Origin of the sequence: Pseudomonas brassicacearum (assembly GCF_003732225.1) — a bacterium.
GTDB lineage: Bacteria > Pseudomonadota > Gammaproteobacteria > Pseudomonadales > Pseudomonadaceae > Aquipseudomonas > Aquipseudomonas brassicacearum_E.
The window spans coordinates 119,167-349,852 of sequence record NZ_MOBJ01000003.1; the positions used below are offsets into that span (position 1 = coordinate 119,167).

Genomic DNA, 230,686 nt, shown 5'->3' on the forward strand with positions numbered 1-230,686 from the left:
TTGCTCGCGATAGCGGTCTCACAGACACAGCGTCTCTCAAGGCAACCTCTCTGCTACCATGTCGCGCAAACACTCCTGCCGTGACGACGCCAGCCAATGCCCGATGCTCCCCGCTCCGCCTCCCAGCCTGAATTGACCGCTCTGTTCGCCACTGTGCAGCAGCATTTCCAGGACGTGATCGTGCCGCTCTGGCAAGGGCCCGGCTGGAACGCGGACATGGCGCTGCCGTATGAAGCGCTGGACGCCGAGCATCGGCCACTGCCGCCACAACGCTACCGGGCCATGGCTTGCGCACGACAGCTGTACCTGTTCGCCAGCCTGATCGGTGAAGTGCCGGCCGCCGAAGAGCGCGCCGCTGCGCTGTTCCGCTCTTTGCAACGGTATTTCCACGATGCCGAGCACGGCGGCTGGTTCTACAGCATCGATGCCCACGGCGCGCCGCTGGATCAGCGTAAAGACCTCTACACCCACGCCTTCATTCTGTTTGCCTGCGCCCATTACTGGGCCAAGGTTCGTGAGCCGTTGGTGGAATCGGTGCTCAATGCAGCGCTGGAAGTGGTCGCTCAGCGTTTCGCCACAGGCGACGGTCTGTACGAAGCCAGCCTCGACCGCGACTGGTCGTCGCTCAACACCGGACCATTGCAGAACCCGCTGATGCATCTGGCCGAAGCGTTCCTCGCCACGCTGTCGGTACGCGATGATGGCCCGGCCCAGGTCGCGCTCAATGCACTCTGCGAGGCCATGCAAAAGCGCTTCATCGACCCGCAGCACGGGGTGATGATGGAAAAACCGCTGGGGGCTGTGAATAACTGGTTTGAACCGGGGCATCAGTTCGAATGGTTCTTTCTGCTGGCATCATCGGCGGCGCTGCGCGGATCAAAACTGCACGCCTCGCTGACCCGCGCATTCGCGTTCACCGAGCAATTGGGCGTCAATCAGCAGACGGGGGCGGTGCGAGCGATGCTCGACCTTGAGCTGGACGGCAGGCCTCGCGATGAAACCCAACGCATCTGGGCCCAGGCGGAATACCTGCGCGCCCTGACCTTGCGTCCGGGCAGCGAAGCCTTGCTCGAGCGTCAATTGAAAGCCTTGCAGCAGCGCTTCCTGCATGCTGGTGGCTGGTACGAATGCCTGGACAGGGATGGCGCGGTCAGCCGCCAGGACATGCCGTCGACCACGCCTTACCATTTGGCGACCTGCTATCGCGGCCTCGCCGAGTATTTCGGTTGACAGAAAGACCGCCATCGCGAGCAAGCTCGCTCCCACAGGTTCAACGGTGTCCTTGTGGGAGCGAGCTTGCTCGCGATGGCAGCGACACGGTCTTCAGCCAGCAATCCACTTGCGATCACCGGTAAAACTGATGGTCAGCCAACGCGCCGCGTCAGGCTTGCCAAGTTTCGCCGAAATCTGATCGCGCAGTTCATCCAGCGTGGCCACGCCATCAAGCCGGTAATCCGCCGGTAACACCACGTGAATCTCGATGAACCGCGCACGCCCGTGCTTCTGCACATACGAGACGTAGTCGGCAAAACCATGCTCGGCCCTGGCCTCATCCATCACCTGGCGAACCTTGTCATCCAGCTGATCCGGGACAATTCCCAGCACATCGCGTAACGCCGGCCTGAGGATTTTGAACGCCGGCGCGAGCATGCTCAGGGCCAGCAGGATCAGGATCAACGGGTCGACGTAAGCGGCCCATTGGCCATAGCCCTGCGTCTTGAGCAGCAGCGCGGTGAGGAAGCTCACCAGCAAGCCGATCGAGAGCATTGCATCCACCAGCCAACTGATGTTGTCGAACTGGATCAGCGAGGATTTCAACGTGCGATTGCGATAACGGACGTAGAAGAAATAGCCGAAACAGACGACGCTAAGCACCGCCGCAAAAGGAATCACCAGGCCCAGTTCGATCTCGCGGCCACCGTTGATGATGCCGAACATACCGCTGAGAAAGGCGTAGATCGCAATCAGCAACAGGAAGCTGCCTTCGATCAGCAGCACCATCGGTTCGAGATGCCAGAAGCCAAACTGAAAGCGCTGGTTACTTTCCTTGGCGATCAGCTTGGCGGTGATCAGCATCAGGACCTTGATGAAGGTCGCGATCAGCGAAAAAAACCCATCGAACAAAATCGATTGGGAGCCAGAAAAAAAACCCGTGACGATCGCGGCGATCGCCACGGCGAACATCAGGATGGTCGATTGTTTGAGCAGTACCTGCTCACCTCGGTTACTCACATTTGCTCCTTTAAAAACCTTGAAACCGCAGCGTGCGGTGGGGGTTTAAGGAAAGGAGTCTACCTTACGGGCACTTTCGCCTGGCTGAACGCAATCGTCGGAACGCCGCCCGGAGCAAGCTCGCTCCCACATTTGATCTCTGGTGTTAGCAGATCCCCTGTGGGAGCGAGCTTGCTCGCGATGAAGATGACTCGGTTTTAAGCCTTGCCACCGCTGCGGTCGATCGCAAACCCACCCCAGGTCTGACTCACCGGCATCAATTCCAGACGGTTGATGTTGATGTGCGCCGGGGCGTTGAGGACCCAGAAGATCGTCTCGGCGATGTCCTGCGGCTGGATCGGCTCGGCGCCCGCGTAGGTGGCGTCGTAGCGCGCCTGGTCACCGGCAAAACGCACCAGCGAGAACTCGCTTTCACACAGACCCGGCTCGATGTTGCTCACGCGCACACCGGTGCCTTGCAGGTCGCAACGCAGGTTCAGCGAGAACTGTTTGACGAAGGCCTTGGTCGCGCCATACACGTGGCTGCCTGGGTACGGGTAGTTGCCGGCGATGGAACCGAGGTTGATGATCCCGGCGCCGCGACCGTGGGCAATCAGGCGTGGCAGCAGCAGGCGAGTGCTGTACATCAGGCCTTTGATGTTGGTGTCGACCATGGTGTCCCAGTCGTCCAGATCGCACTTGGGCGCCGGGTCTACGCCCAGGGCCAGGCCTGCATTGTTGATCAGTCCGCGCAGCGTGGCAAACGACGGCGGCAGGTTGGCAATCGCCGTCTCCATGGCCTTGCGGTCACGCACGTCGAGCACCAGGCCATGGACCTCGGTCTGCTTCGACAATTCGGCGCACAGGGCATTCAGACGCTCTTCACGACGGCCTGTCAGTACCAGTTTCCAGCCGGCCTCGGCAAAACGACGGGCACAGGCTTCACCAAAACCGGACGTCGCGCCGGTAATAAACAGGGTGTTGGACATCGTGTTCTCCTGGTTTGGGCTGAAACGCAGCCAATGGAATAGAAAATCAACTGGCAGCATGCCCGGCGCGGAGCGCAGCGGCAACCGGGTCAGCAACCCTCACGTCACAGGCTGCGCGCACACTGGATCTGCGAGAAGCTGCCGCCATTGAGGGTGACGACCGTGGGGCTGGTTTTTTCGACCTCGCTGGGGGGCGTCAGGTGCAGCTCCTTGAGGGCGTTTTGCGGGTTCTGCCAGAGGATTTTCTTGTACCTCACGTAACCCGTGGCTTCACCGCCGCCCGTGACGATCCGGATCGTGCTGCCGCCGGGTCGATAGTAAAGGGTGGTGCTGGCACCGGTGCAGACATACACATAATCCTTTTGCGGCGCAGGCAGCAAACCGCCCGATAAACCGCCCACCAGGCTATACAACACAGCACTGATCGCGAAAATACCGACAAGCCCCGCCACCACCGTCACCCAGCCACTGTAGTCGCCGAACAGTCGAGCCAGGCGACGAGGCGGCTCATCGGCAATCGCCTCAATCGCAGGCGCGGGCTGAGCAGTCAGTACGACCTCAGGCTTCACTATCGGTAACGCAACCTTGGTGCCAGGCGGCGCCTGAACCGCGACAGCCGGCGCAACCCGCTGCCTGACGGCCGGTTTCGGCAACCGCGCACGCTGCCGAAGAATGATCCGCGCCTGAAGCACCACATACACCGCACACAACAGCGGCAGCACCTGATTGAGCGCCGGCGACTGGCTGTTGACCCAGCCCGCCACCACCGGATCAGACACTGCAATGTCCCCGGCGACATAGCCCAGCAGTGCCGCACCGATCGACACCAGCAACGGCTGACGCTGCAACAACCGGGTGATCTGCAGGCTGCCAAACATCAGCAGCGGCACGCTCAACAGCAACCCCAGTACCAGATAAAAGACACTGCCCTGAGCCACCGCCGCCAACCCGACCACGTTGTCCATGCTCATGATCAGATCGGCGGTCAGCACCGTGACCACCGCACCACCCAAGGTCTGTGGCGAACTGTCTGACGAGTTGCGCTCTTCGTCGGCCTCTTCCTCAGTCAGCAGTCGTACTGCAATCACCAGCAACAGCACGGCGCCGATCAACTTGAGCCACGGCACCAGCAGCAACCAACCGGCCAGCGTGGTCAGCAATGCCCGCAGGGCGATAGCGCCACTGGTGCCGATCAACACGGCTCGCCGCAGCTGCTCGGGTGGCAACCCGCGGCAGGCCATGGCGATCACCAACGCGTTATCGCCGGACAGGATCAGGTCGAGCAGGAATACCTGAAAGACCATACTCAGCGCGTGCAGCGCACCGTCAAATAACATCGAGCGTTTTCCCGGCAAGAGACTGCGTCATCGAAACATTATCCCAGCGCGTCGCTCAACCCGCTGGTCTGCAGGGAGGTCGCTCATGGTGATCCCTATCGGCCGATGGTTGTAGCCGGCCCGCTCCGAAACTGCTTGAGGAACTCCGCATCAGGCGTCAACACCAGCATCGGCTGGCTCTCCGACAGCGCCTGGCGGTAGGTCTGCAACGAGCGGTACAACTTGTAGAATTGCGGGTCTTTGCTGAACGCCGCCGAGAGAATCTGGTTGGCCGCCGCATCCGCTTCACCATGGGTGATTGCCGCCTGGCGCTGGACCTCGGACAGCAACACCGTGCGGTCACGGTCGGCCTTGGCCTGGATTTGCTGAGCCCATTCAAACCCCTGCGCACGCAGCTCCTTGGCTTCGCGTTGACGCTCGGATTTCATCCGGTCGTAAATCGCCTGGCTGGCCTCCAGCGGCAGATCGGCGCGGTGCAGGCGCACCTCGGTCACGTCGATGCCGAGTGCTCGGGCCTTGTCCGCCACGTCTTTCTCGATGATCGCGACTTCCTGCTGACGATCCGTGGACAACAACGAACGCAGCGATATCTCGCCCAGCTTTCGGCGCAACGAAGAGCTGACCATCTGCGTCAGTTGCGCATTGGCCTGGTCCAGCGTTCCGACCGTTTGATAGAAACGCAGCGGGTCGTTGATCCGAAAACGCGTATAGGTCTCGACCTCAATACGCTTCTGATCGCCAAGAATCACTTGCTCGGCCGGTGAGGCCAGGGTTTGCAGACGGCTGTCGTAGAACACGATGGAATCACTGAACGGCACCTTGAACTTGAGCCCCGGCTCGCCGGCCACGCCCATCGGTGCGCCAAAGCGGATGATCAGTGCCTGTTGCGACTCATCGACGACATAGGCCGATGCGGCCAACGCCCAAAGCGCAATCACGACGATGGCTGCGGCCAGCCATTTGAAGGTGCGGTTCATGGTCGGGCGTCCTTCTGCTGCGGTTTGCCAGGCTCGCTCAGCGGCATGTAAGGCACCACCCCGGACATGCCTTTGCCGGAAGAGTCGATGATGACTTTGGAGGCCTTTTTCAGGACTTCATCCATGCTCTCCATGTACAGGCGCCACGCGGTGACGTCTTTGGATTGCACGTAGCTGTTGTAGACCGAAAGAAACCGCTTGGCCTCGCCCTCGGCCAGGTTGCCGACTTGTGCCTGGTAAGCTTCGGCTTCCTGGGTGATACGCGCCGCGTCGCCGCGAGCGCGGGGAATCACGTCATTGGCATAGGCTTCGGCTTCGTTGCGGGCGCGCTCCTGGTCGGCGCGGGCTCGCTGCACATCGTTGAACGCATCGATCACCTGCGGCGGCGGATCGACCCGTTGCAGTTGCACCTGAGTGATGAGAATCCCGGCCTGTTCGCGGTCCAGCAGTTGCTGCAGCAAGTCCCGGGTTTCATCGGCGATCTGCGCACGCTTGTCGGACATCACCGATTGAATCGGCGTACGCCCAATCACCTCGCGCAGCGCGCTTTCGGCCGCGAGTTTCACCGAGCGCTCCGGGTCGCTGATTTTGAACAGGTAGAGTCGCGCGTCCTTGATCCGCCAGAACACCGTGCAATCGGCTTCGACGATGTTTTCATCTCCGGTGAGCATCTGCTTGTCGCGCGCGCCATTGCTCGCCGCGCTCTGCACACTGCTACTGGTGCCCAGTTGCAGCTGATTGACCTGAGTGATCCTGGGTAACAGGACGGTTTCGACAGGATAGGGCAAGTGATAGTGCAGCCCGGATTCAGCGGTCTGTTGCCAACGCCCGAAGCGCAGCACGATGCCCTGTTCATCCGGCTGAACCTTGTAGATACCGGAGCTGATCCAGGCCAGGAATATCAGCCCGCCGATCAATACCAGGCCCCGTCCACCGAGATCCATCACCGCCAGGTGGTAGCCGATTCGTTGACGCAACCGGCGCGTCGGGCTGACGGGTTCGGCAGGAGCAAAGGCGTTGCTATCGGTCATGCAATGGCTCCATGTCGTCAAATGACGAGCGCCCATTCGGGGGCGCCAAGGCGCGCAGAGTACCTGAACCCAAAACCGCGAAAATGAAAATCCTGTCATGTTCGCTGTACAGAAAACGCTCAACTGCTGCCAGGCCTTGGCCGCTCTGGCTCGTAGCCAACTGCACGCACCTTATCCACAGCCCCGTCCACAGTCTTTGGGGGCAAGTGCAAACCTTGAGACGCGCTATCTACAAGGCTTTGCGGGCAGATTTGAAAGTTTTTTGCTTGACCTGGGCACTGACAAGTGTAGCCAGCATCGGTCGGTGCGACCGACCAGTCACCGAGGCGATGGCTCCACGCCAGTAATTACGGCCCTTTGCCGAGTCTTTCCAGAGTTTAACCACAGACTTATCCACAGGCCGAGCAACGACTTTTCAGCCGGTGGGCGTCGGCAATAAAAAGGTTGACAAGGCTCACTCAAGGCCGCGTAAAAACGCCTGATCAAAAAACAACCACAACCCTGCAAGCCACGCCGTTAAAGGCCTTCAGACAGTTGCTACCATGTTACCCACAGCCAGCTCCACAGCAAACGGGGACAAGTCAAAACTGTGGAAAAACAGCTATTTGCAGCGGCTTTATGTCGCGCTTTAGCAGGTTGAAAATATTGTTTTCCACAATTTCCAGAAAGGGCACCACCGTCCCCTGTGGGAGCGAGCTTGCTCGCGATGACGGCGGCACAGTCAGCATCGAGGTGACTGATCTACCGCTATCGCGAGCAAGCTCGCGCCCACAAGGGTTGATGTGTTTTGGAGATATAAAAAAGCCCCGGCGATTGCTCGTCGGGGCTGGAGACTTCAGCAGATAACTAGTGACCGCCGAGATACGCGTTACGCACCTCTTCGTTCACCAACAGCTCCTTGCCGGTACCGCTCAGGCGGATCTGGCCGTTGACCATCACATAGGCCCGGTCGGACAGCTTGAGCGCGTGGTTGGCGTTCTGCTCGACCAGGAAGATGGTCATGCCGGTGCCCGCCAGTTCGCGCAGGGTGGCGAAGATCTGTTTCACCACGATCGGCGCCAACCCCAGGCTCGGTTCGTCGAGTAACAGCAGCTTGGGCCGACTCATCAACGCCCGGGCGATCGCGAGCATTTGTTGCTCGCCACCGGACATGGTCATCGCCCGCTGATTACGCCGCTCCTTGAGCCGCGGAAACAGCTCGAACATGCGCTGCATGTCCTCTGCAGCGTACTGGTCGCCAATCGGGATCGTGCCCATCAGCAGGTTTTCCTCGACGGTCATGTCAGGGAATACCCGCCGCCCTTCCGGCGATTGTGCAATGCCGTTGGAGGCGATGTAGTGGGACGACTTGTGAGTGATGTCCACGCCGCGGTAGACGATCTGCCCGTCGGCGGCCCGTGGCTGGCCGAAGATCGACATCAGCAGGGTGGATTTACCGGCACCGTTGGAGCCGATCAGGCTGACGGTTTCTCCTTCGTTGATGTGCAGCGAGACTTTCTTCAGGGCCTGGATCGGCCCATAGAACACGTCGATCTCTTTCAGTTCGAGGATCGGTTGAGTCATACCAGCTCCTCTTCATCAGCACCCAGGTAGGCGGCAATCACTTTCGGATCGTTGCGGATCGCTTGAGGGTCACCCTCGGCGATCACGTTGCCGTGGTCCAGCACCACGATGTGGTCGGAAATGCTCATTACCATGCCCATGTCGTGTTCAATCAGCACCACGGTAATGTCGTGGTCGTCGCGCAGATGTCGAATCATCGCGCTGAGCGCCTCGGTTTCCTGCGGGTTGAGGCCCGCCGCCGGTTCGTCCAGACAAATGATCTTGGGCCGGGTGCACATGGCCCGGGCGATTTCCAGGCGGCGTTGCTGGCCGTAGGAAAGCTCACCGGCCAGGCGGTTGGCGCAGTCCACCAGATCGACCACTTCCAGCCAGTAGAAGGCGTGGTCCAGGGCATCGCTTTCAGCCTTGCGGTAGCCTTTGGTGTTGAGAATGCCGGACACCAGGTTGCGGTTGACCCACATGTGCTGGGCTACCAGCAGGTTCTCGATCACCGACATTTCCCTGAACAGGCGAATGTTCTGGAAGGTCCGCGCCAAGCCGGCGCGGTTGATCAGGTGCGTGCCACCGAACATCTTGTAGCGGAGTCGGTTGACGAAGCTTTTCGGCGAAACGAAATCGGTCGCCTTGAACGGTTCCCCGAGCATTTTGATGACGTTGGTTTTCACCCCGCGGGTGTTGAGCTCGATACGCCCGCCAGAGGCTTTGTAGAATCCGGTCAGGCAGTTGAACACCGTGGTCTTGCCCGCACCGTTGGGGCCGATCAACGCGAAGATCGAGTTGCGTTTGACCTTCAGGCTGACGTCGCTCAGGGCTTTGATGCCGCCGAAGTGCATCATCAGGTTCTCTACCGAGAGAATGATTTCATCGCTCATGACGCGCTCCTCTCAGTCAAGGCACCTTTACGCGGGATCACACCAGTACGGCTGATCCGAATCAGGCCACGCGGTTTCCAGATCATCATCAGCACCATGAGGACGCCGAACAGCAACACGCGGTATTCGGCGAAGCCGCGCAGCAGTTCCGGCGCGACCGTCAGCACGAATGCGGCGATCACCACGCCGACGGTCGACCCCATACCGCCGAGCACGACGATGGCGAGGATCAAGGCCGACTCGAAGAACGAGAACGAGGTCGGGTTGACGAAACCTTGATAGCTGGCGAAAAACACACCGGCCAGACCGGCTGTGGAAGCCCCCAGGGTAAAGGCCGAGAGCTTGACCAGTACGTGGTTGAGACCCATTGCGCGGCAAGCGATTTCATCTTCGCGCAAAGCCTCCCAGGCGCGCCCGACCGGCATGCGGGTCAGGCGATGCTTGATGTACAGCACCAGCATCACGACGAGAAACAACACGGCATAGATGAACATGAACTTTATGTTCGGGTTGTATTCGGTCCCGAAGAATTCATGGAAGGGTATCCCGCCATCCTTCGCCACACGCGTGAACTCGATACCGAGAAACGACGGTGATGGCACCGGCATACCGTTGGGCCCTCCCGTGAAGGACAGCCAGTTGGTCAGTATCAGGCGAATGATTTCACCGAAGCCCAGGGTCACGATGGCCAGGTAGTCACCGTGCATGCGTAACACCGGAAAGCCGAGTATGCAGCCGGCCATTGCCGCCATGAGTGCCGACAACGGCAACACGGTCCAGAAGCCCAGGCCAAGGTAGTGATAACCCAGTGCCAGGCCATAGGCGCCGATGGCATAGAACGCCACATAACCCAAGTCGAGCAGACCTGCCAGTCCGACCACGATGTTCAGACCAAGGCCCAGCAACACGTAGATCAATCCCAGGATCACCACCGTCAGCAGGTACTTGTCGGCGAAGATCGGAAACACGATAGCGATCACGATCAAACCCGGGATGATGAAGCGCAGCCGCGACTTGAAATCAGGCGGCAACACATGCACGCCGGAGCCGACGACTTCGAAGCTTTGCTGAACCTTCACACCCTTGGCGGTCTGCAAGAACAGGCTCAAGGCAAAACGCCCGATCATCACCGCCCCGACCATCCAGGCGACACGCGTCGGCTGCAGGTTGTAGCTATAACCTTCAAGTACTACGCCCACGATCGGGCCGAAGACAATCAGGGCAATCAACCCGGCCAGAACAGTGTCGATCAGGCTTTTTTTGACATCGATAGTTTTGTTATTAGCGTCGGACATACTTACACCTTCGCCACAAGTGGGCGACCCAACAGGCCTTGAGGACGGAAAATCAGGATCAGTACCAGCAGCGAGAAGCTGAAGACGTCCTTGTAGTCAGAGTTGATCACCCCGGAAAACAGCGACTCGGAAACGCCGAGAATGATCCCGCCGAGCATGGCGCCAGGCAGCGAACCAATGCCGCCGAGCACCGCAGCGGTGAAGGCCTTTATGCCGATCACGAAGCCTGCGTAGAAATCGAAGGTGCCGTAGTTCACCGTGATCAGGACACCGGCCAGCGCAGCCATGGCAGCACCGATAATGAACACGTAGGAGATCACCCGGTCGGTGTTGATCCCGAGGATCGAGGCCATCTTGCGGTCTTGTTGGGTCGCACGACACATGCGCCCCAACTTGGTGTATTTGATGATGTAGGTCAGCAGGGCCATCCCGACAAACGCGGCGACCAGAATGAAGATCTTGGTGTAGGTGATCTGCACGAAACCGGTACCGATATCGAATCTCAGCCCACCGCTCAGCAGCGTAGGAATACCCTGTTGCCGTGAGCCCTGAGCGATCTGTGCGTAGTTCTGCAGGATCAGGGAAACGCCGATAGCACTGATCAGCGGTGCCAGTCGGGTGGAGTTGCGTAGCGGTTTGTAAGCGATGCGCTCGATGACCCAGCCATACACACCCGTCACGAAGACAGTGAACAGCAGGGTGCCCAGGATCAATAACGGAAAGGATTCGACACCGAAGTAAGACAGCAGAGCCAGGCTGATCGCCGCGAGGTACGCGGAAATCATATAAACCTCGCCGTGGGCGAAGTTGATCATGCCGATGATGCCGTAGACCATTGTGTAGCCGATGGCGATCAGGCCGTAGACCGAACCGAGAGTCAAACCGTTGATAACTTGTTGCAGGAAAATACCGTCCATCATGCACTCTCACTAACTTGAGAGGCCACCGCGAACCCGGTGTCGATGAGCCCTTGTGAGGCGCACCTGGCCAGGTTCATGTGGCTCAGAAGAAAAATACCGGGTCGGCATGATTGCAGAACCCATGACCAAAGCCGGACCTGCGCCCCACGACGGATATCGAGAGACCCAGGCCTGGCGATGCGCTTATCTCACTTCTGTTTTTCCAGCTGGTGGTATTTGCCCGCAGCATCCCACTGGTAAACCACGTAGTCGGAGATTTTCAGGTCGCCCTTGGTATCCCATTCCTTCTTGCCCATCACGGTCTCCACCGGATGCGCTTTCAGCCATTTAGCAGCGTCTTCGCCTTTGTTTGTCTTGGCACCGTTGAAGCCGGCAGCCAGGGCCTGTACCGAAGCGTAGGCGTACAGGGTGTAGCCTTCAGGCTCGTAACCGGATTTGCGGAAGGTTTCCACGACAGCCTTGCTGTCTGGAATCAGACGCGGGTCAGCGCCAAAGGTCATGTACACGCCGTCGACGTAAGGAGCACCACCGGCAGTCGTGACCATTTCGTCAGTCACGATGCCGTCATCGGACATGAACTTGACGTCTTTCAGACCTTGCTCGCGCAGTTGGTGGACCAGTGGACCGGCTTCCGGGTGCAGGCCGCCGAAGTAAAGGACGTCAGCCCCTACCGAACGGACCTTGGTGATCAGGGCGCTGAAATCTTTCTCGCCACGGGTCAGACCTTCTTCAAGAACCGGTTTCACGCCACGCGCGGTCAACTGCTTGGCAGTCGCGTCCGCCAGGCCTTTACCGTAGGTGTCCTTGTCGTTGATGACGGCAACTTTCTTGCCTTTCAGGACGTCGACGATGTAGTTACCCGCGACGATACCTTGCTGGTCATCGCGCCCGCACATACGCATCATGGCAGGCAGGCCGCGCTCGGTGACCGCCGGGTTGGTAGAGCCCGGAGTGATTGCGATGACGCCGGCGTCGGAGTAGACCTCGGAAGCAGGGATGGTCGACGACGAGCAGAAGTGCCCGACAACGCCGATAACCTTGTCCTGGACCATTTTGTTCGCAACAGCCACAGCCTGTTTCGGTTCGCAGGCGTCATCGCCCTGGACCAGAACAATTTTTTCGCCGTTGATGCCGCCCTTGGCGTTGATTGCATCCGCCGCAGCTTGCGCACCTTTCATATATTGCAAGCCGAAGGAAGCGCTAGGACCGGTCATCGGACCTGCCACACCAATTTTGACATCAGCCTGAACAAACGAAGAAACACCCAATGCAGTAGCGACTGCGAGTGCCAGAAAACCTTTCCTGTAAAACGTCTGCGACATGTGATGGTGCTCCTGAGGTTTTTTAGTTAGCACAGCAACTTCAGCGGAAGCTTTGATTCAGCTACAAAGCGCAGAGCAAGTGGCGTGCCATCAGTTTTTTATTCTTCAAAAAGTCGCTGCTTTATTGTTATTACGACTGTTTCGGGCCCTTTTTCATTGGGCGTGCAACCGTCTAAACCGCGGAAGGTGAAACCATTTCATTTTTTAGGCGCAACCCGAGCGCGCCATCATTGCAACCGCGGTGCCAAACGACGTGCAACCAGCCTGTAACAGCGTGCGTCACCGAACTGCACACTGCCGGTGCGCAACTGCTACAACACGCACCATTACAGGCTAGCCGCTACGCCGAAAAGCGCCGCTTCCCGCAACATATTTCCTCGATCAGATGACAATCCGCAGGCACTGGCCCGCGTGATAGAGCGAAAACCCGGCCTCGTACAGACAACTGCGCAGGCCCACCCCGGCCAATGGCTGCATGGGGGCGAAGGGAATCGGTAGCGCCTGAGGATTTCCGTTACACAAATAATCGGCAAAGGCTTTACCGACCACCGTGCCAGTGGTCACGCCACGGCCGTTGTAACCGGTGACTGCCACTAAACCGGGCGCCGGCTCGAACAACCGCATCAAGTGATCGGGGGTAAAAGCGATGCAACCGGTCCAGATACATTCCCAATCCACTGGCTTGAGATAGGGGAAATAATGCTGCTGTACCCGGTCGGCCCAGGCTTTGAGGAACCACGTGGGTTTCTGATTGCCATTACCGAGGCTACCGAGCAACAACCGACCGTCTTTGTCGCGACGAATACTGCTGAGCACCTGACGGGTGTCCCACGAACCCTGGCCACCGGGCAAGATTAGCTGCGCGGCCTCTTCGGTCAGCGGCTTTGATGCCACCTGATAGTAATAACCGGGGAAGAAATTGCGCCGCAACTCAGTCCAATCGCCCTCGGTGTAGGCGTTGGAGGCGATCACCACCTGCTCGGCCATGACCGAACCCTCGGCGGTTTGCACCGACCAGCGTTGGCCCTGACGTTCGAGCCGGGTGACCGCTGAATGGTCGAACAGCTGACCACCCAGGTCCGCGGCAGCCTTGGCCAGACCGCTGGTGTAGGCCATTGGATTGAGCGTACCGGCGCGGCGGTCGAGCAACGCGGCGGCAATTTGTTTGGTCCCGGTTGCTTGTTCACAAGCAGCACCGGTCAACAGTTCCACGGGCGCGCCGCGGCGTTTCCATTGTTCTTCACGACTGCGCAGATCGGCCTCGCCACGGGCGTTGTGGGCCATGTGCAGCGTGCCTTCGCGACGCAACTGGCAATCGATGTTGTATTTGTCGATCAGACTGAACACCAAGGCAGGTGCCGCCCCGAGCATGCGATTGAGCTGACTGCCGATCGCTTCGCCGAACCCGGCTTCGATCTCGTCCGGGGGAATCCACATCCCGGCGTTCACCAACCCGACGTTACGCCCCGAACCGCCCTGCCCGCAGCGCTTGGCCTCGAGCACGCAGACGCTTTTACCCTGCTCCAGCAAATGCACCGCCGCTGACAACCCGGTAAAGCCGGCGCCGATCACACAAACGTCCGCCGTGACCTCACCCTTGAGCGCCGCACGGTCAGGCCGTTGCGGCGTCAGTTTTTCCCATAAGCATTCGTCCGATAACGGCATTGCCAGACTCCAAAAATGAAACCTAACCACCACACAATTCAGTGTGGGAGCGAGCTTGCTCGCGATAGCAGTTTTCCAGTCACCTCCATGTCGGATGTGCTGCCGTCATCGCGAGCAAGCTCGCTCCCACAGGGGATCCTTGTTTGACTCAAGCCTCAGTCGAAGGTAATCCCCTGGGCCAACGGCAACTCCAGCGAATAGTTGACGGTGTTGGTCTGGCGACGCATGTAACCGCGCCATGCATCGGAACCGGACTCGCGACCGCCGCCGGTTTCTTTCTCGCCACCAAAAGCGCCACCGATTTCCGCACCGCTCGGGCCGATGTTGACGTTGGCGATGCCGCAGTCGCTGCCCACCGCCGACATGAACTGCTCGGCTTCACGCACGTCGGTGGTAAAGATGCACGACGACAGGCCTTGCGGCACCGCGTTGTTCAGGCGCAGCGCTTCGGCGAAGTCTTTGTAGCCAACCACGTACAGAATCGGGGCGAAGGTTTCGCTGCGCACCACATCGCTTTGCTCTGGCATTTCGACGATGGCCGGCGAAACGTAGTAGGCGTTCGGGAACTTGTCTTCGAGCTGCCGCTTGCCGCCAAACACCCGGCCGCCTTCGCTCAAGGCTTGTTCCAGCGCGTCCTGCATGTTTTCAAAACTGTGCTTGTCGATCAACGGACCCACCAGGTTGCCTTCCAGCGGATGACCGATGCGCACTTTGGAATACGCGGCCTTGAGGCGGGTGACGATCTCTTCCTTGACCGACTCGTGGGCGATCAGGCGACGCAGGGTGGTGCAACGCTGACCGGCGGTGCCGACCGCACTGAACAGAATCGCCCGCACGGCCATGTCAAGGTCGGCGCTTGGGCCAAGGATCATGGCGTTGTTGCCGCCCAGTTCCAGAATGCTGCGAGCAAAACGCGCGGCGATTTTCGGTGCCACTTCGCGCCCCATGCGGGTGCTGCCGGTGGCGCTGATCAAGGCCACACGCGGGTCGTCCACCAGCGCTTCACCGGCATCGCGGCCACCGATGATCACTTGGCTGAGGTATTGCGGCGCATCGCTGAAATTCTTCAAGACGCGCTCGAACAGCGCCTGGCAGGCCAGTGCGGTCAGCGGGGTTTTCTCCGACGGTTTCCAGATCACCGAGTTGCCGCAGACCAGCGCCAGCGTGGTGTTCCAGGCCCAGACCGCAACCGGGAAGTTGAACGCGCTGATCACCCCGACCACGCCCAGCGGATGCCAGGACTCACGCATGTGGTGGCCCGGACGTTCGGAGGCGATGGTCAAACCGTACAGTTGACGGGACAGGCCGACGGCAAAATCGCAGATGTCGATCATTTCCTGAACTTCACCCAGACCTTCCTGAGTGATCTTGCCGGCTTCCCAGGAAACCAGTTCACCGAGATCGGCCTTGTATTCACGCAAAATGTCGCCCAGTTGGCGCACCAGTTCACCACGACGTGGGGCCGGGACCTTGCGCCACAGGTCGAACGCATGCTCTGCGCGACTGACCTGCTGCTCGACTTCAGCGGCGCCTTCCCAGTTCACCGAGGCAATCTGGCTGCCGTCGATCGGTGAATGCACGGGCTGTTTGCCGTTCTGGTACAGGGCCGGGTTCACCCCCAAACGATCAAGCAATGCGGCAACCATGGGTCACTCCTTCAACGTGAAAAGCAGAAAATTCACAGCCCGCTGACAAGGGGCTTCAGGCCTTTAGTTGTAGCCGGCCTGAGACTTGCCAACAAACGACCTTTAGGCGAGATATCATTCCGTTTATTCATGCAAAGCGTTGCAACAAGAACAAGGGACCACCCATGCTGAATAAACGCCACTTGCCATCGATCACCGCGTTGCAGTGTTTCGAGGCGGTCACCCGTCACCTGAGCTTCACCCGCGCCGCCGAAGAGTTGAACCTGACCCAAAGCGCCGTCAGCAAACAGGTCGCGCAACTCGAAGAGCTATTGCAGCATCTGCTGTTTCGCCGGGTACGTCGACGCCTGCAAATGACTCCGGCCGGGGATTTGTACCTGGTTGAAGTGCGAAAGATCCTCACACAAGTCGAGATGTCGACCCACTATCTGCGCTCCTACGGCGGCGAGACAGAAGTATTGCGCGTGTCTACGCCTTCAACCTTCGGCGCTCGTTGGCTGGTACCACGCCTTAAAGGCTGGCGTCTGCGGCATCCGCATATTCATCTGGACTTGTGTAACGAGCAGGAAGCCGACGACCTGCTGCAAGGGCGCAGCGACCTGGCGTTCTATTTCGGTCAGGGTTCGCGACCGGGCACCGAATGCCTGAAGCTGTTCGGCGAAGAGCTAGTGCCGGTTTGTGCACCGGGTAGCCTGCCGGAGCAGCCATTTACTGACCCGACGCAACTCAGCGATCTGGTATTGCTGCAAAATGCCTCGCGGCCGCAGGCCTGGCACGATTGGTTCGACAGTCAGGGATTCCAGACCGAGCACAGCTATCACGGCCCGCGTTTCGAAACCTTTTATATGTGCATCCGCGCAGCGCAAGTCGGCTGTGGCGTCGCCCTGTTGCCACGGTTTCTGGTGGAAGAAGAATTGGCCGACGGCAAACTGGTCATTCCCTGGCAACACGCGATGCCGAGCAGTGATGCCTATTACCTGGCGTATCCCGAACATTCGGCGGAAGTGCCCAAGGTCCGCGATTTTGTGACGTGGATGCTGGAGCAGATAGATAGTCCAAACACCTCCCCACCGTAGGCGGGGTATAAATGCAAAAAACGCTGGCAATGCAGCCCACCGATATGCGCCACTAGCCCCATTCATTGAAACAGCTGAAACGTCGCTGCCATCAGCGGCGGCCAGCATGGAGATTCCCGTTATGAGCGAGAGTGTGTTTGCCGATCGCATCGTGCAGAACTTGCTCGACACCGACTTCTACAAACTGACCATGATGCAGGCGGTGCTGCACAACTACCCCAACGTTGAAGTCGAATGGGAGTTCCGCTGCCGTAACAGTGAGGATCTGCGCCCCTACCTGGCGGAGATTCGTTTTCAGATCGAGCGTCTTGCTGAACTGAGTCTAAGCGCCGATCAGTTGAGCTTTCTGGAACGTATCAGCTTCCTGAAGCCGGATTTCCTGCGCTTTCTCGGATTGTTCCGCTTCAACCTGCGTTATATCCACACCGGCATCGAGAACGGCGAGCTGTTCATCCGCCTGCGCGGGCCGTGGTTGCATGTGATTCTGTTCGAAGTGCCGCTGCTGGCGGTGGTCAGCGAAGTGCGCAACCGTTATCGCTACCGTGAAGTCGTCATGGAACAGGCCCGCGAGCAGCTCTATCGCAAGTTCGACTGGTTGAGCGCCAATGCCAGCGCCGAAGAACTCTCGCACCTGCAGGTGGCGGATTTCGGCACCCGTCGGCGCTTCTCCTACCGCGTGCAGGAAGAAGTGGTGAACGTGCTCAAGCATGACTTCCCCGGACGTTTCGTCGGCACCAGCAACGTGCACCTGTCCCGCGAACTGGACATGAAGCCGCTCGGCACCATGGCTCACGAATGGATCATGGCCCACCAGCAACTCGGTCCGCGACTGATCGACAGCCAAAGCGCCGCCCTCGATTGCTGGGTTCGCGAATACCGCGGCCTGCTGGGGATTGCCCTGACCGATTGCATCACCACCGATGCTTTTCTCAACGACTTCGACCTGTATTTCGCCAAGCTCTTCGACGGTTTGCGCCATGACTCCGGGGACCCGATTGCCTGGGCCGAAAAAGCCATCGCCCACTACCATAAGCTCGGTATCGAGCCGATGAGCAAGACGCTGGTGTTCTCCGACAGCCTGACGCTGCCCAAATCGCTGGAGATATTCCGGGCGTTGCGCGGTCGGATCAATGTCAGCTTCGGTATTGGCACCAACCTGACCTGCGATATTCCGGGTGTCGAACCGATGAGCATCGTGCTTAAAATGGCGGCATGCAATGGTCAACCCGTCGCCAAGATTTCCGATGAAGCAGGCAAGACACACTGCAAAGACCCGAATTTTGTCGCCTATTTGCGACATGTGTTTCAAGTACCTGCCGCCCTCTCTGGCACATCAAGCAAGGAGTGAATTCATGCAAGCCGTACAGCGTGAGATTGCTGAACAGCTCAAGGTCCAACCGCCTTTCGCCGACGTGGCAGCCCTGGAGGCTGAAGTCACACGGCGGATTACCTTTATCCAGGATTGCCTGGTCGACTCCGGGCTCAAGACACTGGTGCTGGGCATCAGCGGTGGCGTCGACTCGTTGACCGCCGGCCTGCTGGCCCAGCGCGCCCTGCGCGAATTGCGCGAGCGCACCGGTGACGCGAGCTACAAGTTCATCGCCGTACGTTTGCCGTATGAGACCCAGTTCGACGAACACGATGCGCAAGCCTCGGTGGATTTCATCGCCCCGGATGAGCGCCACACCGTGAACATCGGCCCGGCGGTCAAGTCGCTGGCCAATGAAGTCGCCGCATTCGAAGGCAAGCACGCAGTCTCGGTGGATTTCGTCCTGGGCAACACCAAGGCGCGGATGCGCATGGTCGCGCAATACACCATCGCCGGCGCCGCCCACGGCCTGGTGATCGGCACCGACCACGCAGCAGAGGCGGTGATGGGCTTCTTCACCAAGTTCGGTGACGGCGCCTGCGACCTCGCCCCGCTGAGCGGCCTGGTGAAAAACCAGGTCCGCGCGATTGCCCGCAGCTTCGGCGCACCGGAGTCGCTGGTGGAAAAAATCCCGACCGCCGACCTTGAAGACCTGTCCCCCGGCAAACCGGACGAAGCGTCCCACGGCGTGACCTACGCCGAGATTGATGCTTTCCTGCACGGTGAGCCGGTGCGTGAAGAGGCGTTCAGGATCATCTGCGATACGTATCGCAAGACCCATCACAAACGAGTGATGCCGTTCGCGCCGTAAGTGGTGGTTGGAACGTAAACAAAAAACCCACTGGGGGAGTGATCCACAGTGGGTTTTTCATTGATAGCATTGAGATCGTCCACGATAGCGACGCTAATATACGAGCTATGTTCAGATAACCCTAAAGTGATAGCTATGTGGCACTAACCCTCCGCTGTAGGAACCCAACGCTCTGAAATCATGAATATCACTCGTCAACCCATTCACCGGGAACTCCCACCTTCCGTCAGGCTTGACTCCGGGATTGCCCAGCACGGCATTCCTGTTGCGAATCTCTATTGCCTCACCCGCCGCTCCGGTACCGGCCAGGACTACCGAACGATCACGGGTAGTGCCATTCCACGGGATAAAGTTGCCCGATGAGTCTCTCGCCACGGTGATGATCGTGACCCGCGGATCGACCACAATAAACCTGCGATCGTGTGTATTGTTGGAACCAGCCACCTTGATGATGTAAAGCCTTTCTTTCAGCCCTGTCAGTTGCTTTTTCCACACGCCCTTATCGTCAGCGGTGGCTGTATCCTCAAAGCCATAATTATCAGAAATGCTGACTTCCTGATGGGGTGACGCCTCTCCACTTACCTCAACCGTAGTCGAAGCTGTGTAGCTGGCATATCGAACGTCATTGCCATCAACGTCTGTGGCACTGCGTATCCATGGCTGCCCCGCTACTGCCTTCACCGTCACGGTCCAGGTATTGGAGTCCTCTCCGCTGGCGATAGCCTTGATCACGTGCGTGTCCGGGTTCAATCCAGTCAACTCGTACGTCCACGCCCCGTCTACAGCCGTGACCGTGTCCTTCAAATCGTCGCCAACAAAAATCTCCACCGTAACACCCACGCCCGCCGTGCCCTCCAGCTTCAGCGTGGTGTCGGTGGTTTCGCCATTGTCGACAACAGGGTTGTCGTTGGAGTCCGTCACCTTGGTGATGACCGGCTTTACTACCTCGACATTTTTAACGGTATAAACCCGCTCCTCGAAATCAAACGCCTGAGTCTCATCGTCTTCCTGGTTCAGTGCGACCTTGACGATGACCTTCAGCGGGGAGCCATTGAGTAACGCCCTGAAGTAGTCGTAAGGCACCTTCACCTCGCGATAACCGCGAGTGATCCAGGCCCCATCCACTGGCTCCGATTGCAGCACGGTGAGCGGGTGATCGACATCACCGACTTTCTTGCCATCCAGGGATATCCAGCACAGTTGTTTCTCGGCAATCAGCGGCCAGTTTTCCAAGCGCAGCGTGCGGTCACTATTGCTGTTGGTAAGGTCCAACTCATCACCCTCACCGTTGTTCTGCGCCTCGAGAATTCGGGCTGCTTTCAACTCGCTCTGCGGCAGGGGAAGCACGTTGAGAACCAGTGGCGGCTCAGAGGTTTTATCGTCCTCACCGTCCCGTATGATGGTGTACGTCACCGTCATTTTTTTGCCCAGCAGGAACGCAACGACCTTCTTCTCCAAATTCAGCGACCTGGGGTTTGTCGGCCCCAGAGGCAACGTGACGCTCTTGGACTTTCCACCTTCCGGGGTACCGGGCTCACCCGCGATCTCGACATAGAACTTGTCATCTGGCAGCAGTTTCATCGTCGGTATCAGCGCCTTGAACTTCTCGATGGTGCCAAACGAGTCCAGATCATGGTCACCGGCCATCGGCTCGAGCTTCAACTGGTCGAGATCCGGGATTGGGGCGCGTGTTTGGGGAGCGGTAACTTGAGCAGTCATGAGCAATCTCCTTCTCGCAAGAGTCGCCGCAACGTGAGCGGCAGGGCTGACGCTCATCTAGCACCCGATTCCGCCATGCTGCCTACTGTCAGAAATAACAGGTAGATGCCGATTTCAGACAAGCGGTAGCAGGTGGGTGATGCCGTTCGCGCCGTAGCAGGTGGCGGGCACAATGAAGCCCACTCGAAGAGTGAAAGTTTTACCGGACACGACTGATCAACGTCATCGGACGTCTGTCACCGCAGTGGGGATGGATTCCGGACTGGACGAGTAACTAAGATGCATGAAAGGTGACATTGCTCCGGCCCCATAAAGCGCTTGAACCTTGATCCGAGGAGTGCCACCAGGTGTGAGGGCCAATGCGTAGTTCCACACTCCGTCAGCATCAGCTCTGAAGCGGTCACGGGGGGTACCCCCTCTAAAGATTTCGAGTTCCCCATAGTCTCTGGCTGTCCCGGCTAACTTGACCGTCTGGTCATAAGTCGAGCCATAAAAGGGAATAGCGCGATCGAAGGAGTCAGTGACTGATGTAATGACAGGGGTTCCAGCCTCCACAGCATTTAGATGCCAGGCATACGATTCCAAATCATGGCCATAAAGTGCCTTGACGAAAACGATGTAGAGTTGTTTTTTCAACCCGGTCAAGGTGCAATGCCATACCCCGTCAGAGCCCACACTGGCTTTCTCCTTGAGACCTCCCGTGGCCCATACCTCGACCTCTTCATCAGGGACGGCTGTCCCCATCAACGTCACGGTAGTCTCAAGCGTCGCCCCGTATTCCGGGATATCCTCGCCTCCGGAGTCCGTGACCTGGGTGATAACGGGAACGCCTTCTCTCCAAAACCAAACCAGCCACATCGCTGAGTACGCACCATCAGACGCGATGGCGCCGAATCTCCCCAACTGTCTTGTCTTTCTGAACTCGTACTCCCACATACCGTCACTATCAGCAATGACGGGGTCCATAGAGTCATCGTGAAAAACCCTGACCTCCTGACCGGCAGCAGCGGTACCCTTAAGTTTCACGCCGTTCGTGGTTGTGTGCCCTCCATTACGGATCTCCACGCCGTTGAGGTCTGTCATGGAGATGATCTCGGGCCTCACTACCAAGGCGCTTTTAACGGTATAGCTTCGCACCATTGAACCGTGCGCCGCCGGCTCGTCATCAACCTGATCAAACGCAACCTTGTACTCGAGCGTCAGGTCCGATCCATTGGTCAGTCCCTTCAGCTCACTGTAAGGAACTGGCCTCTCGATGTAGCCCAGGGTGATCCAGTTCTGATCGACTTGCCCCTTGAACAGCGTTTTATCGTAGCTGTCGCCATTCGCCTTCTCGCCCTTCAGCACGACCCAGCACCATTGGCCTATGGCAATCAGCGGCCAGTTCTCAATGTGCAACGTCCGGTCTTCGGTGTTGGTGGTCAGATCCAGTTCGGGACCGCTACCGTCGTCATCCTTCCCGAAAATCCAGCCCGTCTTCAGATCCTCAGGCTGAAGGTCGAGTATGTTCAATTCGAGCGTCTCGGACGTTACCGACGTTTCGCCGCTACGATTGACCGTATATTCCACCTCCATCTTTTGACCCAGATTAAACGCGACGACCGATAGTTCCAGATTCAAGGTCCTGAGATTCGGCGGGCCGAACTGCAACGTAGGGCTGGTGTACGAACCCCGCGGTTCGGCGCTGTTCCAGCCCCTGAGTTCGACGAAGAACTCGTCGGTCTCCAACAATCCCTGCGACAACCGTTTTATTTCTGCGGTCAATCGGCCGGTTTTGTGGACCTCCATAGGATCCAGGTTGATGCCATCCGATTGCCTGATGCCCGGTGTATCAAGAGTATCCGGGATGGCAGCGCGTGTTTTGGGAGCGATAACTTGAACGGTCATGGGCAAGTTCCTTCTCGAAAGGGTCGCCGCGACGTGAGCGGCAGGGCTGACGCTCATCTGACACCCGATTCCGATGGGCTGACCACTGTCAGAAATAACAGGTAGACAGTGGTTTCCGACCAGCGGTAGGGATGATCTCGCCAGGACACTCAGCGAATTTTGCTCGCGCACAAGCAAAAAAAACGCCCCTGAGGGGCGTTTTTCATTTCAGCCAGGGCTGCCTGATTACTTCAGGACAACAGCGCCTTTCATCATCGAGTTGTGGCCCGGGAACGAGCAGAAGAACTGATAGCTTTCGCCAGCGGTCAGCTTCGACACGTCGAAGGTCACCGAGTCTTTCTCGCCGGCACCGATGATTTTGGTGTGGGCGATAATGCGCGTGTCGCCTTCTTTCAGGTAGTTCTTGTCGATGCCGGCGGCCATGCCGTCGCCAGCAATGCCAGCCATGTCTGCGGTTTTGCTCAGCACCCAGTTATGGCCCATGACGTTCTTCGGCAAGCTGCCGGAGTGGGTCAGGTTGACGGTGAAGGTTTTGCAGCTCTTGTCGATGGTGATCTCCTTCGTGGTGAAGGACATCTGATCGGTGGAGTCGACATCGACCTTGCACTCCGCAGCCATCAATTGGCTGCTGGCCAGTGTCAGCAGGGATACCGCAACGAGTTTGGCAAACATGGTGAATCTCCAAGGCAGGGTTAACAAAATCCGTATCGCGTAAAGACTGCCTGAAATTTTCGGAAGTTCCTATGACTTGCATCAAGAATTGTATACAACTTTCAGGCTATGACATTGATCGAAACAATTAACCGGCCAGACGTCTGGTGCGCACCTATGATCGGTTTGTCATCCCACTCTGGAGCGCCCGTCATGTCCTTCAATAGCCTGTTGTGCAGTTTGCTCGCCGCCTACGCCTGTGGCGCCAGCGGCACCTATGAAGCCCACCGCTACGAGGATTAACCCTTGGAACGCCCAAGGTCAGCCATTATTCTGAAGTCATCACTGACCATGGAGTAAGGCATGTCTTTAGCGTCTGTTTGTGTATTTTGCGGCGCCAGCACCGGCACTAACCCGGCGTATCGGGAAGCCGCGATCGCCCTCGGCCAGGCGCTGGCCCGGCGCAAGTTGACGCTGGTGTACGGCGGTGGCGCCGTCGGCTTGATGGGCATCGTTGCCGATGCCGCGCTGGCAGCGGGTGGCGAAGTGATCGGGATCATTCCCGAAAGCCTGAAGAACAAGGAAATCGGCCACATCGGTCTGACACGCCTGGAAGTGGTCGACGGCATGCACGCACGCAAGGCGCGTATGGCAGAACTGAGCGACGCGTTCATCGCTCTACCGGGCGGTCTCGGCACGTTTGAAGAGTTGTTCGAAGTCTGGACCTGGGGCCAGCTCGGTTACCACGGCAAACCGCTGGGATTGCTGGAAGTGAACGGTTTCTACAGCAAACTCACTGCATTTCTTGATCATGTCGTCGGCGAAGGCTTCGTTCGCGAGCATCACCGTGACATGCTGCAAATGAGCGAATCGCCGCAAGATCTGCTGGATGCACTCGATGCCTGGAAACCCGTGGTGCAGCCAAAATGGGCCGGGCAAAAACCCAGCTAACCCTTGCCCCCGGTTTAAAGGCAGAATACGCGCCGCTCAACCTCACCTTCGACCCCAGAGGATCGCCCATGGCTAAACCTAATTACTCCTTCGCCAAACGTCAAAGAGACTTGGCCAAAGAGCAGAAGAAAGAGGAAAAGTTGCAACGCAAGAAAGCTGCCGCCGATGAAGAAGCCGGCGCACTGAACCCGGATGCAGAAGGTGAAGTGGTTGCTGATGACGCTGTTGAAGCACCGAAAGATCAGGCGCCCGACGCCTGAGACCCACAGGGTTTGATGTTCTGATCAAACCCACCGGATCTGTGTCCAGGGTCGGCAGTCATGCTGCCGACCCTCACAGGCCAGCCTGAAGTACCCCACAATCCTTGTGGGAGCGAGCTTGCTCGCGATAGCGATTTCCCAGTCGCTTCGGTGCTGAATGTGCCTCCGTCATCGCGAGCAAGCTCGCTCCCACAGTAGATCTCCATTACTCCCGTGGCATCACGGTCACCCGCACTTCCGGGTCATGGTTGCCGCCGCCCAGAATCACCCCACGCAACGGCGACACATCAGAAAAGTCCCGGCCCCAGGCCAGGGTAATGTGCTCCAGCGCCGGCTGAATGTTGTTGGTCGGGTCAAAGTCGACCCAGCCCAGCACCGGACAGAACACCGAAACCCAAGCGTGGGACGCATCGGCGCCGATCAACAGTGGCTGCCCCGGTGGTGGCTGGGTCAGCAGGTAACCGCTGACATAACGCGCCGCCAATCCCCGGGAGCGCACGCAAGCAAGCATCAGGTGCGCAAAGTCCTGACAGACTCCACGTCGACGCTCCAGCACTTCCACCAGCGGCGTCGCGACCTGAGTCGCCTCGGCATCGAAAGTGAACTCGCTGAAGATCTTCTCCATCAACGCCTGAACGCCCAGCATCAATGGGCGGCCCAGCGGAAAACAGCTTTCGGAGAACTCGACGAAGCTGCTCTTCAAATGCACATAGGGTGACTCAAACCGATAACGACACGCCTCCAGCAGTTGCGGGGAAATCGGCTGGCTGCTGTAGGTCAATGCGCTGCGGGTCATGTCCCAGGCCGGCGATAGATTGAAATCACGCAGTGGCCGGGCCAGCACTTCGACCGTCAGCCGGGCATTGACCAGCAATTCATCGTGAGGTCTTTCGAAGGCCAGCCGGGTCAGCGGATTGCCGAATACGTCCAGCTCATCGCGGCGCGAGGTCGGATCCGGGCTGATCTGCAATTGCTGCTCGGTGCAGCGCTGCCACGCGCAGGGCCGTGGCCACAAATGGGCGAGCTGCTGGGCCAGGGACACCGGGCTGTCGTAGTGATAATGGGTGTCGTGGAGAATCTGGTAATGGGCACTCATCAGACGGACACCGTGCGCTGGCTGACATCATCGACATGGGCGAAATGCCGCAACGCGAGACGATCAGACACCTGATTACTGACATCGGCGATTTCTTGCAGCAGATCCGCCAGACCATCGAGAGCGGCGCGGACACTGCTTTCACCGAACAAAGCGTTCTCCAGACAACCGAGATCGAATCGCGCCAGACGCTCTACCAACGAAGGCAACGCCAAATCGCGCGGCACACCAAAGTCGTCGTTCAAGCGCTTGAGGGTACGGGTCACCAGTTTCAGCTGGAACAGCACCGCGTGGGGGTTCTGTTCATCGAGCAACAACAAATCGAGCACCGGGATCAACTGCGCCACCGCCAGGTAACGGGAACGGTAGGTGATGCTGCTATTGCCCAGTTCCAGCAACCATTCCAGGCCCGCTTGATCAAACGCCCCGGCACCGCGCAGGAACGCCGCCAGACTGCTGCTCAAGAATTGCAAGCGCTCGATCCGCCGACCGATCATCAAGAAGCGCCAGCCTTCGTCGCGGGTCATGTCGTCCAGTGCAAAACCCGACAGCGCCGCAAGTGACATCACCAAGCGGTTGAGGAAATCCAGCAGCTCGCCAAAATCCGGCGCTTCGGTTTCCAGCTCTGCGGCTTCGCGTTGCAACTCGACCAGCGCCTGCCAGTTCTCCCGTGAGAGCTTGCCGCGCACCTGGGACGCCGCCCACTGCAAGCGTTGCAGGTTGGCGCGCAGGCTGAACGGCCAGTCATCGCCAAGCAATGCCGCCAGCAAACGTTCGGGCAATTCGCCTTCGTCGGGCAGCAGCATCAGGCTTTCGCCGAGATCGACCGCAGCCTGCAAGGCTTGCGGATCGTCGCCATCGACATAGCGCGTGAGCATGATCCGCAGCAACCGCGCGCTGTCGTCGCAGCGCTCGCAATAACGACCAAACCAGAACAGGTTTTCGACCACCCGCGACGGCAGGTACGGATCGCGCCGCACCAGATCGTGCACGCCGATGGTCCGCTGGGTTTTCCATTGCTCGCCAATCGGTGCTCGTTCGCCCAACACCCAGGTGTCCTTGCTCGCGCCGCCGCGCTGCATCGACACTACTTCGGCATCGGCATCGGCCGCCACCCGGGTCAAGCCGCCGGGCAGCACCCGATAGCCGTCGTTACTGGCCACCGCGTAAACACGCATGCCGATGGCCCGGGGCTGCAACTGGCCGTCTTCGGCTTGCCAGATCGGTGCCTGCGACAGCTGCGCCAGTTCTTGCGCCACATAGGCATACGGCCGTGCCTGCATGCGCTCGGCGAGGATTTGACGCTGCTTTTCACTCAAGTCACGCCCGAACACCGGGGCAAAACTTTGCGACGGAAACGCCGGTTTGATCAGCAGCTCAGGCAGTTTTTCCAGAGCCTGCGCCAGCACTGGAGGTTCGCCGCACCACCAGGTGGCAATGGACGGCAGGATCAGTTCTTCGCCGAACAGGAATTGATTGATCTTCGGCAGAAAGCCCAACAGGCCCGGCGACTCCAGCACACCGCTGCCCAAGGCATTGGCCACCAGCACCCGCCCCTGTCGCACCGCTTCAAGCAGGCCCGGTACGCCGAGCGCCGAGTCGGTGCGCAACTCCAGCGGATCGCAGAAATCATCGTCGAGCCGCCGCATGATCGCGTGGACCCGACGCAAACCGCTGAGGGTTTTCAGGTATACCGTGGCATCGCGTACCGTCAGATCGCCGCCCTCAACCAGCGGATAACCCAGTTGGCGGGCCAGATACAGGTGCTCGAAATAACTCTCGTTGAACCGCCCCGGCGTCAGCAACACCACCAGCGGCACTTCATCGGCACTTGGCGCCTGACGCGCGAGGGTTTCCTGCAAGGTGCGAAAGAACCCGGCCAGGTGCTGCACCTGCAAATCGCGGTACAGCTCCGGAAAGGCCCGCGACACGATGGTGCGGTTTTCCAGCGCATAACCGGCACCGGACGGCGCCTGAGTCCGATCCGCCGTCACCCACCAACGCCCATCGGGGGTGCGCGCCAGATCCACCGCATACAGATGCAGGAACGCCCCGTCCGGCGGTTGAATGCCCTGACAGGGCCAGAGGAAATTGTTGTGACCAAATACCAGTTCTGCCGGCAACAGGCCTTCGGCAATCAGCCGCTGCGGGCCATACAGATCCGCCAGTACCGCATTGAGCAAACGCGCGCGCTGAGCGATCCCGGCCGACAACTGCTGCCACTCATCGGCCGCGATCACATGGGGTAACAGGTCCAGTTCCCACGGACGATCAGCGCCTTTTGGGTCGGCGTAGACATTGTAGGTGACGCCGTTTTCCTGAATCTGCCGTGCCAGCAAGGCTTGTCGCTGCACCAGTTGCGCCGGGGTGCTGCGTTGCAACTGATCGAACAGCCGTCGCCAATGCGGGCGCACAGCGCCGCTGTCGTCGAGCAGTTCGTGATAGGTGCCCGTTGTGCGCGGGTAACGGTCAAGCAGGTCAGGCATGGAAAGCTCGGCAAGGGCAAGGGAAGTCAGATTAACGCACAGACGCTACAAATCCAGTGGGCACGGGCCCCAAAGCGAACAACCGTGGAGATCCCTGTGGGAGCGAGCTTGCTCCGGGCGGCGTTCCGACGATGACGGCAGCACATTCAACATCATCGTTGACTGACCCACCGCTATCGCGAGCAAGCTCGCTCCCACAGGGAGGTAATCGATGCTGCAAGTACCGCGTTCACTCATTTTTTTTCGCAAACCCGCGCAAATCCAAGGTCATCGGCAGTTCGTCGTTGATGATCAGCGTCGGCACCGGCAAGGTTCCCGGGCTGTGACCGTGACGGAAGAACCGCGCCATCCGCCGGCTCTCCGCCTCGTTGGCGTTCACCGGCAGGCTGTCGTAGTTGCGCCCGCCCGGATGGGCGACGTGGTACTGACAACCGCCCAGCGAGCGTTGCATCCAGGTATCGAGCAAGTCGAATACCAGCGGCGCGTGCACCGGGATGGTCGGTTGCAGGCAGTTCGCCGGTTGCCAGGCGCGAAAACGTACGCCGGCGACAAATTCACCGACCCGCCCGGTCGGTTGCAGCGGCACCGGGATGCCGTTGCAGGTCAGCACATAACGTTGCGGCGCCAAACCTGTGAGCTTGACCTGCAAACGCTCCAGCGACGAGTCGACATAACGCACCGTGCCGCCGGCCGAACCTTCCTCTCCCAGCACATGCCAGGGCTCCAACGCTTGGCGCAGCTCCAGTTCGATGCCACTGACCGCGTAATCGCCGACCTTGGGAAAACGGAACTCCAGATGCGCCGCAAACCACTCGGCACGCAGCGCATAGCCGGCGGCGTTGAGATCAACAATCACGTCGGCGAAGTCCTGCTCGATAAAGTGCGGCAACAGGAAACGGTCATGTAACTCGGTGCCCCAACGGGCCAGCTTGGCCGGCGCATAAGGCTCGCGCCAGAACCGCGCCACCAGTGCCCGCAGCAACAATTGCTGGGCCAGGCTCATGCGCGCATGGGGCGGCATTTCAAAGGCACGCAGCTCCAGCAGACCCAGGCGACCGGTGGCGCCGTCCGGAGAATAGAGCTTGTCGATGCAGAACTCGGCGCGGTGGGTGTTGCCCGTGACATCGATCAGCAAGTTACGCAGCAAGCGATCCACCAACCACGGCGCGCACTCTTCACCCGGTTCGGGCATCTGCGCAAAGGCGATTTCCAGCTCGTACAACGCATCGTTGCGCGCTTCGTCCACGCGCGGCGCCTGGGAAGTCGGGCCGATGAACAGACCGGAAAACAGGTAAGACAGCGATGGATGGTTATGCCAGTAGCTGATCAGACTGCGCAGCAGATCTGGCCGACGCAGAAACGGTGAGTCAGCCGGAGTCGCGCCACCAAGGACGAAATGGTTACCGCCACCAGTGCCGGTGTGCCGACCATCGATCATGAACTTCTCGGTGGTCAGCCGGGTTTGCCGCGCCTCTTCGTAGAGGAATTCGGTGCGTTCGACCAACTCGTCCCAACTGGCGGACGGCTGCACGTTGACCTCGATCACGCCGGGGTCGGGAGTAATGCGGAAGTTACTCAGGCGCGGGTCGCTCGGTGGCTCGTAACCTTCCAGCAATACCGGGCAATGCAGTTCCTCGGCGGTGGCTTCGATGGCGCTGACCAGTTCGAGGTAATCCTCGACGCGTTCCAGCGGCGGCATGAACAGGTACAACCGCCCTTCCCGAGCCTCGGCGCAGAGCGCGGTGCGTGTCAGCCAGTCGGCGGATTGGTCGATTTTCGGTGCGCGCTCATCGGCGGTGGCCGGCTCGCCATGCACCCGCAACCTCGCGGCGTCGGGCAGCTCCGGTAAATCCTGGTTCGGATCGACCGGGTGCACGAACGGGTACTCCGCCGCCGTCACCCACGGTTGCGAAGCCAACGGCAAGCGATAACCCAGCGGTGAATCTCCTGGCACCAACCGGCAATGGCTGTCACGCAGATACCAGCGGCCGCTCTGCCATTGATCGCCCTTGGCGGTGCGCGCCAGCGGCAACACCTGACCGATCACTTTATCGAGCCCCTGGCTGAAGACCTTATGCAGACGGGCGCGCTCAAGTTCATCGCTCAGTCGTGAGTCTTCGGCACTGACGTTGACCGGCAATGCACCTTCGCGCCAGAGGTAGTAAAGGTTGTCTTCGTAGGCTGGAAATACAAAGCGAGCAGGCAGTTTCAAACGCTCGGCGACACTCGCCAGAAAACGCCCGGCCAACGCGCCATCGGCGCCGTAGTCTTGCTGTTCATCGGCAATCAGCGCGCTGTTGTGCCAGATCGGCACGCCATCTCGACGCCAGTAGCAGTTCAGCGACCAGCGCGGCAGTTGCTCGCCGGGATACCACTTGCCCTGGCCAAAATGCACCAGGCCCTTGGGTGCGTAATGTTTGCGCATGCGCTGGAACAGCTCGGCGGACAGCCGCCGCTTGTCCGGCCCGAGTGCTGCTGTGTTCCATTCGGCAGCGTCCGGGTCGTCGATGGAGACGAAAGTCGGCTCACCGCCCATGGTCAGCCGCACATCGCCAGCTTGCAGGTCGGCATCGATCTGCCGGCCCAATGCCTGGATCGCCAGCCACTGGTCTTCGGTGTAGGGCTTGGTGACCCGTGGGGCCTCCCAAATCCGCTCCACCGACATTTCGTGGCTGAATTCGCACTCGCACGGTTCAACCAGCCCGCTGATCGGCGCCGCAGAGGACGGATCGGGGCTACAGGCCAATGGAATATGCCCTTCGCCAGCAAACAGCCCAGAAGTAGCGTCCAGGCCGATCCAGCCGGCGCCGGGCAGGTAAACCTCGCACCAGGCATGCAGGTCGGTGAAGTCCACTTCTGTGCCGGAAGGGCCGTCGAGGCTTTTGACGTCAGCGGTGAGCTGAATCAGGTAACCGGAAACAAATCGCGCCGCCAGCCCGAGGTTGCGCAGCAGTTGCACCAGCAACCAGGCCGAATCGCGGCAAGAACCCGATGCGTGTTCCAGGGTGTATTCCGGGGTTTGAACGCCCGGTTCCATGCGGATCAGGTAGCCGATGTCTTCGCTCAGGCGCTGGTTGAGGGCCACCAGAAAATCCACGGCGGGCAGCGGGGTGCGGTCGATGCCGTCAAGGTAGGCCTTGAACGTCGGCGTCAGCGGCAGGGTTTCCAGGTACGGCGCCAGCTCACGCTGTTCATCGGCGGCATAGGCGAAGGGGATTTTTTCCGCGTAGGGCTCAAGGAAGAAATCGAACGGGTTGAACACCGCCATCTCGGCCAGCAGATCGACTTCGATCCGCAGCTCCGGGGTTTTCTCCGGGAACACCAACCGCGCCAGATAATTGCCCTGGGGGTCTTGTTGCCAGTTGATGAAGTGCTGATCAGGCGAGACTTTCAACGCATAGGAAAGAATCCGCGTGCGACTGTGGGCGGCCGGACGCAGGCGTACGATCTGCGGACCGAGCTCGACAGCGCGGTCGTAGCGGTAATGCGTAACGTGGTGCAACGCGACATGAATCGACACGGCGGCCTCCTGCAAGCCAGGGCATGGAAACAAAGCGCGCAAGACTTATGCCAGAGCGGCGATCATTGCGCTTTATCTTAAGACCCGGTGCAGTACAGCACCAAAACGGCGCCAAGGTGGGTGCCGTGGTGCGAGGGTTGCACATATTTGTGGCGAGTGTGTGAGGGTGGGTCGTGAATCTATCCAGTCAACGGGCTTTGCGCTTGGCAATCAAAGCTTCGCGCAGATGGCGCACTTCGAGCAGCGTCTGGCGCATTTCGCGGTGGCGTTTGCTGTTGAGCAGCAGTAGCGCCAGCAGCGGAAACAGTAAAGTCACGGCATAAATCAGAGGGTGCGGCCCATATGCGATGGCGGGCAATACTCCGAGAAAACAAATGGCCAATAGCGCCACCAGCGGCCTGACCCAATTCGGACGCCCCCGCGCGATCATGAAATTACAGTGCACGATGACCAGGGTGAGCGCGATGCCACCCAGGAAGGAGTACTTGGCACTGTCGGCCATGGAAAGGTTCTGAAAATAGCTTTCGAAAAACAACGGGACCGCAAAGACCAGGGTGAAGACGGAGGCAAATATCGCTCCCATGAAGACCGGGAAGTAGCGGGCGAGATAGCGCGTCAATGGAGGAAAATCGTTCATTTCATTTTCCGGGGCTTGCGGTCGGCAAGGGCAGCTTGGCGCTTTTTGCGAATCATTACGAGTTGACGGCGCATTTCGCGATGGCGCTGACTATTCAGCAACAACATCCCGAGCAAGGGAAACAGCAGGCCAGTTACATAAGCCGCCATATGCGGCCGGTAGCCGTAGGTAGGCAGGACTGTCAGAAAGCACACAGCGTAGAAAGCGACAATGGCCCAACTTCCCCAAGTGCGCCCTCTGATCATGACGAAATGGCTGAACGCCAAGAGCAGCCCCAGCCCAACCGCCGCCAGAAAAGAATAACGCGCACGCTCTGGATCACCGCGAAAATAGGTACTCGAGGCCAATGAGATGGCCGCGGAAAGGGAAAAGCAGGCGAGAAAGAATGCACAGATGAACGTAGGGAAATACTGAGCCAAAAAAGCGCTCAACGAACCTTGGCGCTCCATCATTCAAGCTCCTCATACAAACCTACCGCGATGGTACGAATGTTCCCCGACAAAGCGCTCCCGAAAATACCAATGGCCGCACCGAGAGAATCCCGGATTTGTGTCACAGTGGCGTGGTTGATTTCAGTCGCCGAGTAGCGCTTGACCAGTTCGCCGGAACGCTGGCGCAACTTCAAGAGCTTATTGCTCAAACCAGGATCTTTCAGACTCAACAGTTCCTTGGTGAGCGTTTTTCGTTGCTGGCGGGTCAACCCTTTGGATAGCTCGTACCAGCTTCTACCGGTGGTGGCCTTTCGGGCCTGCAACAATCGCAGCGTGGTCAGGGTAGACGCTCCGGCCCCCAGCAGCGAGGCCGTATCCAGTACTGGCATCGCGTAGCGATACCAGTCTTCGCCGTCCATGTCGTCGTTTGCTGTCGGATCGCTGAGTTCGTTGTAAGTTCTCATACCCCCAACCACACACTGCACCGTACTGGCCGATGCTGCTGTCGCACCGAGCCCAGTCACGACCAAGCTCGCGCCGGCGGTGAAAGGCACGGCGACTGTGCCGCTGAATACTACGATCCAACCCAAAATCGCCCCCGCACAAGACAAGGTGGTATTGACAGCCTCACCCACCAATCGGGACTCTCGCGGGTTGTTGGTCACTTGATCGGCGAACTGCGCAGGCGCAATGTACTTCTGTGCCTCCCGCAAGATGATGCGCTTGGGCTTGATGCTGCAGAGGGGTTTGAATTCGCGCAGGGTGACCACGTTGAAGTCGGCATCGATATACACGACACCCGCGCCGACAATGCCGGGGTCGGCATCGATGGCCGCGAATAGGCGCGGCAGGTTGATTTCACTTTCGATGCGCTGGCGCGCCATGAACTGGGAGCGGTTGGAGTCCATGCCGATGCCGAGCAGGGGGGTGCTCATGGGTGTTCTTCCTTGAAGTGGAGAGTGGCCATGCCGGCCTCATCGCGGGCAAGCCCGGCTCCCACATCTGGAATGCATTCCCCTGTGGGAGCTGGCTTGCCTGCGATGGCAATTAATGGGCGCCACCTTAACAAACAAGTTCTCCACCACCTACAAAGCAAAACGCCAGCACGAGGCTGGCGTTTTGCTTTCTAGGCTGCGATCAACGCGGCACTACCGGCTTACGCCCAGGCTTGGGCCCTTTGCCTTTGGCAGCGTCCTTGCGCTCCTTGGCGGCTTGTTGGTTGCGGGCGAACGCCGCAGCCTTGGCCTGTTCACGCTTGTCCCAAGGGTTACCGCCATCGCTGGCACGCGGCGGCAAGCCGGTGTGTTGCGTAAGGATTTTGGTGGTCTTTTCCCCGGCCACTTTATGGCTACCGGCTGGCGTCGAGTTCTTGCGACGGGCGCTCTGGTAGCTGTCGGTGGCCGGCTGGTGCAGCGGGATCAGCTGGTTCTTGCCCGGCCCGATCAGGTCGGCGCGGCCCATGCGGGTCAGCGCTTCACGCAGCATCGGCCAGCCTTTAGGGTCGTGGTAACGCAAGAACGCCTTGTGCAGACGACGCTGCTCTTCGCTCTTGACGATGGTCACGGCGTCGCTCTTGTAAGTGACCTTGCGCAGCGGGTTCTTGCCCGAGTGGTACATCGCGGTGGCGGTGGCCATCGGCGACGGGTAGAACGCCTGCACCTGGTCCGCACGGAAACCGTTGCCCTTGAGCCACAGCGCCAGGTTCATCATGTCTTCGTCGGTAGTGCCCGGGTGGGCGGCGATGAAGTACGGAATCAGGTACTGCTCTTTCCCGGCTTCCTTGGAGTACTTCTCGAACATCCGCTTGAACTTGTCATAGCTGCCGATGCCCGGCTTCATCATCTGATTGAGCGGACCTTCCTCGGTGTGTTCCGGGGCGATCTTCAGGTAACCGCCGACGTGGTGGGTCACCAGCTCTTTGACGTATTCCGGCGACTCGACCGCGAGGTCGTAACGCAGGCCGGAAGCGATCAGGATCTTCTTCACACCCGGCAAGGCACGGGCGCTGCGATACAACTGGATCAGCGACGAGTGGTCGGTGTTGAGGTTCGGGCAAATGCCCGGGAACACGCACGACGGCTTGCGGCACGCGGATTCGATTTCCGGGGTCTTGCAGGCGATGCGGTACATGTTCGCGGTCGGGCCGCCGAGGTCGGAAATGACGCCGGTAAAGCCTGGGACCTTGTCGCGGATCTCTTCGATTTCGCGAATGATCGACTCTTCGGAGCGGTTCTGGATGATCCGGCCTTCGTGCTCGGTGATCGAGCAGAAGGTACAGCCGCCGAAGCAGCCGCGCATGATGTTCACCGAGAAACGGATCATGTCGTAGGCCGGGATCTTCTCCTTGCCGTACGCCGGGTGCGGAACACGGGCGTAAGGCATGCCAAACACGTAGTCCATCTCCTCGGTGGTCATCGGAATCGGCGGCGGATTGAACCAGACGTCGACTTCGCCGTGCTTCTGGACCAGTGCACGGGCGTTGCCCGGGTTGGTTTCCAGGTGCAGCACGCGGTTGGCGTGGGCGTACAGAACGGCATCGCCACGGACCTTTTCTACCGATGGCAGACGGATCACGGTCTTGTCGCGGGTCATCCGAGGGCTCGCCAGGATCTGCACGACCTTGGCTTCTTCCGGATCGTCAACCGGCCCCTTCTCCTGCTCGATGGCGCAGGCCTGGGTGTCTTGCGTGTTGACGTACGGGTTGATGATCTTGTCGATCTTGCCCGGACGGTCGATGCGCGTGGAGTCGACTTCGTACCAGCCTTGCGGCGTATCACGACGAATGAACGCGGTGCCGCGCACGTCGGTGATGTCTTCGATCTTGTGACCGTAGGACAGACGCTGGGCGACTTCGACGATCGCTCGCTCGGCGTTGCCGTACAGCAGAATGTCGGCGCAGGCGTCGATCAGGATCGAGTTGCGCACCCGGTCCTGCCAGTAATCGTAGTGCGCGATGCGGCGCAGGGAAGCTTCGATGCCGCCGAGAACAATCGGCACGTTCTTGTAGGCTTCCTTGCAGCGCTGGCTGTAAACCAGGCTCGCGCGATCCGGACGTTTGCCAGCCATGCCACCAGGGGTGTAGGCGTCATCGGAACGGATTTTTTTGTCGGCGGTGTAGCGGTTGATCATCGAGTCCATGTTGCCGGCCGCGACACCGAAGAACAGGTTCGGCTCGCCGAGCTTCATGAAGTCGTCTTTGGACTGCCAGTTTGGCTGGGCAATGATCCCGACGCGAAAGCCCTGGGACTCCAGCAGCCGGCCGATGATTGCCATGCCAAACGACGGGTGGTCGACGTAGGCATCACCGGTGACGATGATGATGTCGCAGGAATCCCAGCCGAGCTGATCCATCTCCTCCCTGCTCATTGGCAGGAATGGCGCGGGACCGAAACATTCGGCCCAGTACTTGGGATAGTCAAATAACGGCTTGGCTGCTTGCATGTCGATAACCGGTGTTGGCTTTCATTGAATTTCGCGGGCGCGGAATATAGCACAAATTTTGACCAATTCCGACGGCTATGGTCGGAAATTGGTGTCGCCCCTATCGCGAGCAAGCTCGCTCCCACAGGGATAGCGTCGCTCTTGTGGGAGCGAGCTTGCTCGCGATGAGGCCATATCAGACGCCGAATAGCTTACTCGTCGTCGAAGTTATAGCTGCCCGGCGCGAGGTTTTCGAAGCGGGTGTACTTGCCGATGAACGCCAGGCGTGACGTACCGATCGGCCCGTTCCGCTGCTTGCCGATAATAATCTCGGCGATGCCCTTGTGCTCGGTTTCCGGGTGATACACCTCGTCCCGGTACACGAACATGATGACGTCGGCATCCTGCTCGATCGCTCCGGATTCCCGCAAGTCGGAGTTGATCGGGCGCTTGTTGGGACGTTGTTCCAGAGAACGGTTGAGCTGTGACAGCGCCACCACCGGGCAGTTGAATTCCTTGGCCAGGGCTTTCAACGAGCGGGAGATTTCGGAGATCTCGTTGGTCCGGTTATCGCCACCCGAGCCCGGGATCTGCATGAGTTGCAGGTAGTCGATCATGATCAGGGCCACTTCGCCGTGCTCACGCACCAGACGACGAGTCCGCGCGCGCATTTCCGACGGGCTGATGCCTGCGGTATCGTCGATGAACAGCTTGCGATCGTTGAGCAGGTTGACCGCCGAGGTCAGGCGAGGCCAATCGTCATCGTCCAGGCGACCGGCCCGGACCTTGGTCTGATCGATCCGGCCCAGCGACGACAACATACGCATGATCAGCGATTCGCCTGGCATCTCCAGCGAGTAGACCAGTACGCACTTGTCACTGCGCAGCACGGCGTTTTCCACCAGGTTCATCGCAAAGGTGGTTTTACCCATCGATGGACGACCAGCAACGATGATCAAGTCAGACGGTTGCAGGCCGCTGGTTTTCTCGTCGAGGTCGGTGTAGCCGGTCGACAGGCCGGTGATGGCGTTGTCGGTGTTGAACAAGGTGTCGATGCGGTCGATAGCCTTGGTCAACAGGTCATTAACGCTGACCGGGCCGCCGGTTTTCGGCCGTGCTTCGGCGATCTGGAAGATCTGCCGTTCGGCTTCATCGAGAATTTCGGCGGCGGTGCGACCTTCCGGGTTGAAGGCGCTGTCGGCGATTTCGGTGCTGATGCCGATCAACTGGCGCAGGGTCGCTCGCTCACGAACGATCTGGGCATAGGCCTTGATGTTGGCGACCGACGGCGTATTTTTCGCCAGTTCACCAAGGTATCCGAGACCACCGACTTGCGAGGTCTGACCTTCCTTGTCCAATTGCTCGGCCAGGGTCACGACGTCGATCGGCGAGTTCTGATCGGCCAGCTTGGCGATCGCACGGAAGATCAGGCGGTGGTCATGTCGATAGAAATCACCGTCCGAGACCTGATCGAGCACGCGCTCCCAGGCATTGTTGTCCAGCATCAGACCACCGAGTACAGCCTGTTCGGCCTCGATGGAATGCGGCGGCACCTTCAGCGCGGCGGTTTGCAGATCGTATTGCTCAGGAGCGGAGATATCGTTCATGGCCACTTGGTTTTTTTAGGAAAAGCTGGGGTTGTAGAAAATCAGGAACCACAGAAAGACAAAGGGCACGACCTGTAAACAGGATCGTGCCCGATGTTACCGGCAAGCACCCGAGGGTGCCAGCCGACAAGTGCTGCTTAAGCTGCTACCACGACAACGCGTACGGTGGCTTCAACTTCAGCGTGCAGGTGCACGGCTACGTCGAATTCACCTACGTTGCGGATGGTGCCGTTCGGCAGACGAACTTCGCTTTTTGCAACTTCAACGCCAGAGGCGGTCAGTGCATCAGCGATGTCGTGGGTGCCGATCGAACCGAACAGCTTGCCTTCGTCACCGGCGGTGGCAGTGATAGTCACTTCCAGCTCAGCCAGTTGGGCAGCGCGGCTTTCAGCCGAAGTTTTACGGTCTGCTGCGGCTTTTTCCAGCTCAGCGCGACGCTCTTCGAACGCAGCCAGGTTGGCAGCGGTCGCAGCGGTAGCTTTGCCGTAAGGCAGCAGGTAGTTACGACCGTAACCAGCCTTAACGTTCACTTTGTCACCCAGGTTGCCCAGGTTGGTGACTTTTTCCAGAAGGATCAGTTGCATGTGAAAATCCTCTTAACTTTTAACCTTCACCGTTCGCGCTATCGACGTCTTTCGGCGTCAAACGACCGCGAAAATCAATCAGGCTGTCGACAATGGCCAGGACCACCAGCAACGGATAGATCAGCTGCATAAACAGCAACAGCGTTACGTACAACCCCACCAGCCAAAATTTGGCCAGTCGCTTTTCAGCCACCAGCCCATGAATCAGGGCCAGCCCGGCGAACACCAGCGGTACGCTGCACAACGGCGTCAACATGGCCAGCTGGGAACCGAAATTCGGCCCCAGAAGCATGCACGCCAGCAGCAACATCGCCGGCCCCAGCGGGATTCGGATGGCGCGAAACTCGCGACCAAAACCACCGGGGTTGTACAACAACGCCTGCCAGTAGCGCCCGACAATCAGGCTCAGCACACTGACGATTTGCAACAAGGCCGCAATCAGGCCGGTCAGGACCGGGGCAATCAGGGCGGCGAGACGCGCTCGCTCCTCTACCGACAATTGTTGGTAGAGGTCACCGAGGGCCAGCGGCAGGATCTTTACCAGTTCCTGCGCCAGCATCTCGATCTGAGGGCGGTAAGCCGCACCCAGCACCACTGAAAACACCAATCCCATCGCTATGCTGACCAGCAGCACGCGGTTCCAGGACTCACTTGCGCGCAAAACCAACGCAAGGCCCGAAGACCCCAGCAACACCATGAGTGCGCGTGGATCATCGGAATACAGCCACCAGATCAATGCCGGCAGTATTCCCAGAGCAAGAACGCCAAGGGCGTCCTTCAATCCGCGCCGCAGCAGCACAAGGCTCCCGGCGGCAGCACCCAACCAGTACAACAACGGCAATGCCGCGCATCCAGCCACTACGAGAGTGGCCTGCATACGACCGCGCATGATGAACTCAGCTATGGCGCGCATGCATTCAATCCTTTGCTACGTGTCGACTGCCCGGTCTCAGCGGCCGTGGCTGTCGGTGTAGGCCAGCAGGGCCAGGAAGCGGGCGCGCTTGATAGCGGTGGCCAGCTGACGCTGATAACGAGCTTTGGTACCGGTGATGCGGCTTGGAACGATTTTGCCGGTCTCGGATACGTAAGCTTTCAGAGTGTTGAGATCTTTGTAATCGATCTCTTTCACGTCTTCAGCGGTGAAGCGGCAGAATTTACGACGACGGAAGAAACGTGCCATGTAATAGGCTCCTCAAAAGGTCCGTGGATTACTCGTCAGCGTTATCGCTGTTGTCGCTGTCATCACTGTCAACGCCTTCAGCGTCGGAGTGCTCAGGACGGTCGCGACGCTCACGGCGCTCACTGCGGTTTTCTTCAGCCTTGAGCATCTCGGATTGGCCGGTAACGGCTTCTTCGCGACGGATGACCAGGTTACGGATCACTGCATCGTTGTAGCGGAAGTTGTCTTCCAGCTCGGCCAGGGCCTTGCCAGTGCACTCAACGTTCAGCATCACGTAGTGAGCCTTGTGAACATTGTTGATTGCGTAGGCCAGTTGACGACGGCCCCAATCTTCCAGACGGTGGATTTTGCCGCCGTCTTCTTCGATCAGCTTGGTGTAACGCTCAACCATGCCGCCGACTTGCTCGCTTTGATCCGGGTGGACCAAAAAGATGATTTCGTAATGACGCATGAATGCTCCTTACGGGTTGTAGCCTGCCGCTCAAAAGCGGTCAGACAAGGAGTGAATGACACTTATGGACTTGCCGGCGATAGACACATGCGTGCCTGCCGTCACAGCAAGGGGCGCAATTGTAGAGAAGGGACAGAAGAGGTGCAAGGCAATTGGTGATTATTTGAACAGTTCGTTCACACCACCATTTTTTGCTTATCCACAAACCACTGTGGGAGCGAGCTTGCTCGCGATGAGGGCGTAACATTCAATATTTATGCTGAATGTTACACCGCTATCGCGAGCAAGCTCGCTCCCACAGGGGATTTGCAGCAGATCAGGGCTTTTTGGCGGCGGCTTTGACGCCGCGCTGGCGCAAGGCCTCGAACAGGCACACTCCAGTCGCCACGGAAACGTTGAGACTGCTGACGCTACCGGCCATCGGCAAACGCACCAGGTAGTCGCAAAGATCGCGAGTCAGGCGGCGCATCCCGCTACCCTCCGCACCCATGATCAGGATGGTCGGGCCAGTCAGGTCCTGCTGATACAGATCCTGCTCAGCCTCGCCCGCCGTACCGACAACCCACAAGCCGCGCTGCTTGAGTTTTTCCAGGGTGCGCGCCAAGTTGGTTACGGCCACCAACGGAATCACTTCAGCGGCACCACAGGCGACTTTTCGTACAGTCGGAGTCAGGGTGGCTGACTTGTCCTTCGGAACGATCACCGCCAATGCACCGGCCGCATCGGCGGAACGCAGGCAAGCACCGAGATTGTGCGGATCGGTCACGCCGTCGAGCACCAGCAGCAGCGGCGCGCCTTCGGTACGGTCAAGCAGCTCGTCGAGCATTGCCTCGCCCCAAACCTGGCTAGGACTGACGTCCGCCACCACGCCCTGGTGCACGCCTTCAACCCAGGCATCCAGCTCACGGCGCTCGGCCTGGCCGACCGCAACGCGGTTTTCGCTGGCCAGTTCGATCAGCGTCTGAACGCGCGGATCACTGCGGCCTTCGGCCAGCCAGATCTGCTTGACGCGTTTCGGGTGGTGTCGCAGCAACGCTTCTACGGCATGCACGCCGTAGATTTTTTCCAACTGACTCATGACTTGGCCTTAGGTTTACGCGCCCCGCCGCTTTTGGCTGGAGCCGAGCCCGCTTTTGGCGGGCCTTTACGGTGTTTACTCGGTTTGGCTGGCTTGCCGCCGGAGGCCTTTTCAGGCGCCGACCGTCCGGCCTTTCCCCCAGACGCCGCTTTACCGCCGCTCTTCGCTTCGGCCAGCAACGCCTGCTTCATTTCACGACTTTTGCGTACTTCGGCGTTTTTCGCCGCGGCATCGCTCGGGCGATAGGCTTCGACCGCTTTTTCCTTCGCCGGACCACGACGACCGCTTTTCGCCGGCGCCGGTTCAGCAGCAGTCTTGGCGGCAGGAGCCGAGGTTTCTGCACCACGCTTCTTGCGGCCAATCGGCGCGCTGATGGTTTTTTCAGCCATCTCGAAGTCGATCTTGCGCTCGTCCAGATCAACCCGCATCACGCGCACTTCGACGGTATCGCCGAGGCGGAAGCTGCGACCGGTACGCTCACCGGCCAGGCGGTGATGCACAGGGTCGAAGTGGTAGTAGTCGCCCGGCAAAGCGGTCACGTGGACCAGACCTTCGACGTAGATGTCGGTCAGCTCGACGAACAGACCAAAACCGGTTACCGCAGTGATCACACCCGGGAACGACTCGCCCACACGGTCTTTCATGAACTCGCACTTGAGCCAGTTCACCACGTCGCGGGTCGCTTCGTCGGCACGGCGCTCGCTCATCGAGCACTGCTCGCCGAGTTGCTCCAGCGCCGCTTCGTCGTACGGATAGATGCGCGCTTTCGGAATGGTCATCGCCCCGGCACGACGCACGTGTGGCGTGTCTTGCCTGGAGTGGATGACGCTGCGAATCGCCCGGTGCGTGAGCAAGTCCGGGTAACGGCGAATCGGCGAGGTGAAGTGGGTATAGGCTTCGTAATTCAGGCCGAAGTGGCCCTGGTTATCAGCGCTGTACACCGCTTGGCTCAACGAACGCAGCATGACGGTCTGGATCAGATGGAAATCCGGACGATCCTTGATCCCGGCCAGCAGCGCCTGATAGTCCTTCGGCGACGGACCGTCCTTGCCTTTGTGCAGGGACAGGCCGAGCTCGCCGAGGAAGGCGCGGAGTTTTTCCAGGCGCTCCGGTGGCGGACCGTCGTGAACCCGGTACAGCGCAGGAATTTCATGCTTCTTCAGGAACTCGGCGGTGGCCACGTTGGCCGCCAGCATGCATTCCTCGATCAGTTTGTGCGCGTCGTTGCGCACGGTCGGACGGATTTCGGCAATCTTGCGCTCGGAGCCGAAGATGATTCGGGTTTCCTGCGTTTCGAAATCGATCGCGCCACGGACGTGACGGGCCGCCAGCAGCACCTTGTACAGCGAGTAGAGCTGCTTGAGGTGCGGCACGACGTCAGTGTACTCACCGCGCAACTGACGGGCTTCGGTGGTTTTCGGCTGCTCCAGCATCGCGCTGACCTTGTTGTAGGTCAGGCGGGCGTGGGAGTGAATCACCGCTTCGTAGAAGCAGTAATCGGTCATCTCACCGGATTTGGAGATGGTCATCTCGCAAACCATGGCCAGGCGATCGACATGCGGGTTCAGCGAGCACAGGCCATTGGACAACTGCTCAGGCAGCATCGGCACCACGCGCTCGGGGAAGTACACCGAGTTGCCGCGAACCTGGGATTCGTTGTCCAGCGCCGAACCGATCTTCACGTAGCTGGAAACATCGGCAATGGCCACGTATAACTTCCAGCCACCGGAGAACAGCCGCAGCTTGCCCGGTTTCGCTTCGCAGTAGACCGCGTCATCAAAGTCGCGGGCATCTTCGCCGTCGATGGTGACGAACGGCAGATGACGCAGGTCGATGCGCTTCTCTTTGTCTTTCTCTTCGACTTCCGGCTTGAGCTTGGCAGCTTCCTTGAGCACCGCTTCAGGCCAGACGTGAGGAATGTCGTAGGTCCGCAGGGCAATATCGATCTCCATGCCCGGCGCCATGTAGTTACCGACCACTTCCACCACATCGCCTTGCGGCTGGAAGCGTGGGGTCGGCCAGTGCGTGATCTTCACTTCAACGAATTGGCCGATATTGGCGTTGGCGTTACGACCCGGAGTCACCAGCACTTCTTGCTGGATCTTCGGGTTGTCGGCCACCACAAAGCCGATGCCGCCTTCTTCGAAGTAACGACCGACGATGCTCTCGTGAGCACGGGTCACCACTTCGACGATCACGCCTTCGCGGCGACCGCGACGGTCCAGACCGGAAACCCGTGCCAGCGCACGGTCACCGTCGAACACCAGACGCATTTGCGCCGGGCTCATGAACAGGTCGTCGCTGCCGTCATCCGGGATCAGGAAGCCGAAGCCGTCACGGTGACCGCTGATGCGGCCCAGGATCAGGTCGAGCTTGTCTACCGGCGCGTAAGTGCCGCGACGGGTATAGATCAGTTGAGCGTCGCGCTCCATGGCGCGCAGGCGGCGGCGCAGGGCTTCGATCTGGTCTTCTGTGGTCAGACCAAACTCTTCGACCAACTGCTCGCGGTTAGCAGGCGAACCCCGATCAGCAAGGTGCTGAAGGATCAGTTCGCGGCTAGGAATAGGGTTTTCATATTTTTCCGCTTCACGAGCGGCCTCGGGATCGAGGGACTGCCAATCGGCCATTAGAGAGTTTTCACCTTGTCTATATGCGGGTTAGTTTGGCATAGGCGTAATGAAACGGGAAATTTCAGGCTCTTGGAGGCTCTAAAAAGCCCCTTCCTCCGCCTGGAAAGACAGCATTGAGCACCGCTCGTAAAATTTTCCAGGTTTTTTTGATATCAGGGGTTTACAGTTAAAAAGACGCTCCGTATAGTGCGCGCCATCGACGACGGAGACGTTGCCGATACTGCCCAGATGGTGAAATTGGTAGACACGCCAGCTTCAGGTGCTGGTGACCGCAAGGTCGTGGAAGTTCGAGTCTTCTTCTGGGCACCAATTTCGAGCTTGAGATTAGAACAATTTCAAGACTCACACAAAAACCCGCGAAAGCGGGTTTTTGCATTCTAAGCATTTGATTTATTAAAACCAATTCAGGGGTTTACAGATCAAAACGCTCTCCGTATAGTGCGCCACATCAACAGCGGCAACGCTGAAGATATTGCCCAGATGGTGAAATTGGTAGACACGCCAGCTTCAGGTGCTGGTGACCGCAAGGTCGTGGAAGTTCGAGTCTTCTTCTGGGCACCAATTCAAAGTTCAAGGTCAACGATCTTGAATCTCTCAAAAACCCGCGAAAGCGGGTTTTTGCGTTTCTGGCGTTCGATAATTTCCAGCCGCTGACTTCCTTGCTGGATGTATTTGAGTCGCCGATAAAATAAAAGATCGCAGCCTGCGGCAGCTCCTACGCGGGAATATGCGTTTCCCCCTGTAGGAGCTGCCGCAGGCTGCGATCTTTTGATCTTCAGGCTTAAGCCCTGAACTGCCCCAGGCTCGCCTTCAGCTGCGCCGCCAAACTGTCCAGCACCTTGCCGCTGGCCGTGGTTTCCACAACCGCCTGCGCCGCACGCTCAGCCTGGGCATGAATCGTCTCGACCCGCCCGCGCACCGCGTGTGCGCCTTTGGCCTGATGCGCCGCTGCTTGAGTCGCCAGACCGATAGCCGCATGCACCTGCTCGACGGAAGTCTGCACCGACTGCTGCAAGCGCGCGCTGTCGCGCAATACCAGCAAACCTTCGCTGGCCTGACGCCCCGCCAGCCCAATCGCCGCCACAGCCTCACGAGCGCCTTGCTGCAAGGCCCCGATGTGCGCCTGAATGTCGCCCGTCGAGCGTTGAGTCTTGCTGGCCAGCGCTCGCACTTCATCGGCGACTACCGCAAAACCACGCCCGGTCTCACCGGCGCGCGCCGCCTCGATCGCCGCGTTCAGTGCGAGCAAGTTGGTCTGCTCGGCAATCCCGTGAATCACCTCGAGCACCACTTCAATCTGCTCGCTCTGTTGCGCCAGGCGCTCGATGACTTTCGCCCCGGTATCGACCTGCCCGGCCAATGCCTCGATCAAACTGCCGACCTGCGCCGAGGTGCGGGTGTTTTCGTCGGTAGCCTGACGAATATCCACCACCTGCTGCAACGCCGCCTGCATCGCGTGGCTTTCGGCCTGCGCCTCGTCAGCCATTTGCGACAAGGCGCGCAAGCTCTCCGCCACCTCATCGCGCTGGGATTTCGCCGCCGCATCGGCGCCGGCATTGCGCTTGGTCATCGCACCGATTTCCACACCGGTGCGCTGAGCCACATCACCCGCTTCGCGAACGATCGGCTGCAACTTATCCACAAAACGATTGACCGCCGACGCCATGTCGCCAATTTCATCCTTACTGTTGATCTGCACGCGCCTGGTCAGGTCACCATCACCCGCCGCCAGATCCTCCATTGCCACAATCAGCAGCTTCAGGCGATTGACCACCCGCCGCCCAAGCACTACCGCCAGTAGCAGCAAGACACCACAGCCGACCAACGCCAGCGCCATGCCGATCCGCCAGCGTAAAGTCGCCGCCGCTTCCTGAACGGTACTGGCGGTATTGGCTTTCATTTCAGTGGCCGTGGACTGCGCCGACTGCAAGCGCGAGCGCATGGCTGTGGCGCTATCGGCCGCAGCGCCCTTGAGGCTATCACCGACCAGTTGATCACTGCTGGCGATCAGCGCCGAGAAGCGCTTGTCGAGGGCCGCCAGGTCGGTTTCCACCGACGCCGTGGAGACGCCCATCAGCACCTTGCCGATTTCCACGCCATTGGGATTGATCGAGGCTTCGAGGTAGTAGACCGAAGGATCGTTCTTCGCCGCACTCAGCACTTTATCCAGCGCCCGCTCACCCTGGCCTTTTTCCAAAAGGGCAGCGTTGATCGGGTTGTCCCGGTTCAGGTAGCGGGTCAGGTGCTGACCGGTGGCGTCGTCGTACACCACGAACAGCACGTTCGGATTGCGTTGTGCACGCCGGGCGAACTCGGACAGGGTTGGAACGTCGCTGTCCCACATGGCGCGTGGTGCGACCGAGGCCAGGAGCTGAGCCATGTCATTGGCAGAGTCCTTCAGATCCTTTTCCAGGGTCGCACGCAGTTGCGCCTGCTCTTCCTTCAGTCGCGAGGACAACCCAGCGGTCAAACGCTGACGAGTATTGGTGGAGAGGCTATCGAGACTCGAAGTGACCTCACGCCCGGCCTGCTCGAGTTCGCCAGAGAGTTTCCGACTATCGACGCCGAGACGACTGCCCAAATCTGCTTCCAATGCAGTCACGGTGCTCCGGGTCAGTGCGACAGCCACCAACACCTGCACCAACAAGGCGATACCAAGGGTAACGAACACGGGCCGCAACAAACGGCTTTGTAACAGTGAGAGAACGGCCGACACAGGAAATCCCTCTACTTGCACGCCATTAAATTGATGGCACTCTAGAAGCATTATCCACAGCAAAGGTCATGCCGCCCAACAGGCATAAACGACAAAGGGCCCGATTAAGGGCCCTTTGTGTTTTACATCAACGACTTATTAAGCGAACGGGTGACGCAGAACGATGGTTTCGTTGCGGTCCGGGCCCGTCGAAATAATGTCGATCGGCGCGCCGACCAACTCTTCGACGCGTTTGATGTAGTTGCGAGCAGCCTGAGGCAGCTCTTCCAGGGTCTTGGCACCCAGGGTCGACTCGGTCCAGCCCGGCATTTGTTCGTACACCGGCTCAAGGCCGATGTAGCTGTCGGCGTCGGTCGGCGCGTCGATCACGGCACCCTCCTGGTTCTTGTAGCCCACGCAGATGTTGATGGTCTCAAGACCGTCCAGTACGTCCAGCTTGGTCAGGCACAGGCCCGAGATGCTGTTGACGTCGATGGCGCGACGCAGGATGACGGCGTCGAACCAGCCGCAACGACGGGCACGGCCGGTAGTAGCACCGAACTCGTGACCACGCTTGGCCAGGAACGCACCAACGTCGTCGAACAGCTCGGTCGGAAACGGACCCGAACCGACGCGAGTGGTGTAAGCCTTGGTGATGCCGAGGATGTAATCCAGGTACATCGGGCCAAAACCCGAACCGGTTGCGATGCCGCCAGCGGTGGTGTTGGAGCTGGTGACGTACGGATAGGTACCGTGGTCGATGTCCAGCAGCGAGCCTTGGGCGCCTTCGAACATGATGTCTTTGCCGTCGCGACGCAGGTTATGCAGTTCGGCGGTGACGTCGAGCATCATCGGCTTGAGCAGCTCGGCGTATTCCATGCACTCGTCCAGAGTCTTCTGGAAGTCGATGGCCGGCTCTTTGTAGTAATTGACCAGTACGAAGTTGTGGTAGTCCAGCAACTCGCCCAGCTTGGCGGCGAAACGCTCGCGGTGGAACAGGTCACCGATGCGCAGACCACGACGTGCAACCTTGTCTTCGTAGGCCGGGCCGATGCCGCGACCGGTGGTGCCGATCTTCAGTTCGCCACGGGCCTTTTCACGAGCCTGGTCCAGCGCTACGTGGTAAGACAGGATCAGCGGGCAGGACGGGCTGATACGCAGGCGCTCGCGCACCGGTACGCCTTTCTCTTCCAGCTTGATGATCTCGCGCAGCAGGGCGTCAGGTGCAACCACCACGCCGTTGCCGATCAGGCACTGCACGCCATCGCGCAGCACGCCCGACGGGATCAGGTGCAAGACGGTTTTTTCGCCGTCGATCACCAGCGTGTGGCCAGCGTTGTGACCACCTTGGTAGCGCACTACGGCGGCAGCATGTTCGGTCAGCAGATCAACGATCTTGCCTTTGCCCTCATCACCCCATTGGGTGCCCAGGACTACGACATTCTTACCCATAACACTTGTCCTCATTCGCGCAAACTTGGTGCCGGCAGCCGCCGGCAGGAAAACTCAAGAAGCCAGCGGCAATACTTGCCAAAGCCCGTTCTGCTGAATCAATTGCCGGTCGCAGTCCGCATCACGGGCGGCGGCCAATGGTTGCCCAGGCAATGCCTGAACGACACGCTGACCCTCACTGCGCAACTGGCAAACCTGCTGCCAGAGTGCTGTATCCGTACTGTCAGGCATCCAGATACCGCCAGACGGTAGCTCGATTTCAGCACGCCCCAGGGTCACCAGGGTTTTCAAATCGGTAGAGAAGCCAGTAGCCGGACGGGCGCGACCGAAGTCGGCGCCGATGTCGTCGTAACGACCGCCCTGAGCGATGGACTGGCCAACACCCGGTACAAATACCGCGAACACCACACCGGTGTGGTAGTGGTAACCGCGCAACTCGCCCAGATCGAAGTACAGCGCAAGTTCCGGGAATCGCACGGACAAACGCTCGGCAATCGCCAGCAAGTCGTCCAGCGCCGCCAAAACAGGCGCCGGCGCATTGGCCAGACGCTCGCGAGCAGCAACCAGCACTTCACGGCCGCCGCACAGATCAACCAGAGCCCGCAGCATGCCCGACAAATCGGCAGGCAGGCCTTCGGTCAAGGTAATGACCTCATCGATGGCCTTGCGTTGCAGGGCATCGAACAACTGTTGCTCGACTTCACCGGACAAACCGGCGGCACGTGCCAGGCCACGGTAGATACCGACATGACCGAGGTCCATGTGCACATCCGGCACGTCGGCCAGTTGCAGCATGGCCAGCATCAGGCTGATGACTTCCACGTCGCTGCTCGGGCTGGCATCGCCGTACAGTTCGGCGCCCAGCTGAATCGGGCTGCGCGAGGTCGACAACGCCCGCGGCTGCGCATGCAGCACGCTACCGGCATAGCACAGACGGCTCGGACCTTCGTGACGCAAGGTGTGCGCATCGATGCGCGCCACTTGCGGCGTAATGTCGGCACGGAAACCCATCTGCCGACCCGACTGCGGGTCGATGACCTTGAAGGTCCGCAGATCGAGGTCCTGGCCCGCGCCAGTCAGCAGGGATTCCAGGTACTCGATATGCGGGGTCACGACGAACTCGTAACCCCAGCTCTGGAACAGATCCAACACCTGACGACGCGCGACTTCAATGCGCGCCGCCTCTGGTGGCAGTACTTCTTCGATGCCATCTGGCAGCAGCCAGCGGTCTACCGTTGCCATTACGCCATTCCCCTATGATCCGGGCGGCCAGCCCTCGGGCTGACCTTGAGTGAAGCAGAAAATGTCCGGCCCATACGCATAAGTCGCGCGCATGAACGACGCGGCGATCGGCCTGAAATCGGCCTCGCCAAACACTTTCCTCGAAAAACCTGTCGAGTCGTTCAACCCGAGTCTTGCAATAAAAAACCGCAATCAAACGTGCAGACGCAAAAAAGCCGGGAATTTCCCGGCTGCCGCATCATACACACGTTTTCCCAAAGGATCACCCCGCGAGAGGCTTTAGCCGCCCGGCGGGGTCCTTCAAGATCAGTGTTGGATCAAGGTTTGGCTTTTTCCAGGTAACGGAAGAAGTCGCTGCTTGGGTCCAGAACCATGACGTCGGTTTTGTTCGCGAAGCTTTCACGGTAGGCACGCAGGCTACGGTAGAAACCGTAGAACTCCTGATCCTGACCGTAGGCCTTGGAGTAGATCGATGCGGCCGTGGCATCACCATCACCGCGAACCTCTTCAGATTCACGATAGGCTTCAGCCAGCAGTACGCGGCGCTGACGATCGGCGTCGGCACGGATGCCTTCGGCCAGCTCGTTACCCTTGGCACGGTGCTCGCGCGCTTCACGCTCACGCTCGGTGCTCATGCGCTCGAACACGCTGCGGTTCACTTCCTTCGGCAGATCGATGGCCTTGACCCGAACATCGACAACTTCGATGCCCAGCTCTTTTTCCGCCATCTTGTTCAGCGAAGCAGTGATGTCCGCCATCAGCGCGTCACGCTCACCGGAAACCACCTCGTGCAGGGTGCGCTTACCAAACTGGTCACGCAGACCCGATTCCAGACGACGCGAGAGGCGTTCGTCAGCAATCTGCTTGAGGCCGGAAGTCGCGGTGTAGAAACGTTCGGCATCCTTGACGCGCCACTTGGCGTAGGCATCAACCATGACGGCTTTCTTTTCCAGCGTCAGGAAACGCTGTGTCGGTGCGTCCAGCGTCATCAGGCGTGCGTCGAATTTGCGCACCTGGTTAACGTAAGGCACTTTCACATGCAGGCCTGGCTGAACATCGGCCTGAACCACGCGACCGAACTGCAGCAACACCGCACGCTCGGTCTGAGCCACGATGTAGAAGCAGTTCCAGGCAGCGATCGCCACGACGACGCCGACAATAAGGGCGATCAGCGATTTATTGCTCATCAGCGACTCTCCCTGGTACGTGCCGGCTGCTGCGAATCAACTGCCGCACGCGCATGTCCGTCATTGCTGGTCGCGGCCGCGCTGGTTACCGGCGCTGCACCACTACGACCACTGTCGATCATCTTGTCCAACGGCAAGTACAGCAGATTGTTCTGGCCATTCTTGTTGCCGGTCACGAGAACCTTGCTGGTATTGCTGAAGACTTCCTGCATCGTGTCCAGGTACAGACGCTGACGAGTGACCTCCGGCGCCTTGCGATACTCGGCGACCAGTTTGGTAAAGCGATCTGCCTCACCCTTGGCGCGAGATACCGTTTCGTCGCGATAACCGTTGGCATCTTCAATGATGCGCTGGGCCTGACCACGGGCTTCCGGCACGACGCCGTTGGCGTAGGTTTCAGCCTGGTTGCGCGAACGCTGCTCATCTTCACGAGCGCGGATCACGTCATCGAAGGCTTCCTGGACTTCACGCGGTGCCGCTGCGCTCTGAACGTTGACCTGAGTGACGGTGATACCGGTGCGATAAGTATCGAGGAAGCGTTGCAGACGCTCCTTGATTTCGCTGGCCATCAATTCACGACCTTCGGTCAGCACCTGATCCATGGCGGTGGAACCCACCACATGGCGCAAGGCGCTCTCGGTCGCGTGTTGCAGGCTGATTTCCGGCTGATCGACGTTCAGCACGAAGTCCTGCAGATTGGTGATCTTGTACTGCACGGTCAGCGGCACTTCGACGATGTTTTCGTCTTCAGTGAGCATTTGACCCTGCTTGGTGTAGGCACGCTCACGCGTGACGTTTTCCATGTACTTGCGATCGATCGGCGGGAAGTAGATGTTCAGACCCGGGCCGACGGTTTCGTAGTACTTGCCGAAGCGCAGCACCACGGCTTGCTCCTGCTCGTCGACTACATAAACCGCGCTGTACAGCCAGACGGCCGCCAGCACGACAAGGCCGATGCCGAGCAGGCCGTAACCGCCGCCCTTGCCCGAACCACCGCCATCGTCACCACGTTTCTTACCACCACCGAACAACCCATTCAGGCTTTCCTGCAGCTTTCGGAAGGCCTCGTCGAGATCTGGTGGCCCCTTGCGGTCGCCATTATTGCGGCGTTTACCACCCCAAGGATCCTGATTATTCGAGTTGCCACCCGGCTCATTCCAAGCCATAGCGCTCTCCATCTGATAAAGCAAAGACGCACCCACGGCGCGCCGACCAATGCTACAGAATGCCTGCTACAGCGGCACAACCGCTTTTTCAGGCTTTTATTGCAAAGTGTGTTGCTCGATGAATTCCAGCGGCTGCATTCCTTCGCGGCTCACCAGTCGATTGAGCTCGACTCGCGGCAAACGAACGGCCAGCAAACAGATGCCTTCTTCGTCGTGTTCTTCTTTCTGTACGGCACCGAGCGCAAAGAACTGCGCACGCAGTCGAGCAAAACGCTGCGGCAAGCGCAAGGTGCCGACGAACAAATCGTCGCCCAGCAACTCCGCAATAGCCTGTTTGAGCAGATCCAGCCCCTGACCGTCACGCGCCGACAACCAGACCCGCTGCGGTTTGCCATCGGCATCACGCTGGATCTGCGGCTCTACGCCCTCGAGCAAATCGAGTTTGTTATAGACCTCAAGGATCGGCAAGTCTTGTGCACCGATCTCGCCGAGTACCGCCATGACCTGTTCGATCTGGGCCATGCGTTCTGGCTCGTGAGCGTCGATCACATGCAGCAGCAGGTCAGAGTTGCTCGACTCTTCGAGCGTAGCCCGAAATGCCTCGACCAGTTTGTGCGGCAAGTGACGGATGAAGCCCACAGTGTCGGCCAGTACGATCGGACCGAGGTCGGCGAGCTCAAGCCGGCGCAAGGTCGGGTCGAGGGTGGCGAACAACTGGTCTGCCGCGAACACGTCGGAATCGGTGACCGAGTTGAACAGCGTCGACTTGCCGGCGTTGGTATAACCCACCAGAGAAACCGAAGGGATATCCGCTCGCTGACGACCACGACGAGCCTGATCACGCTGGCTGCGGACCTTTTCCAGACGACCCTTGATCTGCCGCAGGCGAACCCGTAGAAGACGCCGGTCGGTTTCCAGTTGGGTTTCACCCGGACCACGCAGACCGATACCGCCTTTCTGCCGCTCAAGGTGAGTCCAGCCGCGAACCAGTCGCGTACTCATGTAATCAAGCTGGGCCAGTTCGACCTGGAGCTTGCCTTCATGGGTGCGGGCGCGTTGGGCGAAGATATCGAGAATCAGGCCCGTACGGTCAATCACGCGACACTCGAAAACACGTTCGAGGTTACGTTCCTGACTGGGCGTGAGGACGGAATTGAAAATCACCAGATCGACCTTCTCGGCTTTGACCTGGTCGCGCAATTCCTCGACCTTGCCGCTGCCAATCAGGTATTTGGCGGTTGGCCGATGACGCGGCACGTTAACAAACGCGACGGTCTCGGCGCCTGCCGAAATTGCCAACTCCTGAAACTCCTGCGGATCTTCGCGCGCCTCAGGGTCCTGACCATCCAAGTGAACGAGAATGGTTCGCTCACCACCACCGTGGCGCTCAAAAAACAAAGGAGACTCCTATCAGGCGTTACCTGGCTCAGCGTCTGCTTGTTCGGTTTCGGTTGCGCTAGGCAGACGAATTGGACGAACCGGCACCACTGTAGAGATAGCGTGTTTGTAAACCATCTGGCTGACGGTGTTTTTCAGCAGGATGACGAACTGGTCGAACGACTCGATCGTGCCTTGCAGTTTGATCCCGTTGACCAGATAGATGGATACCCCAACTTTCTCTTTACGCAATGTATTCAAGTAAGGGTCTTGTAGCGAATGCCCTTTTGACATGTGTCGCACTCCTTTAAGGATTCAATAATAAAAATAGGTAAAAAAATGGCTTAAGCCGTCACACCCCCAAGGATAGACGGCAATTGCAAGGACTCAGCTCAATATGGAGATGGTCCCCAGGTATTTCAAGGCGCGTGGCAGATTGTCGCAATCGAGGCTGTCCAACCACTGTAAATCAGCCCAACTGCGCAGCCAGGTGAACTGGCGCTTCGCCAATTGGCGCGTGGCAATGATCCCACGCTCCTGCATCTCGGCTGACGTCAGCTTGCCATCCAGGTAATCCCAGACTTGTCGGTAACCTACAGCGCGTATTGACGGCAACCCGGCATGCAGGTCGCTTCTATTACGCAGGGCTACGACCTCGTCAATGAATCCCTGTTCCAACATTTGTGTGAATCTTTGTTTAATACGCTCATGCAATACCTGACGGTTCGCCGGAGCGATAGCCAAGTTCGCGACAGTATAGGGCAATTGTTGACGACCCGAAGCGCCTGCGTCAGTACTTTGCGCAGATTGTATCGCGCGCAGGGTTGTCATGCTCTGACCACTGACCCGATAAACTTCCAGCGCCCGACTGAGCCGCTGCGGGTCGTTGGGGTGGATTCGCGCCGCCGACACCGGATCGATCAACGCCAACTGATCGTGCAGGGCTTGCCAGCCAAGGCGTGCAGCCTCTTCCTCGATTTCAGCGCGAATCTGCGGATCAGCCGCTGGCATATCGGCCAAACCTTCGAGCAAAGCCTTGTAATAGAGCATGGTGCCGCCGACCAGCAGCGGAATATTGCCGCGTGCAGTGATCTCGGCCATGGCCTCCAGGGCATCCCGGCGAAAGTCCGCCGCCGAATAGGCCTCGGCCGGATCGAGAATGTCGATCAACCGATGAGGAAACTCGGCCAACAGCTCTTTCGAAGGCTTGGCGGTGCCAATGTCCATGCCGCGATACACCAGCGCCGAGTCGACGCTGATCAGCTCGCAGGGCAGGACCTTGGTCAGCTCGATGGCCAGATCGGTCTTGCCCGCAGCGGTCGGGCCCATCAGGAATATCGCTGGAGGGAGCTGGCTCATCAACGACCGCGCAAAAACAGTTTGTCCAGATCGTCCAGGCCCAATTGGGTCCAGGTCGGTCGGCCATGATTGCATTGACCGCTGCGCTCGGTGTTTTCCATGTCCCGCAGCAGACCGTTCATTTCCGGCAAGGCCAGGCGCCGGTTGGCGCGGATCGCGCCGTGGCAGGCCATGGTCCCGAGCAATTCGTTCAGGTGCGCCTGAATCCGGTCGCTGGTGCCGTACTCCATCAGGTCGGCCAGTACGTCGTGCACCAGACGGTTGGCCTCGGCCTGCTTGAGCAATGCCGGGATCTGCCGGATCGCCAGGGTTTCCGGGCCCAGACGCTGAAGCTCGAAGCCGAGGCGCTGGAACCAGCTGACGTGCTCTTCGGCGCAATCGGCTTCACGCTGACTGACTGCAATCGACTCCGGCACCAGCAACGGCTGGCCGCTCAGGCCTTCGCTGGCCATCGCGATTTTCAGGCGCTCGTACATGATCCGCTCGTGAGCGGCGTGCATGTCCACCAGCACCAGCCCTTGGGCGTTTTCCGAAAGTATGTAGATGCCTTTGAGTTGCGCCAGCGCATACCCCAGCGGCGGGATATCGCCCTGACCGTCAGGCAGTGCCGTGGCATTCGCTTCAGGCAATGGCGCAAAAAACTCGCGATAGGCAGCCTGGGCTTCAGCCACCGGCACGCCCGACTGCGGACGCGGCGTGTATTGGTATTGGTAACCGGCGCCGGCGCCCGAACCCGCCGGCGTATTAAAGGACGGTTGTGCCTGCGGCTGCTCCAGCAGCGCATTGGCCGCCAGACGCATTTCGCCTTGCGGGCCGAATTCGCCGGCTTCGATGCCGGTCGGCCTGACCACGGCCGTCGCGACAGGCGCGGCCAGATGATCTTCCGGACGCACATCACCCAGAGCACGGTGCAAGGTGCCGTAGAGGAAGTCGTGGACCATGCGCCCGTCACGGAAGCGCACTTCGTGTTTGGTCGGGTGCACGTTGACGTCGACGCCCGCCGGATCGACTTCGAAAAACAGTACGAACGTCGGATGCCGGCCGTTGAACAGCACATCGCGATACGCCTGGCGCACCGCGTGGGCCACCAGTTTGTCGCGCACGGCACGGCCGTTCACAAAGAAATACTGCAAGTCCGCCTGGCTGCGGTTAAAGGTCGGCAACCCGACCCAACCCCACAAATGCAGGCCATTGCGCTCGATCTCGATCGGCAGCGCCTGCTCCAGGAAACCCGCGCCGCAGATCGCCGCCACACGCCGGGCGCGCGCGGCGTCGTCATGGGCTTCGTGCAAGCTGAGGATGGTCTTGCCGTTATGGCGCAGATGGAACGCCACGTCGAAACGCGCCAGCGCCAGACGCTTGATCACTTCTTGCAGGTGATCGAATTCGGTCTTTTCGGTCTTGAGAAATTTGCGCCGCGCCGGGGTGTTGAAGAACAGGTCGCGAACCTCAACCGAGGTGCCCACCGGATGGGCCGCTGGCTGAACGCGAGGCGCCATGTCCCGGCCTTCGGTCTCGACCTGCCAGGCCTGATCGGCATCCCGGGTGCGGGACGTCAGGGTCAGGCGCGCAACGGAGCTGATCGACGCGAGTGCTTCACCGCGAAACCCGAGGCTCATGACCTGCTCGAGATCTTCGAGATTGCGAATCTTGCTGGTGGCATGTCGCGCCAGCGCCAACGGCAAATCATCGGCGGAGATGCCGCTGCCATCATCGCGAACCCGCAGCAGCTTGACGCCACCCTGCTCGACATCGACGTCGATTCGCTTGGCGCCGGAGTCGAGGCTGTTTTCCAGCAGCTCCTTGATTACCGAAGCCGGGCGCTCAACCACCTCACCGGCAGCAATCTGGTTCGCCAGGCGCGGGCTGAGCAGCTCGATACGCGCTGCGCTGTTCACGGCCTCGTTCATTCCTTGGCCGCCAGTTCGGTGCCCGGGATATTCAGGTGCTGGCCGATTTTCAGTTCGTCGGATTGCAGGTTGTTGGCACTGCGCAGGGTCGCCGGCGAGACCTGATAACGCACGGCGATCATCGCCAGGGTTTCACCCGGGCGCACCGTGTGGTCACGCGGCCCTTGGGCAATCTTGCCGGAATCGCGGAGCCAGGCGATGTAGGTGCCCGGTGGCGGGTTCTGCTGGAAGAACTGGCGCACGCCCGCGCTGATCGAACGGGCCAGCGCTTGCTGGTGACCGGACGCAGCCAGTTTCGAGGCCTCGTTGGAGTTGGAGATAAACCCGGTTTCCACCAGGATCGACGGGATGTCCGGCGACTTCAACACCATGAACCCGGCCTGCTCGACGCGCTGCTTGTGCAACGGCGTGACACGGCCGATGTTGCTCAGCACCTTCTGGCCGACGTTCAGGCTGGAAGTCAGCGAGGCGGTCATCGACAGATCGAGCAGCACGCCGGCGAGCATCTTGTCCTTGTCGTCGAGGCTGACGTTGCCGGCACCGCCGATCAAGTCGGAACGGTTTTCGCTGTCGGCCAGCCAACGCGCGGTCTCGGACGTCGCGCCGCGCTCAGACAAGGCGAATACCGAGGCACCAAACGCTGCAGCCGATGGCGCCGCGTCGGCGTGGATCGAGACGAACAGGTCGGCGCCCTTCTTGCGGGCAATCTCGGTACGGCCGCGCAACGGAATGAAGTAGTCGCCGGTACGGGTCAGCTCGGCACGGAAGCCTTTCATGCCGTTGACCTGGCGCTGCAGCTCGCGGGCGATGGCCAGCACCACGTCTTTCTCGTGTTGGCCACGGGAACCGGAAGCGCCCGGATCTTCGCCGCCGTGACCGGCATCGATGACCACGATGATGTCGCGCTTGCCGGCCGGAGCAGGCGGCAGCTTGATTGCCGGCTCAACCGGGGTCACCGGCACTGCCGGCACGGTGGCGACGGTTGGGGTCGGGGTCGGTGCAGGCGGCGGCGCGGCATCGGCGGCGTTGTCGAACAGGTCGACCACCAGTCGGTTGCCGTACTGCGCATTCGGCGCCAGTACGAAACTTTTCGGGGTAACGGCTTTTTTCAGGTCGATGACCACCCGCAGATCGGTCGGCGTGCGCTGAGCCGAACGCATGTCGGTAATCGGGGTATTGGCGGTAGAGACCTTCAGCGGTGCGCCGAGGACTGCGCCATTGATGTCAATCACCAGACGATCCGGGGACGTCAGGGTAAAGACGCTGTGCTGGACCGGGCCAGACAGGTCGAACACCAGTCGCGTGTTATCCGGTGCCCGCCACAGGCGAACACTGTTGACCTTTGTCGCGGCCACAGCGTCGACGGCCAGTGCCGTAAGCAGCATTCCTACGACAGCAACCAACGCGCGAAAGCGCATACCTAACCCCATCATTTATTTGAATTCCAATGCCAAAGCGGCACACCAAGACTCGCCACGCAAACCTTGGGGCGACAGATTCAGCGAACGCCCGCTGTCATGCGGGCTAATGGTAATGGTCAGGTCGGGCTTTGGCAAAAAGCCTGCACCCTTCTGGGGCCACTCGATCAGACACAGTGCATCGTCTTCGAGATAGTCGCGGATGCCGAGAAACTCCAGTTCCTCCGGATCGACCAGTCGATAAAGGTCGAAGTGGAAGGCGCGAATGTGGCCGATCTCGTAGGGTTCGACCAAGGTGAAGGTCGGACTTTTTACCGCCCCAATATGCCCCAAACCACGAATAATACCCCGCGACAGGGTGGTTTTGCCCGCCCCCAGGTCACCGTCCAGAAAGATGATGCCGTGCCCTTGGGTCACTTGAGCGATACGGTTGCCCAACACCACCATGGCGTCTTCATTGGCCAGATACAGGGTTACTTCAGACACGGTGCTTGCTCCTCCAGCAACTGACGAATGGCGGGAATCAGATCACTGGCCGCCAGCCCCCGGCCATATTTACCTTCGCGTTCGCCAGCGTTGGCGTGCAGCCAGACCGCCAGGCAAGCCGCATCGAACGGGTTCAGGCCCTGAGCCAGCAAGGCACCGACCAATCCGGCCAGTACATCCCCCAGCCCCGCGCTAGCCATGGCCGGATGACCTTGATGGCACAGCGCCAAACGACCATCGGGACTGGCAATCAGGCTGCCGGCCCCTTTGAGAATGACGGTAGTTGAATATTTTTTGCTCAATGCATGGGCCGCGGCAGGGCGATCGGCTTGAACCTCGTCCGTGGAAATCCCCAACAACCGCGCCGCCTCCCCCGGATGCGGAGTGATCACGCAATCTTTCGGCAGGCGCACATCACCCAGGCTCAGCAGATTCAGCGCATCGGCGTCCCAAACCTGCGGCAACGGGGCGTTTGCCGCCGCCGACAATAAGCTGCGACCCCACGCGCCCTTACCGAGACCCGGCCCGACCACCACCACGCTGACTTGCTCAAGCGGGCCCATCAGCTGATTGGCCGAGTGAGTGCCCAGAACCATGACCTCGGGCACCCGCGCCAATGCGGCCGCAACATGCTCGCTGCGGGTGGCCAGAGACACCATGCCCGCGCCGCTGCGCAGGGCGCTTTGGGCGCTCAAGAGGATGGCGCCGCCGAAACCACGATCGCCACCGATCAGCAGGACGTGACCGAACCGGCCTTTATGAGCGCTCGGTGCCCGAGCAGCCAGGCGCGGCAGGTTGCCGGGATTCAGGCGATGAGCACTGACGGCGCTTTCGGCGACGATCTGCGGGTCGGCTTGCAGATCGTTGAACTGCAACTCCCCCACCTGATCCGCCGCATCGCCGGTGAACAGCCCAAGCTTGAGGCCGATGAAAGTCACGGTGAGGTCGGCCCGAACCGCAACCCCGAGGACCCGCCCGGTATCGGCGCACAACCCCGATGGGATATCCACCGCTGCAACGGGCAAGCCACAGGTATTGATCACCTTGATCGCGGCGGCATAGGGCTCGCGCACCTCACCGCTCAGACCGGTGCCCAGCAGCGCATCCAGCACCACGCCACGCAGCTCGCTCGAAGGTGTCCAGGCCTCGACGACAACCCCGGCGGCCAGCGACTCGGCATGCGCCAGCGCTGCATCACCCTGCAAGCGCGACGGTTCAGTCACCGCCAGCACTCGCACCTGCCAGCCGGCTCGCAGAGCCAGCACCGCCACCAGATAACCGTCCCCGGCGTTATTGCCGTGGCCCGCCAACACGCTGAGTTCAGTAGCCTTCGGCCAGTGCCGGACCAACGCTCGCCACGTCGCCCGGGCAGCCCGATGCATCAATTCGAAGCCCGTTGTCCCGGCCGCAATCAGCCGCGCATCGAGCGCCCGGACCTGTGCGGCGCTGTACAGCGCGTCGGGTAAATGGTGTTTTGTCTGCGGCATGCGTCTTCAGGCTCCGATGTCTGGCAGAATTATACGCACCTCAGCTCCGGTTTCCCCTGTCTCATGCCTGCAATTACTACAGATCTTCCTGCTCTCGCCCAATCAATCAAAGACTGGGGCCGCGAGTTGGGCTTTCAACAAGTTGGCATCAGTGGTCTGGACCTGGCTGAGCATGAACAACACCTGGAACGCTGGCTCGAAGCCGGCTACCACGGCGAAATGGACTACATGGGCGCCCACGGCAGCAAACGCTCGCACCCGGAAGAGCTGGTGCCGGGCACGTTGCGGGTGGTTTCGCTGCGCATGGACTACCTGCCGGGCGACACTGAAATGGCCAAACGCCTGGGCCAACCGGAAAAAGCCTATGTCTCGCGCTATGCGCTGGGCCGCGACTACCACAAGCTGATCCGCAAACGCGTGCAACAACTGGCAGAGAAGATTCAGCAGGTCATCGGCCCCTTCGGCTACAGGGCCTTCGTCGACAGCGCCCCGGTGCTGGAAAAAGCCATCGCCGAACAGGCAGGTCTCGGCTGGATCGGCAAAAACACTCTGGTACTGAACCGCAAGGCCGGCAGTTACTTCTTTTTGAGCGAACTGTTCGTCGACCTGCCGCTGCCAGTGGACCCACCCCACAGCACCGAACACTGCGGACGCTGCACGGCGTGCCTGGACATCTGCCCGACCAAGGCCTTCGTCGGCCCCTATGTACTGGACGCGCGACGCTGCATTTCGTACCTGACCATCGAGCTGAAAAGTGCAATCCCCGAAGACTTGCGGCCGCTGATCGGCAATCGGGTGTTCGGTTGCGATGATTGCCAGATCGTTTGCCCGTGGAACCGCTTCGCCCGCCCGTCCGGTGAAAGCGACTTCAAACCGCGACACAACCTCGACAACGCCGAGCTGGCCGAGCTGTTCATGTGGGATGAAGAGAAATTCCTGAGCAGCACCGAAGGCTCGCCGTTGCGCCGAGCCGGCTATGAGCGCTGGCTGCGCAATTTGGCCGTGGGACTGGGTAACGCACCTTCAACGATTCCGGTGCTGGAAGCCCTGAAAGCACGGGTCGATTACCCATCGGAGTTGGTACGCGAACACGTGGCGTGGGCCCTGAAACAACACGGACTCCCGTAGGAGCTGCCGAAGGCTGCGATCTTTTGACGTTGATTTTTCAAGATCAAAAGATCGCAGCCTTCGGCAGCTCCTACGTGAGATCGCAAGATCGCAAGATCGTGAGATCGTGAGATCGCGGTGTCAGGCTTCGTCGTTGTAAACGAACTTGGGCATTTCCCAGTGGAAACGAATCGCCAGCAAGCGCAGCAGGAAGCCGCCAAACAAGGTGATCAGGATCGCCTGTTCGCCGGGTAATTGCAGGTAAAGGCAAAGCATGTAGCACCACGCGGCAGCGAACGAGACGCTGGCGTAGAGCTCGCGACGGAAGATCAGCGGGATGTCGTTGCAGAAGATGTCACGCAGGATGCCGCCGAACACCCCGGTGATCACCCCGCTGACCGACGCCACCAACATGCCGTGGCCCATTTCCAGCGCGGTCATGCAGCCAATCAGGGTAAATGCCACCAGCCCCACGGCGTCGAGCACCAGGAACAGCGAGCGCAGATGGCGCATCCAGCGTGCCGTAAAGACCGTGAACATCGCCGCGACGGAGGTCAGCACCAGGTATTCCGGGTGTTTGACCCAGGTCAGCGGGTAGTGTCCGAGCAACACGTCGCGCACCGAACCACCGCCCAGGGCCGTCACGCAGGCGATCAGCACCACGCCAAACCAGTCCATGCCACGCCGACCGGCAGACAACGCGCCGGTCATGGCTTCAGCGGTAATGGCAATCAGGTAGAGCATCAGCAACATGGTGGCGGTCCTTACGAGAAGGCGCGCAGTCTACTCAGATCGTTGGGGCACCAAAAGGGGGCGCTGGAGAATCTACTTCCGTACCATCCCCAGTGGCTGGGCGGACGCCATCGCGAGCAAGCTCGCTCCCACAGGAACAACGCAATCCAGTGTGGGAGCGAGCCTGCTCGCGATGGGGCCGGAACTGGCGCTGCAGGATCAGAACTTGATGAAGTGCGTGCGGTAATGCTGCAGCTCGGCGATCGACTCGCGGATGTCGTCCAGCGCCAGGTGGGTGCTGCCCTTCTTGAAGCTGTCGCGTACGTCCGGAGCCCAGCGTGCGGCCAGTTCCTTCAAGGTCGAGACGTCGAGGTTGCGGTAGTGGAAGTAGCTTTCCAGCGACTTCATGTGCGTATAAAGGAAGCGACGGTCCTGGCAAATGCTGTTGCCGCAGATCGGCGACTTGCCCTTCGGCACCCACTTCTCCAGGAAGGCGATGGTCTCGGCTTCGGCTTCAGCCATACTGATGCGGCTGTCGCGTACCCGCTGGGTCAGGCCAGAGCCACCGTGTTGACGGGTGTTCCACTCGTCCATGCCCGCCAGGATCTCATCGCTGTGGTGAATGGCGATCACCGGGCCTTCGGCCAAGGTGTTGAGATTGCTGTCGGTGACAATGGTGGCCATCTCGATGATGACGTCGGTGTCAGGGTTCAGACCGGTCATTTCCAGATCGATCCAAATCAGATTCTGCGGGTTTTGCATGTGTCGGCTCCTCGGCGTAGGCATGCAGTTTAGCCTAGAGGACTCTCGGGGCGTGCTAAACTCGCGGCCGTTTTACCTAATCGCTGCATTATCGACACGGAACACCCATGGCCAAACGCCAACTCAATCGTCGTCAAAACTGGCGCATCGAAAAGATTCAAGGCGAGCGCGCTGCCCGCGCCGCCAAACGCGAATCCTCTGCCGTAGAAGCGCTGGAGGGCGGTGACCTTGGCCCCGAGCAAACGGGCCTGGTGATCGCGCACTTCGGTGTGCAGGTCGAGGTCGAGGCCCGCGACGGCGAACTCGCCGGTCAGGTATTCCGCTGCCACTTGCGAGCCAACCTGCCTGCGCTGGTGACCGGCGACCAGGTGGTCTGGCGCGCCGGTAACCAGGGCATCGGCGTAATCGTCGCGCAACTGCCGCGCAACACCGAACTGTGCCGTCCCGACAGCCGTGGTCAGCTCAAGCCGGTAGCAGCCAACGTCGACATGATCGTGATTGTCTTCGCTCCACTGCCCGAGCCTCACGCCAACCTGATCGACCGTTACCTGGTCGCCGCCGAACACGCCGGCATTCGTCCGTTGCTGCTGCTCAACAAATTCGACCTGATCGACGAGCAGAATGCGCCGGCGCTGAATGCCTTGCTGGCGGTTTACCGCACGCTGGGCTACCCGGTACTGGAAGTCTCGGCGCATCACGGCAATGGCATGGAGCAGTTGCAGGAACAACTGGACGGGCGCATCAGCGTGTTCGTCGGTCAGTCCGGCGTCGGCAAGTCCTCACTGGTCAATAGCCTGTTGCCAGAAGTCGAAACCCGCGTCGGCCCGTTGTCCGAGTTGTCCGGCCAGGGCACCCACACCACCACCACTGCGCGGTTGTTCCACTTCCCCGGCGGCGGTGAGTTGATCGACTCCCCGGGTATTCGGGAATTCGGCCTGGGCCACGTCAGCCGTGCCGATGTCGAAGCCGGTTTCATCGAGTTCAACGACTTGATCGGCACCTGCCGTTTCCGCGACTGCAAGCACGACCGCGAACCCGGTTGCGCCCTGCTCAAGGCGCTGGAAGACGGCCGCGTGCAACAGCAGCGCATGAACAGCTACCGCTCGATCATCGCCAGCCTGCCCGAAACCAGCTATTAAACAGACTGTCTGCGCCCCTGCCGTCCAGCAGGGGTGCGGGCTGCTCTGCACGCCTTACACCCGCACCCCGAGCCATAAACAAAAGAACCTTCTGTAGGGCTTTTTGCCTCGCCAAAGAAGGACTCTTCTCTTTGTTTTCGGGCACCTTGTTGCCCTGATCTATTCCCCTACATTCACTCCCTCTTCGTGCCGCCAACCCGGCTGCGCGGGCACCCGTTCGCTGCGTGCGAACCGAGGGACACCCCATGCAAACCTTTCATTTGTTCATCAGCCATTCGTGGAACTACTCAGATGCCCACGACAACCTCGTCAAGCTTCTGAAGGCTCATCCGAGCTTCGCCTTCAAGAATTTTTCCGTCCCGCAGGAAGACCCGATCATCGGTGCGCGAACCGATAAGCAGCTGGTAGAAGCCATTGAAAACCAGATCCGGCCCTGTTCGGCAGTACTGATCATGGCGGGCATGTATTCCACTTACAGCAAGTGGATCAACAAGGAAATCGAGATCGCCAAACGCATGGGCAAAGTGATCATTGCGATCAAGCCCTTCGGAGCCGAACGGATTAGCGCTGTGGTGCGCGAGGCTGCCCACGCCGAATGCGCGTGGAACACCAACAGCATTGTCAGCACCATTCACAAGCACGCGGCGGGGTGAGTGATGCGCAAGGGATTGTTTATCGGGATCAATAACTACACGCATGTGTCGTCCTTGTCCGGCTGCAACAATGATGCGATAGCCATGGCTTCATTACTGGAACGCCATGCCAGCGGCCGACCCAACTTCAGCAACAAGATTCTGACTTCAGCGGAAGAGCATCTGAGCCTTGGGGCGCTCAAGGAAAACATTCGAAGTCTGTTTTCCGGCAAATGCGATGTCGCGTTGTTGTACTTCGCCGGGCACGGCCAATTCAATACGGACATTGATGAAGGCCTGCTCATCCCACAGGACTATCACCCCTCAGGTGAAGGCCTGCGCATCAGCGACATTCTGGAGTGGGCCCACAACGCCACGCAGATCGAAAACAAGATCATCATCCTCGACTGTTGCGAAGCCGGTGCGGCCGGAGAGCTTCGTGGCTTGAAGGGCGGATCCAGCAGGCTGAGCGAGGGAGTCACCATCCTCACGGCCTGCAAGAAAAACGAGCCTGCAATGGAAAACGCTGGCCACGGCGTATTTACCGGTCTGCTTCTACAGGCGCTGCACGGGGGAGCCGCCAACGTTCTGGGCAAGGTCACACCCGGCAGCGTCTACTCGTTTGTCGATAACGCTCTCGGCGCGTGGGAGCAGCGCCCCGTCTTCAAGACCAATGTGTCGCAGTTCGTGGCCTTGCGCGAAGTCGCACCGCTGATCGCCGAGGAAACACTGCGCAAGCTACCCGACTGGTTCCCCGACGCGAGCTTTGTCTTCCCTCTCGACCCCAGTTTCGAACCCACAGAGGCCGCATTCGATGCCGACAATGGCGACATCTTCGCCCAACTGCAAAAGTGCAACCGCCACAGCCTGATCGAACCGGTCGATGCCGAGCACATGTACTACGCCGCCATCCATTCCACCGGTTGCCGCCTCACCGCCCTCGGCGCCTATTACCGTGAACTCGCGATCAAGGGACATTTCTGATGCCTGTGTTTATCAGCTACCGCCATACCGACCGCGAGCGCGCCATGCTCATCAACGCTCGCTTGAAACTGGCCGGCATCAAGACTTACCTTGACGTACTGGATGCCGAATCTCAGACCACTGACGATATTACCAACGTCATTACCCGCAACATTACCGAGTGCACGCACCTGCTCGCTGTGGTCTCCGAAAAAACGGCGCAGTCCTGGTGGGTCCCTTTCGAAATCGGCGAAGCAACCATCAGCGATCGCCGGATCTGCTCCTTCAAGACCGGCAACACCACGCTGCCAATGTACCTCGACAAATGGCCAAAACTGAGCAACGACGACGACATCGAATTTTTCATCGATGAATACAAGGATGAGTCGGCGTCCCTACGCTCAATGACACTGGATTCGGCCAACGAATCGTTTCGCGGTACTTACAGGACGAAAGCCGAACACTTCCACGACAAACTGAAAAACAGAATTCGCCGCGGCTTCTGACCCGCTGGCGATAGACCGCCCGGACACAATAAGGCCGCGATCATCGCGGCCTTGTTGTGGGTCACTGCTTGGGTGGTTCAGCCGGCTGGGCCGGATCCCCTGCTTTCGGTGCCGGAGCGTCGAACAGGTTCAGGCGTTCCCGAAGCTCATGCGCCGGCAGCGGTTCCTTGTCCGCCGGCAAGGCGTTCGGATCGGCGGGTACGGTAGGCACCTCACCCGGAGCACCCTGCCCCGGTGTCGGCGCAGGCTCGGCCCCTTGTTCACCCTCGATGGCACGCTGGGCCTTCTTGGTCAGCACGACGATGTCGATTCGGCGGTTGACCGGGTTCAACGGATTCTTGCGGTCGAACAACACCGACGAAGCGTAGCCCACCACCCGCGCCACTTGCTGATCCGGATAGCTGCCCGCCACCAGCGCACGGCGAGCCGCGTTGGCACGGTTGGCCGACAGCTCCCAGTTGCCGAAATCACCGGTGCCCGCATACGGTTTGGCATCGGTGTGACCGCTGATACTGATTTTGTTCGGCACCGCTTTGATGGTGTCAGCCATGGCCAGCAGGATGTCTTCGAAGTACGGCTTCAAGCGCGCACTGCCGGAGTCGAACATCGGACGTTTTTCGGAATCGATGATCTGGATGCGCAAGCCTTCCGGGGTTATGTCGAAAAGAATCTGGTCCTTGAACTTCTGCAACTGCGGGTTCTCGTCGACCTTTTTCTCCAGCTCTTGCAGCAACAACTCAAGCCGCTCCTGCTCGACCTGCTCGGCCATGCCTTCAACCTGCTCGGTATCGACCGTCACCTTGTCCGGCTGCGGCTGGGACTTGACCTCGGGGTTGAGGGTTTTGTCCGGCGCCAGCTCCGGCGAGCCGCCGAGATCGATGATGTACGGCGTACCGCTTTCAGAGAAGCCGATCGGGTCCTTGAAGTAACCGGCAATGGCGATCTTCTGTTCCGGCGTGGCGGTGGATAACAGCCACAACACCAGGAAGAACGCCATCATCGCCGTCGCGAAGTCAGCGAAGGCGATTTTCCACGCGCCCCCGTGATGCCCGCCAGCAATGCGCTTGACGCGCTTGATGATTATCGGCTGATTATTCTCCATGACTTAACGACCGCGAACCGCTTGTTCCAGCTCGGCAAAACTCGGACGGTGCGCCGGGTACAGCACCTTGCGCCCGAACTCTACGGCCAGCGATGGCGGCATACCGGAAGCCGAAGCCACCAACGACGCCTTGATGGCCTCGTAAACGTTCAGCTCTTCCTTGGCATCGTGAGCCAGGGAGTGCGCCAGCGGACCAAAGAAACCGTAAGCCGCGAGAATACCGAAGAAGGTACCGACCAGTGCGGCACCGACGTGCAGACCGATGGATTTCTGGTCGCCTTCACCCAGCGAGGCCATGGTCACCACGATACCCAGTACCGCCGCGACGATACCGAAGCCGGGCATGGCATCGGCGATACCGTTGACCGCGTGGGATGGGTGCTCGAGGTCTTCCTTGAGGCTGAACAGTTCCATGTCGAACAGGCCTTCAAGTTCATGCGGCGCCATGTTGCCGGACGACATGATGCGCAAGTAATCGCAGATGAACGCGGTCATGCGGTCATCCTTGAGGACCGCCGGGTACTTGGCAAAAATCGGGCTGGCAGCGGCGTCTTCGATATCGCCTTCAATCGCCATCATGCCTTCGCGACGGCTCTTGTTGAGGATCTCGTAGATCAGGCCCAGCACCTCCAGATAGAAGGTGTGATTGAAACGCGAACTGAACATGCCCAAGGACTTCTTGAGCACGTGCATCGTCATGTGACCGGGGTTGGCCTGAAGGAACGCGCCCAGCGCCGCACCGCCAATGATCATCACCTCGAACGGCTGAATCAGGGCGGCAATCTTGCCGTGGGAAAGCACGTATCCGCCGAGCACGCTCGCGAATACGACGATGATGCCGATAATTTTAGCCATAGGTAGAAGGTACTTACTGAGTCGGGTTCAAGGTCATATTCGGAAGTTAAAAAATCTCTTCTTCTACTTATCGGCAAAACTGCGCCAGACTATAGCCAGTTAAGGCGAAAAGCCAATTTGGCCCGCTCCGGGCGTGTTTAATGCAGACGATGATCGCGCCCAACCATGGCTAACGAAACGACCGTTCCAACTGCTAAACCGACCACACTCGAAGGCTGGGTCAAGCTGCTCGATCGCGTGGTTTTGCCCGTGCCGCAAGCCAGTCATGACCGCGTTTGCAAGGCTATCGCCGACAATCGCAGCTCGTTGCGCGATATTGCCGAGTTGATGCAGGGCAGCCCGGCCCTGGCCCTCAGCGTCATTCGCGAAGCCAATCGCCACACCCATGGCAGCATGAGCGAGCCCAGCGAGAACCTGGAGGTGGCGATCAATCGCCTCGGTCTCAAGCGCACCGAAGAACTGCTCGCACGTCTGCCTGCCCTGCCCCAGAACGAAATCCCGCCGGCCCTGCGCCAACTGCAATTGATCAGCCAGCACGCGACCCAACAGGCCAACGGCTTTTTTGCCAGCCGCCTGGCGCGGCTCTGGCAGGACATCCACTGGGGCAGCCTGCTGTTTCTCTCGCCGTTCTGGCCACTGGCATTAACCTTCCCGCAGCTGCTGGAAGACTGGGAACTGCGGGTTCTGCACAAGGGCGAGCCCGCGAGCAAGGTCGAACAAGAGTTGTTCGGCGTGCGCCTGCTGGATCTCGGCCAGGCACTGGTGGAAGTCTGGCGCCTGCCGATCTGGGTCGGGCAAGGCTATCGACTGCTACAGGATGAACAACGCGAGCTGGCGAAAGTCCTGCACATCGCCCGCGACGCCGATCACCCGCTGCGCCAGCAAAACCGCCTCGACGACGACCCGACCCTGCGTCGCTGGCTCAACCAACCGGCCAATACAGTGTTGCTGGCCAATGGTCTGGCGTTATCGTCACAGCAAGCCTGGAGCAGTCCTCACTGCCTGCGCTGGCAGCTTCTGACCAGTCTCTACCTGCAAATGCCAATGGACGAGGTCCAGCAGCAACTGCACCAGCAAGCCGCGCTCAGCGCTCGCAACCATGCCATGCCAGACCTCTGGCATCCGGCCGGAGCATTGCTCTGGCCGTGGGACGAGCGGCGCCTTCATCACGGCCAGCTTCCGGCGCCAGCCCCCACCGCCGAAGACCTGACAAAGTGGCGCAAACAATGTGCAGAACTGCTGGCGGAGCCGAGCCGCTTTACCAACGCCATGCACCTGACCACCTCCGCCCGGGACGCGCTGGCTGCCTGCGGCATGCGTCGGGTGATGATTCTGATGGCTGATCGCACACACAGCCAATTGCGCGTGCACCAGATTCACGGCCTGCCTAAAGAAGCGGCCACGCTGAATCTGTTGGTCAGCCAGAGTGCCGTGCTGCAACGCTTGCTCTCACAACAGGCCCAGGTGCGTCTGACCCCGACCAACAACGCGCAATTTTCGGCCCTGCTGCCCGCCAGCCTGCGCGCGCTGTTCGGCGGTGAGCACCTGCTGCTGCGCTCCCTGGTCAATAATGGCCGGGTCATCATGCTGGTCGTGGCGGACCAGGGCGGCGGGCCATTTTCGGAAATCACCGTGCAAGCCTTCGGCAAAACCGCACAGTGCATCGAAAAAGCCCTGCACAGCTTTAGCAACCGCGGCCAGTAGCCGTTGCGCTACAATCCTCCCCTTTGTGCTCTGGAGACCTCACATGTCTGACTTCTCTGGCTTGTCGCTGGTGATCGAACCGAGCGACCTGCTCGCCCGTCTCGATGCTCGCGAACTGATTCTGGTCGACCTGACCAGCAGCGCCCGCTACGCCGAAGGCCACATTCCCGGCGCACGCTTCGTCGACCCCAAACGTACTCAATTGGGTCATGCGCCGGCGCCGGGCCTGCTGCCGCCACAGGCTGCGCTTGAAGCCCTGTTCGGCGAACTGGGGCATAACCCGGACGCGGTCTACGTGGTCTACGACGACGAAGGCGGTGGTTGGGCCGGACGTTTCATCTGGTTGCTGGATGTCATCGGCCACAATAAATATCACTACGTGGACGGCGGACTGCTGGCCTGGCTGGCGGAAGGTCTGCCGGTGTCTACCGAAGTGCCAGCGGCCGTCGGCGGCCCGGTTGCGCTAACCCTGCACGACGAACCTACGGCTACCCGCGAATACCTGCAAAGCCGTCTTGGTGCTGCCGATCTGGCGATCTGGGACGCACGCGGGCCGCTGGAATATTCCGGCGAGAAAGTCCTCGCCGCCAAGGGCGGACACATCCCCGGTGCAGTCAATTTCGAATGGACCGCGGGCATGGACAAGACGCGCAACTTGCGCATCCGCAGCGACATGCCGCAGATCCTCGAACAACTCGGGATCAGCAAAGACAAAGAAGTGATTACCCACTGCCAGACCCACCACCGCTCTGGCTTCACCTATCTGGTGGCCAAGGCGCTCGGTTATCCGCGGGTCAAAGGCTACGCCGGCTCCTGGGGCGAATGGGGCAACCACCCCGACACGCCTGTTGAGATTCAAGGTTCTTAAGGACAGTTAATGAAAAAGCGTTTGTTCATCCTCAGTCAATACCTGCTACCCCATCACCTGCTGTCGCGTCTGGCCGGGTGCATTGCCGAATGCCGTGTGCGCTGGTTCAAGAACGCCTTCACCGCCTGGTTCGCCAAACGCTATCAGGTCGACATGTCGCAAGCGCTGGTCGAAGACCTGACCGCTTACGAACACTTCAACGCGTTCTTCACCCGCGCCTTGAAAGACGGCGCGCGCCCGCTGGACCAGACTCCAGGCGCGATCCTCAGCCCGGCCGACGGCGCCGTCAGCCAGCTCGGCCCGATCGAACACGGCCGCGTGTTCCAGGCCAAGGGCCACAGTTTCAGCGTGCTGGAATTGCTCGGTGGTGACGCGGCAAACGCTGCGCCGTTCATGGGCGGCGACTTCGCCACTATTTACCTGTCGCCGAAAGACTATCACCGCGTACACATGCCGCTGGCCGGCACCCTGCGCGAAATGGTCTACATTCCGGGCCGGATCTTCTCGGTCAACCAGACCACCGCGGAAAACGTTCCGGAACTGTTTGCCCGTAATGAACGCGTTGCGTGCATCTTCGACACCGAGCGCGGGCCAATGGCTGTGGTACTGGTCGGTGCGATGATCGTTGCTTCGATCGAAACCGTCTGGGCCGGGCTGGTGACGCCACCCAAGCGCGAACTGAAAACATTCCGCTACGACGAAGCTGCCCGTGCGCCGATTCATCTGGAGAAAGGTGCCGAGCTGGGTCGCTTCAAGCTGGGTTCGACGGCGGTCGTACTGTTTGGCCCGGATCAAGTGAAGTGGGCTGAAGAGCTGGCGGCTGGTTCGCCAGTGATGATGGGCCAGGGCATGGGCTCACCAAAAGCCTGACCTGTACAAGATCCAATGTGGGAAATATGGGAAATGTGGGAGCGAGCTTGCTCGCGATAGCATCACCTCGGTTTATCAGATAGACCGAGGTGCCTGTATCGCGAGCAAGCTCGCTCCCACAAAGGCCTGCATTCACTCAGGCCATGCGGTATTACAGTTGACCGTCGCGGTCCCGGAAACCCAGCAGATACAGCACACCATCCAGACCCAGGGTCGAAATTGCCTGCTTGGCCGACTGTTTGACCAGCGGCTTGGCACGGAACGCCACACCCAGACCTGCAATTGCCAGCATCGGCAAGTCGTTGGCACCGTCACCGACAGCGATGGTCTGTTCCAGACGCAAGCCTTCCTTGTGCGCCAGCTCACGCAGCAAATCGGCTTTGCGCTGTGCGTCGACGATCGGCTCGACAGCCACGCCGGTCACTTTACCGTCGACCACTTCCAGCTCGTTGGCGAACACGTAGTCGATGCCCAGCTTGGCTTGCAGCTGTTTGGCGAAGTAGGTGAAACCACCCGACAGAATCGCCGTCTTGTAGCCCAGTCGCTTGAGTTCGGCGAACAGCGTTTCAGCGCCTTCGGTCAGGCGCAGGGACGCCCCGATCGAGTCCAGCACGCTGACATCCAGCCCTTTGAGCAAGGCCAGGCGCTCCTTGAAGCTGGCGCGGAAATCCAGTTCGCCGGCCATCGCCCGCTCGGTAATTTCCGAAACCTTCTCGCCCACCCCGGCGGCCTTGGCCAGTTCGTCGATGACTTCGGCTTCGATCAGTGTCGAGTCCATGTCGAACACCGCCAGACGACGGTTGCGACGGAACAGCGAGTCTTCCTGGAAAGCGATGTCGACGTTCAGTTCCTGGGCCACGCTGAGGAATTCAGCACGCAGGGCCTGCGGATCAGCCGCTTCGCCACGCACGGAGAACTCGATGCAACCCTTGCCCTTGTCCGCCGGAGTGTCCAGCGGCATACGCCCGGACAAACGGTCGATGTGGTCGATGTTCAACCCGTACTTGGCGGTGATCGAACTCACGCGCTGCAACTGCTCGGCCGTCACTTTGCGGGTCAGCAAGGTCACGATGTGGCGTTTTTTGCCCTGAGCACCCACCCACTGCTGGTAATCCTCTTCGGACACCGGCGTGAAACGCACCTGTTGCCCCAGCTCATAGGCCTTGAACAGGATGTCCTTGAGTACCGACGAACCTTGTTCGGTGTCGGGAATTTCAACCAGGATGCCGAACGACAAGGTGTCGTGAATCACCGCCTGACCGATGTCGAGAATGTTCACACCACCCTGGGCCAGTACACCGGTAATGGCCGCAGTCAGACCCGGACGGTCGACTCCCGTGATGTTTATCAGGACGATTTCGCGCAAGGCGCACCCCCGCAAGTGGAAAAAACCGCATTCTACCCACTTTCAGTGACCATCGGGCACAGCCAACGCTTTGCCGGTCTGGGGCCTGTCGCTATACTGCGCCTCAACTTCACGGACAAAAGAGCCGAGCTCAGTGAACCGGCCTACGCCAGTCAAAACCGATAACTTCTTTCTGCTGATCTTCCGGGCACTGCGCCATCGCCGTGTACCGATTGCATTGCGCATTGCCAGCCATAACGTGATCCTGGTCGCATTGGCCCTGGTGATCTACGCCTGCGTGATGGGTCTGCAGTTCAAACAGGCGATGCACGAGCAAGCGGATGCCCTCGGCCAAAGCCTGACCACCCAGACGGCGATGTCAGCGACCGAACTGTTGGTGTCCAACGACATCCTCAGCCTCAACGTGTTGCTGAACAACCTGACCAAGAACCCGTTGGTGGCTCACGCGGCTATTTATAGCGTGGACAACCGGATTCTTGCCGAGGCCGGGCAGCGCCCCAAGCACGGCTTGCTCGGTGAAGCCGAAGGCATGTACGAGAGCAAGATCACCTTTCAGGACGTGACGGCCGGACAGCTGCGGATCAGCCTCGACATGGCACAGTTCCAGCAGCCGATGACCATCAGCCTGCAAAGCATGGGCATTCTCAGCGCTATCCTGCTGGCCTTGTCCCTGGCCTTGAGCCTGCGCCTGGGTCGGCACATCTCCACACCACTGCTGCAATTGCGGGTGTGGCTGCGCGACATTGACGAACACACCCCGGCGACTCAGCGCCAGGACGAAATCGGTGACCTGGCCCGCCAGCTCCACAGCAGTTTCGCGCCTGAAAAGGTCGAGCCTGAACCCGAGCCGGAGCCTGAATTCGACGATTTCGACGACACCGAAGAGGCCGAGCCTGGCTTCGAGGTGCGTAACCTGCGCGACCCGAGCTTCGATGAGAGCGCTCCGGTGGCAGGCCTGAAACCGGCGCCACGGCATGTGATCAGCGCTGAAGAAGACGACCTGGACGAAGAAGATCCGTTTGCCGACCTTCGCGACACCGCTGAAGTTGCGCCGGCTGCCAAACCGCAACTCAAGCCGACAGCCCCGGCGCAACCACAGCACAGCGCGGTATTGGCGGTGCAGCTGGGTGCTCAGGATCAACTGCGTCGCCTGCCGCGTGCGCGCCTGACCGAACTGCTGGAGCGTTATCGCGATTGCCTGGACCAGGCTGCATCGCTGTATCAAAGCGAACTGCACACCCTGAACGACGGCAGCACGCTGATGCTGTTCCACAATGAAGACAGCGGTGACGACTACCTGACCAACGCCATTTGCTGCGGTGAGTTGCTGCGTGCGCTCGGCCATCAACTGCAGATTGAAGTCGCCGACAGCGGCATCACCCTGCAATTGCAGTTGGGTCTGACCTTGGGCGATGGACTCTTCGGCCTCAGCCAGATTGATCTGCTGCTGACCGAAACCGCTCAGGACGCCTTGGCCCTGTCCCAGCACAGCCGCAATCTGCTGCTGGTGGAACGCAAGATCAGCGACGACGTACTGATCCGCCAACGTGCGCGGATCCGCCCGATTGCCAGCCCGGAAGGTGCTTGCTGCGTCGAGCGGCTGATGGAGCCTTATCCATCGATGCTGGAGCGGCAACTGGCACGCATGCATGAGACACGCGCGTAGGAGCTGCCGCAGGCTGCGATCTTTCAGCCTTTAAACAACGAAGCCCGCAGACGAGTGATCGCCTGCGGGCTTTTTGTTGCCTGTTCCGGCCTCATCGCGAGCAAGCTCGCTCCCACAGTGGATACGGCCGTACACAAAAACGGCGTCCACTGAAGATCACCTGTGGGAGCGAGCTTGCTCGCGATGAGGCCGAGGGCAGCACCAGAGAACTCCAACCTGCAGAAACAACAAAGCCCGCATCAACGCGGGCCTTGTCTTTACAGCAATCACCTTAGAACCTGAACACTTCCATGTCCGTGCGAATCGGTGAAGCCATCGGCATCTTCGGCTTTTCCGGCCCGGCCGGCGCCACAGGCTTAGGTGCCGGTTTATGCGGTACGTCGACAACCGGTGGCTGATTGGCCAGCGGCTTGAGCGCGGCCGACAGTTGCTCGGCCAAGCGTTGCAGCAATATGCCCTGGGCCTGTACCTGAGCCGCCGTGCCACTCGCATGTTGCTCTTGCAGATGAACGATGCGGTTGTCACGCACCTGGCCGCGACGGTCAATCAAGCGCCACTGGGCATCGAGGATCGCCGGTTGCGACTCCCCCGAATCCAGGCGAGTGATCGACAGCAAAACCTGTACATCCGGGGTGAAACCCAGGGTCGCCGGCGCCAGAACTACGCGCTGGCTGTCCAGATGACCGGCCACCTGACGCAATAAAAGCTGATTGATGTCCGAAGACAGGCTGCCCGCCCAACGACCGTCGATGGACGCTTGCAGGCTGCCATCCGGCTGGCGCTGCAACAGGGTTTCACGTTGCAGGTAGTCGGCGATCGATACCGGACCCAACAAAACTGCCATGCCCGCGCTTTGCGCAGGCTGAGCCGGACTTCCGCTGTCCAGCTGATACAGCGACACCGGCTGGTGAACGCTGCAACCCGCCAGGCTAAAAACGCCAGCGAGCAACAAAATTAGAGGAAGGCGCAGAACAGTCATCATCCCATCCAAGTGACGGCCAACAGGCCCGTCACAGTGAAAAATACTCAATCAATATGAAGAACGCAGGACCACGCCCGCGCTTGAAAGGCCATATCATCCGTGAATATGGCTTCCGACTCCAGTACGAAAGCATCGATCTACGGGTTAAATCGTAGATCGAGCGCTCTAGACCGCTTAATTGAGAGTTTCTACCAATAGTGCATCGACACGCTGAAAGCCCCGCGGCAGCTTGTTGCCACGGCGTCCGCGCTCACCTTTGTAGTGTTCGAGGTCGTCTGCCTTGAGCGACAGCGTGCGCTTGCCAGCCTGCAAGACCAGGGTCGCGCCTTCCGGCAATACCGCGATGTCGGTGACATATTCCTCGCGACTGGCTACACGTTCGCCGGAGATACCGATGATCTTGTTGCCTTTGCCCTTGCCCAGCTGCGGCAGGTCGCTGATTTTGAAGATCAGCAGGCGACCTTCGGTGGTCACCGAAGCCAACCAGTTCTGCTCACGGTCGGTCACCGGACGCGGCAGGATCACCTTGGCGTTGTTTGGCAGGCTCAACAGTGCCTTGCCGGCCTTGTTCTTGGCTTGCAGGTCTTCACCCTTGACCACAAAACCGTAACCGGCGTCCGAGGCGATGACGTACAGCCCATCGTCTTCAGGCATCAATACGCATTCGAAGGTCGCGCCAGGCGGCGGTGTCAGGCGACCAGTCAACGGTTCGCCCTGGCCACGGGCCGATGGCAACGTATGCGCCGGCACCGAATAACTGCGGCCGGTGGAATCGATAAACACCGCAAACTGGTTGGAACGACCGGCGGCCGCCGTTTTGAAGCCGTCCCCGGCCTTGTAGGAAAGCCCGGTGGCATCGATGTCGTGGCCCTTGGCCGAACGCACCCAGCCTTTCTCGGACAGCACCACGGTGACTTTTTCGTTCGGCAGCAGATCGTGTTCGGTCAAAGCCTTGGCTTCGGCACGTTCGACAATCGGCGAGCGACGGTCGTCGCCATAGGTTTCGGCGTCTTTGATCAGCTCGCTGCGCACCAGCTTCTTCAGCTTGGTTTCGCTGCCCAGCAAGGCTTGCAGCTTGGCTTGTTCTTTGAGCAGTTCATCCTGCTCGTCGCGCAGCTTCATTTCTTCGAGTCGCGCCAACTGACGCAGGCGGGTGTCGAGAATGTAGTCGGCCTGGATTTCGCTCAGGGCGAAGCGCTCGATCAGCTTGGCTTTCGGGTGCTCCTCGGTTCGGATGATGTGGATCACTTCATCCAGGTTGAGGTAGGCGATCAGCAAACCGTCCAACAGGTGCAGGCGACGCTCGACCTTGTCCAGACGGAATTGCAGGCGGCGGCGTACGGTATTAACCCGGAACTCCAGCCATTCCACCAACAACGCCCGCAGGTTCTTCAACTGCGGTTTGCCGTCCAGGCCGATGATGTTGATGTTGACCCGGTAGCTCGACTCCAGCTCGGTGCTGGCGAACAGGTGCTGCATCAACGCTTCATGATCGACCCGGCTATTGACCGGAATGATCACGATACGGCACGGGTTCTCGTGGTCCGACTCATCGCGCAGGTCCGCTACTTGCGGGGCCTTGGACGGTTTGGCCTGCATCATCGCGGCAATCTGTTCCAGCACTTTGGCCCCGGAGACCTGATGCGGCAGCGAAGTGACGATAATGTCGCCGTCTTCGATGTGGTACACGGCACGCATGCGCACCGAACCGCGACCGGTTTCGTAGATTTTCAGCAGGTCGGCGCGCGGCGTGATGATTTCCGCTTCGGTCGGATAATCCGGGCCCTGGATGTGTTCACAGAGCTGCTCGACCGTGGCTTTGGGCTCATCGAGCAAACGCACGCAGGCCGTGGCGACTTCCCGCAGGTTGTGCGGCGGAACGTCGGTGGCCATGCCCACGGCGATGCCGGTGGTGCCGTTGAGCAGGATATTCGGCAAACGTGCCGGCAAAACCAGCGGTTCGTCGAGGGTGCCGTCGAAGTTCGGACCCCAATCCGCCGTGCCCTGGCCCAGTTCGCTGAGCAGCACTTCGGAATAACGCGACAGGCGCGCTTCGGTGTAACGCATGGCGGCGAAGGATTTCGGATCATCCGGCGCACCCCAGTTACCCTGCCCGTCTACCAGCGTGTAGCGGTAGCTGAACGGCTGGGCCATCAGCACCATGGCTTCATAGCACGCCGAATCGCCGTGAGGGTGGAACTTGCCGAGCACGTCACCGACCGTACGCGCGGATTTCTTGTGCTTGGAGTCAGCGTCCAGCCCCAACTCGCTCATGGCGTAGATGATACGCCGCTGTACAGGCTTCAGGCCGTCGCCGATGTGCGGCAAGGCACGGTCCATGATCACGTACATGGAGTAGTTGAGGTAGGCATTTTCGGTGAAGTCGGCCAGTGAGCGGCGTTCAACGCCGTCCAGGCTGAGATCCAGGGAGTCGCTCATGCGGGCCTCATCATTTCGTTGTCTGGCGCAGCGGCAAGGTGCCACCGCGCTGGGTAAATTCAAGTTTTTTCAGGACGTTCATGGCTTGGCGCTCCAGCCACCTTGCGGCGCAGCAAAGCGCCAGACAATCGGCCGGGCTTCGCCGTCGGCACGAGCACCGTTGTTGTTGTCGATGCCGATCCAGGCGCCATCGGCATCGACCACCAGTGCTTCGGCCAGACCGTAAGGTTGTGAATAACGTCGATGTTCCTGCAACGCTTCAGCCGCGAATGACCAGCATCGCTCGACCTTGGCACTCAGCACATCGCGACGGCAGAGTTGAAAAACATTGCGCTCCAGCGTGAAGAGTTTGCCGTTGAACAGTGCCAGGTCGGCAAAGTCTCTGGACACCGGCTTGGCCTTGGGAAACTGCGCGGGCTGCATTTCCCGGCCGGCTTCGCTCAACAGCACGCAGCTACCGTCACAATCCCAGACGGTCTGCTGACGCTTGAGCAGCAGCAGTCCGCGTCGCTCGCGCTCGGCCGCCAACCATAACCGATCACCTTCCGGATTGATGGCCAGCCCTTCGAACAGCGCATTGAAGTGCAGCAACATGCCACTGGCTCGCGCCTCGCGGACCATGATCGGTGAAATTTTCAGCCACGAGGCAGGCCCCTGTAACGGCACTTGCAGTACCGCAGCATGGGCTTCACTGACGATGTAGCGGTTACCGGCCTTGTCGCAGGTGATCCCCTCGAAATCCAGACTTCCACCGCGCACGAACGATGCCGCCCAGGTGCGCGATTTCAGCCCCCAGGGCAACCCGCTGTCAGGCACTGGCGGCACATCGATACGCACGGTTTCGGCCTGCCAGACGTTCTCGCTGGTGTCGAGCCGATAGATCTGGTCATCGTCACGATCGGAAACCGTCCACAGGTCTTTACCGCACAACGCCAACCCCGACAGATTGCCACCGCGCATGCCGTCCACCGCGTGCTCGGATACCAGCGTCAGTTCAGGCGCTGGTTCTGCCGCAACGGTGGACGCCAACAGCAGCAACGCGAGGGCGAAACCGCTCCGCATCAGGCCAGAACCTCGGCCAGGTTACCTTTGGACTCCAGCCAGGACTTGCGGTCGCCAGCGCGTTTTTTCGCGAGCAGCATGTCCATCATTTCCGACGTGGCTTCGAAATCATCCAGCGTCAGTTGCACCAGACGCCGAGTGTTCGGGTCCATGGTGGTTTCACGCAGTTGCGGCGGATTCATTTCACCCAGCCCCTTGAATCGGGTGACCTGCGGCTTGCCGCGTTTCTTCTCGGCCACCAGGCGATCGAGAATGCCATCGCGCTCGGCTTCGTCGAGGGCGTAGTAAATCTCTTTGCCGAGGTCAATACGGTACAACGGTGGCATCGCCACGTAGACGTGACCGGCGTCCACCAACGGGCGGAAATGCTGGACGAACAACGCGCACAGCAAGGTCGCGATGTGCAGACCGTCGGAGTCGGCGTCGGCGAGGATGCAGATCTTGCCGTAACGCAGCTGGCTCATGTCCGCAGCGCCCGGGTCGACACCAATGGCCACGGCAATGTTGTGCACTTCCTGGCTGGCCAGCACTTCGCTGCCGTCGACTTCCCAGGTGTTCAGAATCTTCCCGCGTAACGGCAGGATCGCCTGAAACTCTTTGTCCCGCGCTTGCTTGGCCGAACCGCCAGCGGAATCACCTTCCACCAGGAACAGCTCGGAACGCATCGGGTCCTGCCCGGCGCAATCGGCGAGTTTGCCCGGCAAGGCCGGACCTTGGGTGATGCGTTTACGCTCGACTTTTTTGCTGGCCTTCAAACGACGGCCGGCGTTGTTGATCGCCAACTCTGCCAGCAGCATGCCCGTTTCGGGGTTGGCGTTGAGCCACAGGCTGAAGGCGTCCTTGACCACACCGGAAACAAACGCCGCCGCCTCGCGAGACGACAAACGCTCTTTGGTCTGGCCGGAAAATTGTGGCTCCTGCATTTTCATCGAGAGGACGAAAGCAATACGTTCCCAGACGTCTTCCGGCGCCAGCTTCACGCCACGCGGCAGCAGGCTGCGGAACTCGCAGAACTCGCGCATCGCGTCGAGCAAGCCCTGACGCAGACCGTTGACATGAGTACCGCCCTGGGCCGTCGGGATCAGGTTGACGTAGCTTTCCTGCACGCTGTCGCCACCTTCAGGCAGCCACAGCAGCGCCCAGTCGACCGCTTCTTTATTACCGGCCAGGCTGCCGCAGAAGGGTTCGTCGGGCAGGCGTTCGAATTCGCTGACCGCGTCTACCAGGTAGGAACGCAGACCGTCTTCGTAATGCCATTCGACTTTTTCGCCGGTGGCCTTGTCTTCAAAACTGACCAGCAGCCCCGGACACAATACGGCCTTGGCCTTGAGTACGTGCTTGAGGCGGCTGATGGAGAATTTCGGTGAATCGAAGTATTTCGGGTCCGGCGCGAAGTACACGCTGGTCCCGGTGTTGCGCTTGCCAACGGTGCCGACCACTTCCAGATCGGTGGCCTTGTAGCCATCGGCGAAGGTCATCTGGTACTCGTTGCCATCGCGTTTGACGCGCACCCGGACCTGAGTCGACAGGGCGTTGACCACCGAAATACCCACCCCGTGCAAACCGCCGGAGAACTGGTAGTTCTTGTTGGAGAACTTGCCGCCGGCGTGCAGCTTGGTGAGGATCAGCTCGACGCCCGAGACGCCCTCTTCGGGGTGAATATCCACCGGCATGCCACGGCCGTCATCGCTGACTTCCAGAGAGTGGTCGGCGTGGAGGATGACCTGCACCGATGTCGCATGTCCGGCCAAGGCTTCGTCGACACTGTTGTCGATGACTTCCTGGGCGAGGTGGTTCGGCCGACTGGTGTCGGTGTACATGCCGGGGCGTTTGCGCACCGGGTCGAGGCCCGAGAGGACTTCGATGGCGTCTGCGTTATAAGAGCTAGCGCTGGGAGTGGCCATGGGGTCTCGTCGTCAGTCGTTCATGAAAATAGGGGCGAGGGTTCACAGTGCAGTGAAATCGATCGCCTGGTACACATCGCAGCCATAGCCGGCAAAACTCAACAGGGCCGGCAATTGCCCGGCGAATCCCTGGAAACTATGGTCGCCACCGGCCTGGATGCGCAAGGCGCAGGCTCGGTAATACTGTTGGGCGAGGCGATAGTCCAGCGTTTCGTCCCCGGTTTGCAACCACACCTGATACCGCTGCGGGTCCTGGGGCGCCGACACTTCCAGCTCGGCCAGGGCCGTCACATGGTCGTGGGTCAATTCCCAGGTCTCTTCGGTATACAGGTTTTTCTGCGTGCCCAGGTATCCGTCGAACATCCGATGCGGGCTGACGGCAGGGTTGATCAACAGGGCCTTGAGGCCATGGCGCTCGGCAAGGTGAGTGGCATAGTAGCCGCCGAGGGAGCTGCCGACCAGCAGTGGCCGTCCCAGTGTGGCAATCGCCTGTTCCAGCTGACCGATGGCCTCGCGCGGATGGTGATGCAAGGCCGGCACCAGCAACTGGTCACTCAGACCCAGACGATCCATCACGCCGACCAGCTGACAGGCCTTTTTCGACGACGGTGCGCTGTTGAAACCGTGGATATAGAGGATCGAACCAGACATGCGAGCTCCCTGTGCGACGGGCAAAGAGCCGCAGTTTACAGGGAGTAGAGCGGATCGGGGACATCCACAGAAATCAGGTCCTCTTTGAGGACGCCATCGCGAGCAATCGAGCGTCGACCGGCTGCTCCCACATTGATCTCGGGTGTTCACAAATGGTGTGCTCACCGCAGATCCACTGTGGGAGCGAGCTTGCTCGCGATGGCCGCAACTCGGTTTCCCGGAACCACAAAAATCTCAGTAGCCGTTGGAACCGTAATCGACCTGAAACTCGAACCCGGTCACGCGCTCGACCCCGGTTTCCAGCCGTCCGTCCGGCAGTAACCGCAGCCAGCGATAGCCTGGCGCCAGGGTATCGACCTTGAAATCCACACTGCCAGGCTCGAACTGGATGCAGGTCGACGGCGAAGCAAGCAGCCGCACGCCGTTGCGTAATTGATCGATTTCCTGATGCACATGCCCCCAGAGCACCGCCCGGACCTGTGGGAAACGATCGAGCACGGCAAACAAGGCTTCCGGGTTGCGCAGGCCAATCGGCTCCATCCAGGCACAACCAATGGACACCGGATGATGGTGGAAGCACACCAGATGATGGCGCTCGGGCGCTTCGCTCAGGGCGCGGGCGAGCAATTGCAACTGATCATCCTGCAAATACCCCGGCACCGAGCCGGGCACCGCCGAATCCAGCAATGTGACCCGCCAGTTACCAATGTCCACCACAGGCGTAAACAGCTGACTCTGGACCGCCGCCTGGGCCATGATCTGCGGCTCATCGTGGTTACCCGGAATCCAGCGCGCGGGCGCATCGATCTGCCGGGTCATTTCACGAAACTGCTGATACGACTCGAGCGTGCCGTCCTGGGACAGGTCACCGCTGGCGATCATCAGGTCGATATGCGGCTGCTGCGCCAGCACCAACTCGATAACCTTTTGCAGGCTGTCGCGGGTTTTCATGCCCAGCAACGTCCCATCCGCCTCGGCGAACAGATGACTGTCAGTCAGCTGCACCAGCAGAACGGGGTCGTTGGCGGTCAGAGTGGATACGCTCGGCAAGGCGTTCTCCCAAGGCGTGATCACGAATATGGATGAATGGCGCAATTATGCTGGGGGAAATTGAAAAGAGGAAACCCGTGAACCGGACGCAGTTCACAACTAATGCATCGCTAGCGCACGACCTCGAACTCATGCCCGCAGGCCAGGCAATGACTCAGCCATTCGCCGAGGAATACATTGAGCTGGGCTTTTTCGTCTGGCTGGTGCATCAACGCATTCGGGTAAGGATAGATGCCGCGAAAGCGCCGCGCATGTTCGGCACTGATGACTTCGGCCATGCGCGCGTCGTGGTAGACCTGAACTTCCAGCTGCGGCACCGGCAGCCATGGCAGGCTGTGCTCCTGGCGCACTCGCAGGGTCGTGGTGTACGGACACGCTTGCAGCACTTCCAGCATCAGCACACCCAGCATCTGCTCGCCCTGGGTCATTGCTATGCGCCGGGCAGTTGGCTGGTTGCGCATCTCCGGCAACAGGCGCATCAGTCGGGCGTAGTTGGCCTCGCACGAGCTTTGCAGACCCACGAGATCGACCCGATAACGATCGCGCTGTTTGTTTACGACCATAGCCCCCTCACTTCAACGCGGTTCAAAGCCAGCCATTGCAAGGCAATAATGCTTGCCGCGTTGGAAATCCGTCCATCACGTACGGCTTGCAGGGCATCTTCAAAGTCCCAAACCGTGACGCGAATATCTTCTGCTTCCTCCACCAGCCCATGCAGGCCGCCGGCCCCGGCACTGTTACACCGCCCCAGATACAAGTGCACATATTCGGTACTGCCACCGGGCGATGGAAAATAATTGAGCATCGGCCACAGAGCAGTGAATACCAGTCCAGCTTCCTCCTGCGCTTCGCGGTGAGCAACTTCTTCCGGTATTTCGTCCTTATCGATCAGACCAGCGACCAGTTCGATCAGCCACGGGTTGTCAGTCTTGCCCAATGCACCGACGCGAAATTGCTCGATCAATACCACTTCGTCGCGCTGCGGATCGTAAGGCAACACGCACACAGCATCATGACGCACGAACAACTCGCGACTGATCTCGCGACTCATACCACCGGCAAACAGCTCATGGCGCAGGTGCACGCGATCAAGCTTGTAGAAACCCTTGTAGCAGTTTTCTCTGCGCACGATGTCTACGATGGTCGGGGTGGCATTGGCAAAATCAGTCATAACAATCCTCGTTTACTGTCAATCCGTCCGAGGTTCCCCCTCAGGCTTCGCGCCATCCTAACGTGCTCACTGCGGTTGATGCAGCCTCTTTGCAGTTGCCGGGATGGACGGCAGGGGGGCAAACCTACTCTAATTGATACTATTGAGCTTAGTGGCGAACCGACCGCCACGCTGGCAGTCGAAGCCGGTAACTTTTGCCTTTCCCTGATTCATGAAGGACGCCCATGTCGCTGTTGAAAATCGCCTCCGTGGCCTGCATTGCCCTCACGCTCGGCGCCTGCCAAAGCCTGTTCCAACCCAGCTATCGGGCACAGGTGACATCCACTCGCGATGCGTCCGAGCAGGTCAAGCCGGGTTGCGACGGCCCCGACTGCCCCCTGGTGAATATCGATACAGTGCATTTTCCGACCGACCCGCAACTGGACCGGATCGTCGAACAGCGCCTGCTGCAAATGACCCGCACCTCAGCAGGCGCAGCGCTGCCGCCCTCGCTCAACGCCTACCGCGAACAGTTCCTGCATGAGTCGGGCGAGCGCAACAGCGTCTACCTGCAAGCCAAGGTACGTGAGCAGCATGACGGACTGGTGATCATTGAAGTGTCCAGCTATCTGGACACGGGCGCGGCCAATGGCACACCGGGACGGGGTTTCATCAACTACTCGCGTCAGCTGCAAAAAGAGCTGAGCCTGAACGACATGCTCTTGCCGGGGCAGGAGGTGGCGTTCTGGAAGACCGCGCAAGTCGCGCACAATAGCTGGCTGATCAATTCGCAGATGGATCGGGATCCGGACTTCGTAAAAAGCTGGCCCTTCCAGAAAACCCCGAACGTGGCCTTGACCAGCGCCGGGGTGGTGCTCAAGTACAACGTGGCGACCATCGCGCCCTATTCGAGTGGCCTCATCGAGATGACCATCCCCTACGCCCGTCTCAAGGGTCAGATCAAGCCCGAGCTGGTGCCTGAGCGTAGCTGAAGACCCGACCCAGCAGCAGTTGCAGCAGCCCTGCCAACACCAACGATGGCAGGGTTGCGCCGACCTCCGGATACAGATTCGCCAGCAAGTGATAGGTGCTCACTCCGCCCAACCAGGCAAGCAATGCCGGCCAGCGCAAGGCGGCTGACGCAACTTGCGCACTGCGCTTGCGCAGGATGAAGTGATCCACCAGCACCACGCCGAACAGCGGCGCGAACACCGAGCCGATCAACAGCAGGAAGTTCTGGTACTGGGCCAGTGGCGCCAGGCACGCGATCAAGGTGCAGACCACACCGATGGCCAAGGCCAGGTGTTCGACTTTCATGCGCAACAGAATCCCGCTGGACACCGCCGCCGAGTGAATGTCGGCGAAAGCGTTTTCCGACTCATCGAGCAGAATCAGCAACAGCGGAATGCCCAAACCGGCACCGGCCAGCGCCAACAGCAAGGCATTGACTTCACCACTCGGGGCGAACGCCAGGGTGTAGGCAACGCCCAGGCTCATCAGCCAGAAGTTACCAATGAAGAAGCCCAGCGCCGTGCCGCCGAATACGCTTTTCGCACGTTTGCCGAAACGCGAGTAGTCGGCAATCAGTGGCAGCCACGACAGCGGCATGGCGATGGCGATATCAAAACCCACGGCGAACGGCATCGAACCGTCACCGGCCTGCGCCCACAGCGCAGCCAGATCGGCTTTGGCGAAGAGGTTCCAGGTCAGCCAGAGGCACGCCGCCAATAGCAACCAGATGCCCCACTTGCGCAGGATCTTGCGGACAAAAGTCAGCGGACCGCTGACAGCGAGCAAGGTGGCCAGGGCGCCGAACACCAGCGTCCAGAGCAATGGGCTGGCCATCAGGCTGCCGTCGCTGAACGCACGGGTGCCAAGCAGGCTGGCCGCGTCGCGCATGACGATGATTTCGAACGAGCCCCAACCGATCAGTTGCAGCAGATTCAGCAGCGCCGGCAGGCTCGCGCCGCGACTGCCGAGGCTGAGTTTCAGCGCGGCCATGGCCGACAGGCCGGTATCGCTGCCGATCACCCCGACACACGCCAGCAGCAGAACGCCGACCAGGGTGCCAAGGAAAATCGCCAGCAACGAGCCCGACAGACCCAACCCTGGCGCAAGCAAGGCGCCCGTCTGCAAGACCATCAGACCGATGCCGAGGGAGAACCACAGGGAGAACAGATCGCGGGCACCGAAGACACGCTGGGCCAGAGGCACGGCGTGGTCGGGGGAATAGGTACTGGGTTGAATGCTCAAGGGTGTTATCTCGGAGGGATAAAGTGTGTCATTGAGATCACGGGTGTCTGGTCTGACGCCATCGCGAGCAAGCTCGCTCCCACATTTGATTTGTGCCGTTCACAAGTCCCCTGTGGGAGCGAGCTTGCTCCGAGCGGCGATCCGACGATGGCGGCGGTGCAGGCACCGCCAACCTCAGGTCAGATCAAACTTTTTTATACAGCTGACTGCCTTCCTGCTTGAAGCGCGCGGCCTGTTCGGCCAGGCCTTGGGCGACTTCGGCATCGACGGTTTCGATCCGCTGGTTGGCCGCATATTCACGGACTTCCTGGGTGATTTTCATCGAGCAGAATTTCGGCCCGCACATCGAGCAGAAATGCGCGACCTTGGCCGAGTCCTTTGGCAGGGTTTCATCGTGGTACGAACGCGCGGTGTCCGGATCCAGACCGAGGTTGAACTGGTCTTCCCAGCGGAACTCGAAACGCGCCTTGCTCAAGGCGTTGTCGCGGATCTGTGCGCCCGGATGCCCCTTGGCCAGGTCAGCCGCGTGGGCGGCGATCTTGTAGGTGATGATCCCGGTCTTCACATCATCCTTGTTCGGCAGGCCCAAGTGTTCCTTCGGCGTGACGTAGCAGAGCATGGCGCAACCGAACCAGCCGATCATTGCCGCACCGATGCCCGAAGTGATGTGGTCGTAACCCGGTGCAATGTCGGTGGTCAGTGGGCCGAGGGTGTAGAACGGCGCTTCGTCGCAGCACTCAAGCTGCTTGTCCATGTTCTCTTTGATCAACTGCATCGGCACGTGGCCGGGGCCTTCGATCATGCACTGCACATCGTGCTTCCAGGCGATCTTGGTCAGCTCGCCGAGGGTTTCCAGCTCACCGAATTGCGCTTCGTCGTTGGCGTCGGCAATCGAGCCCGGACGCAGGCCATCGCCCAGCGAGAAGCTGACGTCGTAGGCCTTCATGATTTCGCAGATGTCTTCGAAATGAGTGTAGAGGAAGTTCTCTTTGTGGTGCGCCAGACACCACTTGGCCATGATCGAGCCGCCACGGGACACGATGCCGGTCACGCGTTTGGCGGTCAGCGGCACGTAGCGCAGCAACACACCGGCGTGGATGGTGAAGTAGTCGACGCCCTGCTCCGCCTGCTCGATCAACGTGTCGCGGAACAGCTCCCAGGTCAGGTCTTCGGCGGCGCCGCCGACTTTTTCCAGAGCCTGATAGATCGGCACAGTACCGATTGGAACCGGCGAGTTACGGATGATCCACTCGCGGGTTTCGTGAATGTGCTTGCCGGTGGACAGGTCCATGACCGTGTCCGAACCCCAGCGAATGCCCCAGGTCAGTTTCGCCACTTCTTCTTCGATGGACGAACCCAGCGCGCTGTTGCCGATGTTGCCGTTGATCTTCACCAGGAAGTTACGGCCGATGATCATCGGTTCCAGTTCGGTGTGGTTGATGTTCGCCGGAATGATCGCGCGACCGCGAGCGATCTCCTCACGAACGAACTCCGGGGTGATGATTTTCGGCACGCTGGCGCCAAAGCTGTGGCCGGCGTGCTGCTGATCCAGAAGACCTGCGGCACGGGCCACTTCGAGCTTCATGTTTTCGCGGATGGCGACGTATTCCATCTCGGCGGTGATGATGCCTTTGCGGGCATAGTGCATCTGGCTGACGTTGGCGCCCGGCTTGGCACGGCGCGGGTTGTTCACGTGAGCGAAACGCAGCTTGGTCAGCTCCGGATCGGCGAGGCGTTCCTGGCCGAAGTTCGAGCTCAGACCGGCCAGACGCTCGGTGTCACCACGGGCTTCGATCCACGGCGAACGCACGTCGCCCAGGCCTTTGCGCACATCGATGATCACGTTAGGGTCGGTGTACGGACCCGAAGTATCGTAGACCACGACCGGCGCGTTGATCTCACCGCCGAAGTCGGTTGGCGTCACGTCGAGGCTGATTTCGCGCATCGGCACGAGGATGTCCGGGCGAGTGCCCTGGACATAAATTTTCTGCGAGCGGGTAAACGGCTGAACCGATTGCTGATCGACCTTGGCCGAGTCACTCAGATTGATTGCATTTTTTGATTTTGTAGTCATCACGGGCTCTCCAGACTTCATCCAGGCAGTGGATTTTTTGTCGGAGCGAACCTGTAACGAATGGACGCAGCCCACCAGTGAAAACTCCAACTGGATGAGTGCTGTGCTGAGTTCACGAGAGCTGTTCGATTGTCGAACAACATCCCGGACGAAGCACAAGAGGACTCGCCGGGTGACGAGAAATCTTGTTCCCTACGCAGGCATAAACCTGATCAGGTTCAACGGGATCCGAAATTATTCGATCTCAGCCTCATAGCAAGGCACCCCGACAAGAACCCGGCCAGTCTAGACACAACCAGTAAAGAACGCCAACACCGGTGCAAACAGCGTGATGAATGGCGTAATTACAGGATTGTTGCCGCAAGCCGGCGCATCTACACTCGCTACGCCATGCTGCGCCTTGACGCTGTAAAGCGCGCGCCGTAGCCTTGGCGCTCAGATTATTATCGTAATATAAATTTTAGGGATCGCTCATGCTGCGCAAACTCTCACTGGCTCTCGCCGTGTCTTGTGCGTCCAATGGAATGGCCTGGGCAGCAGAAGCGCCCTTATCGACCAAGACCGATCTGGTCAGCGTCTACCAGGAAGCCGTCGACAACAACGCCGACCTGGCCGCCGCCCGCGCTCAATATGGCGCGCAAAAGGAAGTTGTGCCCCAGGCCCGCGCCGGCCTGCTACCGAACCTCTCGGGGGGTGCCGAAGTCGCCGATGTGCGGACGAAAATCGATCAGCCGTCAGCCATTGCCAACCGCAGTGCCCACTTCTATCAAGCGACACTGGCCCAGCCGTTGTTCCGCGCCGATCGCTGGTTCCAGTTCCAGGCAGCCAAGGATGTCAACGAGCAAGCGGCGCTGCAACTCTCGGCGACCGAGCAGAACCTGATTCTGCAAAGCGCCGAAACCTACTTCAACGTGCTGCGCAGCCAGGACAACCTCGCCTCGACCAAGGCCGAGGAAGCGGCGTTCAAGCGCCAGCTCGACCAGTCCAATGAGCGTTTCGATGTGGGCCTCTCGGACAAGACCGACGTGCTGCAATCGCAAGCCAGTTACGACACCGCGCGCGCCAACCGGATCCTCGCCCAGCGCCAGGTGGATGATGCGTTCGAAGCGCTGATCACCCTGACCAACCGTCAGTACAACTCGATCCAGGGCATCGTCCACACCTTGCCGGTCCTGCCGCCAGCGCCGAACGACGCCAAGGCCTGGGTCGACACCGCCGCCAAACAGAACCTCAACCTGCTGGCCAGCAACTACGCGGTCAGCGCCGCCGAAGAAACGCTCAAGCAGCGCAAGGCCGGTCACGCACCGACCCTCGACGCCGTGGCGCAGTACAAGACCGGTGACAACGATGCGCTGGGTTTCAGCAATCCAAGTGCCTTTGGCCAACCGTACGGCGGCACCGTCTCGCAGAGCACGGTCGGCCTGCAACTGAACATTCCGATCTACAGCGGCGGGCTGACCAGCTCGCAGGTTCGCGAGTCGTACTCGCGCCTGGACCAAAGCGAACAGCAACGCGAAGCGCTGCGTCGGCAAGTGGTGGAAAACACCCGCAACCTGCACCGTGCAGTGAACAGCGATGTCGAGCAGGTCCAGGCACGCCGCCAGTCGATCATCTCGAACCAGAGCGCGGTGGACGCCACGGAAATCGGTTATCAGGTGGGTACGCGCAATATCGTCGACGTGCTCGACGCCCAGCGTCAGCTGTACACCTCGGTGCGCAACTACAACAACAGCCGCTACGACTACATTCTCGACAACCTGCGCCTGAAGCAGGCTGCCGGCACCCTCAGCCCGGGCGACTTGCAGGACCTGAAGCGTTATCTCAAGGCCGACTACAACCCGGACAAGGACTTCCTGCCGCCGGACCTGGCCAAGGCTGCAGCGGAACAGCTGAAGGCGAATCCTTGAGATAGCAAGCGCACTCCATGTGGGAGCGAGCTTGCTCGCGATGGCGGCAGCACATTCAAGATCAATGCTGACTGATCCACCGCTATCGCGAGCAAGCTCGCTCCCACAGGTTCTATGCCTTGACCGACGATCAAATCAACCGCCCCAACCCATCCAGCAATCGCTGCAAGGCGCCCTGATTGGCGCGCATCACCGTAAGCCCCGCCTCTGCCATCCGCTGCGCATCGCGTGGCAACTCGAACAACCGCTGCACCGCCAGCGCCAGCCCTTGGGCGTCATCCACTTCCTGCAACGCCTTGGCACTGCGCATCAGCGTGGCGATCTCAAGGAAGTTGAACAGGTGCGGCCCGCTCAACACCGGTTTGGCCAGCGCCGCCGGCTCCAGCAGGTTATGCCCGCCGTTAGGCACCAGGCTGCCGCCGACAAACGCGCTGTCAGCCAAGGCGTAGAGAAACAGCAACTCGCCCATGGTGTCGCCAAGCAACACTGAGGTGTTGACACTGACCGCTTCGCCAGTCGAACGACGGATCGTATTGAAACCTTGCTGCTGGCAGAGCTCGAACACCGGGTTGAAGCGCTCGGGGTGACGCGGCACCAGAATCAGCAGCGCATCCGGATGGCTGGCGAGCAATTGTCGATGCGCCGCCAGCACCACTTCGTCTTCACCTTCATGGGTACTCGCGGCGATCCACACCGGCCGCTCGACCGCTTGCCATTGCTGACGCAACTCGGCGGCGCGCTGTAGCAGTTTTGGGTCAATGCTTAAATCAAACTTGATCGAGCCGGTCACTTCGACCGTTTCCGCACGCGCGCCCAACTGCCGAAAACGCTCGGCTTCGGCCTCGGTCTGCACTGCGAACAAACTCATCTCGGCGAGCATCGGCTGGGTCAATTTACCGAATCGGCCATAGCCTTTGGCCGAACGCTCCGAGAGCCGAGCATTGGCCAGCGCTACCGGAATCCCGCGTTTGGCGCACTGATGGATGTGGTTGGGCCACAACTCGGTTTCCATGATTACGGCCAGTTTCGGCTGGACCCTGTCGAGGAAGCGCGCTGCCGCACAGGGCAAATCGTAAGGCAGATAGCAGTGCTGGATGCGCGGCTCATGGGCGAACATCGCGTGAATCCGCTCGGAGCCGGTCGGGGTCATGCAGGTCACGGTGATCGGCAGCTGTGGATAACGTTCGAGCAACCCGCGAATCATCGGTGCAGCGGCAATGCTTTCGCCAACCGACACCGCGTGCACCCAGATGCCACCGGGCTTCATCACCGGTAAGCCGATGGAGAATCGCTCGCCAATACGCTTGGCATACGCCGGCGCCTTGCGCGAGCGCAGCCACAGCCGAATCGCTACCAGTGGCAGCCCCAGGTAAAACAGCGCGGTGTAGAGAGTTCTATTCATGGCGGCGGAGTTTATCGGCTTTTTTAGCCGATCGCCTGCAAGTGCACGGCAAAACGTTCCGCCAGCCAACGCGCGGCCGGCCCCAGCGGTTCATCACGCCGCCAGACCAGTTCCACCACCAGGGCTGGCGGGGTCCATTCGCTGACCAGCTCGACCATCTGCCCGTGATACGCCGGGTACTGCACCACATGCCGTGGCAGCCAGGCCCAACCCAGCCCGCGCATCAACCACTCGGCCAGGACATAAAAACTGTCGGCCCGCCAAACTTGCGGGCTGGCTTGTTCACTGCCCGGGTAGACGCTGGACTGGGTAGCCATCAGCAGTTGCCGATACTGTGCCAATTGCTGGCAATCCACCTGACCTCCCACCGCCAGCGGATGCCCCACGCCGCACACCGTGACCATCTCGACACTGCCCAGCACCCGACGCTCCAGGGCTTCGGGGATCTGCTCGTGATAAAACAGCAAGCCCAGATCCGCCTGGCGCTCCACCAATTTGCGCGCCACATCGCCTTGGGCGGCACTGGCCAGTTGCACTTCCAGGCTGGGAAATTGCTCGGCCAATGCTTCGAGGCTGTCGAGCACCGGCTGATAAGGCATGGCCTCATCCTGCGCCAGACGCAACCGCGCCTCCTGACCGCGCATCAACGCCAGCGCTCGACCATTGAGTCGCTCGCACTGGCGCAACACTTCCCGCGCCTCTTCGAGCAATGCGCTGCCGGCTTCGGTCAGGCGTGGCTGGCGACCGCTACTGCGATCAAACAGGTTCACGCCAAGGTCGGCTTCAAGCAGCGCAATTGAACTACTGACCGCCGACTGTGCCTTACGTTGGTCCCGCGCTACCGCCGAAAACGAACGCTGCTCGGCGACACTGACGAACAAACGCATCTGCTCCAGACTCCATTGCACACTCATGGCTCAACCCATCTTCAAATCAGATAGGTAATGACTTTACCCCATCTCCAGAGTCTCTAGAATGCCGACCTTATCAAGTAGGTCCAAACACGAGGAACGTCCCATGAACGCTTACTACTACCTGGCTATCGCCATTTGCGCCGAAGTGATCGCCACCGTATCGATGAAAGCGGTCAAGGGCCTGAGCACGCCGATCCCTCTGCTGCTGATCACTGTCGGTTATGGCATCGCGTTCTGGATGCTGACCCTGGTGGTACGCACCATCCCGGTTGGCGTCACCTACGCGGTCTGGGCCGGCATGGGTATCGTGATGGTCAGCATCGCGGCGCTGTTTCTCTACGACCAGAAACTCGACATCCCCGCCATGCTTGGCATGGCGCTGATTGTCCTGGGCGTGGTGGTCATTCAGCTGTTCTCGAAAACTGCAGGGCATTAAAAGAAAAGATCGCAGCCTGCGGCAGCTCCTACGGGTGGATACGGAAGGCTGCGATCTTTTTTCGCCTCATGGCTCCATCCCATGAGTCTGTATACTGCGCCTCTAGTCCTGAACTCTGAGGTCGCTGCATGCCATCTGTTATTTCCACCGACGTGCTGATTGTCGGCGCTGGTGTCGCCGGCCTCTGGCTGAACGCACGCCTGCGTCGCCAGGGTTTTTCGACCGTGCTGGTGGAAAGTGCCAGCCTCGGCGGCGGGCAGAGCGTGAAGTCCCAGGGGATCATCCACGGCGGCGCCAAATACGCGCTGCACGGCGCGCTGACCGGCGCCTCGGAAGCGATTGCCGACATGCCGCGACGTTGGCGTGCAGCGTTGGCCGGTGACGGCGAACTGGACCTGTCCGGTGTACGCCTGCTGTCTGAATCCCATTATCTGTGGTCCCCCGGCACCCTCGCCGGCAACCTCACCAGTTTCTTCGCCAGTAAAGCGGTGCGCGGCCGGGTCGATCAGGTCAAGGGCGAGCAACTGCCGCCGGCCCTGCAAGACAAACGCTTCAAGGGCAAGGTCTATCGCCTGGCAGAACTGGTGGTCGATGTGCCGAGCCTGATCGGGCGGCTGGCCGAGCTGGCCGGTGACGGCCTGCTGGCGGGACAGAGGATCGAGCCACTGCTGGAAAACGCTGAACTGGTCGGCCTGCGAGTCGACGAGCGTGAGATCCGTGCACAGCGCATCGTCCTTAGCGCCGGTGCTGGCAATGCCGACTTGCTCACAGCCCTTGGCCTGAGCCAGCCGGCCATGCAGCGTCGACCGCTGCACATGATCATCGTCAAAGGCCCGAGCCTCAAACCGCTGTATGCCCACTGCCTGGGTGGCGGACCAAAGCCACGCATCACCGTCACCACTCACCCGGCCGCCGATGGTCAATGGATCTGGTACGTGGGCGGAGATATCGCCGAAGCCGAAGGCGTGGCTCGCGAACCCGCCGCACAAATCGCCGCCGCGCAGAAAGAACTCGGCAACCTGTTGCCGTGGGTCGACCTCAGTCAGGCGCAATGGGCGACCTTGCGGGTCGAACGCGCCGAGCCACTGCAATCAGGCCTGAGCCGCCCGGACAACGCCTTCCTCGCCGAGCAGGACCGTCTGCTGGTGGGCTGGCCGACCAAACTGGCGCTGGCACCGGACTTCGCTGACCGGGTAATGGCGTCTCTGCAACGCGACGGCATCCAGCCAAGCCACCCGGCCCCGTTGCCGACGCTGCCAAAACCACCGATGGGCGTGCCGGCCTGGGAGCAACTGCTGCCATGAGCCAAGCCACCCTGCACGACCTGCATCGCCCACTGGGCAGCACCGGCCTGCTGGTTTCGCCGCTGGGCCTGGGCACGGTGAAACTCGGTCGCGACCAAGGGGTGAAATACCCCAACGGCTTCCAGATCCCGGACGATGATGAAGCACGCAGGCTGCTCAAGCTGACCCACGACCTGGGCATCAACCTGATCGATACCGCCCCCGCCTATGGCCGCAGCGAAGAACGCCTCGGCCCGCTGCTGCGCGGTCAACGTCAGGACTGGGTGATTGTCAGCAAGGTCGGTGAGGAATTCTCCGATGGCCAGTCCCGCCACGACTTCAGCGCTGCACACACGCGCTTTTCCGTCGAACGCAGCCTGCAACGCCTGGAAACCGACTTTATTGATCTGGTGCTGGTGCATTCGGACGGCAACGATCTGGCGATCCTCAACGAGTGCGAGGTCTACCAGACGCTCGCCGAGCTTAAGCGCGAAGGCAAGATTCGCGGCTTCGGGTTTTCCGGCAAAACTGTCGATGGTGGCTTGAAGGCTCTGGAACAAGGCGATTGCGCCATGGTCACCTACAATCTCAACGAGCAGGCCGAGCGGCCGGTCATCGACTACGCTGCTGCCCACGGCAAAGCCATTCTGGTGAAGAAGGCTCTGGCCAGCGGTCACGTCTGTCTCAGCCCAGGTGTGGACCCGGTACGTGCCAGCTTCGAGCTGTTGTTCGCGCAACCCGGTGTCGCCAGTGCTATTGTCGGGACCATTAATCCGCTGCACCTCGCCCACAATGTGGCGACTGTTGCTCAAGTCCTACGTAGTCGTTGAACAGCCGCCAAGGCGGCCGACCCCGACGCAAGAAGGAGCCGACATGCCGCGAACGCTCATAAGAAAGAACCCCAGCAACTTCAAGACCCTGCCGTTATACGTCGAAGCGACTCCCGAAGGCCTGAGTTATCAGAGTGTCGGCAGGCCGCTGAATTTCTCCCAGACCCTGCAACGTCGGCGCCCGGTCACGGTGGCCAATCCAGAGCATTTCTCGCTGGAGCTGGCCAACCTCGGCGTCTCGGTCCGCCTGACCCTGCACTGGCAGAATCGCGATTACTGGGTGCTGGTCCGCCAGCGCCGTCAGGACCGTGGCGACGTGGTGCTCAAACTGATCTCGGGTTATGTGCCGGCCCATGAACTGAACCTGCCGTTACACACGGCCATTCAGGAGATTGCCGAAGAATGCCTGCTGGAAACTCCGGAAGGCTGGCTCGGCGGACGCTTCAATGACACCTGGCTGCCCGCGCCTTACGCCACCGCGCTGCATTACCGCGAAGCCCTGCCGTTTCGCCTGACGCCGCTGTCTGGCGCAGCACGCCCGGTGCGTTGCGCCAACCTGCAGTTGATCGAGCGACCACGGGCCTACGTGCATTTGCCCACGGCTTCGCTGCAGTTGATCTACGATTTGCGCCTGGACGTGCCCAAGGAAGCCAAATCCCTGAGCCTGTTCCATGTCGATGAACGTCTGGAGGGAGATCAACTGGTCGCACGACTGGATCGCAAGCGCCCCGACCTGTACCTGATGCCTCTTGAGGATGGTCAGCCGCTACCTGAGCTGTACACCCTGAAAAAAGATCAGCTCTACCCGGCGAGCACTCGCGGACTGTATCTGGCAGAAAGTTTTGCCCGGCAGGAAGGCTGGCTGGTGCGTGACGAGCGAATTCGCTGGAAGGACTGGCTCAGACAGCAGGGCTTGAGCCAACCGGGCAAGGCATCAGGTTTCAGCCGATTGACCGGCAAGGCCAAACTGCTGCTGAAGAAAATCGTGCCACGCAAGGCGTTGCGCTAATCCCCTGTAGCAGCTGCCGAGCCCGCGAGGCTGCGTTCGAGGACGAAGTCCTCGCAAATACGAAGTACACGGTATGCCTGAAAGGACGCGCCGCCTGATTTTACGACTGCTTCGCAGCCGAACGCAGGCTTCGCCAGCTGCTACGGATCGTGTAGCAGCTTAACTTGCCAGCATCAGGGCAAGCCCCCTCGCCACAGTTTCAGGTCTTGCGGATCTTCTCGACGATGGCAGTGGTCGAGCTGTTTTCCACCAGCCCCAGCACTTTCACTGTTCCGCCATAAGCGCTCACGATGTCGGCGCCGACTACCTGGTCGATCCCGTAATCGCCACCCTTGACCAACACGTCCGGCTTGACCTGCGTCAGAAGGTTTTCCGGAGTGCCTTCAGGGAAACTGATCACCCAGTCCACCGCGCCCAGACCCGCCAGTACCGCCATGCGCCGGTCAACGCTGTTGATCGGCCGCCCTGGACCTTTCAAGCGGCTCACCGATGCATCGTCGTTGACCGCGACGATCAAACGATCGCCCTGGGCCCGCGCCTGCTCGAGGTAGGTCACGTGCCCCGCGTGAAGGATGTCGAAGCAGCCGTTGGTGAAGACGATTTTCTCTTTGTGCGCACGAGCGTCGTCGACTGCCAGCAACAGCTGTTCAAGTCCCAGGACACCACGTTCGGAGCCCTCTTCACGCTGAATCGCACGACGCAGTTCCGGTGCACTGATGGCCGCCGTACCCAGTTTGCCGACCACGATGCCGGCGGCCAGGTTGGCCAGGGCCACCGCGTGCGGCAACTCTTCGCCAGCAGCGATTGCCGCCGCCAGGGTAGAAATCACCGTGTCACCGGCACCCGTCACGTCGAACACTTCACGGGCCCGAGCGGGCAAGTGCAACGCTGGATGATCGGGACGCAGCAAAGTCATCCCGTGCTCGCCACGAGTCACCAGCAAGGCACCGAGATCAAGGTCGTGCATCAATTGCGCGCCCTTGCTCACCAAATCATGCTCATCGACGCAACCGCCAACGATGGTTTCAAATTCGCTGAGGTTCGGGGTGATCAGGCTGGCACCGCGATAAATCGAGAAATCCTTGCCTTTGGGATCTGCCAGCACCGGAATGCCACGGGCACGTGCGGCCTGGATCAGCACCTGGTGGTTCTTCAACGCACCTTTGCCGTAGTCAGACAACACCAGCACCTTGATGCCTTCGAGCAGACCGTCGACTTCAGCCCCGAGCGCCAGCGCGTCTGTGGCAAACGGTTCTTCGAAGTCGATACGCAGCAATTGCTGGTGACGACTCATGACCCGCAGTTTGACGATGGTCGGCTGATGCGCGATGCGCTGAAACAACGCACGCACCCCGGCGCCTTTCAGGCTATTGGTCAGGCTGTCAGCGGCCTCGTCATCACCGGTCACACCGACCAGGGACGCCGGCGCGCCGAGCGCGGCAATGTTCAAGGCAACGTTGGCAGCACCGCCCGGGCGGTCTTCGATTTGCTCGACCTTGACCACCGGTACCGGTGCCTCAGGAGAAATCCGTGAGGTACCACCATGCCAGTAACGGTCGAGCATGACATCGCCGACCACCAAGACAGGGGCTTGATCGAATCGCGGCATGGACAACTTCATGGAGCAACCCACATACAAAATGAACAGGGGCGCGATATTAGCACAGGGTGGGCGCTGCCTAGTCCGACAGCTTCACCGCGCGTGTATCACGCCGCTATATTGTTCATTTTTTAACCAAAGCGGCCAGAAGATGCTGCACGGCATCGGCCAGTTCGACCTCGTCGGTGTTGATTTCGCAGTCTGCCTGCTGCGGTGCTTCATAAGGGCTGTCGAGACCGGTGAAGTCCTTGATTCGCCCTTGCAGCGCGGCTTGATACAAGCCCTTGGGGTCGCGCCGGGCGCAGATGTCGAACGGTGTGCTGACATACACCTCAAGAAACTCGTCCGCACGGAACAAGGCTCTGGCCGAGGCACGATCTGCTTGAAACGGCGAGATTGCCGAGACAATCACAATTAGCCCCGCATCGACCATCAACCGTGCCACCTCGGCAATGCGTCGGATGTTTTCCTTGCGCGCCGCAGCCCCCATGCCCAGGTCATTACACAAACCATTACGCAGGTTGTCACCATCGAGCACAAAGGTGTGACGCCCCTGTTCATTGAGTTGCAACTCAAGGGCATTGGCCAGGGTCGACTTGCCGGCACCGGACAGCCCTGTCAGCCAGACACAGCACGGCTGTTGATTCTTGAGCGCGGCCCGAGCAGTTATCGACAGCGACAATGCATAAGGGCGGATCTGTGGAGGCTGTTCGCAGACAAACGACAATTTACTCATAGCCGAGCATCTCATAGTCACGCTGGTAGACTCGTCGCACCAAACGGCGAGTGCGTACCGAACAAAAATCACTAGCGGGCGCCGATTGGCGATGCAGCGAGCTGTTCACATGGGGTAATAACGAGACAACCCCCAAGTGCTCGCAAAGCAGCTGAAAGTCACGATCCAGGTGTTCCTGATACCCCACGAAATCCATCGCCATATGCCCGATGGAGTCGACCAGGAAGTCGGTCTGGGGAACGAAATGCATCTGTTTCTGAACGTTCTCCGGATGCAGCCAGCCGCCGATGAAATCATCGAAGTCACGGTAATGACGGACCAGTGCCTGGGCCTGTCGGTCGCGCGCCCCGAGTTCGTTGCCACGCAGGAAAGCATAGGCCGAATAGGCCCGCTCCAGAGGGTCACGAACGAAGGTAAATTTGAAACTGCGGGAAAACTGCTCGGGAAACTGCTGTTCGTACCAGTACAGCGGCAAATGCCCAGGTTTCCAGCCGTCGAATAGCGCGGAGCACACGCTGCTCCCGGCACACTTGGGAATGTGGATGAACACACAGGAGCGCTGCTGGAAGGCCTGAGGGAATCGCACATTGCCCGACATCGCCTTGTTCACCACTTGCCGATCCCTGACCGACAAACGCCCCAGCAGGAACGCTCGCTGCTGTTTGGGTAATAACTTCCATAAAAAGCGTTGCAGCATTCCGATCCCCACGCGAGGCGGATAGCCACCCCGAAGCAAATGATTCATGCTCAAACCGTAGCAGACGGAATGCGGGAATTTATTTAGACATAGTCAAGTATGTAAGGATCTGGATACAAATGCCCCGAGCGCGTTGCACGCCGAGGTGGTTTCAGGGTGAGCATGACTCACCCTGAAGTGGAAATCAGACGATACCTTGCGGTACCGGCTCATCGAGGCCCATGGCATTCAATCGAGCGTAATAGCCATTCTTTGCCAGGAGCTCGGAATGAGTACCGCGCTCGACAATCTGCCCCTGATCCATGACCAGGATCAGGTCAGCCTTCTCAATGGTCGACAAGCGGTGGGCTATCACCAGCGTCGTACGGCCTTTCATCACCTGATCCAGGGCAGCCTGAATATGCCGCTCGGACTCGGTATCAAGCGCCGACGTCGCCTCGTCGAGAATCAACAGCGGGGCGTTTTTCAACAGCGCCCGGGCAATCGCAAGACGCTGACGCTGGCCACCGGACAACAGCACACCGTTCTCGCCAACCTGGGTGTCCAGGCCTTGAGGCAACTGCGCAATGAAGTCCATGGCATAAGCGTCCTTCGCTGCTTTCTCGACATCTTCACGGGGAGCACCAGCGAGGTCGCCATAGGCAATGTTGTTGGTCACCGTGTCACTGAACAAGGTGACATGCTGGGTCACTTGAGCGATATGCCGACGCAGGTTCAGCAGTTTGTACTCCTCGACTTCAATCCCATCGAGAAGAATCTCGCCTTTATCGTGGTGATAGAAACGCGGAATCAGATTCGCCAGGGTCGACTTGCCACTCCCTGAACGGCCAACCAGGGCGACCATTTGCCCGGGCTCGACAGAAAAGCTGATGTCATCGAGCACCTGACGATCGGTACCCGGATAGGTGAAGCTGAGGTGACGCACGTCGAGTCGACCCGTGACGGAGTCACGCTCAATACTGCCTCTGTCGACTTCCGGCTCCACATCCAATTGCTCGAAAATGCTCTCGGCACCGGCAACACCCTTCTGGATCGTCGAACTGACTTCCGAAAGCTGCCGGATCGGTTTAGGCAGCAAGCCGGCAAGGGTGATGTACGCCACCATGTCGCCTGCCGACGCATCACCGCGCAGGGCCAACACCAGGAACATCAGCACCGCCATGGCGGTGTAGATCACCAGCTGCAGCATCGGCGTGTAGATGGCGCTGGTGCGCGTCATGCGCAACTGCTTGTCGGTGTTGCTCTGGCTCGCGCGCTTGAAACGGTCGCGCTCGTAGATTTCACCACCGAAACTGCGGACCACGCGATAACCCTGGATGGTCTCGGAAGCTACGTGGGTCACGTCGCCCATCGCCACCTGGATCTTCTTGCTCTGCTTGCGGAACTTGGAGCTGGCGCGACTCACCATGAACGCAATCAGCGGCAAAATGGCAACCATCACCAGCGTCAGACGCCAGTTCATGATCAGCAGCGAGACAAACAGGAACACAACCGTCATGCCCTCCCGGAACACGACCTTGATCGCATCTGTCGCCGCTCCCGTGACCATGGTCACGTTGAACGTGATGCGTGAAATCAGGTGTCCGGAGTTGTGCTGATCGAAGTAACGATTCGGCAGCACCAGCAGATTATTGAACAGCTGCACTCGTAAGTCATGAACCAGGCCCAGCGAAACCTTGGCCAGGAAGAAGTTGCCCAGGTATGAACCGGCACCTTGCCACGCGGCGATCAGAATGATCAGCAAGGGGACGGCATGCATCAATGGCAGATCGCGCAAATAGGGTATCGAGGGGAACAGCACGGCCTCGGGATTGGACAGGCCATCGACGAAATACTTGAGCACGTAGCCAAGCATCGGCTGAGTCGACGCGAAAATCAGGAAGCCAACAATACTCAGCGTGAACAGGCCGATATAAGGCCGTACATAACCGAGGAGTCGGAAGTAGATTTTCAAGCTCGAAGGGCTTGCGGAGAGACTGGAGTCGGTCATATCACGCGAAGTTTTCAAAAAAAGGATGCTGACTTTATCACAGCTTCTTCCGGTCTCAGCGGGATCGTTCGAACCGCTGGCCCAATGGCAATATTCCACAGGACCAGGGTAAACAGATACGTTAGTATTACCGACCCCTAATCGGAATACAGATCAGCATGCCATTCAGCAGGATCAACACCAGAGCGCCCCGGGTTTTCGATTTTTTCTGCCTGTGGGTGCTGCCACTCGGCTTTTTTCTTTTGCTTTGCGGAATGTTTTTCCTGCCTACGCGCGGTGTCTATCAAAAGCTGTTTTACGGCTTCGTGAGCACCCCCGCCCTGATCGCCCTGTGCATACGCCCCAGCGAACTGAAGATCGTCCTGCGAGAGCCGCTGGTTCAGATATTCCTGTTTTATTCCGGCTGGGCGCTGCTGTCGCTGAACTGGAGCCCTACGCCAGACAGCCTGTTTAGCCTGACAAAACCACCGCTGTATATTTTCTTGCTCTTTGCTGGCGCCAGCCTCCTGCTACGCTACCGCGCCGAAAGCCTCAAGCCCGTCCTGCTGGCCGCGGCCCTGGTTGCGTTGGTCGCCAGCGTGTTCAATCTTTATATTTTCCTGTCGCACTACACACCGGGCAACCGGATGGTCGGCGGGGGCGTCTTTGACAACCCCTTGCTCAGCTCCCACCTGTTCGGCTTTTTTTGCACCTACTGGTTCTTTCTGGGCATGACCGTACGCAATCCGAAGCTGCTGCTCGGCATTGTTCCGGCCTTTCTGATCATGTTCGCGGCCGCCCTGGCAACCGGCTCCAGAACGCCTCTGGTTGCCATCGCCATGGCAGGCGTCTGGCTGGCATTCATTTGCTGGAACCGTCGTTCATTGTTGCTGCTGACTATCGTGGGCGTCGTTACCGCAAGCATGCTGGTTGCTTTACCGGAAATGCTCCTGGCGCGCGGCGACTCCTACCGCTTCGAAATCTGGAAACAGGCGCTGCATCTGATCGCTGATGCGCCCTGGATTGGTCATGGCTATGACGCGGTCCTGGCCATCGATCCGGGAGTTGGGTTTCCCTTCCGCGAACCTCATAGCTTTGCCTTGGGCGTACTCTTCTATGTCGGCATCATCGGGTTCCTGCCCTGGCTGGCCATGCAGCTTCTCGGGCTCTTCAACTGCTGGCGCCAGCGTTCGCAACCGCTGTTTATCCTGGCGTCGACTCTGATGGTATTCGGTATAGGGGCCAGCCTGGCGGAGGGTGGCGATATCCTGTACACCCCCAGGGAGCATTGGTTCCTGCTGTGGATTCCGCTGGCACTGATGGCCGCGCTGAGCATTGCCCAGCGCACGAATCGTTTGTCGAAACTATCGGTTCGCAGCCTCGCGCCCGACGACGCTCAATGCATGACAGCCAACGCATCGGTGATCGAAGAAGACGGTCTTGGGCCCAAAGTCCTCAAACTCGAGGATGGCAGTTTTCTGAAGCTGTTCCGTGCCCGCAGTTGGTATACCTATGGCAGCTTCTACCCCTATTCCGAGCGCTTTGCCGAAAACAGCCGACGCCTGGCCCGTACAGGCCTGAACACCCCGCCGATCATCGAGCTGTACAGCATGCCCGATGGCAGCAGTGCCGTACGCTACCAGCCCCTATCAGGCAGAACCCTGCGTCAGGTGCTGCAAGCCATGCCCAGCTTGAGCATGCGCCAGGCACTGGTGCAGCGTTTCGGGCGCTTTCTGGCAGAACTGCACGAGCGCGGGGTCTATTTCCGCTCATTGCACCTTGGCAATATTCTTTTACTGGACGATGGCGAGTTCGGCCTGATCGATCTGGCCGACTTGCGCATCCTGCCCTCGCCTCTGAGCCTGGAGCTTCGTCGACGCAATCTGTGCCATATGCAGCGTTACATGGAAGACCGACGCTGGCTGTTTGACGCGCATTTTGCCGATCTACTTCAAGGCTACGCCATCCTGGCACCAGACAACGCGGTCAAATGCGTGCACAAGCAAGTGCACTCCCTTGGCCTGGCGGGCTGATTGAACCGGTGGTGCCTGCTGGCTACTGCCGGCAAATTATCCGAACAGGCCGTAGCGAAGACGCGCGGCCATCCGGCCCAGTAGTTGCCGGGTCTTGAGCTTGGGCTTGCGTACCACCTGCTCGATATCACTCATGACCATCAGGCTCTGCCGGGCCAGCAGTGGGTGCACAAGGAACGCGCGAGTCGTGGGCAGGAGACTTTCCGAGTAATACCAATCGAGCGGCAGCCCACTGATTGGGGCCTCCTGCAGGATCCGCTCATAGAGCTCTGCCCTGACCACGTAGGCATGCGCCAGACGCACCCGGTTGACCGCCACCAGATTGGCTGAAACCTTGCGCGCCTGCCCGCCCTTCTTCAGCGTGCCCCCCAGATACAGCATGGTCCAATCCCGCGATGACAACTGTGCCGGCACCCGACGCAGGACCGCAGGCGCATAGGTCTCAAACTCGCAATCGTCCTCCAGCACCAGCACCTGCGGCCAGCCGCGAGCCTTGGCCAGGGCAATCACCGCAAGATGGCTGCGCATGCACGCCCAAGTGGCGCGTAATTTGTGTTCGAACCTGTCGCTGTCGCCATCGACGCGCAGTAAAAACTCGCGCAGTTCCGGCGAAGGCGGGTCTTCGTCCAACTGATGCATCGACACTGCGCTGAAGCGCTCGGCCTGCAGTCCCAGACTGTGCAAGTGTGCCTGTATGCGGGCCCAGCGATCCTTCCTGCTGTCGAGATTGATGACGCAGGCATGTGCAAAAGGCCAAATCATTTTCCGTTCACCACCGCAACCGTGATTATTAATGTGCCAGGCCTGACTCGCAGCCCCTACTGAACGGTGCCTTCAAGCACCTGAGAAGGCACAGGCTCTGCCTGCAACAGGTCGACCAACAACCCGATGGTGGTATCCAGCCCTTCTACCCCATGTGCCAGGTGAAACTCTGCGAAATTCCGGGCCCGCTCCAGGCACTGCTGATAGTTGCGCTGAATCCAGACTACCCGCTCGGCCAGTTCTGCAGCCGTGGTGACACGCTCGCCCAGGAAACGCTCCTGAGAAAAAATGTCGTGATGTTCACCGACATTGACATAAATGACCGGGCGCTGCGCCAGCGCCGCCTCGATAACCGCGTTAGACATGATGCTCACCACGATCGAAGCCTGCTCCAGCGCTGCGGCCAGTCCGACTCCACGGTCCAGAACCTGCACGTTGGGCAGCGCCGTGGCCGCGCCATGCCAAAATGACACCTGGCTACGCGGATGCGCCTTGATCAGCACTTGGTACTCCGGGTGCTGCGCCGCCCAGTCGCGCAGCAGGGCGTAGGTTCGCTGGTAACCGCGCTCTTTCTCTTTGTCCGGACCGACGCCCAGGACCAGCAACACCTGTCGCTCGGGGTCGGTCGGCGGCAGGTCATACGCAACGTCAATCATGTGCGAACCGGACAGCACCGCATTCGAACTGCCGAAGCGCAACGGCCGCGACTGCAAGGCCTCCAGCGAACTGCGGCCGAACATGAAGTAATAGTCATAGTCGTTCATGCCCAGACGACTCGACGACTCGACCGTCGTCGCGTGCGCCAGGTGCACCAGCAGGTGATGGCGCCGGTTCAGTGCCAGGCGCAGGAAAGGCGCATATAAACTGCCGTTACGGTCGTTGAGCAGAATCTTCGGCTGGTGGTGAGCCACCAGCCACTCGGCATGCGCGGCATAGCCAAAATAGCGCAGCGGCACCGGCTGCTGCGGATGCTTGAGCAGACGCTGGCCGAGAATGGTCGCGGGCACCTGCAGCGCGGTCTCCACCAGTGAGTGGCCGCTAGCGCGCAGCGCCGCAATCAGCAACTTCTTGCGCTGCAAGGGAATGACTTTGGACGCCGACTGCAACAACAGGAAATCGCAGGGCTCGGCCACGACCTCGGCCGCCAGGCACGCCTGCGCCCTCCAACCGAAAAACCAGTCTGCGCACGCGTCCCGACCAAAGCGCAAAAGGCTGCCCAGCCAAGAATGACGCTCGCGCAAGCGCCGCCAACGATAGCGGTCCAGGGCATGAGCCTTGTCGGCCCAGCTGTTGCCGGAAACATCCAGGATCATGCCGACCTCGATAGACATTTTTCCAGAAAGCGTTGAATCCAGTCCATTTGATTGCCCCCTCAACTCTTTTCCAGCGGGGAAAAATACAATCGCCCCAATCCGCGCCAGGTCTTTGTAGTCCAGGCCTTGAAAGGGATCTGCGTCAGCAGTTCGCGAGCCAGCGCCCGATCGCGATTGGAGGTTTTGAGGAACATCGAGTTGAGAAATTTGTAACGTACCTCGTCATACGACGGATGATCGCTGAACAGCGCGTAGGACCGCAGAATGTTGTCGATCATGAAGCGATGATTTTTGTACGAGTTAGTCGCGTGCTTGCGATAGCGCGCCATCAGTACATTCAGACCATCGATGAAGTAACCGGCGTGAGTCACCTTCAACTCGATCAGCAGGTCCTCCAGACGAATATTCGGGTCGAAGCCACCCACCTTGTCCAGCGCCTCACGCCGAATCATCAGCGTCGGGGCCGGCGGATAAGGTTTGCGCTCGAGGAACATGTCATCAAAGTCCAGGCGTCGGAACGGCACATCCCGGCGTTGACGTTTCTCGGGAAAGAGATTGCCATCGGCGTCGATCAGTTCGATGTTGCCGGCGCAAATACCGACCTCGGGCTTACCGTCCATGTAAGCGACTTGAATCGCTATCCGCTCCGGCAACATGATGTCATCAGAACCGAACGGGACAATCAAGCTGCCTTTCGCCCGAGCAATTGCACCATTGAGCGTATTGGTCAGCCCCTGATTCTGCTGAACCCGGAAATCGAACGAGTGTTGCTCTTGCAGCCGATGGATACGCTCGACGCTGTCATCCGTGGAGCCATCATCGATGACCAGCAGCTCGATATTCGGATAGGTCTGATTCAGGACGCTGAGAATACTCTGCTCTATATACGGGCCGTGGTTATAAGAAGCGATGATCACCGTCACCACAGGTTGATCATCTTTCATACTTCCCCCTTACGCGCCTGACTCAAGCCTGAGTCGATCAATTGCAGATACTCCTGACGGAACTCGTCGATATCGTGCTGTTCCTGCAGATAACGGTAAGCCAGCTCACCTTTGGCCTTGAGATCCTCATCCGAAAGCCCCAGATACGTATCCAGCGCCCTGACAAGAGACGGGACATTCGCAGGCTCGACGGCAAGACCACCCGCGCCCTGAACAAGCGGAAGCATGGCAGGCACGTCCGAGGCAATCACCGGCAAATGGCCGCTCATGCCTTCGAGTAACGCCAGGCCCAACCCCTCGGCCAACGAGGGCATGGTCCAGATATCAAACGCGCGAACATACTGCAGAGCGTTTTCCTTGAACCCCAGGAGATGCGCACGGCCACTCAGACCCAATCGCTCAATTTCACAGGTCAAACGTGCTTCTTCGCGACCGGCACCGATGATCGCCAGTTGAGTCTGGGGATATTTATCTTTGAGCTCGGCAAAGGCCTGCAATAAATAAATATGACCTTTAACGGGTACCAGACGCCCAAGCGCGCCGATCAAGCGTACTGACGAATCAAGCCCCAACAGTTCGCGCGAACGCTCACGGGAGTGCTGCAAGCCTTCAGCCTGCTCGATATCAATGGCATTGGTAATGGCATAGGTATTGAGGTCAGTGAAGCCACAATCACAATCGAGCAAGTACTGCTTGACCGCTGGTGACACACCGACAAAACGCCAGCGACCGTCGACCAGGCTCTGGGCCTGACGTCGCCGATAATAACGATCGTACTCGCCGAAGCCATGAGAGATACCGATACACAACGGTATTTTCAGCCAGCGGTTGAGTTGCAGCAGCATGTTCACCGGCTTGAAGCGGTTGCAGATGACCACATCAAACTTTTCTTTTCGGCAAAACTGATACAGCCGCCACATGGCTCGCAGGCGCATCCCCTTGAGGGACTTGTCTGAGAACTCGAAATAGACCGAGCGATCGGCACGGCTCACGGCCTCGCCCGGCCCCGGTCGGCCACGCAAGAACGCCGCTGTTATTTCATAACGCTCTACCGGCAGGGCCTTGACGATCTGCTCCGCAAGGTCGGCAAAATCGTGCGCTTTAACGTTGTAGTCAGGTTGCAGCTGCAAGACCTTGGAACGCTGATTCATGGTTCATCCCCGGTAAAACCTGTTGCATCAATGACCCAGGCCGACTTTGCAGCCAGGTTTTTTACGTATTCAGGATCAGGCTCGGACATCCGTGACCACTCATTGCGTTTCCAGATATAGAAATGGAAATACGGAAACGAGCGCTCTGCGTCCTGATCATTAGTCAAACAACCATCACGCCAGTACCAACGCAGCGGAACATCATCAGTGCCATCGTGCCACTTGATATGACCGCCGGGGGTACTGAATGCTTCGGTGAATTCACTGCGCCGCCGCCACGGATTGAACTTGCCAAGCAGGTTGAATAACGGCTTGGGGAAATTCTTGCGCCAGAGGAAAATCCGGCTGAACGCCCCTTCATCCAGAGTGTGTTGTTTCTGATCGGTAAAACGCGTTTGCCAGTTCTTGATCCGCATGAACAACTCACGCTGGCGAGCCGTATTGCGTATCAGGCACAGGTGCCCGGCGACTCGTCGCTCATGGGTCGAAAACAGGTCAAAGCGGGCCAATCGCTCAGCAGTGAAATAGCGACGCAGGTCACCATACACCACATCAATATCGCCGAAAGCCCAGAAATCGTAACCCGCCAGGCGATCGGCATGGATATAGCCGAGCGCTGGCTTGATGTCACAGAGTTTGTAAGCCCTGGCAGGCGAGAAATCGATATTCAAGCGTCGCGACACCAACTGGCAGTATTCGCTGAAACCGATGTTCTCGATCTTTACGTTGTCTGGCAGGTTCTGCGGATTACCGCAGTCACTGAACAACAGCCAGTCGATATCCGCATTGCGCCGGCAACTTTCGAGAAAGAACGGCATCCAGAACGGCCAGCGACCGAAATAAGGAATAATGAAAAGAATGCGGGGCAACGGATTAATCACTGAAGGCTCACTCTAAAGAAGAGAACACAAGACAACGCTATACCCATGCGGCTTTATCAATGTTTCAAAAACCAGAACAGCTCATGACGCCTGACAGCCTTGCGAAAAAACTCGTTCTCTCCGAGAGGCGACGGCGCTCTGCCGGCCAGGAGCCACTGTATCGAGCGGCGCAATCGACGCTTGAACGGCATCCGCGGTTGCAAGTCATGCATCATCCCCAGCGCCATGGCCTTGTCACGCTGTTGCTCAATCGACAATGCCAGGCAATACGGCTGCAGCACGTGCGCCGAATCGAACACCGGCGGCAATGCAATCCCGGCCCCTGAATCGCCCATTGGCCAACGATCATTGTCATGCAGGTGGTTGGCGTAGCCCAGCAGTGTAGTCGGCTGCCACTCAAGGCCCTGCAAGGCTTCAAGCACGGCTTGCTGTGCGCAGATGTGATCAGGATGCGGATCCAGCGCAGGGTGTGGCAGGACGATCACTTCAGGGCGAGCCTTGAGCAGCAACTCACGCAAATCGGCCAGCAGATTATTCCAGGTCGGTGCGCCATCGCGGTCACCGGGCAGGGAGAACGGATTCAATTGGCGGAACAGCCGGGTATCGCTCAAGTCCGCTTCCCGGGAGGCGATTGGCTGATCCGGCGCAGCCTGCATCGCGGCCAGCTGCAGGCAAAAATACCCCAGTTGCACGCACCGCGATTCAGGCACACCAGCCCAGCGCGGCACTGCAATACTGTCCCAGGCGCGCAAGCGGCCCTTGATCCGCGAAGCTTCGACGGTGTTCAGCCCCATCTGTTGATAGTGCTCGGCTTCGATTTCACCGGCGGTCAACGTGACGATCCAGGCCTCATTGGCCTGGCTGTACAAACCGAAAGCAGCCAGCTCGGCATCGTCGGCATGAGGCGCAATAACCATCACTCGCTGACGACGGTAATCAGCTTGTTCGAACGACCAGAGCACTGGCTCACCGAGCACCCGGCAGAAGTGCCCGCGCAAACGCAAATGGCCCTGCGACAGAGCGTCTGCCTGGCCGCTGAGGTTGAGGTAACGCAGGCCTTTTACACCACGCTCAAAGGTTTGCCGGTCCGGATCATCGCCACCCGACAACTCGACCACCGGATCGATAAAGCGTCCCAGCCAGGTGCTTTTTATCCGTAGCGCCAGCACCAATGTGGTGTCGTCGGTCAGGATCACACCGTCGTCCAGCAACAGACGTCCACCGTCCAGGCGAACCTTGGGCTGCTGGGTGTACGGCGGGAAGCTGTACTGGTAATCATCCTTGGGCGAGTAAAACAGGTGGTCGGCGAACCACGCCTCGTGGGCGACCCAGGCCAGGACCGCAAGTACCGGCGGCAGCCACCAGGCCACCAGCACACCCACAGCGATCAACAGCAACAGTGCGATCAACAGACCGATGCGTTTGTTGCGTCGATGACGCTTGAGCAATTGCTGCTTGCGGCTGCTGGTCTGGCTCATACGGTGAACACCGGCACAGAGTTGCACCAGCGGTCCTTGTATTCGCGATCAGCGCGCCCGAAGGAAAAGCGCAGCGGCTTGTCGATCGCTCGCGCCTGCTCCCAGGCGCTTTGGGTATTGAGGAAACTCAATACGCTACCGGGGCTGAATTCGCGGGTTTCAGGATCGACACCGCCATTGATGTACTCGACGCTGATCCACTCCGGCGCTTCAACCCGGTAGACCAACTGAATCGCAATCGGCGCATCGTTGAGGAAGATCACCGAGCCGATCAGCAACTCGCGCAGCAACTCGAGCACCTCGCTCATGCGCGGCGCACCGGTCGCTGGAAAACCCCAGCGGCGCTGGAACAGATCGCAGTAGATCACCGCCAGCTCCTGACTGGAGAACTCGCTGACCGGGCGTACCACGCCACCGGCCTCTTCAAGCAAGCGCAGCTCACGACGCTGGTTGTAGCGAAACTTCTTCGACAGTTCTTCAGGTGTGCGAGCCATGGCCAGTTGTTCGGCTTGCGGCTTGAGGCCGGCAAAGCGGCCTTCATTCAGCGCCGACAGGTAGCGCCCGCGGTGACGCAACAGCGCCTGCGCATCGACCGCAGCCGGCAGGATAAACTCAGCGTTGCCGAGATCGAACAGGCCTTTCTTGCCGTTACGCTTGAGCACGTCCTTGGACAATGCGAGATCGCGGCCCCAGGTCGGGATCGCGGCTTTCAGTTCGCCCCCCTGCTCCCAGGCCAGGTAACGCACCGGGATATCGGCCAACTGCGCCAGACGCTCGACCACCAGTGGATGCGTCGCGACGCTACCGCCAAAACGCTGCCAGGCATCGCTATAGGTCGACGCGTCGACAACGGACCAGCCACGCTCGCGCCAGCCTTGAAATCGGTTGAGCATCAGGCCCTCGCCGTCAGTTCAATGACGTGTGGCAGACGCCAGAACGCGTCGCGTACGGCCCGATCCGAGAAGCGTTCACGCAGGCGATCCAGCATCATCTCGGTGCAGACCTGACGCTCGTGCTGATTCATGACGGCCAGGTGTTGCAGCCCTTGCGCCAGATGCTCGGCGTCCCCCAGCGGGAACAAAATACCGACACCTTCGACCACTTCCGTCGCCCCGCCGCACGCGGTGGCCAGCAACGGCACACCGGCGGCCATGGCTTCGAGCAGCACCATACCGAACGGTTCATGGTCGGAACTCAGGGCAAATACATCGAAGGCCCGGAAGTAGCGACGCGCCTCCGGCACCTGACCGAGAAACAGCACGCGGTCACCAATACCAAGTTCGCGGGCCAGATCCTTGAGCCGCTGCTCCAGACGTCCGGCGCCAAGAATCGCCAGCTGACTGTCGACCGGCAAACGCGGCAAGGCCTGGGCAAAACCGTGCAGCAAGGTGGCCTGGTCCTTGTCCGGGTGCAGGCGGCCGACGTTACCGATCACCCACGCATCCGGCGAAAGGCCCAAGGCATCACGCGCCTCATCGAAGGACACCTGAGAGGCCTGCAACGCGTCGACATCGATGCGGTTGTAAAGGGTTTGAATCCGCGCTGCCGGCCATTTCGGCAGGCAGCGACGCATGTCGTCACGCACCGCATCGGAAACCCCGAGCAGGCTCAGGCGTTTGCGGAAAATATGCGCGAACAGCTTGCGCGTGCGCCGCTGGTAATCACCAAAGGCGTGGTGCACGCCAATCACCGGCAACGCGGTAGCGAGTAAGGCGATGTAGATTGGCTTGAAGCGGTGGGCGATACAAAAACTGAAATTGCGCGACTGGGCGATTTTGCGCAAATCGGCAATCGCCCCCAGCTTCAAGCCACGAATGGCCTTGGAGCTGTACTCCATGAACAGCACTTCATCAGACGCACAGCCTGCTGCAACGTCGGCGTCGGCGAGCCCGGTGAGAAACACCGTGGTCACTCGATAGCCGGACCCTGCGAACAGGCTGGCGTACTGTCGCGCGCAGTCGAGGAACGGCCCGTCATAGCCGTGACAGAACTGCAGCACATGGCGTTCAGCCGAGCGAGTCATAAGCATCCGCGCCGTCTTTGACCACCAGAATATCTTCCATGATCAGATACTGTAGATCGGAACCGAAGAACATGTTCAGGGCGTCGGTCGGCGAGCAGATCATCGGCTCACCGCGGCGGTTCAGCGAGGTGTTCAGCGACACGCCGTTACCGGTCAGTACTTCCAGCGCTTTCATCATGTCGTAGTAGCGCGGATTGTATTCGCGCTTGAGCACCTGGGCACGGGAAGTACCGTCTTCATGGACGACTTCCGGCACGCGGGTCTTCCACTCTTCAGCCACTTCGAAAGTGAAGGTCATGAAGGGGGCCGGATGATCGATCTTGATCATCTGCGGCGCCACGGTGTCGAGCATCGACGGGCAGAAAGGCCTCCAGCGCTCGCGGAACTTGATCTGATGGTTGATCCGGTCAGCCACGCCGGTGGCGCTCGGGCAACCGATGATCGAACGACCGCCCAACGCACGTGGACCGAACTCCATGCGCCCCTGGAACCAGGCCACCGGATTGCCGTCGACCATGATTTTGGCGATCTTCTCCGGCATGTCGACGAGCTTGCGCCACACAGGCTTGCTCGGGTGACGGGCGCAGGCCGCGATCACGTCTTCGTTGCTGTACGACGGGCCGAGGTAGACGTGTTCCATCTTCTCGACCGGCACACCACGGGCATGAGACACGTAAGCAGCAGCACCCACCGCGGTGCCGGCATCGCCGGACGCAGGTTGTACGAACAGTTCTTTGATGTCATCGCGGGCGATGATTTTCTGGTTCAGCTTGACGTTCAACGCACAACCGCCAGCGAAAGCCAGCTTGCCGGTTTCCTTGAGCACGTCGCCCAGGTAGTGGTCGATCATCTGCAACGCCAGTTTCTCGAACAGCGCTTGCATGCTCGCGGCGTAGTGGATGTACGGTTCGTCGGCGATGTCACCTTCGCGCTTCGGTCCCAGCCACTCGATCAGCTTTGGCGAGAAGTAGAAACCTTTGCGCTTCTCTTTGTAGCGACGCAGGCCGATGACGTTGGCGTAATCGGTGTTGATTACCAGCTCGCCGTTTTCGAACGAGGCCAGTCGGGAGAAATCGTATTTGCTGGCGTCGCCGTACGGCGCCATGCCCATGACCTTGAACTCACCGTCGAGCATTTCAAAACCGAGAAACTCGGTGATCGCGCCGTACAGGCCGCCAAGGGAATCCGGGTCGAAGAATTCTTTGATCTTGTGGATCTTGCCGTTCTCGCCATAACCGAAGAAGGTCGTGGCGTACTCGCCCTTGCCGTCGATCCCGAGGATTGCGGTTTTCTCTTTGAAACCGGAGCAGTGGTAGGCGCTGGAGGCGTGAGCCAGGTGATGCTCGACCGGCTCGATCTTGATTTTCTTCGGATCGAAGCCCAGTTGCTCAAGGCACCAGACAATCTTGTTGCGATAGCGTTTGTAGCGACGGTTGCCCATCAGGATCGCGTCAAGCGCGCGATCCGGGGCGTACCAGTAACGCTTGGCGTAGTGCCAGCGGGCCTTGCCGAACAGGCTGATCGGGGCGAACGGGATCGCCACTACGTCAACGTCGGAAGGTTTGATGCCAGCCTGTTCCAGACAGAACTTCGCTGATTCGTAAGGCATGCGGTTCTTTGCATGTTTATCGCGTACGAAGCGTTCTTCTTCAGCAGCCGCGACCAACTTGCCGTCGATGTACAAGGCTGCGGAAGGATCATGGCTAAGGGCGCCGGACAGGCCAAGAATCGTCAATGCCACAGGGGTCTAGCCTCTTTAAGTCTGCATGCAGGCGACATGCGCCTGGAAATAATGTGTCCTCGCAAAAGGGCGAGAAACAGCTAAAGGGCGGGATTATAGCGTAAAGATGGCGGGAATGACCCAGAGGTTGTTTGACGCGGGAGAGATCACCTTGGGCGCCGTTGTACGACCGCACTCAACCACGGCCCGGGCGCCAGTAAATCCTGATATTGCCGTCGGTAGCCTGCCGGTAAATCGTGTACGGCAAGCACACCGTGTCCAGGACACCCGACACCGTCAAATCCAGTAGCACCAGTGGCACCAGGATCCCCGTGGGATCAGGGGGTGCATTCAAGATACAAAAATCATAAGCCAGACCACTGTAGATACGGGGAATGGACTGACAATAGGTTTTCTGCTTCCTGAGACCACGGGCCGCCTCCGCATCATCTTGCAACACCGTACTAACGGTCCCGCAACCGCCTAAAACAAGAGAAAAAGCACCCAGCGAAATAACCGTTTTTATAGTCAATGTTTGCCCTCCGAGAACATCAGGCAAAGCTAGCACCGCGATCGTTGCCCCCACAGATCACGACCTCTGTAGATCACGTAGGATTATTCATAAAGAGTTGTCACCAACAATACAAAGCGGCTAGAGCCCCCACCACTCAGGTCGGCTGTCAGGCTGCCATCGCGAGCAAGCTCCCTCGCCACAGGTTGCGTGTTTATCCCATGAGTAGGATTCAGAGAAGCTTCTGACATGGTTTTCAGGTTGTCGGTGGGAAGCCGCATCACTAGTCTTGCGTGGTCGCTGCCAATTCAGCGACCGGACGTGAGAATCCGGACTCCTCTAGGCGCACAGCTGACCACCCTATACAGTGCAGACGCTTTTTAGTCTGTCGCTCAAATTATGGCGGCTGTGCGCGGGCACGCTTCGGCGTGGCCGGGTTCCTAGAGTCCCGGTTTCTCACCCCGCGTACGGCTGCCACCCCAAGTCCGTGAGAAGACCTTGTGGCAGCTCCATTACTCTGGGAGCTTCATCATGCACAAAGTCACTCCAAATCCCCCTGAAACCCCAAGCACTTCCCCGTACGCCTCCACCGACTCCAGAAAACTCCACGACGCCGCCGAGCGCGCACTGGATCACCACCTCAAACCGCCGTTCGACAAGGGCAACCTGCCCGACAAACGTCCCTCCAACATCTTCGCGGTCATCCCCGATCTGGATAACGAAACCCTGCTGGCGCATGCCTCGGAAACACTCGCCTCGGTCAATGTGCTGGCCAGCGATCTGGCCTTCGAACTCGAAGGCACACGCCGGCATGTAGCGCTGGCGATTCAGCAGATGATCTCGTTGGGGGAGCTGTTGGTGAACCGAGCGCTGGATAGTTTCGATCAACCAGAGGCGCCGTAACACTGGACTGTGGGAGGGCCGCACGGCCCGTCCCACAGTTTTGATTGATGTACATCAGCCTCCAAAGCCGCACACGCCCCAACCACTCAGGCCGGCTGTCAGGCCGCCAGGGTCAAAAGATCGCAGCCTTCGGCAGCTCCTACGGGTGTTCCCACCCACAATGCAGTGACGCGCGCCCAGCACTCAGGCCGGCTGTCAGGCCGCCAGGATCAAAAGATCGCAGCCTGCGGCAGCTCCTACAGAAATCGAACTCGCCTTCACCACTCAACAGGCCGAGCGTTAGCTCGCCTGCCGCTGTTGATCTTGATCCACCCGCCCCCTCGGGAGGCCGAGTGGAGGTGTTCATCAGGGGGTTGGCGCGCAGCGCCGTACGGCGCAGCCGGACACATCGAGAGGAGGTCGTCGCGAAGCAGACCGTAGGCGATGCCCCCTGATGAATACCGGAGCGAGGGAACGCCGAGCCTAGGCGAGGTGCCGGACGCTTGGGGCGAGCGTTTTTTTGCTTACTTTTTTTAGGCGCTTGTAAAAAAAGTGAGTCGCCGTCAGGCGAAACCCTAAGTGGCCGTTACCGCAGGAATGGATATGTACACCTGCAAGAGATTGGCCGGCTGTCAGGCCGCCATCGTAGGCAAGCCAGCTCCCACAATTTTGATTGGGGTACATCCGCAAGAGATTGCTCGGCTGTCAGGTCGCCATCGCGAGCAAGCTCGCTCCCACAGTTTTGATTGATGTACATCTGCGGGAGATTGGCCGGCTGTCAGGCCGCCTTCGCAGGCAAGCCAGCTCCCACAGTTGAACTGTGTACACCTGCGGGAGATGGGTCGGCTGTCAGGCCGCCAGGATCAAAAGATCGCAGCCTGCCGCAGCGCCTACACCTCCTTGGGCAACCGCTGATCGATAACCTGATGCAGGGCACTACTCTGAGGCCAGTTACGCATAAACCGCGCCCGATCCCGTGCATACGCCGGAGCAAAACTACTCAGCGAACCGTGCTGACACATCGAATCCAGATCAATCAACGACCAGCGATCCACGTCCCAAAACAGATTATGCCCCTTGAAATCCCCATGACTGATGCGCTCGCGAATCAGCTCGGCAAACAAGTGATCCAGCGCCAGCAACTCAGCTTCAGGCGCATCACCACTCTCAACGAACGGCGCGAAGCGTTCGATGATGTCCGGTCCCGACAGGTATTCGGTGATCAGATAGGCCCGACTGCGCAACCAGAAAAAACGCTTTTCCAACACCGCCAACGGTTTCGGGGTGGCGATACCCAGGAACGCCAGACGATTGCCCTCGCGCCATGAGTGCCAGGCGCGGCTCGGGCGCCAGAAGCGTTTGAGCCAATGGGCAAAGCCCTTGATGTTGTAGCGCTTGACCAGCAGCGTGCGTCCCGCCACCTCGACCTTGCCAACACTCGCCGCACCACCGGTCTTGTACAGATGCCCCTGATCGAGCAACACATCGGCCTGCGCCAATACCGGCAGCATGGCCGCTTCTTCTTCACGACGAATCGCGCGCAATCCGAATGCCCCGCGCTGCACGCTGAACAGCGTGCATTCGCGGCCGACCTTGATCAGAAAGTCTTTCAAGCGCCAGCTGCGAACCTTATTGATCTGTTTCTGCAAAGCCTCCAGCGGCAACGCGTGCTCGCCGTTGCTCAGCAGGTAATACACCAGCAACTCTTCGGTGAACGGCTCAAGCGACTTGGGTAATTGGGCAAAAAACACCCCGAGGTTTTCCAGGACTTTTTGTCGGGACAACGGCTGACCAGCCTGTTCGACACGAATACCCGCACCATCGATCAAGTACAGCTGGCCGTCGTGACGCAGCAGATTGTCCAGGTGCAGGTCTTCCTGCCACAGGCCCTTGCTGTGCAATTGACCAATGGCCGCCAGCGCCTCGGCCAACACTGCCGTTTGCTCGTCCGCCAGCGCCGGCAGTGCTTCGACCTGCTTCCAGGCATCGCCGAGACTTTCGGCGCCTTCGAGGAAATCGAACAGCAGCCAGCCACCCTCGCTGTCTTTCAAGCCATCGGCCAGCAACAACGGCGTGATCAACCCTTGAGCCGCGAGCAGGCGTACACCGTCCAGCTCACGCTGAAAATGCTTGGCAGCCTTGCTGCCCACCAGCAGTTTGGCCAGCACCGGACGTCCGCGCCAAACAGCGGCGCCCACATAACGCTGGCCCGGCAGAACCCGCAGCAAGCTGAGCAGTTGCAACTGGGCCGGCCCTGCGGCATCCGCCAGCTCGATGCTCAATGGCAAGCCTGGCGTGCGACCGGCGTTTTTCAATTCAGACAAACGCATCAACGCGCCTCCTTGTGACTACGTCGATCGGTCAGGCGCTGCACCCAGCGGTCGACCAGCGAGCTGTCGGTTGGCTGATCCAGATAAGTCGCGAGCAACAGCCGCGCCTCCTCAATGCTCCAGATCGACGCCCGGCGCAACAACGGTTCCAGATCCTTGACCCGGTCGCGCTGACCGAACAACAGCGGTCGGGTTTTCTCCAGATCGATCAGTTGCGCCTGGTAACCGTTGCCGGCGGACCGCAAAAAAATGTGTTTGGGGTAAAAACAGCCATGCACCTGACGCACTCCGTGTAGTTGACGCGCAAGCAGCGCGCAAGCCCGCAGAATTGCCACCTGCTGCGCCGCACTGAATTGCGGCCACTGCTCCAGCAGCGAATCCAGATCGTTCCAGCCGTCCAGTGCACGAGTCAGCAGAATCGCCCGGACCTCGCTGTTCACCTTGCGCTCACCAAAAAAAACCGCCTGCAATGCCGGAATTCCCAACTGCTGGTAGCGGCTGATGTTGCGAAACTCACGGGCAAAACTGGGCTCACCGAACGGCCGGTGCAAAGACCGCGTCAAGTAGTTGCTCTGACGTTTGAGGTAGTAACCATTACCGTCCAGATCCAGCCGATAAACGCTGCTCCAGCCGCCTTGAGACGTGTTCGGTTTGTCTACTGCGTCGAGTTGCTTTGCCCACAAGGCATCGAACTCGTCGAGGCCATGACGCACCAGCAGTTCGCGGTCGTCAATGGCCAGAAAATCAGTCATTCGCATCCCTTGAAATTTTCACGATCCGCCGGTTCCGGCGCGTGTTGAAGGCCTTGAGTCGAGACTCTTGGCGGTGCAGCGGTTTCAGGCTCCCTCCCTCCATCAAAGCGCATCTCCATAGCGCTGCTTGCGTGCATAAAGCTTGTTGGCCTTGCCCTCGAGCCACGCCAGCAACGATGCCTCTTCGCGCAGAATCTGGCGCAAGGGCTGCTGGAAGTAACCTTTGAGGAAACGCAACTTGTCGCGACGCGTCAGGCCGATATCCAGCGCCGAGAAATACAACGCCGCCAGGTCCTTGTTACGCCAGCGTTTGGTGATTGCCCGGCGGGTCTGGGCACGGTGTAAATCGATGACCGAAAGCTTGAAGTCGTCGGCCGTCACCGGCTTGTCGGTGTGCAGCAGAAAATGGCAGATGTAGCAGTCGCGGTGGTTGACCCCGGCGCGGTGCATCATGCCGGTCATGCGCGCCACTTCGGCGATCAGCGCACGCTTGAGTTTTGGTTCCGGCGGCTGCTTGACCCAATCGATGCTGAAGTCTTCCAGGCTGACGGTCGGCGCCAGTTCTTGCGTGACGATGAACGAGTGCTGGTCCGCCGGGTTGCTGCCGCGCTCGCCGTAAGCAACGGCGGTCATGGTCGGCACACCGGCTTCCTGCAAACGCTGGATAGCCCGCCATTCCTGGCCAGCACCGAGTACCGGCAGCTTGGCGGTGAGCAGATTCTTGAAGATTTCGCCCCAGCCAATGCCGCGGTGAATTTTCACAAAGAAGCCGCTCCCGGCGACTTCGGTGCGCAGGGTACGGCGCGCTTCGAGCTCGCGGTAAACCTCGCCCTTCAGGCCTTCGACTTCGGTGAACGCATCGCGCCCGGCCCAAAGGCTCTTGAACGGTTCGGCAAGAATCAACTTCATCAGTGTTGCTCCGCCAGAATCACATCCGCCGCGTGCTGCGGCATGCTGTAGAGATCGGCCGTGTCGGCAAAGGCCAGACCATTACGGCCCCAGGCCGCACGCGCTGCGTCGTCGCTCAACATGGTCGTCAGGTACTGCGTGAGTTGCGCCTGTTCGAACGGTTCGTCCAGCACCAGACCGCTGTCGGCTTCGGCGATGTAATGCGCGTAACCGCACACCGCACTGACCAGCACCGGCAAACCGGCCACCAGTGCTTCAAGCAATACCGTCCCGGTGTTTTCGTTGTACGCCGGGTGGATCAGCAGATCGGCACCGAGCAGGAAACGCGGAATATCGCTGCGCCCCTTGAGGAACTTCACGTTATCGCCGAGCCCCAACGCGGCACTCTGTAACTGAAATACTTTGGGGTCGTCCTGGCCGATGACAAACAGCCGGGTGCGTTTACGCAGTTCCGCTGGCAGCGCCGCCAGGGCCTTGAGGCTGCGATCGACACCTTTGGTCTTGAACCCGGAGCCGATCTGTACCAGCAACAATTCGTCGTCGGCCAGGGAGAATTCACGGCGGAACTCGGCGCGGATGTCGGCCGCATTGGCCGGCGCACGACGGTCCAGGGCAATGCCCGGTGGCAGCAGATGGAAGCGCTCAAGCGGTGTGTCGTAATGCTTGATGAACAGTGGCTGCTGGACTTCGGAAATCATCAACACGTCGGTTTTCGCATCTTTGGCGAACACTGCGCGCTCGTACTCGGCGAAGTGCCGGTAGCGGCCCCAGCGCCGATAGAGGGAATTGCGCAGGGTCTGCGCTTTCTCCTCGAAGCAGCCATCGGCAGCGTAGTAGACGTCGAGCCCCGGCATTTTGTTGAAGCCGATCAGCCGGTCCACCGGACGCTTGGCCAAGTCGGCTTCCATCCAGGCACTCAGCTTCTCGTTACGACGATGGTTGAAGATCGCCTTTACCGGCGCCACCAGCACGTCGAAACCCGGCGGCACATCGCCCTCCCAGATCAGCGTGTAGACGCGGATCTGATGCCCGCGTTGCTGGCATTCAAGGGCAATGCGCATGAAATCGCGCTGCAATCCGCCAAACGGGAAATATTTGTAAAGGACAAATGCCAGTTGCATCAGCGCAGCTCCTCAGCCAGTAATGGCGGCTGCAAAAGCGTGCTTAAACGGCTCGCGACACGCTCGGGGTTCAGGCGAGTGAAACACAATGGCCACTCGCGCTTGAGATCAAACCGACGCTGATCTTCAGCCGTCGGTTGGTAAGAACATTTCTTCTGCAGGCATGGCGCGCACGGGAAGTTGCTCGCCAGGTGCACCTGGCTTTTGCCATAGGCACCGGTCAGGCCCGGATTGGTCGGACCGAACAGCGACAGAGTCGGCACGTCCAGCGCGGCGGCCAAATGACCGAGACCGGTGTCCACCGCCACGCAGGCTTGCGCACCGGCCAACACCTTGGCGACGCCGGCCAGGTTCAACTTGGGCAATACTTCAGCATTACGCAGGCCCTTGGCGATACGCTCGGCGCGGGCCTTCTCGGCCGGGTTGCCCCATGGCAGCTTCACCGCCACACCGAGGTGCCCCACGCGTTCGGCCAGCTCACGCCAATAAGCTTCCGGCCAGTGCTTGGTGTCCCACGTGGTGCCGTGCAGGAACAACACGTAAGGATTCTTGCGTGGCAACTCGACCAGCCGTTCGACGTTCAGGCCGTAATCGCCTAGCCCTTGCGGCAGGTCGTAGCCCAGCGCCACGGCGAACAACTGACGCACTCGCTCCACCGCATGTTGACCACGGGCCACCGCCAGACGGCGCGAATAAAAGCGCGCGGCGATTGGCTCACGCGCTGAGTTCTTGTCCAGACCGGCCACCGGGGCACGGACGTAACGGGTCAGCCAGGCACTTTTGAGCAGGCCCTGAGCGTCGATCACCAGATCGTATTTCGTGGCGCGAACACTCTGCTTGAAGCGTTTCCACTCACCGCTTTTGATGGTTTGCCAGATATTCTTGCGCCAGCGCCGGATCGCCACCGGAATCACCTTGCCGACAGCCGGGTGCCAGGTCGGGATCTCGGCAAAACCTTCTTCCACCACCCAGTCGAACGTGATGCCCGGGATCGCCCGTGCCGCGTCGGTCAATGCCGGCAACGCATGAATCACGTCACCCAACGAAGAAGTCTTGATCAACAGTACCCGCAACTTAACGGACCTCGACCGGTGCGCCTTGCAGGCGATCTAAGGCTTCGTTCACCGGTTGCGGCGTAAGCTGGCGCAAGCAGTTGTAATGGCCAAAACGGCAAGTGCGATCGAAGCAAGGGCTGCACTCGATGCCCAGACGAACGATCTCGACCTTCTCCGCCAGCGGCGGCGTAAAGCCCGGCGACGTCGAGCCATAGACTGCCACCAACGGACGGTTCAGCGCCGCCGCGACGTGCATCAGGCCGGAGTCGTTGGACACCACCGAGTCGGCGCACGACAGCAAGTCGATGGCCTCGGCCAGCGAAGTAGCGCCACTGAGGTTGACCGACTCTTCACGCAGGCCCGGAATCAGCCGCGAGCGAATGTCTTCGCCGACCGCATGATCGTTCTTCGAACCGAACAGCCAGACTTGCCAGCCTTCGCGGATTTTCGCTTCGGCGACTTTGGCATAGTGCTCGGAGGGCCAGCGCTTGGACTCGCCGAACTCGGCACCCGGACACAGCGCCAGCACCGGACGATCAAGCGCCAGATCGAACTTGGCCAGCGCAGCGTCGCGGCTGGTCGGGTCGATTTGCAGGCTCGGGCGCGGATACGGCTTGGGCAACTCGGCGCCAGGCTCATAGGCGAGCGCCATGAAGCGCTCGATCATCAGCGGGTAACGCTCTTTATCGAGGGTGCGCACGTCGTTGAGCAGGCCGTAACGGAACTCGCCACGCCAGCCGGTGCGTTTCGCGATGCCGGCGAAGAACGGCACCAGCGCCGATTTCAGCGAGTTGGGCAGCAGAATCGCCTGATCGTACTGGCCGGCCAGGGACTTGCCGATCCGCCGCCGCGTTGCCAGCTCCAGCACGCCGTGGCCGAGCGGAAAGCTCAAGGCCTGGCGGACTTCGGGCATGCGCTCAAGGATCGGCCGACTCCACTCGGGGGCCAGCACGTCGATTTCGCACTGAGGATGACGCTGTTTCAGACACTGAAAGAGTGTCTGCGCCATCACCATGTCACCGACCCAACTGGGCCCAACGATCAGAATTTTCATGTGTTTTCCAAAAACAAACCGGGGAGGCATACGCCTCCCCGCCTCGAGAATCCAGCACCTGCCGCCTTGGCTGCCAGGTCATTTGGACGAGCCCGCAGGGGCTCGCCGGATCAATTTTGTGCACATCCATGCGATGCAACCAGGTTACCTTCAATCTGCAAAACACCGCAGATCTACTGTGGGAGCGAGCTTGCTCGCGATGGGGCCGTCACACTCAACATCAATAGTGACTGTCAGATCGCTATCGCGAGCAAGCTCGCTCCCACATTGGGTACTCGGCGCTTCAACCATCCTGTTTCAGCTTAACCCCAGCTCGCGCCAGATCCGCAACACTTCGCGACGCTCGGCCACAAACTGGTCACCCGGAATCACCCCCGCCTCATTCTGCAGGGCCTGGCGGTGAGCAGCGGAGCGGTAGGCTTTATACACCTCACGCAGCAGGCTGGCGTCTTCGGCGGGCATCAACCCGACCTCCTCCAGGCCTTCCAGAATGCGGATGTTATCCGTATAGCGGAGCAGCGAAGGGTGCGCGTCGGACCACGCCAAAGCGGCGTATTGCACCATAAATTCAATATCGACGATACCACCGGCGTCCTGCTTCAGGTCGAACGGCGCCGTGGCTTCGAAGGCATTTGGCGCGGTGCCGGCCGCGGTGCCCTTGCTCCCCAGGTTGTCGCGCATCTTGGCGCGCATCTCACTGACTTCCTGGCGCAGCTTGGGCAAATCGCGTGCACGGCCCAGAACCTTCGCCCGGACTTTTTCGAAAGACTGGCCGACATCCTGACTGCCGACCAGCACCCGCGCCCGCACCAGCGCCTGATGTTCCCAGGTCCAGGCTTCGTTTTCCTGATAACGCTCGAACGCCCCCAACGAACTGACCAATAACCCCGATGCGCCAGAAGGGCGCAGGCGCATATCGACTTCGTACAACTGGCCGGAGTTGGTCTGGGTGGTCAGCAAATGGATGATCCGCTGGCCTAGACGGGTGAAGAACTGCGCGCCGTCGATCGGTTTCGCACCGTCGGTTTCCGCCTGCGGATCACCGTCGTGGATGAACACCAGGTCCAGGTCCGAACCATGCCCCAGCTCCAGCCCGCCAACCTTGCCGTAACCGACAATGACGAAACCCGGATCGCACAAGGTGCCGTCGGTACGCTGCGGCGAGCCGTACTTGGCGACCGTCTGCCGCCAGGCCAGGGTCAGTACTTGCTCCAGAATGGCTTCGGCGAGCCAGGTCAGGTAGTCGCTGACTTTCATCAGCGGCAGGCTGCCGGCAATTTCCGAGGCCGCCACTCGCAGGCGGTGCGCCAGTTTGAAATGCCGCAAGGCTTCCATCTGTTGTTCGAGGTCATCCTCGGGAATACGCGTCAATCGCTCGCGCAATTCGGCGGCCAACTCCGGCGCCAACGGCGGCTTGAACAGTCGCCCCTCGTTGAGCAATTCGTCGAGCAACAGCGGGAAGCGAGTGATTTGCTCGGCAATCCACGGGCTGGCTGCGCACAAGGTCAACAGGCGTCGCAGCGCCCCGGGGTTTTCGGTGAGCAACACCAGATAAGCCGAGCGTCGCGCCACCGCCTCAACCAGCGGCAACACGCGTTCCAGCACCAGGTCCGGGCTGGCGTGCTCCACCGCTTGCGCCAGCAAACGCGGAATAAAGGCATCGAGCCGCTCGCGCCCCAGACGTTGCATCGCCCGCAATTGCGGACTGCTGCGCAGGCTGGCGAGTGTTTTCAGGGCCTTGGGCGCGTCGACAAAACCACCCTCTTCCAACTGACGGCAGGCGGCGTCTTCATCCTGGGCTTCCTCCCAGAGCGGCAGCCATTCACCGCCGACCACCACTTCGCTCTCCTCGCCGTCCTCTTCATCCGGATCAGCAATCACTTGACGGAAGTGCCAGTCGACCCGGCCGCGCCAATACATCAGTTGCTCATGGAACGCCGTCCAATTGGCGAAACCCAACATATAGGCAATGCGCGCCTGATCGTGTTCGCCATGCGGGAGCATTTGCGTCTGACGGTCGGCAATCGCCTGAATCGCGTGTTCGGTGTAGCGCAGGAATTCATACCCTTCGCGCAGCTCGCTGATCACCGCCGGCGGCAGGTAACCCTGCCCTTCAAGCGTGCTGAGAACTTTCAATAGCGGACGCTGCTGCAAACTCAGGTCACGACCGCCGTGAATCAGCTGGAAGGCCTGGGCGATAAATTCAACTTCACGAATACCGCCGGAGCCGAGCTTGATGTTGTCGGCCATGCCTTTGCGCCGGACTTCCTGCTGGATCAGCTGCTTCATGGTGCGCAGCGCTTCGATTGCCGAGAAATCCAGATAACGCCGATAAACGAACGGCCGCAGCATGTCGAGCAACTGCGCGCCCGCCACTTGATCGCCGGCCACCACCCGCGCCTTGATCATTGCGTAACGCTCCCAGTCGCGACCCTGGTCCTGGTAGTACTGCTCCAGCGCATTGAAGCTGAGCACCAGCGCGCCGGACGAACCATACGGCCGCAGGCGCATGTCGACGCGAAATACAAAACCGTCGACAGTCATCGGGTCCAGCGCCTTGATCAGCCGCTGCCCCAGACGAATGAAGAATTCCTGGTTATCCAACGGACGCTTTACACCGACCGTCTCGCCACCTTCGGGGTAGGCGAAGATCAGATCGATGTCCGACGACAGGTTGAGCTCGACCGCGCCGAGTTTGCCCATGCCGAGGATGACCATTTGCTGCGGCTCGCCACTGCGCCGACCGGTGGGCGTACCGAACTGTTGGCAATGGCGCTGATACAACCATTGATAAGCCTGATCGATGCTCGCATCGGCCATGTCCGAGAGGTCGCGGCAAGTCTCGATCAGATCGGCCTGACGGGTCAGGTCACGCCAGATGATTCGCACCTGCTGGCGGTTGCGCTGACGGCGCAGCACGCGAGCCAGTTCGTCGTCACTGGTAGCCGTCTGCACAGCGGCCGCGATCTGCGCGCACAACTCACCGGCGGTGAAACTTCGGTCGAGTTCGCCGGACTGCACAAGCTCAAGCAACATCAAAGGGTCACGCAGGCTCTGTTCAATGACAAAGTCGCTGGCGGCGGTCACTCTGGCAAACGCTGCCCAGCGCTCAGGCGACCAGGTCGACAGGCCATGATCATCGTCAAACAGGGCAACAGCCGCACGGAACGACTGCTCGGCGCGGCTGACAAATGGAAGGAGAATGGCCGGCAGTTCGGCAAGCGAAGGGAGGCTCATGGTCTATCCTTGATCGGCGTAGAAAGGGCTGTCTGTAGTGAACGCATGAAAAGCACTACGCAAAGGAGTGTCGAACAAAAGTTAGAAATAGCTGAAATTTCGTTTTTTTTGGCAGCCAGCATCAAACTTCCACCTGTCTCGGTTAGCTAAAGACCAACAGTAACGATTATTCTCACAACGCAGCAGGAGGCCACAAGCCAGTCTTCTGTAGTTTTACTACTCGTATATACATTCGAAAGGCTGAAATGGTCGACGATTTGTAGTAAAACTACACGCCGCCGAATCAACCTCCGGCATTCCAAGAATTTATAACGTCTGCCCACAAGGCCAGTCGCTAACTCAGGCAACCGATTCTGGAAGCCTTTCCGCCCTGGAGCAAGCCATGCAAGACCTCGATCCCGTCGAAACCCAGGAATGGCTGGACGCCCTGGAATCGGTTCTCGACAAAGAAGGCGAAGACCGTGCTCACTATCTGATGACCCGTATGGGCGAACTCGCGACCCGCAGTGGCTCGCAACTGCCTTACGCCATCACCACGCCATACCGCAACACGATCCCCGTTACCCACGAAGCACGCATGCCTGGCGACCTGTTCATGGAACGCCGCATTCGCTCGCTGGTACGCTGGAACGCGATGGCCATGGTGATGCGTACGAACCTGAAAGATTCTGACCTGGGCGGTCACATCTCCAGCTTCGCCTCCAGCGCAACCCTGTACGACATCGGCTTCAACTATTTCTTCCAGGCCCCGACCGACGAACACGGCGGCGACCTGATCTACTTCCAGGGTCACACCTCGCCAGGCGTTTACGCCCGTGCGTTCATGGAAGGCCGCATCACCGAAGAGCAAATGAACAACTTCCGCCAGGAAGTCGACGGCCAGGGCTTGTCGTCCTACCCGCACCCTTGGCTGATGCCTGATTTCTGGCAGTTCCCGACGGTATCGATGGGCCTTGGCCCGATCCAGGCGATCTACCAGGCTCGCTTCATGAAGTACCTGGAAGCCCGTGGTTTTATCCCCGAAGGCAAGCAAAAAGTCTGGTGTTTCCTGGGCGACGGCGAGTGCGACGAGCCGGAATCCCTGGGCGCGATCTCCCTGGCCGGCCGCGAGAAGCTGGACAACCTGATCTTCGTCATCAACTGCAACCTGCAGCGCCTCGACGGCCCGGTTCGCGGCAACGGCAAGATCATCCAGGAACTCGAAGGTGTGTTCCGCGGTGCTCAGTGGAACGTGACCAAAGTCATCTGGGGCCGTTTCTGGGACCCACTGTTGGCCAAAGACGTCGACGGTATCCTGCAACGCCGCATGGACGAAGTCATCGACGGCGAGTACCAGAACTACAAAGCCAAAGACGGCGCGTTCGTGCGTGAACACTTCTTCAACTCGCCAGAACTCAAGGCGATGGTTGCCGATCTGTCCGACGACGAAATCTGGAAGCTCAACCGTGGTGGTCACGACCCGTACAAGGTCTATGCGGCGTACCACGAAGCGGTCAACCACAAAGAACAACCGACCGTCATCCTGGCCAAGACCATCAAGGGTTATGGCACCGGTGCCGGCGAAGCGAAGAACACCGCGCACAACACCAAGAAGGTCGATGTCGAGAGCCTGAAGTTGTTCCGCGACCGCTTCGACATTCCGGTCAAAGACGCAGAGCTGGAAAACCTGCCGTTCTTCAAGCCAGAGCCAAACAGCGCCGAAGCCCGTTACCTGAGCGAGCGCCGCACTGCACTGGGCGGTTTCGTACCACAGCGCCGCGCGCAGAGCTTCAGCGTGCCGACTCCATCGCTGGATACCCTCAAAGCTATCCTCGACGGCTCTGGCGACCGTGAAATTTCCACCACCATGGCCTTCGTGCGGATCCTCGCGCAACTGGTCAAGGACAAGGACATTGGCCCGCGCATCGTTCCGATCATCCCGGACGAAGCCCGTACCTTCGGTATGGAAGGCATGTTCCGTCAGTTGGGCATCTACTCGTCCGTCGGCCAGCTCTACGAGCCAGTCGATAAAGACCAGGTGATGTTCTACAAAGAAGACAAGAAGGGCCAGATCCTCGAAGAAGGCATCAACGAAGCAGGCGCCATGAGCTCCTTCATCGCGGCCGGTACTTCGTACTCCAGCCACAACCAGCCAATGCTGCCGTTCTACATCTTCTACTCGATGTTCGGCTTCCAGCGTATCGGCGACCTGGCCTGGGCCGCTGGCGACAGCCGTACCCGTGGCTTCCTGATCGGCGGCACCGCCGGCCGCACTACGCTGAACGGCGAAGGCCTGCAACACGAAGACGGTCACAGCCACATCCTGGCTGCCACCATCCCGAACTGCCGCACCTATGATCCAACCTACGGCTACGAGCTGGCGGTGATCATCCAGGACGGCATGAAGAAGATGACCGAAGAGCAGCAGGACGTTTTCTACTACATCACCGTGATGAACGAGTCCTACCAGCAGCCAGCCATGCCGGCCGGTGTGGAAGAAGGCATCATCAAGGGCATGTACCTGCTCGAAGAAGACACCCGCGAAGCGGCGCACCACGTTCAGCTGATGGGCTCCGGCACCATCCTGCGTGAAGTCCGTGAAGCGGCGAAGATTCTGCGTGAAGAGTTCAACGTCGGCGCTGACGTGTGGAGCGTTACCAGCTTCAACGAACTGCGTCGCGATGGCCTGGCCGTAGAGCGCAGCAACCGTCTGCACCCTGGCCAGAAGCCTAAGCTGAGCTACGTCGAAGAGTGCCTGAACGGCCGTCAAGGTCCAGTCATCGCCTCTACCGACTACATGAAGCTGTTCGCCGAGCAGATCCGTCAGTGGGTTCCGTCCAAGGAATTCAAAGTGCTGGGCACCGACGGTTTCGGCCGCAGCGACAGCCGCAAGAAACTGCGTCATTTCTTCGAAGTCGACCGTCATTTCGTGGTGTTGGCAGCCCTTGAAGCACTGGCTGACCGTGGTGACATCGAACCTAAGGTGGTGGCTGAAGCCATCGCCAAGTTCGGCATCAACCCGGAAAAACGCAACCCACTGGACTGCTGAGGAGACACTCTGTGAGCGAACTCATTCGCGTACCTGACATCGGCAGCGGTGAAGGTGAAGTAATTGAATTGCTGGTCAAGGTCGGTGATCGCATCGAAGCTGACCAGAGCCTGCTGACACTTGAGTCGGACAAGGCGAGCATGGAAATTCCGGCCCCCAAGGCCGGCGTCATCAAGAGCCTGAAAGTGAAGCTGGGCGATCGCCTGAAAGAAGGCGACGAGCTGATGGAACTGGAAGTCGAGGGTGCCGCTGCGGCACCTGAGGCTCCGGCCGCTGCTCCTGCGGCCGCTGCAGCACCTGTTGCTGCGCCGGCACCGCAAGCTGCTCCAGCGCCTGCCGCTGCGCCTGCTGCTGCCACCGTTCAGGACATTCACGTCCCGGACATCGGCTCGTCGGGCAAGGCCAGGATCATCGAAATACTGGTCAAGGTTGGCGACACCGTTGAGGCTGATCAATCGCTGATCACCCTGGAGTCCGACAAGGCCAGCATGGAAATCCCTTCGCCGGCTGCCGGCGTAGTGGAAAGCATCGCGGTCAAACTCGAAGACGAAGTCGGCACTGGCGACTTTATCCTCAAGCTGAAAGTGGTCGGTGCTGCGGCACCTGCTGCACCGGCACAAGCTGCTGCTCCAGCTCCAGCTCCAGCCGCTGCGCCCGTCGCTGCTGCACCTGCTGCAAAAGTCGAGGCCGCTCCGGCGCAGGTATCTGCTCCAGCACCAAGCGGTGCCAAGGTTCACGCAGGCCCGGCGGTTCGTCAGCTGGCCCGTGAATTCGGCGTCGAGCTGAACGCGGTGAGCCCAAGTGGCCCACACGGTCGCGTGCTCAAGGAAGACGTGCAGGTTTACGTCAAAGCCATGATGCAGAAGGCCAAGGAAGCTCCAGCCGCAGGCGCAACCGGCGGTGCCGGTATCCCGCCGATTCCGGTCGTGGACTTCAGCCGCTTCGGCGAAATCGAAGAAGTGCCGATGACCCGTCTGATGCAAATCGGTGCGTCGAGCCTGCACCGCAGCTGGTTGAACATCCCGCACGTGACTCAGTTCGATTCGGCTGATATCACCGAGCTGGAAGCGTTCCGCATCGCTCAGAAAGCCGTTGCAGAGAAGGCTGGCGTCAAGCTGACCATCCTGCCATTGCTGCTCAAGTCCTGCGCGCACCTGCTCAAGGAACTGCCGGACTTCAACAGTTCGCTGGCACCAAGCGGCAAGGCGATCATCCGCAAGAAGTACGTGAACATCGGCTTCGCGGTAGATACTCCTGAAGGTCTGCTGGTACCGGTTATCAAGAACGTCGACCAGAAGAGCCTGCTGCAACTGGCTGCCGAAGCCGCTGCGCTGGCTGCCAAAGCCCGCGACAAAAAGCTCACGGCAGACGACATGCAAGGCGCCTGCTTCACGATTTCCAGCCTCGGGCACATTGGCGGCACCGGCTTCACGCCGATCGTCAACGCGCCGGAAGTGGCGATCCTCGGCGTTTCCAAGGCAACCATTCAGCCAGTCTGGGACGGTAAAGCCTTCCAGCCGAAACTGATGCTGCCACTGTCGCTGTCCTACGATCACCGTGTGATCAACGGCGCCGCTGCCGCACGCTTCACCAAGCGTCTGAGCGACCTGTTGGGCGACATCCGCACCATCCTGCTGTAAGACCGAGCGGCCCTCCTTCACTGGAGGGCCACTCGCGTTCCACGCTTTCCGAGCGCCACGCTCGTACCTCAACCCCGCCAATTTGGCGGGGCTTTTTTTGCCTGAAAAACACTCGCCACGTCACAATACCGTCAGCGATCATTTAAATGCTGGATGTATTCCTACTGCCGATAACAGTCGAGACTACTTCCGTGGCTTATTCAGACCACAGCCAAAGTCCACTTACCCATCAATATTTATCACCCAACGAACAATAGGATAGCGCCAACAAAGCATATTAACTGCTTTTACAAAACACTCTAACTTTCACAGTGACACTTCGAACGGACTCGAAAATGTTTAAACCTACTGTCGGCCCGATTATTGGCCATACAACAACTAACCATGCACGCATCTTTTTACGCGGCGATGTCAATAAGCACTCTCCGGTATTTGCCGGAATACGCTATCGCCGCGCCGGTGATGCTCACTGGTCCAAAGGTCAGTTTGTAGCGTTGACGCCATTGCGCGACATGTCCGACGTTATCGCACTCAACAACCTCGCCCCCGATACCACCTTCGAGTACCAGGCCGGCTGGTTCAGCACCATGAGCCCGGTGCACACCGTGGAAACGGTGCAAGAGCTGCCATTGCAATGGCCGAAAGGAATCTACCGCTTTCGCACCGCGTCGAGCAAAACCACCGCAACACGCAGCTATATCGTCGGCTCATGCCGCTACCTGCGCATGACGCTGGGCGTGCCGTCGGCCCCCGCCAAGGGCGACAGGATTTTTGCGGCTATCCACTCACTGGCTGAAAAAGCATCACCCCCGATCAGTGCCCTGTTGATGACGGGCGATCAGATTTATGTCGATGACCTGAATATTATTAGCCCCGATCGGGAGTACCAGGAAATCCTCAGCAAGTATCGCAACGCCTTTTCTCAGCCGCATATTCAGAAGTTGATGTCCGCGTTCCCTACTTACATGATCCTCGACGACCACGAAATAGAAGACAACTGGCCCGCCAACGAAAGTAGAGCCGACCACTACCTCTATAAAAATGCAATGGCGGCTTATGAGTTATATCAGGCCAGTCATAGCCCCGCTCACGAACTACTGCCCGACGGGCAACCCAGCCGCGAACTAAGGCATTACTGGTATCAGTTTGCCGAGGGGGATATCGAATGGTTCGTCACCGACAGTCGAACCCGGCGCAATCTCTCGGCCGATGATCGACGCATCCTCGATGCAGAACAGGAGCAGGCACTGCTCAAATGGCTGATCAACAGCCCGGCGCGGGTCAAGTTCGTGGTTACCAGCGTGATGTTCTACCCCGACCGCAAGCACCATGGCGACGACGCCTGGAAGGCCTTCCCCGAGCAGCGTCTGCGCCTGCTGGAAACCATCCGAACCCACAAGCTCAAGAACGTCATCATCGTTTCCGGTGACGTTCATGGCTCACTCACCAGCCGCCTGAGCCACAGCGAAGACCCGGACTTCGAGGTTCACACCATCGTCTCATCGCCCCTGTGCAACAGCGCACTGCTGCCCTACGCCAAAGCCTCGACCTTCATACTCGACCAACCGCTGGTGCGGACCGACGCGGGCGATTATCAGCACCAGTTGACCTGCAAAGTGGTCAGTCAGGATAACTTCGCGCATTTGATCATCGATACAGAGCAGATTCGCGTCAGCTATCACGACCGGGATGGCAACCCTCTGCAATCAGTCAACATCGCGCTGCGCAGCACTCTGTAGAACGCTTCACTCGCCTTCGACCTTGCAACCTTGAAATACGATGCAGCACCGCTCCGTAGCAGCTGCCGAGCCCGCGAGGCTGCGTTCGGCTGCGAAGCAGTCGTTGAATCAGGCAATGCGTTCTTGCTGGAATACCGTGGACTCAGGGTTTGGGTTTGCGAGGACTTCGTCCTCGAACGCAGCCTCGCGGGCTCGGCAGCTGCTACAAGAGCTACCGAAAGCTGAAATCCTGACGCCAAATACCCGCTCCGTAATCGTTTCAGCAGCTTATTGCAGAAATGCAGCTGCCTGCCGATACATTCTTATAGCACTTAGCCTTCATCCTCACTTGTCAGCCTGTGCCGCATGATGCAACCTTGCCGCAGGCAACAGTAAAGAGGGCGTGAGCCCGGCGCGATCAGCATTTTCGAAGCGAGTTTCTTCCATGAAAAGCCATCCCGATGCCGCCAGCCGTATGGTGGCCGAGGTAGTGACGCAGTTGCCTGTGCCCTCGCGGCTCGGCATGCTGCGTTTCGAACGGCTGAATGAACCAAGCTGGGCGCTGCTGTTCCTTGACCCTAATTGCGAACGCCAGTTCGGCTTGCCCGCCGTCGAGCTTTGCGCGCTGGTCGGCTCACCCTACGCGAGCCTGATGGAACCCGAAGCGCGCTATCAACTGCACGATGCGATCCAGCAGCAATTGACTACAAGCCCGCATTACCTGATCCGCTACACGCTGCACACCGCCCAAGGCTCCCTCAGCCTGCTCGAATTGGGCGAAGCCTACAAACAACACAATCGCCACCTGCTACGCGGCTATCTGCTGGTGGTCGACGGTTTGTTTGCGGATGATCCGCTGCTGCCGGCGCTGGACCTGGAAACCCAGAACTCGCGCCTGCAAATTGCCCTGGAACTGAACCAGCGCGCCCAGCAGGAACAACTGCTGCATCTGGAGCGCGTTCGCGCCCAGCAAGACCTGATCCTGCTCCTCGCCCGCCAGCGCTACAGCACCGGCAACTCCCTGCAAGAAGCCGCCCAACTGATCACCCGCAGCGCCTGCGACATCTACGAAATCGACTCCGCGAGCCTGTGGAATCTCGAAGGTCAGCAGTTGGTGCCGATTTCCGCGTACCACCGTGCCTCTCAAGAGTACCGGATGCCGGACGTGATCGACGCCAGCAGCTTCCCGGATTATCTGGAAGCCTTGCACACCAGCCGCGCGATCGACGCGCACAACGCCATGCGCGACCCACGCACCCGGCACATGGCCGAGAGCCTGCGCCCGCGCGACGTCAACGCCATGCTCGACGCCAGCATCCGCGTCGACGGCCAGGTGGTGGGCGTGCTGTGCCTCGAACAAACCGGCATGACCCGCGCCTGGCAGTCAGACGAAATCGCCTTCGCCGGCGAGCTGGCCGACCAGTTCGCCCAGGTCATCAACAACCACAACCGCCGCACCGCCACCAGCGCCCTGCACCTGTTCCAACGCGCAGTCGAACAAAGTGCCAACGCCTTTTTGCTGGTCAACTGCGACGGTGTGGTCGAGTACGTCAACCCGAGCTTCACCGCGATCACCCAGTACAGCACCGAAGAAGTCCACGGCCATCGGCTGTCGGAACTGCCGGCACTGGAGAACCTCAGCGAGCTGCTGTTCGACGCGCCCTCAAGCCTGGCCAAGAGCAACAGCTGGCAAGGCGAATTCAAGAGCCGACGGAAAAACCTCGAACCGTACTGGGGCCAGCTATCGATTTCCAAGGTCTACGGCGACAACCGTGAACTGACCCACTACATCGGCATCTACGAAGACATCACCCAGACCAAGCTCGCCCAGCAACGCATCGAGCGCCTGGCCTACACCGACAACCTGACCAACCTGGGCAACCGTCCAGCGTTCATCCGCAACCTCGATGAGCGTTTCGCCCGCGACAGCGACAGCCCGATCTGCCTGTTGCTGGTGGACATCGACAACTTCAAGCGGATCAATGACAGCCTCGGCCACCAGACCGGCGACAAACTGCTGATCAGCCTGGCCCGGCGACTGCGCAACAGCCTGAGCCCGAGCGGCAGTCTGGCGCGTTTCGCCAGCAACGAATTCGCGGTACTGCTGGATGACACCAATCTTGAAGTCGGCCAACACATCGCCAGCCAGTTGCTGATGACACTGGATAAGCCGATGTTCGTCGACAACCAGCTGATCAGCGTCACCGGTTCCGTGGGCCTGGCCTGCGCGCCGTTGCACGGCCGCGACCCGCAAACGTTGATGCGCAACGCAGGGCTGGCGCTGCACAAGGCCAAGGCCAACGGCAAACATCAGGTTCAGGTGTTCACCGAAGCGCTGAACGCCGAGGCCAGCTACAAGCTGTTCGTGGAAAACAACCTGCGCCGCGCCCTGACCCAGAACGAGCTGGACGTGTTCTACCAGCCCAAGCTGTGCCTGCGCTCCGGGCGCTTGCTGGGGATGGAAGCGCTGCTGCGCTGGAACCATCCGGAAAAGGGCATGATCCGCCCGGATCAGTTCATCAGCGTCGCCGAAGAAACCGGCCTGATCATTCCCATCGGCAAATGGATCGCCCGTCAGGCCTGCCGCAAGAGCATCGAACTGACCGCCGCCGGGCTGGGCAATTTGCAGGTGGCGATCAACCTGTCACCCAAGCAGTTCTCCGACCCGGACCTGGTGTCATCGATTGCCAACATCCTCAAGGAAGAACAGCTCCCCGCACACCTGCTGGAGCTGGAGCTGACCGAAGGCCTGCTGCTGGAAGCCACCGAAGATACGCACTTGCAGCTCGATCAACTCAAGCGCCTGGGCCTGACCCTGGCCATGGACGACTTTGGCACCGGTTACTCGTCGCTCAGCTACCTGAAGAAATTCCCGATCGACATCATCAAGATCGATCGTAGCTTCATCCATGAAATCCCGGACAACCAGGACGACATGGAAATCACCTCGGCCGTGATCGCCATGGCCCACAACCTCAAGCTCAAAGTGGTCGCTGAAGGCATCGAAACCTCCGAACAGCTGGCGTTCCTGCGTCGCCACCGTTGCGATGTCGGCCAGGGCTACCTGTTCGACCGGCCGATCCCGGGCGCCGAACTGATCGAGAAGCTCAAACGCTACCCGCGTGGCCCAATCGCCTGACAGCGCTGTAACACTCGGGCACACTGCTAGTCTGACTATTTACATTTCAATCTGACTGAGAGGACTGATCATGGTCTTGCGCTCGGAAATTCTGGTGAACAAAAACGTGCTCCCTACTAAAGAACAAGCTCTGCCTGGCCGCGAAACCCCAATGACCGTGCCCGAAAAACACTTCGTCCACGACGCCCCGCTACTGGGCCCGTTCGTGACCGACGTGGAATTCGCAATCTTCGGCCTGGGTTGCTTCTGGGGCGCGGAACGCAAGTTCTGGCAGCGTGAGGGCGTAGTCAGCACCTCCGTGGGTTACGCCGGCGGCTTCACCCCGAACCCGACGTATGAAGAAGTCTGCTCGGGCCTGACTGGCCACAGCGAAGTCGTACTGGTGGTCTACGAGCCGGCAAAAGTCAGCTACGAAGCGCTGCTGAAGATGTTCTGGGAACTGCACAACCCGACCCAGGGCATGCGCCAGGGCAACGACATCGGCACTCAGTACCGTTCGGTGATCTACGCCACCAACCCGACTCAGTTGGCAGCCGCCAAGCACAGCGAGCAGGTGTTCCAGGCCGAACTGACCAAGGCCGGCAAAGGCACCATCACTACCGAAATCGAAGAAGCCCCGACGTTCTACTTTGCCGAGGCCTATCACCAGCAATACCTGGCAAAGAACCCTGAGGGGTATTGCGGGATTGGTGGTACGGGCGTGACTTGCCCGATCTGATTGCTTCTTAAAGCAAAAGATCGCAGCCTGCGGCAGCTCCTACGGGAATCTCAATACCTCGTAGGAGCTGCCGCAGGCTGCGATCTTTTGATCTTGTAGCTTGTAGCTGCTACTCAGCAATCAACCAATCCATCTGCCACCCGCCCTGGGTCTGGCCGAGTTTCTTCGACAGCCACGGCAGCAACTCGCGCAACTCTTCCTCCAGCCCCCACGGCGGATTGGCAATCGCCAGCCCGGAGCCGTTCAGGCTGTTCGGCGTATCCAGCGGATGCACCAACAACTCCACGCGCAACAACTTCGGCGCGCCGGTGCCAGCCAGGTCCTGGTAGAAACGACGCAACATCCGCTGATCCTTCACCGGGTACCAGATCGCTGCTACGGTCTGGCGCATCCGGCCAATCGCCTCTTTCAGCGACGCAGCACAACGCTGCATCTCATCGAGCTGCTCGAACGGCGGATCAATCAACATCAACCCACGCTTCTCCGGCACCGGCAACAACGCCCGCGGCACATGCCAGCCTTCGCCCAAGTGCACTTTGACCCGGCGATCACCCTTCATGTTGTCCTTGAGCAACAACCCGTCTTCCGGGTGTTTCTCGTTGAGCAACACCCGGTCCTGCGGACGGGTCAAACGCCGCGCCAGCTCTGGCGAGCCAGGGTAGTAGCGCAACTCGCCATCCGGGTTCATCTCATGCAAGACACGCATGTAATCGGCGGTCAGCGGCGGCAGATCCTGTTCGCCCCACAAGCGTGCGATGCCTTCCAGGTATTCACCGGTACGGCTCGCCTGATCGCCCTGCAAGTCATACAGACCAATGCCGGCGTGGGTGTCGAGATAGGCAAACGGCTGCTCCTTGCGCGACATCAAGGCAATGAGGCGGGTCAAGGTCAGGTGTTTGAACACATCGGCGTGATTGCCGGCGTGGAAGGCGTGACGATAATTCATGGCTGCTCCTGCGAAGGAGGCGAAGTTTACCTTGTACCGCGCCCAACGTCAGGGGTTCACAGCCGAGCGGATGGAACAACGCATCACCTGTGGCGAGGGGGCTTGCCCAAATGCCGGTCAGTTAAGCGCAATCCATGTGGGAGCGAGCCTGCTCGCGATAGCGGTGGGTCAGTCAACATTGATGTTGAATGTTATGCCGTCATCGCGAGCAGGCTCGCTCCCACAGGTTTGTGCCTTAACTGACAGGCATTAGGGCTTGCCCCCGCTGGGCCGCAAAGCGGCCCAAAAACCGGCGATCAGTTTTTCAGACATACCGCATTTGCCGGGATTACGACTGCTACGCAGCCGAACGGGGGCAAGCCCCCTCGCCAAAAAACGCGTGACGTTACGCCGAAGGCCGAGCCTGCAACCGTCGTCCGATCACGTCCAGCAGATCGCAACCATCGCGCAGGGGAATGGCACACAGCAACGCAAAGTCGTTAAGAATCACCGAATCGCTGGCAATCTCCCCGCGCATGGCCAGGTTTTCAAGCACCTGAGTCACGGCGCGAATGCGATAACCGGCAGCGTCATGCAGGATATCCAGCGGCGCGTGGGTGTCGACGAACAGGGTGGGCATGTCGCTACAGTTGCTGGTGAGGGCCATGTAGCGGTTGGAAGGATGGGAAGTTGGCGGAACGTAGGGTGGATCGGGGTGAAGTGATGGCATTTGAGATCTCCAATCCGATGATATTGAAGGGTTCCTACACCCCACCACTGAATTGTCAGTGACCACCAAAGGCTATCGGTTGAACTCATTTCGCACCAGTTCATGCACACCGCCACAACGTGCGGGAAATCTCCGACGGGTTTGCCCAGAAACTTCGCCGCTTGATGAACCGTCATCGCGGCATCGGTATCTACACATCTCTGATGACCACCAATTCTCTCGTAGGAGCTGCCGCAGGCTGCGATCTTTTGATCCGGCGTTCTTGCAGACGCCAAAAGATCGCAGCCTGCGGCAGCTCCTACAGGTGATCTGACCAGAACTGAAAAATGTGTAGATACCCATAGCTTGCCCGCGATCGAGCGCGAAGCGGTCGTAAATCGTCCACTGATTATTACCAGGTGGACTGATCTTCGAGGCTGGCTTTTAGCAACTCGTCTTTCCACTCATCACTCAGCACACTGTAAATATCTTCAAAAAACGCCCGGGGATTTTCCATCACATCCCAGTAATCCGGAAATCGGTTGGTGCTTTCGCAGTCATGCTCTAGCAATGCCTGAAAATCATATGATTCGTCTTGCAGTGCAGCATCAAGGACAGCAACCAGTAAAAATTTATGCCTATAACTCAAATAATCGTAGCTTTCTACGATATATTTTTTCGTGAGCACTCTTCTATCAGCAGAAATATTAACGTTGTATTTTTCGAGTTCTAGACCAAGAGTATGCTCCCGATCATATATATCAAACACCCCAATTATCCCGCGAACAGTAGGTTGGTACTCAACATCTATGAACGGATGCTTGATCATTTTATATCCACCGGGTGTGACGTAAATGGCACAGGATTTTTTCCTTGACTAAATTTCGTCTCAGAGCCATGCATTGACTCCATAAGACGAGGATTTTGAGAGTCTTTTTTATTGGGTTTATAACCCCTCCCCACATTTTTATTTTCACGCCGAACAATCGGATTATCATTTACATCAACCCCAGTAAATTGGGGCAGACCTCTAACAACCCTCGTCATATCATCATTCAACGTATGCATCTGTAAATTCCAACTTTTATACTGAGAGCTCAAGTTCCCCCCTTTTTTTGATTTCTTTTTGGTTATAGGATCGGTCCCATCTATTGCACGTTGTCGAATTACCGCATCAGGAACCTCGACACTATGCTTACCGATGGAGTGCATTCCAGGGTACTTAGCCTCAAAACGCTCAACCCAACGCTTAGCAACCTCCTCCTTAAGAACCTCAATCCTCTCTCGCCGCTCCTCACCCGTCAGCTTCGGCAGCGGCGGCTCACCCTCATCAACCTTGGCCCCACCAACATCATCCGGCGCCTTACAACCTGGCTTGTTCGGCGGCGGACAATTTCCGCTCAACCCCAACGGATCAACCCACCCCGTCGGATTCGGGGTGTACTGGTAGCCGTTTAACCCGCCCGCCAACTTGATCGGGTCGGGTGTCAGGTAGCGGCCGATGTCCGGATTGTAGTAGCGATGCCGGTTGTAGTGCAGGCCGCTTTCAGCGTCGAAGTACTGTCCCTGGAAACGCAGTGGCTGGTCGAGTTTTTCGTCGGCGCCGTGGCTCAGGTGGCTGACTTTTCCGTAGGCGTTGTACTTCGCCGACCAAACGATCTCGCCACCGTAATCGGTCAGTTCCTGCGGTGTACCGAGGTGGTCGAGTTGGTAGTAGAACGGGCAGGCCTTGCGCGGACCTTTGCCGTCGAGCATGGCCAGGGGGCGGAAGCCGCCGGGTTCGTAGAGGTAGCTGCGGTAGTGCTCTTTGCTGCTTTCGGCGACGAGGTTGTCGCCTTGCCAGAAGAACTCGGTGGTGTGGCCGTCGACGGTTTTGGCGATGCGACGGCCAAAGGCGTCATAGCGGTAGCTGGCGGTTCTGCCATCCGGCAGCGTGATACCGATCAACCGGTGCTGGCAGTCGTAGCGGTATTCGGTGACGAGTTTCTGTGCGGTGCCGCGACGTTCGCGGATCAGGTTGCCGAAGACGTCGTAGTCGTAATGACGGTCGCCTTGCAGCAGCAGGCGGTTGCCTTTGATCGTCGCCAGGCCTGGGCGATCGTGCATTTGCAGGTTGCCGGCAGGGTCGTGTTCAAAGCTTTGCGCGGGCTCGCCGCGGGTATGGCGCACGCGGGTCAGGCGGTTGAGCGCGTCGTAGTAATAGCTGCGCTGACCGTGGCGGCTGTCAGCGATGGCAGCCAGGTTGCCATTGACCGCATAGCTGTAGTGGCGCATGTACAGCGGTCGGTTTGACTGGTTGACCGCGTGGGATTGCAACCGGCCCTGTTCGTCATGGTGGTACTGGCTAAGCAGTTGGCCTTGCTGGCGTTGTTGCTCACGCCCTGCGTTAAAGACGTGCGTGGTCAGCCGTGTGCCGTTGAGGTCGATAGCCGTCAGCGCACCACCCTTGGCGTGGTGATAGTCGAGTGCGCTGTTGTCCGGCAGGCGCAGACGATTAAGCTGGCCGCAGGCGTCGTAGCCGTAGCGCAAGGTGCCCCAGCCCTGGTGTTCGGTGATCAGCCGGTCCTGCTGGTCATACTCGAACTCCAGCGGGTGGTCGTGACCGTCATCGACGCTGACCAGTCGGCCAAGGCGGTCGTAGCAATACTCGACGTTGACACCGTCGGGCAGGGTCTTGACCAGCAACCGCCCTGCCGAGTCCCGTTGGTAGGTGGTAACCCGTTGCGACCCGTCATCGCCGAACTCTGTTTTCTCCAGCAGGTGGCCGTTGAGGTCGTAGGCGTAGGCGGTACGGCGGCCGTCGAAACCGGTTTCCTGTTGGATCAGGCCGTTGGGCGTGTAGTCCAGCTGATACTTCTCGCCGGATTCGTTCTCGATTTCTGTCAGCAACAGCTGCGCGTTGTCGTAGCGATAACGCAGTTGCGTGCCGTCGGCATTGATCCGGCGGCTGACCAGGTGCAGGTCATCGGCGTATTCAAATCGGGTGACGCGGCCCAGTTCATCGCGTTCGGCGATGATTTTTCCGTAGGCGTTGTAGCTGAAGGCGCGGCTGGCACCGGTGGGAAGCGTTGTCTGAATCAGTCGTCCGACGGCATCCCATTGGTAGTGGGTGACGGCAGCGTGTTCGTCCCGACGAGTAATCTGCCGACCCAAAACATCGTAGGTAAACCGACGCTGGCCGCCGTCTGGCAGCGTTTCTTCGACCAGTTGTCCCAAACCGTTCCAGACGAACACATGCCGACTGGTGTCCGGATAACGGATCGACAGCAGCCGCCCCTGAGCGTCGTAGTGGTAATGAGTGACATGCCCGTCGGGATCGGTCGCTTCGGTGACGTCACCCTGAACATTGCGCTGATACGTCCACACGGCCTTGCCGCGATACCGCGCATGCAGGAAACCGTTGCGGTACTCGTAGGCCGTTGGTTCGTCTTCCGGCGGAATCAGCGCGACAAGCCGTCCGACCTCGTCGTAACGGTATTCAGTGACAGCCTCAAGCGGATCCTGCTCGGCAATCAGCCGGCCTTTGTCGTCATAGGCCTTGAGATGTTCGCCTCCATCCAACTCAACTTTGCGCACCAGCCGCGCCCGATCGTCATGGGCGTAAACCTCTTCGCTGCCATCGATGTTCAGGACGGTGACACTGCCCTGGTCATCCCAGACATACTTCGCGTCCATCTGCGAAAACGACGCCCAGTGCCGAATGCATCTGGCAGCCTTACCGGACCTTTCCCACTCCCAGAAGAAGCTCGCGCCACCGGCCAGTTTCCGCTGCAAAATCACGTGCTGATCGTCGTAGTCGTAGCGCTCGCTTTCGGCGGCGGCGTTGGTCGCTTCGATCAGTTGATCGCGTTCGTCGTAGCGATAACTGACCAGCGTCTGCTCGGTCTTCCAGGCGTCGTCGAGATTGTCGGCCGGACGAAAGACCTGATAGTCGACAGCGATCAGATGCTGGCGGTCATAACGCAACAGCAAGGCACGACCGGCGCCATTGTCGAGTCGTTTGATCCGGTCGAAGCGGTCACGGCTGATACGCAGGCGGTTGTCGTAACCGTCGCTGATCGTCGTCAGCCGGCCGTTATGAAAGTGATAGAAACGCGCGTCTTCGCCAGCCTGGGCGAGGATCAGCTCCTCGGGTTCATCGCCCAGATAAATTGCCGCCCGCGACAGGCTGTTATGGATCGCCGGGCGCTCGACGTTCGGTAATGGGAAAGTGCTGCGACGGTTTTCGTGGTCGATCCAGATGACGTTGTCGCCGTCGATTTCCAGCCGATGGGCGAGACTATGACTCCAACCGAAACCGAGGCCGCAATCAATCTCCGCCGCGCTGGTGCGATAGAGCCGGGTGAAGTCGAATGGCAGAATCCCGTCCAAAGAACCATCGATCAAGGTCAGCAGTTCTTCGCCGGTAACCATCGACACCGGGCATTTGTTGGTAGCGGTTTTATCTGCCGAATCGGCGCTGGCGCCGTTGGGATTTTTCGCCTGAGTCGGAGCGTCGACGTGAGGCTCGTCTTTTCTCAGCGTGGTGTTCTTGCGACCATTCCAACGCAGCTGCATCCGACCTTTTTTCAGGCCCGCCGCGACACCCCGTGCGGCGACTTTTTTGTAGCGGTCGACGTAGCCCATGAAGCTGTCGATGATCTTGAACATCGCCGCAACGAAGCGCAGGCCGGCATCGACGATGTGTTTGCCATACCGCAGCAGCCGCACCGAGAGATAGGCGATGCCCACCCCGAAAAAGCTCAGCACGATGCCGATCAGCAGATCGATCACCAACTCGACCACCAGCTTCGAAACCGTCTGTGCCGTAGACCCGGCAATCTGACTCGGCGGCAGCGCCTCCAGCCACAAACTCGCGGTGCGCAGCAACAGACACAGCGCCGCTTCGTCACTGGCCAGCAGCAGGGCTTTTTCCATCACCTCTGGTGATTTTTGCGCCAGATCAGCCAGAGCATCGGCGCTGCTGCCGAGCCTTTCGGAAAACTTCGTCGGGTCTTTGAGGATCTCGCCAATCAGGCCAATGCTGTCCCACACCCCTTCGATAGCCGCCCAACTGCCGGCGAGCAAACCGTTGCCCACCGCCAGCAGCGAGGCCGAAGCGGACTGCTGCGACCACTGCGGCTTGAACCCTTTCCACTCGCTGCGCAGCCAGCCTTCCAGTTCCTTGGTCAAGCCGTCGTAAGAGGAAAAAAGCTTATCGACTTGCTCCGGGGTCACTCCACTGTGGACATGAACGCGATAGAACTTCCCGGCGACGCCCTTAAACTTCCCTTTGCCGTTTTCATCCAGCATGACCGGCGTCTTTTCTCCGCCCGCCACGGCAATCACATCGACCTGAATATTCCCCAACGGAATGTCGTAGACCGATTCGAACTTGCTCTCGATTTCCAGAATGCCGCTGGCCGGACACTGCGCCACACTGGAGATAAAATCGTCATCACCGGTGCTGACCGTCGTGCTGGTGTTCCCCAGTTTGATCCGCCGATCCATGCCCATCAGCGACGGCATATCGGCAGCGTGGCTGACCTTGTCGGCGGCCCGGAGGAACCAATGGTCGAGTTGTTGGCGGTAGAGGCTGAGGGTGTCTTTGAAGCTGTCGAGTTCCTGCTCGATACGTACGACCTGATCCATCAGTTCAGCTCCGCCATCAGGTAATCCACCAAGGCGGTTTTCGGTGCTTGAGGAAGGTCAGGCGCTTCAAGAAAGATCGCGACTTTGTGCCGCAAAACGCTTTCGGAAAACGCCTCGTGCAGGTCAGGGCGATCCTCGCTCAACCACTTCAGCAGGTTGTTGATTCGAGTAGCGGCAGACTGGGCCGCGAGTTGCTCCAATAGCGCGCCGGGAATCTCCCACCATGGAAAAGCCCTGGATGTTTCCAGCGCGCGGCCACCGATTTCCAGGGCCTGACCATTGATAAGGCAGCGCCCGATCAGCGGCATCAGTTGAGCGACATCAACCTGTGCAGACTGAAGAATCGGCAGCAAATAACGTCCGTCCCAGAAACGGAAAAACACCGCATTGCCATTAGGTAACAGAGCTTGCGTGAGGCTGCGCAGATGGTCGACGAGCCCCTCTTGCGGGGCAGAAGAAACCGCTAGCCATCCCCAGTCGCGAGATTCAGTGGTGGCGACCCATTCCAGAAACTCACTGCCAGCAGCGACGATTCCGACATAAGGCATCACCGGTCCCCACTCGGTATAAGCGGTGTCGGCCCAGATTGGGCTCGGTGCTTGCGCAGTGATCGAGCGCTGCCAGGCTTTAAGGGGCTCAGCAGAGCTGGCATTGCCGAACACCGCGAACAACTGCTCGGAAGGTTTCAGCGGATGGCGCTCCAGCCAGGCACGAGGTGACAAGGCATCAGGCTGCACAGACACCCTCCTTGCAACGCTCGCATTCTTCACAGAACGGCGCGTCGCTTTTGAGGCTCAGAATCTGTGCGGCACTCAACAGCGCTGCCGTGGCTGCGACGAGTTTCAACGGTGTATCGGGCAAGGCCGGCGCAGCAGCCATGGCCGGTATCGGCGCACCACCAAGCTGAATCGGCACGCTGCTGAAGATCCCGGCAGCGCTGATGTTGATCCACTGCCCACCCGCCTGAATGGTCGCGCTGGCACCGCCGTCGATGACCACTTGCTGGCCGGCGCTGACATGGAATTGCTGACTGGCATTGAGCGCCTGACTGGTCACCCGAATGTGCCGGTCGCCGACCACTACCAGGTGATCGTCCAGTTTCACTTCGGTTTGGCGCTGACCGTGGGTGATGCGCTGTTCGTCAGCCTTCAGTTCATGGCGGGAGGTGCCGGTCACTACCACGCTGCGCTGGTTGTCCACTTGCACGCGTTGATCGTTCAGAACGTGCTGGGTCCAGTTGCGTTGGGCACGCAGATAGATTTCTTCGGCGCCCTTGCGATCCTCGATGCGCAGCTCGTTGTAGCCGCCGCCACCGGGACTGCTCTGGCTGCGAAAAATGCTGCGGGTTTTGTCCGCCGGCAGGTCGAGTGGCACCGAATTGGCCCCATTCGGCAGACAGGCCATGACCAAGGGTTTGTCCGGGTCGGCATCGACAAACCCTACCAGCACTTCCATTCCCACCCGAGGAATCAGTACGCTGCCATAGCGGTCATGAGCCCAACCACTGGCCACTCGCAGCCAACAACTGGAATGCTCGTTGAGCTGCCCCTCTCGGTCCCAAGCAAATTGCACCTTGACCCGCCCGAACTCGTCGCAATGGATTTCACTGTCTTTCGGTCCAGTGACGATCGCGTTCTGGTAGCCCGGTACTCGCAGCTTGTTTTCGGCCAATGGCGGACGAAACGGTACGTCCCACGGCGTCGCCAGAAAGGTATTGCGATAGCCCTGAAAGTCACCGCTGTCGGCGGACTCTTCCAGCACTTGCGGCTGCCGGCCGTGGTGCTCGATTTCAGTCAGTAGCCACAGGTCATTCCACTCTGTGCGCGGGTGTTCGGCGATCTTCAGAAAATGCCCAGTGAGCAACGCCGATTGGTCACTGCGACCTTCAGCCTGACGGAAATCCGCGCCGTGACGTTCCAGCGCCCGTTGCGCCAGGTGCTTGCCGTGTTCGCGATCAGTGAACTGACCGGGGTAGTGGTAATCCTCCAGCACCGGACGCTGCTCGCTGTCGACAGAGCCATGCAGCAACAGGCCGGGTTTGTGGAAGTCATAATCGCGACGGGTGACTGCGGTAGTGCGGGTTTCCAGGCGGACGTTGAAGCGCTTGATCGCAGGCTGGTCGGTGACCATTCCACTGCCTGGCAAGTAAAGCGTTGGCTGCGCCAGCTTGGGGAAAAACGTCTGATCGTCACCGAACACCAACAGGTGACCGTTCGGGTTGTGCTGGAAGTGGAAGTGAATGCCGATCTCGGCGCAGAGACGCTGAATGAACGCCAGATCACTTTCGGCGTATTGCACGCAATACTCGCGGTCGGTGTATTCGCTATCCAGCCGAAAGTCGAACGCATCACGCAGAATGCCATGCTCCTCAAGCACCAGAGAGATGATGTCGGGAACGCTTTTACGCTGGAAGATTCGCTGGTTGATACGTTGATCGAGATAGGCCAGCCGCGGTACCAGACTGACCTGGTAGCGGGTCAGGCGCTTGCCGGAGTCACCTTGGGCGACGCGATACACCTGACCGTGAATACCGGAACCTTGCGCATCGAAACCGAGAAAGGCCTGACGATGCAGCAGGTTCTCGAGGTCGAGGTCCGGGCATTCACTGACCAGTTCCAGGTCGAAACGATAAGGTTGGCTGATGGCTTCCTTGCCCGTGAACTCAAGCACTTTGAGCTCATTCTGGACGCCGTCGAGGGTCAACGTGAAACGCGGTTGATTGGCAGACGTGAGCATCCGATGCCTCTGAAGCAGAATGAAAGCGGGCGATTCTGCATGAGCGACAAGGGGGGTTGATCAAGGGTCAGAAAAATCAGATTTGCCCTGATTTTTTAGAGAGTTTTCCTTCAAATAATGGGATGAACGACTACAGACATTCCTGTCGGACGGACTGCGTTGACGCCTTCTTGAGCCACAACACGATCCCCGTAGCAGCTGGCGCAGCCTGCGTTCGGCTGCGCAGCAGTCGTAAAATCATTCACAGCATTTCTTCAGGTAAACCGCGAAGGATGGTTTTACGAGCGCTGCGCGCCCGAACGCAGGCTGCGCCAGCTGCTACGGGGACCGCGTGGCGACCTGAATCTGTGCCCAAAAAAAACGGCCCGCATCCATAAAGGTTGCGGGCCGCTTTTTTAATCAGCGAAGGATCAGCGCTTCACATCACTTGTTCAGGTGGAAATCTTTTTCCGCTGCGGCAAAACGCTGCAGCATGCCGGCCGACGGCTCACCCATTTTGCTGACCAGCACAATGGCGAGGCTGGCGAAGATGAAGCCCGGGATGATTTCGTACAGACCCAGCAGGTTGAAATGCTTCCAGACGATCACGGTGAGTGCGCCGACCACGATACCGGCCAGTGCGCCGTTGCGGGTCATGCCTTTCCACAGTACCGAGATCAGGACCACCGGACCGAACGCAGCACCGAAGCCGGCCCAGGCGTAGCTGACCAGACCCAGTACGCGGTTTTCCGGATTGGCAGCCATGGCGATGGCAATCAATGCAACGGCCAGGACCATCGCGCGACCGACCCAGACCAGTTCAACCTGGGAGGCGTTTTTACGCAGGAAGGATTTGTAGAAGTCTTCGGTCAGGGCACTCGAGCACACCAGCAACTGGCAGCTCAGGGTACTCATCACCGCAGCCAGAATGGCCGACAGCAACACACCAGCGATCCATGGATTGAAGAGGATCTTGGCCAGCTCAATGAACACACGCTCGTGGTTCTCACTCACGGGCATCGCCACGGCCGGGTTCGCCGAGAAGTAAGCGATACCGAAGAAGCCCACCGCCACGGTGCCGCCCAGGCAGAGGATCATCCAGGTCATGGAGATGCGACGGGCGTTGGCAATCGACTTGACCGAATCCGCCGCCATGAAGCGCGCCAGGATGTGCGGCTGACCAAAGTAACCAAGACCCCAGCCCATCAGCGAAATGATGCCGATGAAGCTGGTGTTCTTCAGCATGTCGAAGTTGCCTGGATCTTGTGCTTCGATGGCCAGGAACGTGGTGTCGATGCCGCCGGTGGCCAGCAGCACGATGATCGGCGTCAGCAACAGGGCGAAGATCATCAGCGTGGCTTGTACGGTGTCAGTCCAGCTGACGGCCAGGAAACCACCGACGAAGGTGTAGGCAATAGTCGCCGCAGCACCGGCCCACAGCGCAGTCTCGTAGGACATGCCGAAGGTGCTTTCAAACAGACGGGCACCGGCCACGATGCCGGAAGCGCAATAAATGGTGAAGAACACCAGAATCACAACCGCAGAGATGATCCGCAGCAAGCCGCTCTTGTCTTCAAAACGGCTGGAGAAGTAATCCGGCAGCGTCAGCGCGTCGCCATTGTGTTCGGTCTGCACGCGCAGACGACCGGCCACGAACAGCCAGTTCAGGTACGCACCGACAATCAGGCCGATGGCGATCCAGCTTTCCGACAGGCCAGACATGTAGATGGCGCCCGGCAGGCCCATCAACAACCAGCCGCTCATATCGGAAGCGCCAGCGGAAAGCGCGGTCACGACGCTGCCCAGGCTACGGCCACCCAGAATGTAGTCGGAAAGGTTGTTGGTGGAGCGATAGGCCATGAAGCCGATCAGCACCATGGCTGCGATGTAGATCACGAACGTGATCAAGGTTGGATTGCTTGCACTCATTGAGTTACGCCCTGGCTTTGTTTTTATGTAGCAGCGGTCTGTCGAATCGCCGCCAAACGCTTGCGTTTGAGAGACGATCGGGTAATCCGCGCATTTATGACTGATGTTTCCCCAGGAAAGCCATCAGCCGATGAACCGTCTGGGTGGACGGTTGCACCTTGGTGCACGAATGCTATTCAACAAAGCAAATAAGGTGCAACCAGTTTTTGGGAATAAGTTGCACCTGATACGAATTTTCTTTCAAACCCCGGTTTTTGCTCCTTTTCGGAGCAAGAACCTTTGTTAACTACTGCAAAAAGCACCAAGCAAGAGCAGAGGCCGCGAACCAGAATTTATTTCCTGACAAGCTGCCTATTATTCCGACAAAAAAAGGGTTGCACCCGGTTGCACCTCTTTCGGCGCACGGCTAATCTTGCCGCCAGCTGATGCCACGCAGTCGTGGCAAACATGAGGATAAAAATATGGCTACCACCACCCTTGGGGTCAAACTCGATGACCCGACCCGCGAGCGCCTCAAAGCTGCCGCGACCTCGATTGATCGCACGCCGCATTGGCTGATCAAACAGGCGATTTTCAATTACCTGGAAAAACTCGAGGGTGGTGCAACCCTGACCGAGCTGAGCGGTTTGACCCGCTCTGAAGCCGATGACGGCAGCGACGCCCACGTCGATCACGCCCATCAGTGCTTCCTCGAATTCGCTGAAAGCATCCTCCCGCAATCAGTGCTGCGCGCCTCGATCACTGCCGCCTACCGCCGTCCGGAGCCGGAAGTCGTACCGATGCTGCTGGAGCAGGCTCGCCTGCCAGCCCCGATGGCCGAGGCCACCAACAAGCTGGCGGCGTCGATTGCCGAGAAGCTGCGCAATCAGAAAAGCTCTGGCGGCCGCGCAGGGATTGTTCAGGGCTTGCTGCAGGAGTTTTCCCTGTCGTCCCAGGAAGGCGTGGCGCTGATGTGTCTGGCCGAAGCGCTGCTGCGCATCCCGGACAAGGGCACTCGCGATGCGCTGATCCGCGACAAGATCAGCACCGGTAACTGGCAACCGCACTTGGGCAACAGCCCGTCGCTGTTCGTCAACGCCGCTACCTGGGGTCTGTTGCTGACCGGCAAACTGGTCGCCACCCACAACGAAACAGGCCTGACCTCATCCCTGAGCCGCATCATCGGCAAGAGCGGCGAGCCGATGATCCGCAAGGGCGTCGACATGGCCATGCGCTTGATGGGCGAGCAGTTCGTCACCGGCGAAACCATCGCAGAAGCCCTGGCCAACGCCAGCAAGTTCGAAGCCAAGGGTTTCCGCTATTCCTACGACATGCTCGGCGAAGCCGCACTCACCGAACATGACGCCCAGAAATACCTCGCGTCCTACGAACAAGCCATCCACTCGATCGGCAAGGCTTCCCACGGTCGTGGCATTTATGAAGGCCCGGGCATCTCGATCAAGCTCTCGGCCCTGCACCCGCGTTACAGCCGTGCCCAGTACGAGCGCGTGATGGACGAGTTGTACCCGCGCCTCTTGTCGCTGACCCTGCTGGCCAAGCAATACGACATCGGCCTGAACATCGACGCCGAAGAAGCCGACCGCCTCGAGCTGTCGCTGGATCTGCTCGAGCGTCTGTGCTTCGAGCCGCAACTGACCGGCTGGAACGGTATCGGTTTCGTGATTCAGGCGTACCAGAAGCGTTGCCCGTACGTGATCGACTACGTGATCGACCTGGCTCGCCGCAGCCGTCATCGCCTGATGATCCGTCTGGTGAAAGGCGCCTACTGGGACAGCGAAATCAAGCGCGCCCAGGTCGAAGGCCTGGAAGGCTACCCGGTGTACACCCGCAAGGTGTACACCGACGTTTCCTACATTGCCTGCGCCCGCAAACTGCTCTCGGTACCGGAAGTCATCTACCCGCAGTTCGCCACGCATAACGCCCACACCCTGTCGGCGATTTATCATATTGCGGGTCAGAACTATTACCCCGGCCAGTACGAGTTCCAGTGCCTGCACGGCATGGGCGAACCGCTGTACGAACAAGTTGTAGGCAAGGTATCCGAAGGCAAGCTGAACCGTCCGTGCCGCGTGTACGCACCGGTCGGCACCCACGAAACCCTACTGGCGTACCTGGTGCGCCGCTTGCTGGAAAACGGCGCGAACACCTCGTTCGTCAACCGTATCGCCGATCAATCGATCTCGATCCAGGAGCTGGTAGCCGACCCGGTGAGCAGCATCGAGCAGATGGCGACGCTGGAAGGCGGCTTCGGTCTGCCGCACCCGCGTATCCCGCTGCCGCGTGACCTGTACGGTAGCGAGCGCGCCAACTCCAGCGGCATCGACCTGGCCAACGAACATCGTCTGGCATCGCTGTCCTGTGCACTGTTGGCCACTGCTCACAACCAATGGAAAGCCGCTCCGATGCTCGGTTGCGCGTCCAGCACTGAAACCCCGGCACCGGTGCTCAACCCGTCGGACCTGCGTGACGTGGTCGGTCATGTGCAAGAAGCCACCGTCACCGACGTCGACAACGCCATCCAGTGTGCACTGAACGCCGCTCCGATCTGGCAGGCCACCCCGCCCGCCGAACGCGCCGCGATCCTCGAACGTGCCGCCGATTTGATGGAAGGCGAAATCCAGCCGTTGATGGGCCTGCTGGCTCGCGAAGCCGGCAAGACCTTCGCCAACGCCATCGCCGAAGTGCGTGAAGCCGTGGACTTCCTGCGTTACTACGCGGTGCAGGCACGCAACGATTTCACCAACGATGCCCACCGTCCATTGGGTCCGGTGGTGTGCATCAGCCCGTGGAACTTCCCGCTGGCGATCTTCAGCGGTCAAGTCGCCGCCGCACTGGCCGCCGGTAACCCGGTACTGGCCAAACCGGCAGAGCAAACACCGCTGGTGGCTGCTCAAGCGGTACGCATACTGCTCGAAGCCGGGATTCCGGAAGGCGTGCTGCAACTGCTGCCGGGCCGTGGCGAAACGGTTGGTGCCCGCCTGGTTGGCGATGATCGGGTCAAAGGCGTGATGTTCACTGGCTCCACCGAAGTCGCGCGGTTGCTGCAACGCAATGTCGCCGGGCGTCTGGATAGCCAGGGCCGTCCGATCCCGCTGATTGCCGAAACCGGCGGCCAGAACGCGATGATCGTCGACTCCTCGGCGTTGACCGAACAAGTGGTCATTGACGTGGTGTCCTCGGCCTTCGACAGCGCCGGCCAACGCTGCTCGGCCCTGCGCGTACTGTGTTTGCAGGAAGATTCTGCAGACCGGGTGATCGAAATGCTCAAAGGTGCCATGGCGCAATGCCGCCTCGGCAACCCTGAGCGCCTGTCCGTGGACATCGGCCCGGTGATCGACGCCGAAGCCAAGGCTGGCATCGAGAAGCACATTCAGGGCATGCGTGAAAAAGGTCGCAACGTCTACCAGGTCGCCATTGCAGACATGGAAGAATGCAAGCGCGGCACCTTCGTGATGCCGACCCTGATCGAACTGGAAAGCTTCGACGAACTGCAACGGGAGATCTTCGGCCCGGTGCTGCACGTGGTGCGCTACAAGCGCAAAGACATCGATCAACTGATCGGGCAGATCAACGCTTCCGGCTACGGTCTGACGCTGGGTGTGCACACGCGCATCGACGAGACCATCGCCAAGGTGATCGACAACGTCAACGCCGGTAACGTCTACGTCAACCGCAACATCGTCGGTGCTGTGGTCGGTGTGCAGCCGTTCGGTGGTGAAGGCCTGTCGGGGACTGGCCCGAAAGCCGGTGGTCCGTTGTACTTGTACCGCTTGCTGTCGACTCGTCCTACCGATGCAATCGAACAATCTTTCGCTCGCGGCGATGCCCTGAGCGCGCCGGATGTTCGTCTGCGTGACGCCATGAGCAAACCGCTGACCGCCCTGCAAACCTGGGCCGACAGCCAAAAGCTGGCCGAGCTGAGCGCACTGTGCGCGCAATTCGCGGCGCAATCGCAAAGCGGGATCACCCGTACGCTGAACGGCCCGACGGGCGAGCGCAACAGCTACGCCATCCTGCCGCGTGAACACGTGCTGTGCCTGGCGGAAGTCGAAAGCGATCTGCTGAACCAACTGGCGGCGGTACTGGCCGTGGGAGGCTCGGCGGTGTTGCCGGAAGGTGAACTGAGCAAAGCGCTGTTGGCTCGTCTGCCGAAAGAAGTGCAAGCACGGATCAAACTGGTGGCCGACTGGAACAAGGACGAAGTGGTGTTTGATGCGGTTCTGCATCACGGCCATTCCGACCAGTTGCGTGCGGTCTGTCAGCAAGTGGCCAAGCGTGCCGGCGCGATCGTCGGGGTTCACGGTCTGTCGCAAGGCGAAACCGGCATTGCGCTGGAACGCCTGGTGATCGAGCGTGCGTTGAGCGTCAACACTGCGGCGGCGGGTGGTAATGCCAGTCTGATGACGATCGGTTAAACCGCAATAGAGCCGGGTGCCTGCAATGGGCACCTGGAATGCAAATCACTGTGGGAGCGAGCTTGCTCGCGAAGACGGACTGACAGCCAACATCCATGTTGAATGTGCCGACCTCTTCGCGAGCAAGCTCGCTCCCACATTTGCTTTGTGGCGCCTGCTAAGTCGCTGCTCTGCCCCACCATCACGCTCATCAATCATCCTGTTCAGCTTCTATTCCCGCAACTAGACTCGGTCCATTCCAATAAAGGTAGGCCGCCATGTCCGAGACGCTGCTCAGTTCCCGCAATCTGGCTTTCGAGCTGTATGAAGTCCTTGATGCCGAGGGCCTGACCCAGCGCGAGCGTTTCGCCGAGCACAATCGCGAGACGTTCGACGCTGCCATTGGTACTGCGCGCAGCCTTGCCGAGAAGTTCTTTGCCCCGCATAACCGCAAGGGTGACGAGAACGAACCGCGCTACGAAGACGGCAAGGCGATCCTGATTCCGGAAGTGAAACCTGCGGTGGACGCGTTCCTGGAAGCGGGCTTTCTCAACGCCGCACGCAGTTTCGAAGCCGGCGGCATGCAATTGCCGACCCTGCTGTCGCAAGCCTGTTTTGCGCACTTTCAGTCAGCCAACGCCGCGACGACGTCCTACCCGTTCCTGACCATGGGTGCGGCCAACCTGATCGAAAGCTTCGGCACCGATGAGCAGAAACGACGCTTCCTGCAACCGATGATCGACGGCCGCTTCTTCGGCACCATGGCCCTGACCGAGCCTCACGCCGGCTCCTCGCTATCGGACATCCGCACCCGTGCCGAACCGGTCGCAGACGGCACGTATCGACTCAAGGGCAACAAGATCTTCATCTCCGGCGGCGACCATCCGCTGTCGGAAAACATCGTGCACATGGTGCTGGCCAAGCTGCCGGATGCACCTGCGGGGGTGAAAGGCATTTCGCTGTTTATCGTGCCTAAATTCCTGGTCAATGATGACGGCAGCCTGGGCAAGCGCAACGACGTGCTGCTGGCCGGGCTGTTCCACAAGATGGGCTGGCGCGGCACCACTTCTACCGCGCTGAACTTCGGCGACAATGGTGAGTGTGTCGGCTACCTGGTGGGCAAGCCGCATCAAGGCCTGAGCTGCATGTTCCAGATGATGAACGAAGCGCGGATCGGCGTCGGCATGGGCGCGGTGATGCTCGGTTATGCCGGTTATCTGTACTCGCTGGAGTACGCCCGCGAGCGCCCGCAAGGTCGCCTGCCAGACAGCAAGGACCCGAACACTGCACCCGTTTCGATCATCCAGCACGCCGACGTCAAACGCATGCTGCTGACCCAGAAGGCTTATGTCGAAGGCGCGTTCGACCTCGGTCTGTACGCCGCACGACTGTTCGATGACACCACCACCCTTGAGACCGAAGCCGAGCGCAAACAGGCTCACGAGCTGCTCGACTTGCTGACGCCGATCGTCAAATCCTGGCCCTCGGAGTTCTGCCTGAAGGCCAACGAACTGGCGATCCAGATCCTCGGCGGCCACGGCTACACCCGCGAATACCCGGTGGAACAGTATTACCGCGACAATCGCCTGAACCCGATTCATGAAGGCACTCACGGTATTCAGTCGCTGGACCTGCTGGGGCGCAAACTGGCGCAGAACGGTGGCGCCGGGCTCAAACAATTGATTCGACTGATCGCCGACACCGCCGAACGCGCCCATACGTACGAATCGTTAACGCCACTTCGAGAGCCGCTGGAAAAACTGGTGGCTCGCCTGCAAACCGTGACCATCGGCCTGCTGACTGACCTGGCCCAAGGTAAGGTCAACAGCAGTCTTGCCAACTCGGCGCTGTACCTCAAGGCGTTCGGTCACACAGTGATCGGCTGGCGCTGGCTGGAACAGGCGATCCGTGCTGAAGAAGGGTTGGCCAAGGGCAATGCGCAGGATGCGAGTTTCTATAAAGGCAAGCTGCAAGCCGCGCGGTATTTCCTGACCTGGGAAGTGCCGGGCTGCCATCACGAACTGGCGATTCTTGAGGCGCGGGATGATACGTGTCTGGGGATGCAGGATGAATGGTTCTGACCAAAGCCTTGTGACACGGCCAAAAACCAATCGCGAGCAGGCTCGCTCCCACAGTTGAACGCGTTGTCTGGTTAAACGCGGACCATTGTGGGAGCGAGCCTGCTCGCGATGGCGTCGGTACAAGCAACGCAATTTTCAATTCAACTTGAAGCCACCCATCTGCCGCGCCAGGTCATCGGCCAACCGCTGCAATGTCTGGCAATCCTCACGACACGCCCTCACCTCACCCGCCGTGGCCCGAGCCAGATCAGAAATCCCCTGCACATTCCGGTTGATCTCTTCGGTTACCGCCGACTGCTCTTCGGTGGCCGTCGCTACTTGATGGTTCATGTCGCTGATGCGTTCGACCTGCCCGGTAATCGCGGTCAACGACGCCCCCGTGCGCTGGCTCGACTCGACGCCTGTACCGGTCGCCGCTTGCCCTGAGTGCATCGACGACACAGCATTCTCTGCGCCCTGCTTGAGGCTGCCGATCATCTGCTGGATTTCATCGGTGGACGATTGCGTACGCCGTGCCAGTGTCCGCACTTCGTCAGCCACCACTGCAAAGCCCCGGCCCATGTCTCCGGCCCGCGCCGCTTCAATCGCCGCGTTCAGCGCCAGCAAGTTGGTCTGCTCGGAGATCCCGCGAATCACCGCCAGTACCTGATCGATGGACGCGACCTGAGTCGCCAGCTCGCCGACGGCACTGGCAGCGATACCGATTTCATCGGACATGCTTTCGATATGCCGGATCGAGCCGCCGACCACTTCACGCGCCTGCAAGGCTTCATCGCGGGCTGTTTGCGAGGCGACCGCCGCGTTGCCGGCGTTCTGCGCGATTTCCTGCACGGTGAGGCCCATTTCGTGCACGGCGGTGGCGACCATGTCGGTCATTTCCTGCTGTCGTCCGGAACGCTCGGCGGTGTTTTCCACCACCCGCGCGACTTGCCCGACGGCGGTGCGCAAACGCTCGCTGGTGGCTAGAACTTCGCCGATCATGTTGCGTTGATTTTCAAGGAAACGATTGAAACCTCGGGCCAGGTCGCCCAGCTCATCGGCGCGGCTGGAATCTAACCTGTGGGTCAAATCGCCACCACCGCTACCAATCGCTACCAGTGCCGCTGTTACCTGACGGATCGGCCGGACCAGTCCACGAGCCAGCAACACCACCAATAACAGGCACACCAGCGCAACGCCCAGACCTATGGCGCTGGTCAGCCACATTGCGTGTCGGGCCTCGGCGTAGATCTGCGATTGCGGCACTTCCGCCACCAGAGTCCAGCCCAGGTCGCGCAATGGCAGACTCAGGGCCAGGTAGTCTTCGCCATCGCGTACAAAACCGCTGCTGGTCGGGCCTTGATGGCCCATCACCGCTTGCGCCGCCGGGCCGCCGATCTGCTCGGCCAACTGGCGTTTGTTGCTGAATCCGGCCTCGGGATGCACCTGGATCAAACCGTCGGAACGCACCAGATAGACCTTCCCGCGCTCGCCAAAGCTGAAGTTGTGAATCAGCTCCGACAGTTCTTTCATACTCAGGCCCAACCCGGCAACGCCCACGACCTTGCCGCCCTGCGAGACCTTGAGGTCGATGAACAAGGCCAACTCACCAGTTGCAGTGTCTTTGTCGATATTGAGGGTGCGCGGCTGGTTGCTGTCGAGGAAGGCGTAGAACCAGGCATCGCTCGGATTGGATCGGCTGAGGGTCCGATCAAGACCTTTTTCGGTGTAGTAGTGGCCCGACTCCGTGCCTGCGATCAGCGCGGTAAAGGCTTTGTGCTCGGCGCGAATGCCTTCCAGATAGCTGACGAAGTCGTTGGCCCGGGCAGTGTTTTCACCCTCGGCCAACCACTGGCGCACCATGCTGTTGCTGGCGATATCCTTGGCCGCGGTAAGCGGCTGGACCAGAATCCGTTCGATGTCGTTGCGCATCGCTTCGATGCTTGATGGCAGTGCTTGCTCGACCAGATAGCTCTGGGCGAGGCGGTTGACCACCAGGGTATAAATGCCGACCACGATCAGAATACTGACCAGCAGGGCGGTGCCCATACTCAGGATCAACTGCCATTGAATACTGCGTCGCCAGAACTGCATGAAGCACCCCCAAAGAGTAAGAGGCAAATCTACTGCAACAGCCATGCCGATTGTATACAACTAAACCGACAATCTACTCTTTGGTTGTGCGCAAGCTGATCAGGCCTGATTGATCGTCTTCGAAATCACTTCAACCGTGGCGCTGACTTGCTCTTGGTAACGGTCGAGTTCCTGCTGGTGACGTTTGTGCATTGCAAGCTGCTGCGAACACAGGTTCATTGCCGTAAGCACCAACAGTTTGTCCCCGATCAGGGTCGGGTATTTCTTTTTGGTCTCAGCCAGCACCGCTTTCAACATCAATGCGGCGTCCAGCAGGGTCTGCTCTTCCCCGGCCGGCGCCTTGATCGAATAGTCTTCTCCGAGAATCGAGACGACTTTTATCCCGTCGGCACCGTGTCTCATGCGTTCACAGGACCTGCGCTCACACGCTCAACCAGCGCTTGAATGCGCGCGACAGTGGCGCCCTGCTTCTCTTCCTGCTCCATCAGGCTCAGCTGCAGGCTTTCGTTTTCATCCTTGGCCTGGGCCAGTTCTGCACTCAGTGTTGCGTTCGTGCCGAGCAGTTCCTGGTTGTGTTGCACCAGGTCGCTGACCAGCTGTTCCAATTGGCTTAGGGATGCTTCCAACATTTTGATTTTCCGAGCATTTTCAAAGGGCGCGTACGATAAAGAAAAGTCACCACGGATGCCAGGGTTATCCGGGCGCAGAGCCTTGATTTTCCTGGCGGCGACCTTGCTTGCGAGTTTTAAAGACTGCGATTGTCCGATCTGGTTCCTGACAGCTCGTCAGTGCGATCTATCTGCGGCAAAAGCGCACAGAGGCTCAAGACTTTAGTCGTATGACCGATAAGTCATACATACCCCGTCTCAGACCTCGTGCCAATGCGCGCTTTTTGGTGAACACCATGTCCCTTCGTAATATGAATATCGCGCCGCGGGCGTTCCTTGGCTTCACCCTGATCGGTAGCCTGATGCTGATTCTGGGTGTGTTCGCCTTGAATCAGATGAGCAAAATTCGCGCTGCCGGTGAAGACATCGTTCAGAACAGCGTGCCGAGCATCAAGGCCCTGGACGAGTTCACCCAGCTCGCCTTGCGCCAGCGGGTGTTGTCTTACCGCTTGCTGACCAACCGCGAGCCGGACGTACAGCAAAAGACTCTCGCGCTGTTCGATCAACGCAGCCAGCAGATTCGCACAGCCCAGTCCGATTACGAAAAAGTCATCAGCAGCCCGCAGGAACGTGCGGCCTACGATGAGTACGTGCAGCTGCTGGGTCAGTACCGCCAGCTTGAAGATCGCATGAAGAGCCTGTCGCGCAATAACCAGGTCGATGAATTGCGCACATTGCTCAACACCGAACTGCTGACCAACTCCGAGGCGGTCAACACCGTGCTTAACCGGCTGATGCAGATCAACAACGATCAAGCCGCCGACTTCAACCAGAAAGCCGCCGACCAATATTCCTCGGCCTTCAACCTGGTGGTAACCCTGCTGGTGATCGCTACAGGCTTGACCCTGCTGTTTGCCTGGCTGCTGACCAACAGCATCACCCAGCCCATCGCCAAGGCCCTGAGCGCCGCCGAAGAAATCGCCGAGGGCAACCTGACCCGGCCGATCATCGTCGACGGGAGCGACGAAGCTGGCCGCTTGTTGCAGGCCATGTTGAAGATGCAGGAGAAACTGCGCGACACCCTGCAACGGATCTCGGGTTCGGCGACTCAGTTGGCTTCCGCCGCCGAAGAGCTGAACAGCGTCACCGACGAAAGCGCCCGTGGCCTGACTCAGCAAAACAACGAAATCGAGCAAGCCGCGACGGCCGTCAACGAAATGACCAGTGCCGTGGAAGAAGTCGCACGCAACGCGGTCAGCACCTCCGAAGCCTCGAAAAACGCCACCACCTCGGCCGGTGACGGCCGTGATCTGGTGCAGGAAACCGTCAGCGCCATCGAACGCATGAGCGCTGATGTGCAGAGCACTGCCACCCTGATCGGCGACCTGGCCAACGAGTCTCGAGACATCGGCAAGGTGCTGGACGTGATTCGCGGTCTGGCCGATCAGACCAACCTGCTGGCACTGAACGCCGCCATCGAGGCTGCTCGTGCCGGTGAAGCCGGTCGCGGTTTTGCCGTGGTCGCCGACGAGGTTCGCGCCCTGGCTCACCGCACACAGCAATCGACCAGCGAAATCGAGCGCATGATCGGCAGCATCCAGAGCGGCACCGAACACGCCGTCGACTCGATGCGCAACAGCACCGAGCGCGCTGAGTCGACCCTGAACATCGCTCGTGGCGCCGGTATATCGCTGGACACCATCAACAGCGCCATTGTCGAAATCAACGAGCGCAACCTGGTGATCGCCAGCGCCGCCGAAGAACAGGCCCAAGTGGCCCGTGAAGTCGACCGCAACCTGGTGAACATCCGCGACCTGTCGGTGCAATCGGCCACCGGCGCCAACCAGACCAGCGCTGCGAGCAACGAACTGTCGCGTTTGGCGCTGGACCTGAACAATATGGTTGGGCGGTTTAGCCTTTAATTACGCGTAGCCTGGAAAAGATCGCAGCCTGCGGCAGCTCCTACGGATGTATACCTTGTAGGAGCTGCCGCAGGCTGCGATCTTTTGATCGTCAAAAGCTTTTTGACAGCATCACATTTCAACAGGTTAGAATCGCTGGCACGCAGACTGCATGGTCAGTCTGCGCCTGTCTTTCAGCTTTCCGGAGTACTGCCTTTGAATGCGACGACCATCAACAGCCTGTTCTTGATCGGCGCGTTGCTGGTAGGTGCGAGCATTCTGGTGAGCTCACTTTCGTCCCGCCTCGGGATCCCGATTCTGGTGATCATCCTGGCCGTGGGCATGGCTGCCGGCGTCGACGGCGGCGGCATCATCTTCGATAACTACCCAACCGCCTATCTGGTCGGCAACCTCGCGCTGGCCGTGATCCTGCTCGACGGCGGATTGCGCACCCGGGTCGCGAGTTTCCGCGTGGCATTATGGCCGGCGCTGTCGCTGGCCACGGTCGGGGTACTGATCACCACCGGGCTGACCGGCCTGGCCGCGGCCTGGCTGTTCAACCTGAACCTGATCCAGGGTCTGCTGATTGGCGCCATCGTCGGCTCCACCGACGCCGCGGCGGTGTTCTCGCTGCTGGGTGGCAAAGGTCTCAACGAACGGGTGACCGCCAGCCTGGAAATCGAATCCGGCAGCAACGACCCGATGGCGGTGTTTCTCACCGTCACCTTGATCGACATGCTCGCCAGCGGCCAGACCGGCCTGCACTGGAGCCTGCTCACCCACCTGTTTCGTGAGTTCGGCATCGGCGCCATCGTCGGTCTGGGCGGTGGCTGGCTGATGCTGCAAATGGTCAATCGAATCCACCTGGCCGCCGGCCTGTACCCGATTCTGGTGATCGCTGGCGGTCTGGTGGTGTTCGCCCTGACCAACGCCTTGCACGGCAGCGGCTTTCTCGCGGTGTACCTGTGCGGCCTGGTGATCGGCAACCGTCCGGTGCGCAGCCGCCACGGCATTCTGCACATGCTCGACGGCATGGCCTGGCTGGCGCAGATCGGTATGTTCCTGGTGCTGGGGCTGCTGGTGACACCCCACGACTTGCTACCCATTGCCCTGCCCGCCCTCGGTCTGGCGCTGTGGATGATTCTGTGTGCGCGGCCGCTGTCGGTGATGGTCGGCCTACTGCCGTTCAAGGCTTTCCATGGGCGCGAGAAGGCCTTTATCTCCTGGGTTGGCCTGCGCGGCGCGGTCCCGATCATTCTCGCGGTGTTCCCGTTGATGGCCGGCCTGCCAAACGCCCAGCTGTACTTCAACCTCGCGTTCTTCATCGTGCTGGTATCGCTGCTGGTGCAAGGCACCAGCCTGCCGTGGGTTGCCAAACTGCTGAAGGTGACGGTTCCACCAGAACCCGCGCCGATCTCTCGGGCCGCCCTTGAAGTGCACGTCACCAGTGAGTGGGAACTGTTCGTGTACCGTCTTGGCGCAGAGAAATGGTGCATCGGCGCCGCCCTTCGCGAGCTGAAAATGCCCGAAGGCACACGTATCGCGGCACTGTTTCGCCGTCAGCAACTGCTCCATCCGTCGGGTAGTACGGTGCTCGAAGTCGGCGATTTGCTCTGCGTTATCGGCCATGAACACAACCTGCCGGCGCTCGGAAAACTCTTCAGTCAGGCGCCGCAACGCGGCCTCGATTTGCGGTTCTTCGGCGACTTCGTTCTGGAAGGCGACGCCCAGCTGGGTGCGGTTTCAGCGCTGTATGGGCTGCAACTCGAAGGGGTCGATCCGGATATGCCGCTCGGTCGCTTCATTACCCAGAAAGTCGGTGGTGCTCCGGTAGTCGGTGACCAGGTGGAATGGAACAACACCATCTGGACGGTCGCGGTCATGGACGGGAACAAGATCGCCAAAGTGGGCGTCAGATTTCCCGAAGGAAGTCGCCCGGGCCCCGGGTTGTTCCTCTAAACTCCTTTTTTCGTTACGTTTTCGATCGGTCTCTATGCCTACTCTGCGCTCATTTTTTGCTATTGCCCTGCTCGGGCTCAGTCTCTCCGTCGGCTCCCTGCAAGCGGCCGAACCGCCGTCTGCTGAGACCGTGCAGAAGAGCCTGGACAAGATTGCCGAGCGCAAACTGCCCGAGGCCGATCAAAAAGCCCTGCAACTGGTGCTGCAACAGACACTGACTCAACTGTCCAACAGAGACGATTACGAAAAGCGCCTGAACGACCTCAAGCAGCAATTGAGCACTGCGCCCAAGCAGAACATCGAAAACCAGCGCGAGCTGGAGCGCCTCAAGGCCAGCAAAGCCGTACCGGTCGAGCAACGTTACGCCAACCAGTCGGTGCCACAACTCGAGCAGATGCTCACTGAACGCAGCACCCAGCAAAGCGATCTGCAAAAAGCCCTGGCCGATGCCAACAGCCTGATCATCACCGCCCAGACCCGCCCCGAGCGCGCCCAGGCCGAGATCAGCGCCAGCCAGACACGCATCCTGCAAATCAATGGCATCCTCAAGCTGGGCAGAGACAGCGGCAAAGCCCTGACGAACGAACAACGCGACACACTCAACGCCGAGCTGGCAGCGTTGAACGCGCTGATCCCGCTGCGTCGCCAGGAACTGGCTGGCAACAGTCAACTGCAGGACCTGGGCAACAGCCAACATGACTTGCTGCTAGAGAAAACCGCACGGATGGAGCGGGAGATCCAGGACCTGCAAACCCTGATCAACCAGAAGCGCCTGGCCCAGTCTCAACAGACGGTGACTCAGCAATCGATCGAAGCGCAAAAGTCCGGCGGCAGCAATCTGCTGGCCACGGAAAGCGCTGCCAACCTGAAGCTCTCCGACTACCTGCTCAAAAGCACCGACCGCCTCAACGAACTGACCCAGCAGAACCTGCAAACCAAGCAGCAACTCGACAGCGTGACCCAAAGCGACGCTGCGCTGGACGAGCAGATCAGCGTACTCAAGGGCAGTCTGTTGCTGTCGAAGATTCTCTATAAACAAAAGCAGGCCTTGCCACGGCTCACGCTTGATCGGAACCTGGCCAACGACATCGCCGACATTCGCCTGTACCAGTTCGAGGTCAATCAACAGCGCGAACTGATCAGCACGCCCGGCGCCTATGTGGATAACTTGCTGGCGAGCCAGCCAGCCGATCAGGTCACCCCGCAACTGCGCAAAAACCTGCTGGATCTGGCTGTCACTCGCGCCGACCTGCTGGAGCGCCTGAGCCGCGAGCTGAGTGCGCTGCTCAACGAATCCATCACCCTGCAATTGAATCAGAAGCAATTGCTCACCACCGCCCAGAGCCTGCGAGCGACCCTCGACGAACAGATGTTCTGGATTCCCAGCAACAAGCCACTGGATTTCGAATGGATGCGCGGCGTGCCGGACCGACTGGAGAAACAGGTCGTCACGCTGCCGTGGGCTTCGAGCCTGAGCGAGCTGGCCGACGGCCTGACCCAGCGGCCACTGCTGTTTCTGCCGCTGGTGCTACTGATCGGCTTCCTGGTCTGGCGGCGCAAATACCTCTATGCGCGACTGAACAAGGTGCACCAGGACATCGGTCACTTCAAACGTGACAGTCAATGGCACACACCGCAGGCGATCCTGATCAACGTGTTGCTGGCAATGCCGGTGTCACTGGCCCTGGCCCTGTGCGGTTTCGCCTTGCAGATCGACGCCCGCGGGCAAAACGCCAACCTCGGCGCCGCGCTGCTGCAAATTGCCCAGGCGTGGCTGGTGTTCTACACCGCATACCGGATCCTTGCGCCGGGTGGCGTGGCGGAACTGCACTTTCGCTGGGAAAAACCTCAAGTGGAATTCCTCCGTGGCTGGATCCGTCGTCTGGGCCTCGTGGTGCTGGCGCTGGTGGCCGTCGTGGCGGTTGCCGAATTGCAACCGGCATCCCTGACGGATGACGTTATCGGCATTGCCGTGGTGCTGACCTGCTATGCCTTGATGGCCTGGTTGCTCAGCCGCCTGCTGATCAACAGCCCGACACATAACAGCGCCTCACTGTTTCGCAAAGCTGTCGGCATTCTATTCACCGTGCTGCCGATCGCCTTGTTTATCGCCGTGTGCTTTGGCTATTTCTACACCGCACTGAAACTCAGCGACCGGTTGATCAACACCCTGTACCTGCTGATGTTCTGGCTGATCATCGAAGCCACCTTTGTCCGCGGTCTGGCCGTCGCGGCGCGGCGTCTGGCCTACCAGCGCGCCCTGACCAAACGCCAGGCCGCCAAGGAAGCCGGCGACGGTGAAGCGGTTGTCGAAGAGCCGACACTGGACATCGAGAAGGTCAACGAACAGTCCCTGCGCCTGATTCGTCTGGCCCTGCTCGGCGGTTTCATCGCTGCGCTGTATTGGGTCTGGAAAGACCTGATCACGGTGTTCTCGTACCTGGACAACATCACGTTGTACGAATACACCAGCGGCGTCGGTGCCAACATGAGCATGGTGCCGATCAGCATCGGCGACATGCTCGGTGCGCTGATCATCATCGGTATTACCGTGGCCCTGGCGCGAAACCTGCCGGGGTTGCTCGAGGTGCTGGTGCTGTCCAAGCTCGACCTGGCCCAGGGCAGCGCCTATGCCACGACCACCTTGCTGACCTATGCGATTGCCGGTGTGGGTTTTGTCTCCACCCTGTCGACCCTCGGCGTGAGCTGGGACAAACTGCAATGGCTGGTCGCAGCACTCTCGGTGGGTCTGGGTTTCGGCATGCAGGAGATCTTCGCCAACTTCATCTCCGGGATAATGATCCTGTTCGAACGTCCGGTACGAATCGGTGACACCATCACCATCGGCAACCTGTCGGGTACGGTGAGCAAAATCCGCATCCGCGCTACCACCATCACCGACTTCGACCGCAAGGACATCATTGTCCCGAACAAGACGTTCATCACCGGGCAACTGATCAACTGGTCGCTGACCGACACCGTGACCCGCGTAACCCTCAAGCTGGGCGTCGGCTACGATTCGGACCTGGAGCTGGTGCGAACCCTGCTGCTCAGAGCCGCCATGGAAAACCCGCGCGTGCTGAAGGACCCTACGCCTTCGGTATTCTTCCTGAACTTCGGTGAAAGTACCCTCGATCACGAGCTGCGTATTCATGTCCGCGACCTCGGTGACCGTAATCCGGCACTCGATGAAATCAACCGGTTCATCAACAGCGAGTTCAAGAAGCACAACATCAACATCGCTTTCCGTCAGGTGGATATCCACCTGAAAAACCTGACAGGCCAGGAACAGCTGTTGCTGACCAGCGATGCGGTCAAACCCGCCACGTCTCCCGATAAAGGCAAGACCCCACCCGAGCCACCGTCGGTGCAACTCGACTGACTGGACGCCACGTGCCATTCCCCAGCAGAATGCTCGGACATTTTGCTGGAGATGGCCGTTGAAAGCCCTCGACGAACTGACCTTCGACAACCGCTTCGCCCGCCTGGGCGATGCGCTCTCAACCCACGTACTGCCTGAGCCCATCGGCGAACCACGACTGGTGGTTGCCAGCCCTGCGGCCATGGCCCTGCTGGACCTCGACCCGGGCGTTGCCGAGACGCCGGTGTTCGCCGAACTGTTCGGCGGTCACAAGCTATGGGCAGAAGCCGAGCCACGGGCGATGGTCTACTCCGGTCACCAGTTCGGCTCCTATAACCCGCAATTGGGCGACGGTCGCGGGCTACTGCTGGGCGAGGTCTACAACGAGGCCGGCGAACACTGGGACTTGCACCTCAAGGGTGCCGGGCAAACACCGTACTCGCGCATGGGCGATGGCCGCGCGGTGCTGCGTTCGTCGATTCGTGAGTTCCTGGCGTCTGAAGCGTTGCACGCCCTGGGCATCCCGACCACCCGCGCACTGTGCGTGATCGGTTCGAACACCCCGGTCTGGCGTGAGAAACAGGAACGGGCGGCAATGGTCCTGCGCCTGGCGCAGAGCCATGTGCGCTTCGGGCACTTCGAGTACTTCTACTACACCAAACGACCCGAGCAGCAGAAAGCCCTCGGCGAGCACGTATTGGCGATGCACTTCCCCGAGTGCCTGGAACAGCAGGAGCCCTACCTGGCGATGTTCCGCGAGATCGTCGAGCGCAACGCCGAGCTGATCGCCAAATGGCAGGCTTATGGTTTCTGCCACGGGGTGATGAACACCGACAACATGTCGATCCTGGGCGTCACTTTCGACTTCGGCCCGTTTGCCTTCCTGGACGACTTTGACGCAAATTTCATCTGCAACCATTCCGATGATCAGGGTCGCTACTCGTTCAGCAATCAGGTGCCGATCGGCCAATGGAACCTCAGCGCGCTGGCCCAGGCCCTGACACCGTTCATCAGCGTCGACGCTCTGCGCGAAACCCTCGGCTTGTACTTGCCTCTGTATCAAGCTCATTACCTGGACTTGATGCGCCGTCGCCTCGGCTGGACCACAGGCGAAGAGGACGACCAGAAACTGCTCGAAAAACTGCTGCAACTGATGCAGAACAGTGGCGTCGACTACAACCTGTTTTTCCGCCGTCTGGGCGATCAAGCCGCCGAGCTTGCCGTCGCCCGCTTGCGCGACGACTTCGTCGACATCAAGGGTTTCGATGCCTGGGCCGAGCTCTACTGCGCACGCGTCGCCCGCGACGGCAACAGCGATCAAGCACAGCGCCGCACCCGCATGCACGCGGTCAACCCGCTCTACATCCTGCGCAACTACCTGGCACAGAAAGCCATCGACGCGGCAGAAAGTGGCGACTACGCAGAGGTTCGCCGTCTGCACGCGGTACTGAGCAAACCGTTCGAAGAACAGCCAGGCATGGACAGCTACGCCGAGCGCCCACCTGAATGGGGCAAGCACCTGGAGATCAGCTGTTCGTCGTGAGGACGCTCAGATGAAGGTTTCCACTGACACGCCGAAGCCATGCACTCCAAGCAGTCACATGGCCATGATGCGCAAGAACTTGCGCAGCGTGCCTGTGCATAACTCGGTCTCGATCAGGCTTGCAGCATCGCCTGTATGGCTTTCAAGGCACTGCGCAACTTCTTGCGCTGTGGTGCGCAAGAAGTTGCGCAATTTTCTTGACAAACCATCGATATTTGCTCGACTAAAAACATAACTTGTTGATTTTTATAGATTAAATATAAACGGCATGAAGCTTGATAACCATCAGGTGTGCATCGGGCGATTTTCTCTCCCGGATACCCTCGATTGATCAGGCAAGGAAAGCTTTCATGCCAACACCCGCGTATCTATCCATCACAGGCACCACTCAAGGCCTGATTACAGCAGACACGTTCACCCAAGACTCTGTCGGCAACATCTATCAGGAAGGTCACGAAAACCAGATTCTGGTTCAGGCTTTTCAGCATCAGGTCATCATTCCCAGAGACCCACAATCTGGTCAACCGACCGGCCAGCGCGTACATCGTCCCCTGATGATCACCAAAGTTTTCGACAAGTCTTCGCCGTTGATCTTTAGCGCACTGACCTCTGGTGAAAGACTGGAGAACTGCCACTTGGCGTGGTATCGCACATCCAGCGCAGGAACTCAGGAGCACTATTTCAGCATTGAGTTGGTCGATGCACTGATCGTTGAGGTCCAGTCACGTATGCCAAACTGCCAGGATCCGAACATGTCGCACTTTACCCATCTGGAAGACGTGTACTTCACCTACCGCAAAATCATTTGGACCCACGAAGTATCGGGCACTTCCGGTTCTGACGATTGGCGCGCCCCAATCCACAGCTAAGTCAGATTGCTCAGGTGCTTGCATCGGCCAGCCCTACTGACCGGTGCAGTCCACACAGATCGGAAACTCTCGCGTCAGAGGCACCCGCAAGGGTGTCCGGATCAGCGGTGACACGTCATAAGAACAACAAATCATCGCACCTTCCCGCTCGATTCGTTTCAACTTGCCCCATGAGCGAAGCCAAAACCCCAAGTGAGCAACTTCTTGCGCACTCACCTTCTGGAAAACATCGACCATTCCTGCTCCAGGCCACGCCACACAAGGCCTGCAGCCAAGTGCGCAAGAAGTTGCGCAGCACTGTGCAACTTCTTGCGCACATTAGAGATTTCTCCTACAGCAAAACAGGGAAGGTCCGACACTGATAACGCATATCTCCTTGATTTATATGCGAAATGCACTACATGGCACGAAGCTTGAAATGTAGGAGTACCCACCGGGCGATCTCGCCTCCCGGGCACCCTCATTTATTTAGCAAGGAGAGCATCCATGGCTACACCAGCGTATATGTCCATCACTGGCACCAAACAAGGCCTGATCACCGCCGGTGCCTTCACCGCAGATTCGGTTGGCAACACCTACCAGGAAGGTCACGAAGACCAGGTCATGGTTCAGGGTTTCAGCCACGAAGTGATCATCCCGCGTGACCCGCAGTCCGGCCAACCAACCGGCCAGCGCGTTCACAAGCCAGTAAAAATCACCAAGGTTTTCGACAAGTCCTCGCCACTGCTGCTGGCAGCTCTGACTTCCGGCGAGCGCCTGACCGAAATCACCATCCAGTGGTACCGCACTTCGGCTGCCGGCACCCAGGAACACTACTTCACCACCAAGCTTGAAGACGCGATCATCGTCGACATCAAAGACTACATGCACAACTGCCAGGATCCGTCGAACTCGCACTTCACTCACCTGGAAGACGTAGAGTTCACCTACCGCAAAATCACCTGGACCCACGAAGTATCCGGTACTTCGGGTTCCGATGACTGGCGTTCCCCGGTCGCTGGCTAAGTCTGGCCGACCGTTACAAAACATCGGCCAGCTCTGCTGGTCGATGTTGTTTGCGCCACCCAAGAATTCTTGCCTTCGTTGATCGCCCACTCAGGGCATCGATGGATGCTGCAGCACTGCACGAGGAACAACGGATGTTCGCGCCGGCCAACCAGACTCACTTCGCCCTGACCGTAGAAGGTCTGGCGAACGATCTCCAGGTACTTGCCCTCACCGGTCGAGAAGCCATCAGCCAACCGTTCGCGTTCGACGTCGAACTGGTCAGCGAAAACCCGTCCCTGGACCTCGAAAGCCTGTTGCACAAACCGGCTTTTTTGCAGCTCGCACAAAACGGCACGGGCATTCACGGGCAGATCTATCGTGTTGCCCAAGGCGATGCCGGTAAACGCCTGACCCGCTACTCGGTGACCCTGCGTCCGCAGTTGTCTTACCTGTCGCACCGTATCAACCAACGCATCTTCCAGAACCTCAGCGTGCCGAAAATCATCGGCCAGGTCCTCGAAGAGCACGGCATCCAAAGCAATGCCTACGAATTCAAAGTCGGGGCGATTTATCCCGAGCGTGTGTACTGCGTTCAGTATGATGAATCGGACCTGCATTTCATCCAGCGCCTGTGCGAGGAAGAAGGTATCCACTACCACTTTCAGCACAGCGCCACGAGCCACAAGCTGGTGTTCGGTGATGACCAGACGGTGTTCCCGAAACTCGCGCCCGTGGCCTACCAGCAAGACTCCGGCATGGTCGCCAACGACCCGGTGATCAAACGCTTCGACCTGCGCCTGGAAACCCGCACCAGCCGCACCACGCGCCGCGACTACGACTTCGAAAAACCGCGCATCACCCTCGAAAGCGAGTCCCGTGGCGACACCAAACCGGACCTCGAAGACTACGACTATCCGGGGCGCTTCATCGACCGCGAACGCGGCAAGCACCTGGCCAAGCGAAGCCTTGAACGGCACCGCAGCGACTACCAACTGGCCGAAGGCAAAAGCGATCAGCCGTTGCTGGTCAGCGGGCATTTCCTGGCCCTGAGCCAACACCCCAAAGCCAAGTGGAACGATCTCTGGCTGCTCACTGAAATCCTTCACGAAGGCAAGCAGCCGCAGGTGCTCGAAGAGTCGGTGACCAGCGACACCACCGACCTCAAGGACGACTTCCACCAGGGCTACCGCAACCGCTTTCAGGCCACACCGTGGGACGTGCCGAACCGGCCGCCGCTGGCGCACCCGAAACCGCGCATCCTCGGCAGCCAGAGTGCGGTGGTCACCGGCCCCAAAGGTGAGGAGATCCACTGCGACCAGTACGGCCGGGTGAAGGTGCAATTTCACTGGGACCGCGAAGGCCAGGCCGACGACAAGACCAGCTGCTGGCTGCGCGTCTCGTCCGCCTGGGCCGGCGCCCACTATGGCGGCATCGCCATCCCGCGCATCGGCATGGAAGTGCTCGTCACCTTCCTCGAAGGCGACCCCGACCAGCCGCTGATCAGCGGCTGCCTGTACCACAAGGAAAACGTCGTTCCGTACGACCTGCCGGCGAACAAGACCCGCAGCACCTTCAAGACCCTCAGTTCTCCGGGCGGCGGCGGTTACAACGAGCTGCGCATCGAAGACAAGAAAGGCCAGGAACAGATCTTCCTGCACGCCCAGCGTGACTGGGATGAAAACATCGAGCACGACCAGAAAATCCGCGTCGGCAACGAACGCCACGACACCGTCGAGGCCAACAGCTACAGCGAGTTCAAGGCCGAAGAGCACCACACCGTCTACGCCGACCGCAAAGTCGAAACCCGCGCCAACGACCACCTGACTGTCGGCGTGAACCAGCACATCAAAATCGGCACCGGCCAGTTCATCGAAGCCGGCCAGGAAATCCACCTGAGCAGCGGCCTGAAAGTGGTGCTCGAAGCCGGCAGCGAACTGACCCTCAAGGGCGGCGGCAGCTTCATCAAGATCGATGCCGGCGGCGTGACCCTCAGCGGTCCGGCGATCAACATGAACTCCGGCGGCAGCCCAGGCAGCGGCACCGGCGCAGCACCGTTAATGCCCGGCGTGCTCAAGCAAGCCGACGCCGACCAGGCCGGCGCCGTGCTGACCCCGACGCAGATCAACACCCTCAAGCGCAACGCGCCGTTCTGTGAAGAGTGCGAAAAGTGCAAGGCAGGTGCCTGTGCCATCTGATCGCCTGACACCCCGTAACTGGCTCGCCAGCCGTCCGCTGCAAGCCGGTGAGCACTTGTACCTGATCATCAGCAACGCCAGCGATGCGGCGCCGCTCAATGCGTTTTACCAGCAAGAAGCGACCACCGAACTGATCCCGATCTGGGGCGGCACACCTTATGCCGACTGGCAGCCGGTGATGCCGTACCTCGCCGAGCTGAAACCCGGCTCGGCGTTCCTCGAATGGATTGCCGAAACCGACGCCGAAGACTGGGGCTGGCTGGCGGTTTCCAGCAGTGCGCCGGACGTGGTGTTCGAACACTTGCGCAGCCTGACCCAGGTCCGCATGCCGGATGGGAGCGAGGTGTTTTTCCGGTTTTGGGATGGGCGGCATATCTACCCGATCCTTGAAGGCCTCGGCGTGGGGGCCGGTGAAATTCTGCCAGTGTTCGAGCGCTACCTGATCAATGGCCAAAGCCTGGAAGTCGGCGCACGCGGCGTGCCGCCGGCCAAGGCGTGGCCGTGGTGGGAAGTGCCGCAGGGGTTGCTTGATCGGCTCGCGGCCAAAGACCCGACGACCCTGATCGACAACCTGATGCAATGGCTGAGCGAGGAACGCCCGGACATTTACGCCGCTTATCCCGAGAGCAACCTGAGGCACAAAGTCGCCCGTTTCGTGCGCCGCCCCGATGCTCCGAAACCCCTTAATGAAGCACTGCTAAACCACCTGATTCTGGAGCAAGGCTGATGGATCGCGTTGCCTACGTCGACAACCAACTGAGTACCTTCAAGGACAGCCTGACGCTGTACCGCGAGCAAACCCAAACCTGGTACGCCAAAGCGGCCGACAAGGTCAGCCGGGCGACTGACATGCCCTCGCTGCTGGGCATGGAGCGGGTGCTCAAGGTCGGAAACACCAGCAAATCGGTCACCATGACCGACGGTGACTTCTCGAGCGTGGCCCAGTGCCCGCTCAAGGGGCCGCTGCTGATCGAAAGCAAATTCGAATCGGTCTATGACATCCCGATCGGCGACATCGAAGTTGAAATCGTTGCGGTGGAAGGTGGTGCGGTCAGCAAAGTCAAACTGGATGCCAAGGGCAAAGCCAGCTGGACGGGTGGTGTGCCGGGCAAGTTCTACAAGATCCGGGTTCACAATGAAGTGACACCGGCTCAGATCGATACCTTGTTCAAATCCTATGACGGCCTGACCGGTCAACTGGAAGGGTTCCTGCGCAAGGAATGGGCGGGGTTCAGGCCTCAGTGGGCGACCCAGTCCGCTTCGTCTGCCGCCATGGCGGTCGGCAACGGCATCCTGGAAGGCGGTTGGGAGGCGATCAAGGGGGTGTGGGACGGGATCAGCATGGTGCTCGATATCCTGCAGAACCCCAAAAAATTCAAAGATGATCTCGGAGCAGGTTTCGCCAAACTTGAAGCGCTGGCCAACGACGCACCCGACGTCATGAAAAAGGCCATGTTGCTCGCCAGCGACGAGGCCGCCCTATTCCTGATGGTGCGCAGCGCCCTCATCTGGCTGGCAGGCTTACCGCCGACACAAATGGCTGGCAAAGCCGCGAAAGTGGCGACGGCAGCCGTCGTCGGGATCGCGATCGATATCGTGATTTCGATAGTACTGACCATTGCAGCGGAAGGTACGGGGGTCATTTACCTTGCAGCGCGGCTGAAAAATTATGGCGAAATCGTCATCAAGGCCGTGACTGGTTTTGTCGAGTCCGTGTTCAAGATCATCAAAGGCTTCATGGAGTACGTGGAGAAGTACACCGCTGTTGCCGCGCGTGGTGTGACGGCCCAGATGAAGAAAGGTTTGGCGCAGTTGCGTTTTGATGGCAAGCGCAACTCGAAACTGGAGAAAGCTGAAAAGGCCCACCACGACGCGTCCAAACAGTCGAAAAACCCCGACGAAAAAAGCGCGACGTGCGCCAAGAAAACCTGCACCAATGGCTGCCCGGTATCGATGGTCACCGGTGAGGAACTGCTGACCCTGACCGACGGCCAGCTCAACGGTCTGCTGCCCTTCGAGTGGACTCGCCTCTACCGCACCAGCGCCGCTGAAATCGATTGCGGCCTCGGCTACGGCTGGAGTCACGCGCTGGCGCAACGCGTTGACATCGCGGGCGACGACGTGGTCTGGACCGACCATGAAAACCGCGTCACGACGTTCCCGCTGCCGAGTGCGCAACGCCCGGCCATTACCAACAGCCTGTCGGAAGCGGCGATTTTCCTCGGTGACGATCCGTCCGAGCTGATCCTCACCCAAGCTGGCGAACGCGCCCGGTTCTACCACTTCCGCTACAACAGCAAGGGCGCGACACTGATCGCCATCAGCGACGATTACGGCAACCGTCTGCACATCACTCGTGACATTCACGGGCGGATCAAACGGGTCGACAACGGCGCCGGTCGTGCCTTACTCCTGCGTTACGACCGCAAACACATCATCGCCGTCGACTATCAGCAGTTCAGCCCTGCCGACAACCTGGAAGATGCCTGGAGCACGGTCCAGACACTGATCACTTATGGCTATGACGCACAGTGGCGCCTGATCGAGGCGAAGAACGCTGCCAGTGAAGCCGAGCGCTATGCCTACAACGATCAGAACGTGATCCTTGAACGGCAACTGGCCGGTGGCGCGAGCTTCTTCTGGGAATGGGAAAAGGAAGGCAAGTCGGCGCGCTGCATCCATCACTGGGCGAGCTTCTCGCAGATGGACGCGCACTACGTCTGGGATGACAAGGGCAGCGTCACGGTTACCAACGCTGACGGCAGCGAAGAGGTTTACACCCACGACGATCAGGCGCGGCTAGTCAGCAAAGTCGACCCGGACGGTGCCGAACACCTCAAGGCCTATGACGAAAAAGGTCGTTTGATTGCAGAGAAAGATCCTCTCGGCGCGGTGACCGAGTACCACTACAACGAAGCCGGCCGCATGACTGCCGTTGTTCCGCCAGAGGATGAGCCGACCTCCTACGAGTACAGCGACGGTTTCGTCAGTGAAGTCCATCGTGGCAAGGCGACCTGGAAGTACCGGCGCAATAACCAGGGCGACATTACCCAACAGATCGATCCAGATGGCAACGCAACGTCCTACAGCTACGACCGCCAAGGCCGTCTACTGGAAATCCGCCACCCGGACGGTAGCCGCCATCAACTGGGCTGGAACAATCTCGGTCAACTACTGGAGGAGCGTCTGCCCGACGGCGGTCAACGCAAATACCGCTACGACGCATTGGGACGGCAAATCACCCGTCAGGAAGAAAGCGGCGCCATCACCCAATACCAATGGGACAACGCCAACCGCCTCGCGCAAATCACCCTGCCCGGCGGCGCCACCCGTGCCTTCAGCTACAACCCTTATGGCCGCGTTACCGCCGAACGCGATGAACTGGGCCGCGTCACCCGCTACGAATACGCCGATGGCCTGCACCTGGTCAGCCGCCGTATCAACCCGGATGGCAGCCAATTGCGTTATCGCTACGACAACTCGCGCCTGCTGCTCAGCGAAATCGAAAACGAACGTGGCGAGCACTACCACCTCGATTACTACCCGAACGGCCTGATCCAACAGGAAACCGGCTTCGACGGGCGGCGCACCGCTTACGAATATGACCTGAATGGCCAACTGCTGAAGAAAACCGAATTTGGCGATGACGGCAGCGAACTGATCACCGAATACCAACGCGACGCCGCTGGCCGACTGCTGGTGAAAACCCTGGCCGATGGCGAGGAAATTCACTACAGCTACGACGCCTTGGGTCGCCTGGCGAACGTCGACGACGGTCACTGGCCGCTCGCCTACGAATACGACCTGCAAGACCGCCTGATAACCGAGCATCAGGGCTGGGGCACCCTGCGTTATGAGTACGACACGCTCGGCCAGTTGAGCCATTGCCGCCTGCCCGACGGCAGCAAGCTCGACTATCGCCACCAAACCGGCGGTCGCCTGAGCAGCATCGACCTCAACGGCTCGCGTCTGACCACCCACCAGTTCAGCGCTGGCCGCGAACAGCAGCGCCAGCAAGGCCTGCTGCTGAGCCAATACCAGTACGACGAACAAGGCCGGTTGCAGGCGCACACCGTCAGTCAGCAGGAACGCAATCTGTTCCAGCGCCGCTACGCCTACGACGCCAACGGCAACCTCGCGGGCATCGATGACAGCCGCAAAGGCAATCGCAGCTACCACTACGACCCGCTCGACCGCCTGATCAACGTGCGCGGCAGCACCCCGGAAAGCTTCGCCCACGACCCGGCCGGTAACCTGCTGGGCCAAGGCGACCAGCCCGCCGCCAACCTGGCCAATGTCAAAGGCAACCGCCTGCTGATGCAGGGCGACCGCCATTACGACTACGACGCCTACGGCAACCTGACCCGCGAACGCCGCGGCACCGGGCAAAAACTCGTCACCGAATACAGCTACGACTGCCAACACCGCCTGATCGGCGTCAGCCTGCCCGGCGGCAGCAACGCAACTTACCAGTACGACGCCTTCGGCCGCCGCATCGCCAAGACCGTCGATGGCCACACCACCGAGTTCCTCTGGCAAGGCGAACGGCTGATCGCCGAAAGCGCCAACAACCGCTACCGCAGCTACATCTACGAGCCCGGCACCTTCCGCCCGCTGGCCATGCTCGACGGCGAAGGCCCGCTCAAGGCCGAGCCGTTCTACTACCAGCTCGACCACCTCGGCACCCCGCAGGAACTCACCGACTACAGCGGCGAGATCATGTGGTCCGCCAAGTACCGCGCCTACGGCAACCTGGCCACGCTGGATGTAGCCGAAATCGACAACCCGCTGCGCTTTCAGGGTCAGTATTTCGATGCGGAAACGGGCTTACACTACAACCGCCATCGCTACTACAATCCGGGGACCGGGCGGTTTTTGACTCCGGATCCGATCAAGCTTGCGGGTGGGTTGAACAACTACCAGTACGTGCCTAACCCTACGGGGTGGGTGGATCCGTTGGGGTTGATGTGTGAACCGTGCGATGGCCCCGACGCAGAGAAATCAAAAAAATCTAGGGACGCTGACTACGAAAACCTTCCTCGCCTTCCCAGTACTCCAGAAGAAGGGTATTTGTATCGCGGAGTACACAAGGGGCACCCTGCAGAAAATGATGCGATAAACGGAAAAGTAACTCCCGGAAAAATCAGCGGCGACGTTAGCCCTGACGACCACAACTACGGTGGGCACTCCGGTGAGAGCCCATATACTTCATGGACAAGATCACCCGATATCGCCAAGAAATTCGCTCAAGAGGACGGAGTTATTCTAAGGCTCAAGGTTGGAGCCCCTAAAGAGGGGGACAAGTGGTCATGGCAGTACTCCGAGGACCGCTGGGGAGAACAAGAGGTCCTTCTGAAAGGCCCCCGCGAAGGGGATATTGAGGTATTTAGACCATGAACATATTAGATTTTTTAGAACAAGATTTTAATCTCTCGGGTAGCGGGCTAGAAACAGCCAAGCTTATCCGAAGAGAAACAGATGAAGATTTTGTTTATAAAAACGAGTACATCATAAAAAAAACAGGTGATGCATACAAAAAAGAAATCACCACACAAAAAGAAATAGCCGATACCGCTGCCATGGCGATACCGGGTTTCGAGCAGCTTATTAATGCACTGTCAGAGATACAACCAGAAACCGTCATATCAATGCGATTCATTGACAGCTTGAATTGGGACGGTCGAATTTATTTCGACGAGACAAAAAAAATACTTGGAATGATATTAGGTAAAAAGAAAAACAAGAATTGGAAAACGCCCCCAAACTGGGACGGCTCAGAGGAAATGCTAAGACAATACAACGCATCTTCAAGCTCTAGCCAAAAGGATGATTAAAAGAAAAGGAGACGGATTTACTTCCTAGACACTCAGTAAAAATAAATCCATCCGCCTTCATCCTGAAGTGTCACCGCTGGAGCTACAGGAAAAACAATGAAATTCAATGATGTTTTTTTCAGAAAAAAAGAACGATTTTCTGTCGGAATTGAAGAAAAAACAGGAAGATTCTACGTTTCGATACCAGTCAGCAACCAAATGGTTGACTATGAAGAGTACTTCGAAATTGACGAGAACACCTTTGATGCATATATAAAAAATCCAACTACCGCACTATCATTCGTCGAGTGCTGCCGAAATCGAGAAGTAGACAATCTATTAATGATTCAACCTGGAATAGATCGTGGAGTCGCAACCTAGAAGCGGCCCAACAAAATGACGAAAGAAAATTAAAAAAATTGGACAGATATATTTTCAAGCACTCAGTAAAAATAAGTCCGCACCCCACTCTCTCAAAGCATTCGAGATAAGCTGTGAATATGCATCGCATCACTCTTCCAAACGGCTGGATTGCTGAATTTGAAAACCAAGGCGAATTTCGCATGTCGGCTGAGGGTTGGAATCTGGTTTTGCGGGGGCCAAACCAGAAAAGCATCCAATACTTCAAAGACAAGATCATTGTAGTGAACGATGACGACGGCACTCAGGCCAAGTCGTGTATTCGCCTCTCTTCCGACGGAGTTCACGGCTACTTGACCACTGGATTGGATCAAGGCTGGGTGATTGATTTTGCGCGATGCATGATCGCTCCGCATCGTGTACAAATCCATCATCATCACGACGGTTACGATGAAAGTATCTCGATGTACGAGCAACCTGCCTTCAAACGCACACGCGAGTATATAAGCGTGACAGGTATGTATATTTACCTGACCTTCCCATTCACCAAGGATGAGGACTTCCCGAAAATTTGGGAGGAATATCTCCAGATCCGAAGACGTCAACTGGACGAGCTTTACTTCAGGAACTGACCCCTTTTCCCTGTAAATTTTCCTGACTCCCCCAAGAAGAAACCGTCCTAGGCCAAGTCCTAAGACATTTCCTGCACGCTATAGCGCCTTAGGTGAACTTGTCCCAAATCAACCACGCGGATAGTCTTCACAAGTCGCCACAAATTCAGCGGCCAGTTTTGACAGACTGAACAGTATCAAGGCATGCAAATGCCGCTATGCGGCTCCATAGCTCAGGGAGCTTCACCATGAAAAAGATCACCCTCAAACCACTCAGCCTCACCGCCACCGATCCCCTCGATACCCAAAACCCGCCCCAACGTCCAAGCCCCATCTTCACCGTTACCCCCAATATCGACACCGAAACCCTGTTGGTCCACGCCAGCGAAACCCTGGCCTCGCTGAACGCGATGACCACCGACCTGGCCTTTGAACTTGAAGGGTCGCACCGCAACGTGGCACTAGGTATTCAGCAGATGATCGTGTTGGGCGAGCTGCTGGTGAACAGAGCACTGGAGAACCTCGACCAACCCGATTCGGCGGGCAGCCGGCTCAATCCGTCCGCCGTCCATTGACGGGCCGCGCTGTTTTATCGAATGGAGTGTTCCCCATGTCTCGATACATGCCCATCACCGGCCTGGACTGCAACGTCCCTTCCCTGCTGATCGACACCGAAGCCCCGCTCGACGTGCTGCATGAAACAGCGGCCTTCCGCATCCGCAGCGCCACCCAACTGCTGGAAACCTTCGCCTTGCGCGACGACATCCAGGGTGACGCCAGCGTTCTACACGAGGTTGCGCAGGCGCTGGTCATTTCGCTGCGCGACGGCTGCGACATACTGGACGTCATCGGGCGACGCTTGCGGGCGCAGGTTTCGGCGTAATGAATATGGGCGACCCCAAGGCCTAATACCAGTCAGTTAAGCCAGTACGCAATCCGTAGCAGCTGGCGAAGCCTGCGTTCGGCGGCGTAGCCGTCGTATATTCGGCATACACGGATTACTGGAAGACCGCATTGCATGATTTTACGACCGCTTCGCGGCCGAACGCAGGCTTCGCCAGCTGCTACGGGGTATGCGTCGCTCCGGAATCTCTTAACTGACTGGCATTAACCCCAACGTCGCCCATTTTTTTGCTTAACACGAGGGTTAGAGACGTTTGAATAGACCTCCTTTACGCCTCCATAAGACTCACTGTACTGTCGCCTAATCTACTTAAAGATCATTTTGGCGAATCTTAATGAGCACTTTCTTCCCCCTTGATTGCTCTGAAAGCCTTGTATCCATTGGGCTGCTGGCGAAAAAACGACGTCAAGAGCGCGGAATGAGGCAAAAAGACCTCGCCAAACAGGTAGGGGTGGCGACAGGTACTCTCGGCAAAATTGAGGCGGGCGAAGCGGTCGTTGAGCTGCGCACATTCATGTTGGTGCTCTGGCACCTGGGACTTCTCTCGGAAGTCTTCAATGACACCCTGATAAACAAAGCGCCTGCTGAATCATCAAAGCAGCGAGTACGTATGAAGCGCGTGACCGAAGCGTCCTTCTGATGAATACGTATGGCATAGCCCTCCTGCCCATCAACTTGATATCTCTGCCACCAGCCTCCAACTACTAAACCTCTGCCTCGCCTCTACGGAGCTCTCCGATGTCCGATCCACTGCTCATCCCCTGCCCCCACTGCAACGGCCTCAACCGCATCCCCGCCGAACGTCTGGGCGATAACCCCAAGTGCGGGCGCTGCAAAGCCGAAGTCCTGCTGAACAAGCCCTTCGAGTTGAAGCAAGGCGATTACGCCAGTCAGATCAAGGGCGATCTGCCGTTGCTGGTGGATGTGTGGGCGGACTGGTGTGGGCCGTGCAAGTCGTTTGCGCCGGTGTTCGAGCAGGCGGCGGGGCAGTTGGCGGGCAAGTGTCGGTTGGCCAAGCTGGACAGTGAGGCGAATCAGCAGTTGTCGGCGCAGTTGGGGATTCGCTCGATTCCGAGTTTGATTCTGTTCAAGAACGGCCGGGAAGTGGCGCGTCAGAGCGGGGCGTTTCCGTTGCCGCAGTTGATGAGTTGGTTGCGTAGTCAGGGGATCTGACGACGATCTCAACGCCACCCTGAACCCAATGTGGGAGCGAGCTTGCTCGCGATAGCGGCCTGACAGCCAACATCTCTGTTTAATGTCACGCCCTCATCGCGAGCAAGCTCGCTCCCACATGGGTTCTATGTTGTCTGTAGGAGTCAGGTGTTTTCCAGCAGGTTGTGCAGTTCGACGAATTGCTGGGTCAGTTTGTGCCGGGGGTCGAGGTGGATCAGTGGCATGTTGGCCTGGTGCGATTCGCGCATGCGCACCGAGCTGCCCAGGTACACCGGTAGCACCGGCAGGCCCTCGGCGATCAGTTCGTCGAGCATCTGCTGCGGCAGGCTCGCGCGGGCCTGGAACTGATTGACCACGATGCCTTCGACTTGCAGGTCTTCGTTGTGGTCTTCCTTCAACTCTTCGATTTCTGCCAGCAGGCCGTACAGCGCCTGACGGGAGAAGCTGTCGCAGTCGAAGGGAATCAGCACGCGATCGGCGGCAATCAACGCTGAAACCGCGTAGAAGTTCAACGCTGGCGGGGTGTCGAGGTAGATCCGGTCGTAGTCTTCGGCCAGTTCGTCGAGCAGTTTGCGCAGCTTGTTGATCTTGTGTTTGGCCTCAAGCTTGGGCTGCAGGTCGGCAAGCTCTGCGGTGGCGGTAACCACGTGCAGGTTGTCGAACGGGGTTTCGTAGATATCGACCTGGTTTTTCTTCGAGAACGGCCCGGATGACAGGGTTTGCTTGAAGAAGTCGGCAATGCCCATCGGGATGTCGTTGCCGGTCAAACCCGTCAGGTACTGAGTGGAGTTGGCCTGGGCATCGAGATCCACCAGCAGCGTGCGATAGCCCTCGCTGGCGCTGACCGCCGCCAGATTGCAGGCAATACTGGATTTGCCCACGCCACCTTTCTGATTGAACACCACGCGCCGCATGTCAAAACCTCCGTGTATCAAAGAATGACCGAGTGTAGTAGCCGACACCGCTGCTTAGCTACCTCGTTGGCAATCGGACTACACAGTCAGCTGCAATCTCGGCAAAAAACCGACCTGCTTCGCTCCTCTATCGATGAATCATCTGGCAGACACGTCTGCAAAAAACTGAATAATGGCCAAACGACAGCTTTTTTAGTCGATAAACGACATGGCGCGCCGAACAAAATGGAGCCAGTATTTGCTACAAGCCTGCTGCACCGGGATAATGCGCGCCGCTCGGCCGTAGCGTCATGCCGGGTCAGTCGCCAGTCAATCGACTCACCGCGTCAAGGAAGCCCGCAGGGGCGGGATGAATTTTCAGTGATCAAATTCAATATCGCCCAATGGCGCGCTTGGGCCCCTGGGCTCGAGAGCGTGGACGATTGGCAAGCCTGGAGCCGACAACCGGTCGTGCTTGAGAGCAGCGATGCCGCCCCCGACGTATCGTTTCTGCCGGCCATGCAGCGCCGGCGACTCAGCCGTCTGGCGCGGATGGCCTTTAGCGTCGGCTGGCCATTGGCCGAGGGTCGCGAACAGCTACCGTTGGTCTTTATTTCTCGTCACGGCGAAACCCCGCGTACCTTCGAGATTCTCAACGATCTGGCAGCCGATCAGCCGCTGTCGCCGACCCAGTTCAGCCTGTCGGTGCACAACGCTGTCATCGGACTGTGGTCGATCATGCGTGGCGAAATTAGCGAGATGACCGCCCTCGCCGCGGCCGGCGATGGCTTTGAACACGGCATGCTGGAGGCTGCGGCGCTGCTTGAGGAAGGCGCGCCTGCGGTATTGCTGGTGATCACCGAAGAGCAACCGCCGCAAGCCTACTCAGCCTGGATCGACGATGTGCCGTTTCCGTACGCGGTCGGCCTGTTGATCACACCCGGAAATCAGTGGCAGCTGTCCTTGAACAGCACCTCGGATGCGTTGTCCAAACCCCACTGGCCCCATGCACTGAATCTGTTGCGCATGCTGCTCGGCCAGCAGACCACCTGCCAACATGCCTGGAAAAATCGTGTATGGACCTGGCAACGCAACCTGTAACCGCTAAAAACCGCGACGCCTACTACTGGCGTCTGCTGGCTACCGCCGTGAGCTTTACCCTCTTCGGGTTGGGCGCGCTGTGCCTGCGATTGGTGGTTTTACCGCTATTGAGTTGCCTGCCGGGCGATGCCCAGACCCATCGGCAACGGGCGCGACATATCGTCAGCCGGATATTCTGGTTTTTTGTCCGGTTCATGGCCCGCTCGGGCGTGCTGACCTATGACATCCAGGGCGCGGAAAAACTCGGCCGCCCGGGGCAGATGATCATCGCCAATCATCCATCGTTGATCGATGTCGTGTTCCTGATCGGTCTGGTGCCCCACGCCAACTGCGTGGTCAAGAAGAGCCTCTGGGAGAACCCCTTCACTCGCGGTCCGCTACGCCGCACCGAATACATCAGCAACGACGGCAGCATGGACATGCTCGACGCCGCCGCCGATGCACTGAAAAACGACCAGACCCTGATAATTTTTCCCGAGGGCACTCGCACCCAACCCGGCCAACCGCCGGCCTTTCATCGGGGCGCTGCGGCAATCGCCCTTCGCGGTGCGAGAATCGTCACCCCGGTGATTATCAAGGTCAGCCCGACAACCCTGACCAAGGCCGAGCCTTGGTATCGGATCCCAAAACGTCGCGTGCACTTCAGTTTCCGTGTAGGGGCCGATATAGATCCACAAGCCTTCGCAGCGCTCGGCTCACCCCCTCAGGCCTCGCGCAAACTCAACGATTATTTTCACCATTACTTTATTAAGGAGCTCGCCGAAGATGAGCGATCTGAAGCGTGAAATAAAACTGCTGATCATCGAAGCCCTGGGCCTCGAAGACATCGGTGTGCAAGACATCGGCGACGAGCAGACGCTGTTCGGCGAAGGCCTGGGTCTGGACTCGGTTGACGCTCTGGAGCTCGGCCTGGCGATTCAGAAAAAGTACGGTATCAAGATTGATGCCGAAGCCAATGACACCCGCGGTCACTTCACCAACGTGACGAGCCTTGCGGCGTTCGTCACTGCAAAACAGGCGGCTTGAGACCGGACCATGCAAACTCGTGACGACATCTTCAACACCCTGCGCGATGCCTTGGTCGAACTCTTTGAGCTGGAACCCGAACGCGTGAACCTGGACTCCAACCTGTATCAGGACCTGGAAATCGACAGCATCGACGCGGTCGATCTGATCGATCACATCAAACGCCAGACCGGCAAGAAAATCGCCGCCGAGGAATTCAAGTCGGTGCGTACTGTCGGCGACGTGGTCGAGGCGGTCTACCGTCTGGTTCAACCGGCCGCATGAGCCGAGTGATCGGCCTCGGCCTGCTGCTCGCGGGCCTGCTGTACCCCTTTGCGGTGTATTTCGGCATGGAACATTTCGCCCCATGGCAGTTTGGTCTGCTGCTGGGCGGATTGTGGCTGGCCCGTGCGCTGCTGGGCGAGCGGCGTCCGGGCAGCGTCTGGATGGCGGTGGTTGCCATTGCTTTTTGCCTGCTGCTGGCGTTGTTCGATAGCCCTTTGTTGCTGCGCTGGTACCCGGTGTTGATGAGCGGTTTCATGCTGGTGCTGTTTGGCCTGAGCCTGAAGTTCGGGCAACCGATGATCGAGCGGCTGGCGCGTTTGCGCGAACCGCATCTGCCGGACAAGGCAATTGTTTATACCCGCCAGGTGACGATCGCCTGGAGTGTGTTTTTCCTCTGTAACGGTTTGCTCGCGGCCGCCCTGACCCTCTGGGCGCCGCTGAGTTGGTGGATGTTGTACACCGGCCTGATCTCCTACGGGTTAATGGGTTTGCTGTTTGCCATTGAATGGCTCATACGACAACGGGTACGAGGCCACCCATGAATTGGATAAAACTTGAGCAACTGTTGCTCAAGGCACTACCTGAGCGTGCCGTCACGGCCGGTCCGGCGCTCAATCACGCCGACCTGCGTGAGCAGGCCCTGCGCCTCGCCGCCGGTCTGCAAGCACAAGGTGTAACGCGCATCGCCATGCACCTGGAAGACGCCGCTGAACTGGCCATTGCCCTGCTCGGCGCCTGGCGTGCCGGGGTCAGCGTACTGCTGCCCGCCGACCTGCAACCCCAGACTCGCCTGCGCTGGTCGACGGCAGTCGACCTGTGGCTGACCGATCTGGCTGACGACGCGCACCTGGCGGACTTCCAACAGGCGCCGCTGGCCGCCGCCGAACTGGATCTCGATCACTGTCACCTGAGCCTGTGCACCTCCGGCTCCAGCGGCGAACCCAAGCGCATCGAGAAAACCCTGCGGCAACTGGCGAATGAAGTTCAGGCGCTGGAGCAGTTATGGGGCGCGGACCTGGCCAACGCTTGCATCATCGGCAGCGTCGGCACCCAGCACATCTACGGATTGCTGTTCCGGGTGCTGTGGCCGCTGTGTGCCGGTCGTCCGTTCGTACGCAGGCAGTTGGCTTTCCCGGAAGACTTGCAGCGCGCCAGCCGCGAACATCCGACCTTCGCCTGGGTCGCCAGCCCGGCGTTGCTCAAGCGCATGGGCGATAACCTCGACTGGCCGGCGTTGAGCGCGGTCCGCCGGGTGTTTTCCTCCGGCGGCGCCTTGCCGGCCGAGGCTGCGCAAAGCTTGCACGAACGCCTGCAACAATGGCCGACGGAGATTCTCGGCAGCTCGGAAACCGGCGGCATTGCCTGGCGTCAGGGCCACGATCTCTGGCAGCCCTTCGCCGATGTCGTGCTGAGCCAGGACAGCGACGGCGCCCTGCTCATCGCCTCACCGTACTTGCCGGTCGACCACATTGAACACACCGCCGACGCCGCGCGCATCGCCACCGACGGCCGTTTCGAGCTGCTCGGACGACTGGACCGGATCGTCAAGCTGGAAGAAAAACGCATCTCGTTGCCCATGCTGGAACAGGCGCTGATGACCCACGACTGGGTCGCCGAAGCGCGCCTTGGCGTGGTTCAGGAAAACCGTGCGTCGCTGGGAGCCTTGCTGGTGCTGAGCGAACAAGGTTTGCATGCGCTACGCAACCAGGGGCGGCGCACGCTGACCCAGGAACTGCGCCAGCACCTGAGTCAACATTGCGAAACCCTGGCCCTGCCACGCCGCTGGCGGTTGCTGCGGCAACTGCCGCTGAACGCCCAAGGCAAACTGCCGCAAGCCGAGGTTGAAGCCTTGCTGCTGGCGCCCCGCCCAAAGGCGCCACAGCTGCTGGAACAGGTCGAAGTGGACGGTGAGTGGAACCTGCAACTGGCGGTGCCGCCGGACCTCGCTTACTTCAGCGGCCACTTCCCGCAAACCCCCGTATTACCGGGGGTAGTTCAAGTCGAGTGGGCACTGGATCTGGGCCAGCAACTGATGCATCTGCCGACAAGATTCGCTGGTATGGAAGTGCTGAAATTTCAGCAACTGGTACGCCCCGGCGATGAAGTCCAACTGCACTTGCGCTTCGACCCGCAACGTAGCAAGTTGTATTTCACCTACCGCAATGAGACGGCCACGTGCTCCAGTGGGCGGATATTGCTGGAGACTGCGCATGTTTAATCTTGGCGAGTGCTTTGCACTCGATCGCGAGCAAGCTCGCTCCCACACTAGAGTTGTGCCGGCTATAAAATGGGGGGCTGACTACGATTCAATGTGGGAGCGAGCTTGCTCGCGATGCAGGCACCCAGGTCCTTCAGGTGTACGCCAACATGCATAACCCCTGCGCCGTGATTCCGGTCTACAACCACGAAACCGCCGTCACCAACGTGGTCGACGCGCTGCTCGCCTGCCACCTGCCGTGCATTCTGGTGGATGACGCCAGCAGCCCGGCCTGTGCGGCGGTGCTTGAGCAACTGGCCCGGCGCGATCAGGTTTTCCTGATCAAGCTCGCCGTCAATCAGGGCAAGGGCGGCGCGGTCATGACCGGGTTTCGCGAAGCCTCGCGCCTGGGCTTCAGCCACGCCTTGCAGGTGGACGCCGATGGTCAGCATGATCTGAGTGATGTCGAGACCTTTATCGAGCAGTCGCGCGCCCATCCCGGCGCATTGATCTGCGGCTATCCGCTCTACGACGCCAGCGTGCCGAAGGGCCGTTTGTACGCCCGCTACCTGACTCACGTCATGGTCTGGATCAACACTCTTTCGTTGCAGATCCGTGATTCCATGTGCGGTTTTCGCCTCTATCCATTGCCGCCGACGCTGGCGCTCATCAACTCGGTGAAGATCGGCCAACGCATGGACTTCGACACCGACATCATTGTGCGCCTGGCCTGGCGCAATCAGCCGATGCACTGGGTGCACACAAAGGTTCACTACCCCCTGGATGGCGTCTCGCATTTTCGTCTGCTGCGCGACAATGTGCTGATTACGAGCATGCACACCCGCCAGTTCTTCGGCATGTTGCTACGGGCCCCGGCAATCCTCTGGCGACGGTGGCGAGCATGAGCATCAACGCAGACAACGAACACTGGGCCGATCACAAGGAACGCGGCAGCTTTTGGCTGATGAAATTCACCGCGTTCTGCGCAAAAGTGCTGGGGCGTCGGCTGTTGAGCCCGCTGCTGTACGGCATCGTTTTATACTTTTTCCTGTTTGGTCGCAGCGCCCGCCACAGCGCCTGGCACTACCAGCAGCGCCTCGCGGACTGGAGCGGTCGCAACGAACTGCGCCCGACCCATTGGCGAGTATTCGGCCAGTTCATGGCCTTCGCCGACTCCATGCTCGACAAGCTCGACGTATGGAACGGCAAGCTGAGCATCGAACAGATCGAAATCATCGACCCGGCACTGTTGCGCAATCAGTTGCGCGGCGAACGCGGGCAGATGCTGGTCGGCGCCCACCTGGGCAACCTCGAAGTCTGCCGGGCCCTCGCCGAACTCGGTGAAAGGGTCACCATGAACGTGCTGGTGCACACCAAGCACGCCGAGCGTTTCAATCGACTGCTGGGTGAAGCCGGCGCGACCAATTTGCGGCTGATCCAGGTCAGCGAACTGGACCCGGTGATCATGCTGCAACTGAGCCAGCGTCTGGAGCGTGGCGAGTGGCTGGCGATTGCCGGCGACCGCGTACCGCTGCATGGCGGGCGCAGCGTGACGGTGGACTTCCTCGGTCATCCGGCCGCATTTCCCCAAGGTCCGTGGCTGCTGGCCGGATTGTTGAAGTGTCCGGTCAATTTTCTGCTGTGCCTGAAGAAACAAACCGGCGACTATCGGCTGATCATCGAGCCCTTCACCGACGCGGTAGTGTGGAAGCGCAGTGACCGCGAGCAAGTGATTCACCACTGGGCCACGCGCTACGCCGAACGCCTCGGCCAGTGCTGCCTTGAGGCGCCCCAACAATGGTTCAACTTTTACCCATTCTGGAAGACCGATGACGACGCATCTGCTTGAGCCGGTAACCTTCGGCGAACTCCCTTTGCGCATCGAAGACGTGCTGGCCCTGGCCAACCGTCAGGCGCCCGTGCAACTGCAAAACGACAGCGAATACCGTGAGCGCATCGCCAAGGGCGCGCGGTTTCTCGATTCGTTGCTGGACAAGGAAGGCGTGATCTACGGCGTGACCACCGGTTACGGCGATTCCTGCGTGGTTGCGGTGCCGCTGCATCACGTCGAAGCGCTGCCGCGTCATCTGTATACCTTTCACGGTTGCGGCTTGGGCAAATTGCTCGACGCCCAGGCCACCCGCGCGGTGCTCGCGGCGCGTTTGCAGTCGCTGTGCCACGGCGTGTCCGGGGTTCGAGTGGAACTGCTGGAACGCCTGCACGTGTTCCTCGAACAGGACATTCTGCCGCTGATCCCGGAAGAGGGTTCGGTGGGCGCCAGCGGTGATCTGACGCCGCTGTCCTACGTGGCCGCGACCTTGTCCGGCGAGCGCGAAGTGCTGTTCAAGGGCGAACGCCGACAAGCCTCCGACGTGCACCGCGAACTCGGCTGGGAGCCACTGGTGCTGCGGCCCAAGGAAGCCCTGGCGCTGATGAATGGCACGGCGGTAATGACCGGTCTCGCCTGTCTGGCCTTCGCCCGCGCCGACTACCTGCTGCAACTGGCGACGCGCATCACCGCGCTGAACGTGGTCGCCCTGCAAGGCAACCCCGAGCACTTCGACGAGCGCCTGTTCGCCACCAAGCCGCATCCGGGCCAGATGCAGGTGGCCGCGTGGTTGCGCAAGGATCTGGCGATCGACGCGCCGACCGCACCGCTGCATCGCCTGCAAGACCGCTATTCGCTGCGTTGCGCACCGCATGTGCTCGGCGTGTTGGCCGACAGCCTGAACTGGCTGCGCTCGTTCATCGAGATCGAACTCAACAGCGCCAACGACAACCCGATCATCGACGCCGAAGCCGAACGCGTGCTGCACGGCGGGCATTTCTACGGCGGGCATATCGCCTTCGCCATGGACAGCCTGAAAAACCTCGTGGCCAACGTTGCCGACCTGCTCGACCGTCAGCTCGCGCTGCTGGTGGACGAACGCTACAACCATGGTTTGCCAAGCAACCTGTCGGGCGCCAGTGCCGAGCGCGCGATGCTCAACCACGGCTTCAAGGCGGTGCAGATCGGCACCAGCGCCTGGACCGCCGAAGCGCTGAAAAACACCATGCCGGCCAGCGTGTTCTCGCGCTCCACCGAATGCCACAACCAGGACAAAGTCAGCATGGGCACCATCGCCGCCCGCGATGCGATCCGCGTGCTGGAGCTGACCGAACAAGTTGCTGCCGCGACCCTGCTGGCGGCCAATCAAGGTGTCTGGTTGCGCAACCAGGCAGAAGACGCCCGGCCATTGCCGCCAGCGCTGGCAGCGATGCACGAAGAGCTCGCCAAGGATTTCGCGCCGGTCATCGAGGACCGCGCGCTGGAAGGTGAATTGCGTCTGTGCCTGCAACGCATTGCCGAACAACACTGGAGGCTGCATGCGTAGCAAGGGAGTGCTTCACGCCGATACGCAAATCCTCGTGCCATTCTTTGACGTCGACTCCATGAACGTGGTCTGGCACGGCCATTACGTGAAGTACCTGGAAGTTGCCCGCTGCGCCTTGCTCGACATGCTCGGCCACAACTACACCGCCATGCTGGAGTCCGGCTACGCGTGGCCGGTGATCGACTTGCAACTGCGTTACGTGCGCGGTGCAGTGTTCGGCCAGACACTCAACGTCCGCGCCTGCCTGGTGGAATGGGAAAACCGCCTGAAGATCAGCTACCTGATCAGCGATCTCGCCACCGGTGAACGCCTGACCCGCGCCAGCTCGGTGCAAGTCGCCGTACACGTCACGAACCGCGAGATGCAGTTGGCGTCGCCAAAAGTGTTTACCGATGCGGTCGAGAGGATGTTGCCATGAGATTGCTCGCTGTCCTTGAGCACGCCACTCGTAGCAGCTGGCGAAGCCTGCGTTCGGCCGCGAAGCGGTCGCCATTCGGACAACTCGGTTTTCCTGATAAAACGCGAGCTCAGACTTTACGACTGCTTCGCAGCCGGACGCAGCCTAGCGGCAGCTGCTACGGGTTCGGGGTGGTGGCGACGCTGATAGTGATGCTGGGATTCTCATCGCAGGCAAACGCCTTCGACCTGCAACAACTGAGCGATCAACTGGCCAAGCCGAGCGTGATCCACGGCAACTTCATTCAGGAAAAACACCTGCGTGCCCTGCCGCAACCGCTGACCAGCAAGGGCACGTTCGTGCTGGCCAGGGATCACGGTTTGCTGTGGTTGCTCAAGACACCGTTGCAACAGGATTACCGGATCAGCGCCAAGGGCATTGCACGGCGTGACAGCAGCGGCTGGCAAATACTGCCGGGCAAAAGCGCCGGTGCCGAGCAGAACCGCATCTTCCTCGCGGTACTGCAAGGTGACAGCAGCGGCCTGCAACGGGATTTCGAGCTTTCGCTGAGCGGTGAAGCGCAGCACTGGAAGCTCACGCTGACCCCGCGCTCGATGCTGCTCAAGCAAGTGTTCAATCAGATCAACATCGACGGCGGCGAACTGGTGCAGCGCATCGAGTTGCTGGAAACCCAGGGCGACAGCACCGTTTTGCGCATGCAGGACACCACCAGCGCCAACCCACTGAGCGATGCGGAGCAACATGACTTTGCCGAGTGAACGGATGCTCCCACGGCTATTTCTGACCCTGCTGGTGGCGGTGCTCGCACTCGCCGGCTGGCAGTGGCACGACGGCGCACCGCTGTCGGCCAACCTGATGGATCTGGTGCCGGGCACCGCGCCGGATGCGCTGGAGCTTAAGGCCGAGCAGCGCATGCAGGAGCCGCTGAACCGCGAAATGCTGGTGCTGGTCGGTCACGCCGATCGCCAGCAAGCCATCGCCATGACGCAAAAACTCGGCGAACAGTGGCTGGCCAGCGGCGTCTTCGAAAAGGTCCAATGGAACCTGCAAGCCGACCTGCCGGCGCTGCGCACGCAACTGCTGCAAGGTCGGCTGGCGATGCTCTCGGCAGCCGATCGGCAACAGTTGATCGAGCAGCCGCAAGCCTTCATCCAGCAACGCGTACAAGCGCTGTTCGATCCCTTTACCGGTTTCAGCCTGGTGCCGAGCCAGGATGACTGGCTGGGTCTGACCGGACGTATTCAAAACAGCCAGCCGCAGCATGGCTCAGTGCAACTGGACATTGGCAGCGGCGCATTGGTCGCCGATGCCGACGGCAAAAGCTGGGTATTGCTGCGGGCTCGCACCAGCGGCAACGCGTTCGACATGCGCCTGCCACTGAAAGTCGCCGAGCTGCTCAAGCACAGCCGCGAAGAAGCGGCGCAGGCCGACGTTCAATTACTTGCCGCCAGCGGCCTGCTGTACGCCGCCAACGGTCAACAGCAAGCGAGCCGCGAGATCACCTGGGTCGGCGGTGGCGCGACCGCCGGCATCCTGTTGCTGCTGTTGTTGGCGTTCCGCAGGCTTCGGGTGCTGCTGGCCTTTATCCCCGTTCTGGTCGGTATGCTGTTTGGCTCGGTGGCCTGCGTCGCGCTGTTTGGTCATATGCACGTGATGACCCTGGTGCTGGGGTCAAGCCTGATCGGTGTCGCGGTCGATTACCCGCTGCATTACCTGTCCAAGAGCTGGAGCCTGAAACCCTGGCACAGCTGGCCCGCACTGCGCGTGACCTTGCCGGGATTGACCCTGAGCCTGGCCACCAGTTGCATTGGTTATCTGGCACTGGCCTGGACACCGTTCCCGGCGCTGACCCAGATTGCCGTGTTCTCTGCCGCCGGTTTGCTCGGCGCGTACTTGTCGGCGGTTTGCTTGTTGCCGGCGCTGCTCAAGGGTACGGATCTACGGCCAGCGCAATGGCCCTTGCGGGTTGCCGAGTTTTTAGTGAGCGTGCGTGAAGCGCTGCTCAAACGCGTACGCAGTTCGGTCCTGCTGGTGTTGGTCCTGGCCTTTTGTGCCGGCGGCCTGTGGCACCTGACCACGAAAAACGACATCCGTCAGTGGGTCAGTGCGCCGCCGCAGTTGATGGACGAAGCGCAGACCATTGCGCGCATCACTGGCTATCAACCTACCAGCCAGTTTTTCCTGGTGCGCGCGGTCAATCAGCAGCAACTGTTCGAACGCCAGAAAGCCCTCAGCGAACGGCTGGATCAGTTGGTCAATCTGGACAAGCTCAAAGGCTACCTGGCGCTGAGTCAACTGGTCAGCCTGCCTTCCGAGCAGCAACAGGTTCGCGACGCCCTGAATAAACTCCCGGCATTCTGGCAACCGTTGCTTGATCTCGGTATCCCGGTCACCGCGCTGCAAGCCGAACTGGCGCAGTTGCAGGCATTGCCGGTCGAAGACATCGACGCAGCGCTGGTCGGCCCCTTGGCCGAGCCATGGCGTCCGCTATGGCTGGGCGCCTCGGATGACGGCGTGGCGGCGATGGTCAGCCTGCAAGGCTTGAACGATGCCGCGTTGCTGCGGGTGCAAGCGTTGGACTTGCCGGGTGTGCAGTTGGTGGATCGTCTGGACGACCTGAATAAAGTCTTCGCCGCCACCCAGATCAGCGCCGCTGAATTGAAACTGATGTCCTGCGCGTTGATCGTGCTGCTGCTGATTCTGCCCTTCGGTTTTGGCGGCGCCCTGCGGCTCGTCGCGCTGCCATTACTGGCGGCATTGTGCAGCCTCGCCAGCCTCGGTTGGCTGGGCCAGCCGCTGACGCTGTTCAGCGTGTTCGGGTTGCTGCTGGTGACGGCAATCAGTGTCGATTACGCGATCCTCATGCGCGAGCAGATCGGCGGTGCCGCCGTGAGCCTGCTCGGCACGCTACTGGCGGCAGCGACCACGTGGCTGTCGTTTGGTCTGCTGGCGATTTCCAGCACGCCGGCGGTGAGCAACTTCGGTCTTTCGGTGAGCCTCGGGCTGGCCTTCAGTTTCATCCTCGCGCCGTGGGCCAAACCTTCGGCGCACGCCGCGCCAATTGCGGAGCCGGCAGCATGATGATCGCGCTGTTCTGGCTGCTGGCCCTGGCGCTGTTCGCGGTGGCGACTCGCGTCGGGCGTCATTTCGGTTTGATCCCGATTGTCAGCCAGTTACTGCTGGCGACCTTCGGCCTGCCGCTGCTGATGTATTTCTGGATTGAGCCGTACTGGCAGTTGAGCGGCGCCGAGCTGGTCTCGCCGGGCTGGCTGAAAAACCTCTACAGCCTGAGTTTCGCGCTGTTGCTGGGGCATATCCTCAGCGACGTGATCGACCTGAAGCTGGATCGCCAGAGCCTGAAAATCGCTCTGCCGAGTTTCAGCATTCCGTTCATCTGCGGTCTGGCGACGGCCATTTGGCTGCTGCCGGATCAGCCATGGTTGAGTTCGCTGGCAGTCGGCCTGTTGTTCGCGATCACAGCAATCCCGGTGCTGTATCTGTACCTGCGGCACATCAACTATCCACCGGCCGCTACCCGCCGACTGGTGCAGACCGCGATCCTCATCGACCTGACCTGCTGGAGCCTGTTCGCCTTCGCCCAAGGCAGTCTGCACCTGAGCAGCCTGTTGCTGCCGCTGGCCGGCGCCTGCCTGCCGTTGCTGCTGCGTGCGTTCGGGTTGCGTCAGCCGCTGCTGCACAGCCTGGGTTTCTTCGCGCTGCTGGTGGTGGCGGAACACTTCAAACTCAATGCGCTGATTTTCGGCATCGGTTATCTGTTGTGCATGGCTGCTCTCAAGCTACCGCTGGTGCTACCGTTATCGGCAGCCTGGATGAGCCGCCTGCAGAACGGCATCGCGATTCCGCTGATCCTGACCTTCGGCATTGTGCAGATCAACGTGCACAGCGCCATGGACAGCCTCAGTTGGGCGCAGCTCGGTGCGCTGCTGGTGTTTCCCATTGTCAGCAAACTGCTGGGTAACTGGCTCGGCCTCGGTTGGGCCGGCGCGTCGTTTATCGGCGCCAGCCGCTGGCGTGAAAGCCTGCTGCTGAACATTCGCGGCTTGAGCGAGATCGTCTTTCTCAACCTGCTGCTGCAACAACAGCTGATCAGCCCCGCGCTGTACTTCGCGCTGATGCTGATGGGTTTGATCGCAACGCTGCTGCCGGCACTCGCCGGTATGCGCCGAATTCCCTCACAGGTCGCCGCCCCGGCCAGGAGCTCCAGTGCCAACAGTTGATACGGAACGTCGCCAGGTCATCGTTATCGGTGCCGGCCCATCGGGTGCCATCGCTGCCGCCTTGCTCAAGCGTAACGGTCATGATGTGCTGATCATCGAGCGCCAGCATTTTCCACGGTTTTCCATCGGCGAAAGCCTGCTCTCGCACTGCCTGGATTTCGTCGAAGAAGCCGGCATGCTCGAAGCGGTACAAGCCGCCGGTTTTCAGCTGAAAAACGGCGCGGCATTTGCCTGGGGCGAGCGTTACAGCACCTTCGATTTCGGCGACACCTTCAGCAACGGCAAGCCGACCACCTTTCAGGTTCAGCGCGCTGACTTCGACAAACTGCTGGCCGATCAGGCAGCGCTGCAAGGCGTGGAGATCCGTTACGGCGAGACGATCACCAGTGCCAACTTCGAATTGGCCAAACCCCAGCTCGGCGCTCGCCGCGAAGACGGCAGCGAATACCGTCTCGAAGCCGACTTCGTGCTCGATGCCAGCGGCTACGGCCGCGTCTTGCCGCGCCTGCTCGACCTTGAAGCGCCGTCGAACTTCCCGCTGCGCCAAGCGGTGTTCACCCACATCGAAGACCACATCGACGGCCCGCACTTCGACCGTGAAAAGATCCTCATCACCACCCACCCGACCCACCGCGACATCTGGTTCTGGACCATCCCGTTCAGCCAGGGTCGCTGCTCGGTGGGCGTGGTTGCCGCGGCCGAACACTTCGAAGGCCGCGGCGACGATCTTGACGCCTGCCTGCGCGGCTTCATCGCCGAAACCCCGAGCTTGGCCAAGGTGCTGAAAAACGCCCATTGGGACACACCGGCGCGGACCATCGGCGGCTACTCGGCCAACGTCAAAACCTTGCACGGCCCGGGCTTCGCCTTGCTCGGCAACGCCGCCGAATTCCTCGACCCGGTATTTTCCTCCGGCGTGACCATCGCCATGCGTTCGGCGAGCATGGCCGCCAGCGTCCTGCATCGACAGCTGCAAGGCGAAAGCGTGGACTGGCAGCGCGAGTTTGCCGAGCCGCTGAAGCGTGGCGTCGACACTTTCCGGTGTTACGTCGAAGGCTGGTACGCCGGGACCTTCCAGGATGTGATCTACCACCCGGGTGGCACACCGGAAATCCGTCGGATGATCAGCGCGATCCTCGCCGGTTACGCCTGGGACGAACGCAATCCATTCGTCAGCGAGCCCAAGCGTCGGTTGCGCATGCTGTCGGATATTTGCGCGAGTGATGCGACGTGAGCGGCACCGAACAACAATACCTAAGCGACAGTTACGTCGAAGAAACCCGCTTCGGTTTCTGGTTTCTGCGCAGCTTCACCTGGCAGCACCACGTACTGCGGGTGGCAATCAACGACCTGCGCAGCTTGTTCAGCGAAACGCTGCCCAGCCATCCGGTGCTGCTGGATGCCGGTTGCGGTCAGGGCAAGTCGTTCCAGTACCTGCGCCAGGTGTTTGCCCCGCAACGCCTGATCGGTCTGGACGCCGACCCGCACAGCCTGATGCTCAGCGGCGAAGAGGCGCAGCGCCAGAACATCGACGTCGAACTGATCGGCAGCGACTGCGCGACCCTTGCTGTACCAGACGCCAGCGTCGACCTGCTGTTCTGCCACCAGACCTTCCACCATCTGGTGGAGCAGGAGCAAGCCCTCGCCGAGTTCTATCGGGTGCTTAAGCCGGGCGGCTATCTGATGTTTGCCGAATCCACCGAGGCCTACATCGACACCTGGGTGATTCGCTGGTTGTTCCGCCACCCGATGCACGTGCAAAAGAGTGCCGACGGGTATTTGCAGATGATTCGTCAGCAGGGTTTTGAATTCGGCCCGCAAAACGTGTCCTACCCTTATCTATGGTGGAGTCGCGCGAAGGATTTCGGTCTGCTCGAACGCTTTGGACTGCGCCGCCCGAAACCGGTTGGCCAACGGGAAGAAACCCTGGTCAACGTGGTTGCCCGTAAACCGCTCGAAGGTCAGTGCCGATGATTCGCCTCCTGCTCGTGTGCTGTGCCCTGCTGCTGAGCGCTTGTGCCAGCCAGCCGCCGCTGCCCGAGCGCAACCCGACGCTGGCCTTGCCGCTGCAATTGCATGTCGAACGGCAACGGGTCGATCAGCGCCAGGACTGGTTGCTGGTGATCCAGCGCGAAGGTGCCGGCATTCGCTGGTCGCTGATGGACCCACTGGGCATTCCCGTGGCTCGCCAGCGTCTGGTCGACAACCAATGGCAGGCCGACGGTTTGCTACCGCCCAATCCGGAAGCGCGTCAGTTATTTGCGGCGTTATTGTTCGCCCTGACACCAGAGGCGCAATTGCTCGATAATTATCCTGCCGCCCAACGTCACGCCGCTTTACGCTCGCTGGCGCCGCACTGGCAGGTGCTGTATCGAACCCCGTCGGACTTCGTCCTGACGCTGCCCGAACAGCTGAACTATCACGTCACCCCGCTAACCGCCGAGGCTGCGCCATGACGGCCTACCTGAATGCCCTCGGGCTGATCTGCAGCCTGGGGCGCAACAAACATGAAGTCGCCCGCAAGCTGTTTGCCGGCGACTGTTCGGGGATACGCGCCGAGGCCCACTGGGTGCCTGAGCGTTCGCTGCCAGTCGCTGCGGTACACGGTGAGCTGGCCACGATCCCGACCGAGCTGAGCCAGCACCGCACCCGCAACAATCAATTATTGCTGGAAGCCGCGCTGCAAATCCGCGCAGACATCGATCAAGCGATTCAAACCTATGGCCGTGGACGCATCGGCATCGTCCTGGGCACCAGCACCTCGGGGATCGACGAAGGCAGTCGCGGGATTGCTCATTACATCCGCGAAAATCAGTTCCCGCCTGACTACGACTATCAGCAACAGGAACTCAGCGCGCCGGCGAACTTCCTTGCCGACTGGCTACAACTGAGCGGTCCGGCCTATGTGATTTCCACGGCCTGCACCTCCAGCGCCCGCGCCTTGCTGAGTGCCCGGCGATTGCTCGATCTGGGCATGTGTGATGTCGTGCTGTGCGGCGGCGTCGACAGTTTGTGCAAACTGACCCTCAACGGTTTCTCGGCGCTGGATGCAGTATCCGAACAGCGCTGCAATCCGTTTTCGGTCAATCGCAACGGGATCAACATAGGCGAAGCGGCGGTACTTTTCTTGATGAGCAAAAACCTCGGCGCCAGCCAACCGATTGCCCTGCTGGGCAGCGGCGCCAGCTCCGATGCGCACCATATTTCCGCCCCGGAACCCAGCGGCCGCGGCGCCCTGCAAGCAATGAACAAGGCCCTGAGCAGCGCCGGTTTGGCGCCTGAGCGGATCAACTACCTGAACCTGCACGGCACCGCCACCCAACACAACGACGCCATGGAAAGCCTGGCAGTCAACACACTGTTCCCGGCGGGCGTGCCCTGCTCGTCGACCAAACCCATGACCGGCCACACCCTCGGCGCGGCCGGGGCGCTGGAAGCGGCGTTCTGCTGGTTGAGTTTGAGCCGCGAAAATACCCGACATGCGCTGCCGCCCCACGTCTGGGACGGCCAGCCCGACCCGCAACTGCCAGCGCTGAATTTTGTGACCACCGCAGATCGCCTGGAACAAAGCGCTGCACGCTGCCTGATGAGCAATTCCTTTGCCTTTGGTGGCAACAACGTCAGCCTGATTATCGGAGACGCCGAATGATTGATTGGCCTCTCGCCGAACTGCTGCCCCACGCGGGCGACATGATCCTTATCGATCAAGTGCTGTCGTTCGACGAAGAACAGATTCACACCCGCCTCACCGTCAAGCCCGGTGGCCTGTTCAACCGACCCGACGGCAGTTTGCCGGCCTGGGTCGGTATCGAACTCATGGCGCAAAGCGTGGCCGCGTATGCCGGGTGTCGCGCACGCACGCAAGGCAATGCAGTTGAGCTGGGCTTCCTGCTCGGTACGCGTAAATTCGAATGCAATGTGGAACACTTTCCAGTCGGCTGCGAGCTGACGATTCACGCCCTGCGTTCGCTCGAAGACGACAACGGCATGGGTGTCTTCGAGTGCCACCTGACAGCCCCCGGCATTCATGCCATGGCTCGGCTGAATGTGTTCTGCCCGCCTAAGGCAGCTCAATATCTACACGAATCCCCGTCTTCAAAAGCTAATGGAGCCCAGTCATGACTGAATCCGTACTGGTCACCGGTTCCAGCCGCGGTATCGGCCGCGCCATCGCCCTGCGTCTGGCCCAGGCCGGCTTCGATCTGGTGTTGCATTGCCGCAGTGGCCGCTGCGACGCCGAGGCCGTGCAGGCCGAAGTCGAAGCCTTGGGACGCCGTGCGCGAATCCTGCAATTCGACGTATCGGATCGCGCCAGCTGCAAGGTACATCTCGAAACCGACGTGGAAACCCACGGCGCCTACTACGGCGTGGTGCTCAACGCCGGCCTGACGCGCGACGGTGCCTTTCCGGCCCTGAGCGAGGACGACTGGGACGTGGTGATGCGCACCAACCTCGACGGTTTTTATAACGTGTTGCACCCGGTCATGATGCCGATGATTCGTCGGCGCGCCGCCGGGCGGATCGTGTGCATCACTTCGGTTTCCGGGTTGATCGGCAACCGTGGACAGGTCAACTACAGCGCCTCCAAGGCCGGGTTGATCGGCGCCGCCAAGGCCCTGGCGATCGAACTGGGCAAACGCAAAATCACCGTCAACTGCGTTGCTCCGGGTCTGATCGACACCGCGATGCTCGACGAAAATGTACCCGTGGAAGAACTGCTGAAAATGATCCCCGCACAACGCATGGGCACCCCTGAAGAAGTGGCCAGCGCCGTGAACTTCCTGATGTCCGCCGAAGCAGGCTATATCACTCGACAGGTTCTGGCCGTCAACGGAGGCCTGTGTTGATGAAGCGCGTCGTCGTCACCGGCATGGCCGGCATCACCTCGCTGGGCAGCGACTGGGAGACCATCTGCGCTAACTTCAAGGCCAACCGCAGTGGCATCCGGCGCATGGATGAGTGGGATCGCTTCACCGAACTGAACACACGCCTGGCAGGTCCGATCGATGATTTCGTCGTCCCCAGCCACTGGACCCGCAAGCAGTTGCGCAGCATGGGCCGGGTTTCCCGGCTGGCGGTTGGCGCGGCAGAACGGGCGCTGGCCGATGCCGGACTGCTCGGTAACGAGTCGATCAAGGACGGCCGCATGGGTGTGTCCTGCGGCTCATCCACCGGCAGCACCGACGAAATCAAAGCCTTCGGCAAGATGCTGCTCAATTCAGTGGCTGAAGGCCTGAACGCCAACTCCTACGTGCGAATGATGCCGCACACCACAGCGGCCAATATCAGTATTTTCTTTGGCCTCACCGGGCGCCTGATCCCGACTTCCAGCGCCTGCACCAGTGGCAGCCAGGGCGTCGGTTATGCCTACGAGGCGATCAAGTTCGGCCGCCTGCCGCTGATGCTCGCCGGCGGCGCCGAAGAGCTGTGCCCGACCGAAGCCATGGTGTTCGACGCACTCTACGCCACCAGCCTGAAAAACGACGCCCCGAACACCAGCCCACGGCCTTACGACAGTGATCGCGATGGCCTGGTGATTGGCGAAGGCGGCGGCATGCTGGTGCTCGAAGAGCTCGAACACGCGCTGGCCCGTGGTGCGCACATTCACGCGGAAATCGTTGGTTTTGGCAGTAACGCCGACGGCCAGCACGCCACCCGCCCAGAGCAGACCACCATGCGCCGGGCCATGGAGCTGGCGCTGGAAGACGCCGGTCTGGAGCCCTCGGCCATCGGCTACGTGAACGGTCATGGCACCGCCACCGAGCAAGGCGACATCGCGGAAACCCTGGCCACCCACAGCCTGTTCGGCAGCCACATGCCGATCAGCTCGCAGAAAAGCTTTCTCGGTCACACCCTGGGTGCCTGCGGAGCACTGGAGTCCTGGTTCAGCATCGAAATGATGAACAGCGACGAGTACGCCCACACCTTCAACCTCGACAACGTCGACCCACGCTGCGGCGAACTGGACTACCTGCGCGGCGAGTTCCGCCAGATGAGCTGCCAGTATGTGATGAATAACAACTTCGCTTTTGGTGGGGTTAATACGTCGCTGATCTTTCGGCGCTGGTCGTAAGCGCCACATCAAGATCAAAAGATCGCAGCCTGCGGCAGCTCCTACAAGAGCAATGAGCGCAAGGATCCCAAGACCTATGAATGCCACGCCGGGGCAATCATGGCTGGGGTTGCATTGAAGGGGGATTTGGAGAAGGTTCAGTAATTCAAGGCGCCTGCTCCATAGGAGCTGGCGTTGTGTCGGTATCCCCTTCCAACGCCCCCTGGAACTCCGTCTGCAGTAGTGCCAAAAATGCTTCCCGAGCTGGGTGTCGACCTGCGTTTTCATGCCAGTAAAACAGGTTGTCGATACTCGTCAGCTCCGGGAATTCATATCCTTGCCAACCCGCACTGTGGCGGTATTGGTCATAGATCCCGCGAGGAACCAGCGAAACGCCGGCACCGGCACTGACACAGCCAACTATAGCGCCATAGCTTGCGATGCTGACAATCGGCAGCACTTGATCATGGCGCAACAGCCACTGCTCCAGCGCCAACCGGTACGGACAGCCCGGGGGCCACATGAAAATTTCCTTACCTTGCAAATCCGCCGCCTTGCGTAAAGGCCCATGGGACGCGGACGCGATGAGAATTAAATCTTCCTGATACACCACTGCACGCTTGAGACCGGGGCGTTCAATGTTCACTGCAACGATCACCCCATCAAGCCGGTGATGCTGAGTATCGTCCAGCAGTTGCGCCCAGGTGCCGGTGCTCAACTCAAGCGAGACCTGTGGGTACAGCGCATGGTACTTGGCCAATAACCGGGGCAACCGCCCCGTAGCGCTAGACTCAATGGCACCAATGCGCAGGGGACCGCCAGGCGTATTGGTGGGCGCTACCGCGCGTCGGGCTTCATCAGCCAAACACAGGATTTTCGTCGCGTAATCAAGAAATACCTCCCCAGCAGGAGTGATCCGCAACCCTCGACCGTCGCGGAAAAACAGCGGTGTGCCGAGCTCACGCTCCAGGGACTTGAGGCGTGCGGTGATATTGGACGGCACGCAGTGCAGCAATTCGGCGGCGCGCGCGATGCTGCCGAAGTCGTGAACCGTCTTGAACATGCGCAGTTGGGACAATTCCATAGCTCACCCAGAGTGAATTCACAGGTCAGTTTAAGTCACTTGTAGTGAGGCTGCGTGTTTTTGATACTTCAACCCGCGCACGCTGCAAGGACGCTGTCGCCCTTTCATATCCCTCGATAAGCAGGAGTTTTTATGGAGTTAGTTGAGCGAAAAATCCAGTCCCTCGCCGAAAGTGTGTTCACCCATAAAGCCCTCGATAACACATTCTATCGGCGATGGATGGGTGGCTCACTCCCCCTCGCCGACGTTGAGGTGTTTGCTCGAAACTACCTGGCCCGTACGACGCAGACTTCTCGCATGGTTGCCCTGTCGTTTGTGGGCACGGACGACTTGTACGCTCAGGTCGAAATCGTCAAAAACCTGTACTCCGAGATGGGCTACGGCAACCCGGAAAAGGCCCACCTCGCCCTGCTGGAAAGTTATCTGATTGACCTTGTCAGCCGTCTTGCTGATCGGCCATACAGCATGGACGAACTCATGGCTTTGCCTGTGCTGGAAAGTACCCACACGTTTAGTCGCGAACAATTGAGTCTTTACACCGACGGTGGCCACAACAACAATCCGCGCCATGTGCTCGGCACATTGTTGGCTCAGGAGTGGCTGGCCTATTCGATGCTCACCCGTTTATACGAAGGAGCGCGCAACTATAAGCACCTGTATGCCAATAACGACGACTTTCATGAGCACTGCGAGTATTTCTACATCCACATCGGGGATGCGGAAAAAGAACACAAAATCCAGGCCGTGAAAGCCGCCACCCAGGAATGCACCACCGACCAGCACATAGAGGAAGTCCGCGCTTCGTTCAACCGCTTTCTGGTCATCACTGAGCAGTACTGGAACGGAATAGCTCACGCCATGCCCGGCGTGCAAAGTCGTGTTGCTCCCAAGATGACGATTTGATGAATACAAGGCCCAGCGTAAAAATCGCTTTGGCGGCGATCTTTGTAATTCTTTGCTGGGCCTATTCCCCCATTGGAATCCACATCGGACTAAAGGCTTACGAGCCCGGTCATCTCGCACTGATGCGATTCCTCATCGCCTCAACATTCATGGCCGGGGTCGCATCGGTGATGCGTATTTCCCTGCCTCGCCTTAAAGACCTGCCGCTGCTGGCGGTGCTGGGATTTTTTGCCGTCAGCCTGCATCACATAGCCCTCAACTACGGCCAACAAGGTGTTAGCGCCGGGGCCGCCAGCGTACTGGCACAATCCACGCCGCTGTTCAGCACGTTACTGGCGCATTTCGCGCTCAAGGATCGGGTCAACGGCTGGCAATGGATCTGTGTGCTGTGCGGCCTACTCGGCGCCGCTGTGGTAGTCACCGGGGACCGTGGTTTTGGTGAGCTGGATGCGCATGGGCTGCTGATCCTGCTGGCGGCATTTTCATGGAGTCTGTATTTCGCCTTGCAAAAACACCATGCCCATCGTTACGACGGGCTGACGATGGTGTGTTACACCATCTGGTCGGGCACGGTACTGCTGCTTGTATATGTCCCGGGACTTTGGAGCGAAGCACAAAATGCCTCAACTTCGGCCAACCTGGCGGTGCTTATTCTAGGCATCTTCCCCAGCGCCCTTGCGTACCTCGCCTGGGCATATGTACTGGCGCACAGCAATGTGAGCCGCGCTTCCATTTCGCTTTACCTGATACCGCCCACAGCCATGTTGATGGCCTCACTGGTTCTGAGCGAACGCCCTTCGGCCATGGTGATCGTCGGAACGGTTATTGTGCTGATGAGCGTACTCGCCCTCAATCTGGAACCATCGAAAGTCGCGGTTCCTGCCGACGAAGTTTGAACAGCGGTCGTGACCACCTATGAATGACACACAAAATCCGACCTTGGCCTACGAGCACCATGTGCTGATTTGTACCAACTTGCGCCCCGATGGCCACCGTAGCTGCTCGGGCTCAGGTGCTCATGAACTGCTCAGTGCAGCAAAACGCAAACTCGCCAAAATGGGTGAACCAGGAACATCGCGCGCCAACGCATCGGGCTGCTTGGGCCGCTGCGAGCACGGCCCGGTCATGGTGATTTACCCGGATAACCTGTGGTTCTCGTGCAAGACGCCACAACAGGTTGAATGCATTCTCGATCAACACCTCTTGCGCCCCGATCCGCAATTGTGACTCAAGGGGCTTCAGCAGGAATCCACGCCATGACTTGGACGGATGAAGACATGTGCATCGCACAATGGATGCTGGCCGAATACCGTAAACAAGACTATCTGCCGCAAGCTGTCGCCGCTCGGGAGATCCGTCTGATGTTCGGCAACGCTCATGTGTACCAAAATCGCCACGGCAACTGGGCCGTGAACAAGCCGATTCTCGAAGCCTTTAAGGCACTGACTGCTGAGTACGTGGTATGGAGCCGAAGCTTTCAACTATGGAGGCCAAGAACCGCACAAGATCCGGCTGGCATACGCGTGAGCCGCTGACAAGCTATCCCGCCGGATGCCATGCAGCGGGCTTCATGACCTCGCGTAACATCTGAGTGCAACACTCGGCGCCTGCGGAGCACTGGAGTCCTGGTTCAGCATCGAAATGATGAACAGCGGCGAGTACGCCCACACCTTCAACCTCGACAACGTCGACTCACGCTGCGGTGAACTGGACTACCTGCGCGGCGAGTTCCGCCAGATGAGCTGCCAGTATGTGATGAATAACAACTTCGCTTTTGGTGGGGTTAATACTTCGCTGATCTTTCGGCGCTGGTCGTAAGCACCCCATCAAGATCAAAAGATCGTGTGTACAACGCGATCCCCCGTAGGAGCTGCCGCAGGCTGCGATCTTTTCATTTCCCCCTGCAAAGAAATGACACAAACGGAAAACGGAGCACGGCATTTCGGAATAGCCCTACAGCCAGCACTTGAGCGCCCCATTAGGGTGGATGTTTTTCATCGAAAGAATGGAAGCTTTTACCATGTGCGGCTGTCCCCGATGTAATCCCCGCAAGCCGACTCCTGACAACATACGTCGTCAGGAGGCAGACATTCATAGGTATGAAAAAGGACTGGCTCGCGATGAAGCCCGACGGAACGAGTGCCCCTCGCAGCCAGAAGCACAGCCCAAAATCATGGGTTGCGTGTTCGCCAAAAGCTGCAACCTCCCAGACGGCGTAATCAATCACAACAACCCGGCCGGGTTTGTCCCCCTCGAGAAACTGGCTAACTATGGCTTGTGGGCGGTGCTTGGCACCGGCGCAGCAATCACCGCCGAAGGGATACCCCTGAAACTGGTCGGTGGTTCGGCAACGGGCAACGCCATCGCCCAACGTCTCGGCGGCTCTCTTGCACTTGTTCTGCTATCAGGCTCAACGGTTGTGGCAACTGCTGCAGCGGTTGGCACCGTTGCACTACTGATGCCGAACACCAGCCTTTCGCCCGACAGCGCCTTCTACAAAAACGAGCAGTACGCAATGCTGGATACGGGCCGAACCCGTGTCCGCATCAACGTGAAGACATTGCCGGACGGTTCCGTCAGCGCTTACGGCTTCTACACGGGCGGGAAAAAACACTGGGAATTTGTCCCGGTCATCAAGGCCACTCAGGAAGGCGAGAAGTTTGTTGCCGACATCGGCAACGGGATTGGCCTGACCTGGACCCCAGCGGCGAATCCTGACGACGTACTCGGTATTCCCGCGCTGGAAGGCGCCCCGAAATTGCCGACTGTGTGGGTGTATCCGCCGACTGAGCAGGCCAACAAAGTATTGGTGAACCCGCAGCATCCGCCTGAGTGCCAGGATGCGATTATCTGGTTTCCTGCGGATGCGGGTGTAGAGCCGATCTACATTATGCTGAACGTGTTGCCGGGGGATCACAGCTATCACCCAAGACCGAGTAGCTTCCCTGCGTTCCAAGGGCTCAAGCGCGCAACACCTAAAACTCCAAAAAAAGGCGGTGGGTTACGTGATAGATGGAAAGATGAAGGCGGTACGATTTACGAATGGGACTCTCAACATGGGGCGCTGGAGAAATACAACAAGCGCGGTAAACACCTCGGTGAGTTCAACCCGGAGACCGGGGCACAGACAAAGCCGGCAAACAAAACCAGACAGGTTGAACCATGAAATATGAACTGAGGTTTCAGATTTACGGAATACCTGAAAACGGTGACTTGGCTGTATTCGAGGTGGATTTGCCCCGAACCGTTACCACGGATGCCCTGATGCCGATAATGGCTTGGCACGAAGAAGAGGATGCAATGGCGAGCCATCTTCTATCCGCCGGGCAGGTGACGGCAATAGAGAGTCTCGCAATGATTGAACTTCCCAAGAATCTAATGCTGTATCTCAGCAGCTACAAGTGAGCCTTGGACGTCCCGCAAACAGGTGAGCAAACCAAGCCCGCCGACCCGAAAAGGAAAGTAGAAAAATGAAACATGTCATAGAGGTTTTCGACAAACAGACCGAGGAGCTTCTCCTGAGTGTAGAAGTACCCAACAGCCGTCAAGAGGAGCTAACCAAACTAATGGGTTGGCAAAATCCGGAAGATGAATTTGACGGCTATGACCTTTCTCCAGAGCAAGTGGAAACACTTGAAGGCTGGACTGGCAAAATCCTGAGAGGTATGGACCATATCGTGCAATTGGTGTGCATAGAGTGACCTGTGGCACCGCCACCGGACAGGGCGACATTGCGGAAACCTTACCACCAGCACACTGTTCGGTGAACACATGCCGATTTTTCCGGCGCTGGTCATAAGTTGCCTACGCGACAAATGTGGCGAGGGAGCTTAAGCCGCTACACGATCCGTAGCAGCTGGCGAAGCCTGCGTTCGGCTGCGCAGCGGCCGTAAATCCTGCCTCCACGGTTAACCTGAAAAAATGTGGTGTCTGATTTTACGACTGCTTCGCAGCCGAACGCAGGCTTCGCCAGCTGCTACGGGGAATGTGCCATGCCTGAAATCCTTTAACTTACCGGCATTAGGGCTTGCCCCGGCCACGAAATAAAATACAGGGAAACTGGAGCATGTCATTTCGGAAACGTCCCACAGCCAGAGTTTGAGCTTCGCGCTAGGGTCAATGCTCCACGTCGGGGGCATCCCAAGGAAGAACGAACCATGACTAAAAAGGCAGTTATCGTTTTCAGCGGTGGACAAGACTCCACAACCTGCTTGATCCATGCATTGCCACTCTACGATGAAATCCACTGCATTACGTTTGATTATGGCCAGCGCCATCGTGCGGAGATTGAAGTGGCGCAACACCTCTCGAGAAAGCTTGGCGTGACAAATCACAAAGTACTGGATGCTTCATTGCTCAATGAACTGGCGATCAGTAGCTTGACCCGCGACAACATTCCAGTCCCAAGTGCAAATAGTTCCGGGGAAGGTGTGCCAAACACGTTCGTACCCGGCAGGAATATTCTGTTTTTAACCCTGGCCTCTATTTATGCCTATCAAGTGGGTGCTGACACTGTCATCACAGGCATTTGTGAAACAGAGAGCTCCGGCCACCCTGATTGTGGCGATGAATTTGCTAAAGTCTTGAATTACGCCATCGAATTGGGCATGGACTATAAGTTGCGCATTGAAACGCCGCTTATGTGGTTGAGCAAGGCGGAAACCTGGGCTTTGGCCGATTACCACAACAAGCTGGACTTCATTCGCTACCACACGCTGACTTGCTACAACGGATTACAGGGAAGTGGGTGCACCAACTGTGATGCCTGTAATCTTCGTGCAAAAGGACTGAATGAGTTTCTGGAGAACAAAACAGAGATCATGAACAGCCTAAAAGACAAGCTAAAATTAAAATAGCTAGTCTGCTGCTGGGGGGGAATGAATTGTTAACAGCCAATCTGCCCCCTATCTTTATGCGGCCTGGGCTCCAGTTATATATTTTTTAAATAATGACCTCGCTCCGTAGGCAGGCAAAACGTTAAAAACAGCGAAACACATTTTTATAGCTATTTGGAGATAAACCATATTAAGTATATCGCCACTTTGCATAGCGCCATAAAACGCAATATAGCAAAAAATAAAGCTATCTATCACCACTGCAAAGCAAGTACTAAAAAATATTCGCAGAAATAAAAACCTGGAGCTTGTGAGCTCTTTTATTTTACACAGCAGATACGAATTGACATATTCAGAAAAAAGAAACGAAACAGAAGATGCTACTAACACAGACGAAACATGATTAATAACCTCGCTATAGGGCATATCAAGTTTCCAGCCAGGCAATCCTGGAAGGTAGGTCGAGGTACCAAGCAAAACAACAATAAGCGCATTACTTGAAAAAACAAATAATATGGCTCTCTTTGCGAGTCTAAGACCATAAAACTCGTTCAACAAATCAACTATCAAAAACGTCAACGGATAAAGGAAGACACCTGAAGTAACAACAACATCAAACTGTTTTAAATAAATAGGTTTTGCCGCAGCAACATTTGTAAAGATGTACAGTGCAAACAACAGCAGATTGAGCACAACATAAATCATCCACGACCGTTCATGACGATCATTTACTTCATATGCGGTCACAGCAGTTCCACGAGAATAAAACTTCCTATATACGTCCTTTATTTCTGCCTTATTTAAATTATCCAGTATTTCACTTCTCAACAACTCACTTAGCTTTACTTTAACAACCTTCCCTGTAGAGATAACCATAATTACAGCAAGGCCTTTACTGTTTTCAAATCCTAACAACCTGTATTTGCTATTTTCAGCCTCACTACTACCGACCATTAAATCGCTCCTCAACTATTTCCCCCACAATAAAAACAACATCAGATTCAAAAACAGACTTATTGGTTATAAATAGTTTTTTTGTTATCTTGTCGTACGCCAGCTTTTCTTTATCACTAGACGATAATCCCTTTTTCACTATCAATAAGTCTCCCGGCTCATTCACTTCACCAATTTCATTTTCTAGAAGCACACCTATTAAATTACAAGCAGCACCAAAATAATATGTCAGAGGGTGAGTTGTGGCTAACTCACCAATTCTTTTATCCAGGCTCTGAATCAACAATTTTTCTTTAATTACAGGAACCGCCGCTGGATTCATATTTCCTTGCGGGGAAACACTACTCTCTATTATTTCTTTTTCTTCAAAATCAACAGTCTCTATTTCACTATAAGACACACCAAAAAAATCAGATATTTTACGAATTGTAGACTGCTGTACGTTTACTACCTTCCCTTCTAAAATGTTATATATCGTAGTCCTGGTCAAACCAATGGAGCTGCACAAAGAAAGCTGCGTTTCCCCGCGACTCCGTATCAAATACTTAATATTATTTTTCAAATTTTCTGTTTTTTCTTTCTTGTGCATTGCATATTTACCATTTGCCTGCCATTACAAGAAACTGCATGCCCGAGCTGAGCACTCTGGCGGCGCTTTTTTGCGTTACCAGCATCCTACATGTATAGATCACGCACAAAAAATAATATCAAAAACACACCAAACAACCGTTAGATAATGTTTCACAGACTAAAACACCTCCGAACCAGAGAAATTTCTTACAGAAACAAGGAAGCACACATGAGTTTATGGACACCACGGTCTCGGGAGCGAACATAGCCCGTTTATTGTAGGCGGTGTATTGCGCGAAAAAACCTAACGACCAGTCACGCATTAATCATTTAATTACTCAGATGTTCACTTATTTGATTAACCTTATTATTATTTCTATAAATAACTTTACCGCATCTCCAACCCGCGTACAGTGGTCAACCAAGTTCCGACTGACCACCTGAAACTTACACTTCTTAAAACTTGCAAGGAGCTCCGTCATGAAAAAGACCACACCCAACTCCCCGCAATCGCCAGACCTTTCAACCGCAGACACCGCCGATTTATCCAAACTCACCGAAGTCGCCGAACGCAGCGTCAGCGCCCGCCTTCGCAACCCAGGCCGCCCCGACCCGGTCAGCCACGTTTTCACGATCATCCCGAATGTCGACACCGAATCCCTGCTCTGTCACGCCTGTGAAACCCTGGCCTCGCTCAACGTCATGACCACCGACTTCGCCGCCGAACTTGAAGGCTCGCGCCGCAATATGGCGTTGGCGATTCAACAGTTGGCCTTGCTGGGCGAGTTGTTGGTAAACCGGGCGCTGGATAACCTGGACCCGCCCGAGGGGTTGCCTGAGGTTCCGTCTAATAGCGCTCACTGAGTGGTCGCGCTCTTTTACCGAGTGGAGGTTTTCATGGATCGATATATGCCTATCACCGGCATCGACTGCACCATCCCATCATTGCTGATCGACACCGAAGCACCACTGGACGTGTTGCACGACACCGCGGCCTACCGCATCCGCACCGCAACCCAACTGCTGGAGTATTTTGCGTTCAGCGAGGGCATTCATAGTGAGTTGGCGCGGGTGTTGGTGACGTCATTGCGCGATGGCTGCGATTTGCTGGATGTCGTCGGGCGACGATTACAGGCGCAGATTTCGGCGTAAAAAAAAACAGGCGACCTCAGTGAGATCGCCTGTTTTTTTTACGACAAAGGGCGCCTTTCGGCGTAATACCAGTCAGTTAAGCCTGTACGCAATCCGTAGCAGCTGGCGAAGCCTGCGTTCGGCCGCAAAGCGGTCGCAGAATCTAGCCATGCGGTCTTTCAGATTAATCGTGCAAGCAGGATTTACGAGTGCTGCGCACTCGAACGCAGCCTTCGGCAGCTGCTACGGTTCATGCGTTGCCCCGGAATCCCGTAACTGTCTGGCATTGGCCTTTCGGCGCCCTTTCACAAACAGGTCGGCTTGTCATCGCCCTGTACCTGCCTGGCTCTGCGATGGCTGGTTGCCCAGGATCCTCAGAGTCTCACAAGCCCCTTTCGGGAACGTGGGCAGTATTGCCCAAGGTTGAGCAAACAGCCATAGCTCTATTTCGATGTATCAGGTGCTGGCATGCAACTTCAGCCCTAACGCCTTGACGACTTTAAGGATCGTACCGAACTCAGGATTTCCTTCGCCGGACAGCGCTCGGTAGAGGCTCTCACGTGAAAGTCCGGCATCACGTGCAACCTGGGTCATACCTCGGGCGCGTGCAATTGTGCCAAGTGCCTTGGCGATAAAGGCTGGATCATCTCCGGCCTCCTCCATGCAAGCATCCAGGTAGTTGGCCATGTCCTCTTCGGTCTTGAGGTACTCGGCAGAGTCCCAGCGAGAAAATTGTTCGGTCATGGATTTTGCTCCTGCCAGGATCTTGCAATGAGCCTGGCTTGTTTGATGTCTCGAGTCTGACTGCTTTTGTCACCCCCGCAAAGGAGAATGACCAATTGCCGCCCCTGCTGCATGAAGTACACCCGATAACCGGGGCCGTAATCGATACGTGCTTCACTCAATCCGTCGCCAACGGCCTTCACATCCCCCAGATTACCGTCAGCCATGCGATCAATTCGCACCTGAATACGCATCCGGGCGCGACTATCGGCCAACTTCGTCAACCAACCCGAGAATGTTGAGCTTCGAATGATTTCAGTCATACGACGAAGTGTAGCCTTCAAGCTACACCCGCTCAACCTGAATTTACTGCCCACACTGACAACGATGCCTGCGATGAGGGTCAAGACTGCATCTACAAGACTCGCTACGTCGCCTCAACCTTACGCGTCAGCAACTCGACAAACGCCTTGGCCATCGGCGATTTCTGATCCTTGCGCTGTACCAGCCACACGGCCGACATCGCCAGCGGGTCGAGCAAGGGGCGATAGACCACGCCGTCGATGCGCATCCGCTGATAGGACGCCGGCAACACCGACACTCCAAGCCCTGCCGCTACCAGACCAATGATGGTCATGGCCTCGCCGGCTTCCTGGGTGAAGTGCGGGCTGAAACCCGCGTCGCGCGCCAGGCTCAGCAGTTGCGCGTATAGACCACTGCCGTAGCTGCGTGGGAAGAACACGAAGGGCTCGTGGGCCAGCGCTGACAGAAACAGCCCTTCCTCGCTGCCGACCACCAGCGGATCCTTGGAGCTGAGCACGGCCACCAAGGGCTCCCGCGTCAACTCGACCACCTCAAGCGAATCCGGCAGCGGCAAGGGTCGCATGATCCCGACCTGAATCGACTCCTCCACCAACGCCTCGGCGACTTGGGTGCTGCTCATCTCCCGCAGGTTCAAATGCACGGCCGGGAAGCGCTGACGGAACGAGAAGATCGCCTGGGGGATGGTCGAGTTGAACGGCGCCGATGAGGTGAAGCCAATCTTCAATTCCCCCAGTTCGCCAAGTTGAGCTCGACGGGCGACGTCAGCGGCTTTGTCGACTTGGGCCAGCACTAGCCGAGCCTCTTCGAGGAACAGCCGACCGGCCTCACTGAGCTCGACCCGACGATTGGTACGCTCGAATAAACGTGCGCCGACTTCCTGTTCCAGTACCTGAATCTGCTGGCTCAACGGTGGCTGAGAGATGCCCAGCACTTGTGCTGCGCGGCCGAAGTGCAGTTCTTCGGCGACGGCGATGAAGTAGCGCAAATGGCGCAATTCCATGAAAACTCCATTAGGTCGTTAAACCTATCAAACAGGTCGAACAATATATTGGATAGAAACATTAGCCAGCTATATGATTTTTCCATTGCCTGCCTGGCCGTGCTCTCCCGAGGTCCCCGTGAAAACTGCTGTCGCCCCGCTCGCCCATGAATTGCCGCCGACTGCGCTGGACGATGTGGTCGCCCAACTGAACGATGTGTACATCGAAAAAGGCACGCCGATGTTCATGCGCACGGTGCTGGCGCTGTTCTCCGGCGGTTTCGCGACCTTCGCCCTGCTCTACTGCGTGCAGCCGATGATGCCGCTGTTCTCCCGTGAGTTTTCGATCAACGCGGCGCAGAGCAGCCTGATCCTGTCGGTGGCCACCGGGATGCTCGCCATCGGCCTGCTGATCACCGGCCCGATCTCCGACCGCATCGGCCGTAAACCGGTGATGGTTGCGGCGCTGTTCGCCGCAGCGTTGTGCACTATCGCCAGTGCGATGATGCCGAGCTGGCAGGGGGTGCTGGTGATGCGTGCACTGGTCGGGCTATCCCTCAGCGGGCTGGCGGCGGTGGCCATGACTTACCTGAGCGAAGAGATTCATCCACAGCACATCGGCCTGGCGATGGGGCTGTACATCGGTGGCAACGCGATTGGCGGGATGTGCGGCCGGCTGATCGTCGGCGTGTTGATCGACTTCGTCAATTGGCACACGGCGATGCTGGTGATCGGCGGGCTGGCGCTGATTGCCGCGACGGTGTTCTGGAAAATCCTCCCCGAATCGCGCAACTTCCGCTCCCGCTCGATGCACCCACGCAGCTTGCTCGACGGCTTCACCATGCACTTTCGCGACGCCGGCCTGCCGTGGTTGTTCCTTGAAGCGTTCGTGCTGATGGGCGCGTTCGTCACGCTGTTCAACTACATCGGCTATCGCCTGCTGGCCGAACCGTATCACATGGATCAGGCCTTCGTAGGCTTGCTCTCGGTGGTTTACCTGTCGGGTATCTACAGTTCGGCGAAAATCGGCGCACTGGCCGACAAACTCGGCCGCCGCAAAGTGCTGTGGGCGACCATCGTGCTGATGCTCGCGGGCCTTGCACTGACTTTGCTCACACCGTTGCCGCTGGTGATCATCGGCATGTTGATCTTTACCTTTGGTTTCTTCGGCGCGCACTCGGTGGCCAGCAGCTGGATCGGCCGCCGCGCCACCAAGGCCAAGGGCCAGGCCTCGTCGCTGTACCTGTTCAGCTACTACGCCGGATCAAGTATCGCCGGCACGGCGGGCGGGGTGTTCTGGCACTTGGGCGGCTGGAACGGGATCGGCCTGTTTATCGGCGGGTTGCTGGTGATTGCACTGTTGGTGGCGTTGAAACTGGCCCGGTTGCCATTGCTGCCCAACAACCAATCGGTGTGAGGCCTGCACGTCAGGAACCCTGCACCAGCACCTGTGCCTCCAGCGCTTGCCCCTGCTTGTCCAGTGTCAGTGATTGCAAGGTCGCACCGTCCTGTTCGGTTCGGTGCAGCCAGGCCAGTAGCACCCGCGCATCTCCGCGCAGCGTCAGGCGCAGAAGATCGCCTTGCACCTCCAGCTGTTGCAGGTCGAGGCCGTCGGCAATTGCGCGTTCACTGAGTTGCGTGGACAGCGGGGCAGTCCCTTCGGCCCGAGCACCGGGGGCTTGAGCTCGAGCGACCTCCCCGGCCTGAACCAGTCGCTGCTGGTACAAGCGCTCAGCCACCGCAAGCCGCTGCTGGGACGGCTGCCATAACCCGACGAACGCCAGTCCGGCAACGAGCGCTACCACCAGGACACTCAGCGCCTGTCGGTCGCGCAGCGCCAGCCGACTCCAGGTCTGCGTCACACTGACCGGCAGCTTCGGTATGTTGAGTTTCATGGGCGATTTTCCAATGTCAGCAGCGCCAGGACACGGTCCTGTGCCTTGCTTGCGCTGCCCAGCCTGATTGGCAATCCGCTGCTCTGGCCACGCTCGCGCAGCTGTTCGAGTTCGGCAAAACTGCCGGCCGTGAGTTGCAGTTTCCAACCGTCGCCGACACGGTATTCGATGCGTTGTACTTCAACACTGCTTGCACCGATCACCTGCTCGGTCAACTTCAGCAAGCGGGCAATCTGCGTATCCTGTGCGCTGATGCGGGTTTGTTTTTGCAGCGCCTTGAGTTGCGCCGAAAGATCAACGATACGTGTCTGTTCCGGATACAAGGCCCTGAAACGTTGTTCGCTCTGGTCAGACAAGCGTTGGGCCTGATCCTCGAAAAAGTGGCTGCGTGCGAGTGTGCTCCCCCACCCCAGGGTGAACAACAACGCGGCCGAGATCAGTGCCGTCGACCAGGGAAAACGCCGGCGCTCCCGACGAAACTCGCCGTGCAGCAGGTTGATCGCAGGCCCCGCCCCCGCCTGGCCATGCAGCACTTCAAACCCTTCGTCCAGCCAGCAGATGGGCTCAGGCAGCTGCGGACTGATCGCAGCCAGCCCGTGCGCCGACACCGCCAGACGAGTATCCAATGCGCCGCCAAGGAGCCAGCGCCCCAACCACCACACGCCATAGGCCTGATCATGGGGTAAACGGTCGGCATCGACCTGTACGACGCTGACGGCAATCCCCAGTTCAGCCACCAGCGCCAGCAACGCTGCAAAGCGTTGTTTGTTGAGCAACAGCACCGGATAGCACCCCTGCGAGTCACGCAGGCCGATGCTCAGGTGTAGCGCCTCAAGGTCTTCGCTCAGTTGATCTTCGATGGCGAACGCAATGGCCTGAGCGTCGGGGCGACGTCGCGAGGGCCATTTTTCGGTACGTAGCCAGCCACACATCTCCATCGGCAACACCAGATGGACAGCCTGCCCTGATAACTGTTTGGCGGCATCGGCGAGCGAAAGGACCGACCGCTCATTCGATGCCGAGACCAGGCAGCAGAGCCATTGCGCGCAAGGTTGCACCGCCCCTTCGGGGGTGAGGTAAAGCCAGGTGTTCATGACGAGGACTCGCTTGTCAGTGAGGTCAGGAACCGTCGTTGCACGACGTTGACCTGCCGGGTTTTGGCGTCGAGTTCGACTTCGCTGACCAGTTGCAAACGACTTTGCCCAACGGCCACGTCTACCGTGATCCGAAACCAGCGACTGCCCAGACCCAAGCCATGGCTGCCCAGTTCAAGCCCTGCGAGCAAAGGGTCCTCGACGAACGCCTGCACCGAGCGGTACCCCTGCGCCGGACGCTGTTGCACCAACGCTCGGGCCGTTGCTTCGGTCATACCGTCGAGTGTCATCAGTTGCTGCTGCGATGCGGTATTGATGTTCAGGCTGGCGTTCCTGGGCAGCAGTGCCACCATTGGCTGCAAGCGCCGCAGCACCTCGCCGTCGACGCCCGGCCACACGCGTAATTGACTGAGGTCTGTCAGCGCGCCGAAGTGCGAGGTCGCGAGCCTTTCGAGTTCTGGATTGCGGATCTGCAGCAGGGCCAGCAGACGTATCCAACGCTGTTGCGCGAGCAGATCGATTTGCCCGCCGGCCAGCAGTACAGAAAGGTTGAAGCGCGCGGCCAGGTCTTCGACGCGGATGTGCAGCGTCCCGTCCTCGACCTCGAACGGCGGCTTAGCCTGCGCCCACACTTGCGCCAGGTTGACGCTGCGAGACGCTTGCATCTCGGGGTGGCGCAACCGCTGCAAGGCCCAGCGCTCACCGGAAAAACCCAGTTGGCGCAGTTGCACTTGATGAAGCTGTTGCGCGGTGCTTTTGACCACCAGCCGATGGTTGCGCAGCATCCCGCCCATCAGCAGCAGCGCCAGGCTCATGACCAACAGCACACTGATCAGCGCGACGCCGCGTTGCCGACTCATGACGCGCTCCCAGGCAACAGCAGGACCCGGCGAATCGACTCGAAGCGCTCCGTTGAAAAGGTGATTTCCAAAGCCTTCGGCGCGGAGACTGACTTGCGGGTGCCGGGCGGCCTCTCGCTGCGCCAACCGCTCTGATCATAGAGCCGCCAATGCAATTCGCGCACGCCGGTGAGCAGTTTTTGCCGCTGCACCAACGGCTGTTCAGGGCGTTGGCTTTCACGCCACAACGTCCCCTTGTCGAGGCGATAAGTGACGTCCTGCAACTCGCTACGCGGCTCATCCAACGGATTACGCCAGTTGCCGCGCTGCAACAGCAAAACGTTCTGCTGCAGCACCATAGGCTGCGCCGTTACCTGCAAGGCATCACGTTCGATCACGGCGATGGCGCGTTGCAACCCGCGCATGTCGCGCTCATGGGATGAACTGCTGCGTTCAGCACGGACCACGCCATCGAACAGCCGCCAGCTGGCCAGGCCAAGCAAGGCGAATATCGCCATGGCGATCACCAGTTCGAGCAAGGTGAAGCCATGCTGCTTATTCATCACGGGCGTCAATCCAACCCGTCGTTCGATGTACGACCTGATCGCTGCCTGAACGGCTGACACTGAGCTCGACCTTCAGCAAACGCGAATCGGCCACCGGACTGATGGTCTGGCTCAGGCTCCAGTCGCGTCGGTCGAAGTGTCGGCTCAGGTATTCGTGCCCTTGAGCCGGTGCAGCCCCCAGCTGTAATTCGCTCAAGTGGTTGTCAGCCAGCCAGGTCCCACACAACTGCTCCTCCAATCGAGCATTCTGCTTGAGGGCGTATTGACCAGCCGCCATCACGGCCCCCGCCAACGTCGCAAAGACAACCAGCGCGATCATGATTTCCAACAGGGTAAAGCCACGGTGTGTCTGGCGCGGCAGCGCAGGCTTTCTCTTACTCATCAAGGGCAGCCTCATTCAAACCATCACTGGAGAGGCTGATCAACGACTGCTGATCGGCTTGCAGGTGCAAGGTGAACGCACTGCTTTCATCACTGCTGAGCAACACCAGGTGCGGTTGACCGGGACGCCCCGCAAGCGTCGACATTTGGCCAGATTGCTCCAGGCGCAGCTGCAAGCCTTCCGGTAAACGATAAGCGCGGCCTGCCGGGCGCCAGTCCTGGCCATAGAGAGCCAGCACCTGATAACCCTCGGGCTCCAGCCGAAGGCCATACTCGCGCCCCTCGAGCACAGCCTGCTCACGTAGCGCCTGCAACAACTGGATCAAACCGTTGGCCTCCTGCCGCGCCAGGCGCGCGGGTGAGGTGCCGGTGGCCAGGCTCACCATCCCCAGCAGCACGCCGATCAGCACCATGACCACCATCAACTCCAGCAAGGTGAAACCCCGGCACGCCTGGCGCATCGGTCAATCCCCCCAGTTGCCGATGTCTGCCCCATGGCCTTCGCCACCGGACACACCGTCAGCGCCAAAGGAGTACAGGTCATAGCCGCCATCGTCCGAATTCACCCCGGGATTGAGGTACTGATACGGCATTCCCCAAGGGTCCACCGGCACACTTTTGAGATAACCCTGCGGACTCCAGTTTCTCGGTACCGGAGCGCCCAGCGGCCGCTTGACCAACGCTTCCAGCCCTTGCTGGGTGGTGGGGTAGCTGAAGTTGTCGAGGCGGTACATTTCAAGGCTGGTGGAGATCGCCAGAATGTCGGTGCGGGCCGCTGTGACCTTGGCCTGATCGGGTCGACTCATGAACTGTGGCACGACGATGGCGCCAAGCACGCCGATGATGACCACCACCACCATGATTTCGATCAGGGTAAAGCCACGCTGACGCTTGGCTGAAGTATTACGGACAGGATTCATCGATCAACTCACCAGTTGGTTCAGGCTAAGAATGGGTAAAAGAATGGCCATGACGATCAGCAGCACGACACCGCCCATCAGCACCAACATGACCGGTTCGAATAGGCTCACAACCAGCGCGATGCGCGCTGCCAGGGTCTTTTCCTGCTGCTCGGCGGCCCGCGCCAGCATGCTGTCGAGTTCACCGGCACGCTCGCCACTGGCAATCATATGCAGCATCATTGGCGGGATATCGCCGCCTTGTTCCAGGCCATGGGTCAGGGTGCCGCCCTCACGTACCGAGCGCGCAACATCGCGCATGCGCGTGCGAATCGTCAGGTTGCCAATGACGGCGGCAGCAATTTCCAGGGCATCGACCAACGGCACCGCGCTCTTGCCGAGGATCGCCAGGGTGCTGGCAAAACGCGCCGCCTCCATGGCCCGCAACACCCCACCCAGCAACGGCAAGCGCAACACCAGTGCGTGCCAGCGCACACGCATGGATGGCTGGACCAAGGCCCAGCGTCCCAACAGCGTCAGCACTGACAACAGACCCAACAGGAGCAGGCCATGACTATGCAGACCGTCACTGATCAGGATCATGCCCTGGGTCAGCAGCGGTAACGGCTGACCGCTATCGACGAAAATCTTCACCACATCCGGCACTACGTAGCCGAGCAGGAAACCGACAATGGCCAGCGAGGCGAACAGCAGAATCATCGGGTAAACCAGCGCCAGCTGAATTCGCTGGCGCGACGCCTGACGGGCCTCCGTGTACGCCGCCAACTGTTCAAGCACATGACCCAGATGTCCGGAGCGCTCACCTGCCGCGATGGTGGCGCGAAACAGTTCGGGGAACGCCCGGGGAAATCCACCCAGCGCCGCCGCCAATGAATAACCTTCCATCACCCGCGCCCGCACCGCTGAGAGCAAGGCGTTGACCTTGCGCTTTTCGCTCTGCGCCGCAACGGCCCGTAAGGCCTCTTCGAGGGGCAGACCGGCCTGAATCAGCGTGGATAACTGCAACGTCAGCAGCGCCAGTTCGCCCGAGCTCAGCTTCATGGCATTCGCAAAAATCCCCTCCCGAGCGCCCTGATACTTAGCCTCGCCGACATGACTGGGTAACAAACCCCGTTCACGCAACAGCTGCCGGGCATGCCGTGGGCTATCAGCCTCCAGCACACCTCGGGACTGACGGCCACTGCGGTCTTGGGCACGGTATTCGAATCCCGGCAACGGCTAGTCCTCCTGGCTGACGCGCAGCAACTCATCGAGACTGGTGACACCCTCAAGCACCAGCCGCTGACCGTCCTGAAACAGGCTGCGCGACAGCGTCCGCGCCTCGTCCGCCAACGCCTGTTCACTGGCCCCCTGATGAACCAGCGCGGACAGCGTCGGAGTTAAGCTGATCAACTCGTACATACCGACCCGCCCCCGGTAGCCTTGTTGGCATCGAGCGCATCCATTGGCCCTGAATAGCCGCACAGCACCGTCGCCGGCAACGCCCAGGCTCTGGCAGTCGACAGCATCAGCTTCATAGGCTTGCTTGCAGTGTGGACAGAGGGTTCGCAACAAGCGTTGGGCGAGCACACCGATCAGCGACGACGCCAACAAGTAGGCGTCGACGCCCATGTCCAGCAAGCGGGTGACCGCGCCGACCGCGCTGTTGGTGTGCAAGGTCGATAACACCAAGTGCCCGGTCAACGACGCCTGCACGGCAATTTCGGCGGTTTCCCGATCGCGGATTTCACCGACCATCACTACATCCGGGTCCTGGCGCAGAATCGCCCGCAGGCCCCGGGCGAACGTCATCTCGACCTTTGGATTGACCGGCGTCTGGCCAATCCCCGGCAAGTGATACTCGATCGGATCCTCCACCGTGAGAATATTGCGCGTCTGGTCGTTGAGACTGGCCAGCGCCGCATACAGGCTGGTGGTCTTGCCGGAGCCGGTGGGACCGGTCACCAGGAAAATCCCGTGGGGCCTGCCAAGAATCCGCTGAAAGCGTGCCAGGGTGTCGGGCGGCATGCCCAGGCGCTGCAAGTCGAGGCGTCCGGATTGTTTGTCGAGCAGTCGCAACACCACTCGCTCGCCATGAGCTGACGGCAGAGTCGAGACCCGCACATCCACCTCATGCCCGGCCAGGCGCAGCGCAATGCGACCGTCCTGCGGCACGCGCTTTTCAGCAATATCGAGGCGCGCCATGACCTTGATCCGTGACACCAGCAGATTGGCCAACTCGCGCCGGGGTCTGAGCACCTCACGCAATTGCCCATCTACCCGCATCCGCACCAACAGGTACTGCTCGAAGGTTTCCAGGTGAACATCCGAGGCTTTTTCGCGCACCGCCTCACTGAGCAACGCGTTGATCAGCCGGATGATCGGCGCGTCACCTTCCTGTTCGAGCAGGTCGGCGGTCTGCGGAAGCTGATCGGCCAGGCTCAACAGATCGAGTTCTTCGTCCAGTCCCTGGGCGACCTGTTCGGCGGCGCTCTGACCTACGCCGTAAGCGCTCGCCAGCCGTGTCGCGAACATCGCAGGCTCAAGGACCTGAACAGGCAGATCACGCCCCGTCACACGCCGAACTTCCGCCAGTGCGGTCAGCGGCGTATCGCTGCGGATCGACAGGCTCAACGCCTCGCCCGAACCCTCAAGCAACACCCCCAAACGCCGGGAGAAACCGAATGGCAGCCGTTCGCTGTACCCCGTCAGACTCGTCATGGGGCGCGGCGCTCACGGGGCTCATCGAACAGCTGATGCGGATCATCGGGCAATAACAGCGAATTGTTCTGCCGAGCCGCCGGCTGACTCAGATCCCGGAGGGCCTTGTAGCGGTCCTCACTGATTTCGGCGATATCCTGACGGGTGCGCACGATGGTCGGGCGCAGAAACACCATCAGGTTACTTTTGGTCTGGGTGTCTTTCGTCCAGCGAAACAGCGCGCCGAGATAAGGAATGCTGCGCAACAGCGGCACCCCGCTTTCCTGGGTCCGAACGCTGTCCTTGATAAGGCCACCGATCACAATGATCTCGCCATCGTTGGCAAGGATCGTGCTCTTGAGGGCACGCTTGTTGGTAATCAGGTCGGAAGAATCGATGCCGGACACCGAAGGCGCGATATCGGAGATTTCCTGCTCGACCTCCAGACGCAGGATCGAACCTTCGTTGATGTGCGGACGGATCTTCAGGCTGATCCCGACATCCTTGCGTTCGACCGTGGTGAAGGGGTTATCTGCACCACTGCTATTGGTGGCGTAAGAACCGGTCTTGAACGGCACGTTCTGGCCGACGATGATTTCCGCTTCCTGGTTGTCCAGAGTCAGCAGGCTCGGCGTCGATAGCAGGTTGCTGCGGCTGTTACTGGCCAGAGCCGAAATCAGTGCGCCAAAGTTGCCGCCACCGAGTCGCAGCAACGAACCTTCCGGGGCCGGACTCTTGTCGTCGAAATTGAACCCACCGAGCACCGGAACCCCGGTACCCGGAAAGTTGATGATCCCTTTCGCGTTACCGCTGTCCAGCCCCCACTGCACACCGAGCGCTTCGATGATGTCACCGGAAATCTCGACGATGGCCGCGTGAATCAGCACCTGGGCACGCGGTTGATCCAGTTCACGAACGATGTTCTCCAACGTCCGCAATTGCGCCGGATCGGCGAAAATCACCAGTGCATTCTGGCGTTCGTCGGCCTTTACCATGACCGGCGTGGCCGACATCGGCTCTTTTGAACCGCTGCTACTCGACTGTGCCTTGAACCCCTGCCCCAGTGCATCCAGCACCTCGGCCAACTGCTTGGCATCGCTGTGGTGCAAACGGATCACCCGGGCGTTATCGAGTTTGGTCGTCGCCGGAATGTCCAGCGAGCCGGCCAACCGGACCAGACGTTCGCGCGCTACCGGCGGCCCGACAACCACCAGGCGATTGGCCCTGGGGTCGGCAATCACCAAGCTTCCGGCCTCGGCTCCGGACTTGCCCAGTGACGCCTCCATCACCTTGGCGATATCGGCCGCCAGACCATGGCGTAGCACGACAATGGTATGAGCATTTTTCGCCCCGGAATCAAGTTGCCGTACCACTTGCCCAATCCGCCGAACATTGCTCGCGGTATCGGTGACCACCAACGCGTTGGCCGAGACGGACGGACCGACATAGCCATTGGTCGAGACCAGCGGCCTGACCAGACCGGCCAGATCGGCAGCCGAGCTTGCGCCGAGGGCGATGACCTCGGTCACGAACTGTCCATCGCGAGACGTTCGCGGATCACCCTGACTGGCGCGGGTCTTGGCTTCCGCTACGGGGGTAATGAGTATTCGATCGCCTTGATCGATCACCGTGAAGTTATGAGCATCAAGCACCGAATAGAACAACCGTCGGACGCCCTCGCGATCCAGCGCTTGTCCGGACATGACCGTGATTCGCCCTTGAACCCTGGGGTCGAGGATCACGGTCGTGTCCAGAATCGACGACATTTCGGCAACGATGTCCCTTAGCTCAGCGTTGTTCATCGCCAGTTGCCAACGCTGTTCTTCAGCCGCTACCCAACCCGGGAGCAGCAGGACTGCCATGCCCAGGGCGCGCAGCAGTGCGCCGTAGGTGCGAAAACAATTCGAGCGGTTCATTCAGTGACTCTGTGGCAAATCAGCGGTTGGCCGAAAGTGAATAAGGGCAGGTGCGGGATCGGATCGGGTGTCGGCAGGTTTGATCGTCAACAAGGTGCGCTCGGTAGTGGGTTGCAGGGCCAGCAACTCCTCGCGACCTTTGCGCCACAGCACCACCCTGGAGACCTCAACCCGCCGCAGTACACTGCCGCCGGGCAAGCTGTCGCCGACCTGATACAAACGTTCACCGTCAGCACCCGCCAGCAACGCCCGCGAAAGCCCGGTGCTGGAGACAAAACTAGCGCGCAAGGTCAGCGGTTCAGCACTGCGCAGCGCTGCCGTTTGCGCAGCCAGCCCCATCACTGTCGCGATAGCGTCAGGGTTGAACTCGGGCATCGGCTGCGTATCCGGTGGCAGCCGTACCGGCCGCTCGGATTGCACAAGCAGTTCATCGCGCAACGTCTGTTCGTTGGCGAACAGGTAAACGCCGTACCCCAGCGGTAATACCCACAGGATGACCCCGAGCAGCGTCGGCCAGCCTGTGGACATTGCCGTGAATAAAGAGTCCAGCGTCAATGACCTGCCCATTCAGCGGTGAAACCACATGTTTACAAGCACACGGCGTCCCGATACTTCATGTTTGATGACCGCGCTCATGTGCAAGGCAACCAACGCCGCCAGCACGACACATGCCCAAACATGAATCTTTATAAACAGCTGAATCCAGTCAGGGTCTTGTAAAGGTTGGGGAATAAATAAAAGGTCAAAAACATTAATAACCCGGTCCATCATTAACACACCCGTTACCAACACCAGACTGACCACCAGATAAATAAGCCAATGCACAAAAGACGCCACATTTTCGGCCAGCGTAGAACACTGCCTGGCACTCGACCGACTTCGACGAAAAGAAAGATAAAGCCTGACCACAAAGAACGGTAAAAACGCCGTCGTCATCGACACATTAATAAACGCCACCCACTCCTTGACCGGCAACGCCACTTCAAACAGTGCCACATAAAAACCACTGACCAGTGCCCAGATAATAATGACCGCCGAAAGCCAGTGCAGAAATTTCTGCGCCCTCGTATACGATAAGGTTTTCATTTAACTATCAACACCCAATAACATTGGCGAGAAACACGCACACCCGCACCGGCGAACAATCAAAAAATCACGATTGTCCGCCGGTGTGTCAGATCAACTTATTTCTCATCCCAGGCCATCGCCCAGTCACTGCCGAACCCCGGCTCGAAACCATTCGCCGACGGGCTGTACTGCTTGCAGTAACCCGAGTAAGGAAACGGCTTGCACTCATACACCAGACCGTTCTTGGGCTGCAGCACTTTGGTCCCTGCGGTGTAGTCACCGAGATTATTCGGAAACTCGAAATCGTACTCTTGCGCACCGCCCTCGCCGGTGAATTTGGTTTCTTCGAAGGCTTGGCGAGTGGTGCGGCCGTCTTCCGTGGTGCCCACCAGTTTCACGCCATGTTTACCTGGCGCAGAACGTACATCGACATTCAGTACAGTGTTGCTCTGTGCCGCTACCTGCTGCCGGGTGAAACCCACTTGCTTGTTGCTGTCATCGAAAATCGTCGCTTCGATAGTCATTGTCCGATTGTTGACGATCGGGACCGCGACTTTGCCAACCCCCTTCACCAGTTCATGCTCTGGGGCCAGGCCACCGAACTCCATGCGGGCGTCGGTATCTTCCTGCATGTCCAGCGCCACTTCATAACGAGTGACAGCGCTTTCTTTCTGGGCATACAGCTTGTTCACGCCTTTCACTGGTTCAATGTTGTCGTGCTCATCGCGAATACCGGCTTTGATCAACGTCTGAGTCTTGTTGATCTGCTCGGCCAACTTGAGCGACCAGTTCTCCGGCTTGCCTTCTTCAGCGTTGCCGATGGTGATCTCGACACTGTACTGCGCGCTTTCACCGCTATTGGTAAAGGCGCGGGCCTTGACCTTGTCACCGGCAATCAGCGTGGTTGCAGGGGTGATGGTGCCAACAGAGTTCCAACCACCAGGCAACGCGGCCTCGGCAAGAATGCTGACGTCAACAACGTTGTGGAACGCCGCAGCAGTATCACCAACGGTCCAGATACCCAGAATCACATGGTGGCCAGTCTTGTCGTCCGGAATCACGCAAGCGTGCTTGTCCCCGGAGACGGGCAGAACATTACCGCCGTCGACAAAACAAAACGGCGTGCTATCGAAAGAAGCGCGTTTTAGCGGCTCGTTAGGATTCCAGCCATTTTTGGTAATGAAGTACTCATGCTTGGTGGCGGGATGAGCGGCAGTGTATTTCCAATCGAAATCGATAGAACGGTCCTTGATTTCAGTCAAGTGCCAGCGTGTGGCTGACTGAGCATCGACCGCGGAAAACATCGCGATACCACCACTGGCAATCTTTCCGTCAATCGGACCTTGCAGCGGAGCGCCACCGACACCGTTCGGGAAACCCTTGAAAGTTTCACCCACGCTTTGTGGCTCGTACTGCGCACCACCGCAGTCTTTATTCAGACCTTTCTGACAAAGAAAGGCACGGGACGGTGGTTCATTCAAGTAACCATGAGCTGCGACATTCTGTGTTGCCAACATTGCCGCCAACAGCGTCAACGAGGAAGCACACCCTGTTAATGCGCCCCCCTTAGAAATAGTATTTTGCATATTATTAGTTCCAGACTGATTATTAAGAGTTACTCGCAGAACGTCATATAACGGATAACAACGCGATCATTGGCTGTTATGCACTTACAACTAACACCCTTAAAACCCACAAGATCATTGTGTTCAGACCACAAACTCTCATAAAACAAAATTTATCTGACAACTCTTGAAAACGTTCACCATCGGCGATAGTAAGGGTGTGCGATAGCGCACTTTACAGTCTGGACTTTTAACTCTATGTAGGACGAATCCTGCATCACATAGGGAAATCAGCAGCCAGACTTGTCGGACAAATCACGTAACATTGCCTTACATAAGATCGCACTTTTTCAACGCCAAAATTGACACACAACACTCAAAAATTTCAGTAATGAAGATGGCGCAGACAGAACGTGTATCCCGGTCTTAAACAACCAGGCATGCAGATACCGGCAGCAGAGCCACCAGATCACAGAGGATGGGTCCAACGCAGGAAAGCCGCCCGCCTGGCACAGAGGCCAGACAGGCTGTCACCGATTACTGATGGTATTGCGCCGACAATTCATGCACCGCGCGCAAGAAGGCGCCAGCGTGTTCCGGGTCGACTTCCGGGGTGATGCCGTGGCCGAGGTTGAACACGTGACCGCTGCCTTTGCCGTAGCTGGCGAGGATCCGGCCGACTTCGGCGCGAATGGCTTCTGGCTTGGCGTACAGCACGGTAGGGTCCATGTTGCCTTGCAAGGCGACTTTGCTGCCAACACGCTGGCGGGCTTCGCCGATGTCGCAGGTCCAGTCCAGACCCAAGGCATCTGCACCGGCGTCGGCGATACTTTCCAGCCACAGGCCGCCGTTTTTGGTGAAGAGGATGACCGGCACTTTGCGGCCTTCGTGCTCACGGATCAGGCCGCTGACGATTTTGCGCATGTAGGCCAGGGAGAACTCCTGGTAGGCCGCTGCCGAGAGGTTGCCGCCCCAGGTGTCGAAGATCTGCACCGCTTGCGCGCCGGCCATGATCTGGCCGTTGAGGTAAGAAGTGACCGACTGCGCGAGTTTATCCAGCAGCAGGTGCATGGCTTGCGGGTTGTCGTAGAGCATGGCCTTGGTCTTGCGGAAGTCTTTCGACGAACCGCCTTCGACCATGTAGGTGGCCAGGGTCCATGGGCTGCCGGAGAAGCCGATCAGCGGCACGCGGCCGTTCAGCTCGCGGCGGATGGTGCTGACCGCGTCCATCACGTAGCCAAGGTCTTTGTGCGGGTCAGGAATCGGCAGGGCCTCGACGTCGGCCAGGGTGCTGACGACTTTTTTGAAGCGCGGACCTTCGCCGGTTTCGAAGTACAGCCCTTGGCCCATGGCATCGGGAATGGTCAGGATGTCGGAGAAAAGGATCGCCGCATCCAGTTGTGGATAACGGTCGAGCGGCTGCATCGTGACTTCGCAAGCGAACTCCGGATTCATGCACAGGCTCATGAAATCACCGGCCTTGGCACGGCTGGCGCGGTATTCAGGCAGGTAGCGACCGGCCTGACGCATCATCCACACGGGCGTGACGTCTACGGGTTGCTTGAGCAGGGCGCGAAGGAAACGGTCGTTCTTCAGGGCAGTCATGTCGGCATCCGGAAAAAAAGTGCGGGCATTTTCTCAGAGCGCGACGCAAAAGGCACGGCAAGCGCCGCACCTTTTGTCTATCGGGTCAATTTGTCGCGCTGGAATGCGGCCTTCTGCAGCACCGCGAAACAACTGTGGGAGCAGCCGGTCGACGCTCGATTGCTCGCGATGAAGGTCTCACATTCAACATCTCTGTCGACTGATCTGCCGCCATCGCGAGCAAGCTCGCTCCCACATTTTTACTGCATTCCAAGTTCAGATAGCAGTCAGACGCCCAGGTAGTCCAGGATCCCTTCGGCGGCATTACGGCCTTCGAAGATCGCCGTCACCACCAGGTCAGAACCACGCACCATGTCGCCACCGGCGAAGATTTTCGGGTTGCTGGTCTGGTGCTTGTACGTACCTTGTTCCGGGGCCACGACGCGGCCCTGGCTGTCGGTCTGGATGCTGAACTGCTCGAACCACGACGCCGGGCTCGGACGGAAACCGAAGGCGATGACCACGGCGTCGGCCGGGATGATCTCTTCGGAGCCCGGGATCGGCTCGGGGCTGCGACGGCCACGGGCGTCCGGCTCGCCGAGACGGGTCTCGACCACCTTCACACCTTCGACCTTGTCTTCACCGACGATGGCGATTGGCTGGCGGTTGTAGAGGAATTTCACGCCTTCTTCCTTGGCGTTCTTCACCTCTTTGCGCGAGCCCGGCATGTTCGCTTCGTCACGACGATAGGCACAGGTCACCGACTTGGCGCCCTGACGAATCGAGGTGCGGTTGCAGTCCATCGCCGTGTCGCCGCCGCCCAGTACCACGACCTTCTTGCCTTTCATGTCGACGAAATCTTCCGGCGACTTTTCAAAGCCCAGGTTGCGGTTGACGTTGGCAATCAGGAAGTCCAGCGCGTCGTAGACGCCCGGCAGGTCCTCACCGGCAAAGCCGCCCTTCATGTAGGTGTAGGTGCCCATGCCCATGAATACGGCATCGTATTCTTCGAGCAGTTGCTCGATGGTCACGTCCTTGCCGATTTCGGTATTCAGGCGGAACTCGATGCCCATGCCGGTGAAGACCTCGCGGCGATTGCTCAGCACGGTCTTTTCCAGCTTGAACTCGGGGATGCCGAAGGTCAGCAGACCGCCGATTTCCGGGTTCTTGTCGAACACCACCGGGGTCACGCCACCGCGTACCAGCACGTCGGCACAACCCAGGCCAGCAGGGCCTGCGCCGATCACCGCGACACGTTTACCGGTCGGCTTGACCTTCGACATGTCCGGGCGCCAGCCCATGGCGAACGCGGTGTCGGTGATGTATTTCTCGACCGAACCGATGGTCACCGCGCCGAAGCCGTCGTTAAGGGTGCACGCACCCTCGCACAAACGGTCCTGCGGGCACACGCGGCCGCAGACTTCTGGCAGAGTGTTGGTCTGGTGCGACAGCTCGGCGGCGGCGAGGATGTTGCCCTCGGCCACCAGTTTCAACCAGTTGGGAATGAAGTTGTGCACCGGGCACTTCCACTCGCAATACGGGTTACCGCAACCCAGGCAGCGGTGGGCCTGGTCGGCCGACTGCTGGGGTTTGAAGGGTTCGTAGATTTCCACGAACTCTTTCTTGCGTTGACGCAACAGTTTCTTCTTCGGATCCTTGCGCCCGACCTCGATGAACTGGAAGTCATTATTCAGACGTTCAGCCATTGTTAAAACCTCATCAAACTCTTCAGGCGCATATCACTGCGGGTTGGCACGGGTGCTGGAAAGCAACGATTTCAAGTTGGCAGCCTTAGGCTTGACCAACCAGAACCGACGCAAGTAGTCATCGAGGTTCTCAGCGAGGTTACGACCCCACTCGCTGTCGGTTTCCTCGACGTATTCGTTCAGCACGCGTTGCAAGTGGCTGCGATAGGCTTCCATTGCCTCACCGCTGATCCGCTGGATTTCCACCAGTTCGTGGTTGACCCGGTCAACGAAGGTGTTGTCCTGGTCGAGCACGTAGGCGAAACCGCCGGTCATGCCTGAGCCGAAGTTGTAACCGGTCTTGCCCAGTACGCAGACGAAACCACCAGTCATGTACTCGCAGCAGTGATCGCCAGTGCCTTCAACCACGGTGTGAGCACCGGAGTTACGCACTGCGAAACGCTCGCCCGCGGTACCGGCGGCGAACAGCTTGCCGCCCGTGGCGCCGTATAGGCAGGTGTTGCCGATAATGGCGCTGTCCTGAGTTTTGTAGACGCTGCCTTTTGGCGGAACGATGACCAGTTTGCCACCGGTCATGCCTTTGCCGACGTAGTCGTTGGCATCGCCTTCGAGGTACATGTTCAGACCGCCGGCGTTCCACACACCAAAGCTCTGACCGGCCGTCCCTTTGAAGCGGAAGGTGATCGGCGCATTGGCCATGCCCTGGTTGCCGTGCTTGCGCGCGATTTCGCCAGAGATCCGCGCGCCGATTGAACGGTCGCAGTTGCAGATGTCCAGAGCGAAATCGGCGCCGCTCAGGTCGTTGATCGCCGAAGTGGCCATCTCGACCATCTTCTCGGCCAACAGGCCTTTATCGAACGGCGGGTTGCGCTCGACCTGGCAGAACTGTGGCTTGTCCGCCGGGATGTGATCGCTGCCCAGCAGCGGGGTCAGGTCCAGGTGGTTTTGCTTGGCGGTCTGACCTTCGAGGATTTCCAGCAGATCGGTACGACCGATCAGCTCTTCGAGGGAGCGCACGCCCAGCTTCGCCAGCCACTCACGGGTTTCTTCAGCGACGTAGGTGAAGAAGTTCACCACCATGTCGACCGTACCGATGTAGTGGTCCTTGCGCAGTTTTTCGTTCTGAGTCGCCACGCCGGTAGCGCAGTTGTTCAGGTGGCAGATGCGCAAGTATTTGCAGCCCAGGGCGATCATTGGCGCGGTGCCGAAGCCGAAGCTTTCAGCGCCGAGGATTGCGGCTTTGATCACGTCGAGGCCGGTTTTCAGGCCACCGTCGGTCTGCACCCGGACTTTGCCGCGCAGGTCGTTGCCGCGCAGGGTCTGGTGGGTTTCGGCCAGGCCGAGTTCCCACGGGGCGCCCGCATACTTGATCGAGGTCAGCGGCGATGCACCGGTGCCGCCGTCGTAGCCAGAAATGGTGATCAGGTCGGCATAAGCCTTGGCCACGCCAGCGGCGATGGTGCCAACGCCCGCTTCTGCAACCAGCTTCACCGAGACCAGAGCCTTCGGGTTGACTTGTTTCAGGTCGAAAATCAGCTGCGACAGGTCTTCGATCGAATAGATGTCGTGGTGCGGCGGTGGCGAAATCAGCGTCACGCCCGGCACTGCATAACGCAGTTTGGCGATCAGACCGTTGACCTTGCCGCCTGGCAACTGACCACCTTCGCCGGGCTTGGCGCCCTGCGCGACCTTGATCTGCAGCACTTCAGCGTTGACCAGGTATTCCGGGGTTACACCGAAACGGCCAGTCGCCACTTGCTTGATTTTCGAGCTCTTGATGGTGCCGTAACGCGCCGGGTCTTCGCCGCCTTCGCCGGAGTTGGAACGCGCACCGAGGCGGTTCATGGCTTCGGCCAGGGCTTCGTGAGCTTCCGGCGACAGGGCACCAAGGGAGATGCCAGCGGAGTCGAAGCGTTTGAGCACCGATTCCAGCGGTTCGATCTCGCTGATGTCCAGCGGCGTCTCAAGGGTTTTGACCTTGAACAGGTCGCGGATCATCGACACCGGACGGTTGTCCACCAGCGCCGTGTATTCCTTGAACTTGCTGTAGTCGCCCTGCTGCACAGCGGCTTGCAGGGTGCTGACCACGTCCGGGTTGTACGCGTGATATTCGCCACCGTGGACGAACTTCAGCAAACCGCCCTGCTGGATTGGCTTGCGCGGGCTCCAGGCTTCAGCAGCCAAGGCTTTCTGCTCGGCTTCGATGTCGACGAAACGCGCACCCTTGATGCGGCTTGGCACGCCACGGAAGCTCAGATCGCAAACTTCCTCGGACAGACCGATCGCTTCGAACAGTTGTGCTCCGCGATAGGAGGTGATGGTCGAGATGCCCATCTTCGAGAGGATCTTGAGCAGGCCTTTGGTGATCCCTTTGCGGTAGTTCTTGAACACCTCGTAGAGGTCGCCCAACACTTCACCGGTACGGATCAGGTCGCCCAGCACTTCGTAAGCCAGGAACGGATAGACCGCCGAGGCGCCGAAACCGATCAACACCGCGAAGTGGTGCGGGTCGCGCGCGGTAGCGGTCTCGACCAGGATGTTGCTGTCGCAACGCAGGCCTTTTTCGGTCAGACGGTGGTGCACCGCGCCAGTGGCCAGGGAAGCGTGAACCGGCAGTTTGCCCGGAGCAATGTGACGGTCGCTCAGCACGATCTGGGTACGCCCGGAACGCACGGCTTCTTCGGCCTGATCGGCGATGTTGCGCACCGCGGCTTCAAGACCCAGCGCCTCGTCGTAGTTGAGGTCGATGACCTGGCGTTCGAAGCCCGGGCGATCGAGGTTCATCAACGAGCGCCATTTGGCCGGGGAAACGACCGGCGAGCTGAGGATCACGCGCGAGGCGTGTTCCGGCGACTCCTGGAAAATGTTGCGCTCGGCTCCGAGGCAGACTTCCAGCGACATGACGATGGCTTCACGCAACGGGTCGATCGGCGGGTTGGTGACCTGCGCGAACTGCTGACGGAAGTAGTCGTACGGCGTGCGCACACGCTGGGACAACACGGCCATTGGTGTGTCGTCGCCCATGGAGCCAACGGCTTCGTAGCCTTGTTCGCCAAGCGGACGTAGCACCTGATCACGTTCTTCGAAAGTGACCTGATACATCTTCATGTATTGCTTGAGCTGGTCGACGTCGTAGAACGCCGAACCGTGGTCGTTGTCTTCCATCGTCGCCTGGATGCGCAGGGCATTCTTGCGCAGCCATTGCTTGTACGGATGACGGGACTTCAAGCGGTTGTCGATGGCATCGGTGTCGAGGATCTGACCGGTTTCGGTGTCCACGGCGAAGATCTGGCCAGGCCCGACACGGCCCTTGGCGATCACGTCTTCAGGCTGGTAGTTCCAGACACCGATTTCCGAGGCCAGGGTGATGAAGCCGTTTTTGGTGGTGACCCAACGCGCCGGGCGCAGACCGTTACGGTCGAGCAGGCACACCGCGTAACGACCATCGGTCATTACCACGCCAGCCGGACCGTCCCACGGTTCCATGTGCATCGAGTTGTACTCGTAGAACGCACGCAGATCCGGGTCCATGGTTTCGACGTTCTGCCACGCAGGCGGAATGATCATCCGCACGCCACGGAACAGGTCGATGCCGCCGGTGACCATCAGCTCGAGCATGTTGTCCATGCTCGATGAGTCGGAACCGACACGGTTGACCAGTGGGCCGAGTTCTTCCAGGTCCATCAAATCGTTGCTGAACTTGGTGCGACGGGCCACGGCCCAGTTGCGGTTGCCGGTGATGGTGTTGATCTCGCCGTTGTGCGCCAGGAAGCGGAACGGTTGAGCCAGCGGCCATTTCGGCAGGGTGTTGGTGGAGAAGCGCTGGTGGAACACGCAGATCGCGGTTTGCAGGCGCTGGTCGCTGAGGTCCGGATAGAAGGCGGTCAGGTCCGCCGGCATCATCAGGCCTTTGTAAATGATGGTCTTGTGGGAAAAGCTGCAGACGTAGTGGTCGAGGTCGGCGGCGTTAGCCACGGACGAGCGACGACGGGAAGTGAACAGCTTGACGGCCATGTCCTGATCACTCAGGCCAGCTCCGCCGATGAACACTTGTTCGATCTGCGGCAGGCGCTCGAGCGCCAGACGGCCGAGAACGCTGGTATCGATCGGCACTTTGCGCCAACCGACCAGTTGCAGGCCGGCAGCCAGGATCTCGCGATTCATGTTCTCGCGAGCCGCTTCGGCTTTTACCGGGTCCTGGTTGAAGAACACCATGCCCACGGCGTATTGCTTGGGCAATTCAATACCAAACGTTTCCTGGGTGATGGCGCGCAGGAACACATCGGGCTTTTGCATCAGCAGACCGCAACCGTCGCCGGTTTTGCCGTCAGCGTTGATCCCACCGCGGTGGGTCATGCAGGTCAGGGCCTCAATGGCCGTTTGCAACAGGGTATGACTGGGTTCGCCCTGCATATGGGCTATCAGGCCGAAACCGCAGTTATCCTTGAACTCATCTGGTTGGTACAGACCTGCTTTCATAGACACTTTCTCACCAGGCTGCCTCTTATCGAGACAAATTTCTTTTCAATTCAGCCAGTTACCTTCCACGCCGAACGTACGCCAGCTTTGCGGGGGCAAAAGGGAGGTCATTGTACACACCGACACAGAGGCTCACAAATTTGACGACGAAATGTCGCAAATCTATGTCGCATTTGTGAAAGGTTTAAAGCGATATGCTGTGCTAGTCAAAACATTTTTAATGCTGACCGCAACGACTCAAAGACTACTGTGACGCAGACACCACAAGGCACGCGGCCTGGAGGCAGCATGCGCTTGCAGAAATTTTGAGGTGCCGGGAGAGGCGGCCTGGGTAAGGCCGCCGAATCTTCAGCGAGCTGTTGCCAGTTCCTGTTGGACGCTGGCGACAGAGCGAGGCCAAGGTTTACCAGCCTGAACCTTCGCTGGCAAGGCCTTGATGGCGGTAACGGCTGCATCGCGGTTGGCGAAGTTACCGTAGGTGATGACGTAAAGCGGCTTGCCGTTAAGGACTTTCTTGAAATAGCGGTACTCGCCGCCCTGTTCCTTGACGAAATTTTGCGCCGTGGTTTCAGAGCTGGTGCCGAGGATTTGCACCACGTAGTTACCCGGTGCCTGACCGGCATACCAGGTACCACCGGTGGCGGCTTTGGCAACGTTGGCCGGCTTCTCGACCGGTTTCTCGACAGGCTTGGCGATCGGGGCTGGTTTGGCCACTGGAGCCGGTTTGGCCGCAGGTGCAGGTGCGGGTGCAGGCTTGGCGGTAGCGACCTGAGTCGGCGCAGGTGTTGGCTTGACCGCAGGAGTTGGCTTGGCCGCAGGCGCTGGCGTCGGACCAGCCGGAATACCTGCTGGAGGCGCGGTGGTGGTTACGGTAGGCGGTGTGGCACTGGAGCCTTCGACCGGCACGCCGTCGTCGCCCTCAGTGATACCGCCGGCAGCTTCTGCCAATGGACCACGCATCACTGGCTGCGACTGCCCGACCAGCGGCAATGGCATCGGCTGGGTATTGCCGGCGAACTCGACCGCCGGAGCGCCGCCGCTGTTCGGTTTCGGTGTACCCAGTGGCAGTTGCGCCTGCTCATTGGCGGGCGCACCGGTGGTTGGTGCCTTGCTGCGACCTGGCATCAACCAGGCAGCGGCCACCGCGACCACGACTACGGCGGATATCGCCAATACGTGTTTCTTCGGCATGTTGAACCCCATACTTGGACGCTTGACCGCTGAGCGGCTAGCAATCATGGCTTCGATCATCGCATCGCGGGCGACCTGATTGATGTTGCCAGGCCATCCATCGGAGCTTTCGTGTATCTCAGAGATCTGATTCGCGGAGAAAAGTTCGATTCCCTGACCGGCGCCTTCGAGTCGCTGGGCCAGGTATTCGCGGGTTTCTTCTTCGACGTAAGGTTGCAGCTCGATGACGTGGAAGCGCTCTTCCTCGGTGCTCAGCTGCTCAAGTTCGGCGATCAGCGACGACTCACCAAACAGGAATACATGCGGACGACCTTCCGGCGCGCCAGCCGCCAGCGCCAGCAGCGCTTCGAGGGCGGACTCGTCAAGTTGTTCGGCATCGTCGACCAGCAAGTAGACTTCCTGGCCAGTCAGTGCGAGCTGTACCACCTGCTTGAGGATCGCGCCGACTTCAGCCTGGGCGACGTTCAGCGCCTGAGCCACCTGACGCAACACACCCGCCGCATCGCCGGCACCACGAGCGGAAACC

General features: G+C 59.4%; 190 protein-coding genes, 2 tRNA genes, 4 pseudogenes and 1 riboswitch (1 of these 197 cut by a window edge). Of the genes and pseudogenes, 82 read left to right on the plus strand and 114 right to left on the minus strand.

Annotation, left to right across the window (positions count from 1 at the left end; translation table 11 throughout):
- Window positions 1-96: 96 nt before the first annotated feature.
- A complete protein-coding gene (locus BK659_RS03545; RefSeq protein WP_123423748.1) occupies window positions 97-1,230 on the plus strand; it encodes an AGE family epimerase/isomerase in 1,134 nt (377 codons plus the stop codon).
- 93 nt (window positions 1,231-1,323) lie between these two features.
- Here BK659_RS03545 and BK659_RS03555 read toward each other — a convergent pair whose 3' ends face one another.
- From BK659_RS03555 to amaB, 12 genes are all read right to left on the minus strand, one after another.
- Complete coding sequence (locus BK659_RS03555) at window positions 1,324-2,232, minus strand: cation diffusion facilitator family transporter (RefSeq protein WP_123423750.1); 909 nt, start codon at window positions 2,230-2,232, stop codon at window positions 1,324-1,326.
- A gap of 197 nt (window positions 2,233-2,429) precedes the next feature.
- Window positions 2,430-3,200, minus strand: a complete 771-nt coding sequence (locus BK659_RS03560; protein WP_123423751.1) for an SDR family oxidoreductase — start codon at window positions 3,198-3,200, stop codon at window positions 2,430-2,432.
- 104 nt (window positions 3,201-3,304) lie between these two features.
- Window positions 3,305-4,537 (minus strand): TerC family protein, encoded by a 1,233-nt coding sequence (locus BK659_RS03565; RefSeq protein WP_123423752.1) that lies wholly within the window; start codon window positions 4,535-4,537, stop codon window positions 3,305-3,307.
- Window positions 4,538-4,632: 95 nt separating this feature from the next.
- Window positions 4,633-5,514 (minus strand): protease modulator HflC, encoded by an 882-nt coding sequence (gene hflC, locus BK659_RS03570; protein WP_123423753.1) that lies wholly within the window; start codon window positions 5,512-5,514, stop codon window positions 4,633-4,635.
- Window positions 5,511-6,545 carry an FtsH protease activity modulator HflK gene (gene hflK, locus BK659_RS03575; RefSeq protein WP_123423754.1) on the minus strand — a complete coding sequence of 345 codons (1,035 nt, stop codon included), beginning with the start codon at window positions 6,543-6,545 and terminating at the stop codon, window positions 5,511-5,513. Before hflK (BK659_RS03575) ends, hflC (BK659_RS03570) begins: the two co-directional genes overlap by 4 nt.
- An 846-nt stretch (window positions 6,546-7,391) precedes the next feature.
- Window positions 7,392-8,108: an ABC transporter ATP-binding protein gene (locus BK659_RS03585; protein WP_123423755.1), complete on the minus strand. Its 717-nt coding sequence runs from the start codon at window positions 8,106-8,108 to the stop codon at window positions 7,392-7,394.
- Complete coding sequence (locus BK659_RS03590) at window positions 8,105-8,980, minus strand: ABC transporter ATP-binding protein (protein ID WP_123423756.1); 876 nt, start codon at window positions 8,978-8,980, stop codon at window positions 8,105-8,107. The genes BK659_RS03585 and BK659_RS03590 overlap by 4 nt, the downstream gene beginning before the upstream one ends.
- Window positions 8,977-10,275, minus strand: coding sequence for a high-affinity branched-chain amino acid ABC transporter permease LivM (gene livM / locus BK659_RS03595; RefSeq protein WP_123423757.1), 1,299 nt, complete (start codon window positions 10,273-10,275; stop codon window positions 8,977-8,979). The genes BK659_RS03590 and livM overlap by 4 nt, the downstream gene beginning before the upstream one ends.
- 2 nt (window positions 10,276-10,277) lie before the next feature.
- The gene (locus tag BK659_RS03600; protein WP_123423758.1) at window positions 10,278-11,192 is read right to left on the minus strand and encodes an ABC transporter permease subunit; all 915 of its coding nucleotides are present in this window, start codon (window positions 11,190-11,192) and stop codon (window positions 10,278-10,280) included.
- A 191-nt stretch (window positions 11,193-11,383) separates the two neighbouring features.
- Entirely contained in the window at window positions 11,384-12,517 is a 1,134-nt protein-coding gene (locus BK659_RS03605) for an ABC transporter substrate-binding protein (RefSeq protein WP_123423759.1), read from the minus strand.
- A gap of 381 nt (window positions 12,518-12,898) precedes the next feature.
- Window positions 12,899-14,182: an L-pipecolate oxidase gene (amaA, locus tag BK659_RS03610; protein ID WP_123423760.1), complete on the minus strand. Its 1,284-nt coding sequence runs from the start codon at window positions 14,180-14,182 to the stop codon at window positions 12,899-12,901.
- A gap of 155 nt (window positions 14,183-14,337) precedes the next feature.
- Entirely contained in the window at window positions 14,338-15,828 is a 1,491-nt protein-coding gene (gene amaB / locus BK659_RS03615) for an L-piperidine-6-carboxylate dehydrogenase (RefSeq protein ID WP_123423761.1), read from the minus strand.
- Between the two features lie 164 nt (window positions 15,829-15,992).
- On the opposite strand from amaB, the gene BK659_RS03620 reads away from it, so the two are divergent.
- From BK659_RS03620 to nadE, 3 genes are all read left to right on the plus strand, one after another.
- Entirely contained in the window at window positions 15,993-16,904 is a 912-nt protein-coding gene (locus BK659_RS03620) for a LysR family transcriptional regulator (RefSeq protein WP_123423762.1), read from the plus strand.
- Window positions 16,905-17,025: 121 nt separating this feature from the next.
- Window positions 17,026-18,252, plus strand: coding sequence for a nicotinate phosphoribosyltransferase (gene pncB, locus BK659_RS03625; RefSeq protein ID WP_123423763.1), 1,227 nt, complete (start codon window positions 17,026-17,028; stop codon window positions 18,250-18,252).
- 4 nt (window positions 18,253-18,256) lie between these two features.
- Entirely contained in the window at window positions 18,257-19,084 is an 828-nt protein-coding gene (gene nadE / locus BK659_RS03630) for an ammonia-dependent NAD(+) synthetase (protein ID WP_123423764.1), read from the plus strand.
- Between the two features lie 111 nt (window positions 19,085-19,195).
- Here the strand turns inward: nadE and BK659_RS03635 are convergent, their stop codons facing one another.
- The 3 genes from BK659_RS03635 to azu all read right to left on the minus strand — a co-directional run bounded on the left by BK659_RS03635 (window position 19,196) and on the right by azu (window position 23,362).
- Window positions 19,196-20,803, minus strand: a complete 1,608-nt coding sequence (locus tag BK659_RS03635) for a hypothetical protein (protein WP_123423765.1) — start codon at window positions 20,801-20,803, stop codon at window positions 19,196-19,198.
- Between the two features lie 222 nt (window positions 20,804-21,025).
- A complete protein-coding gene (locus tag BK659_RS03640) occupies window positions 21,026-22,690 on the minus strand; it encodes a hypothetical protein (protein ID WP_123423766.1) in 1,665 nt (554 codons plus the stop codon).
- A 225-nt stretch (window positions 22,691-22,915) separates the two neighbouring features.
- On the minus strand, window positions 22,916-23,362 hold the full coding sequence (gene azu / locus BK659_RS03645) for an azurin (protein ID WP_123423767.1): 447 nt from the start codon (window positions 23,360-23,362) through the stop codon (window positions 22,916-22,918).
- A 342-nt stretch (window positions 23,363-23,704) separates the two neighbouring features.
- Here azu and BK659_RS03650 point away from each other — a divergent pair, with 342 nt between their 5' ends.
- Together BK659_RS03650 and BK659_RS03655 are read left to right on the plus strand one after the other, a co-directional pair.
- A complete protein-coding gene (locus tag BK659_RS03650) occupies window positions 23,705-24,292 on the plus strand; it encodes an LOG family protein (RefSeq protein ID WP_123423768.1) in 588 nt (195 codons plus the stop codon).
- A gap of 68 nt (window positions 24,293-24,360) precedes the next feature.
- Window positions 24,361-24,552, plus strand: a complete 192-nt coding sequence (locus BK659_RS03655) for a hypothetical protein (RefSeq protein WP_019691520.1) — start codon at window positions 24,361-24,363, stop codon at window positions 24,550-24,552.
- A 205-nt stretch (window positions 24,553-24,757) separates the two neighbouring features.
- On the opposite strand, the gene BK659_RS03660 is transcribed toward BK659_RS03655, so the two are convergent.
- From BK659_RS03660 to rnr, 14 genes are all read right to left on the minus strand, one after another.
- On the minus strand, window positions 24,758-25,648 hold the full coding sequence (locus BK659_RS03660) for a transglutaminase family protein (RefSeq protein WP_123423769.1): 891 nt from the start codon (window positions 25,646-25,648) through the stop codon (window positions 24,758-24,760).
- Entirely contained in the window at window positions 25,648-28,134 is a 2,487-nt protein-coding gene (locus tag BK659_RS03665) for a circularly permuted type 2 ATP-grasp protein (RefSeq protein ID WP_123423770.1), read from the minus strand. Before BK659_RS03665 ends, BK659_RS03660 begins: the two co-directional genes overlap by 1 nt.
- 229 nt (window positions 28,135-28,363) lie before the next feature.
- Window positions 28,364-31,654, minus strand: a complete 3,291-nt coding sequence (locus tag BK659_RS03670) for a transglutaminase family protein (protein ID WP_123423771.1) — start codon at window positions 31,652-31,654, stop codon at window positions 28,364-28,366.
- 187 nt (window positions 31,655-31,841) lie between these two features.
- A complete protein-coding gene (locus BK659_RS03675; RefSeq protein WP_123423772.1) occupies window positions 31,842-32,291 on the minus strand; it encodes a hypothetical protein in 450 nt (149 codons plus the stop codon).
- Window positions 32,288-32,743, minus strand: coding sequence for a hypothetical protein (locus tag BK659_RS03680; RefSeq protein ID WP_173860755.1), 456 nt, complete (start codon window positions 32,741-32,743; stop codon window positions 32,288-32,290). Before BK659_RS03680 ends, BK659_RS03675 begins: the two co-directional genes overlap by 4 nt.
- Window positions 32,740-33,657, minus strand: a complete 918-nt coding sequence (locus BK659_RS03685; protein WP_123423773.1) for an Ssp4 family T6SS effector — start codon at window positions 33,655-33,657, stop codon at window positions 32,740-32,742. Before BK659_RS03685 ends, BK659_RS03680 begins: the two co-directional genes overlap by 4 nt.
- A 202-nt stretch (window positions 33,658-33,859) precedes the next feature.
- Window positions 33,860-36,163, minus strand: coding sequence for a YgiQ family radical SAM protein (locus tag BK659_RS03690; protein WP_123423774.1), 2,304 nt, complete (start codon window positions 36,161-36,163; stop codon window positions 33,860-33,862).
- A gap of 191 nt (window positions 36,164-36,354) precedes the next feature.
- On the minus strand, window positions 36,355-37,749 hold the full coding sequence (gene dnaB / locus BK659_RS03695) for a replicative DNA helicase (RefSeq protein WP_123423775.1): 1,395 nt from the start codon (window positions 37,747-37,749) through the stop codon (window positions 36,355-36,357).
- Window positions 37,750-37,886: 137 nt separating this feature from the next.
- A complete protein-coding gene (rplI, locus tag BK659_RS03700) occupies window positions 37,887-38,333 on the minus strand; it encodes a 50S ribosomal protein L9 (RefSeq protein WP_003197251.1) in 447 nt (148 codons plus the stop codon).
- A 19-nt stretch (window positions 38,334-38,352) separates the two neighbouring features.
- Entirely contained in the window at window positions 38,353-39,246 is an 894-nt protein-coding gene (locus BK659_RS03705) for a YybS family protein (protein ID WP_123423776.1), read from the minus strand.
- A 36-nt stretch (window positions 39,247-39,282) separates the two neighbouring features.
- A complete protein-coding gene (gene rpsR / locus BK659_RS03710; RefSeq protein ID WP_002551829.1) occupies window positions 39,283-39,513 on the minus strand; it encodes a 30S ribosomal protein S18 in 231 nt (76 codons plus the stop codon).
- A gap of 28 nt (window positions 39,514-39,541) precedes the next feature.
- Window positions 39,542-39,964 (minus strand): 30S ribosomal protein S6, encoded by a 423-nt coding sequence (rpsF, locus tag BK659_RS03715; RefSeq protein WP_007939579.1) that lies wholly within the window; start codon window positions 39,962-39,964, stop codon window positions 39,542-39,544.
- A gap of 316 nt (window positions 39,965-40,280) precedes the next feature.
- The gene (rlmB, locus tag BK659_RS03725) at window positions 40,281-41,042 is read right to left on the minus strand and encodes a 23S rRNA (guanosine(2251)-2'-O)-methyltransferase RlmB (RefSeq protein ID WP_123423778.1); all 762 of its coding nucleotides are present in this window, start codon (window positions 41,040-41,042) and stop codon (window positions 40,281-40,283) included.
- Entirely contained in the window at window positions 41,039-43,669 is a 2,631-nt protein-coding gene (gene rnr / locus BK659_RS03730) for a ribonuclease R (RefSeq protein ID WP_123423779.1), read from the minus strand. The genes rlmB and rnr overlap by 4 nt, the downstream gene beginning before the upstream one ends.
- Window positions 43,670-43,894: 225 nt before the next feature.
- Between rnr and BK659_RS03735 the strand changes: the two genes are divergently transcribed.
- Window positions 43,895-43,981, plus strand: a tRNA-Leu gene (locus tag BK659_RS03735).
- A gap of 165 nt (window positions 43,982-44,146) precedes the next feature.
- A tRNA-Leu gene (locus tag BK659_RS03740) sits at window positions 44,147-44,233 on the plus strand.
- Window positions 44,234-44,453: 220 nt separating this feature from the next.
- Here BK659_RS03740 and BK659_RS03745 read toward each other — a convergent pair.
- The 12 genes from BK659_RS03745 to BK659_RS03800 all read right to left on the minus strand — a co-directional run bounded on the left by BK659_RS03745 (window position 44,454) and on the right by BK659_RS03800 (window position 59,451).
- Window positions 44,454-46,388: a methyl-accepting chemotaxis protein gene (locus BK659_RS03745; RefSeq protein WP_123423780.1), complete on the minus strand. Its 1,935-nt coding sequence runs from the start codon at window positions 46,386-46,388 to the stop codon at window positions 44,454-44,456.
- 138 nt (window positions 46,389-46,526) lie between these two features.
- The gene (locus BK659_RS03750) at window positions 46,527-47,819 is read right to left on the minus strand and encodes an adenylosuccinate synthase (RefSeq protein ID WP_123423781.1); all 1,293 of its coding nucleotides are present in this window, start codon (window positions 47,817-47,819) and stop codon (window positions 46,527-46,529) included.
- A gap of 54 nt (window positions 47,820-47,873) precedes the next feature.
- On the minus strand, window positions 47,874-49,061 hold the full coding sequence (locus tag BK659_RS03755; protein WP_123423782.1) for an ATP phosphoribosyltransferase regulatory subunit: 1,188 nt from the start codon (window positions 49,059-49,061) through the stop codon (window positions 47,874-47,876).
- 317 nt (window positions 49,062-49,378) lie between these two features.
- Window positions 49,379-50,248, minus strand: a complete 870-nt coding sequence (gene hflC, locus BK659_RS03760; RefSeq protein WP_123423783.1) for a protease modulator HflC — start codon at window positions 50,246-50,248, stop codon at window positions 49,379-49,381.
- Window positions 50,248-51,414: an FtsH protease activity modulator HflK gene (gene hflK / locus BK659_RS03765; protein WP_123423784.1), complete on the minus strand. Its 1,167-nt coding sequence runs from the start codon at window positions 51,412-51,414 to the stop codon at window positions 50,248-50,250. Before hflK (BK659_RS03765) ends, hflC (BK659_RS03760) begins: the two co-directional genes overlap by 1 nt.
- Window positions 51,415-51,510: 96 nt before the next feature.
- Window positions 51,511-52,812, minus strand: coding sequence for a ribosome rescue GTPase HflX (hflX, locus tag BK659_RS03770; RefSeq protein WP_071552124.1), 1,302 nt, complete (start codon window positions 52,810-52,812; stop codon window positions 51,511-51,513).
- A gap of 12 nt (window positions 52,813-52,824) precedes the next feature.
- Window positions 52,825-53,085, minus strand: coding sequence for an RNA chaperone Hfq (gene hfq, locus BK659_RS03775; RefSeq protein WP_123423785.1), 261 nt, complete (start codon window positions 53,083-53,085; stop codon window positions 52,825-52,827).
- Between the two features lie 93 nt (window positions 53,086-53,178).
- Entirely contained in the window at window positions 53,179-54,150 is a 972-nt protein-coding gene (gene miaA, locus BK659_RS03780) for a tRNA (adenosine(37)-N6)-dimethylallyltransferase MiaA (RefSeq protein ID WP_123423786.1), read from the minus strand.
- Window positions 54,150-56,048: a DNA mismatch repair endonuclease MutL gene (gene mutL / locus BK659_RS03785; RefSeq protein WP_185015283.1), complete on the minus strand. Its 1,899-nt coding sequence runs from the start codon at window positions 56,046-56,048 to the stop codon at window positions 54,150-54,152. Before mutL ends, miaA begins: the two co-directional genes overlap by 1 nt.
- An 8-nt stretch (window positions 56,049-56,056) precedes the next feature.
- Window positions 56,057-57,493: an N-acetylmuramoyl-L-alanine amidase gene (locus tag BK659_RS03790; protein WP_123423788.1), complete on the minus strand. Its 1,437-nt coding sequence runs from the start codon at window positions 57,491-57,493 to the stop codon at window positions 56,057-56,059.
- Window positions 57,494-57,964 carry a tRNA (adenosine(37)-N6)-threonylcarbamoyltransferase complex ATPase subunit type 1 TsaE gene (tsaE, locus tag BK659_RS03795; RefSeq protein WP_123423789.1) on the minus strand — a complete coding sequence of 157 codons (471 nt, stop codon included), beginning with the start codon at window positions 57,962-57,964 and terminating at the stop codon, window positions 57,494-57,496.
- A complete protein-coding gene (locus BK659_RS03800; RefSeq protein WP_123423790.1) occupies window positions 57,952-59,451 on the minus strand; it encodes an NAD(P)H-hydrate dehydratase in 1,500 nt (499 codons plus the stop codon). The genes tsaE and BK659_RS03800 overlap by 13 nt, the downstream gene beginning before the upstream one ends.
- A gap of 63 nt (window positions 59,452-59,514) precedes the next feature.
- On the opposite strand from BK659_RS03800, the gene queG reads away from it, so the two are divergent.
- Complete coding sequence (gene queG / locus BK659_RS03805) at window positions 59,515-60,579, plus strand: tRNA epoxyqueuosine(34) reductase QueG (protein ID WP_123423791.1); 1,065 nt, start codon at window positions 59,515-59,517, stop codon at window positions 60,577-60,579.
- Between the two features lie 120 nt (window positions 60,580-60,699).
- On the opposite strand, the gene BK659_RS03810 is transcribed toward queG, so the two are convergent.
- Both BK659_RS03810 and orn read right to left on the minus strand, forming a co-directional pair.
- Window positions 60,700-61,311 carry a trimeric intracellular cation channel family protein gene (locus BK659_RS03810; protein ID WP_123423792.1) on the minus strand — a complete coding sequence of 204 codons (612 nt, stop codon included), beginning with the start codon at window positions 61,309-61,311 and terminating at the stop codon, window positions 60,700-60,702.
- Window positions 61,312-61,509: 198 nt separating this feature from the next.
- A complete protein-coding gene (orn, locus tag BK659_RS03815; protein WP_123423793.1) occupies window positions 61,510-62,052 on the minus strand; it encodes an oligoribonuclease in 543 nt (180 codons plus the stop codon).
- A 107-nt stretch (window positions 62,053-62,159) separates the two neighbouring features.
- Between orn and rsgA the strand changes: the two genes are divergently transcribed.
- The 4 genes from rsgA to BK659_RS03835 all read left to right on the plus strand — a co-directional run bounded on the left by rsgA (window position 62,160) and on the right by BK659_RS03835 (window position 65,292).
- The gene (gene rsgA, locus BK659_RS03820; RefSeq protein ID WP_019691497.1) at window positions 62,160-63,191 is read left to right on the plus strand and encodes a small ribosomal subunit biogenesis GTPase RsgA; all 1,032 of its coding nucleotides are present in this window, start codon (window positions 62,160-62,162) and stop codon (window positions 63,189-63,191) included.
- Between the two features lie 245 nt (window positions 63,192-63,436).
- Complete coding sequence (locus BK659_RS03825) at window positions 63,437-63,844, plus strand: TIR domain-containing protein (RefSeq protein ID WP_123423794.1); 408 nt, start codon at window positions 63,437-63,439, stop codon at window positions 63,842-63,844.
- 3 nt (window positions 63,845-63,847) lie between these two features.
- A complete protein-coding gene (locus BK659_RS03830) occupies window positions 63,848-64,807 on the plus strand; it encodes a caspase family protein (protein ID WP_123423795.1) in 960 nt (319 codons plus the stop codon).
- Window positions 64,807-65,292 (plus strand): toll/interleukin-1 receptor domain-containing protein, encoded by a 486-nt coding sequence (locus BK659_RS03835; RefSeq protein ID WP_123423796.1) that lies wholly within the window; start codon window positions 64,807-64,809, stop codon window positions 65,290-65,292. Before BK659_RS03830 ends, BK659_RS03835 begins: the two co-directional genes overlap by 1 nt.
- A gap of 61 nt (window positions 65,293-65,353) precedes the next feature.
- Here the strand turns inward: BK659_RS03835 and motB are convergent, their stop codons facing one another.
- Both motB and motA read right to left on the minus strand, forming a co-directional pair.
- Window positions 65,354-66,394 (minus strand): flagellar motor protein MotB, encoded by a 1,041-nt coding sequence (gene motB / locus BK659_RS03840; protein ID WP_123423797.1) that lies wholly within the window; start codon window positions 66,392-66,394, stop codon window positions 65,354-65,356.
- A 3-nt stretch (window positions 66,395-66,397) separates the two neighbouring features.
- Window positions 66,398-67,249: a flagellar motor stator protein MotA gene (gene motA, locus BK659_RS03845; RefSeq protein WP_123423798.1), complete on the minus strand. Its 852-nt coding sequence runs from the start codon at window positions 67,247-67,249 to the stop codon at window positions 66,398-66,400.
- 165 nt (window positions 67,250-67,414) lie between these two features.
- Here motA and BK659_RS03850 point away from each other — a divergent pair, with 165 nt between their 5' ends.
- From BK659_RS03850 to asd, 3 genes are read left to right on the plus strand one after another with little or no spacing between them, the layout of a single operon-like run.
- On the plus strand, window positions 67,415-68,953 hold the full coding sequence (locus BK659_RS03850; protein ID WP_123423799.1) for an HDOD domain-containing protein: 1,539 nt from the start codon (window positions 67,415-67,417) through the stop codon (window positions 68,951-68,953).
- A 43-nt stretch (window positions 68,954-68,996) separates the two neighbouring features.
- The gene (locus tag BK659_RS03855; RefSeq protein WP_123423800.1) at window positions 68,997-69,821 is read left to right on the plus strand and encodes a rhodanese-like domain-containing protein; all 825 of its coding nucleotides are present in this window, start codon (window positions 68,997-68,999) and stop codon (window positions 69,819-69,821) included.
- 9 nt (window positions 69,822-69,830) lie between these two features.
- On the plus strand, window positions 69,831-70,691 hold the full coding sequence (gene asd / locus BK659_RS03860) for an archaetidylserine decarboxylase (protein ID WP_123423801.1): 861 nt from the start codon (window positions 69,831-69,833) through the stop codon (window positions 70,689-70,691).
- A gap of 151 nt (window positions 70,692-70,842) precedes the next feature.
- On the opposite strand, the gene serB is transcribed toward asd, so the two are convergent.
- Window positions 70,843-72,057, minus strand: a complete 1,215-nt coding sequence (gene serB, locus BK659_RS03865) for a phosphoserine phosphatase SerB (RefSeq protein WP_019691491.1) — start codon at window positions 72,055-72,057, stop codon at window positions 70,843-70,845.
- A 133-nt stretch (window positions 72,058-72,190) separates the two neighbouring features.
- Between serB and BK659_RS03870 the strand changes: the two genes are divergently transcribed.
- Window positions 72,191-73,723 carry an AhpA/YtjB family protein gene (locus BK659_RS03870; protein WP_123423802.1) on the plus strand — a complete coding sequence of 511 codons (1,533 nt, stop codon included), beginning with the start codon at window positions 72,191-72,193 and terminating at the stop codon, window positions 73,721-73,723.
- Between the two features lie 271 nt (window positions 73,724-73,994).
- Here the strand turns inward: BK659_RS03870 and BK659_RS03875 are convergent, their stop codons facing one another.
- The 8 genes from BK659_RS03875 to BK659_RS03910 all read right to left on the minus strand — a co-directional run bounded on the left by BK659_RS03875 (window position 73,995) and on the right by BK659_RS03910 (window position 82,982).
- Window positions 73,995-74,702, minus strand: a complete 708-nt coding sequence (locus tag BK659_RS03875) for a PqiC family protein (RefSeq protein WP_123423803.1) — start codon at window positions 74,700-74,702, stop codon at window positions 73,995-73,997.
- A 177-nt stretch (window positions 74,703-74,879) separates the two neighbouring features.
- Entirely contained in the window at window positions 74,880-77,144 is a 2,265-nt protein-coding gene (gene parC / locus BK659_RS03880; RefSeq protein WP_123423804.1) for a DNA topoisomerase IV subunit A, read from the minus strand.
- Between the two features lie 78 nt (window positions 77,145-77,222).
- Window positions 77,223-78,206 (minus strand): esterase-like activity of phytase family protein, encoded by a 984-nt coding sequence (locus BK659_RS03885; protein ID WP_123423805.1) that lies wholly within the window; start codon window positions 78,204-78,206, stop codon window positions 77,223-77,225.
- Complete coding sequence (gene parE, locus BK659_RS03890; RefSeq protein WP_123423806.1) at window positions 78,206-80,110, minus strand: DNA topoisomerase IV subunit B; 1,905 nt, start codon at window positions 80,108-80,110, stop codon at window positions 78,206-78,208. Before parE ends, BK659_RS03885 begins: the two co-directional genes overlap by 1 nt.
- Before the next feature lie 42 nt (window positions 80,111-80,152).
- Window positions 80,153-80,761 (minus strand): YqiA/YcfP family alpha/beta fold hydrolase, encoded by a 609-nt coding sequence (locus BK659_RS03895; RefSeq protein WP_123423807.1) that lies wholly within the window; start codon window positions 80,759-80,761, stop codon window positions 80,153-80,155.
- A 234-nt stretch (window positions 80,762-80,995) separates the two neighbouring features.
- Window positions 80,996-81,811 carry a 3',5'-cyclic-AMP phosphodiesterase gene (cpdA, locus tag BK659_RS03900; protein WP_123423808.1) on the minus strand — a complete coding sequence of 272 codons (816 nt, stop codon included), beginning with the start codon at window positions 81,809-81,811 and terminating at the stop codon, window positions 80,996-80,998.
- Window positions 81,812-81,921: 110 nt separating this feature from the next.
- Window positions 81,922-82,374, minus strand: a complete 453-nt coding sequence (locus tag BK659_RS03905; protein ID WP_123423809.1) for a DUF1249 domain-containing protein — start codon at window positions 82,372-82,374, stop codon at window positions 81,922-81,924.
- Window positions 82,365-82,982: an NUDIX domain-containing protein gene (locus BK659_RS03910; protein WP_123423810.1), complete on the minus strand. Its 618-nt coding sequence runs from the start codon at window positions 82,980-82,982 to the stop codon at window positions 82,365-82,367. The genes BK659_RS03905 and BK659_RS03910 overlap by 10 nt, the downstream gene beginning before the upstream one ends.
- Before the next feature lie 224 nt (window positions 82,983-83,206).
- Here BK659_RS03910 and BK659_RS03915 point away from each other — a divergent pair, with 224 nt between their 5' ends.
- On the plus strand, window positions 83,207-83,953 hold the full coding sequence (locus tag BK659_RS03915) for an RsiV family protein (protein WP_123423811.1): 747 nt from the start codon (window positions 83,207-83,209) through the stop codon (window positions 83,951-83,953).
- Here the strand turns inward: BK659_RS03915 and cytX are convergent.
- Together cytX and thiC are read right to left on the minus strand one after the other, a co-directional pair.
- Window positions 83,922-85,214 (minus strand): putative hydroxymethylpyrimidine transporter CytX, encoded by a 1,293-nt coding sequence (cytX, locus tag BK659_RS03920; RefSeq protein ID WP_123423812.1) that lies wholly within the window; start codon window positions 85,212-85,214, stop codon window positions 83,922-83,924. The genes BK659_RS03915 and cytX overlap by 32 nt on opposite strands.
- A 184-nt stretch (window positions 85,215-85,398) precedes the next feature.
- Window positions 85,399-87,288, minus strand: coding sequence for a phosphomethylpyrimidine synthase ThiC (gene thiC / locus BK659_RS03925; protein ID WP_123423813.1), 1,890 nt, complete (start codon window positions 87,286-87,288; stop codon window positions 85,399-85,401).
- A gap of 172 nt (window positions 87,289-87,460) precedes the next feature.
- A riboswitch (TPP riboswitch) is annotated at window positions 87,461-87,566 on the minus strand.
- 195 nt (window positions 87,567-87,761) lie between these two features.
- On the opposite strand from thiC, the gene BK659_RS03930 reads away from it, so the two are divergent.
- Window positions 87,762-89,195, plus strand: coding sequence for a TolC family outer membrane protein (locus BK659_RS03930; RefSeq protein ID WP_123423814.1), 1,434 nt, complete (start codon window positions 87,762-87,764; stop codon window positions 89,193-89,195).
- 130 nt (window positions 89,196-89,325) lie between these two features.
- Here the strand turns inward: BK659_RS03930 and waaA are convergent, their stop codons facing one another.
- Both waaA and BK659_RS03945 read right to left on the minus strand, forming a co-directional pair.
- Window positions 89,326-90,597, minus strand: a complete 1,272-nt coding sequence (waaA, locus tag BK659_RS03940) for a lipid IV(A) 3-deoxy-D-manno-octulosonic acid transferase (RefSeq protein ID WP_123423816.1) — start codon at window positions 90,595-90,597, stop codon at window positions 89,326-89,328.
- 23 nt (window positions 90,598-90,620) lie between these two features.
- Window positions 90,621-91,511, minus strand: coding sequence for a LysR family transcriptional regulator (locus BK659_RS03945; protein WP_123423817.1), 891 nt, complete (start codon window positions 91,509-91,511; stop codon window positions 90,621-90,623).
- Between the two features lie 103 nt (window positions 91,512-91,614).
- Between BK659_RS03945 and BK659_RS03950 the strand changes: the two genes are divergently transcribed.
- The 4 genes from BK659_RS03950 to BK659_RS03965 all read left to right on the plus strand — a co-directional run bounded on the left by BK659_RS03950 (window position 91,615) and on the right by BK659_RS03965 (window position 95,069).
- Window positions 91,615-91,947, plus strand: coding sequence for a DMT family transporter (locus tag BK659_RS03950; RefSeq protein ID WP_123423818.1), 333 nt, complete (start codon window positions 91,615-91,617; stop codon window positions 91,945-91,947).
- A gap of 128 nt (window positions 91,948-92,075) precedes the next feature.
- Window positions 92,076-93,251 carry an NAD(P)/FAD-dependent oxidoreductase gene (locus BK659_RS03955; protein ID WP_123423819.1) on the plus strand — a complete coding sequence of 392 codons (1,176 nt, stop codon included), beginning with the start codon at window positions 92,076-92,078 and terminating at the stop codon, window positions 93,249-93,251.
- The gene (locus BK659_RS03960; RefSeq protein ID WP_123423820.1) at window positions 93,248-94,060 is read left to right on the plus strand and encodes an aldo/keto reductase; all 813 of its coding nucleotides are present in this window, start codon (window positions 93,248-93,250) and stop codon (window positions 94,058-94,060) included. The genes BK659_RS03955 and BK659_RS03960 overlap by 4 nt, the downstream gene beginning before the upstream one ends.
- 43 nt (window positions 94,061-94,103) lie before the next feature.
- Window positions 94,104-95,069 (plus strand): metal ABC transporter ATPase, encoded by a 966-nt coding sequence (locus BK659_RS03965; RefSeq protein ID WP_123423821.1) that lies wholly within the window; start codon window positions 94,104-94,106, stop codon window positions 95,067-95,069.
- A 199-nt stretch (window positions 95,070-95,268) separates the two neighbouring features.
- On the opposite strand, the gene hldE is transcribed toward BK659_RS03965, so the two are convergent.
- From hldE to msbA, 4 genes are all read right to left on the minus strand, one after another.
- On the minus strand, window positions 95,269-96,690 hold the full coding sequence (gene hldE / locus BK659_RS03970; RefSeq protein WP_123423822.1) for a bifunctional D-glycero-beta-D-manno-heptose-7-phosphate kinase/D-glycero-beta-D-manno-heptose 1-phosphate adenylyltransferase HldE: 1,422 nt from the start codon (window positions 96,688-96,690) through the stop codon (window positions 95,269-95,271).
- A 103-nt stretch (window positions 96,691-96,793) separates the two neighbouring features.
- Complete coding sequence (gene cysC, locus BK659_RS03975; protein WP_123423823.1) at window positions 96,794-97,405, minus strand: adenylyl-sulfate kinase; 612 nt, start codon at window positions 97,403-97,405, stop codon at window positions 96,794-96,796.
- Window positions 97,398-98,102, minus strand: a complete 705-nt coding sequence (locus BK659_RS03980) for a sulfotransferase family 2 domain-containing protein (protein WP_123423824.1) — start codon at window positions 98,100-98,102, stop codon at window positions 97,398-97,400. Before BK659_RS03980 ends, cysC begins: the two co-directional genes overlap by 8 nt.
- 184 nt (window positions 98,103-98,286) lie before the next feature.
- A complete protein-coding gene (msbA, locus tag BK659_RS03985; protein WP_123423825.1) occupies window positions 98,287-100,092 on the minus strand; it encodes a lipid A export permease/ATP-binding protein MsbA in 1,806 nt (601 codons plus the stop codon).
- Window positions 100,093-100,250: 158 nt separating this feature from the next.
- Between msbA and BK659_RS03990 the strand changes: the two genes are divergently transcribed.
- Window positions 100,251-102,104 (plus strand): bifunctional O-antigen ligase/aminoglycoside phosphotransferase family protein, encoded by a 1,854-nt coding sequence (locus tag BK659_RS03990; RefSeq protein ID WP_123423826.1) that lies wholly within the window; start codon window positions 100,251-100,253, stop codon window positions 102,102-102,104.
- Between the two features lie 36 nt (window positions 102,105-102,140).
- Here BK659_RS03990 and BK659_RS03995 read toward each other — a convergent pair whose 3' ends face one another.
- The 10 genes from BK659_RS03995 to BK659_RS04040 all read right to left on the minus strand — a co-directional run bounded on the left by BK659_RS03995 (window position 102,141) and on the right by BK659_RS04040 (window position 112,908).
- The gene (locus tag BK659_RS03995) at window positions 102,141-102,866 is read right to left on the minus strand and encodes a glycosyltransferase family 25 protein (RefSeq protein ID WP_123423827.1); all 726 of its coding nucleotides are present in this window, start codon (window positions 102,864-102,866) and stop codon (window positions 102,141-102,143) included.
- Between the two features lie 56 nt (window positions 102,867-102,922).
- Window positions 102,923-104,197: a glycosyltransferase family protein gene (locus BK659_RS04000; protein WP_123423828.1), complete on the minus strand. Its 1,275-nt coding sequence runs from the start codon at window positions 104,195-104,197 to the stop codon at window positions 102,923-102,925.
- Between the two features lie 41 nt (window positions 104,198-104,238).
- Window positions 104,239-105,123, minus strand: a complete 885-nt coding sequence (locus BK659_RS04005) for a glycosyltransferase (protein WP_123423829.1) — start codon at window positions 105,121-105,123, stop codon at window positions 104,239-104,241.
- Window positions 105,120-106,274, minus strand: a complete 1,155-nt coding sequence (locus BK659_RS04010) for a glycosyltransferase (RefSeq protein ID WP_123423830.1) — start codon at window positions 106,272-106,274, stop codon at window positions 105,120-105,122. Before BK659_RS04010 ends, BK659_RS04005 begins: the two co-directional genes overlap by 4 nt.
- The gene (locus BK659_RS04015; protein WP_123423831.1) at window positions 106,271-107,155 is read right to left on the minus strand and encodes a DUF6625 family protein; all 885 of its coding nucleotides are present in this window, start codon (window positions 107,153-107,155) and stop codon (window positions 106,271-106,273) included. Before BK659_RS04015 ends, BK659_RS04010 begins: the two co-directional genes overlap by 4 nt.
- A gap of 56 nt (window positions 107,156-107,211) precedes the next feature.
- Entirely contained in the window at window positions 107,212-108,633 is a 1,422-nt protein-coding gene (locus BK659_RS04020; protein WP_123423832.1) for a PIG-L deacetylase family protein, read from the minus strand.
- Window positions 108,630-109,526: a GNAT family N-acetyltransferase gene (locus BK659_RS04025; RefSeq protein WP_123423833.1), complete on the minus strand. Its 897-nt coding sequence runs from the start codon at window positions 109,524-109,526 to the stop codon at window positions 108,630-108,632. The genes BK659_RS04020 and BK659_RS04025 overlap by 4 nt, the downstream gene beginning before the upstream one ends.
- Window positions 109,526-110,656, minus strand: a complete 1,131-nt coding sequence (locus tag BK659_RS04030; protein ID WP_123423834.1) for a glycosyltransferase — start codon at window positions 110,654-110,656, stop codon at window positions 109,526-109,528. Before BK659_RS04030 ends, BK659_RS04025 begins: the two co-directional genes overlap by 1 nt.
- The gene (locus tag BK659_RS04035) at window positions 110,640-112,397 is read right to left on the minus strand and encodes a carbamoyltransferase family protein (RefSeq protein ID WP_123423835.1); all 1,758 of its coding nucleotides are present in this window, start codon (window positions 112,395-112,397) and stop codon (window positions 110,640-110,642) included. The genes BK659_RS04030 and BK659_RS04035 overlap by 17 nt, the downstream gene beginning before the upstream one ends.
- Window positions 112,398-112,572: 175 nt before the next feature.
- Window positions 112,573-112,908, minus strand: a complete 336-nt coding sequence (locus BK659_RS04040; RefSeq protein ID WP_123424076.1) for a YceK/YidQ family lipoprotein — start codon at window positions 112,906-112,908, stop codon at window positions 112,573-112,575.
- A 510-nt stretch (window positions 112,909-113,418) separates the two neighbouring features.
- Here BK659_RS04040 and BK659_RS04045 point away from each other — a divergent pair.
- Window positions 113,419-113,790: a DUF6124 family protein gene (locus BK659_RS04045; protein WP_123423836.1), complete on the plus strand. Its 372-nt coding sequence runs from the start codon at window positions 113,419-113,421 to the stop codon at window positions 113,788-113,790.
- An 869-nt stretch (window positions 113,791-114,659) separates the two neighbouring features.
- On the opposite strand, the gene BK659_RS04055 is transcribed toward BK659_RS04045, so the two are convergent.
- From BK659_RS04055 to glnE, 7 genes are all read right to left on the minus strand, one after another.
- Window positions 114,660-116,099, minus strand: a complete 1,440-nt coding sequence (locus tag BK659_RS04055) for a lipopolysaccharide kinase InaA family protein (protein WP_123423838.1) — start codon at window positions 116,097-116,099, stop codon at window positions 114,660-114,662.
- Window positions 116,099-116,851 (minus strand): lipopolysaccharide kinase InaA family protein, encoded by a 753-nt coding sequence (locus BK659_RS04060; RefSeq protein WP_123423839.1) that lies wholly within the window; start codon window positions 116,849-116,851, stop codon window positions 116,099-116,101. The genes BK659_RS04055 and BK659_RS04060 overlap by 1 nt, the downstream gene beginning before the upstream one ends.
- 102 nt (window positions 116,852-116,953) lie before the next feature.
- Window positions 116,954-117,760 carry a lipopolysaccharide core heptose(I) kinase RfaP gene (rfaP, locus tag BK659_RS04065; RefSeq protein WP_123423840.1) on the minus strand — a complete coding sequence of 269 codons (807 nt, stop codon included), beginning with the start codon at window positions 117,758-117,760 and terminating at the stop codon, window positions 116,954-116,956.
- Window positions 117,760-118,881, minus strand: a complete 1,122-nt coding sequence (locus BK659_RS04070) for a glycosyltransferase family 4 protein (RefSeq protein ID WP_123423841.1) — start codon at window positions 118,879-118,881, stop codon at window positions 117,760-117,762. The genes rfaP and BK659_RS04070 overlap by 1 nt, the downstream gene beginning before the upstream one ends.
- Complete coding sequence (gene waaC, locus BK659_RS04075) at window positions 118,881-119,954, minus strand: lipopolysaccharide heptosyltransferase I (protein WP_123423842.1); 1,074 nt, start codon at window positions 119,952-119,954, stop codon at window positions 118,881-118,883. Before waaC ends, BK659_RS04070 begins: the two co-directional genes overlap by 1 nt.
- Before the next feature lies 1 nt (window position 119,955).
- The gene (gene waaF, locus BK659_RS04080) at window positions 119,956-120,990 is read right to left on the minus strand and encodes a lipopolysaccharide heptosyltransferase II (RefSeq protein ID WP_123423843.1); all 1,035 of its coding nucleotides are present in this window, start codon (window positions 120,988-120,990) and stop codon (window positions 119,956-119,958) included.
- A gap of 297 nt (window positions 120,991-121,287) precedes the next feature.
- Window positions 121,288-124,227 carry a bifunctional [glutamate--ammonia ligase]-adenylyl-L-tyrosine phosphorylase/[glutamate--ammonia-ligase] adenylyltransferase gene (gene glnE, locus BK659_RS04090; protein ID WP_123423844.1) on the minus strand — a complete coding sequence of 980 codons (2,940 nt, stop codon included), beginning with the start codon at window positions 124,225-124,227 and terminating at the stop codon, window positions 121,288-121,290.
- Window positions 124,228-124,609: 382 nt separating this feature from the next.
- Between glnE and aceE the strand changes: the two genes are divergently transcribed.
- The 5 genes from aceE to msrA all read left to right on the plus strand — a co-directional run bounded on the left by aceE (window position 124,610) and on the right by msrA (window position 134,470).
- Window positions 124,610-127,255, plus strand: coding sequence for a pyruvate dehydrogenase (acetyl-transferring), homodimeric type (gene aceE / locus BK659_RS04095; protein WP_123423845.1), 2,646 nt, complete (start codon window positions 124,610-124,612; stop codon window positions 127,253-127,255).
- A gap of 11 nt (window positions 127,256-127,266) precedes the next feature.
- Window positions 127,267-128,895, plus strand: a complete 1,629-nt coding sequence (aceF, locus tag BK659_RS04100) for a dihydrolipoyllysine-residue acetyltransferase (protein ID WP_123423846.1) — start codon at window positions 127,267-127,269, stop codon at window positions 128,893-128,895.
- A 335-nt stretch (window positions 128,896-129,230) separates the two neighbouring features.
- Window positions 129,231-130,634: an alkaline phosphatase D family protein gene (locus BK659_RS04105; protein ID WP_123423847.1), complete on the plus strand. Its 1,404-nt coding sequence runs from the start codon at window positions 129,231-129,233 to the stop codon at window positions 130,632-130,634.
- Window positions 130,635-131,058: 424 nt separating this feature from the next.
- Complete coding sequence (locus tag BK659_RS04110) at window positions 131,059-133,752, plus strand: sensor domain-containing phosphodiesterase (RefSeq protein WP_123423848.1); 2,694 nt, start codon at window positions 131,059-131,061, stop codon at window positions 133,750-133,752.
- 70 nt (window positions 133,753-133,822) lie between these two features.
- Entirely contained in the window at window positions 133,823-134,470 is a 648-nt protein-coding gene (gene msrA, locus BK659_RS04115) for a peptide-methionine (S)-S-oxide reductase MsrA (RefSeq protein ID WP_123423849.1), read from the plus strand.
- A gap of 109 nt (window positions 134,471-134,579) precedes the next feature.
- On the opposite strand, the gene BK659_RS04120 is transcribed toward msrA, so the two are convergent.
- The 7 genes from BK659_RS04120 to putP all read right to left on the minus strand — a co-directional run bounded on the left by BK659_RS04120 (window position 134,580) and on the right by putP (window position 146,379).
- Window positions 134,580-135,416: a 23S rRNA (adenine(2030)-N(6))-methyltransferase RlmJ gene (locus BK659_RS04120; protein ID WP_123423850.1), complete on the minus strand. Its 837-nt coding sequence runs from the start codon at window positions 135,414-135,416 to the stop codon at window positions 134,580-134,582.
- Between the two features lie 385 nt (window positions 135,417-135,801).
- Window positions 135,802-136,125 carry a hypothetical protein gene (locus BK659_RS04130; protein ID WP_019691444.1) on the minus strand — a complete coding sequence of 108 codons (324 nt, stop codon included), beginning with the start codon at window positions 136,123-136,125 and terminating at the stop codon, window positions 135,802-135,804.
- 391 nt (window positions 136,126-136,516) lie between these two features.
- Window positions 136,517-136,933, minus strand: coding sequence for a hypothetical protein (locus BK659_RS04135; protein WP_123423852.1), 417 nt, complete (start codon window positions 136,931-136,933; stop codon window positions 136,517-136,519).
- The gene (locus BK659_RS04140) at window positions 136,930-141,735 is read right to left on the minus strand and encodes an RHS repeat-associated core domain-containing protein (protein WP_123423853.1); all 4,806 of its coding nucleotides are present in this window, start codon (window positions 141,733-141,735) and stop codon (window positions 136,930-136,932) included. Before BK659_RS04140 ends, BK659_RS04135 begins: the two co-directional genes overlap by 4 nt.
- Entirely contained in the window at window positions 141,735-142,472 is a 738-nt protein-coding gene (locus BK659_RS04145; protein ID WP_123423854.1) for a DUF4123 domain-containing protein, read from the minus strand. Before BK659_RS04145 ends, BK659_RS04140 begins: the two co-directional genes overlap by 1 nt.
- Window positions 142,462-144,471 carry a type VI secretion system Vgr family protein gene (locus BK659_RS04150; protein ID WP_123423855.1) on the minus strand — a complete coding sequence of 670 codons (2,010 nt, stop codon included), beginning with the start codon at window positions 144,469-144,471 and terminating at the stop codon, window positions 142,462-142,464. The genes BK659_RS04145 and BK659_RS04150 overlap by 11 nt, the downstream gene beginning before the upstream one ends.
- A 423-nt stretch (window positions 144,472-144,894) precedes the next feature.
- The gene (putP, locus tag BK659_RS04155) at window positions 144,895-146,379 is read right to left on the minus strand and encodes a sodium/proline symporter PutP (RefSeq protein WP_123423856.1); all 1,485 of its coding nucleotides are present in this window, start codon (window positions 146,377-146,379) and stop codon (window positions 144,895-144,897) included.
- A gap of 461 nt (window positions 146,380-146,840) precedes the next feature.
- Between putP and putA the strand changes: the two genes are divergently transcribed.
- Window positions 146,841-150,794, plus strand: coding sequence for a trifunctional transcriptional regulator/proline dehydrogenase/L-glutamate gamma-semialdehyde dehydrogenase (putA, locus tag BK659_RS04160; RefSeq protein WP_123423857.1), 3,954 nt, complete (start codon window positions 146,841-146,843; stop codon window positions 150,792-150,794).
- A 257-nt stretch (window positions 150,795-151,051) separates the two neighbouring features.
- Window positions 151,052-152,854: an acyl-CoA dehydrogenase gene (locus BK659_RS04170; RefSeq protein WP_123423859.1), complete on the plus strand. Its 1,803-nt coding sequence runs from the start codon at window positions 151,052-151,054 to the stop codon at window positions 152,852-152,854.
- A gap of 135 nt (window positions 152,855-152,989) precedes the next feature.
- On the opposite strand, the gene BK659_RS28220 is transcribed toward BK659_RS04170, so the two are convergent.
- From BK659_RS28220 to BK659_RS04185, 4 genes and pseudogenes are all read right to left on the minus strand, one after another.
- A complete protein-coding gene (locus BK659_RS28220) occupies window positions 152,990-153,835 on the minus strand; it encodes a methyl-accepting chemotaxis protein (protein WP_404942509.1) in 846 nt (281 codons plus the stop codon).
- Between the two features lie 21 nt (window positions 153,836-153,856).
- Window positions 153,857-154,972: pseudogene (locus tag BK659_RS28225) on the minus strand (HAMP domain-containing protein); the annotation flags it as partial.
- Window positions 154,973-155,026: 54 nt separating this feature from the next.
- Complete coding sequence (locus BK659_RS04180; RefSeq protein WP_123423861.1) at window positions 155,027-155,329, minus strand: cell division protein ZapA; 303 nt, start codon at window positions 155,327-155,329, stop codon at window positions 155,027-155,029.
- Complete coding sequence (locus tag BK659_RS04185) at window positions 155,326-155,556, minus strand: hypothetical protein (RefSeq protein WP_123423862.1); 231 nt, start codon at window positions 155,554-155,556, stop codon at window positions 155,326-155,328. The genes BK659_RS04180 and BK659_RS04185 overlap by 4 nt, the downstream gene beginning before the upstream one ends.
- A 290-nt stretch (window positions 155,557-155,846) precedes the next feature.
- Between BK659_RS04185 and BK659_RS28230 the strand changes: the two are divergent.
- From BK659_RS28230 to trxC, 17 genes and pseudogenes are all read left to right on the plus strand, one after another.
- Window positions 155,847-156,602: pseudogene (locus BK659_RS28230) on the plus strand (MCP four helix bundle domain-containing protein); the annotation flags it as partial.
- A complete protein-coding gene (locus BK659_RS28235; RefSeq protein WP_404942510.1) occupies window positions 156,594-157,457 on the plus strand; it encodes a methyl-accepting chemotaxis protein in 864 nt (287 codons plus the stop codon). The pseudogene BK659_RS28230 and the gene BK659_RS28235, both read left to right, overlap by 9 nt.
- A 195-nt stretch (window positions 157,458-157,652) precedes the next feature.
- A complete protein-coding gene (locus BK659_RS04195; protein ID WP_123423864.1) occupies window positions 157,653-159,395 on the plus strand; it encodes a potassium/proton antiporter in 1,743 nt (580 codons plus the stop codon).
- A gap of 34 nt (window positions 159,396-159,429) precedes the next feature.
- Window positions 159,430-162,777 (plus strand): mechanosensitive channel MscK, encoded by a 3,348-nt coding sequence (gene mscK, locus BK659_RS04200; protein ID WP_123423865.1) that lies wholly within the window; start codon window positions 159,430-159,432, stop codon window positions 162,775-162,777.
- 58 nt (window positions 162,778-162,835) lie between these two features.
- Window positions 162,836-164,299: a protein adenylyltransferase SelO gene (selO, locus tag BK659_RS04205; protein WP_123423866.1), complete on the plus strand. Its 1,464-nt coding sequence runs from the start codon at window positions 162,836-162,838 to the stop codon at window positions 164,297-164,299.
- A 350-nt stretch (window positions 164,300-164,649) separates the two neighbouring features.
- A complete protein-coding gene (locus tag BK659_RS04210; protein WP_123423867.1) occupies window positions 164,650-165,168 on the plus strand; it encodes an Hcp family type VI secretion system effector in 519 nt (172 codons plus the stop codon).
- A gap of 486 nt (window positions 165,169-165,654) precedes the next feature.
- A complete protein-coding gene (locus BK659_RS04220; RefSeq protein WP_123423869.1) occupies window positions 165,655-166,173 on the plus strand; it encodes an Hcp family type VI secretion system effector in 519 nt (172 codons plus the stop codon).
- 134 nt (window positions 166,174-166,307) lie between these two features.
- Window positions 166,308-168,350, plus strand: a complete 2,043-nt coding sequence (locus BK659_RS04225; protein WP_123423870.1) for a type VI secretion system Vgr family protein — start codon at window positions 166,308-166,310, stop codon at window positions 168,348-168,350.
- A complete protein-coding gene (locus tag BK659_RS04230; RefSeq protein ID WP_123423871.1) occupies window positions 168,340-169,077 on the plus strand; it encodes a DUF4123 domain-containing protein in 738 nt (245 codons plus the stop codon). The genes BK659_RS04225 and BK659_RS04230 overlap by 11 nt, the downstream gene beginning before the upstream one ends.
- Complete coding sequence (locus BK659_RS04235) at window positions 169,077-173,747, plus strand: RHS repeat-associated core domain-containing protein (protein ID WP_259740205.1); 4,671 nt, start codon at window positions 169,077-169,079, stop codon at window positions 173,745-173,747. The genes BK659_RS04230 and BK659_RS04235 overlap by 1 nt, the downstream gene beginning before the upstream one ends.
- Window positions 173,744-174,184 (plus strand): hypothetical protein, encoded by a 441-nt coding sequence (locus BK659_RS04240; protein ID WP_123423872.1) that lies wholly within the window; start codon window positions 173,744-173,746, stop codon window positions 174,182-174,184. Before BK659_RS04235 ends, BK659_RS04240 begins: the two co-directional genes overlap by 4 nt.
- Window positions 174,185-174,280: 96 nt before the next feature.
- Entirely contained in the window at window positions 174,281-174,544 is a 264-nt protein-coding gene (locus BK659_RS04245; protein WP_123423873.1) for a hypothetical protein, read from the plus strand.
- 119 nt (window positions 174,545-174,663) lie between these two features.
- Complete coding sequence (locus BK659_RS04250; RefSeq protein WP_259740209.1) at window positions 174,664-175,155, plus strand: hypothetical protein; 492 nt, start codon at window positions 174,664-174,666, stop codon at window positions 175,153-175,155.
- Between the two features lie 227 nt (window positions 175,156-175,382).
- Complete coding sequence (locus BK659_RS04255) at window positions 175,383-175,709, plus strand: DUF6124 family protein (RefSeq protein WP_123423875.1); 327 nt, start codon at window positions 175,383-175,385, stop codon at window positions 175,707-175,709.
- A 35-nt stretch (window positions 175,710-175,744) separates the two neighbouring features.
- Window positions 175,745-176,017, plus strand: a complete 273-nt coding sequence (locus BK659_RS04260) for a hypothetical protein (protein ID WP_123423876.1) — start codon at window positions 175,745-175,747, stop codon at window positions 176,015-176,017.
- Between the two features lie 355 nt (window positions 176,018-176,372).
- Window positions 176,373-176,678, plus strand: coding sequence for a helix-turn-helix domain-containing protein (locus BK659_RS04265; protein WP_123423877.1), 306 nt, complete (start codon window positions 176,373-176,375; stop codon window positions 176,676-176,678).
- 98 nt (window positions 176,679-176,776) lie between these two features.
- Window positions 176,777-177,211 carry a thioredoxin TrxC gene (gene trxC / locus BK659_RS04270; protein WP_123423878.1) on the plus strand — a complete coding sequence of 145 codons (435 nt, stop codon included), beginning with the start codon at window positions 176,777-176,779 and terminating at the stop codon, window positions 177,209-177,211.
- Between the two features lie 143 nt (window positions 177,212-177,354).
- Here the strand turns inward: trxC and BK659_RS04280 are convergent, their stop codons facing one another.
- On the minus strand, window positions 177,355-178,125 hold the full coding sequence (locus tag BK659_RS04280; protein WP_123423879.1) for a ParA family protein: 771 nt from the start codon (window positions 178,123-178,125) through the stop codon (window positions 177,355-177,357).
- Window positions 178,126-178,485: 360 nt separating this feature from the next.
- On the opposite strand from BK659_RS04280, the gene BK659_RS04285 reads away from it, so the two are divergent.
- The 21 genes and pseudogenes from BK659_RS04285 to BK659_RS27880 all read left to right on the plus strand — a co-directional run.
- On the plus strand, window positions 178,486-179,205 hold the full coding sequence (locus BK659_RS04285; RefSeq protein WP_123423880.1) for a beta-ketoacyl synthase chain length factor: 720 nt from the start codon (window positions 178,486-178,488) through the stop codon (window positions 179,203-179,205).
- Window positions 179,181-179,990: a lysophospholipid acyltransferase family protein gene (locus BK659_RS04290; protein WP_123423881.1), complete on the plus strand. Its 810-nt coding sequence runs from the start codon at window positions 179,181-179,183 to the stop codon at window positions 179,988-179,990. Before BK659_RS04285 ends, BK659_RS04290 begins: the two co-directional genes overlap by 25 nt.
- On the plus strand, window positions 179,971-180,231 hold the full coding sequence (locus BK659_RS04295; RefSeq protein WP_123423882.1) for a phosphopantetheine-binding protein: 261 nt from the start codon (window positions 179,971-179,973) through the stop codon (window positions 180,229-180,231). The genes BK659_RS04290 and BK659_RS04295 overlap by 20 nt, the downstream gene beginning before the upstream one ends.
- A 9-nt stretch (window positions 180,232-180,240) precedes the next feature.
- A complete protein-coding gene (locus BK659_RS04300; protein ID WP_123423883.1) occupies window positions 180,241-180,495 on the plus strand; it encodes an acyl carrier protein in 255 nt (84 codons plus the stop codon).
- A complete protein-coding gene (locus BK659_RS04305) occupies window positions 180,492-181,037 on the plus strand; it encodes a COG4648 family protein (RefSeq protein WP_123423884.1) in 546 nt (181 codons plus the stop codon). The genes BK659_RS04300 and BK659_RS04305 overlap by 4 nt, the downstream gene beginning before the upstream one ends.
- Window positions 181,034-182,713 carry an acyl-CoA synthetase family protein gene (locus BK659_RS04310; RefSeq protein ID WP_123423885.1) on the plus strand — a complete coding sequence of 560 codons (1,680 nt, stop codon included), beginning with the start codon at window positions 181,034-181,036 and terminating at the stop codon, window positions 182,711-182,713. The genes BK659_RS04305 and BK659_RS04310 overlap by 4 nt, the downstream gene beginning before the upstream one ends.
- A gap of 149 nt (window positions 182,714-182,862) precedes the next feature.
- Window positions 182,863-183,597, plus strand: a complete 735-nt coding sequence (locus tag BK659_RS04315; RefSeq protein WP_123423886.1) for a glycosyltransferase family 2 protein — start codon at window positions 182,863-182,865, stop codon at window positions 183,595-183,597.
- A complete protein-coding gene (locus BK659_RS04320) occupies window positions 183,594-184,541 on the plus strand; it encodes an LpxL/LpxP family acyltransferase (RefSeq protein ID WP_123423887.1) in 948 nt (315 codons plus the stop codon). Before BK659_RS04315 ends, BK659_RS04320 begins: the two co-directional genes overlap by 4 nt.
- A complete protein-coding gene (locus BK659_RS04325; RefSeq protein WP_123423888.1) occupies window positions 184,522-186,066 on the plus strand; it encodes an HAL/PAL/TAL family ammonia-lyase in 1,545 nt (514 codons plus the stop codon). The genes BK659_RS04320 and BK659_RS04325 overlap by 20 nt, the downstream gene beginning before the upstream one ends.
- Entirely contained in the window at window positions 186,059-186,484 is a 426-nt protein-coding gene (locus BK659_RS04330; RefSeq protein WP_123423889.1) for an acyl-CoA thioesterase, read from the plus strand. Before BK659_RS04325 ends, BK659_RS04330 begins: the two co-directional genes overlap by 8 nt.
- A 191-nt stretch (window positions 186,485-186,675) precedes the next feature.
- On the plus strand, window positions 186,676-187,242 hold the full coding sequence (locus BK659_RS04335; RefSeq protein WP_123423890.1) for an outer membrane lipoprotein carrier protein LolA: 567 nt from the start codon (window positions 186,676-186,678) through the stop codon (window positions 187,240-187,242).
- A complete protein-coding gene (locus tag BK659_RS04340) occupies window positions 187,226-189,565 on the plus strand; it encodes an MMPL family transporter (protein ID WP_123423891.1) in 2,340 nt (779 codons plus the stop codon). The genes BK659_RS04335 and BK659_RS04340 overlap by 17 nt, the downstream gene beginning before the upstream one ends.
- Window positions 189,562-190,722 (plus strand): cation:proton antiporter, encoded by a 1,161-nt coding sequence (locus tag BK659_RS04345; RefSeq protein ID WP_123423892.1) that lies wholly within the window; start codon window positions 189,562-189,564, stop codon window positions 190,720-190,722. The genes BK659_RS04340 and BK659_RS04345 overlap by 4 nt, the downstream gene beginning before the upstream one ends.
- The gene (locus BK659_RS04350; RefSeq protein WP_123423893.1) at window positions 190,709-191,956 is read left to right on the plus strand and encodes an NAD(P)/FAD-dependent oxidoreductase; all 1,248 of its coding nucleotides are present in this window, start codon (window positions 190,709-190,711) and stop codon (window positions 191,954-191,956) included. Before BK659_RS04345 ends, BK659_RS04350 begins: the two co-directional genes overlap by 14 nt.
- Window positions 191,953-192,696 (plus strand): class I SAM-dependent methyltransferase, encoded by a 744-nt coding sequence (locus BK659_RS04355; RefSeq protein ID WP_123423894.1) that lies wholly within the window; start codon window positions 191,953-191,955, stop codon window positions 192,694-192,696. The genes BK659_RS04350 and BK659_RS04355 overlap by 4 nt, the downstream gene beginning before the upstream one ends.
- Window positions 192,693-193,178, plus strand: a complete 486-nt coding sequence (locus BK659_RS04360; RefSeq protein ID WP_123423895.1) for a DUF3261 domain-containing protein — start codon at window positions 192,693-192,695, stop codon at window positions 193,176-193,178. Before BK659_RS04355 ends, BK659_RS04360 begins: the two co-directional genes overlap by 4 nt.
- Entirely contained in the window at window positions 193,175-194,371 is a 1,197-nt protein-coding gene (locus tag BK659_RS04365) for a beta-ketoacyl-[acyl-carrier-protein] synthase family protein (RefSeq protein ID WP_123423896.1), read from the plus strand. The genes BK659_RS04360 and BK659_RS04365 overlap by 4 nt, the downstream gene beginning before the upstream one ends.
- On the plus strand, window positions 194,368-194,844 hold the full coding sequence (locus BK659_RS04370; RefSeq protein WP_123423897.1) for a hotdog family protein: 477 nt from the start codon (window positions 194,368-194,370) through the stop codon (window positions 194,842-194,844). The genes BK659_RS04365 and BK659_RS04370 overlap by 4 nt, the downstream gene beginning before the upstream one ends.
- Window positions 194,841-195,569, plus strand: coding sequence for a 3-oxoacyl-ACP reductase FabG (gene fabG, locus BK659_RS04375; RefSeq protein ID WP_123423898.1), 729 nt, complete (start codon window positions 194,841-194,843; stop codon window positions 195,567-195,569). Before BK659_RS04370 ends, fabG begins: the two co-directional genes overlap by 4 nt.
- The gene (locus tag BK659_RS04380) at window positions 195,569-196,795 is read left to right on the plus strand and encodes a beta-ketoacyl-ACP synthase (RefSeq protein WP_123423899.1); all 1,227 of its coding nucleotides are present in this window, start codon (window positions 195,569-195,571) and stop codon (window positions 196,793-196,795) included. The genes fabG and BK659_RS04380 overlap by 1 nt, the downstream gene beginning before the upstream one ends.
- Window positions 196,796-196,831: 36 nt before the next feature.
- A pseudogene (locus tag BK659_RS27880) lies at window positions 196,832-196,939 on the plus strand (excinuclease); the annotation flags it as partial.
- Between the two features lies 1 nt (window position 196,940).
- Here the strand turns inward: BK659_RS27880 and BK659_RS04385 are convergent.
- The gene (locus BK659_RS04385) at window positions 196,941-197,858 is read right to left on the minus strand and encodes a LysR family transcriptional regulator (RefSeq protein ID WP_123423900.1); all 918 of its coding nucleotides are present in this window, start codon (window positions 197,856-197,858) and stop codon (window positions 196,941-196,943) included.
- Window positions 197,859-197,990: 132 nt separating this feature from the next.
- Here BK659_RS04385 and BK659_RS04390 point away from each other — a divergent pair, with 132 nt between their 5' ends.
- The 9 genes and pseudogenes from BK659_RS04390 (at window position 197,991) to queC (ending at window position 203,617) form a co-directional block, all read left to right on the plus strand.
- The gene (locus BK659_RS04390) at window positions 197,991-198,761 is read left to right on the plus strand and encodes an iron-containing redox enzyme family protein (RefSeq protein ID WP_123423901.1); all 771 of its coding nucleotides are present in this window, start codon (window positions 197,991-197,993) and stop codon (window positions 198,759-198,761) included.
- Window positions 198,761-199,657: a DMT family transporter gene (locus BK659_RS04395; protein WP_123423902.1), complete on the plus strand. Its 897-nt coding sequence runs from the start codon at window positions 198,761-198,763 to the stop codon at window positions 199,655-199,657. Before BK659_RS04390 ends, BK659_RS04395 begins: the two co-directional genes overlap by 1 nt.
- 19 nt (window positions 199,658-199,676) lie before the next feature.
- A complete protein-coding gene (locus tag BK659_RS04400; protein WP_123423903.1) occupies window positions 199,677-199,988 on the plus strand; it encodes a (2Fe-2S) ferredoxin domain-containing protein in 312 nt (103 codons plus the stop codon).
- A gap of 29 nt (window positions 199,989-200,017) precedes the next feature.
- Entirely contained in the window at window positions 200,018-200,296 is a 279-nt protein-coding gene (locus BK659_RS04405; protein WP_123423904.1) for a DUF6953 family protein, read from the plus strand.
- A 52-nt stretch (window positions 200,297-200,348) separates the two neighbouring features.
- A pseudogene (locus tag BK659_RS04410) lies at window positions 200,349-200,579 on the plus strand (beta-ketoacyl-ACP synthase); the annotation flags it as partial.
- 169 nt (window positions 200,580-200,748) lie between these two features.
- The gene (locus BK659_RS04415) at window positions 200,749-201,927 is read left to right on the plus strand and encodes a colicin E3/pyocin S6 family cytotoxin (protein ID WP_259740206.1); all 1,179 of its coding nucleotides are present in this window, start codon (window positions 200,749-200,751) and stop codon (window positions 201,925-201,927) included.
- Window positions 201,924-202,166 carry a hypothetical protein gene (locus BK659_RS04420; protein WP_123423906.1) on the plus strand — a complete coding sequence of 81 codons (243 nt, stop codon included), beginning with the start codon at window positions 201,924-201,926 and terminating at the stop codon, window positions 202,164-202,166. Before BK659_RS04415 ends, BK659_RS04420 begins: the two co-directional genes overlap by 4 nt.
- Before the next feature lie 65 nt (window positions 202,167-202,231).
- Complete coding sequence (locus BK659_RS04425) at window positions 202,232-202,462, plus strand: DUF7683 domain-containing protein (RefSeq protein WP_123423907.1); 231 nt, start codon at window positions 202,232-202,234, stop codon at window positions 202,460-202,462.
- A gap of 456 nt (window positions 202,463-202,918) precedes the next feature.
- A complete protein-coding gene (gene queC / locus BK659_RS04430; protein ID WP_123423908.1) occupies window positions 202,919-203,617 on the plus strand; it encodes a 7-cyano-7-deazaguanine synthase QueC in 699 nt (232 codons plus the stop codon).
- A gap of 54 nt (window positions 203,618-203,671) precedes the next feature.
- On the opposite strand, the gene BK659_RS04435 is transcribed toward queC, so the two are convergent.
- Window positions 203,672-204,550 (minus strand): queuosine precursor transporter, encoded by an 879-nt coding sequence (locus BK659_RS04435; protein ID WP_123423909.1) that lies wholly within the window; start codon window positions 204,548-204,550, stop codon window positions 203,672-203,674.
- Window positions 204,540-205,139, minus strand: a complete 600-nt coding sequence (locus BK659_RS04440; protein WP_123423910.1) for a helix-turn-helix transcriptional regulator — start codon at window positions 205,137-205,139, stop codon at window positions 204,540-204,542. Before BK659_RS04440 ends, BK659_RS04435 begins: the two co-directional genes overlap by 11 nt.
- Window positions 205,140-205,600: 461 nt before the next feature.
- On the opposite strand from BK659_RS04440, the gene BK659_RS04445 reads away from it, so the two are divergent.
- Both BK659_RS04445 and BK659_RS04450 read left to right on the plus strand, forming a co-directional pair.
- Complete coding sequence (locus BK659_RS04445) at window positions 205,601-205,984, plus strand: DUF6124 family protein (protein WP_123423911.1); 384 nt, start codon at window positions 205,601-205,603, stop codon at window positions 205,982-205,984.
- A gap of 33 nt (window positions 205,985-206,017) precedes the next feature.
- Window positions 206,018-206,272 (plus strand): hypothetical protein, encoded by a 255-nt coding sequence (locus BK659_RS04450; RefSeq protein ID WP_123423912.1) that lies wholly within the window; start codon window positions 206,018-206,020, stop codon window positions 206,270-206,272.
- Between the two features lie 435 nt (window positions 206,273-206,707).
- Here BK659_RS04450 and BK659_RS04455 read toward each other — a convergent pair whose 3' ends face one another.
- The 3 genes from BK659_RS04455 to BK659_RS04465 all read right to left on the minus strand — a co-directional run bounded on the left by BK659_RS04455 (window position 206,708) and on the right by BK659_RS04465 (window position 208,298).
- On the minus strand, window positions 206,708-206,995 hold the full coding sequence (locus tag BK659_RS04455; protein WP_019691390.1) for an addiction module antidote protein: 288 nt from the start codon (window positions 206,993-206,995) through the stop codon (window positions 206,708-206,710).
- Window positions 206,992-207,297, minus strand: coding sequence for a type II toxin-antitoxin system RelE/ParE family toxin (locus BK659_RS04460; protein WP_123423913.1), 306 nt, complete (start codon window positions 207,295-207,297; stop codon window positions 206,992-206,994). The genes BK659_RS04455 and BK659_RS04460 overlap by 4 nt, the downstream gene beginning before the upstream one ends.
- A 104-nt stretch (window positions 207,298-207,401) precedes the next feature.
- On the minus strand, window positions 207,402-208,298 hold the full coding sequence (locus tag BK659_RS04465) for a LysR family transcriptional regulator (RefSeq protein WP_123423914.1): 897 nt from the start codon (window positions 208,296-208,298) through the stop codon (window positions 207,402-207,404).
- A gap of 118 nt (window positions 208,299-208,416) precedes the next feature.
- Here BK659_RS04465 and BK659_RS04470 point away from each other — a divergent pair, with 118 nt between their 5' ends.
- The gene (locus tag BK659_RS04470; protein WP_123423915.1) at window positions 208,417-209,694 is read left to right on the plus strand and encodes an MFS transporter; all 1,278 of its coding nucleotides are present in this window, start codon (window positions 208,417-208,419) and stop codon (window positions 209,692-209,694) included.
- Between the two features lie 10 nt (window positions 209,695-209,704).
- Here BK659_RS04470 and gspM read toward each other — a convergent pair whose 3' ends face one another.
- The 17 genes from gspM to BK659_RS04560 all read right to left on the minus strand — a co-directional run.
- The gene (gene gspM, locus BK659_RS04475) at window positions 209,705-210,172 is read right to left on the minus strand and encodes a type II secretion system protein GspM (protein WP_123423916.1); all 468 of its coding nucleotides are present in this window, start codon (window positions 210,170-210,172) and stop codon (window positions 209,705-209,707) included.
- The gene (gene gspL, locus BK659_RS04480; protein WP_123423917.1) at window positions 210,169-211,266 is read right to left on the minus strand and encodes a type II secretion system protein GspL; all 1,098 of its coding nucleotides are present in this window, start codon (window positions 211,264-211,266) and stop codon (window positions 210,169-210,171) included. The genes gspM and gspL overlap by 4 nt, the downstream gene beginning before the upstream one ends.
- Entirely contained in the window at window positions 211,263-212,126 is an 864-nt protein-coding gene (locus BK659_RS04485) for a type II secretion system protein GspK (protein ID WP_123423918.1), read from the minus strand. Before BK659_RS04485 ends, gspL begins: the two co-directional genes overlap by 4 nt.
- The gene (locus BK659_RS04490) at window positions 212,123-212,668 is read right to left on the minus strand and encodes a type II secretion system protein GspJ (protein WP_123423919.1); all 546 of its coding nucleotides are present in this window, start codon (window positions 212,666-212,668) and stop codon (window positions 212,123-212,125) included. Before BK659_RS04490 ends, BK659_RS04485 begins: the two co-directional genes overlap by 4 nt.
- Window positions 212,661-213,053, minus strand: a complete 393-nt coding sequence (gene gspI, locus BK659_RS04495; protein WP_123423920.1) for a type II secretion system minor pseudopilin GspI — start codon at window positions 213,051-213,053, stop codon at window positions 212,661-212,663. Before gspI ends, BK659_RS04490 begins: the two co-directional genes overlap by 8 nt.
- Entirely contained in the window at window positions 213,046-213,513 is a 468-nt protein-coding gene (gene gspH / locus BK659_RS04500) for a type II secretion system minor pseudopilin GspH (RefSeq protein ID WP_123423921.1), read from the minus strand. Before gspH ends, gspI begins: the two co-directional genes overlap by 8 nt.
- Window positions 213,514-213,516: 3 nt before the next feature.
- Entirely contained in the window at window positions 213,517-213,972 is a 456-nt protein-coding gene (gene gspG, locus BK659_RS04505) for a type II secretion system major pseudopilin GspG (RefSeq protein ID WP_123423922.1), read from the minus strand.
- A 3-nt stretch (window positions 213,973-213,975) separates the two neighbouring features.
- Window positions 213,976-215,187, minus strand: coding sequence for a type II secretion system inner membrane protein GspF (gene gspF / locus BK659_RS04510; RefSeq protein WP_123423923.1), 1,212 nt, complete (start codon window positions 215,185-215,187; stop codon window positions 213,976-213,978).
- Between the two features lie 3 nt (window positions 215,188-215,190).
- Window positions 215,191-216,672 carry a type II secretion system ATPase GspE gene (gene gspE / locus BK659_RS04515; RefSeq protein ID WP_123423924.1) on the minus strand — a complete coding sequence of 494 codons (1,482 nt, stop codon included), beginning with the start codon at window positions 216,670-216,672 and terminating at the stop codon, window positions 215,191-215,193.
- Window positions 216,669-218,567 carry a type II secretion system secretin GspD gene (gspD, locus tag BK659_RS04520; RefSeq protein WP_123423925.1) on the minus strand — a complete coding sequence of 633 codons (1,899 nt, stop codon included), beginning with the start codon at window positions 218,565-218,567 and terminating at the stop codon, window positions 216,669-216,671. The genes gspE and gspD overlap by 4 nt, the downstream gene beginning before the upstream one ends.
- Entirely contained in the window at window positions 218,568-219,134 is a 567-nt protein-coding gene (locus BK659_RS04525) for a type II secretion system protein N (protein ID WP_259740207.1), read from the minus strand.
- On the minus strand, window positions 219,135-219,653 hold the full coding sequence (locus BK659_RS04530; protein WP_123423927.1) for a cytochrome b: 519 nt from the start codon (window positions 219,651-219,653) through the stop codon (window positions 219,135-219,137).
- 98 nt (window positions 219,654-219,751) lie between these two features.
- A complete protein-coding gene (gbpA, locus tag BK659_RS04535; protein ID WP_123423928.1) occupies window positions 219,752-221,221 on the minus strand; it encodes an N-acetylglucosamine-binding protein GbpA in 1,470 nt (489 codons plus the stop codon).
- A gap of 516 nt (window positions 221,222-221,737) precedes the next feature.
- Entirely contained in the window at window positions 221,738-222,805 is a 1,068-nt protein-coding gene (gene hemE / locus BK659_RS04540) for a uroporphyrinogen decarboxylase (protein ID WP_123423929.1), read from the minus strand.
- A gap of 266 nt (window positions 222,806-223,071) precedes the next feature.
- Window positions 223,072-224,490: an FAD-dependent oxidoreductase gene (locus tag BK659_RS04545; RefSeq protein ID WP_123423930.1), complete on the minus strand. Its 1,419-nt coding sequence runs from the start codon at window positions 224,488-224,490 to the stop codon at window positions 223,072-223,074.
- A 33-nt stretch (window positions 224,491-224,523) separates the two neighbouring features.
- Window positions 224,524-228,969 carry a glutamate synthase large subunit gene (gene gltB / locus BK659_RS04550; protein WP_123423931.1) on the minus strand — a complete coding sequence of 1,482 codons (4,446 nt, stop codon included), beginning with the start codon at window positions 228,967-228,969 and terminating at the stop codon, window positions 224,524-224,526.
- Between the two features lie 348 nt (window positions 228,970-229,317).
- A protein-coding gene (locus BK659_RS04560) for an AAA family ATPase (RefSeq protein WP_123423932.1) crosses the window boundary here: on the minus strand, window positions 229,318-230,686 show its 3' portion. The gene runs 248 nt beyond the window's last position; 1,369 of the gene's 1,617 nt are visible here — the last part of the coding sequence; its start codon lies off the right edge, out of view — the gene reads right to left on this strand; it ends in the stop codon at window positions 229,318-229,320.

Coding starts and splice junctions, on each gene's coding strand:
- BK659_RS03930 (WP_123423814.1), top strand. CDS start 87,762: ATGCTGCGCAAACTCTCACTGGCTCTCGCCGTGTCTTGTGCGTCCAAT.
- BK659_RS03605 (WP_123423759.1), bottom strand. CDS start 12,517: ATGTCGCAGACGTTTTACAGGAAAGGTTTTCTGGCACTCGCAGTCGCT.
- BK659_RS04380 (WP_123423899.1), top strand. CDS start 195,569: ATGAAGCGCGTCGTCGTCACCGGCATGGCCGGCATCACCTCGCTGGGC.
- BK659_RS04235 (WP_259740205.1), top strand. CDS start 169,077: ATGGATCGCGTTGCCTACGTCGACAACCAACTGAGTACCTTCAAGGAC.
- hflK (WP_123423754.1), bottom strand. CDS start 6,545: ATGACCGATAGCAACGCCTTTGCTCCTGCCGAACCCGTCAGCCCGACG.
- BK659_RS04005 (WP_123423829.1), bottom strand. CDS start 105,123: ATGAAAGATGATCAACCTGTGGTGACGGTGATCATCGCTTCTTATAAC.
- livM (WP_123423757.1), bottom strand. CDS start 10,275: ATGTCCGACGCTAATAACAAAACTATCGATGTCAAAAAAAGCCTGATC.
- BK659_RS03950 (WP_123423818.1), top strand. CDS start 91,615: ATGAACGCTTACTACTACCTGGCTATCGCCATTTGCGCCGAAGTGATC.
- BK659_RS04000 (WP_123423828.1), bottom strand. CDS start 104,197: ATGTCTATCGAGGTCGGCATGATCCTGGATGTTTCCGGCAACAGCTGG.
- BK659_RS04545 (WP_123423930.1), bottom strand. CDS start 224,490: ATGGCTGAACGTCTGAATAATGACTTCCAGTTCATCGAGGTCGGGCGC.
- BK659_RS04245 (WP_123423873.1), top strand. CDS start 174,281: ATGAAATTCAATGATGTTTTTTTCAGAAAAAAAGAACGATTTTCTGTC.
- BK659_RS03675 (WP_123423772.1), bottom strand. CDS start 32,291: ATGAACGATTTTCCTCCATTGACGCGCTATCTCGCCCGCTACTTCCCG.
- dnaB (WP_123423775.1), bottom strand. CDS start 37,749: ATGAACGATATCTCCGCTCCTGAGCAATACGATCTGCAAACCGCCGCG.
- BK659_RS04280 (WP_123423879.1), bottom strand. CDS start 178,125: ATGCGGCGCGTGGTGTTCAATCAGAAAGGTGGCGTGGGCAAATCCAGT.
- BK659_RS04460 (WP_123423913.1), bottom strand. CDS start 207,297: ATGACTGAAATCATTCGAAGCTCAACATTCTCGGGTTGGTTGACGAAG.
- waaA (WP_123423816.1), bottom strand. CDS start 90,597: ATGAATAGAACTCTCTACACCGCGCTGTTTTACCTGGGGCTGCCACTG.
- BK659_RS04170 (WP_123423859.1), top strand. CDS start 151,052: ATGTCCGAGACGCTGCTCAGTTCCCGCAATCTGGCTTTCGAGCTGTAT.
- thiC (WP_123423813.1), bottom strand. CDS start 87,288: ATGACTACAAAATCAAAAAATGCAATCAATCTGAGTGACTCGGCCAAG.
- hldE (WP_123423822.1), bottom strand. CDS start 96,690: ATGAAGTTGTCCATGCCGCGATTCGATCAAGCCCCTGTCTTGGTGGTC.
- BK659_RS03560 (WP_123423751.1), bottom strand. CDS start 3,200: ATGTCCAACACCCTGTTTATTACCGGCGCGACGTCCGGTTTTGGTGAA.
- BK659_RS04445 (WP_123423911.1), top strand. CDS start 205,601: ATGAAAAAGACCACACCCAACTCCCCGCAATCGCCAGACCTTTCAACC.
- rpsR (WP_002551829.1), bottom strand. CDS start 39,513: ATGGCACGTTTCTTCCGTCGTCGTAAATTCTGCCGCTTCACCGCTGAA.
- BK659_RS04315 (WP_123423886.1), top strand. CDS start 182,863: ATGCATAACCCCTGCGCCGTGATTCCGGTCTACAACCACGAAACCGCC.
- BK659_RS04150 (WP_123423855.1), bottom strand. CDS start 144,471: ATGCTCACGTCTGCCAATCAACCGCGTTTCACGTTGACCCTCGACGGC.
- rpsF (WP_007939579.1), bottom strand. CDS start 39,964: ATGCGTCATTACGAAATCATCTTTTTGGTCCACCCGGATCAAAGCGAG.
- BK659_RS04365 (WP_123423896.1), top strand. CDS start 193,175: ATGACGGCCTACCTGAATGCCCTCGGGCTGATCTGCAGCCTGGGGCGC.
- BK659_RS04390 (WP_123423901.1), top strand. CDS start 197,991: ATGGAGTTAGTTGAGCGAAAAATCCAGTCCCTCGCCGAAAGTGTGTTC.
- BK659_RS04400 (WP_123423903.1), top strand. CDS start 199,677: ATGAATGACACACAAAATCCGACCTTGGCCTACGAGCACCATGTGCTG.
- gspM (WP_123423916.1), bottom strand. CDS start 210,172: ATGAAACTCAACATACCGAAGCTGCCGGTCAGTGTGACGCAGACCTGG.
- BK659_RS03545 (WP_123423748.1), top strand. CDS start 97: ATGCCCGATGCTCCCCGCTCCGCCTCCCAGCCTGAATTGACCGCTCTG.
- BK659_RS04525 (WP_259740207.1), bottom strand. CDS start 219,134: ATGGGCAGGTCATTGACGCTGGACTCTTTATTCACGGCAATGTCCACA.
- mscK (WP_123423865.1), top strand. CDS start 159,430: ATGCCTACTCTGCGCTCATTTTTTGCTATTGCCCTGCTCGGGCTCAGT.
- rfaP (WP_123423840.1), bottom strand. CDS start 117,760: ATGAAGTTGATTCTTGCCGAACCGTTCAAGAGCCTTTGGGCCGGGCGC.
- azu (WP_123423767.1), bottom strand. CDS start 23,362: ATGTTTGCCAAACTCGTTGCGGTATCCCTGCTGACACTGGCCAGCAGC.
- BK659_RS03660 (WP_123423769.1), bottom strand. CDS start 25,648: ATGAGTGCCCATTACCAGATTCTCCACGACACCCATTATCACTACGAC.
- gspE (WP_123423924.1), bottom strand. CDS start 216,672: ATGACGAGTCTGACGGGGTACAGCGAACGGCTGCCATTCGGTTTCTCC.
- gspD (WP_123423925.1), bottom strand. CDS start 218,567: ATGAACCGCTCGAATTGTTTTCGCACCTACGGCGCACTGCTGCGCGCC.
- BK659_RS04435 (WP_123423909.1), bottom strand. CDS start 204,550: ATGGTCGGTAGTAGTGAGGCTGAAAATAGCAAATACAGGTTGTTAGGA.
- orn (WP_123423793.1), bottom strand. CDS start 62,052: ATGCAAAACCCGCAGAATCTGATTTGGATCGATCTGGAAATGACCGGT.
- BK659_RS04450 (WP_123423912.1), top strand. CDS start 206,018: ATGGATCGATATATGCCTATCACCGGCATCGACTGCACCATCCCATCA.
- BK659_RS04225 (WP_123423870.1), top strand. CDS start 166,308: ATGTTCGCGCCGGCCAACCAGACTCACTTCGCCCTGACCGTAGAAGGT.
- glnE (WP_123423844.1), bottom strand. CDS start 124,227: ATGAGCCTCCCTTCGCTTGCCGAACTGCCGGCCATTCTCCTTCCATTT.
- gspG (WP_123423922.1), bottom strand. CDS start 213,972: ATGAATCCTGTCCGTAATACTTCAGCCAAGCGTCAGCGTGGCTTTACC.
- BK659_RS03885 (WP_123423805.1), bottom strand. CDS start 78,206: ATGCGGAGCGGTTTCGCCCTCGCGTTGCTGCTGTTGGCGTCCACCGTT.
- gspI (WP_123423920.1), bottom strand. CDS start 213,053: ATGAGTAAGAGAAAGCCTGCGCTGCCGCGCCAGACACACCGTGGCTTT.
- BK659_RS04455 (WP_019691390.1), bottom strand. CDS start 206,995: ATGACCGAACAATTTTCTCGCTGGGACTCTGCCGAGTACCTCAAGACC.
- waaF (WP_123423843.1), bottom strand. CDS start 120,990: ATGAAAATTCTGATCGTTGGGCCCAGTTGGGTCGGTGACATGGTGATG.
- BK659_RS04385 (WP_123423900.1), bottom strand. CDS start 197,858: ATGGAATTGTCCCAACTGCGCATGTTCAAGACGGTTCACGACTTCGGC.
- BK659_RS03665 (WP_123423770.1), bottom strand. CDS start 28,134: ATGCCTGACCTGCTTGACCGTTACCCGCGCACAACGGGCACCTATCAC.
- BK659_RS04360 (WP_123423895.1), top strand. CDS start 192,693: ATGATTCGCCTCCTGCTCGTGTGCTGTGCCCTGCTGCTGAGCGCTTGT.
- msbA (WP_123423825.1), bottom strand. CDS start 100,092: ATGACCGACTCCAGTCTCTCCGCAAGCCCTTCGAGCTTGAAAATCTAC.
- BK659_RS04070 (WP_123423841.1), bottom strand. CDS start 118,881: ATGCAACTGGCATTTGTCCTTTACAAATATTTCCCGTTTGGCGGATTG.
- gspL (WP_123423917.1), bottom strand. CDS start 211,266: ATGAACACCTGGCTTTACCTCACCCCCGAAGGGGCGGTGCAACCTTGC.
- BK659_RS04255 (WP_123423875.1), top strand. CDS start 175,383: ATGAAAAAGATCACCCTCAAACCACTCAGCCTCACCGCCACCGATCCC.
- asd (WP_123423801.1), top strand. CDS start 69,831: ATGAAAAAGCGTTTGTTCATCCTCAGTCAATACCTGCTACCCCATCAC.
- BK659_RS04240 (WP_123423872.1), top strand. CDS start 173,744: ATGAACATATTAGATTTTTTAGAACAAGATTTTAATCTCTCGGGTAGC.
- BK659_RS03590 (WP_123423756.1), bottom strand. CDS start 8,980: ATGAGCGATGAAATCATTCTCTCGGTAGAGAACCTGATGATGCACTTC.
- msrA (WP_123423849.1), top strand. CDS start 133,823: ATGGTCTTGCGCTCGGAAATTCTGGTGAACAAAAACGTGCTCCCTACT.
- BK659_RS03980 (WP_123423824.1), bottom strand. CDS start 98,102: ATGCTGCAACGCTTTTTATGGAAGTTATTACCCAAACAGCAGCGAGCG.
- BK659_RS04320 (WP_123423887.1), top strand. CDS start 183,594: ATGAGCATCAACGCAGACAACGAACACTGGGCCGATCACAAGGAACGC.
- BK659_RS04465 (WP_123423914.1), bottom strand. CDS start 208,298: ATGGAATTGCGCCATTTGCGCTACTTCATCGCCGTCGCCGAAGAACTG.
- queG (WP_123423791.1), top strand. CDS start 59,515: ATGCCTGCAATTACTACAGATCTTCCTGCTCTCGCCCAATCAATCAAA.
- BK659_RS04220 (WP_123423869.1), top strand. CDS start 165,655: ATGGCTACACCAGCGTATATGTCCATCACTGGCACCAAACAAGGCCTG.
- nadE (WP_123423764.1), top strand. CDS start 18,257: ATGCAAGCCGTACAGCGTGAGATTGCTGAACAGCTCAAGGTCCAACCG.
- BK659_RS03705 (WP_123423776.1), bottom strand. CDS start 39,246: ATGCGCGCCATAGCTGAGTTCATCATGCGCGGTCGTATGCAGGCCACT.
- BK659_RS04300 (WP_123423883.1), top strand. CDS start 180,241: ATGCAAACTCGTGACGACATCTTCAACACCCTGCGCGATGCCTTGGTC.
- motA (WP_123423798.1), bottom strand. CDS start 67,249: ATGGCTAAAATTATCGGCATCATCGTCGTATTCGCGAGCGTGCTCGGC.
- hflC (WP_123423753.1), bottom strand. CDS start 5,514: ATGAACCGCACCTTCAAATGGCTGGCCGCAGCCATCGTCGTGATTGCG.
- fabG (WP_123423898.1), top strand. CDS start 194,841: ATGACTGAATCCGTACTGGTCACCGGTTCCAGCCGCGGTATCGGCCGC.
- BK659_RS04045 (WP_123423836.1), top strand. CDS start 113,419: ATGCACAAAGTCACTCCAAATCCCCCTGAAACCCCAAGCACTTCCCCG.
- BK659_RS04185 (WP_123423862.1), bottom strand. CDS start 155,556: ATGTTGGAAGCATCCCTAAGCCAATTGGAACAGCTGGTCAGCGACCTG.
- BK659_RS04345 (WP_123423892.1), top strand. CDS start 189,562: ATGATGATCGCGCTGTTCTGGCTGCTGGCCCTGGCGCTGTTCGCGGTG.
- BK659_RS28220 (WP_404942509.1), bottom strand. CDS start 153,835: ATGATCGGCGAAGTTCTAGCCACCAGCGAGCGTTTGCGCACCGCCGTC.
- hemE (WP_123423929.1), bottom strand. CDS start 222,805: ATGACTGCCCTGAAGAACGACCGTTTCCTTCGCGCCCTGCTCAAGCAA.
- BK659_RS04105 (WP_123423847.1), top strand. CDS start 129,231: ATGTTTAAACCTACTGTCGGCCCGATTATTGGCCATACAACAACTAAC.
- amaB (WP_123423761.1), bottom strand. CDS start 15,828: ATGGTTGCCGCATTGCTTGATCGTTTGGGGGTGAACCCGGCCCTGTAC.
- BK659_RS04305 (WP_123423884.1), top strand. CDS start 180,492: ATGAGCCGAGTGATCGGCCTCGGCCTGCTGCTCGCGGGCCTGCTGTAC.
- BK659_RS04060 (WP_123423839.1), bottom strand. CDS start 116,851: ATGACTGATTTTCTGGCCATTGACGACCGCGAACTGCTGGTGCGTCAT.
- pncB (WP_123423763.1), top strand. CDS start 17,026: ATGAGCGAGAGTGTGTTTGCCGATCGCATCGTGCAGAACTTGCTCGAC.
- rsgA (WP_019691497.1), top strand. CDS start 62,160: ATGGCCAAACGCCAACTCAATCGTCGTCAAAACTGGCGCATCGAAAAG.
- miaA (WP_123423786.1), bottom strand. CDS start 54,150: ATGAGCCAGCTCCCTCCAGCGATATTCCTGATGGGCCCGACCGCTGCG.
- BK659_RS04370 (WP_123423897.1), top strand. CDS start 194,368: ATGATTGATTGGCCTCTCGCCGAACTGCTGCCCCACGCGGGCGACATG.
- BK659_RS04210 (WP_123423867.1), top strand. CDS start 164,650: ATGCCAACACCCGCGTATCTATCCATCACAGGCACCACTCAAGGCCTG.
- hfq (WP_123423785.1), bottom strand. CDS start 53,085: ATGTCAAAAGGGCATTCGCTACAAGACCCTTACTTGAATACATTGCGT.
- BK659_RS03905 (WP_123423809.1), bottom strand. CDS start 82,374: ATGGTCGTAAACAAACAGCGCGATCGTTATCGGGTCGATCTCGTGGGT.
- BK659_RS04130 (WP_019691444.1), bottom strand. CDS start 136,125: ATGCCATCACTTCACCCCGATCCACCCTACGTTCCGCCAACTTCCCAT.
- gltB (WP_123423931.1), bottom strand. CDS start 228,969: ATGAAAGCAGGTCTGTACCAACCAGATGAGTTCAAGGATAACTGCGGT.
- BK659_RS03600 (WP_123423758.1), bottom strand. CDS start 11,192: ATGGACGGTATTTTCCTGCAACAAGTTATCAACGGTTTGACTCTCGGT.
- BK659_RS04110 (WP_123423848.1), top strand. CDS start 131,059: ATGAAAAGCCATCCCGATGCCGCCAGCCGTATGGTGGCCGAGGTAGTG.
- BK659_RS03855 (WP_123423800.1), top strand. CDS start 68,997: ATGTCTGACTTCTCTGGCTTGTCGCTGGTGATCGAACCGAGCGACCTG.
- BK659_RS03835 (WP_123423796.1), top strand. CDS start 64,807: ATGCCTGTGTTTATCAGCTACCGCCATACCGACCGCGAGCGCGCCATG.
- BK659_RS03945 (WP_123423817.1), bottom strand. CDS start 91,511: ATGAGTGTGCAATGGAGTCTGGAGCAGATGCGTTTGTTCGTCAGTGTC.
- BK659_RS03680 (WP_173860755.1), bottom strand. CDS start 32,743: ATGATGGAGCGCCAAGGTTCGTTGAGCGCTTTTTTGGCTCAGTATTTC.
- BK659_RS04395 (WP_123423902.1), top strand. CDS start 198,761: ATGAATACAAGGCCCAGCGTAAAAATCGCTTTGGCGGCGATCTTTGTA.
- cysC (WP_123423823.1), bottom strand. CDS start 97,405: ATGAGTAAATTGTCGTTTGTCTGCGAACAGCCTCCACAGATCCGCCCT.
- BK659_RS04295 (WP_123423882.1), top strand. CDS start 179,971: ATGAGCGATCTGAAGCGTGAAATAAAACTGCTGATCATCGAAGCCCTG.
- BK659_RS03620 (WP_123423762.1), top strand. CDS start 15,993: ATGCTGAATAAACGCCACTTGCCATCGATCACCGCGTTGCAGTGTTTC.
- BK659_RS04180 (WP_123423861.1), bottom strand. CDS start 155,329: ATGAGACACGGTGCCGACGGGATAAAAGTCGTCTCGATTCTCGGAGAA.
- BK659_RS04120 (WP_123423850.1), bottom strand. CDS start 135,416: ATGAATTATCGTCACGCCTTCCACGCCGGCAATCACGCCGATGTGTTC.
- trxC (WP_123423878.1), top strand. CDS start 176,777: ATGTCCGATCCACTGCTCATCCCCTGCCCCCACTGCAACGGCCTCAAC.
- BK659_RS03895 (WP_123423807.1), bottom strand. CDS start 80,761: ATGTCTGGTTCGATCCTCTATATCCACGGTTTCAACAGCGCACCGTCG.
- BK659_RS03565 (WP_123423752.1), bottom strand. CDS start 4,537: ATGTTATTTGACGGTGCGCTGCACGCGCTGAGTATGGTCTTTCAGGTA.
- BK659_RS03915 (WP_123423811.1), top strand. CDS start 83,207: ATGTCGCTGTTGAAAATCGCCTCCGTGGCCTGCATTGCCCTCACGCTC.
- BK659_RS04135 (WP_123423852.1), bottom strand. CDS start 136,933: ATGATCAAGCATCCGTTCATAGATGTTGAGTACCAACCTACTGTTCGC.
- rplI (WP_003197251.1), bottom strand. CDS start 38,333: ATGCAACTGATCCTTCTGGAAAAAGTCACCAACCTGGGCAACCTGGGT.
- putA (WP_123423857.1), top strand. CDS start 146,841: ATGGCTACCACCACCCTTGGGGTCAAACTCGATGACCCGACCCGCGAG.
- BK659_RS03955 (WP_123423819.1), top strand. CDS start 92,076: ATGCCATCTGTTATTTCCACCGACGTGCTGATTGTCGGCGCTGGTGTC.
- gspH (WP_123423921.1), bottom strand. CDS start 213,513: ATGCGCCAGGCGTGCCGGGGTTTCACCTTGCTGGAGTTGATGGTGGTC.
- BK659_RS03875 (WP_123423803.1), bottom strand. CDS start 74,702: ATGACTGTTCTGCGCCTTCCTCTAATTTTGTTGCTCGCTGGCGTTTTT.
- BK659_RS03750 (WP_123423781.1), bottom strand. CDS start 47,819: ATGGGTAAGAATGTCGTAGTCCTGGGCACCCAATGGGGTGATGAGGGC.
- BK659_RS03995 (WP_123423827.1), bottom strand. CDS start 102,866: ATGATTTGGCCTTTTGCACATGCCTGCGTCATCAATCTCGACAGCAGG.
- BK659_RS04425 (WP_123423907.1), top strand. CDS start 202,232: ATGAAACATGTCATAGAGGTTTTCGACAAACAGACCGAGGAGCTTCTC.
- BK659_RS04485 (WP_123423918.1), bottom strand. CDS start 212,126: ATGAGTCGGCAACGCGGCGTCGCGCTGATCAGTGTGCTGTTGGTCATG.
- putP (WP_123423856.1), bottom strand. CDS start 146,379: ATGAGTGCAAGCAATCCAACCTTGATCACGTTCGTGATCTACATCGCA.
- BK659_RS04530 (WP_123423927.1), bottom strand. CDS start 219,653: ATGAAAACCTTATCGTATACGAGGGCGCAGAAATTTCTGCACTGGCTT.
- BK659_RS04340 (WP_123423891.1), top strand. CDS start 187,226: ATGACTTTGCCGAGTGAACGGATGCTCCCACGGCTATTTCTGACCCTG.
- BK659_RS03650 (WP_123423768.1), top strand. CDS start 23,705: ATGTCTTTAGCGTCTGTTTGTGTATTTTGCGGCGCCAGCACCGGCACT.
- BK659_RS03910 (WP_123423810.1), bottom strand. CDS start 82,982: ATGACTGATTTTGCCAATGCCACCCCGACCATCGTAGACATCGTGCGC.
- BK659_RS04265 (WP_123423877.1), top strand. CDS start 176,373: ATGAGCACTTTCTTCCCCCTTGATTGCTCTGAAAGCCTTGTATCCATT.
- BK659_RS04330 (WP_123423889.1), top strand. CDS start 186,059: ATGCGTAGCAAGGGAGTGCTTCACGCCGATACGCAAATCCTCGTGCCA.
- rlmB (WP_123423778.1), bottom strand. CDS start 41,042: ATGAGTCAGTTGGAAAAAATCTACGGCGTGCATGCCGTAGAAGCGTTG.
- BK659_RS04025 (WP_123423833.1), bottom strand. CDS start 109,526: ATGCTCAACCGATTTCAAGGCTGGCGCGAGCGTGGCTGGTCCGTTGTC.
- rnr (WP_123423779.1), bottom strand. CDS start 43,669: ATGGCCGATTGGCAGTCCCTCGATCCCGAGGCCGCTCGTGAAGCGGAA.
- BK659_RS03800 (WP_123423790.1), bottom strand. CDS start 59,451: ATGCCGCAGACAAAACACCATTTACCCGACGCGCTGTACAGCGCCGCA.
- BK659_RS04140 (WP_123423853.1), bottom strand. CDS start 141,735: ATGGATCAGGTCGTACGTATCGAGCAGGAACTCGACAGCTTCAAAGAC.
- BK659_RS04010 (WP_123423830.1), bottom strand. CDS start 106,274: ATGAATCAGCGTTCCAAGGTCTTGCAGCTGCAACCTGACTACAACGTT.
- BK659_RS04310 (WP_123423885.1), top strand. CDS start 181,034: ATGAATTGGATAAAACTTGAGCAACTGTTGCTCAAGGCACTACCTGAG.
- BK659_RS03655 (WP_019691520.1), top strand. CDS start 24,361: ATGGCTAAACCTAATTACTCCTTCGCCAAACGTCAAAGAGACTTGGCC.
- BK659_RS04335 (WP_123423890.1), top strand. CDS start 186,676: ATGCTGGGATTCTCATCGCAGGCAAACGCCTTCGACCTGCAACAACTG.
- BK659_RS03850 (WP_123423799.1), top strand. CDS start 67,415: ATGGCTAACGAAACGACCGTTCCAACTGCTAAACCGACCACACTCGAA.
- parC (WP_123423804.1), bottom strand. CDS start 77,144: ATGAGCGACTCCCTGGATCTCAGCCTGGACGGCGTTGAACGCCGCTCA.
- BK659_RS28235 (WP_404942510.1), top strand. CDS start 156,594: ATGCAGGAGAAACTGCGCGACACCCTGCAACGGATCTCGGGTTCGGCG.
- BK659_RS03830 (WP_123423795.1), top strand. CDS start 63,848: ATGCGCAAGGGATTGTTTATCGGGATCAATAACTACACGCATGTGTCG.
- BK659_RS04260 (WP_123423876.1), top strand. CDS start 175,745: ATGTCTCGATACATGCCCATCACCGGCCTGGACTGCAACGTCCCTTCC.
- BK659_RS03755 (WP_123423782.1), bottom strand. CDS start 49,061: ATGGCAACGGTAGACCGCTGGCTGCTGCCAGATGGCATCGAAGAAGTA.
- BK659_RS04420 (WP_123423906.1), top strand. CDS start 201,924: ATGAAATATGAACTGAGGTTTCAGATTTACGGAATACCTGAAAACGGT.
- BK659_RS04325 (WP_123423888.1), top strand. CDS start 184,522: ATGACGACGCATCTGCTTGAGCCGGTAACCTTCGGCGAACTCCCTTTG.
- BK659_RS04440 (WP_123423910.1), bottom strand. CDS start 205,139: ATGCACAAGAAAGAAAAAACAGAAAATTTGAAAAATAATATTAAGTAT.
- BK659_RS04415 (WP_259740206.1), top strand. CDS start 200,749: ATGTTTTTCATCGAAAGAATGGAAGCTTTTACCATGTGCGGCTGTCCC.
- parE (WP_123423806.1), bottom strand. CDS start 80,110: ATGGCCACTCCCAGCGCTAGCTCTTATAACGCAGACGCCATCGAAGTC.
- gbpA (WP_123423928.1), bottom strand. CDS start 221,221: ATGCAAAATACTATTTCTAAGGGGGGCGCATTAACAGGGTGTGCTTCC.
- BK659_RS03990 (WP_123423826.1), top strand. CDS start 100,251: ATGCCATTCAGCAGGATCAACACCAGAGCGCCCCGGGTTTTCGATTTT.
- BK659_RS03690 (WP_123423774.1), bottom strand. CDS start 36,163: ATGCAAGCAGCCAAGCCGTTATTTGACTATCCCAAGTACTGGGCCGAA.
- aceE (WP_123423845.1), top strand. CDS start 124,610: ATGCAAGACCTCGATCCCGTCGAAACCCAGGAATGGCTGGACGCCCTG.
- BK659_RS04020 (WP_123423832.1), bottom strand. CDS start 108,633: ATGAGCCAGACCAGCAGCCGCAAGCAGCAATTGCTCAAGCGTCATCGA.
- BK659_RS03960 (WP_123423820.1), top strand. CDS start 93,248: ATGAGCCAAGCCACCCTGCACGACCTGCATCGCCCACTGGGCAGCACC.
- BK659_RS03685 (WP_123423773.1), bottom strand. CDS start 33,657: ATGAGCACCCCCCTGCTCGGCATCGGCATGGACTCCAACCGCTCCCAG.
- BK659_RS04030 (WP_123423834.1), bottom strand. CDS start 110,656: ATGACTCGCTCGGCTGAACGCCATGTGCTGCAGTTCTGTCACGGCTAT.
- BK659_RS03790 (WP_123423788.1), bottom strand. CDS start 57,493: ATGATGGGGTTAGGTATGCGCTTTCGCGCGTTGGTTGCTGTCGTAGGA.
- BK659_RS04490 (WP_123423919.1), bottom strand. CDS start 212,668: ATGAATAAGCAGCATGGCTTCACCTTGCTCGAACTGGTGATCGCCATG.
- BK659_RS04055 (WP_123423838.1), bottom strand. CDS start 116,099: ATGCGTTTGTCTGAATTGAAAAACGCCGGTCGCACGCCAGGCTTGCCA.
- BK659_RS04405 (WP_123423904.1), top strand. CDS start 200,018: ATGACTTGGACGGATGAAGACATGTGCATCGCACAATGGATGCTGGCC.
- amaA (WP_123423760.1), bottom strand. CDS start 14,182: ATGCCGTTATCGGACGAATGCTTATGGGAAAAACTGACGCCGCAACGG.
- hflC (WP_123423783.1), bottom strand. CDS start 50,248: ATGAGCAATAAATCGCTGATCGCCCTTATTGTCGGCGTCGTCGTGGCG.
- BK659_RS03585 (WP_123423755.1), bottom strand. CDS start 8,108: ATGACTCAACCGATCCTCGAACTGAAAGAGATCGACGTGTTCTATGGG.
- BK659_RS03825 (WP_123423794.1), top strand. CDS start 63,437: ATGCAAACCTTTCATTTGTTCATCAGCCATTCGTGGAACTACTCAGAT.
- BK659_RS03810 (WP_123423792.1), bottom strand. CDS start 61,311: ATGTTGCTGATGCTCTACCTGATTGCCATTACCGCTGAAGCCATGACC.
- BK659_RS03635 (WP_123423765.1), bottom strand. CDS start 20,803: ATGACTGCTCAAGTTACCGCTCCCCAAACACGCGCCCCAATCCCGGAT.
- BK659_RS03965 (WP_123423821.1), top strand. CDS start 94,104: ATGCCGCGAACGCTCATAAGAAAGAACCCCAGCAACTTCAAGACCCTG.
- hflK (WP_123423784.1), bottom strand. CDS start 51,414: ATGGCTTGGAATGAGCCGGGTGGCAACTCGAATAATCAGGATCCTTGG.
- BK659_RS04250 (WP_259740209.1), top strand. CDS start 174,664: ATGCATCGCATCACTCTTCCAAACGGCTGGATTGCTGAATTTGAAAAC.
- BK659_RS04290 (WP_123423881.1), top strand. CDS start 179,181: ATGGACCTGGCAACGCAACCTGTAACCGCTAAAAACCGCGACGCCTAC.
- motB (WP_123423797.1), bottom strand. CDS start 66,394: ATGGAGAATAATCAGCCGATAATCATCAAGCGCGTCAAGCGCATTGCT.
- BK659_RS03640 (WP_123423766.1), bottom strand. CDS start 22,690: ATGACCGTTCAAGTTATCGCTCCCAAAACACGCGCTGCCATCCCGGAT.
- queC (WP_123423908.1), top strand. CDS start 202,919: ATGACTAAAAAGGCAGTTATCGTTTTCAGCGGTGGACAAGACTCCACA.